The following is a 227363-nucleotide window of genomic DNA, read 5'->3' as shown; positions in this document are numbered from 1 at the left end:
CAGGTCCAGGTAGCGGCTGATATCCGGCATCACCTTGATGTCCGCATGGGCCGAGCTGACGAAGAAATCGAACAGAATGGGGAAGACGACGAAGTAGGCAAATGCCATCCCGGCGTAAAACAGGATGACGCTGGAAATCAGCAGCGGCGCGGCGAAGCGCTTTTCTTTCTGGTACAGACCGGGGGCGATAAAGGCCCACGCCTGATACAACACGAAGGGTATGGCGATAAAAAACGCCAGCACGAATGTCGTCTTGAATGGCGTGAAGAAGGGCGAGGTCACCTCGGTGGCGATCATGCCCGCGCCCTCGACCAACCGCGCCTGCAGCGGCTCGGCGACGAAATCGTAGATATCCGCCGCGAAGGGCACCATGCAGCCAAAGATCACCACCACCACCAGCAGGGTGCGCAGCAGGCGGTCGCGCAGCTCGATCAGGTGGTCGATAAACGGCTGCTGGCTATCTTCGGGCTGCCGGCGCTCGTCGGACTGGCCGCGCTTGTCGCCGGACTGATGGCGTTTTTCCCCAGACTGAAGGCTCTCTTCCGTTTGATCGCTCATATCACTGCATACCTTCGCTCGGGGCAATTAATTGGCTCAGGGCTGTCCATTTTGCTCAGGGCTGTCCATTTCGCTCAGGGCTTTCTATCTCGCTCAGGGCTGTCTATTCGCTCAGGGCTGCTTATCTTTTTCCTGCGGCGACGCTTCTTTTTTAACGGCGTGATCCGGGTGGTCCGGGTTCAGCTCCGGATCGCCGTAGTCGTGCCAGTGCTCCGGGTACTCCGGATCCTGCAGCTCCTCGGCGTCCTCGTCCTGCTCGGGCAGATAGTCGTCCGCATCCGCCGTCGGGTGGCTCGGGTCAAAGGGCTGCTCCGCCGGCGGTGCGGCCTTTTCTTCCGGCGCGCGCGCCTCGGTCTCCACCTCGCTGAAAGCCTGCTCCATTTCCCGGCGGCTCTCCTCCAGCTCGCGCATGATGCGCTCGTTGTGCAGCTCGCGGCGGATTTCATCCGCACCCACTTCCCGCTCCAGCTCCTCGCGCGCATTGTGCAGCGTGCGCTTGATGCTGGACCACCAGCGCGAGGTAGTGCGGACCGCGTCCGGCAGCCGCTCCGGCCCCACCACGAGCAGGGCCACGACGCCGATCAGCAGGAGTTCAAAGAAGCCGATATCAAACACAGGCCAATTCTCGCGCTCTTCGTTGTTGCAGGTTGAGTTGCGGGTTGAGTTGCGGGTTGAGTTGCGGATTGAGTTTCCGGAACAGTGTCGGCAACGGTTGCCGATTACTTGTCCCGGGACTGCTTTTCCTTGTCCTGCACGGATCCCTTCTGCCCCGGCTTCTCGACTTCGTCGTGCTCGAGGCGCTCTGGCTCCTTGTCCGACTCCTTGTCCTTGTCCTCGTCCTTGATCGCCTTTTTGAAACCCTTGATGGCACCGCCCAGATCGCCGCCGAGGTTCTTCAAGCGCTTGGTGCCGAACAGCAGCAGCACGATCACCAGGATAATCAACAGCTGCCAGATACTAATTCCACCGAATCCCATAGTTTTCTCCAGATTGAACGCGGCTTGGGCCGCTCAAAATATCAGTCGTTTTGCGAGCGCGCAGCTTTTTCTTCCAGCCCCGAGAGGCCGAAGCGGCGCCCCAGCTCGCGCAACACGTCCTGTGAATCCGCGCCCAGGTGCGAAAGCATCACCAGGGAGTGAAACCAGAGATCGGCGGTCTCGGCGATCATCGCCTGCCGGTCGCCGCCGCTCTCGACATCCTTGGCGGCGAGGATCACCTCGGTGGCCTCCTCGCCGATTTTTTCCAGAATCTTGTTCAGGCCCTTCTCGTGCAGGCTCGCGACATAGGAACCGCCGGCGTCGCCCTCGAGTTTGCGGCTGGCCAGTACCGCATCCAGTTGCTGCAGCAGGTCACTCATAGCTCGGGAGACTCGTAGATGGCTTCCGGGCTCTTGATCACCGGCTGGGTGGTGGACCACTCATCGCCGGCGAGCGTGCGGTAAAAGCAACTGGCGCGCCCCGTATGGCAGGCGATGCCGCCCTGCTGCTCTACCAGCAGCAACAAGGTGTCGCCGTCGCAGTCGAGGCGAATCTCGCGCACCTGCTGCAGGTGCCCGGAGGACTCGCCCTTGCGCCAGAGTTTGTTGCGCGAGCGCGACCAGTAGACGGCGTAGCCCTCGCTGGCGGTGATCGCCAGTGACTCGCGATTCATCCACGCCATCATCAGTATGCGCCCGGTCTGGACATCCTGCGCGATCGCCGGCACCAGGCCGTCGCTGTTCCAGCTGACCTGGTCGAGGAAACCGGCTTTTGCATCTGCCTTGGTCAATGTCTCTTCCTTCAGACTTTCAATTGTAGGTTGGACTCCTTTATTGAAGCCCAACTGCCGCAGGGTGCCGGCGCGGCCTAGGGCCAGAGCAGCAGCACCAGTGCGGCCGCACCCAGGACCCAGCCGGACGGCGGCAGCTGCGCGAACCAGTCCGGAGCGGCGACCGCGGTGGCGCCGAGGGCCAGCAGCACGCCGGCGATGCGGCGCAGATACTGGCGCCGGCCGCGGCGGTGGCTGCGGGCCAGCTGTTCGCCGATATTCTCCAGCCGCGGCCCCAGTTCGCGCGACTGCTCCAGCGACGAGTAGACCAGCTGCGGCAGCTGCGGAAACTTCTCCAGCCACTCGGGGCCGTAGCGCTTGATCTCGCCGACAATCGTCTTCGGGTGGATGCGCTCGCGCATCCAGCGCTCCAGGAATGGATGGGCAGTCTTCCACAGATCCAGCTGCGGATAAAGCTGCCGGCCCAGCCCCTCGATATTGAGCAGCGTCTTCTGCAGCAGCACCAGCTGCGGCTGCACCGCCATATCGAAGCGTCGCGCCGTCTGGAACAGGCTGATCAGCACGCGGGCGAAGGAGATTTCGCCGAGCGGCTTCTCGAAGATGGGTTCGCACACGGCGCGGATCGCCGCCTCGAAGGTGTTCACCGGCGTGTCGGGCCGAACCCAGCCGCTCTGCACATGCAGCTCGGCCACCATGCGGTAGTCGCGGCGGAACATGGCCAGCAGGTTGCGCGCCAGATAGTACTGGTCCTCCCGCGACAGGCTGCCGACGATGGCCGTGTCGATGGCGATGTACTGGGGCCGGCGGGGATGCTTGCGCGACACGAAGATATTGCCCGGGTGCATGTCGGCGTGGAAGAAGTTGTGCTCAAACACCTGCTTGAAGAAGATCTCCACGCCGCGCTCGGCGAGCAGCTTCATGTCGGTGTCCTGGGCGAGCAGCTCGCGCACGTCGGTGACCGGGATGCCGTGGATGCGCTCCAGCACCAGCACGTTTTCGCGCGTGTAGTCCCAGTACACCTCGGGGATATACAGCAGCGGCGAGTTGGAGAAATTGCGCTTCAGCTGCGTGCCGTTGGCGGCCTCGCGCACCAGGTCCAGCTCGCCCTCGATGGTGTGGCGGTAGTCCTCGACCACCTCCACCGGGCGCAGGCGGCGCCCGTCCGGCACCCAGCGCTCTATCCAGCGGGCGATCACGCTCAGAAGGCGCAGGTCCTGTTCGATGACCCTGTCGATACCCGGGCGCAATACCTTGACCACCACCGATGCGCCGGACGGCAACACGGCGCCGTGCACCTGCGCCACCGACGCCGAGGCGAGCGGCTGCCGCTCGAATTCGAGGAACAGCTCGTCGACGCTGGCGCCCAGCGCCGCCTCGATCAGCGCTATACAGTGCTCGCTGGGGAAGGGCGGCACATTGTCCTGCAGGTGGTCCAGCTCCTCGACGATATCCGGCGGCAGCAGGTCCGGGCGGGTCGACAGCAGCTGGCCGAACTTGACGAAGATCGGCCCCAGTTCTTCCAGCGCGCGGCGCAGCCGCTCGCCGCGGCCCATCTGCGGCGGCGGCACCAGCTTGAGCGGGCTCAGCAATCCGCGCAGCCACAGCGGCCGGCGCGCGGCCGGCAGCAGCTGGTCGAGGCGGTAGCGCAGGAAGACCCGCGCGATGGTGAAACTGCGTGCGACCGGCAAGGCTATTCCGCCCCCCGCCGCGAGAAGTTTTCCCCGGATGCGCGCAGCCGCGCCTTCAGCAGCTGTACTCGCGCCTCCAGGCGCTCGGTGGCCAGGGACAGGTCCGCCAGGTCCTCGACAAAGGCCTCGAACTGCGCCTGCGGCGGCGTCAGGCGCCACTCCTCGCTGACGGCCTCGGCCGCCGCTCTGGGCGCGCGGCGCAGATTGCCGCTCAGCCAGCGGGAGGCGTCGCGCAGCAGGTTGCCGACGGTGTGCGCCGGCATATCGCCAACCAATTGCGCGAACGGCGCCTCCCAGTCGATATCCAGGTCGCGCATGATCGACTGCAGTTCCGCCAGCAGCGCGCTGGAGCCGCTGACGCTCACGTCCAGCTGCGCCGGCGTCGCGGCGGGATCCCGCAGCAGGCGCACGAAGGCGATGGCCGAGCCGGTCAGGCGGGTCGAGACCTCCCCCTCCCAGTGGCCGCGGACCCGCACCTGATCGCCCTCGATGCACAGGCAGAACTGCAGCGGTGGCGCGGTCAGGTTCAGCTCCAGCGCCTTGCCGTCGAGCCTCTGCAGGCGCGCGCGGGTGCCGGGGTCGTATTTCAGCGCGGTGTTGATCGCGGTTTCCAGCGCGGCGTCGAAGCCGGCGCGAAAAGTGGGGTCAGTCATAACGTGGTCGCAATAGAAATGAGGTCTGTGTGAGAACCTGCCCTGCAGGCGATCGCGGGCAGGGCCCGCTCCCGCAGGGGCGCTGCTCGCGTCAGGGCTTCAGACCCTTGTGCAGCGCGACTATGCCGCCGGTCATGTTGTGGAACTCGCAGTCCACGAAACCGGCGTCCACCATCATCTGCTTCAGGGTCTCCTGGTCCGGGTGCATGCGGATGCTCTCGGCCAGGTAGCGGTAGCTGTCGGCGTCGTTGGCCACCAGTTTGCCCATGAAGGGCAGCAGGCGGAAGGAGTACTGGTCGTAGACCTTCTCCAGCAGCCTGGACTGGGGCTTGGAGAATTCCAGCACCAGCAGGCGGCCGCCGGGCTTCAGCACCCGCAGCATGGAGCGCAGCGCCAGGTCCTTGTCGGTGACATTGCGCAGGCCGAAGGCGATGGTGATGCAGTCGAAGGTGTTGTCGGGGAAGGGCAGATACTGGGCGTCGGCCTGCACCGGCACCACATTGCCGGCGATGCCGCGGTCCAGCAGGCGATCGCGGCCGACTCTCAGCATGGACTCGTTGATATCCGCCAGCACCACCTGCCCCTTGGGGCCGACGATGCGCGAGAAGCGCGCGGTCAGGTCGCCGGTGCCGCCGGCGATATCCAGGATCGTCTGGCCCGGGCGCGCGCCGGAAAGCTCGATGGTGAAGCGCTTCCACAGGCGGTGAATACCGCCGGACATCAAGTCGTTCATCACATCGTAGCGCGCCGCCACCGAGTGGAAGACATCCGCCACGCGGCCGGCCTTCTCCTCCACCGGGACCTCTTGATAGCCGAAGTGGGTGGTCTTGCGATCCTTCATGCTGTGCCTGCTGAGCCCCGATCGAGCCCCTGTCTGGTCAAATTTGAGGGGCGCCATTGTACATCGCCGGCGCCCTGCGGGCACCGCCCTTGGCGATAAACCCGGCCAACCTGGCGGCCAGGCGAATGGATACACGCGGCACTCACTAGACTTTATTGGGAGCGGTGAGCGGAACGGGAACATGGCCTATCGACTGAAACGCAAGAAATCCGTGGCAGATGGCCTGCGCGACACGGCGCACAGAGAGGTCTCCGGTGCGCTGGCGGACCTGGAGGAACTGCCCGAGGAAGAGGCAGTGCATGAACTGCGCAAACACTGCAAGAAGATGCGCGCACTGCTGCGCCTGGTACGCGCAGACATCGACGACCTCTACCGCTACGAAAACGCCCACTACCCCACCCTGGCTAACAGCCTGGCCGGCAGCCGCGACGCCGTCTCCATGCGCGACGCCTTCCTGAAGCTAGCCAATCAGAATCGCTATCCGCAGATACTGGAGTTCCTCAAGGAGCGCGCCCAGGGCCATCGGGATCCAAGCGCGCTCGAGGACACCAGGACACTGCTGCAGCGGGGCGGGGAGCGCATAGACGACTGGCCGGTGGACCATTTGAAATGGAAGCACGCGCGCAAAGGCTACAAAAACTATTACCGGCGGGCCTTCAAGGCGATGAACACGGCCTTTGCCGAGGAGGACGCGGCCAGCTATCACGAGTTCCGCAAGCGGGTGAAGGACCACTGGTATCACAGCCGCCTGCTGGAGAAAAAATACAAAGACTGGGCCAAACCGCGCCGCAAGCCGCTGAAAGAACTCGCCCAGGCCCTCGGCGACTGGCGCGACCTGCGCCTGCTGTGCAGCCTGCTGAGCGAGCATGGCGATTTGTTTTCCGGCGAGCTGATCCCGCTGCTGGACACCGCCAACGAGCGGCTCGACGAGTTGCACCTGAAGATCGAGCGCCTGAGTCGCAAGCTGTTCAAGACAAGGAAATTTGCCTTCGACGCCGAGTCATAGCGAGTCCGCAGCCCCTCTCACCATAACCGCAGGATAATTTCCGCGACGGGGGCGATTTCTTTGGCATAATCGGTGTCGGACATTTCTCAGAGCAAGGGAGACGCTGCCATCATGCTGGACTGGCTCAACGCACACATCGCCTATTGGCACTGGCTGGTACTCGGCCTGCTGCTGGTCACCGCGGAAATTTTCGTTTCCGGTTTCGTTCTCTTCTGGTTCGGCCTCGCCGCGCTGCTGATGGGTGTGCTGACCCTGGCCGTGGACATGCCCATCACCCTGCAACTGATTCTCTGGGCCGCCGCCTCCATCGCGTTCGTGGTGATCTGGGTCAAGAGCATCAAGCCTCGCTGGAAGGACCGCAGCCTGTCCGGCATGGCGGCCGAGGCGCTGACCGGCCAGGTGGGGCTGGTACTCGAATCCAACGCGGGCCGCAGCCGCGGCAAGCTGAAATTCCCCGCGCCCATTCTCGGCGAGGAGGAGTGGCTGTTTATCTGCACCGAAGAAGTCGCGATCGGCGAGCGGGTGAAGGTGACGGATATTTCCGGCAACTCGCTGATCGTCACTCGCATCTGATTGATGGCCAGCACCTCGTTATCCCTTACCCCCGCAACTCAATCCACGCACAAAACAGTCCCCTCTCCCCCGGGGAGAGGGTTAGGGAGAGGGGCCCGCGCAAGTGGGGAGCAGAACAACTAAGGCACTTTTTAATAACTTCTGGAAGGAAAAAATAGCAGTGGAAGGTTTATACGTAGTCTTGGCGCTGGTCGCGCTGGTAGTCATCACCATCGCCAAGGGCGTGCGCATAGTGCCGCAGGGCTCCAAGCACATAGTGCAGCGCCTGGGCAAATACCACAAAACCCTGCCGCCGGGCATGAACGTGGTCATCCCCTATATCGACCAGATTCCCTACAAGGTCACCACCAAGGACATAGTGCTGGATATCCCCTCCCAGGAGGTGATCACCGAGGACAACGCCACCATCATTGCCAACGCGGTGGCCTACATCAATATCGTCTCGCCGGAAAAGGCCGTCTACGGCGTCGAGGACTATGAAATTGCGATCCAGAACCTGGTGCAGACAGCGCTGCGCTCCATCGTCGGCGAGATGTCCCTCGACTCGGCGCTGTCGTCCCGCGACCTGATCAAGGCGAAATTAAAAGAGGGCATCTCCGACGATATCGCCGACTGGGGCATCAACCTGAAGACCGTCGAGATCCAGGACATCAACCCGTCGCCGACCATGCAGAAGGCGATGGAAGAGCAGGCCGCCGCCGAACGCCAGCGCCGCGCCACAGTGACCCGCGCCGAGGGCGAAAAGCAGGCCGCAATTTTAGAGGCAGACGGCCGCCTGGAAGCCTCCAAGCGCGACGCCAAGGCCCAGGTGGTGCTGGCCGATGCCAGCCGCGAGGCCATCGAGCGTGTGTCATCGGCCATCGGCGACAAGGAGATGCCGGTCATGTACCTGTTGGGTGAGCGCTATATCGAGGCGCTGTCGGAGCTGTCCCGGTCTGATAATGCCAAGAATGTGATCTTGCCGGCGGATCTGCCGCAGGCGGTTAAGGGATTGTTAAACCGGTAACTAAGATATAGCCGGAGCTACTACAGTCTTATCAATTCAGGAGAGATTGGTGCCAATAGGTAAAAGGATAGCACTGTTAATTGATTGTGATAACGTGAGTCACAACTCAATTGAGGGCGTTTTAGAGGAATTAGCCAAGTACGGAATGGTCAATGTTCGACATGCTCATGGTGACTGGAATAATCCTTCACTATCGGGCTGGATTGAACGATTGCATCCCCATGCCATACGGCCAATGCAGCAATTTGCGTACACCAAAGGAAAAAATGCCACCGATTCCGCAATGATCATCGATGCGATGGATTTACTATATAGCAAGAATGTCGATGCATTTGCTCTAATGACAAGTGATAGTGATTTTACCCCACTCGTACTCAGAATGCTGGAGAGTGGCTTTATGGTCTATGGTTTTGGTGAGAAAAAGACACCGAAACCATTTGTTGATGCATGCTCAACTTTTATCTATACCGAAAACTTAATTAATCAGGACGAACAAAAATCTATTGACACTATACGAACAAAGAAGAAAGGCAGAAATGAATTGCGTGGTGATACTTCATTAGTAAGATTATTAAGAACTGCTGTAGAGCAAACTTCAGAAGATGACGAATGGGCTCATATGAGTAAAGTCGGCCACTATATTTCGAATAACAGTTCGTTCTCCGCCATAAACTATGGATATAAGAAATTAGGAGACTTAATAAGAGCAACCGAATTATTTGAGATTGAAATGAGAAACGATGGCTCCGCGATGTTTATTAAAGATGCTCGAAAATAAATTTATAGAAAGACGCTTAAATTGCTGTGCATGCACATGCCTCACCGAACAATTAGCTTCAAATTATTGCTCTGATCCCCTAATTCAAACGGAATCAGAGACAAGTCTGTACCCGCAGCTCATCTAGCTGTCTCGTCCAATTGCCTTTACCCGTTGATAGCTAGCATGGTTTTTATCCGTTTCCAATAGGAAATTCCCCGCCGCTTACCTACAATGCCCCGCTATTCCCCCAAATGAGTGCCTGTTTTGACAACACCCGACACCGACCACCCCCGCGATTTCCAGTCCCTACCACTGCAGCAGCCCCTGCTGAAAAACCTGCAGGACCTCGGCTACGAGCGTCTTACAGAAATCCAGGCTGCCGCGCTGCCGGCGATTGTGGCGGGCAGGGATGTCATCGGGCAGGCCAAGACCGGCTCGGGCAAGACCGTCGCTTTTGGCCTGGGTGTGCTGCACAAGCTGCAGACTGACCGGTTTCGGGTGCAGGCGCTGGTGCTGTGCCCTACCCGGGAGCTGGCGGACCAGGTGGCGCGGGAGCTGCGCAAGCTGGCGCGGGCGATTCACAACATCAAGATCCTGACGCTGTGCGGCGGTATGCCGTTCGGGCCGCAGGTCGGCTCGCTCAAGCACGGTGCGCATATCGTGGTGGGGACACCGGGCCGCATCGAGGATCACCTGCGCAAGGGCAATCTCGACCTGGGCGGGGTGGAGACGCTGGTACTGGACGAGGCGGACCGGATGCTGGATATGGGCTTCCAGGCGGTGCTGGACCAGATTCTGGCGGAGTTGCCGCGGGAGCGGCAGACACTGCTGTTTTCCGCCACCTACCCGAACACCATCGACGCACTGGCAACCCGGGTAATGCACAACCCGGTCAAGGTGGAAGTGACCACGGCGCACACCCAGGGCACGATCGAGCAGAATTTTTATCAAGTGGAAAACAACGAGCAGCGGCCCGCGGCGCTGTACCAGTTGCTGGCCAGTCATGACGTGTCATCGGCGGTGATTTTCTGCAACACCAAAAAGGAAACCGATGAGGCGGCCCAGGCGCTGAAGCGCGCCGGCTTTGCCGCGCTTGCGCTGCACGGCGACATGGAGCAGAAGGACCGCGATCGCACCCTGGCACTGTTTGCCAACGGCAGCGCCTCTATCCTGGTGGCGACGGACGTGGCTGCGCGCGGGCTGGATATCGAGGAGCTGCCGATGGTGGTGAACTACCACCTCTCCCGCGATCCGGAGGTCCATGTGCACCGTATCGGCCGCACCGGGCGGGCCGGGCAGAAGGGCCTGGCGCTGACACTGGTCAGCAAGAAAGAGATCTACAAAATCGAGCGGCTGGAAGAACTGCTGCAGCAGCCGATCACGCTGCAGGAGATCCCGCCGCTGCCCAGGGGATTTGCGCCGTCCCGACCGCGGATGTCCACGCTGCAGATCGACGGTGGCAAGAAGCAGAAAGTGCGTGCCGGCGATGTGGTCGGCGCCCTGACCGGCGATGGCGGCATCGACGGATCACAGATCGGCAAGATCCAGCTTTTCGACTTCTCGACCTTTGTCGCGGTGGAGCGCGCGGTGGCGAAAAAAGCCCTGGGCAAGCTTGCCGATGGCAAAATAAAGGGCCGCAAGTTCCGCGCGCGCATTGTGGGTGTCTGAGCGTTCTAGGCTGCCGCACAATAGTGCGCGCCAGTTTCATATTGAAACCCCAACGCATGCGAAGAGGTCTCCGTAGATAGTATCCGGGCAGATAAGGCCAACCAAATGGGTGGCCTTATCTGTTGGCTATAGCGGCGTGCTCCCAGGTTATAGTCGAAGGTATGCGGTTCAGTAAACATCGTAACGCAACAAATCTTCTTCCTGCGCTCGCCTGCGAATCAATCTGCTGTCTTGCTGTATATCCACCATCACCGCCGCGGCCGATAACCTGCCGCAGTAATCATTCATCATTTCCAGACCGTAGGCACCCACGTCAAACAGCGCCAACACATCACCGACCTGTGTAGCGGTGGGTAGCTCGCGCATGCTGGGCTGATGTACCAGCACCTTCTCCAGCAGGGCCTTGTGCTCGAGCAGTTCCGGCTGATCTCGCAACAGCGTCTTTACATATCCCTCACCCTCGATATCGTAGAAGACATCACTGCTGTCACACAGCGGACCCACCACTTTGCACAGGTTCGTGTCGGTGTCATCTGCACGACTGGCGTTGATCATGTGGAAATACCAGCCGATAAAGGCATCAAACAATACGCTGTAACCGGCATCCAGATAGTACATGGTGTGCTGGTTGCGCTCTTTTTGTGCCTCGACGCGGCTGAGCAGGATGCCGGTATCGCTCACCATACTGCGACCCGGTTCCACGATAATTTCGACGGATTCTCCCAGGGCCCGACTGATAGGCGCTATCAGGGTCCGCGACAAGATCCCGAAATCAATTTCCGTACGGTAATTGCTTTTATAGTGTTCAGCGACCGTACTCCAGTTATCTTCCGAGCTGCTGTAGTTTTTTGGGAACCCGCCTCCCAGATTGATATGCTCCAGCGGGTAGGGCAGCAGTTCAGTGACCTCTTTGAAGTAGGCAATCAGGAATGCGGCCTCTCGTTGGTAGGCGCTGATATCCGTTACCTGGGTACCTATATGGGCGTGTACGCCGGTCATCTTCAGATATCGGGGATGTTGGTTGATCAGCGCAATGGCCTGCAACTGTTCTGAGCGGGTCATGCCAAATTTGGATTCGGAGGTGCCTGTCTCCCAACCTGCGGCAGCGCCGCCCTTTATTTCGGGGATAATCCGCAGGGTGATATTCGCTCTCTGCGCGAGTTCCCGTGCTATCTCAAGGATACGCTGAAGCTCGCTGAGGGAATCCACATTGATCGCTTTGATGCCTGCGGCGATCACCTTCCGCAGCTCACTGTCCAGCTTGGCGACTCCATTAAACACCATATCTGTGGCCGGATAGCCGGCGACCATGGCTTTGTGGAACTCTCCCCCAGAGTTGATTTCAATATTGAGGCCCGCATCCTTGAACACCTGCAGCACGGCGATATTTGCGTTGGCCTTGCTGGCAAAACACACCGTCGTATTGCGGTGAACACGGCGAAAATGCTTGAGAATGCTCTCCGCATTCTCTCGCAGCTGCCTTTCAGAAAAGACGTACAGCGGTGATCCATAGCGTTCTATCAGTTCATTGACGTCAACGCCGTCAATATGCAGGCGGCCATCTTTGCTGGTGAGATAATTGCTTCTGGCCCATGGATATAGGGCAACGGCTTGTTTCATCGCATCTGCTCTTTCACGGCCATGCGCGATAACGCACAAGCCGTGTTCTTATCGGCTAGTGTTGATATTTAATGTTTGCAGGCTCAACTGAATCACCCGCTCGCTCAGTTTACGCGCATCGATATGCTCGGCATTGCAAAACATCACGGTCGACAGGCCCAATTCCGGAAAGCGGCTGTAAAAACTTTTGAACCCCACCCAGCTGCCCGAGTGATAAATGGCCGGCTGCCCCTGCAGGTTCCCGTGGAACTGGCCGAAGCTGTAGGTTTCCGGCGTACCCTCTTCCGATGAGTGGTCAGTGTTTTCACCGGGCGTGCTGAATTGCTCAATTAACTGGCTTCCGGTTTTTCCCAACACATTGTGGTAAAAATTCCGGTCCCACAAGATAAAATCTTCCAGGGAAGTATAGACACCACCATCGCCGACCCAATCCAAATTGGTCATATATGTTTCATAGCCACCGCCGGGCAGCTTCAGATAACCATCGGCCCTGCGTGGAATTATCTGGCGGACATTATCGTTGAATAGCGTGTGGGTCATGCCCAGCGGCGCAAAAATATTCTGCGCGGCAAACTGGCTCAAGGTCTGGCCGCTGACCTTTTCCACCAATTGGGACAGCAAGAAATAGCCTAGATTGGAATACTGCCACTGCTCACCAGGCGGCAGTTCCAGATCAGCCTGGCGCACCCGCTGGTAAAACTCGCTGATGGTCCAGTAGTCCTCATTGCCAAAGCGAAACTCAGCACCATCGGCCTTTTTAAATACCGGATGGTCGTAATCACCCATGCCGCCCAGGTGATGAATGATTTGCCTGATCGTTACCTTATGCTGGTATGGGATAAGATCCGGCAGGTATTCGCGGATATCGGCATCGAGGTCGATCTTGCCCTGCTCGGCCAACAGCGCCACTGCCATAGCGGTAAATTGTTTGGACGTGGAACCGATGCGGAAAACCGTTGCGCCGTCGATCGCGATTTTGTATTCCAGGTTCGCCATGCCATAGCCGGCTTTGTGCAGGTAGCGGCCATTGTGAATGACCCCTACCGCGCAGCCCGGCCCGGCCTGCTGCTCGAAGCTTTGGAACAGTGTATCGATCTTACTGCTCAGGGTGCCGCCCGCCTGCGCCGGCACGTCGACCGAATGATCCTCGGCACCTGCTAAAGGGCAGCCGGCGAACGCAAGCAATGCAACGATCGTTTTTCTTCGCCAGGTTCGCATCGCATTCTCCGGATCATTGGGTGTCGATTGTCCGGATCATAGCAATGTCGCGCCAAATTGAGCTACTAACTTTCATGCGGCAACTCTGGGTGTCGAGACAAATGGAATACTTTCAATCACCTAAAGACAAAAGGAGGACATTTAACGGGTGCTTGTTCGGACATGGCATTGGTTCTACTATCGATTGGCCAATGCAGTTCTCGGCATTTTAATAACAACAAAGCTCGCGAGGCGCCCTTGCGAGTGCGGAGAATCCGATTCGTGATAAAGGCATCATTTCGCGCCCTCGCCACCACGGCCTGTTTGTCCTGCGTTTCGGCTTATGCCGGCACCATTATCCAAGATGCCACCGTGTTTGATGGCACCGGCGCCGCCGGGGTGATCACCTCCGTTAAGATTGATGGCAGCCGCATTGTTCAGGTGGGCGACGTCCAATCGCAGGCAGGCGATAAGCTCGTTGATGCCAGGGGACTGGTTTTGGCGCCGGGCTTTATCGACACCCACTCACACCACGAATTTGGCATCGACGACTCACCGGCAGCCATCGAGGCCGTCAGCCAGGGCATCACTACCATCGTTGTCGGGCAGGACGGCAGCTCGCCGGATGAACTGCCGCTCGCCCGGTATTTCGCGCACCGGCAAAGCCACCCTGTCAGCGTCAACATCGCCAGCTACGCGGGGCACAATACTCTGCGGGAAAAGGTCATGGGTCTGGCCAACCGCAAGGCCACGGCCGGTGAAATCCGAAAAATGCAGGACCTGTTACGCGCCGATATGGAGGCGGGCGCACTGGGCCTGTCAACCGGCCTGGAATACGACCCCGGCATATATTCCAGCACTGACGAGGTACTGGCGCTGGCCCACGTAGCCGCTGCGGCGGGCGGCCGCTACATCAGCCATCTGCGCAGTGAAGACCGGTACTTCTGGCAGGCACTGGAAGAGCTGGTAAGCATAGGCGAACAGGCCGGGCTGCCGGTACAGATTTCGCATATCAAGCTGGGTGCATTGTCGCTGTGGGGTCAGGCCGGCAAGGTGCTGGCGCGCCTGGATGCCGCGCGCAAAGCGGGCATAGACGTCAGCGCCGACATTTACCCCTACACCTACTGGCAGTCCACCCTGACCGTACTGTTTCCCGAGCGCAATTTTGAGGACATCGGGGCCGCAGAATATGCCCTGACCGAGCTGAGTACTGCTGACGGCATGCACATCACCCAGTTCGATGCCATGCCGGAATTCGTCGGGAAGACCATTGCCGATGTCGCCGCCATGCGCAACGAGGCTCCAGCGGCCACATACCTGTGGTTATTGAAAATCGCCAAGCAACACGATCCTGCGTTCAACGGCCAGCAGGTCGTGGGTGTGAGTATGAGCGACGCCGACGTGAAGGATTTCATGTCCTGGCCGCACACCAATTTTTGCTCTGACGGGGCATTGAAGGACGGCCACCCACGCGGCGCAGGCAGCTTCCCCCGAATTTTCGGTCACTATGTTCGTGAGGAGAATTCCCTGGACCTGGCAACTGCGATACACAAGGCCACCGGCCTGGCCGCCGAGCATACGGGCATTGCGGAGCGCGGCTATATACGCCCGGGCTTCTACGCCGACTTAGTGCTGTTTAATCCGGCAAGCATCACCGACAGGGCCACCATCGAGGAACCGGGTTTGCCTTCCGTGGGAATAGATACCGTATGGGTCAATGGCAAGGTGGTCTTTCAAAATGAAAGGGCTTCCGGTGCATTGCCTGGCACGGTGATAAGGAGATGAGGCGTGGCGCTATGCTGCGGGCGTCCTGTAGGAACCTGCGCGGCTGCCAGCTAGCCGCGCACAGCGGAACTCAGAGCGGATAGATTGCGGGCTTTGTTGCCAATTTTCGCTTTGATTCCAGGTTCGGCCATGGCGCCGGTGCTCCACTGGACGGCATACCAAAGCGCGCACAAATACCCGTAAATGACCCGCCAGTGGTCGAGCCGCTGCCGGTCGATCGCAGCCACAGGTTCGTTCAGATATTCGCTGAGCAACAACTGCTGTTGTGCCGTGTCCAGCCCGTGCTCTTCCACAATCACTGCCAGATCGTAGAAGGGGTCGCCCATTGCGGCGTACTCCCAGTCGATCGCATACAGATTTCCCCCGCTGGCAGCGATCAGGTTTGTTATCAGTAAGTCGTTGTGACAAAGGCGGGCACCGCGACTCAACGCCCCGGCCGCAGTGATATGCCACTGGACTTCCTGCGCCAGCGCGCGCAGCGCCGGAGTGAAATCCGCCCGGTCATCGATCGACTGCCAGTAATTGGCCGCCTTAGCGTTGATATCCAGTTTTGCGTCGATGTCCGGCAATGCATGGATGCTGCGCACTAGCCGCGCTAGTCGCCGCAGTGCGCCAGCACTGCCCATATCCCAGGGCCCGCCAGGAAGGTAGCGGGTAACCAGATACTGCTGCTGCGGATCACAGTAAATCAGCGGGGCACAGATTCCGGCGTTATTTGCGCGCAGGAGCGCCTGATGTTCCGCGGTGCGGTTCAGATCGAGCGACGCACTGATCGCGGAGTTAATGCGCAACACCAGCAGGTCATCGCCAGCCTCGAGCAGGAAGCTCCGGTTGGTCAAGCCGCCGTCCAGCGGCTTGACTACGGTGGGTGTGGATGCGCTCCAGTTCCGCCAGTCGGGCGGAATAATGTCTAGACAAGAGTCGGTCATCTCGATGCCATCACCGCTGCGGTACAGGCTCGATGCTCGACGGGGGCAAGGCAGAGTCTCCCGCTACCGCGCCACCGGCAAGCTGTTCCCGCCGGTAGATGGCCCGCCACTGAAAAAAACCGACGATCACGATGATCACGTAGAGCACAAACAGCAGCGCGGTCAGGTAGAGTTCCCGGTCGAGATACAGATAGATGGAGATGCCGTCGACCACTATCCAGTAGAGCCAGTTTTCCAGCACCTTGCGCGTCACCATATAGGTGGTGACGACTGCGCCCCATGTGGTGAAGGAATCCAGATAGGGCAGGGCGGCGCCGGTGGAAGATTCCAGCAGGTAGCCAAACACCATTGTCAGTGCGCCGACACCCGCGAATACCAGCAGATGAGTGCGCAGTGGCCAGCGGTGAATTTTCAAATCCTGCTGCTCGCCGCGGCTGTGCCGCCACTGCCACCAGCCGTAGACGGCCATCAACAGGTAGAACACCTGCAGCGCGGACTCCATCAGCAGGCTGACGTCCCAGAACAGGAACAGGTAGATCAGCGTGCTGGCGAGGGCCGCATACCAGCAGCTGATTTTCTCTTTCATCGCCAGCAGCAGGTAGGCCAGGGCGAGGATGACCGCGGTAATTTCCCACAGGGACATGGCCGCCAGGGAGGCGGCGATGGCGCTGCCGATTTCTGCGTTAAACATCGCTTGCTGCCGGCGCCAGGTCGCCGTCGATAAATTTGCACACAAAGATGGCGCGACCGTGTTTCTCGTAGGAGGTGCGCATTTCCTCTTTCAGCATGTCCATCAGCAGATCGTAATCGCCGAACACCTGGGTGCTCATGGTGTTGGTGAGCACGCGCAGGCCGGGGTGGCCGTTCAGGCGGTCGATAAAGTCCTGAATGCCGGGGATGTACTCGTCCTTTAGCGGGTACATGCTGATTTCTACCGAGAGTTTCATAAGGGCATCTCTTAAATTGAGAATTTGCATTTGGGCGTAGGGTGCGCCGTGCGCTCCCTACGCGGTGGGGCCCGGTGTCGCCGATCCCCAATCGCCTGCAGGGCAGGCTCCCACAGGAGGCCGGCGGGTCAGTGCCGAGCCCCGCATTTGGGTTAGAAGGTGTAGGTTCCGCTTATACCCGCCACGCGCGGCTCCCCGTACTGGTAGTAGGCCTCCGGTGCATAGTCGCTGGCGGGGTTGTTGCCGAACTGGTTGCTGAAGTAGAAGCCGCGGGTGTAGTAATCCTCGTCCGTCAGGTTTCTGCCCCAGAGCGCCAGCTCCCAGTTTTCGCCCAGGTAGGTCAGGCGCGCGTTCAGCAGTTCGTAGGCGGTGGATTTCTCGTCGTGGCTGTTGGAGAAATAGAAGGCGTCTTTGCCCTCCACTTCCAGGCGCAAAATCAGATTCGGCGTGAATGAGTATTCGGTGCCGGTGAAGAACTGGTAGTTGGGTGCATGGGCCAGGTCGCGGCCGTCGAGATCCACCGGTGCCAGTGCAATGCCATTCCAGTCGTCCCGCGCATCGACGTGGGACGTGCTGACAAAGTTTTCGAACTCTGCGTTCAGCCAGCCCGCGGACGCGAACAGGCGCAGGGATTCGCTGGCGAGATAGTTCAGCTCCACTTCCAGGCCGCTTGTGTTGCCGCCGGCGGCGTTGGTCAGATAGTCGTCGAAAGAGAAATCACTCGGGTCGAAGATCGACTGCTTGGCCTGTACGTCGCTGCGGTCCTGGTAGAAGGCCGCCAGTTGCGCCTGCAGGCGGTTCTCCAGCCAGGCACCTTTGAGGCCGAGTTCGTAATTGAGCATCTGCTCCGTGTCGAACTCAAACTGGTCGCGGCGGATGTCCGGGTTGCTGGCGGAAGCGGAGATGATACCGGCGTTGACGCCGCCCGCCTTGTAGCCGCGGGAGACGGTGCCGTAGACCAGCGTGTTGTCGCTGGTGCGGTATTCCAGTGTGACGTTGCCGCCCCACAGGTTTTCGTTCTTGTCCGCAGCCACCGCCAGCGAATCCGCATAGTCGGCATCGCGCTGCTCGAACCTGAGCCCGGTTACCAGCGCGAGCGCCGCGCTTATTTCGGTTCTTAGCTGGCCGTAAATTGCCGCGTTCTGTGTATCGAATTCACTGGTGAAGCGCTCATTTGGCTGAAGGCCCTGGTTGCGCTCCAGGTTCTCGCTTTCATCGCGGACGTAAACGCCGGCCACCCAGCTGCTGCGGCCGCTGAAAAGTTTGGAGGCTTCTGTCGACAGCAGGCGCAGGTCGGCGCTCAGGTTGTCTCTGTCGCGCAGATAGTTGTCGGTGGAGCTGTATTCGTAGGGGTGGAAGCCGACGTAGGTCCAGTCTTCGTCGTAGCCGTACTCGGTATCCGAGTTGGCTGCGCTCAGCGTGCTCTCCAGCGTGAACAGTTCACTGCCGGACCAGCGCGCGATCAGCGAGCCGGCCAGGGTTTCCTGGCGGTCCCAGCCCGGCTGGTCTGAGAGGGTTTCGCGGGTGTTGTAGAGCGAGAAGGCATCGTAGCCGTTGTCGGCTTCGAGATAGAGCGCGGCGAAATCCAGTTGCAGATCGTCGCTCGCCCGATAGCGCAGTTTGCCGCGCGCCACCGACTCGTCGACCTTGTTGGTGTCACTGCGATCGAGATGATAGTTGTCGATAAAGCCGTCGGACTGCTGGTTGCGCGCGGCGATGCGGTAGCTCAGCTTGTCGGTCAGCGCGCCGCTGCCGACCGCGGACAGGGTGCGGCCGTTGTACTCCGCCACTTCCGCGGAGACTTTGGCTAGCGGTTCGCCGGTGGGCGCTGCGCTGGTCATGCTGATCAGGCCGGCCAGCGCATTGGCGCCGTACAGGGTGCCCTGCGGGCCGCGCAGAATTTCTGCCTGCTCGATATCCAGCGTGCTGGCGGACAGGCCGAGGCCGGTGAAGTCGATGCCATCGATAATCAGGCCGACCGACGGATTGACCGGGTCGATAAACTGACTGCGCTCGCCAATACCGCGGATCTGCACAAACCGCCCGCGCGACGCGCCGGCGGCGAAGTTGACGTTGGGAGCCAGGTTCAGCAGCTGCTCCAGATTGCTGGCGCCGCGCGCATTGATCGCGGCTTTGTCCAGCACGCTGACGCTGGCGGGCAGGTCGAGCTGGCTGGTGTCGCGCAGCTCGCTGGTAACGGTGATTTCCTCCAGGCCGGTCAGGCCGGTGCTGCTCCGCTCGGCCGCCGCGGCGGTGCCGGCAGTTCCGCCGGACAGACAGACGGCCAGTCCGACGGACCAGGCAATCGGTTTTATTCTCGATGGGTGATTCATGGTTCTCTCTCAAGGGAAGCTGGAGTGAAAGAGACCCGGGGTGCGACGTGAGGAGGTTTTTTCGAGTACTGACCTATTCCTACGCCGGTATTAACCGGATCAGGTTCAAGGGTTTGCTCATGGAGCATCTCAGGCCTTAAAAACCACTTCATAACTACTGCGCGTGTGCCTGGCGGCGCCCAGCGGTGCTCGGCGTGCTCATGTACTTATGTACATTCCGCTGCCTGCGCTCCGGTGATCACCACCAGACACCCGCTCGCTACGTTATGAAATGGCTTTTTGCCACCCCTTAGGTGTTGCGGGCGAGATGATAGCAGAAGTTTTCTGCAGACGTTATGGAGGGCACTGTAGGAGCGGCGCCGCTTTATTCCAGCAATCCGCCGGCGCGGGCCATGACGTGGAACACGTAGTTCTGCTCGTGGGTGCCGCTGATCAGGTGCGCACCGGGCCCGCTGGCCCAGATACCCACATCCTCGCCGCCGTGGGATTCCGATGCCAGCGGCACCAGCGCCTCCTGGTGGAAGCCGGGACTGGTGGTGTCGACCTCAGTCAGGTCCCTGCGGCCGGCGTCGACCTTGTGACCGTAGCGCGCGTCCGCGTCCGTCTCATCGCCCAGCTCCGCATAACCGAAACCGTTGCCGTAGCCAATGGTGGTGTAGGGCAGGCCGTCCGCGGCCAGGCTCGGCGCCGTCTCCGGCTGGCCGCTGCCGTCGTTGGCCACCACCTTGCCGAGTATCGGATTGCCGCGGGTCGGGTAGCCGGCGATGGTCATCACGTGGCTGTGGTCGGCGGTGACCAGGATCAGCGTGTCCTCGGGATTAGTGCTGTCCATCGCCACCTGCACGGCCCTGGCGAACTCCACCGCGTCGCTGAGCGCGTTGTAGGCGCTGCCGGCGTGGTGGCCGTGGTCGATGCGGCCGCCCTCCACCAGCAGGAAGTAGCCATCTTCGTTCTTTTGCAGGAACTTCAGCCCCTTGGCGGTCATCTCGCTCAGCGACGGCTCGCCGGCCTTGTCGTTTCCGCGGTCCGCCTCGTAGTGCATATGGGAGGCGTTGAACAGGCCCAGCAGCTTGTCGGTGCCGGCGATATCCAGTGCGTCGAATCCGGCCCGGTCCTCGATATAGGCGGTCTTGATGGCGCCCGCGGCGTAGCGCTGCTGCCACTCCTCGACCAGGTTGCGGCCGTCCTCGCGCTTGCCCTTGTCGCCCTCGAGATCGGTGACGCTGTCGGGCAGGAAGGCGCGGCGGCCGCCGCCCATGATCAGGTCGATGCCGTCGCCGGCCTCCAGCGCCACCAGCTGTGCGGCGATATCGCGACAGCCCTGCGGCGCCTGGGATTCCCAGCCGCGCTCCGGCACCTTGGCGTAGGTAGACGCCGGCGTGGCGTGGGTGATGCGCGCGGTGCTGATAATGCCGCTGCTCTTGCCGCGCAGCTCTGCCAGCTCCAGCACCGTGGTCAGCGGCTTTTCCAGGCTCGCCGCACAATCGCCGCGCGCCACATCCTCGGCCACGCTGAGCACGCCGGCCTTGGTCTTTACGCCGGTGACCAGGGCGGTGGCAGTGCCGGCGGAATCCGGGGTCTGCTGGTTGGTGTTGTAGGTTTTGATCAGGCCGGCGAAGGGCATCTTCTCGAAGCTGAGCTGGTATTCCTCGCCGTCGAGTCCCTGCCGCTGGCCGGCCAGGATGCGCGCGGCGGTGACGGTGGAGATGCCCATGCCGTCGCCGACAAACAGGATGATATTTTTGGCCGCGCCACGCGTGTTGTTGATCGGGCGCCGTCTGGCGGACTCGACCGCCTGCCGGCCGTCGCTGAACCAGGCGCTGTCACGCTGGTGGGGGGAGAGGGCGGATCTATTTGTTGAGGGTGTTGTTGAGTTTGCGCTGATGGTGGTTTCAGTGACGGCCTCGCCCGGCGATGCCTCACCCTTGTTGCACGCGGCGACCATCGAGGCGACAGACACCGCCAGTGCCAGACTTGCGAACTTTACCATTCCCCCTCCCGAATAATGCTTTGCGCCCGCCGTGCCGCGGACGGACATCAAGCTATACAAAAACTAAAAGTAAAAAAGAAAAAATATCGCGGCGATTTTACGACGGCATTGTTACAAAAACGTGCGCTCGTTCAGCCGATGATTTTCACCGCGCTCTCATCCGGATCGCGGCTCTTGCCCGCCGCGCGCAGGCGCCGCAGATAGTCATCCCAGTTGGATGGGTAATTTTCGCCGAGCTCGCGCAGGTATTCCCAGGTATAGATGCCGGTGTCGTGGCCATCGTCGAAGTTTATTTTCAGCGCGTAGCGCCCGGCGGCCTCGACCTTATCAATGCCCACATGCATTTTCCCGCTGACCAGCACCGGCTCTGCTCCGCCGTGGCCGCGCACCTCGGCGCTGGGGGAGAAGACGCGCAGGTACTCCGCCGGCAGCGTGAATTCGGCATCGGCGAATACGATCTGCAGGCTTTTCTCTGCACGGCTCAGTCGGATTTTTTGCGGCGCTGCCACAGACGGGACTCTCCAATTGATGTGGAAGCCTGCCCTGCAGGCGATTTACCCGGCACCGGGTAATCGCGCGCGGGCTTCGCTCCCACAATATCTACCGGATGCCGGGGTTCACAGGATAAAGCGGGACAGATCTTCGTCCCGAGCCAGCTCACCGAGGTGGCTGTCTACATAACTGCCGTCGATGGTCACCTTCTTGTCGCCGTCGCCGGCGTCGAAGGAAATCTCCTCCAGCAGCCGCTCCAGCACCGTGTGCAGGCGGCGCGCGCCGATATTCTCGGTGCGCTCATTGACCTCGAAGGCGACCTCGGCGATGCGGCGGATGCCGTCCTCGGTAAATTCCAGCTGCAGGCCCTCGGTGGCCAGCAGGGCCTTCTGCTGCTCGGTCAGCGACGCCGACGGCTCGGTGAGAATGCGCTGGAAATCGCCGGATGTGAGGGAGTCCAGCTCGACGCGAATCGGCAGCCGGCCCTGCAGCTCCGGAATCAGGTCCGACGGCTTCGACAGGTGGAAGGCGCCGGAGGCGATGAACAGGATATGGTCCGTCTTGATCATGCCGTACTTGGTGGTGACGGTGCTGCCCTCGATCAGCGGCAGCAGGTCGCGCTGCACGCCCTCGCGGGACACGTCGGCGCCGCCGGTCTCCTGGCGCTTGGCCACCTTGTCGATCTCGTCGAGAAACACGATGCCGTTTTCCTCGGCGGCGCGGATAGCGCGGGACTTCACGTCCTCGTCGTTGACCAGCTTGGCCGCCTCCTCATTGGTGAGCTGCTTCAGGGCCTGCTTGACGGTGAGCTTGCGCTTCTTGGTCTTGCCCTGGGACATATTCGAGAAGAGGCCCTGCAGTTGATTGGTCATCTCCTCCATGCCGGGCGGCGCCATGATCTCCACCCCCATGGGGGCGGCGGCCATGTCGATCTCGATTTCCTTGTCGTCCAGCTGGCCCTCGCGCAGCTTCTTGCGGAACAGCTGGCGGGTGCTGGAATCCCTGTCGCCGGGCTCGGTGGAGCGCGCCGGCGGCAGCAGCGCGTCGAGGATGCGCTCCTCGGCGGCGTCCATGGCCCGCTGCTGCACGCCTTCCATGGCTTTCTCGCGCTCGAGCTTTACTGCCATCTCCACCAGGTCGCGCACGATGGATTCGACATCGCGGCCGACATAGCCGACCTCGGTGAACTTGGTCGCCTCGACCTTGATAAAGGGCGCGCCGGCCAGCTTGGCCAGGCGGCGCGCGATCTCGGTCTTGCCGACCCCGGTGGGACCGATCATCAGGATATTCTTCGGGGTGATTTCCGCACGCAGCTCCTCGCTCACCTGCATGCGCCGCCAGCGGTTGCGCAGCGCAATGGCCACGGCGCGCTTGGCGTCCTGCTGGCCGACGATATGGCGGTCGAGTTCGTGGACGATTTCGCGGGGGGTCATCTGGGATTCGGACATAGGAGTTCTCGGTTTAAGTGCGGTGGCGGCCGGTCACCGGGGCAAGGGTTTCGGAATCGCTGTAAATACATCCCTGTACGCTCCGGCGGCGACATCCCTGCGCCGACGGTTCCGAAACCCTTGCCCCGGCGCCCGACCTTCACATCGGGCCTGTGCGCTTTCTAGTAGCTCAGTTCTTCGATGGTGTGATTCTGGTTGGTGTAGACGCAGATATCGCCGGCGATCTTTAGGCCCTGCTCGACGATGGTGCGCGCGTCCATATCCGTGTTGTCCAGCAGCGCGCGGGCGGCGGACTGGGCGAAGGGGCCGCCGGAGCCGATGGCGATCAGGTCGTCCTCCGGCTGGATCACGTCGCCGTTGCCGGTGATGATCAGGCTGGCGGTGGCGTCGGCCACCGCCAGCAGCGCCTCCAGCCGGCGCAGGGCGCGGTCGGTGCGCCAGTCCTTGGCCAGCTCCACCGCGGCGCGGGTCAGCTGGCCGCCATGGGCCTCCAGCTTGGCTTCGAAGCGCTCGAACAGGGTGAAGGCGTCGGCGGTGCCGCCGGCGAAACCGGCGATGACCTTGTTGTCGTGCAGGCGGCGCACCTTGCGCGCATTGCCCTTCATGATGGTGTTGCCCATGGAGACCTGGCCGTCGCCGCCGATCACGACTTTGCCGTTGCGGCGGCAGGAGAGAATGGTGGTTCCGCGATACTGTTCCACTGGGGGCCTCTTACAGGGGAATTCGGTTGAGAGTCAATAAGTGAGGTCGGCGGGGCGGAATTTCAACCGAGGTGGCTATAATGCGCGCTGCTGTATCTTCGCGGAGTATTCCCTTGGCCTCCCTGTCCTCGCGCCACTACACCCTGGTATTCGCCCTGATCATGTCCTGCCTGATGTCGCTGCTGATGTCCGGCGTGATCACCTTCATCAACACCGGCCTGGACGCCGGCTTCCCGCTGCGCTGGCTGCGCGCCTGGCTGGTGGCCTGGGTGGTGGCGTTTCCTCTGGTGTCATTCATCGCGCCACTCGCCCACCGGCTGACGCGCAGATTCGTGCAGGCGAAAGAGCTTTAACCTTAAGCAGAGGCTAGCCCGACAGGCGCTTAGGATTTGGCCGGGCGCTTGAGCACCAGCGGCATCAGCTTGTGATCCGCCAGCACTTCGCGCGCCTTGGCGACGCGCGAGCGGCTGGTGTAGGGGCCGACCAGTACGCGATGCCAGGTGCCGCGGCTGTCGGTGGCGGTCTCCACCTTCACGTCCAGGTTGGCCAGGGTCAGCTGGGCGCGCAGCCGCTCCGCCTCGGCCGCCTCGCGGAAGGAGGCCGCCTGCAGAATGTAGACCAGGGCGGGCTCAGCGGCGGGCGACTCCGCGGTTGCGCTCTTGCTGCCGGAGTCGCCGCCGGATGTGGCACTGTGCCGCGCCGGCTTGGCGGTTTTCGGCGGCGGTACCGACACCTCGTTTTCCTGCAGCAGGGTGTAGAAATCGAAGCGCGGTGCGTCGGGCTGCTCCTCCGCCTGCTTGGCCGGCGGCTGGCGCTTGGTGATGGCGGCGGGCTTGCCGTCCTCCTTGAGGCCGTGCAGGAAGATCAGGAAGACCACGAAGCCGCCGACGAAATTGCCCAGTACGAACCAGACCCAGGCGGGTTTGCCCGCGGAACTGCTGCTGCGGCGGCTGGCGTTGCGACGGCTCATGGAAGTCTCTTTCCTTTTTCTAATTCACTCTCTCGTCAGACGGAAATTGTAACGCCAATCGCCCCCTCCGCGGTGAGTCTGGCGCAAAATAGCGCGCACCCCGCCGCTACGACAGTTCCTGCGCATCCATATCCACCGCCCAGCGCAGGCGGCGGTTCCTGCTGCCCTCGGCCCACTGGCACAGGTGCGCCAGCAGCGGCTGCAGCTGCGCGCGTTTCTCGGCGGTGACCTGGACATAGAAGCGGAAGCGGCCGGACTTGCGCTCCAAGAGCGCGGGCACCGGGCCCAGGTATTGCAGCTCCGGCGAGGGCGGCGCCAGCGACTGCATGTATTCGCGCGCCGCCTGCAGGAATTCCTCCGCCCAGCGCGGCTCCTCGCACTCGGCGCGCACCAGCGCCATGGCGCGCAGCGGCGGCAGTTGCGCCACGGCGCGATCGCGCAGCAGCTGGCGGGCGAAGGCGCCGTAGCCCTTTTCCAGCAGCAGCTGCAGCAGCGGGTGTTCGGGGTAGCGGCTCTGCACCAGCACCCGGCCGGGGAGATCACCGCGGCCGGCGCGGCCGGCCACCTGTTCCAGCAATTGCCCGGTGCGCTCGGCGGCGCGGAAGTCGGCGCTGAAGAGCCCGCCGTCGGCGTCCTGGATCACCACCAGCGTCACCCGCGGCAGATGGTGGCCCTTGGCCAGCATCTGGGTGCCCAGTAACAGGCAGGGCTTGCCGTCGCGGGCCGGCGCCAGCAGATTGTCCAGGGCCTGCTTGCTGCTGGTGGTGTCGCGGTCGATACGAATCACCGGGAAGCCGGCGAAGCGCCGCGCGAGCAGCTCCTCGCTGCGCTCGGTGCCGCCGCCGAGGGCGGAGATCGAGCGGCTGTGGCACTGGGGACAGCTGTCCACCAGCGGGCGGCGGTAGTCGCAGTGGTGACAGCGCAGCTGGCGCTGACGCCGGTGCATGGTCAGCTTGCTGGAGCAGTGGGGGCAGTCGGCCAGCCAGCCGCAGTCGTCGCAGGCCAGCGCCGGCGCAAAGCCGCGCCGGTTGATAAACACCAGCGCCTGCTCGCCGCGGGCCAGGGTGTCGCCGATATGGCGCAGCACCTGCGGCGCGAAGCCCTCCTTCAGCGGCTGGCCCAGGGTAGGGACCAGACTTATCTGCGGCGGGCGCGCATTGCCGGCGCGCTGGCGTATACGCAGGTGCTGGTAGCGGCCGCTGAGTGCATTGTGCAGGCTCTCCAGCGACGGCGTGGCCGTGCCCAAAAGCACCGGCACCCCGGCATTGCGGCCCAGCACCACCGCCAGGTCGCGGGCCGAGTAGCGCACGCCGTCCTGCTGCTTGAAGGAGCCGTCGTGTTCCTCGTCGACGATCACCGCGCCGAGGCGCGGCAGCGGCGTCAGAATTGCCGAGCGGGTGCCGATGACGATATCCGCCTGGCCGGCGGCCGCGGACAGCCAGGCCTGGGCGCGCTCGCCCTCGGCGAGGCCCGAGTGCAGCGCGGCGATACTGCGATCGGGAAAGCGCGCCGCGATGCGGCGCAGCGTCTGCGGGGTCAGGCCGATTTCCGGTACTAACAATAGCGCCTGGCGCCCCTGAGTGAGTACCCGCTCCATCAGGCGCAGATAGACCTCGGTCTTGCCGCTGCCGGTGGTGCCCTCGAGCAGGGTCGCGGAGAAAGAATCCGTGCCGATGGCCGCCAGCACCTGTTGCTGCTCTTGATTCAGTTCCGGCGGCGGTGCTGGCTCGGCGGCGGGCAGCGGCGGCGGCACTGTGGGTCCGGCGACCCATTCGACCAGGCCGCGCTCCTGCAGCGCGCGCACGATGGTGCCGGTGTGGCCTTGAGCTTTCAGCTGGGTGCGACTCTGGCGGCCGCGCTGCAGCAGCAACTGCAGCAGTGCCTGCTGTTTCGGCGCCCGCGCCAGGGCCGACTCCGGCAGCCCCTTGCCCTCGACGGTCAGCTGCAGCCACTGCTCGGCCCAGTGGTCGGCCGGCCTGCCCTTGCGCAGCGCGGCGGGCAGGGCGGCGGCATAGATTTCGCCGACCGGGGCCTGGTAGTAGTCGGCGGCCCAGTGCAGGAATTCGCGACTGCGCCGGTCGAACAGCGGTTCGCGATCGATCTGTTCCAGCGCCGGCTTCAGCTGCGTGAGTGATGACTCACTGACCACATCTACCAGCACCGCGACCAGCTTGCGCCCGCCGAAAGGTACCCAGAAGCGCTGGCCCGGCGCCAGGCGGGACGGATCGACGCCCGCCGGGGGCAGGTAGTCAAACAGGCGCCGCAGCGGCACTGGCACCGCCAGCCGCAGGATCGAGCTTTGTTTGACCGACTGTTGCACCGCACCCCCTGTAATGTCGCAAATCGCGCTAGTGTACTGGCTGGCGCCGCAAGGTACACAGGTCGGCAACCTTCACTTGCCAACTCTACTTTTTAGAGTACTCTGTACATACTCTATCTTTCAGAGTGCTCTAAAACACAAGGGAAACGACCATGACGGATGTGGAAAAAATCAAAGAGAACCTGGATTACGTCAGCAGCGCCGTGCGCGCCGGCGACAGCCACGGCGGCATTCCGGCGCTCTACTTCATGTGGGGCGCACTGATCGCTATCGGTTTCGCGCTGCCGGACCTGGCCCCGCAGCTGGCGGCCCCCTACTGGCTGATTGCCGGCATCGGCGGCGGCCTGTTCAGCTGGTGGTGGGGGGCGCGCAACGCGCGCCGCCAGGGCGTCAACGACACGGCCCTCGGGCGCCGCTACGGCCTTCACTGGACCATCGCGGGTGTCGCCTTCCTGCTGTGCTTCCTGCCGCTGGCCGCGGGGCGCCTGCCGGCGGAAACCGGTGCGACCAACTTCCTGCTGGCGGCGGGCCTCGCCTACGCGCTGGCCGGCGTGCACCTGGAGCGACCGCTGCTCTACAGCGGCCTGCTGATGCTGGCTGCCTACGGCGTGCTTGTGCTGCTGTCGCCGCCCTACGCCTGGACGCTGACCGGTCTGGTGGCCGGCGCCGGCCTGGTGTGGGCGGGCCTGGGCCGCCGCGCGGCGCTGCGCGGAGGCTCGGTTCGATGAAGGCGCTGAGCGGCCTGGATCCGATACTGGAGCACCGGGTGCGCCTGGGTATCTGCGTGCTGCTGGCCAGGCATGAGGAAATCAGCTTCTCCCGCTTCAAGGAGCAGCTGCAGGTGACCGACGGCAATCTCGGCGCCCAGCTGCGGCGGCTGGAAGAGCAGGGCTATATCGGCCTGCGCCGGGATTTCGTCGAGCGCAAGCCGGTGACCTGGTACCGCCTGACCGCCGCGGGGCGGCAGGCACTGGACCGGCACCTGGACGCGCTGCGCCAGCTGATATCGGCAGCGGAGTGAACGATGCGGCGGCGCGCGGCCATTTGCGCTTGAACCGCCACGCTAATCTGATTAGTATGCGCCGACTTTTTACACAGCCCGGAACCATTCCGGTTCCTGCACCAATGACGACTCCGTGCCCGGCAGCAGATCGGGTGGCGGATTCGAAAAGAGGCAACCATGAAAACCGATATCCATCCGAATTACACCGACGTTACCGCTACCTGCTCCTGCGGCAACTCCATCAAGACCCGCTCCACCCTGGGCAAAGATCTGCAGCTCGACGTGTGCTCCCAGTGCCACCCGTTCTACACCGGCAAGCAGCGCGAAGCCAGCACCGGTGGCCGCGTGGATCGCTTCAAGAAGCGTTTCGGCAGCCGTATCGGCAAATAAGCCCGACCGGCGCTTCAGGCCGCGGCGCAGTGATTACCAAAGCGCCTGCGGCCCGCACAGAAAAGACACCCTGGGTTTCCCGCGGTGTCTTTTTTAATGCCCCGCTGTTGGCGCTTGTTTGTGCCCTGCTGGCGGCGCCGCCCGCCGCCGCCGACTGCGGCTATCGGCAGGCGGACGAACGGGCCGCGCTCGACCGGGTGCTGGATGGCGACACCCTGGTGCTGGGCGACGGCCGCCACCTGCGCCTGATCGGCGTCAATACACCGGAACTGGCCAGGCGCGGCCGGGCGGCGGAGCCGCTGGCGCGGGAGGCGCGGGACTTCAGCCGGCGCTTCCTGGCCGGCGGCGACCTGCACATCCTCTACGACCGCGACCGTCGCGATCGCCACGGGCGCACGCTGGGTCACGTTTACAACCACCGGGGCGAGAGCCTGGAAGCGGCGCTGCTGTCCGCCGGCCTCGCATTTCATATCGCCATAGCCCCCAATCTGACGCTGGCCGAGTGCCTGGCGCAACGGGAGGCGAGTGCGCGCCGGCGCGGTCGCGGTATCTGGGCGCCGGGCGTCTGGCCGGTGAAGCGCGCCGCGGATGTACAGCCGGGCGACGGCGGCTTTGTGCTGCTGCGCGGCACCGTGCGGGAGGTGGACCGCAACCGCTACCTGTGGCTGGAGCTGGACGGCCCGGTGGCCCTGCGCCTGCCGCTCGCCGAGGGCTCGCAACCGGGGGATTCTGGCCAGCTCAGCCGGCGCGATTGGCAAGGGGCGCAAATCGAAGTGAAAGGCTGGCTTGTGGACAGAGGCGCGAAATATACATCTCGGTTTCCGCAGCATAAGCGCTTTTTTATTTCGATCGACTCCGAATATTCGCTTGAATTTAGTAGAAATTAACGCGACCGCTCGATTTTTGCGCTTGTGACGACAAGGTGCGGTCGGTTATTCTCACGCCCCCCGCAGTAACCAGGGCGGAACCCGCAGAGGCTCCCCCGCTGTATTCGAGAGAAATTTTCCAAGATGACGGACTCATTGCGCCAGGCCGCGCTCGACTATCACGCGCTGCCGACCCCCGGCAAGCTGTCGGTAGAACTGACCACCCCCGCCCAGACCCAGGAACACCTGTCCCTGGCCTACAGCCCCGGGGTCGCCGAACCGGTGCGGGAGATCGCTAAGGATCCGGATGCCGCCTACCTGTATACCGGCAAGGGCAACCTGGTGGCGGTGATCTCCAATGGCAGCGCTATTCTCGGCCTCGGCAACCTGGGTCCGCTGGCGTCCAAGCCGGTGATGGAAGGCAAGTCGCTGCTGTTCAAGCGCTTCGCCAATATCAACTCGGTGGATATCGAGGTGGACGTCGACAGCCCGGAGCAGTTCATCCAGACGGTGGCCGCCATCGCCAACACTTTCGGCGGCATCAACCTCGAGGACATCAAGGCGCCCGAGTGCTTCCATATCGAAGAGGCGCTGATCGAGCGCTGCCCGGTACCAGTGTTCCACGACGACCAGCACGGCACGGCCATCGTCACCGTGGCCGGCATGCTGAATGCGCTGGAAATTCAGGGCAAGAAGATCGAAGACGTGCGCATGGTGTGCCTGGGTGCCGGCGCCGCCGCCACTGCCTGCTGCAAACTGATGCTGGCCGCCGGCGCCAAGAAGGAGCAGATCACCATGCTCGACAGCCGCGGCGTGATCCACTCCGGGCGCACCGATATCAACGCCTACAAGGGCGAATGGGCGCGGGACACCGAGATGCGCACGCTGGATGACGCCATCGAGGGCGCCGATGTCTTCCTCGGCGTGTCCGGCCCGGATCTGCTGTCCGCCGACCAGCTGCGGCGCATGGCGCCGAAGCCCGTTGTCTTCGCCTGCTCGAACCCGACCCCTGAGATCAGGCCGGAACTGGCCCACAGCGTGCGCGACGACCTGATCATGGCCACCGGCCGCTCGGACTACCCGAATCAGGTCAACAACGTGCTCTGCTTCCCGTTTATCTTCCGCGGCGCCCTCGACGTGCGCGCGACGCGCATCAACGAGGAGATGAAACTGGCCGCGATCGAGGCCGTCCGCAAGATCGCCCACGAGCCGGCGCCGGACTCGGTGCGCACAGGCTATGGCGGCGTGGAACTCAGTTTCGGTCCCGATTACATACTGCCCAAGCCCACCGACCCGCGCCTGCTGCCGATCGTCGCCGCGGCCGTGGCCCGCGCCGCGGTGGACAGTGGCTCGGCGCGGCTGCCCTATCCGGCGCACTACCCGCTGGCGGAGATCTAGCCGTTGCGGCGGCCGCTCCCGCGTCTTACCCCGCGGGAGCGGCCGCCGGTCGCGTCACCTGCACCCCTTCTTGAGCGACGGCCCCCCCGTCGCTACACTGCCCATCTGTTACAGCATTAAAGTTCTCCTACCGCATGAGTCACGTCTACGTGCTGACCAATCAGCACCAGCAGTTTCTGAGCAAAAGCAGCGAATGGATCGACGGCCGCGACGCCGGCCGCCTGTTTCGCAGCGAACACAAAGATGTCGCCATCAACCAGATGTTCGAAGCCAATACCCGCAATGTGAGCCTGCGCATCGAACTGCTGCAGTGCGCGCTGAACCCCAAGGGACAGCCGCAGATCCCGGAGGGAGCGCTGGGTGAGATGCAGCCGGTCGCGGATCTGGAAGACGCGCAGGGGGAACCGGAAATTCAGCCCGGCTCGCCGGAAGAGATGCCGCCGGAGAGCAATCCGGAAATAGTTCCGGAACAGGCCCCGGAAGTAGCGCCCGAGGAAGCCCCGGAAGTAACGCCCGAGGAACCGCCGGAAATCGAGCCGGAGCAGCCGGACGAAGCCGGAGCGGACGATGACGGTGCGCGAGCGGCGGTGCTTTCGGCCGGCTGATAACTCTCATCCGGTTGAAGACTGCATGCCGGTTGAGAATGGAGCCGCCGCCCCCATATCGCGCTCTTACCGGTCAAGGCGCGGCAATCCCGATAAGGTGTCGGTAGCCAATATAAGGTGCCGGCAGCCTATATGAGGAATTACGAGTGCCCATTTCCCACCTGGCCGCGCTGGCCCAGCCGCAAACGCTGCAACTGCTGAAGGGCATTCGCCGCGGCATCGAGAAGGAGAGCCTGCGGGTCACACCTGATGGCGCCCTGGCCCAGACACCGCACGGCCAGACACTGGGTTCGGCGCTGACCCACGACAGCATCACCACCGACTTTGCCGAGGCGCTGCTGGAGTTCATCACGCCGCCGGTAGCGACGCCGGAAGAGGCGCTGCAGATTCTCGACCGCATTCACCGCTACACCTACAGCCAGATCGGCGACGAGCGCCTGTGGGTCAACAGCATGCCCTGCCGTATCGGTACCGATGCGGACATCCCGGTGGCCCGCTACGGCAGCTCCCACAGCGGCACCATGAAGACCATCTACCGGCTGGGCCTGGGCCTGCGCTACGGCCGCGCGATGCAGACCATCGCCGGCATCCACTACAATTTTTCCGTATCCGATGACCTGTGGAAGTGGCTGCACGAGCACGAGGGCAGCAGCGAGGACCTGGGCGCATTCAAGACCCGGCGCTACTTCGACCTGATCCGCAATTTCCGCCGGCACTACTGGCTGCTGATCTACCTGTTCGGCGCCGCGCCGGCGGTGTGCGCCTCCTTTGTCGACGGGCGCGAACACGGCCTCGAGCCGTTCAATGGCGACGCGCGCAGCCTGCACGCCCCCTATGCGACTTCGCTGCGCATGGGCGACCTGGGCTACAACAGCGATGCGCAGCAGTCGCTGATCGTCTGCTACAACGACCTGCCCAGCTATCTCTCCACCCTCTGCGCGGCCATCAGCCGCCCCTACGGCCCCTATCACGCGCTGGGGGTCAAGGACGCCGACGGCAATTACCAGCAGCTGTCCACCGGTCTGCTGCAGATCGAAAACGAATTCTATTCGCCGATCCGGCCGAAAAACCCGGCCAAGATGGGCGAGACGGCGCTGTCGGCGCTGGCCAATCGCGGGGTGGAATATATCGAAGTGCGCTGCCTCGACCTGAACCCCTTTGCGCCGCTGGGCATAGACGCGCAGCAGATGCGCCTCCTCGACAGCTTCCTGCTGCACTGCCTGCTGCAGGACAGCCCCAAGACCGACGACGCCGACTACCGCGCGACCCAGGAGAACCAGAGCCGTATCGTCTACCGCGGCCGCGATCCGGAACTGCAGTTGATCCACAATGGCGGCGAGCTGAAGCTGACCGACTGGGCCGAGCGCCTGCTGCGCGAGATGGAACCCATCGCCGAGCTGCTCGACGGCGCCTGGGGCGGCGATGACTACCGCCGCGCGGTCGGCGTCCAGCGCGCTAAACTCAAGGGCGAATTGGCGACCCCGGCGGCACACATCCTCGCGGAGATGAAAGCGCGCGGGCAGAGTTTCTTTCAATGGGCCGCGGACAAGGCCGAGCAGCACCGCCAGTACTTCCTCGAGCGGCCACTGGATGCGGCCACGCAGCAGGAATTCGCCCGCCTGGCGGAGGCGTCGCTGCAGAAGCAGCGGCAGGTCGAGGACGCCGATACGGGCACTTTCGAGGATTTCCTCGGCCACTACTATGCGCAGTACATCTTCTGCCAGAGCTGATTACACTGTCCCGCGTAGGAGCCTGCCCTGCAGGCGACCTGCAACAGTGCGAGAAAAATCGCCTGCAGGGCAGGCTCCCACAGGTACAGCCGAATGAACTATCTGGCCCACCTGCTGCTGTCCGGCCCCGACCCGGACTGGCGTCTGGGCGGGCTGCTGGGGGATTTCGTCAAGGGCCCGCTGACCGGCGAGCGGCCGGCGGCGATAGAGGCGGGCATCCGCCTGCACCGCCGCATCGACGCCAGCACCGACAAACACCCGGCCTACCGCGCTTCACTGACACAACTCGACCCGCACTGGCGGCGCTATGCCGGCATAGTGCTGGATATCTGGTTCGATCACCTGCTCAGCCGCCAGTGGTCGCGGTGGCACCCGCAGCCGCTCGACGACTTCTGTGACCAATGCTGGCGGGACTTTCACGTTCGCAGCCGGTATATTCCGCCCCGCGCCCAGGCGTTTATCGCCCGCGCCGAGCAATTTAAACTGCTGCAGAGTTACGGTGACGAGCAGGTGATCGCGCGCACCCTCGAGCGTGTCGGTCAGCGACTGCGCCGCCCGGTGCCGCTGCACGAGGCACTGCCCGAGCTGATCGCCGCCCGGGCAACGCTGGAGCACAATTTCAATAAGCTGTTCGCCGACTTGAAGCGCGAAGCCGCGCGGTTTCGACAGCGCGAGCTGACGAATAAATAGCGGCGAATAGATAGCAGGACCCGATTCATCATGAGCCTTCCCAACCCGCGTATTACGTTTTTGCTGGTTTTTCTCGCCGTCATCTTCCTGCTCGGCGCCGCCTTCTATCTGGAGTACGTGCGCGGGCTCGAGCCCTGCCCGCTGTGCATCACCCAGCGGGTGATGCTGCTGGGTGTGGGCCTGGTGTCCCTGGTCGCCTTCCTGCACAACCCGGCAACGATCGGCCGACGTATCTACGGCCTGCTGGTTTCCCTGTGGGCGATGGGCGGCCTCTATTTTGCCGGTCGCCAGCTGTGGCTGCAGAGCCTGCCGGCGGACCAGGTGCCCGCCTGCGGCCCGGGCATCACCTATATGATCGACGCCTTCCCGATGGCGGAAGTGATCAAGACACTGCTCACCGGCGACGGCAACTGTGCCGAAGTGCAGTGGACCATGATGGGCCTCAGCATTCCCGGCTGGGCGGCGGTGGGTTTTGCCGGACTGATCCTGTTCGGCGGCTGGCAGGCCTTCCGCAAGCACTAGATTTTCACGGGGCTGTTGCCCCCCACTATCTTCAACAGCACGCAATAGCATGGATTCCTCTCGCCTGCGCGACATAGCGCAGTGGCTCGCCGGCGCGGCGATACTGCTGGGTTGCGAGCGGCTCGGGCGCAGCGTCAGCGAAACTTTTTCTCTACCGGTGCCCGGCGCAGTGCTGGGAATGCTGCTGTTGCTGCTCGGGCTGATGATTTACGGCGGCGTACCGCGCGGACTGGCCAAGGTCAGCGAACAGCTGCTGCGCCTGCTGGCGCTGCTGTTTCTGCCCGCCGCGGTGGGTGTGTTCTATCTGCGCGATCTCTCGCTACAGGACTGGCTCGGACTGCTGGCCGCGACCGTGTTCGGCACCCTGTTGAGTCTCACCCTCTGCGCACTGCTGCTGGCCAGGCTGCTAAAAAATGCCTCGACTGACGGAGGGGCGGGCAGCGATGACTGAGCTGCTGCAGAGCCCGCTGTTTGCGCTGCCGCTGAACCTGTGCGCCTTCCTGCTCGGCGTCGCCATTTATCGCCGCAGCGGCACTGCGCTGCTGCACCCGATTGTCACCGCCAGCGCGCTGGTGGCCGCGGCGCTGTGGCTCCTGAATATTTCCTATCGCGATTACCAAGCGGCCAGCGGCCTGCTGTATGCGCTGCTGGGGCCGGCGGTAGTCGCGCTGGCAGTGCCGCTGAAACAGAACCTGCCGATCATCCGCCGCGCCGGCTGGCCGCTGGCAGTGACCCTGGCAGTGGGCGCGGTACTGGCGCCGGTGGTGGCGGTAGTGACCGCGCTGTTACTGGGAGCCGCCGAGCCGGTGCTGCTGGCGCTCGCGGGCAAATCCATCACCACGCCCATCGCCCTCGCTCTGGCGGAGAAGATCCACGCGGCGCAGAGCCTGACTGCGGGCATAGTGGTATTTACCGGCGTGGTCGGCGCCGTCTGCGGGCCGCCACTACTGGAGCGGCTGAATATCCGCGATCACCGCGTGCTCGGCTTTGCCCTCGGTATCAACGCGCACGCGGTGGGCACCGCGCGCGCCCTTGAGATCAGCGCCCTGTGCGGCGCCTTTGCCGCGCTGGCGATGGGCCTGTGCGGCGCGCTGACCGCCGTGGTATTGCCGCTGCTGCTGGTGCCCTGAGCCGACCACCGCGGACCTGCCGGCAGGCGCCCATCGCGGCAGTAAAAACGGCGTTGAACAAATCGCTTTCTTCAGTCAGAACACCCGCTGCCGATGCCGCACCAATCTGGCGCGCTATGCGCTCTGCATCTTGCCGCCGGCGGGGGAATCTCCTATCTTGCTAGGACCTGTTAAGAACAATGAATGTTCTGGCAAAAGCGGTAACAGTAACAAAAGGAAGCTTGGAGATGCTGGAGAACTGTAAGTCAGCGCGGGAGCGTTGGGGTGGCGTGAGCGAGATCATCGACCGTTGGTTGCTGTCGCGACAGGCGCTGCTGGTGCGCTTCTGCGGACTGTCGGACAAGAAGGAATTTGCCGAGGGGGATACGGATGCCGAGGAGAATTTGCGCCAGCTGTGCCAGCTGCTGGTCGACTATGTCTCCGCCGGTCATTTCGAGGTCTACGACCAGCTGATACGCGAAGGCCAGGCGTTTGACGATAAGCAGGGCCTCGAGCAGGCCCGCGAGCTCTACCGGGATATCGACGCCACTACCGATATAGCGGTGGACTTCAACGATAAGTACCAGGAGACCGACGACCTCTCCAGCCTGGTACAGGACCTTTCCCAACTGGGCGAAGCACTGGAAACCCGCTTCAGCTCGGAAGACCGCATGATCGCGCTGCTGCATACGGCGCACAAAAACCAGCTGGCATGAAAGCCAAAAGGCGATAGGGACCGGCAAGGGTGAACCCGGCGTTTGCCCTGTTCACTCGGAACATCCAACGCCATCACCCTGCGGCAGCGGTCGGCTGTGCGAAATGGCAATCCGCTCCGTTTTGTCAGTGCGCCACAAATAGAAAGGGCGATCCCGTGGATCGCCCTTTCTATTACCTCCGAGAGGAAATCGATTATTCCTGCTCGGCCTCTTCCTGCTTCTCTTCCTCCGCGGCGTCATTGCTGCCGACGTTGGCCTTGTGCAGTTCGACTTCGAAAATCAGCGTCGCATTGGGGCCGATCAGACCGCCGGCACCGCCGGGGCCGTATGCCAGGTCAGAGGGGATGTACAGCTCCCATTTCGCCCCTTCCTTCATCAGCTGCAGTGCCTCGGTCCAGCCTTTGATCACGCCGTTAACCGGGAACTGAACCGGCTCGCCGCGGGCATAGGAGCTGTCGAATTCGGTACCGTCGATCAGGGTGCCTTTGTAGTCCACCTCGACCGTGCTGTCAGCGCTCGGGGTGTCGCCGCTGCCGGGGGTAATCACCTTGTACTGCAGACCGGAATCGGTGGTGATCACGCCTTCTTTCTTGGCGTTTTCCTCCAGGAATGCCTGGCCTTCTTTCAGATTCTTCTCGGCAGACTCTTTAAACTCTTTCTCCTGCTGGGCCAGCATCTCCTGCTGCTTGGCCTGCATCTTCTCCTGGAATACCGCGATGACCTGCTGCTTGTCTTCATCGGACAGACGCGATTCGCGGCCGCCGGCCACGTCGTTGAGCGCCATCAGCACTACCTGGGGATCCAGCTTTACATCCTGGGTTTGCAGACGCTTGGCCATGTCTTCAGCGATGATGTAGCTGACCTTCTTCTCCTGGGTATCCAGCGCAATCTCGGCGGGCTGCTGGGAATCCTGCTTGTTACAGCCAGCCAGCGCCAAGCCCAGGGCAACAGCTGCAGCCAGAGGGTATTTATTCATGGGAGTTGTCTCTTTGTCCGTATTGCATTTGTTGATTCGTGCGTGACCTGGGGCCAACGCCTTATGTGGCTTCTAAAGCAATCCCGGACCCGCCGCAAACCGAGGCGGGCCGCTGCATTCGCCAGAACCCAGCAAGTCTAACCTATGGCGACTGGCGGTGCATACCGACGGCGCTCACTCTGTGCAAGGCACCACAATTGCGCGTTAGTTCCCGAGTGATTTGGCAAAAATTATGAAGGAGCGCCTTTTTTCCCCGGATACGGCATACATTTTTGAAAGAAACAGCGCTATTATCGGCCCTCCACCGGTTGTTGTTTCGGACGTTTCAGGGGTGGTCTGTCGTTTCCGAAACAACCGATCAGTGCATGAATCTGTTTCAGCGGCGTCGACCGCATTAACGCCGGGTACATGCGCTGCCCGGTGCGCCTATCGATAATAAACCTCAGGATATTGACTCATGGCTGCCAAACGAAAAGCTGTCAATCCGGTCGCAGACCTGGAAGCACAAATTGCCAAGCTCACCGCTCAACTGGACAAGGCCCGGACCAAGCAGGTCACCGATGCCGGCAAAGCTGCTCAGCAAGCCGCTAAAGCGCTGACCGCGGCCAAGAACCAACTGTCCAAAGCCAAGACCAAACTCGTCCAGGCTCGCACCGCAGCGAAGAAGAGCAAAACCGCGGCGACACAGAAGCGGGTGGACACTGCCAAGGCCAACGTGGACAAGCTGACTGACGCAATGCAAAAGGCGACGGACGCAGCGGCAGAAGCCAAGCAGGCGGAAGCGGCGGCCAAGCTGGAACTGCAACTCGCCGAATCCGTCAGCAAGGCGGCGGCCAAGGCGGCGAAGGCCGCAGCGGGCAGCAAGACCAAAGCGAAAAAGGCCGGTGCCAAGAAAGCCACCAAGGCCAAGGTAGCGGCGAAGAAGGCCAGCGCGACCGAGGCGGCCCCGAAGAAAGCTGCAGCGAAGAAGACTGCGGCGAAGAAAGCCGCGGTAAAAAAGGCACCCGCCAAGAAAGCGGGCAAAGGCAAAGCGCCAGCGGCAAAGGCGGCCCAGCCCGCGGCGGAAAAAGCCGCAGCCAAGAAGGCCCCGGCCAAGAAAGCCTCTGCCAAAAAAGCCGCCCCCAAGAAGCCCGCAGCCAAGAAGGCAGCAGCGGCCAAACCGGCTGCACCGAAAGCCGTCCCAGCGCCGGTAGAGAAGAAGCCGGAACCGGCTCCTTCCAGCGGTGCGCCGATCATGGGCAAGACGCCCGAGTCGCGCCCCTTCGGCACGCCGACCCAGGCGGAAAGCAAGCAGGAAGAAACACCCAAGCCGACGCCGAGCATCACGCCGGCAACGCCGCCCAACAGCCTGTTTTCCAGCGAGGGCTCCGGCAACGAGTAAGCGTCGCTACCGGTTGGCTTTATAGCTCTCGATCAGGCCCGCCCAGCGGGCCTGTTCTTTTTGCGGCAGGCCGTACTGCTGCCCCGCCAGTTCCAGCGCCGAACGATCTTCCGGCCAGCTTTCACTCTGCAATAACCACAGCGCCGCCAATTGGCGCTGCTCCAGCCTCTGTTCGCAGCGTTTGCAGTAGTCGTAGATTGCCCGCGAGTGGGGGCGCAGATGCCCGAGCCAACGGCGCAGGCGGCGCACGCTGGAGATCATACTGCGCCGCGGCGCCAGGCCCCGGTCGGCCACACGCCAGCTCTCCTCGCTCAACTGCCGGCCGCAGGCGGTGGTGTAACTGGCCCACAGTAACAGGCACACGTCGGCCCCCTTTTGGTCCTGGCAGTCGAGCAGGAACTGCGCTACGTCGCCGTGGCGGTAGAAATCCAGGCTGAACTGCCACAGGGGGTTGTTCAGGGAGCTGTGCGGGGAGGGAGATGGAGGTGTGGATTTTGTCACGTTAGAATCCCGACCACTCTTTGGCCGGCGAAGCGCGCAAGCAGCCTCCGCCGGACTGTTATGTCCAATAGCCTAGTAGCTTACAGGACACTAGCATTCATCCGCCCGCTGGTATGAGGTTATTTCTTTGATCAATTTGCAAGGCGTCTCCCTGCAGCGCGGCGGTCGCGAGCTGCTGCACAATGCGGACTGCCGTATTTTCCCCGGCCACAAGGTGGGCATTATCGGCGCCAACGGCTGCGGCAAATCGACCCTGTTCAAGCTGCTGCTGCGCGAGCTGGACAGCGACAGCGGCCGGGTGGAAGTGCCGGCAGGCTGGCGTATCGCCCATATGGCACAAGAGGTGGCGGCGAGCGAGCAGACCGCACTGGATTATGTGCTCGACGGAGACAGCGAGCTGCGCCTGCTGCAGCGGCAACTGGAGCAGGCGGAGAGCGGCGGGACCGACGGCCACAAGCTCGCCGAGCTGCACGAGCGCCTGGCCGCGATCAATGGCTACAGCGGCCCGGCACGCGCGGCGCAGCTGCTCGACGGCCTGGGCTTTTCCCACGCGGACCAGCAGCGCCCGGTGCGCAGCTTTTCCGGCGGCTGGCGCATCCGCCTGAACCTGGGCCGCGCGCTGATGTGCCCGGCGGACCTGATGCTGCTCGACGAGCCGACCAACCACCTGGACCTGGATGCCACCCTGTGGCTCGAGCAGTGGCTGCAGCGCTTCCCCGGTACGCTGCTGATCATCTCCCACGATCGCGACTTCCTCGATGCGGTGGTGGACGGCATCGTCAGCTTCGAACAGCAGACGCTGGTGCTGTACAGCGGTAATTACAGCGCCTTCGAGCGCACCCGCGCCGAGCGGCTGGCACAACAGCAGGCGCAGTACGAGAAGCAGCAGGCCGAGCGCGCGCATATGGAGGACTTCGTGCGCCGCTTCCGCGCCAAGGCCACCAAGGCCAAGCAGGCGCAGAGCCGGCTGAAGGCCCTGGACCGCATGGCGGAGATAGCGCCGGCCCATGTCGACTCGCCATTTCGCTTTTCCCTGCCGGCCGCCGACAAGACTTCCGATCCGCTGATCGACCTGCGCGACGCGGACATCGGCTATGGCGATAAGGTCGTCGTAAGAAAGGTGCAACTGGGCATTCAGCCCGGCCGGCGCATCGGGCTGCTCGGCCCCAACGGCGCCGGCAAGTCGTCCCTGATCAAGACCCTCGCCGGCGACTTGCCCCCGATCGCTGGCGAGCGCCTGTGCGGTGAGCATCTGGCCGTCGGCTACTTTGCCCAGCACCAGTTGGAGGCGCTGGACGGCGCCGCCTCGCCGCTGCTGCACCTGCAGCGGTTGACGCCGGATGCCAGTGAACAGTCGCTGCGCGACTTTCTCGGCGGCTACGGCTTTGTCGGCGACCGGGTATTTGAAACGGTAAAAGGTTTTTCCGGCGGCGAGAAGGCGCGACTGGCGCTGGCGATTCTCGCCTGGCAGAAACCCAATCTGCTGCTGCTCGACGAGCCCACCAACCACCTGGACCTGGAAATGCGTCACGCGCTGACCCTGGCGCTGGCGGAATTTCCCGGCGCGGTGGTGCTCGTCTCCCACGATCGCCACCTGCTGGCCAATACCGCCGATGAATTTATCCTGGTAGCCGACGGCCGCGCCGAGCCCTACGCCGGCGACCTGGAGGACTACAAGCAGTGGTTGCTGGGCTTTAATCGGGATAGAAAGGACCGCGACCGCAAGCGCCGCGATGAGAATGTCGCGGAACCGACGGCCAACGGCGGCGGCAGGGCGGTAGAGGATAAAAAATCGCAACGCCGCGCCGCAGCCGTACTGCGCGAGCAACTGAAACCGCTGACCAACAAACTCAAGAGCGTCGAGCAGCAGATGGCCCGCGCGGAGAAAAAACTGGCCGAACTGGAGCACCGGCTCGCCGATGAGAGTCTCTACAGCGGCGGCCAGCAGGACGAGATAGCACGCCTCAACCGCCAGCAGTCGCAGCAGCGCGAGGAACTGGAGGAACTGGAGATGCAGTGGCTGGAAATTTGCGAACAGCTGGAGGCGGCGCGCGGGGACTGAACAAAGGCTCTGCAGGAGCGGCCCATGGCCGCGATCGGACCCCGGAGAATTCTGACCGCTTGATCGCGGCCGTGGGCCGCTCCTACATGGGGCAGCCGCTCTCGTTCACTGCGGTGCCAAAGGGCGTGCCGGCGCACTGGTCGAGATAGTCCGGTATGCCGTCGCGGTCAGAGTCCACCGGGCAACCGGTGCCATTCACGGCGATGCCCGGCGGCGTCTGCGGGCACTGATCCACGCCGTCGATCACTCCGTCGCCATCATAGTCGCGCACTACGCGCGGGTACTCGGTCCACTGGTAGCCGATCGCCACACTGAGAAAACCGTCGAGACCGCCTTCTTCCACGCCCTGAAAAGCGCGCGCGTCGGCGCGCGCCTGCCAGCGCGGGCCCAGCCGGTACTTAACGCCGAGCCCCAGGTTGAACATGGTCTGGCGCTCGTGCCAGTCGAGGATGACGATATCGTCTAAGGAACCCTCTAAGGAACCCACAAAGGTACCGTCGAAGTCCACGCGAACCTCGCCGACGCCGAAGGCCACATACGGCTGCCAGCACTCGTTGCCGCAAAAACGGCCGAGGAACTGGTACAGGATGTCGAGATGATAGTTGTAGACCTCGACTTTCTCGTCGATGCCTTTCACGCTCACGCTGAAGTAGTCGATCACACCTTCCATGCCCCAGCGATCGGTGATCATGTAGCCGTAACCGCCACCGCCGCCGGTCGTATCCCGCAGGTCGAATCCCCGAAACGGGGTGCCGTTAAGCCGGTCACTGTCAAACCAGTACTGACCGCCATTCAGGTACAGCGTCGCCGTCGTCTCTTCGTCCGCCCAGACAGGTAGCGCAATGAGGATACCGAGAAAAGTCAGGCAAAAGACTGGCGGCGAAGACTGGCGGCTTTTTGTCATTGTGAGCTCCGGAAGTTCCTTTTACCGGTGGATCTGATTGAAGATAGCAGACAATCTAGGCGGCGCAATGGCGCGCCAGCGCGCGCAATCTTACTGTCATAATCCGCCGCGCCAGTCCCTGGCAGCGGCGGCAAGGGGATTAGTTGCGCCGGTAGAGCAGGTCCCAGACGCCGTGGCCGAGACGCTGGCCGCGGCGTTCGAATTTGGTTTCGGGACGGAATTCCGGGCGCGGCGAATAATTGTTTTTGCCCGCGGCGTTGTCCAGCAGTTGTTCCGCCTCCAGTACTTCCAGCATATGCTCGGCGTAGTTCTCCCAGTCGGTGGCCATATGCAGCAGTCCGCCCGGCTTCAGCTTGGTGCAGATCAGGCGCACGAATTCCGGCTGCACGATGCGACGCTTGTGGTGCTTCTTCTTGTGCCAGGGGTCGGGAAAATACAGCTGGAATCTATCCAGTGATCCATCGGCGATGCAGTCGTTCAGCACATCCACCGCGTCGGCCATATAAACGCGCAGGTTTTTCACCCCGGCCTTGCCGGCATTGTTGATCAGCCGGCCCACACCCGGCGGGTGCACCTCGATGCCGATAAAGTCCTTGTCCGGCTCCGCCTCGGCCATCGCCAGCAGTGAATCGCCCATGCCGAAGCCTATTTCCAGCACCAGCGGCGCCTCGCGGCCGAATACCTCGCCGGGATTCAGCGCGCCGCCGAACAGGGACAGACCGTATTCACCCCAGTAGTTGTCGAAGGCGCGGCGCTGCCCTTCCGTCATGCGACCGGCGCGGATCACATAGCTGCGGATGGATTTCTTTTTGTATTCGGTGCGATAGGGAAAATCTTCCGTCGGTTCGTCTTGCATTATTCGCGACCTCTGATGCGAATCGGTATCCGGGTATTGTAGGGCCGTAGGCGCCGTGAATGCATGGAGCGGCCGGCGCGGCAGGTGGCTGCGATCTGAGATCGATCGCGGCCACCGGCGGATGGCCGCCCCGCCGCTCCTACGGAGAAGAAATTATTTAGAGAGATTCATTGCGGCGACAAATAGCGCTATCCAGCCGCCGATCATCAGGGTGCCGCCGAGTGGCGTGATCGGCCCCAGCCACCTCGGGCCGCCGAAAGTCAGTCCGTAGAGGCTGCCAGAGAAGAACAATATACCTACGGCAAACAGTGCGCCGCTGACGACGAGCGATGTCTTGGCGCCCACCTGTTGAATCAGTATGGCAATGCCGATCAGAGCCAGTGCGTGGATCATCTGGTAGTGCACGCCGGTCTTGAAGGCCTCCAGCAGGTTCTCGGTGACCTTGCCGCGCAGGCCATGGGCACCGAAGGCGCCGAGCACGACACCTGTGCCGCCAAAGAAGGCGGCGATCAACAGATAGAGTTTTGCCATTGTTTTTCCTTGTTGCGAAGACAGGGTACTGCTGTAGGAGCGGCGGGGCGGCCATCCGCCCATGGCCGCGAATGGCGGGCCTGCGGCCCGCTTGCCGAGCTGGGGCTCGGCGCTCCCGGCGGAAACGTCACATAAAAAAACCGCGCATGTGCGCGGTTTTCAACTCCGGCCAGCTGTGAAAGGCGATCAAGCCTCCATAGCCACCCGGACTTTTTTCATGGCGTTCTTTTCCAGCTGGCGGATGCGCTCGGCGGATACGCCGTACTTGTCCGCCAGTTCGTGCAGGGTGGATTTCTCCTCGGACAGCCAGCGCGCCTGGATGATATCGCGGCTGCGCTCGTCCAGCTGCTCCAGCGCGATGGCCAGGCTGTTGAGGCTGGTCTCCTGCCAGTTGTCCTGCTCCAGCTGGGCGGCCGGGTCGTAGCGGCGGTCTTCCAGGTAGTGCGCCGGCGCCTGCCAGGCGGTGTCGTCATCGTCGTCCACGCCGGCATCGAAGGCGGCGTCGTGGGCGGCGAGGCGCCCCTCCATCTCGTGCACCTGGGCCACGTCGACGTTCAGGTCCGCGGCCACGGCTTTGGCTTCATCGTTGGTCAGCCAGGCCAGCTTCTTCTTCTGTCCGCGCAGGTTGAAGAACAGCTTGCGCTGCGCCTTGGTGGTGGCGATCTTGACGATGCGCCAGTTGCGCAGGATGAACTCGTGAATCTCGGCCTTGATCCAGTGCACGGCGAAAGAGACCAGGCGCACGCCCTTTTCCGGGTTGAAGCGCTTGACCGCCTTCATCAGGCCGACGTTGCCCTCCTGGATCAGGTCGCCCTGGTTCAGGCCGTAGCCGGAGTAGGACTTGGCGATATGCACGACGAAACGCAGGTGCGACATCACCAGCTGGCGCGCAGCGTCCAGATCTTCGCGATAGTAGAGGTCTTCCGCCAGGCGCTTCTCCTCCTCCGCGGACAGCACATCGAAGCTGCTGACCGTCTGGATATAGGCGCCCAGGTTGGCGCCCGGGGACAGCATATGCACTGGCTGTAGGCTGGTTCCCATTCAGGTCTCTCCTTTCACATTTCTTGTGCCGGGCAGGCCGGCCGCCGCCGCTGGCCTCCGGGGCCGGGCGACAAAATTGGATCCAGTTTAGCATCTGCGCGAGCGGATAAGGAAGTCCGCCCGCCGCTGCCACAACCCGTTCCAATACCTTGAAAGCCGGGCCTTTAGAGGGGTTATCCACAGGGCGGGTTCCACGCTTGCCGCGGTCTTAACCCTTCTTTAACCAGACCAGCCGGTCAGTGCGGCTCAATCGCCTTGATGTGGCGCGCCACCGCCAGCCAGGCCCCGAGCAGGCCCAGCAGCGCGGCCCCGCCGGTCAGGCCCAGCAGATAGCGCAGACCCGGCCCCTGCAGTGCATAGCCGCTGCCGTAGGAAGAGGACAGGCCGGCGACGGGGCCGGACAGCAGCGCCACCCCGGCGGCGACCAGCAGCCAGGCCAGCAGACCGCCGAAAAAGCCGTAGCACAGGCCGCTGTAGAGGAAGGGGCGGCGCACGAAGGCGTCGGTGCCGCCCACCAGCTTGACCACCAGTATCTCCTCGCGGCGGCTCTCGATATGTAGGCGGATGGTGTTCACGACCACCAGGATGACCCCCAGCGCCAGCAGCAGCGCCAGGCCGGCGGACAGGCGCCGCCCCAGCTCGGTCAGCTGCGCCAGTCGCTGTACCCAGGCCATATCCAGCACCACCGCATCGGTCAGGGCGCTGTCGCGCAGATTCTGCGCCAGGCTTTCCAGTTGCTCCGCCGCCGCATCCCGCGGGCGCAGCAGCAGCACCGCCGGCAGCGGGTTGGCGCCGAGGCCGGCGAGGGCATCGCCGAGTCCGGAAGCCTGCTGGAACTCCGCCAGCGCCGCCTCCGGCGAGATATAGGTCACTTCGGCGATCGCCGGGTCCGCGCGCAGCTGGTCGGCGTAGGACTGCACCGCGGCCTCGCGGGCGTCCTTGTGCAGGAACACCGAGATCTGCGGCTGGCCGTCCCAGCCCGCGACCGCGCGCTGGAAGTTGACCAGCCCCAGCTGCAGCGCCGTCGGCAGGGCCAGGGCAATGGCGATTACCAGCGCGGTCATGGCGCTTGCGAGCGGCGTGGCGAAGAAACGGCGCAGGGACTCGGCGGCCATCTCGCGGTGATGGCCGAGCCAGCTGTGCCAGCGGTCGCCGACGCCGGTGCGCGCGGTGACCGCGCCGGCAGCGCGGCGGGATTCGGCGGGCCTGGTTTCCGGCTGCGGCCGGCGCGCGTTACGTGTATGCGGTTTCACGGCTCGGGATTCCGTCGTAGATCAGCTGGCCCGCCTGCAGGGTCAGCACGCGGCGTTTCATGCGCGCGATCAGTTCCAGGTCGTGGCTGGCTACCAGCACGGTGACGCCAACCGCATTGAAGTCGGCGAACAGCTGCATGATCTCCGCCGACAGCTGCGGGTCCAGATTGCCGGTGGGCTCGTCGGCCACCAGGATGGCCGGCTTGTTCACCACCGCGCGGGCGATGCCGACGCGCTGCTGCTCGCCGCCGGACAGCACAATCGGATTCTGCCGCTCCTTGTGCAGCAGACCCACCTTGTCCAGCGCCGCGCGCACGCGGCGGCCGACCTCGCGCTTGTTGCAGCCGGCCACTGCCAGCGGCAGCGCCACATTGTCGAACACGCTGCGGTCGAACAGCAGCTGGTGGTTCTGGAAGACGATGCCGAGATTGCGGCGGTAGTAGGGGATCTGGCTGTTGCGCAGCCGGTTCAGGTTCTGGCCGGCGACGAGAATGTTGCCGCGGGTCGGGCGCTCGATCGCGGTGAGCAGCTTCAGCAGGGTGCTCTTGCCCGCACCGGAATGCCCGGTCAGAAACACCATGTCAGCGCGCTCGATTTCCAGGCTGACGCGGCCCAGGGCGTCCTGGCCGGATTCGTAGCGCTTGTTGACGTTGTCGAAGGTGATCATGGATTGCAGCGGTGTTGTTGTACTTGTTATTCGTGTAGGGCCGAAGGCGCCGTGAATACCTGGAGCGGCCGACAAGATCGATCGCGGCCATGGACGGAAGCCGCCCCGCCGCTCCTACAGGTGCATTTCAGCCCGGCTCTCTGCCGAACAGCGCGGCGACAAATTCGCGCGCTTTGAACGGCTGCAGGTCCTCGGCCTGCTCGCCGACACCGATAAAGCGTACCGGAATCCCGAAGCGGCGCGCCAGTGCGAAGATCACACCGCCCTTGGCGGTGCCGTCCAGTTTGGTCAGCACCAGGCCGCTGACACCGGCGGCGTCGCGGAACTGGCCCGCCTGGCTGATCGCGTTCTGGCCGGTGCCGGCATCCAGCACCAGCAGCACCTCGTGGGGCGCACTCGGATCCAGCTTGCCCATCACCCGGCGCACCTTGGTCAGCTCCTCCATCAGGTTGGACTTGGTGTGCAGGCGGCCGGCGGTATCGGCGATCACGATATCGATCCCCCTGGCCTGGGCCGACTGTACCGCATCGTAGATGACCGAGGCGCTGTCGGCACCGGTGTGCTGGGCCACCACCGGCACACTGTGACGCTGGCCCCAGACCTGCAGCTGCTCCACCGCGGCGGCGCGGAAGGTGTCACCGGCGGCCAGCATCACCGAGTAGCCGTCGAGCAGGTAACGGTGCGCCAGCTTGCCGATGGTGGTGGTCTTGCCGACGCCGTTGACGCCGACGACGAGAATGACGAAGGGCTTTTTCGCGGCATCGATCGCCAGCGGTGCCTCCACGCTGTCGAGCAGCCCCGCCAGTTCTTCCTGCAGCGCCCGGTAGAGCGCATCGCCATCCGCCAGTTCGCGGCGGGAGACGCGCTCGGTCAGCCGTTCGACGATTTCGCTGGTGGCCTCGACGCCGACGTCGGCCATCAACAGCTGCGTCTCCAGTTCCTCCAGCAGATCCTCGTCGATCTCCTTGGCACCGAGGAACAGGTTGCCCATGCCCTCGGCGAACTGGCTGCTGGTGCGGCTCAGGCCGCGACGAATGCGGGCGAAGAAACCCTCTTTCCGGACCGCCTGCTCCGGCTCCGGCGCAGCGGCTTCGGCTTCACGCCCGGCTGCCGGCTCGACAGCAGCCGGCGCTGACGGCTTTTCTACAGCAGCTGACGGCTCTTCTACAGCAGCTGAAGGTTCCTCTACGGTGGCTGATGGCTCTTCTACGAGAGCTGAGGGTTCTTCTGCAGGAGCTGAGGGCACTTCTCCAGAAGCTGAGGGCTCTTCTGCGGGGACTGATGGCGCTTCCTCTCGCGCTGACGGCGCCGCCGGGGCTTCCGTCCGCTCCTGGCCGAGCTCGGTTTCTTCGGGCTGGGGCTTCTTTTTGCGCAGGAAGTCAAAGATCATTCGCGTGTCCGGGTGTACCGCTGGGAGAAAGGGGCTAATCTTAGCACCGCTCTGCCCCGAGGTAGAGAGTCCAGTAGCCTGTTCAGCAGAGAGTGACCTTGCCCAGAAGCCCGTCGCGCAAAGCCGCCCCGCAACCCCTGTCCCAGCTGCGCATCATCGGCGGCCGCTGGCGCGGGCGGAAACTGAGTTTTGCCCCGGTCGAGGGCCTGCGCCCTACCGGCGACCGGCTGCGCGAGACCCTGTTCAACTGGCTGCAGTTCCACTTGGCGGATGCCCGCTGCCTGGACCTCTTCGCCGGCTCCGGCGCCCTGGGCCTGGAGGCGCTGTCGCGCGGCGCGGCCGAGGTGGATTTCGTCGAGCTGAACCGCAGTGCGGCGCAGACCCTGCGGGAGCAGCTCAGGGTACTGCAGGCCGACAACGGCCGGGTGCACAGCCTGAGCGCCGCCGCTTTCCTGGCCCAGTCCCGGACTCGCTACGACGTCGTCTTCGTGGATCCGCCCTTTGCCGGCGACCTGTGGCAGCAGACCCTGGCCGCGCTGGAAGGGCACCTGGCCGAGGGTGCGCTGGTCTACGTGGAGGCGCCGCGAGACAAGCCCGTGGCCATGCCCCCCGGCTGGCAGATCGCGAAGGAGAAACGGGCGGGGCAGGTGTGCATGCGGCTTTTTACCTGCTGAGCCACTGAATTCGTCCCCGGATTCTACGGCTCGCCACGGCCCGCACGACTGGCGCAAGTTTGCGGACTCGCTGGCTTGTGGGCAGCCCGCATTGGCCCGCGGCCTATGGCGACAAAGCCCTGTGTCGGCCGCGCTGATTCTGATTTTGAGCCTTGGCAGCAAATTGTTTACCATGCGCGTCCTCTTTGGCCCGCTGCGGAACCTGGCAAATGAAAAAAGTTGTCTACCCCGGAACCTTCGACCCCATCACCAACGGCCATATGGACCTGGTGGAGCGGGCCTGCCGGCTGTTTGACCACGTGATCGTCGCGGTGGCGGCCAGCACCCGCAAGAATCCGCTGTTCACGCTCGACGAGCGGGTGGAACTGGCCCAGCAGGTACTGGGGCACCTGCCCAATGTCGAGGTCATCGGCTTCGATATCCTGCTCGCGGACCTGGTGCGCCAGGTGGACGCCTACGGCGTTTTGCGCGGCCTGCGCGCGGTATCCGACTTCGAGTACGAATTCCAGCTCGCCAATATGAACCGCCAGTTGGCCCCGAATATGGAAAGCCTGTTCCTGACCCCGGCCGAGCATCTCTCCTACATCTCCTCCTCGCTGGTGCGCGAGATCGCCTCGCTCGGCGGCGACGTGACCAAGTTCGTACCGCCGGCCGTGCAGAAGGCACTGCAGGAAAAGTTCCGGTAAAAGTGCCGGTATGGGTTCCGCGGAAAGGACCGCGGGCGATCTCTGTTACACTCGGGCGGATTTACCCAGAATTTACGGGGTGTTTCGTGCGCTACCTGCTTCTCGCCATCGCTTTTGTCCTGAGCCCGGCCATCGCCGATGAGCCGCAACCGGAAATTGCCACCGGGCGCGGCGAAATCAAGTCCGCCCGCGCCGATACCTATATGGCGGTTACCGCCAACCCGCACGCCAGCCGCGCCGCCGAACGGATACTCGCGCGCGGCGGCACCGCGGTGGACGCGGCTATCGCCGCGCAGATGGTGCTCGGCCTGGTCGAACCCCAGTCCTCCGGCATTGGCGGCGGCGCCTTTATGCTCAGCTACGACGCCGCGCAGGAAAGGCTCCAGTACTACGACGGCCGCGAAACGGCGCCGGCGGGCGTGGACGAAGACTATTTCATGGCCGACGGCGGACCGCGCCCCTTCCTGCAGGCGGTGATCGGCGGCTATTCGGTCGGTGTGCCCGGCGTAGTGCGCATGCTGGAACTGGCCCACCAGCGCGACGGCAAGTTGCCCTGGGCCGATCTGTTCCAGCCGGCGATTGAACTCGCGGAGTCCGGCTTCGCGGTTTCACCGCGCCTGCACCAGCTGCTGCAGAGCCTGCCGCAGGTGGCGGCGCGCCCGGCGATCGCCGGTTACTTTTTCGATGCGCGCGGCGCGCCGCTGCCGGTGGGCCACCTGCTGAAGAACCCGGAATACGCGCAGACGCTGCGTACCATTGCGACCGGCGGTGCCGACGCCTTCTACGGCGGCGCAATCGCCGAGGCAATAGTGCGGGCGGTGGCGGAGGATCCGCTCAATCCGGGCCAGCTGACGATGAAAGACATGGCGGCCTATCGGGCCGTGGTGCGCGATCCGCTGTGTTCTTCCTTCCTTCAATACCGCGTCTGTGGCGCCGATGCGCCCTCCTCCGGCGGCACTTCCGTCGGTGCGATTCTGGGCATACTCGGGCAGTTCCCGCTGCGCGATCTCGAGGTCGGCAGCCACGAACTGACGCACCTGTTTATCGAGGCATCCGAGCTGGCGTTCGCGGACCGCAATACCTACTCGGCGGACTCCGACTTCGTCAGTGTCCCCAGCGAGTCCATGGTGGCATCGGGCTACCTGACCGAGCGCGCGGAACTGATCGATCCCGCTGCGGCGACGGAGGCGGTCCCCGGGGACCCGGTGGCCTTCGAGCAGAAAAGGCTGATGGCACAGTCACCGGAGCTGCCGAACACCAGCCACCTGGTGATCGTCGACCGCTACGGCAATGGCGTCAGCATGACCACCAGCATCGAGACCGGCTTCGGTTCGCGCCTGCTGGTGAAGGGTTTCCTGCTCAACAACCAGTTGACCGACTTTTCCTTCACGCCGAAATACGCCGACGGCGCCCTGGTAGCCAACCGCATCCAGCCGGGCAAGCGGCCGCGCTCGTCCATGGCGCCGACGATCGTTTTCAACGGCGACGGCAGCATGCGCCTGCTGGTCGGCTCACCCGGCGGCTCGCGGATTATCGACTACACTGCGCGCACGATTCTCTATCACCTGGGGCTGGGCGTGCCGATCGCCGAGGCCATAGCGGCCGGCAATATCGGTGCAATCGGCAGTCGCGTCGAGCTGGAACCGGGTTATTTCTCCGCAGACACCGTCGCCAGGCTGGAAGAGAAGGGCCACCGGGTCGTGCAGCGCGAACTCAACAGCGGCATCCACGCGATCGCCATCGTGAACGGCAAGCTGCTCGGCGGCGCCGATCCGCGCCGCGAGGGCAGCGCGGTGGGCAGGTAAACGGGCGGAGGTGACACCCATGGGCGCCGAAGACCGGCACGCATTCGACGGGCAATGCCTGCAACCCGCAGTCGGAGAGTTTCCCCAATGACGAGCCCCTGGACTCTGCTGTTTATCGCCGGCCTGCTGGAAATCGGCTGGGCGGTCGGGCTGAAGTACACCCAGGGTTTTACCCGGCCGCTCGCCAGCACACTGACTGTGCTGGCGATGATCGCCAGTTTTTACTTCCTCTCCCAGGCGCTGCGGGTCATCCCGGTGGGTACGGGTTACGCGGTGTGGACCGGCATCGGCGCCGTGGGCACGGCGATTCTCGGCATTGTGCTGTTTTCTGAATCCGTTGCGCTGCCGCGACTGCTCTGTATCGGGCTGATCGTCGCCGGTATTGTCGGCCTGAAGCTGACTTCTGCAGCTTGAACTATCGGGGCGAAGCACTGTTCGCCCCATTGCGCCGCGCTCCACGCCAGCGGAGGCTAGCGGGCGATTTCCTCGCCGTATAACAGCCGCCCCCTGTCGTAGACCCGCAACACCTTCACCCCGGAAACTCCCTTAGCCGGCACTTCCAGCAGGTTTTCTTCCAGCACAATAAAGTCTGCCCGGCCGCCGGCTTCGAGCCCCGGTGGCTGTTCTGCCGACGCACTGCGTGCGTGCAGGGCACTGGCCCAGCGCACAATCCGTTCCGACAATGCGCGGATATATTGCCGCAGTCCTGCGCCGCTTTCCGGCGATAGGATTTTTTCCACAACTGCCATGGCGCTCTCGCCGCGCAGCACGCCTATGGCGATACCGTTCTCGTCCTTCTCGATCACGCCGCCGGGCGGGTTTGGCGTGGCGCTGTCGATACCGGCAGCGGCGAGGCCCTCTGAGTTGGTCCAGATACTGTGGTGGTCGCTGGAGAAGAGCACGATGGGAATGAGATCGTTGACCTGATCCAGCTGGTCCTTGTGGGGCCGCATCCCGGCGAAAGCCGCGCCGTCCCAGCCCTTGCCGACGATCACCTGCAGATCCGGATTGGCGTTGATGAAGGCCGCCACGGCGTGTTGGTAGTCGCGAACACTGTTGCCGCCGTAGAGGTCGACCATGTTGTCGAGTCCGGGCCCGTCGCCGAAGCCCGGCAGCACCAGCTTGCCGCCCAGGTCCTGGACCCGGGTGTCCGGCCCGATATGCGAACCGACACCATCATCACCGCCCACATAGACGATGTGGCCGTCGCGCACGGCGATGACCCGGGCGACGCGTTTGTCCCTGCCGCCGGTGTAGATGTAGCCGTTTTTCAGCACCAGTTGCGCGGGCGGCGCTAACTGTTGGACCGGGGGCGGCCGCTTCACACTGGCGTCGGCGGGCCGCGCTTCTTCGCGGCCGCAACCGGCCAGCAGCAACAACAGAGAGCTCAGGGCCCAGATCCATCGCATCGGGCAGGTCCTATTTCCGGGTTTGCATAACAGGTGCCGCGGCGCGCGAAATGGCGCAGCCAAGGTTCAAGGTTAGTGACGGCAACGAGCCAAGTATAGGAAAGGGGCGTGCCGCTGCCGGCACGCGGGGGCGGGCACTCAATCCGGCAGCAACTGGTACTCGGTGGGGTTGTCGGGGCAGGGCCCCAGGCCGCACTCCAGCGCGGTGGAAACCAGGTTGATGATCAGGATCGACAGAAAGGCGACCGCGGCCATGCGGCCGAGGGCATCCAGCCTGCGCGGCCGGACCTCCTCGTCCACCGCGTCACTCATCAGCATCAGGCCGCAGTACACCAGCAGCAGAAAGAAGGCCACCAGGGCCCAGGTGTAGAAGTGCATGCCGAGAAACGGCGAGCCAAAACCGGTGTCGCCGGGCGCAATATGCATCAGCACCTGGCGCCCGGCGGATACGGCGCCGGCCAGGGCCGACAGCACGGCGAAGCCGTAGTGCAGCGGGCGAATACCGAAGCGCAGGTTCATCAGCAGGGCGACGCCAACCATGGCGAAGGCGGCCCGCTGCAACAGGCACATCGGGCAGGGCAGTTCGTGCAGCCACAGCTGCCAGGCGAAGGCGAACCAGAGCACGGCGCTCACGCTCAGCAGGGCGAGACCGTCGAGCCAGCGAATAGCGGCAGCTTTCACGGCCACATCCTAGAGCGACAGGTTCAGCGGACTGGTCATATGGTAGAAACACCAGCAGATGTAGATCGCCAGGGTGACCCACCACCAGCTGGCGCCGACACGGCGATGCCCGCGCCAGGTGTACCAGGCCGACAGCAGAATGGTGACGAACGGCAACATCATGATCATGTGCCGACTCCGCAAAGAGGAATCCCTGCAAACTTAGTCCAGGCGGAAGGAAATTCCCAGAATGGGGTGCTCAGCGCTGGCAGGAGCTGCAGAAGAAGGTGCTGCGCTGCCCGAGCACCAGGTCGCGCACCGGGCGCCCGCAGGCGCGACACGGCTCGCCGGCGCGGCCGTAGACGTTGAGCTGCTGGGCGAAGTAGCCGGGCTTGCCGTCGCCGCCGATAAAGTCCCGCAGCGTCGTGCCACCCTGCTCGATGGAGCGCGCCAGCACCTGCTTGATGGCGGAGGCCAGGCGCCGGTAGCGGGCGCGCGAGATGGCACCCGCCTCCCGGTCCGGCCGGATACCGGCTAGAAACAGCGATTCGCTGGCGTAGATATTGCCGACACCGACGACGATGCGGCCGTCCATGATGAAGGTTTTCACCGCCTGGCGCCGGCCGCGGGACGCCTTGAACAGGTAGTCACCGTCGAATTCGTCCGACAGGGGCTCCGGCCCCAGGTGGACGAGCAGGTCGTGGGCGACCGGATCCTCATCCGTCCACAGCAGGGCGCCGAAGCGGCGCGGGTCCCGGTAGCGCAGGACCAGGCCGCTATCCAGCACCCAGTCGACATGGTCGTGTTTTTCCGCTGCGCACTCACTGCCCACCAGGCGCAGGCTGCCGGACATCCCCAGGTGCCAGATGGCACAACCGCGATCCGTGTGCACCAGCAGGTACTTGGCGCGGCGCTCCAGGCGCAGGATTCTCGCCCCGGCGATGCGCTTTTCGAAGTCCCTGTCCACCTGCCAGCGCAGCTGGCGCTGGCGCACCACAGCCGAGCGCACCCTGTGGCCCTCCAGATGCGGGGCCAGGCCGCGAAGGGTGGTTTCTACTTCCGGTAGTTCAGGCATCAGTGTTTGGGGTTCTTTACTTGTGCTGGGGTGGTCCTGCTGCCGGTAGCCGTTTGCGGGACACGGGCTAGGCGCCCCCCTTAAATACATCCTTGTACGCTCTCCGCGGCCATCCCTGGCCGCAGAAGGTTCCGCAAACGGCTACCGGCAGCAAGACCTTCGCTTCAAGCTTTTAGACGTCGCCCGCAGGGTGAAGGCACTGAATGGCTCGAATGAAAAAAGCCCGGTAAAAACCGGGCTTTTCGAACTGTTCAGGGCAGGCAATTACTTGATTTTGCCTTCCTTGTACATCACATGCTTGCGAACAACGGGATCGTATTTTTTGATCTCCATTTTTTCCGGCATGTTGCGCTTGTTCTTGGTGGTGGTATAGAAGTGGCCGGTACCGGCACTGCTGTTCAGACGAATCTTGTCACGCATTGTTCTGTCTCCGATCTCTCAGCGGTTTGCCGCCAGTTACACTTTTTCGCCGCGCGCGCGCAGCTCGCTCAGCACGGTCTCGATACCTTTCTTATCGATAACACGCATGCCTTTGGCAGAAACGCGCAGCTTCACGAAGCGCTTCTCGGACTCAACCCAGAAACGGTGGCTGTGCAGGTTCGGCACGAAGCGACGCTTGGTGCGGTTCTTGGCGTGGGATACATTGTTACCGGTGACCGGGCGCTTACCGGTTACCTGACATACCTTGGACATCTGTTGGCCTCTTCAAACTCTCGTGCCCGCAATCTGTGCCGCGGGGACTTCCAATTCGGTGCTTTTTAAGGGATGCGGGAGCTGTTCAGAATTCGGCCCGGCCGCAAAGAGCGGCGTTTTATACCAGAAGAGTCTGTAGGGAGCAAGTTTTGTACAGCATTGGCCGGAACCAGGGCTTCCGCATTCTAGATCAGCCCCTGCTCGGCAAAAGACAGGGCCGCGCCTTCGCCCACGATCATATGGTCGAGCACCTTGATATCCACGAGTCCCAGCGCCTGGGTCAGGCGCTCGGTGATCCAGATATCCGCCTGGCTGGGCTCGCTGACGCCGGACGGGTGATTGTGCGCCAGGATCACCGCCGCCGCGCCCTTCAGCAGGGCCGCCTGCACCACCTCGCGGGGGTAGACGCTGGCGGCATTGAGGGTGCCCTCGAACAGCTCCTCGAAGGCGATGACGCGGTGCTGGCTGTCCAGGTAGAGGCAGCAGAATACCTCGCGGCGGCGGTGGCGCAGCCGCGCGGACAAGTAATCGCGCACCGCCGCCGGGCTGCAGAGGGCGTCGGTGCGCTGCAGCGTCTCCGCCAGGTGGCGGCGCGCCATCTCCAGCACCGCCTGCAGCTGTACGAACTTTGCATCGCCGAGGCCGCGGCCAGCGCAGAACTCCTCCCGGCGCGCCTCCAGCAGCGGGCGCAGCCCGCCGAAATCCGCCAGCAGCCGGCGCGCCAGGTCCACCGCGGACACGCCGGGCACGCCCGTGCGCAGAAAGATCGCCAGCAGCTCCGCATCCGAGAGCGCCCCGGCACCGCGCTCCAGCAGCTTCTCCCGCGGCCGCTCAGCCGCCGGCCAGTCCGTAATCCGCATCGCCTCCTCCTTGAAGCCTCGTTGATTCCAGCCCGACAGGGCCACTTCTTTGCCTTATATGTACAGGCGCAGAAATGCTAATCTTACTCGTTCTCTCGATTTCGGAAACACTGTCTCGGAAACAGCGCCTATGTCCTCCCTGGCCGACAAACGCATACTGCTGGGCATCAGCGGCGGCATCGCCGCCTACAAGAGCGCCGACCTGGTACGCCGCCTCAAGGAGCGCGGCGCCGAGGTGCGCGTGGTTATGACCGCCGGCGCACGTGCGTTCGTCCAGCCACTGACCTACCAGGCGCTGTCCGGCAATCCGGTGCACACCGACCTGCTGGACCCGGCCGCGGAGGCGGCCATGGGGCATATCGAGCTGGCCAAATGGGCCGACCTGATCCTGATTGCCCCGGCCAGCGCGCAGGTACTGGCGAAGCTCGCCTGCGGCATGGCCGACGACCTGCTCAGCACCCTGTGCCTGGCCAGCGAAGCCCCACTGGCGCTGGCGCCGGCGATGAACCAGGCCATGTGGCGACACGCCGCCACCGCGGCCAACGTACAGACGCTGCAGAGTCGCGGTGCCCTGCTCTGGGGACCGGCTGCCGGCAGCCAGGCCTGCGGCGATGTGGGCCCCGGGCGTATGCTCGAGCCGGACGCGCTGGCAGCAGAGGTCGAAGCGCTGTTTCGCCCGCACCTGTCGCTCGCCGGCAAAAGGGTCACGGTTACGGCCGGCCCCACGCGTGAGGCGCTGGACCCGGTCCGCTACCTGAGCAACCACAGCTCCGGCAAGATGGGCTTCGCCCTGGCGGACGCGGCGCGGCGCGCGGGGGCGGAAGTCACATTGATTGCCGGCCCGGTGAATCTCACCACGCCCGCCGGCGTGAAGCGCGTGGACGTGACCGGCGCCCTGGAGATGCGCGATGCCGCCGAGCGCGCCGCCGACCTGTGCGACATCTTTATCGGTGCCGCGGCGGTGGCGGACTTCCGCCCGGCGGAAATCGCGCAGCAGAAGATCAAGAAGCGGGACGACAGGGGCGAAGAGACCCTGGCCCTGGTCAAGAATCCCGACATTGTCGCCGGCATTGCGGCGCGCACCGAGCGGCGCCCGTTTACCGTGGGCTTTGCGGCGGAGACGGAAAAGGTTATCGAGCACGCGCAGGGCAAGCTGGCACGCAAGCAACTCGACATGATCATCGCCAACGATGTCAGCGCGGCCGACAGCGGCTTTAACAGCGACCGCAATGCGGTCACGGTGATCGATGCCGAGGGCAGTCACACCTTGGCACCGGCGCTGAAGACCGCTCTCGCGGAACAGTTGATCGAGCTCATCGCGGCCAAGGCCCCGACTTCATAAGAATTGGCACAATAACAACACGCTTTACTGGGAATTTCCGTGGCATCTCGCATTAGTATCTTTCACCCCTCGCTCTTTCACCGCGGCCTGGTGCTGCCCGCGCTGTTGGCGACGGTCGCCTGGCTGGGCGGCGCCCAGTATCTGAAACAGAGCGTGATCGAACCCCGCAGTGCGGCGCAGGTTGAACAGGCCGCGCAACAGAAGGCGCAGTCCTATGCCGCGGAGCTGCGCCAGTATCTGGCCGGCCGCGCGCAGCAGTTACGCGATATTGGTGCGAAAGCAGAGCCGACGGCAAAACTGCTGCGCGCCGCGGCCCTGCCCGGCGATGCCACCGCACAGGTATTTGCCGCCGAGCAGGTACGGGTGGGGGCCGGCACAAATCCTGCGCTGAATTTTGCCCTGGTGGATTTGCTGAAGCGCAGCAGTGAAGAGGCCGGACAGCCGGTGGAGTTCCTGCGCACCGGCAGCGACAACAGCTGGCAATTGCACGATGGCATCAAACTGCAAGACGGCCTGCTGCTGGTAACCCAGCCGTTTGCCGCCTTTGAGACGCAGCTGAATAAACTCGAGCGCAACAGTGGCCAGATCCGGCTGGTGCAGAAATTCCCCGACGGGCCGCCCCAGACTCTGTGGCAGACCGGCCAGGGTAGCGGCCAGGCGGTAGCGGCAGCGGTCGAGGGCAGTTATCTGACAGTCCAATTCAGCCCCTCGGCAGCGTTCGCCGAAGAACACCGCCTGTCCGCGATCTGGGTTTATTTCGGCGCCGCCGCCGGCCTGGCCATTTCCCTGTTGTTGCTGCTGCGCTTGCTGCCGCGCAAATCTCTCGCGCCCTGGGAGCGCGGTGACAAGAAGTCGCGGGGCAGCGCCGATTATCCGGAACTGAAACCCGGCCAGGCCGAACTGCTGAGCGCCGGTGACGGCGACCCGGCGCCACAGGGGCTGGCAACGGCGCCCCGCGCCGGCGAACTCCCCGCGGCGGGCAACCGGGTGCCGACAAAGGCCGAGCTGCAGGTCAGCACGGATTTTCCGCAACACGTGTTCCGCGCCTACGATATCCGCGGTATCGCCGGCCCGGAAATCAATGAACCCTTCGCCTACCAGCTGGGCCGCGCACTCGGCACTCTGGCGCAGCATGCCGGTGAGGAAATCCTGCTGGTGGGGCGCGACGGCCGCAACAGCAGCGCACTGCTCAGCAGCTGCCTGGTGGAGGGCATTCTCGACAGCGGCTGCAACAGCGTTGACCTCGGCCTGGTGCCGTCGCAGCTGCTCTATTACGCCTGCGCCAATGGCAGGAACACCAGCAGCGGCGTGATGGTGACCGCGAGCCACAACCCGGCGGAATACAATGGCTTCAAGATAGTGCTGAAGGGCCGCCCGCTGGCGGAGAGCAAACTGCAGGGGCTGCGCCAGTTGATGCAGCAGGGCCCCTTCAAGAGCGGCCAGGGCAGCAACCGCGAGCAGGATGTCAGTGAAAATTACATCGACGAGATCTTCAACGATGTTGCCCTGGCCGGACAGCCGCATCTGGTGGTCGACGCCGGCAACGGCGCCACCTCCATACTCGCTCCGCGCCTGTTCGAACAGCTGGGCTGTGCGGTGACACCGCTCTTTTGCGAGATAGACGGCAACTTCCCCAACCATGCGCCGGACCCTTCGCGGCCGGAAAACCTCGAGGCGCTGATCGACAAGGTCGCTGAAACCGGGGCAGACCTGGGCGTCGCGCTGGACGGCGATGGCGATCGCGTTACTCTGGTTTCCTCGTCCGGCCGAATCGCCTGGGCTGACCAGCTGGTGATGCTGCTGGCCCGCGACATTCTCGCGCGCAACCCGGGCGCGGATATCGTCTACGACGTCAAGAGCAGCCGCGCGCTGGCGCAGCTGATCAACCAGTACGGTGGCCGCCCCATCATGTGGAAGACCGGCCACGCGCCGATGAAGACCAAGATGCTCGAGACCGGCGCCATCCTCGGCGGCGAGCTCTCCGGGCACATCTTCATCAAGGATCGCTGGTTCGGCTTCGACGACGGCATCTATGCCGCAGCGCGCATTCTGGAAATCATGGCGCTGCGCGAGCAGAGCCTGGATGAACTGCTGGATTCGCTGCCGCAGATGATCAGCACTCCGGAAATTCTGCTGCCGGTGGAAGAGCGGGAGAAGTTCGCCATCATCAAGAAGCTGAAGAAAGTGGGCGATTTCGGCGATGCGGATATCAATCCCATCGACGGCCTGCGCATCGAGTACGCCGATGGCTGGGGCCTGGTGCGCGCCTCCAACACCAGCGCGGCGCTGACACTGCGCTTCGAGGCGGACAGTGCAGAAGCCCTGGAACGCATCCGCCAGCAGGTCATGGTGCAGCTGAAAAAAGTGGATCCCAAACTGGCGGTGCCCGACTGGCAGCTCCTGTAAAAAGGGAAAGAGAGAGAAGGAACCGAGATTTATGTCACTGGATAGCAAATCTGCCCTGCGCGTCGCCCAGGTATTGAACGAGGCACTGCCCTATATCCAGCGCTTCACCGGCAAGACCATAGTGGTCAAATTCGGTGGCAACGCCATGGTGGACGAGGAGCTGCAGAACAGTTTTGCCCGCGACATCATCCTGATGAAGCTGGTGGGCATGAACCCGGTCGTGGTACACGGCGGCGGCCCGCAGATCGGCGAGCTGCTGGGCAAGCTCAGCATCGAGTCGCGCTTTGTCGATGGCATGCGTGTGACCGACAGCGAGACCATGGATGTGGTGGAGATGGTACTCGGCGGCACCGTAAACAAGCAGATCGTCAACCTGATCAACAAGAACGGCGGCCGCGCCGTCGGTGTGACCGGCAAGGATGGTCTGCTGATCAAGGCGAAAAAGCTGCAGATCAAAAACGAGGTCGCCGGCCTGCACGCATCGGAGATCATCGATATCGGCCACGTGGGCGAGGTGGAGAGCGTCAACACCGATGTGATTGACATGCTGATCCACAGCGACTTTATTCCGGTGATCGCCCCGATCGGCGTGGGCGCGGACGGTGCCTCCTACAATATCAACGCAGACCTGGTGGCCGGCAAGATCGCCGAATACCTGAAGGCGGAAAAGCTGATGCTGCTCACCAATGTGGCGGGCCTGCAGGACAAACACGGCGAGGTCCTCACCGGCCTCAGCACCCTGCAGGTGGACGGGCTGATCGCGGACGGCACCATCTACGGCGGCATGCTGCCGAAGATTGCCTGTGCACTGGATGCGGTCAAGGCCGGCGTCACCTCGGCACATATCATCGACGGCCGGGTCCCTCACGCGGTGCTGCTGGAAATCTTTACCGATACCGGCGTCGGCACCCTGATTACCAACAACGGGGCGCAATCCCGAGCCTAGTCTGGTGTCTAGTCACCGCTAAGCAATTGAAGCTGGGCCGGTGAATCGGTAGGATTCCGCCGCCGCAGAAGCGACAACAACAAAACCACGACCGGCCACCGACCGGACCAAAGGCAGTCAATGAGCAGCGAAAAAATCAACCGGCGTCAACAGATATTGCAGGCTCTGGCGCATATGCTGGAAGCCAGCCCCGGCGCGCGCATAACTACTGCAGCCCTGGCCAAGGAAGTCGGCTTCTCCGAAGCGGCGCTGTACCGCCACTTTCCCAGCAAGTCCAAGATGTTCGAGGGGCTGATAGAATTTATCGAGGAGACGGTTTTCAGCCGCGTGTCGCTGATACTGCAGGACGAGCCCTCGGCACTGGGTCGCTGCCAGAAAATCCTGCACCTGTTGCTGGCCTTCTGCGAACGCAACCCGGGCATCACCCGCCTGCTCACCGGCGACGCCCTGACCGGCGAGACCGACAGGCTGCACGGCCGCATACTGCAGTTCTTCGACCGCCTGGAAACCCAGTTGAAACAGATTCTGCGCGAGGCGGAACTGCGCGAGCAGCTGCGCCCGGCGATCCCCCTGGGCGGTGCCGCCAACCTGCTGCTGGCCAGCGCCGAGGGGCGCATCGTCCAATATGTGCGCAGCGGCTTTAAGCGCAAACCGACGGAGTACTGGGCGGAGCAGTGGCCGGTGCTGATGGCGGGATTCTTCCGCGAAACGGCGCTGGCGGCCAAGTGACCGCCGGGCGCCGCCAGGTAGGCCGCACGCAGCGCGCGGCGGGATAATAGGGTTCACTTGCGCGCGCAGGACGGGGTTATTTCGCGGCAATTTCCGCGTAGCGCGCGGCAGCCTGATCAAACTCGCTGTTGATCGACACCGCCTCCGCCTCGCGCCGACCGAGTCGCTCGCGCAACACGCTCACCTCTTCGCGCAGGTCGGCAATCCGCTGCAGCAGTTCCGGTGCCACCTCGCGACCATTGCGCTGGGTGCGCGCGGCCACCGCCTCCTCCTGTTCTATCTGCCGGCCGAGGCTGGAGATATTCGAGCGCATAATAGCCATATCCTGCTCGACAATCGCGAGCTTGCGCGCGCGCGCACTCTCGATATCGGCGACGCTGTTGTAGCGCTTCAGCAGCTGCAGATCCGCCTCGCGCTGCGCCTCGCGGCGCTGTAGCTCGGCCAGCTCTTTGCCGCTCAATTGCGGCGGCACCACCTTTAGCACGCGGCCGCTGGGTGTCAGAACCTCATAACCCTTGGCCACATAGCGCGGCGGCACCAGGTCGTCCAGTACCTGGATACCATGGTTATCGGTATAGCGGTACAGCACCTTGCCATTGTATTCATCACCCGCTGCCGCCTGGACACTGGTCCAGGGCAGCGCCAGGGCAACGGACAACAACAGGGCTGACAGGCAGGCGACACTCATCGCTCTTCTCACTGATTGACCCGGCGCGCCGTGGTCGCAACTGGCCAATTCACTATTGACCCGAGACGCCGTAGCGCTGCCGGTAGTCGACGATTTTTTGTACTGTGTCGCCTTCCTGCGACGCCTCCTTAAGATAGCTGATGATATGGTCCAGCTGCACAATACTGATTACCGGAATATTGTACTGTCTCTCGACCTGCTGAATAGCAGAGAGTTCACAGTCTTCACTAGCCTTTTCCTGGCGGTTCAGGCCGATCACCACGCCGGCGGCTTCGGCGCTGTGGGCATCGATGATCTGCATCACCTCGCGCACGGCGGTGCCCGCGGTAATCACGTCATCTATTATCAAAACCTTGCCAACAAGCGGCGCACCCACTAAGGTTCCGCCTTCGCCGTGCTCCTTGGCCTCTTTGCGGTTGTAGCAGAAAGGCTTGTCCACGCCTTTTTGCGCCAGCGCCACGGCGGTCACCGCGCCCAGCGGTATACCCTTGTAGGCCGGCCCGAAAATGACATCAAACTCCACTCCCGAAGCGAGAATCGCCTCGGCGTAGGCTTGTCCCAGCGCGGCGAGCGCAGCGCCAGTGTGGAAGCGGCCGGCATTGAAAAAGTAGGGGCTCTGGCGGCCGGATTTCAGGGTGAAATCACCAAAACACAACACCTGATGGTCCAGGGCCAGTTGAATAAAATCGCGCTGATACTGCTGCATGGAAAATTGTTAACTATTGGCTAAGGTGAAGGGAGACCTCCCCGCGGGAAGCTCGGGGATGGGTGTGCACATAATGTTACTAATGATACACAGTCCGCTGGTAAGGGGCTAATAATGCGAATAGTGAGCTTGTCGGTAGACGGCGTGCATCAGGCGGCGCAGCGCGGCCTCTATGATTGGTTGGAAGAGCAGGACGCGGATATCATCTGTCTGCAGGACCTGCGCTCGCTGGAGCCGGAACTCGATCACCCGATATTCCATCCCGACGGCTATTACAGCTACTTCTTCGATTCCGGCACGCCGCACGAGAACGGCGTGGCCATCTATACTCGCAGCCAGCCAAAAGCGATTATCTTCGGCATGGGCTTCGCCAACGGCGAAGACATGTACGGGCGCTACCTGCAGGCGGACTTCGAGCGCCTGAGCGTCGGCTCACTCCTCGCACCGGTGGCCACCGATGAGGCTTCCCTGGAAAAGAAGGTGCAGTTCTTCGACGACATGCAGGCGCACCTGCACAAGATCAGCCGCAAGCGCCGCGACTTTATCTTCTGTGGCAACTGGGGCATGGCGCACCGTCGCGCCGACGTGCAGAACTGGCAGGATCACCAGGACACACCCGGCTTTATGCGTCACGAACAGCGCTGGCTGGACCAGCTGTTGAACGAGATCGGCTATGTCGATGCTTTCCGCAAGGTGGTCAAGGACGCGGACGAGTTTACCTGGTGGCCGAGCGGCAAGGTAGGCGAGGGGGACGGCTGGCGCACGGACATGCAGATAGTGTCGCAGACCCTGAAAAACCGAATCGAGTACGGCGCCATCAACAAGAATGTCGAATTCTCCAGCCACCTGCCGGTGATCATGGATTACGACCTGGAAGTCTAACGCGGAATGTGGACAAATCTGCCGGGAGCAGATTTGTCCGCATTCCGCATTCGAGATTACTCCTCCAGCGCCTTCCTCTGCAGCGCTATCAGCTCATCGATCCCCGCCTTACCCAGCCCCAGCATCTGCGCGAACTGTTTCTCGGTAAAAGGCGCACCCTCGGCAGTGCCCTGCACCTCGATCATGCCGCCGTCCGCCGCCATCACCAGGTTCATATCGGTATCGGCGCTGCTGTCTTCCGGGTAGTCCAGATCCAGCACCGGCTCGCCGTCGTAGATGCCGACGGAAACCGCCGCGACCAGGTTTCTCAGCGGATCTGTGCTGATGATTTTCTCCCGCTGCAGGTAGCGCAGCGCATCCACCAGTGCCACACAGGCTCCGGTAATCGCCGCGGTGCGGGTGCCGCCGTCGGCCTGAATCACGTCGCAGTCGATGGTTATCTGGTTCTCCCCGAGCAGTGTGAGATCCACGGCCGCGCGCAGGGAGCGGCCGATCAGGCGCTGGATTTCCACCGTGCGGCCGCTCTGCTTGCCCTTGGCCGCCTCGCGCAGCATGCGCGAGCCGGTGGAGCGGGGCAGCATACCGTATTCCGCGGTGATCCAGCCGCTGCCCTGGCCGCGCAGGAAGCGCGGCACTTCATCGGCCACGGACGCGTTGCACAGCACTTTGGTATCGCCGAACTCCACCAGCACAGAACCCTCCGCGTGGCGGGTATAGTTGCGGGTAATTCGGACGGGGCGCAATTGCGCCGGCGCGCGGCCGCTGGGACGCTGCATGGTTCACCTCGAAGTTTTCTACTGAAAGCGCTGCATTATATACCCCGACCGGAGTGTCCGAGTGGCTGTGCTATGATGCCGGCCCTACTCGAATGCCTGCGGGGGAGCAGCTATGGCCAGGGGACAAGACAAAGTGCGCAGCATGACTGGATTCGGCCGCGCCGAGGCAGCCTATGACACCGGCACCGCCATCTGGGAACTGCGCTCGGTCAATCACCGCTATCTGGAGCCGCACTTCCGCCTGCCCGAGGCCGCGCGACCCCTGGAAACCCCGTTGCGCGAAACGCTGCGCAAGACCCTGTCCCGGGGCAAGCTCGAACTTACCCTGAACCTTAAGCCCAACAACGTGGAAACGTCGGGCCTGGAAATCAACCGACCGCTGGCCCAGGCCGTGGTGCAGGCGGCCAGAGAGGTAATCTCGGGGGCGGACAGCATGCCACTCAATCCGCTGCAGGTTCTGCAGTGGCCCGGCGTGATCGCCGAGCCCGAAACCGACCCCGAACAGCAGTCCGCCGCCATCATGCAGGCCTTTGGCGAGGCACTGGCACAGCTCCGTGCTAACCGCGAGCGGGAGGGCGCAGAGCTGCGCAAGTTTATTGAGGCCCGCCTGCTGGGTATCGAAGAACAGGTGACCCGCGTACGCGAGCTGCTGCCGCAGATACTCGATGCACAACGGGATAAGCTGCGCACGCGCCTCGAGGAATTGCTCGGCGAGCTGGACAGGGACCGGCTGGAACAGGAAATCACCCTGCTGGCGCAAAAAGCCGATGTCGACGAAGAACTCGACCGCCTCGATGCCCATGTCGCCGAAGCCCGCCGTGTACTCGAGGGCGGCGGGGCCATCGGCCGGCGGCTGGACTTCCTGATGCAGGAGTTCAATCGCGAGGCCAACACCCTGTCGTCAAAATCCGTCGTCACTGACACCACCCAGGCTGCGGTGGAACTGAAAGTCCTGATCGAGCAGATGAGAGAACAGGTGCAGAATATCGAGTAGCCTGCAGATGTACCGCAACGCTTCCGCCAAGAAAGCGCTGCTGCTAGCCAAGCACTGGCCCGAGCCAGCCTCTACCGCCGCTGGCCGACGCACGCTGGACATTCTCGATCTGCTCGCCGAAGAGGGCTATCGCGTGGAGATCGCAAGCCCGGCCCAACCTACGCCATTTCAGGCCAAGACCGGCTACGGCGAGCACCACATCAAGGTCAATGACGCCAGCTTCGATCGCTGGGTTCAAGCATTGGACCCGACACTGGTGATCTACGATCGCTTCATGATGGAAGAGCAGTTCGGCTGGCGGGTGCGCGAGCAGTGCCCCCGTGCAATCACACTGCTCGACACCAGCGATTTTCACAGCCTGCGCGAGGCGCGCCACCAGGCGCTCAAGAGCGGCCAACCGCTAAACCTGTTCCACCCCATCGCCGAGCGCGAGGTCGCAGCCATGGCGCGCTGCGATCTCGCCGTGATGATCTCGCAGGTCGAGGTAGAACTGCTCAAGCAGCACTTTTGCCTGCCCGACTGGCAACTGCATTACCTGCCTTTTCTGGTACGGGAGCTGCCGGATCTTGAGGCGCTACCCGACTTCGACGAGCGTCGGCACCTGGTCATGATCGGGGGCTTCAAACACGCCCCCAACCGCGATGCCGTCGCCTGGTTCGCGAAGGAAGTCTGGCCACAGCTGCATGCACTGCTGCCCGATGTGGAGTGCCACATATACGGCGCCTACTCTGATCACGCCATGCATCGTTTCAGCGACCCGACGACGGGACTTCGGGTGCATGGGCGCACCGAAGATGCACTGGCCACACTGGCGCGCTACCGACTGAACCTGGCACCGCTGCGCTTCGGTGCCGGGCAAAAAGGCAAGATACTGGACGGCTGGCTCAGCGGCACGCCCACGGTCACCACGCCCATCGGCGCCGAGTCCATGGCTGCTGAAGAGTCCTGGGGCTATCCGCTGAGTGACGCCCCCGATCAGTTTGCGGCAACCACTGCACATCTCTATCAAGACAAGGCTGCCTGGCTCAACGCCCGCGATGCGGGCACCCGCGCACTCGAAACCGGATTTGATTACCGGCACCACGCGGCGGCCTTTATCGAGCGACTGGAGGCCATCGCCGCCAATCTGGAAGTGCATCGCAACCGCCAGATCTGGGGGCGCATCCTCAGACGCTCCGAGCACCGCGCCGAGGAGTTTATGAGCCGCTGGATTGAAGCCAAAAACAAAGCAGCAGACACATAAATTGTGTTGCGAATGTTATCCATTGGCACCGCGTGCAATCTCGCGGTGCCAATGGATAATATTCGGGCTGCATTGAAACTGAAGGTGCAAAAAATCGGGAAATAGCGATATTTTTTCGATTAAAAACTGCTGAGCACTTTCAACGGCAGATCCTGTTTTCTATCGAGCAACAGCCCGAGTGCGGGCTGATTTTGACGCCGCGATTCCCCCTCGCCCAGTTGCACCACAACGGTGCGCACCGCCGCTTGTTCGCAGAGCCGTAGCGACCCCGTTCTCATTCGCTTTTCACCCTGTACCGGTGTGCCACAAATAATTGTCTTTTGGCGCCTTATTCCAGATTTTGTCCCGTTTTAGTCGTGAGGGTTAGGAGCCTATCTCCGTTAAGGCCATGCATTAGGATAGTTATCCCTATGCAAGCAGCGACTCTGACGCCCGCTCTACGACTTGCCAGAGGTGCCGACAGGCTCCGCTGGCACAGCCAGGGCAGGCGCAAAGTCGGCCTCCCTAGTGGAAGATTTTTTTCTAGCGGTAGAGGAGGCAGTGAGCAGTAAGTGAGGTACCAGACGAAAAGGGCGCGCTATCGAAACATTCCGCGCGACTCCATAAAAATAATTACGGAGAAATTGGCAACAATGAAAAGATCGTTGAAAACCCTGCTGCAGAAATCGGCCCTGCTGACTGTGGCATCTCTGATGTGCGCGGCGCCGCTGGCAGCACACGCGGTGGAAACCAGCTCGCCGGCGGCGGTACCCGCCAGTGCGCAGCCGATGACCGACCGCATCATCGTCAAGTACAAGAGCACCACGCAGATGGGCGCGACATCCACTATGTCCCAGTCGGCGCTGGCGCAGGCCTCACAGCTGGCCGGCACCGAACTGCGCCATATGCGCCGCCTGGCCACGGGCGCGCAGTTGATGCGCCTGGACAAGCGCAAGGGCAATGCCGAAATCGCGGAGATCATCAGCCGCCTGCAACAGGATCCGAACGTGGAATACGCGGAACCCGACCTGCTGATGCAGCCGATGGCCACCCCCACCGACCCCAGCTACAACCAGCAGTGGCACTACTTCGAAGCCACCGGCGGCCTGAACCTGCCGGAGGCCTGGGACACCACCCAGGGCGAAGGTGTAGTGGTCGCCGTGATCGATACCGGTTACCGCCCGCACGCGGACCTGGTGGACAACCTGCTGCCCGGCTACGACATGATCTCGGATGCGGAGGTGGCCCAGGACGGCAACGGCCGCGACAGCGACGCCAGCGACCCGGGTGACTGGGCGCCGGCGGGCGCCTGCTATGCCGGCTCCCCGGCCAGTGGCAGCAGCTGGCACGGCACCCACGTGGCCGGCACCGTGGCCGCTGCCACCAACAACGGCATCGGCGTCGCCGGCGTGGCCTACGAGGCCAAGGTGGTGCCGATCCGGGTTCTGGGCCGCTGTGGCGGCTATACCTCGGATATCGCCGACGCGATCATCTGGGGCGCGGGCGGTTCCGTCAGCGGCGTGCCCGCCAATGCCAACCCTGCCCAGGTGCTGAACCTGAGCCTCGGTGGCAGCGGCAGCTGCGGCAGCACCACCCAGAACGCGATCAACACGGCGCGCAGCCTCGGCACGACGGTCGTGGTAGCCGCGGGCAACTCCAACACCAACGCCAGCAACGCCACCCCGGCCAACTGCTCTGGCGTGGTGACTGTCGCCTCGGTGGACAGGTCCGGCGGCCGCGCCTGGTACTCCAACTATGGCAGTGTGGTCGATGTGGCAGCGCCCGGTGGCGACACCTCCGTTTCCAGCAATGGCATTCTGTCCACCCTGAACAGCGGCACCCAGGGACCTGGCAGTGACAACTACGCCTTCTATCAGGGCACCAGTATGGCGACTCCACATGTAGCCGGTGCCGCAGCACTGCTCTACGCGGTGGATCCGACCCTGACGCCGACCGAAGTGGAAGCCATCCTGACCGGTACCGCGCGCAGCTTCCCGGCTTCCTGCAGCCAGTGCGGCGCCGGTATCGTTGACGCCGCCGCGGCGGTGGCGGCGGCCGGTGACGGCGGTGGCGATCCCGAGCCGGGCGACGGCGTGCTGGAAAACGGCGTGACCGAGAGCGGCCTGTCGGCGAGCCAGGGCCAGGAACTGCACTTCACCCTCGAGGTGCCGGCCGGTGCCTCTGACCTGCAGTTCCAGATGTCCGGCGGCAGCGGTGATGCCGACCTCTATGTCAGATTCGGTTCCGCCCCCACCACCGGCAGCTACGACTGCCGCCCCTACCTGAACGGCAACAATGAGACCTGCAGCATCGCCAATGTACAGGCCGGCACCTACTATGTGATGGTGCGCGCCTACAGCAGCTTCTCCGGCGTCAGCCTGGTGGGCAGCTTCGATGAGAGTGGCGGCGGTGGCAGTGGCTGGACCGAAACCAACCTGTCCGGCAGCCAGGCCTCCTGGCAGCACTTCACGCTGCAAGTGGATTCCGGCATGAGTTCCCTGGACGTGCAGATGTCCGGCGGCAGCGGCGACGGCGACCTCTATGTGCGCTTCGGTGCCCAGCCGACCACCGGCAGCTACGACTGCCGCCCCTACCGCTGGGGCAACAACGAGAGCTGCAGTATCAGCAATCCGGCGGCGGGCACCTGGTACATCAGTATCCGCGGTTACAGCGCCTATTCCGGTGTAACCCTGGAGGCGGAAGCCAGTCCCTGACGGCGTCTATCCGACCGACGCCAATCGAAAGCCGGCGCATCAGCGCCGGCTTTTTTGTGGGCGAAAGCTAACGGATTTCAAAATCGCGTCCTCATTCGCCTAGGCGCCGCCGCGGGCCTGTGGCAGAGTGGCTAGTATTCAACCGATATAAGAATTCAAAGAGGTATCCGTGAGTCTCGTCACCCTGGCCATCCCCTTCTTCCTGATCGCCGTGCTGGTGGAGCTGGCGCTGGACCGCTGGCGCGGCTGGGGCCTGTACCGGCTGAACGATGCCATCGGCAGCCTGAGCGCCGGCATCCTGAGCCGCATAACCGGGCTGGTCCGCGCCGGTGTCACGCTGCTGATCTACATTCCGCTGTACCAGCTGCTCACACCCTACTACGAGGCGGTCGGCTTCAACTGGTCGGCAACCAACGCCTGGCATCTGTTCCTGGCTGTAGTCGCCTACGACTTCTGCTACTACTGGAAGCACCGCATCGCCCACGAGATCAATATCTTCTGGGCCGATCACCTGGTGCACCACCAGAGTGAGGACTACAACCTGGCCACCGCGCTGCGCCAGCCCAGCGGGGGCCTGCCGATCGGCTGGATCTTCTACATGCCGCTGCTGCTGATCGGCCTGCCGGCAGAGCTGATGATCACCGCCGGCGCCATCGACCTGATCTACCAGTTCTGGGTTCACACGCAGAAATTCCCCAAGGTGCGCTGGATGGAGTGGATTTTCGTCACCCCCTCCAATCACCGGGTGCACCACGCACAGAACAAGGTCTATGTGGACAGGAATTACGGCGGTGTCTTCATTATCTGGGACCGCCTGTTCGGCAGCTACCAGGAGGAACTCGACGAGGAGCCCTGTATCTACGGCGTGCGCAAGCCGCTGAACAGCTTCGATCCGCTGGCCGCCAACCTGCAGCACTACAAGCGCATGGCCCTGGACGCCTGGTACACCAGGAGCTGGTGGGACAAGCTCACGCTCTGGTTCCGCCGCACCGGCTACCGCCCGGCGGATGCGGAGGCGGCGATGCCGGTCCCCTCCTGTGACCTGGACAACTTCCAGCGCTTCGACCCGCAGATAAGCCGCGGACAGCGTGTCTATGCGCTGTTGCAGCACCTGCTCTACTCCGGCGCCACCCTGGCGCTGCTGTGGTACGCCAGGGAACTGGATTACGCACAACAGCTGCTGGCGGTGGCCCTGCTTGCCCTCGGGCTGATCGTCAACGGCCGCATCCTCGACGGCCACCGCTGGGCCAGATTCGCGGAACCGGCGCGCCTGGCGGCACTGGCCGCGGCGCTGCCGCTGTTGACGCCGGTCCTCGCGGCCGCCCTCGGCGGCTATATCGCGATCAGCGCGCTCGGCTGGTGGTGGTTGGCTTTTGCAGACAAAGAGGATACAGTCGCCCTCGTTAGCGATTAGCAACAGGGAGTGACACTCAGTCGCAGGGGGTAGGTGGTGATTGAGCGAACTTCCGCTGGGCGATCCCGGCCGGGCTCGGGGGCACAGGCACCATGTGGTTTTTTGGTGAGATTCGTGCCCCTGAAATCCCAACACTTCCCCCCCCCCCAATCCCGGCCGGGATTTAGCCTTTTACCCCCTCCTCGCATGCAACCGAACGGCGGTCTCCGCGCGCAGCGCCGTCAGTGCCTCTTTCCTCGGGTATAATGGCTCGCGCATTTACCCGGAAGCAGGATAAGTTGTGCCTAGAGGAACTCTTTATACCGTGTCCGCGCCCTCCGGTGCGGGCAAGACCAGCCTGGTGAAGGCGCTGGTGGACGGCGACCGCCAGGTTACGGTGTCGGTGTCCCACACCACCCGGCCCATGCGCCCGGGCGAACAGGACGGCACCAACTACCATTTCGTCGATCGCGATGCGTTCCTGGCAATGCTCGACAGGGACGCCTTCCTGGAGCACGCCCAGGTGTTCGACAATTTCTACGGCACCTCGAAGCAGTGGGTCGAAGAGACCCTGGCCAGTGGCCGCGACGTGATCCTGGAGATCGACTGGCAGGGCGCCGCACAGGTGCGCCGGCTGCTGCCGGATACCGTGGGGATCTTCATACTGCCGCCGTCCCAGGCCGCCCTGCGCGAGCGCCTCACCGGCCGCGGCCAGGACGACCAGAGCGTGATCGAGCGGCGTATGGATCAGGCGATCGACGAGATGTCCCACTACGTCGAGGCGGATTATCTGGTGATCAACGACAACTTCGACGAAGCTCTGCACGAGCTGCGCGCCATTCTCACCGCCCAGCGCCAGCGCCTGGAACAGCAACAGCAGCGCCATGGCGAGCTGCTGCAGTCACTGCTGCGCCATTGAGCCGATTGATCGAATTGCGTACACTGCGCGGTCCGGTAGAATAGCGGCCCTCGCGACTAACGCAGCCCTACAGAATTCGCCCTACGCGGGCACAGCAATGGAATCGAAAGTTTATGGCACGTATCACCGTTGAAGATTGCCTGGAGCACGTCGACAACCGCTTCGAACTCGTCATCGTGGGCAGCAAGCGCGCCCGCCAGATCGCCACCGGCGGCAGAGATCCGCTGGTTGCGGAGGAGAACGACAAGCCGACGGTCATCGCGCTGCGCGAGATCGAGGAAGGCCTGGTCGATGCCAGCATCCTCGATGAACCGGAAGAGGAGCGGGCTCCGGCACGGTCCATGGCCGCCCCGGTCTACCTGTCCGATCAGGACATCTGATCCGGGTTCAATTCCCGCTTGGCATCTACTGAGAGATTGAGAGGCGCGCGCGGCTTTGCACACCATCGATAGTCTGGCCCACCGCCTCTCCTCGTACCTGCCCCACGACCAGATCCAGATAGTTCGCCGCGCCTATTTCTACGCGGAACAGGCCCACGACGGCCAGCAGCGCCGCTCCGGCGAACCCTATGTCACCCACCCGCTTGCGGTCGCCACCATCCTGGCCGGTATGCATATGGATCACGAGAGCCTGGCCGCCGCCATGCTGCACGATGTGATCGAGGACACCGGCATTCCCAAGGCGGCGCTGGCCGAGCAGTTCGGCGAGGAGGTGGCGGACCTGGTGGACGGCGTCTCCAAGCTGACCCAGTTCGAGACCGACAGCCCGGCGGAAAAGCAGGCGGAAAACTTCCAGAAGATGGCGCTGGCGATGGCGCGGGATATCCGCGTCATCCTGGTCAAACTGGCCGACCGGCTGCATAACATGCGCACGTTGGGTGCGCTGAAACCGCAGAAGCGAGCGCGCATCGCCCGCGAGACCCTGGAGATCTACGCCCCCATCGCCCACCGCCTGGGCATGAACGATGTGCGCATCGAATTCGAGGATCGCGCCTTCTTCGCCATCTACCCGCTGCGCGCCAGCCGGCTGCGCGCGGCTTTAGTCGCCGCGCGCGGCAACCGCAAGGAACTGCTCGAGAAGATCCAGAATGCCATCGAGGTGCGCCTGCAGCGCGAGGGCATAGACGCGCTGGTGATCGGCCGCGAGAAGCATCTGTACAGCATCTACCAGAAGATGCGCGCGAAGAAGAAGTCCTTCAAGGAGATCATGGACGTCTACGCGTTTCGCATCATCGTCGACAGCGTGGACACCAGCTACCGCGTGCTGGGCGTGATGCACAACCTGTACAAGCCGGTGATCTCCGAATTCAAGGACTATATCGCGATCCCCAAGTCCAACGGCTACCAGTCACTGCACACCGTGCTGCTGGGCATGCACGGCGTGCCCATCGAGGTGCAGGTGCGCACCAAGGAGATGGACGAGATGGCCAACAGCGGCATCGCCGCCCACTGGCTGTACAAGGCGTCCGGCGACGAGGTGATCAACACCGGCGGCACCAGCCAGGTGCGCGCGCGGCGCTGGGTGCAGGGACTGCTGGAAATGCAGCAGCGCGCCGGCGACTCGCTGGAATTTATCGAGAACGTCAAGATAGACCTGTTCCCCGACGAGGTTTACGTATTCACGCCCAAGGGCGAGATCGTCGACCTGCCGGCCGGCGCCACCGCGGTGGACTTCGCCTATTCGGTGCACACGGATATCGGCAACTCCTGCGTCGCGGTGCGCATCAACCAGCGCCTGGCGCCGCTGTCGCAGCCGCTGGAGAGCGGTCAGAAAGTGGAGATTCTCACCCGCAAGAATGCGCAGCCGAATCCGAACTGGCTCAACTTCGTCGTCACCGCCAAGGCGCGCAGTGCGATTCGCCATTTCCTCAAGCACCAGCGCCACCACGATTCCGTGGCCCTGGGCCGGCGCCTGCTGGACAAGGCACTGGGCAAGTTCAATACCCGCCTCGAGGACCTGAGCCGGGAGCAGCTGGAGCGGGGCCTGCACGAGGCGAAAATGCCGACCCTGGAAAAGCTGCTGGAAGAGATCGGCCTCGGCAACAAGGTGGCCTTCTCCGCAGCCAAACTGCTGGCGCCCACCGGCAGCGAGGAGACCGAGGCCAGCCATATCTCCTCACCGCTGACCATCGACGCCCAGGAGGGCATGATGATCAGCTTCGCGCGCTGCTGCCGCCCCATCCCGGGCGACACCATCATCGGCCATATCAGCTCCGGTAAGGGTGTAGTGGTGCACCGCGATGCCTGCCGCAATGCCAGTGAGTTCCGCGAACACCCGGAAAACATCATGCTGGTGAACTGGTCGCCGGACGTGAAGGGGGAATTCCTCGGCGACGTGCGCGTGGAGGTGGAATCCGAGCGCGGCATCATCGCGCGCCTGGCCACCCGCATTACCGAAGAGGGCGCCAGCATCGAACAGATCCACGTGGACGAGAAGGATGCGCACAACAGCGTGATTTCCCTGACTCTCGAGGTCAGCAACCGCGTGCACCTGGCCCGCGTCATGAAACGGCTGCGCAACCTGCCATCGGTGATTCGTATCGCGCGACCGTGATTGATAGTGCGGCATACGCGGGCCAGCTCAGTGCCGTAGGCGCGGCTTATGGCCGCGATCGGCCTTCCGGAGGCCCCAGACGTTCAATCGCGGCCATGGGCGGATGGCCGCCCCGCCGCTCCTACAACAGGATCTCAGATCGCGCATTCCGCATTCCGCATTCCGCATTCCGCATTCCGCATTCCGCATTCCGCATTCCGCATTCCGCATTCAGGGTTTTCGCGCTATATTCGCCGGCTTTCTTTTTCAGCAAATCCTTCTCAAGAAAGTAACGGAGTGCCCCATGACCAACCGCGCCGTGATCAAGACCGACAAGGCTCCGGCCGCTATCGGCAGCTATTCCCAGGCGGTCAAGGCCGACAACACCGTCTATCTGTCCGGGCAGATCCCGCTGGATCCGCAAACCATGGAACTGGTGCCCGGCGATTTCGCGGCCCAGGCGCGTCAGGTATTCAAGAACCTGTGTGCGGTGTGCGAGGCGGCCAACGGCTCCCTGGGGCATATCGTCAAGCTGAACCTGTACCTGACCGACCTCAGCAATTTCGCCACCGTCAATGAAGTGATGGCGGAGTTCTTTCAGGAGCCCTATCCGGCGCGCGCGGCGGTGGGCGTGAAGGAGTTACCGAAGGGCGCGCTGTTTGAGGCGGAAGGGGTGATGGTTATCTGAATGATTAATGCGGAATGATGAATGCGGAATAGAGTGGGCTGCGTGGCCTTTGCCGGTAATTACCTCTTGGCCTGCCGGGGGTCAGATCGCGGCCACCGGCGGATGGCCGCCCCGCCGCTCCTACAGCGGGAAGCCTGATCGCGTATTCCGCATTCATCATTCCGCATTCCGCATTTCCAGAACCACCTTGCCCACCGACCGCCCCGAGCGCAGCAGATCCAGCGCCGTGTGAACGTCATCGAACGGAAAGCGGTGCCCGACCAGCGGTGGCGGCAGCGGCACGCGCTCCAGTTCCGCCAACAGCGCTTTCAGCTGCGCCTTCTGCTCCCACAGCCAGATCAGATTGAAGGCCAGCAGCGAGCGATTGCTGCTGATCATGTCCATGACGTCGTAGCGCGGGCGGCGCAGGTAGCGCCAGGCCGCCTTCAGGTAATTCGGGCGGTTCCCCTGTGGGGTGAACTCGGCCGCACCGAACACCACCAGCCGCCCCATGGGATTGAGCGCATCGAAACTGGCCCGCTGCACCCGGCCACCGATGGCGTCCAACACCAGGTCAAAGCGCAGTCCCTCACGCCGTAACTGCCGGGCAAAGTCCTGTTCACGCACCAGGACATGGCCAAAGCCCTGCTCGGCAAGCAGGGCTGCCTTTGCCGCACTGCGTACGGTGCCCACCGGCCGACCGCCGAGCGCCCGGGTCAGTTTCATCGCCTGCAGCCCCACGCCGCCGGCCGCGCTGTGAATCAGCACTTCCTGTCCCGCCTGCAGCGCACCCAGCCTTGTCAGCGCATACCAGGCCGTCAGCGTCTGGGCCGGCCAGGCCGCGCCCTGGGCAAAGTCCCAGCTGTCCGGCAGCGGGATCAGGTAGTCGGGATCGCTGTCGATCACCGTGGCGTAGCCCCCGAAGCGGGTTACCCCCATCACCCGGTCCCCGGGCGAAAAGTCGGCGGTGTCGGCACCGCTTTCCAGCACGGTGCCGGCGAACTCCAGGCCCGGAGTAAAGGCCCCGCTCGGCGTGGCGGAGTAGAGTCCGGTGAGGGCAAAAATATCGGCGAAATTGAGCCCCACGGCCCTGACGCCGATCCGGACACGGTCGGGCTGCAGGGCGGTGAGCGGTTCCGTTTGCTGTGTCAGCCGGGCGATGTCGCCGGCCTTGGGGGTCTGCCAGAAGGTGCGGTGGGTCATTGTAGTAAGAAAGTGGAATCTGCCTGAAAAGCCGTTCGTTCACGCGGGATTTTGATGCGAAGGCTCTGCTACCGGATGCTACCTTGCGAGACTGTCGGCGAGAGGGACCTCGCCGACAAGCCTACAGGGATGTATTTACGGCGCGTCTCGCAAGGTAGCATCCGGTAGCAGGGCCGCCCCGAAATCCGCGACAACCCTTCGTCGAATTACTCAGCGAGCGACTCAGCCTTCTGACTCCAGTAGGGCGCTGTAACCGGTCTTGTAGTCGGGATACTTCATTTCGTAACCGCTGGCCAGCAGGCGCCTGTTGCTGAGTTTCTTCGAGCGGCGCTCACTGGTCTGCACTATTTCGCGCAGATGGGCGCTGGTGTAGCCCATCGCCTTGACCAGCCAGCGCTGCAGTTCGTACATGGGTACGGGCATGCAGTCGGCGCCGATATACAGCTGCTCCGGCGACCATCCCGACTTGTGTTTCTCGATCAGGTGGATCAGGAATCCGATGCAGTCATCCACATGGATGCGGTTGCTGTACTGCGGCGGCTGCGGCGGCGCACAGCGGCCGGCGCGCACTTGCGACAACAGGCGGTCGCGGCCGGGGCCGTAAATGCCGGCGAAGCGCACCACACAGGTGGTCGGTACAGCGCTGCGGACAATCTCTTCCGCAGCCAGCAGGATATCGCCCTGGAAGCCGCTGGGAATCGCCGGCGTCTGCTCATCGATAAGATCATCGCCGCTCTGGCCGTAGACGCGGGTCGACGAGACCCAGATCAGCAGGCGCGGCGGCCGCGGCAGGTTGGACAGGGCTTCGGCGAGCGCGGTGGCGGTATTGATATAGGCGCGGTGATAGCCGCCCTGCGTGTGCTCATCAGGGGTAAAAGTAGCTAGCACCACGTCGGCGCCGTCGGCCAGCAGTCGCGCTATGTCCTCTTTCTTGGTGGCGTCGCCGCGGCGCCAGTTGACCACGTCCGCGCGGCGCTTGCTCGCCAGGGCCACCAGCGGATTGCGGCGCATACCATAGACCGCATACTCCTGCCGGTTCAGCCGCAGCGCCAGGCGCGCACCCAGGTCGCCACATCCGAGGATCCAAAGTTTTTCTTGTGCCATAAAAGTCCGGGCAAAGAGTTGGACCGCTGCCGCGCCCCCTTGCCGCATTCCCCATTCTTGTTTTATTCATCCCCGCCGGAGAAGTCCGCCGCCCAAGGAAATTCCCCGTCCCGATGGTCCGCGGGTTACTCACCTCTCCACAAAAATCATCCCGCAATAGAAGTGCGGGTATTCTGAGCTGTTAGTGCCGATACGGAGCCCAGACTCCGCATCGGTTGAAAATCAACTAACTACCGCGCCGCTTGAGCATGCGATAGGCGGCCAGGAAGATAATCGCACCTATGGTGGCAGTAACAATATCACCGATACCGAATCCGGACACAGGCTCACCAATTCCGAGCATATTGCCCAGCCAGCCGCCGATAAAGGCACCGACAATGCCGATAACCATGGTGACGATCCAGCCGCCCGGATCCGGTCCCGGCATGATCCACTTGGCCAGCGCCCCGGCGATGAGTCCGAGGATAATCCAGGAAAAAATACCCATGGCGATTCTCCGCTCAATCTGTTCTTACAGATATAGCAAATTTTTGCGCCGGAATCGCAGAATCAATCCCACAAATAGCAAATTTTTCTAATTCTCCGGATCGATACGCGCAGTCACTCTTGCCGTTGGCCTGAGGCTATTATTTATGAATAATTGCTATCACCAGCAACCAGCTAATTGTCTATACCATGACGCTCAATGAATTGCGCTACATAGTCACCCTCGCCCAGGAGCAGCATTTCGGCCGCGCCGCCGAGCGCTGTTATGTCAGCCAGCCGACCCTCTCCATCGCCGTCAAGAAGCTGGAGAAGGAACTGGGCGTGGCCCTGTTCGAGCGCTCCAAGACCCGGGTGCAGGCGACGCCGCTGGGCGAGCGCATCGTCGCCCAGGCGCAGCTGGTGCTCGAGCAGTCGGCCGCGATCAAGGATATCGCCAGCGCCGGCAAGGACCAGCTCGCCAGCCCGCTGTCGGTGGGCGCCATCTTCACCATCGGGCCCTATCTGTTCCCGCACTTTATTCCGCAGTTGCAGCGACTGGCACCGGACATGCCCCTCTATGTGGAGGAGGGCTACACGGCCACGCTGCGCCAGCGCTTGCGCAAAGGTGAGCTGGACGCGATTATCATCGCGCTGCCGTTTACCGAACCGGATGTGGTCACCCAGCCCCTGTACGACGAGCCCTTCGTGGTGCTGATGCCCGCCGGCCACCCGCTGGCGGAACAGCAGAGCATTTCCGCCGAACAGCTGTCCCAGGACAATGTGCTGCTCCTCGGCGAGGGCCACTGCTTCCGCGACCAGGTGCTGGAGGCCTGCCCGCAGCTGCAGCAGACCATCGAGAGAGAGGCCGGCAACGGCCGCATCCGCACCGCCGCCGATGGCAGCTCGCTGGAGACGCTGCGCCATATGGTGGCCTCGGGTCTCGGCATCACCGTGCTGCCGCTGTCCGCCGCCACCGCTTCCCAGTATGCCAGTGGCCTGCTGGAGACCCGCCCGTTTACGCCGCCCGGCCCGCGGCGCACCGTAGCACTCGCCTGGCGCGCCAGCTTTCCGCGCCACCGCGCCATCGACATATTGCGCGAGGCCATAGGCCAGTGCCATTTGAGCGAGGAATAAAAGGCCCAGTGCCATTTGCGCGAAGCATAAAAGGCCCAGTGCCATTTTCGTGAAGCATATAAAGCCCGGTGCCATTTGCGCGAGCAATAGACAGCCCAGCGCCACTTGAGCGAGGAATAGAAGACCAGTGCCACCCGAGCGAACAGTGAACATCCTGGCCGACATGCCGGTCACCGCGCTGAAGGGCGTCGGCGACAAGTTTGCCCAGGTACTGGCCAAATTGCCGGTTCGCAGCGTGCAGGACCTGCTGTTCCATCTGCCGCTGCGCTACCAGGACCGCACCCGCATCACCCCCATAGCCGCGCTGATGCCCGGCGTGGATGCGGTGATCGAGGGCGAGGTGCGGGTCGCCGACGTGGTCTTCGGTCGCCGCCGCAGCTTGGTGGTGCGGCTGCAGGACGGCAGCGGCACCCTTTCCCTGCGCTACTTCCACTTCACCGCCGCGCAGAAGGACCGCTTCGCCCGCGGCGTGCGCCTGCGCTGTTACGGCGAGGCGCGCCGCGGCGCGGCCGGCCTGGAGCTCTACCACCCGGAAACCGAGATCGTCGGCGCCGAGGCGCACGACGCGCCGGAGACGCTGACGCCGGTCTACCCGCTGACCGAGGGCGTCAGCCAGGCGCGGCTGCGCGGCCTGGTGCAGCAGGCGCTGTCCCTGCTGGAGCGGGAAGGCGTGTCCGAACTGCTGCCGGCAGAACTGCTGCCCGCGCCGCTGCGCTACCCCCTGCGAGACGCCCTGCGCTATCTGCACGCGCCGCCCGCCGGCGCCGACCTGGCGCAGCTGGCGGCGGGCGTGCACCCGGCGCAGCAGCGACTGGCGCTGGAGGAACTGCTGGCGCACCACCTGAGTCTGCTGGAATTGCGGCGCGCCACCTCGAAGATTTCGGCGCCGCCGCTGCCGGCCTGCGATGCCCTGGAGCGCGATTTCCTCGCCCGGCTGCCCTTTGCCCCGACCGGCGCACAGCGGCGGGTTTGCGCCGAGATCGCCGCAGATCTGGCCCAGAACCGCCCGATGATGCGGCTGCTGCAGGGAGATGTCGGCGCCGGCAAGACCCTGGTTGCGGCCCTGGCCGCCCTGAAGGCCATCGGCGCCGGCGCCCAGGTGGCGGTGATGGCGCCGACGGAAATCCTCGCCGAACAGCACCGGCGCAATTTCAGTGCCTGGCTGGAACCCCTCGGCATTTCGGTGGCGCAGCTCACCGGCAGCCTCCGCGCCGCCGAGCGCCGCGAGCAGCTGGCGGCCATTGCCGGCGGCGGGGCCCAGCTGGTAGTGGGCACTCACGCACTGTTTCAGCCGGAGGTGGTGTTTCACAACCTGGCCCTGGTGATCATCGACGAGCAGCACCGTTTCGGCGTACGCCAGCGGCTGGAACTGCGCGAGAAGGGCGCTGTTACCGACACCAGCGGGGGAGGTGCGGCCGGCCGGCTGCAGCCGCACCAGCTGATCATGACCGCGACGCCGATCCCGCGCACCCTGGCCATGTCCGCCTTTGCCGACCTGGATTGTTCGGTGATCGACGAGCTGCCGCCCGGGCGCCAGCCGATCAATACGGTGGCCATTTCCAACGAGCGCCGCGACCAGGTGATGGAACGGGTACAGGGGGCCGTGGCCGAGGGCCGCCAGGCCTACTGGGTCTGCACCCTGATCGAGGAATCCGAGACGCTGCAGGCGCAGGCCGCCGAATCCACCGCCAGTGAACTGGCCGAGACCCTGGACGGGGTGCGCGTGGCACTGGTACACGGCCGCCTGAAGCCCGATGAGAAGGAGCGGGTGATGAACGCCTTCAAGGCCGGCGAGGTGGACCTGCTGGTGGCCACAACGGTGATCGAGGTGGGCGTCGACGTGCCCAACGCCAGCCTGATGATTATCGAGAATCCGGAACGCCTCGGCCTGGCGCAGCTGCACCAGTTGCGCGGCCGCGTCGGCCGCGGCTCCATCGCCAGCCACTGCGTATTGCTCTACGGCACGCCGCTGTCGCAGAACGGCCGCGCGCGGCTGCAGGCACTGCGCCAGCACGCCGACGGCTTCGCCATTGCCGAGGAGGACCTGCGCCTGCGCGGCCCCGGCGAGATACTCGGCACCCGCCAGACCGGCGAGATACAGCACCGCGTCGCCGATCTGCAGCGCGACGCCCATCTGCTGCCCCAGGTACAGAGGATCGCGGCCGCCCCGTCCCTGGGCGAAGAGCGCCGCCGCCAGCTGATCGCGCGCTGGCTGCAGAACAGGCCGCGCTTCGCCGAAGCCTGACCCTCCGGTCTATTTTCAATACCAGATCCCTTCCCCTGGTCATCAATATTTTTGCGCTGGGCGCGGGCTGATGGCAGCCTGACATCACAACGACAAGATCGCCTCCCCTGGCGGCAACGCTCGAATAACAGCGATAAATCTGAGAGATCTCAGGGAGAGTCTCGTGAACCACCTACCATTGAACAGACTGTTGCGGATCGGTCTGCTGTATCTCTGTGTGCACAGCGATGCCTTCGCCCAGGGCGGCTTCCTCGGTATCGGCGGCAGTGAACAGACGCCCAGCCTGACCCTGGCGCCGGCGAAAATTGCCGTGGATGTACCCACACCGGTACAGGGCAACAACCTGGCGCTGCTGCTGGCCCAGGCGGGCAGCGGCAACAGCCTCAGCGCGCTGAAGGAAGAGGCCGCGCAGAAATTCAGTGCGCAGCTGCGGCGCGAACTGCACAGCGCCCTGGAAAAATTCTTCGCCGATGAGGAGGTGCCGCTGGCGCAGCAGGGCGGGCAGCTGCTCCTGCACAGCGCCGTCGATATCTCCATCAGCAAGCAGCTCCGCGACCTTAAAAACGCGGAAAAGTATGAGCTGGAGCGCGGCACCCTGGAGCTGTCCGGCGATTTCCACTACCGGCTGGAAAGCGCGGCCGGCGCGAATCTGCGCGAGCGGCGCATCGATATCGCCGATCTGCGGGTGCGGGAAAAATACCAGGTGAAAACACCGCACGGCGGCGGCGAGGCCGAGGACAGTACCGACCAGGCCATCGAGGCGGCGCTGGTGGAGATGGTGCGGCGATTGGTGGATCGCATCGAGGACCAGCTGGAGGCGGAGCAGTTGCGGGAGCTTGCAGCGCTCTAGCGGTTTGCTGTCGACAGACCGGCATTATCCGTCTGCGGCAGGTGTCACAGAACAATGAAATCGACCAGGAAGTCATCGAATTTTTTGCCACCGGGCCGCGTGAGTGGCAGCCTTGGGTTTCATTTTGACGAATCAGGGCGGAATTGATTTCGCCTTATACCGACAACAAGAACTCAGGGAGAGTCCGGTGACGAGAATCGCAACGCGCGGGCTGGCGCTGACCGGCCTGCTACTCTTATCTACCACCTCCGCCACTCAGGCGCAGTTTCTCGGCTTTGGCGGCGATCGCCAGAACCCCAGTCTGAATATCACTCCGGCGGAAATTGCCATCGATGTGCCCATGCCTGTCAGCAGCGCCAACCTGGCCCTGCTGCTGGCACAGGCGGGCGAGGGCGGCGACCTCAGCGGGATCAAGGAGGCCGCACTGCGCAAGTACCGTCTGCACCTGGCAATCGCGCTCAACGCGCGGCTGCGGGAATTTTTCGCCGACGAGGAAATCCCGCTGGCGGAGCAGGGCGGTCTGCTGTCCCTGCACAACCGGCTGGAGATCAAGGCGGTCAAGCACTTCAACGATCTGCAGAGCCTGGAAGGTGTCGAGCTGGAGCGCGGCACCGTGGAGCTGGGCGGCAAGTTTTACTACCGGCTCAGCGGCTTTAACGGCCGCACGCTGCGCGAGCGCAGCCTGGATATCGCCGAGTGGAAGATCAGCGAAAAATATCAGGTGAAATCGGCCGGCAACGGCAGCACCGTCGAGGACACCACCGAGGAATCCATCAAGCTGGCACTGTCGGCCGTGGTGGAGAAGATACTCGATGAGGTGGAGGACGAGCTGGACGCGGGCGAGTTGCGCGATCTGCTGTCGACCTCATCGAATAAGTAGAGGGCGCGGCGCTATAAGGGTGCGCGACGCGCACCCGGCACAAGCGTCACTGGGCCGCCACGGCGCCCCGGCCGTCGGCCACACTTTCGTAGTTGCGATCGTTGAAGATCTCCTCGGACAGCGCGCCCTCGCTCTTGGCGACGATGGTGCTCACCACCGCATCACCGGTGATGTTCACCGCGGTGCGCACCATATCCAGCAGTCGGTCCACCCCCATCACAATGGCGATGCCCTCCAGCGGCAGACCCACCTGCTGCAACACCATCGCCAGCATGATCAGGCCTACACCGGGCACGCCGGCGGTGCCGATGGAGGCCAGGGTGGCGGTCAGGATCACGGTCAGATAGCCCATCAGGCCGATTTCGATGCCGTACATCTGCGCAATGAACACCGTCGCCACGCCCTGCATGATCGCGGTACCGTCCATATTGATGGTGGCTCCCAGCGGCACCGTGAAGGCGGCCACCTTGTTGTCCACACCCAGGCGCTTCTCCACAGTGGACAGGGTCACCGGCAGGGTGGCCGCGGACGAGGCCGTGCTGAATGCAAACACCATCGCCGGGCGCATCTTCTTGATCAGCTCAACCGGGTTGAGCCCGGACAGCGCCTTCAGCAGCAGCGGGTAGACGCCCAGCGCGTGCAGCAGCAGCGTGCCCAGCACGACCAGGAAGTACTTGCCGAGATCCAGAATGAACTCCACTCCCAGGGTCGCGAAGGTCTGGGCCAGAAGCGCGAAGACGCCGTAGGGCGCAAACACCATCAGCACCCCGACCATGCGCAGGATCACCTCGTTGAGATCGTTGAAGAGTGCGGCGATGCGCTGCCCCGGCGCGCCGCAGCGGGATATCGCATAGCCCATCAGCAGCGCAAACACGATGATCTGCAGCATATTGCCCTGGGCCATGGCCGCCACCGGGTTGGTGGGGAAGATATTGACCAGCACCTCCGACAGCGGCGGCGATTCCTTGGGCTCGAAGGCGCCGCCCGGCGCCACGTCCACACCGACGCCCGGCTGGATGATCAGCGCCATGCCCAGCGCGAGGGTAATCGCCGCGGCGGTGGTGAACAGGTAGAGCAGCAGTGTCTTGCCCGCCAGCGGGCCCATGCGGTGGCCCTCGGACAGGGCGCAGGCGCCGCATACCAGCGACACCAGTACCAGCGGCACCACCATCAGCTTGAGGGAGGCGATAAAGATACGCCCGACGATATCGAACAGACCCTCAGTCAGGTAACTGTTGATGGCGCCGGTGACGCCGCTGCCGAGCAGCTGGCTGGCACTGAGAAAATTGAACAGCACACCCACGACAATGCCGGCGAGCATGGCGATCAGAATTTTGGTGGTGAGGCCCATGGAGCAGGTTCTCTGTAATTCGTTGTTTTAATCGCAGCCGGGCACTATAGCAAAAGCGGGGGGCAGTGATGAGTGGCCAGTGTTGAACAGCCGCCCACCACACCACTGACCACTGACCACTGACCACTGACCACTGTACAATGCCCCTTTGCAAAATCGCGGAGCTGCAGTTGTACCAATCTCCCTTCGAGCCGCCTTTCGAACCGAGCGGCGACTGGCATGCCCAGCCGCTGGAATCCCTGCACCGGCAGCCGCCGGCGGCGATGCTGCCGTGGTTGCTGCACCCCGGCTCGCTGACCGCGGCGCTCAAGCAGCTCTCCGGTGGCGACTTCCGCGTACAGGTGCTGAGCCAGGGCTGGCAGCAGCCGCGGCTGGAGGAGCGCCGCGCGCTGAACCTGCGCGACCGCAGCCGCGCGCTGGTGCGCGAGGTGCTGCTGTACGGCTGCGGCCGACCCTGGGTCTACGCCCGCAGCGTGCTGCCGATGCGCAGCCTGCAGGGCAAGTCGCGCTACCTGCGCAGCCTCGACAGTCGCCCCCTCGGCGAGCTGCTGTTCAGCGAGCCGGATATCCGCCGCGGCCCGATCGTGCTCAACCAGCTGCAGCGCAATCCGCGCTGCCAGCTGCGCGAACTGACCGGCGAGGGCGACAGCGCCTGGGGACGCCGCTCCACCTTCTGGCTGCGCGACAAGCCGCTGCTGGTAGCCGAGACGTTTCTGGACGCCTTCCGGCCCGAGCGGGCGCCGCAGGTCGTTACCGAAGCCTTCGCCGAGGCCGAATAAGAGAGAAATAGCCGTGATCAGCCAACAAATTTCGCAACGCTGGCCCGCCGCCCTGCCCTACTGGCAACTGGCGCGCCTGGACAGACCCATAGGCTCGATGCTGCTGCTGTGGCCCACCTGGTGGGCGCTGTGGCTGGCGGCGGAGGGCTGGCCCGGGCTGCACCTGTTTATCGTCTTTACCCTGGGCGTGCTGCTGATGCGCGCCGCCGGTTGCGCGATCAACGATTTCGCCGACCGCAATATCGACGGCCGCGTGCAGCGCACCGCGCAGCGCCCGCTGGCCACCGGCAGTGTGACACCCCGCGGCGCCCTGGCGCTGTTTGCGGGCCTCAGCCTGCTGGCCTTTGCGCTGGTGCTGACCACCAACAAGCTGGCCGTACTGTTGTCGCTGCCGGCCCTGGCGCTGGCCTTCTGCTATCCCTTTGCCAAGCGCTATACGCACATGCCGCAGGTGGTGCTCGGCGCCGCATTCAGCATGGGAATTCCGATGGCATTTGCCGCCGCCACCGGCGAGGTGCCGGCGCAGGCCTGGCTGCTGTATACCGCCAACCTGCTGTGGACCGTCTGCTACGACACCTTCTACGCAATGGTGGATCGCGACGACGACCTGAAGATCGGCGTCAAATCCACGGCGATACTCTTCGGTGAGCTGGACAAAGCCATGACCGGCGCACTGCAGATAATGGTGCTGTTCGCACTGCTGCTGATCGGCAGCCGCTTCGCACTCGGCGCCGCCTACTACAGCGGCCTCGCGGTAGCGGCGGTGCTCTTCGCCTACCAGCAGTGGCTGGTGCGCGATCGAGAACGCGGTGCCTGTTTTCTGGCGTTCCTGAATAACAACTGGGTCGGCGCTGCGATATTCGCGGGAATATTTTTCCACTATCTCCTCGACTGACCGACGGCTGGGGGTCGCGCTACTGTTGTCATATATTTGTCATGGAAATGCCGTTAAATGACCCCCACGAAAAGTAGGGTATGACAGGCAGATGCACAGCAAGACGATCCTGATAGTCGACGACGAAGCCGCGGTGCGCGATATGTTGCGGGTAGCGCTGGAAATGGCGGACTACCGCTGTATCGAGGCGGAGAACGCCCAGGAAGCGCACGCGCTGGTGATCGACGAGAAGCCCGACCTGATTCTGCTCGACTGGATGCTGCCCGACGTGTCCGGCGTCGAACTGGCCCGCCGCCTGAAGCGCGACGAACTGACCTCCGCCCTGCCGATCATCATGCTCACCGCCAAGGGCGAGGAAGACCACAAGATCAAGGGGCTGGAGACCGGCGCCGACGATTACATCACCAAGCCCTTCTCGCCGCGCGAACTGGTCGCGCGCCTGAAGGCGGTGCTGCGCCGCGCCGGCCCGTCCACCCCCGAAGAGCCGCTGACCGCCGGCGGCCTGGTGCTGGATCCGCTCAGCCACCGCGTGACCATCAACGGCCAGCCCGTGGAGATGGGCCCGACCGAATTCCGCCTGCTGACCTTCTTCCTGTCCCACCAGGAGCGCGCCTACACCCGCACCCAGCTGCTCGACCACGTCTGGGGCGGCAACGTCTATGTGGAGGAGCGCACGGTGGACGTACATATCCGCCGCCTGCGCAAGGCGCTGGCCATGGACGCACACGACCGCTATATCCAGACAGTGCGCGGTACCGGCTACCGGTTTTCTGTGCAAACCGCGGAAAAAGTGTAAGATCCTGCCCAACTTTGCTTAAAACGGCACCAATATGCTGGATCGCAGTATTGGCGAGTTTTCGCGCTTCGTAGTTATTGCCCTCGGCTGCACCATCTTCGGCTTCGCCACGGACCACTGGCTGCTGGCGCTGGTTCTGGGGCTGGGCGTCTACCTGGCGTGGATCCTGTGGCAGCAGAGCCGCTTCAATCGCTGGCTGGCCAACGGCCGCCGCGGTCCCGCCCCTACCGTCTTCGGCATCTGGGGCGAGATCTCCGACGACTTCTACCGCCTGCAGCGCCGCCACAGACGCGAGAAACAGAAACTGCACGCCATGCTGCGCCGGGTGCAGGACAGCACCGGCGCCCTGCGCGAGGGCATAGTGGCGCTGGAGGACGGTGGCAACCTGGCCTGGTGGAACCCCGCCGCCGGCGAGCTGCTCGGCCTGCAGCCCCGCGACGCCGGCCAGCCGCTGGTCAACTTCGTGCGCGATCCCGGTTTTGTCAGCTACATGTACCGCCTGGATCAGGGCGCGCGCGGGCCGCTGACCCTGCCGGCGCCGGGCAACGATGCGCGCATACTGCAGCTGGAGGTGACCCGCTTCGGCCAGGACGAGGCGCTGGTGATCGTGCGCGATGTCACCCGCCTGCACAACCTGGAGCAGATGCGCCGCGACTTCGTCGCCAATGTATCCCACGAATTGCGCACACCGCTGACCGTGATCGCCGGCTATCTGGAAACCCTCGAGGGCAGCGGCCAGGCGCCGCAGGCCTGGCAGCGCCCGCTGACGCAGATGCGCGAGCAGACAGCGCGCATGACCACACTGGTGAACGACCTGCTGTTGCTCGCGCGGCTGGAGACCTCGGAGCGCGACAGCGGCCGCGAGCGGGTCGTCGTCGGCGAGCTGATGGAAAGGGTGGCGCGGGAGGCGCGCAGCTTCAGCGGCGCGCACCACCAGATCACGGTGGAATGCGACCGGGACACGACCATCACCGGCGACGCCACTGAACTGCACAGCGCCTTCGCCAACCTGGTGCTGAACGCGGTGAAGTACAGCCCGGCCGGCGGACCGATTCAGTTGCGCTGGTGGGTGGACGGGAAAGGCGGGCACTTCGCGGTCAAGGACAGCGGCATCGGCATAGATCCGATCCACATACCGCGGCTGACCGAGCGCTTCTACCGCGTCGACGCCGGCCGCTCCCGCGACAGCGGCGGCACCGGCCTGGGTCTCGCCATCGTCAAGCATGTGCTGCTGCGGCACAGTGCCGAAATGACTGTCGACAGCACGCCGGGGCGCGGCAGTACTTTTACCCTGCACTTTCCGCCGCAGAAGCTTGGCTCGACTACCGCCGCCTGAAGAATTCCCCGTACCCGGATACCCAATGTAGAAGCGGCCCATGGCCGCTCCTACATAAGAGAATGCCGGCTTATTCCAGCTCGCTCAGCACCACCTCCTCACCATCTTTTGTATAGGTGATCTTCTCGCCCTCGCTCACCGCATTGCACTGGCGGCGCAGGGTCAGGTGGTGCAGCTGCAGATCGCCGTCGCGCACCAGCAGGTGCTCGCGGCCGTCATCGTCCACGGGCAGGGTATCGGCACCCACCATGGCGTCGCGCAGTGCGCGCAGGCGCGGGGTATCCCGGTAGCGATTGAGATCGTCGGAGAGGCGCTTCTTCATGCGCTCACTCTCGTGCAAAGCGGCGACCGTCTCACGGTACTTGGCAAAAAAATAAACCGCGCCGATCGCGAATGCGATAATGACTGTCGTTTCAAACCATGCTGGCATATCAACTCCTCTCCGTCTTTTTGCGCCAGACAATCAACTGGTTATTGGCCGGCAGGTAATGCAATTCTTCGCGCTCCAGCCCCGCGGCCAGTGCCAGTTGATCCAGCCACTCGAGATCGCGAATGCCGCTCAAGGGATCGCGCTCCTTCAGCCACTGATCAAAATCGGCATTGCTCGGGCCGATGTATTGGCCGGCAATCTTCATGGGTCCGTACACGACCAGGCGGCCACCGGGCTGCAGCACCCGCGGCAGCTTGTGGAAAAACTGCCGCACGGAATCGGCGGACATAATATGCAGGGTATTAGCGCTAAAAATAGTGTCGACGCTGATCGACGGCCAGTCGTCGTCCACGTCCAGCTCCAGCGGCGCGCGCAGGTTGTCCGCCGGTTCCTGCGCGAGCCACGCGCGGATGCCGGGCAGGTTCTCCGCGCGGTCGGAGGTCTGCCAGACCAGGTGCGGCAATCGCGGGGCAAAGTAGACCGCGTGCTGCCCGGTGCCGCTGCCAACCTCCAGCACGGTGCGGCTGTCGGCGAGCAGGCGGCGCAGCTGCGCCAGTATCGGCTCGCGGTTGCGCGCGCAGGAGGGCGCGTCCGGCAGCTCGGTACGGCTCATGATGCCTCCGGGGCCTGGTCGCGGGTGAATACCCAGTCGCGGCCTCTCGACAGTCCGGCGTTGTAGCGGTAGCCGGCGACAGCGAAATTTTTCAGTTCCTCCGCCTTTTTTACCCGCTGCTCTATGGCCCAGCGGGTCATCATGCCGCGCGCCTTCTTGGCAAAGAAACTGATCATCTTGTACTGGCCGTTCTTCAGGTCCTTAAAGTGCGGCGTGACGACGTCGGCATCGAGCGCCTGCGGCTGCACGGACTTGAAGTACTCATTGGAGGCCAGGTTCACCAGCTCGCGGCTCTTAAGGCCGTGCAGCTGTTCGTTGAGCGCCCGGGTAAGGCGCGCGCCCCAGAACTCGTACAGATTGCTGCCGCGGGCATTCGGCATTCTGGTACCCATTTCCAGGCGATAGGGCTGCATCAGGTCCAGCGGGCGCAGCAGACCGTAGAGGCCCGACAGCATGCGCAGGTGCTTCTGTGCATAGGCGAAGTCGCGCTTGCCCATGGTCTCGGCCGCGAGACCGGTGTAGACATCGCCCTTGAAGGCGAGCAGGGCGGGGCGGGCGTTCTTGTCGGTAAAGGGGCGCTGCCACTGCTGGAAGCGGTCGTAATTGAGCAGGCCCAGCTTGTCGGAGATTTTCATCAGGCTGGAGATCTGCTGCGGGCTCAGCGCGCGCAACTCTTTGATCAGCGCCGCGGATTCCCCGAGGAAATCCGGCTGGGTGGTCTCCAGTGATGGAATTTCACTCTCGTAGTCGAGGGTCTTGGCCGGGGAGATAACGATTAACATCGGGTTCCTTGTGTGCCGGGAGCGCCGAGCCCCAGCTTGGCAATAGTTTCGATTGAATCCCAAGCCGAGCTGGGGCTCGGCGCTCCCCGCTTTATTCCGGTTTGAGGATGTCCTGCCACCAGTTCAGCGGCGTCTGCCCGTCCTGGGGATCGTAGACATTGCCGTAGTACCAGACACTGTTGGCCCCATCGCAGGCGCCGTTGAGGATTTCTTCGATCTTGTCGAAGCCACAGCTGACGTGAATCGAGTACACCAGCAGGCGCGGGCTTTCCAGGTCCAGCTCGCCGCCGAGCTTTTCCAGCTGCGGTGTCAGCCGGTCCGAGAGCTCCGCGCTGTCGCCGCGACAGAAGACGCGGATCGCCAGGTTGCCGGCGCGCTTTACCAGTTCGAACTGCTGGTTGTCCTTGTCGACTTTGATGGTGTCGCCGCTGGCGATCCCCTTGATAAACGCCGGGGAGCGCACCAGCTGGCAGGTGTTGTCCTCGTTGACGCGCACCTGCAGTCGCTCCACCACCGGTTCACCATCGGGATCGCTACCGGCAAATAGTTCGATAACCTGAAGTGCTGCCATAACCTCGCTCCCCGGACTGTGTACAATGAGTAACCGTAAAAACTGAGCATTATACAGGGAGGAGGCGATGATCTCGCGCGCACTTAAATTCTCTGCAGCCGCGGCGACTCTGGCCGCGACACTGATGGCCGGCTGTGCGGTCAATCCGGTTACCGGAGCCAAGGAGCTGTCGCTGATGTCACCGGGCCAGGAACTGGCACTGGGCGAGCAGCAGTACCCGATCAACCAGCAGCAGCAGGGCGGCCAGTACGTCATAGATCCGGCGTTGCAGGACTATGTGAACCGGGTGGGGCAGAAGCTGGCCAGGGTCTCCGACCAGCCGCAGCTGCCCTACGAATTCGTGGTGCTGAACAACTCGGTGCCCAACGCCTGGGCCCTGCCCGGCGGCAAGATAGCGGTCAACCGCGGCCTGCTGGTGCTGCTGGAAGACGAGGCGGAGCTGGCCGCCGTATTGGGCCACGAGATAGTGCACGCCGCCGCGCGTCACTCGGCCGCAGCCATGTCACAGCAGCAGGTGCTGGGCGCCGGTCTCGCCGTGCTCGGCGCCGCCACCAAGGAAACCGCTTACGGCGACCTGGTGACCCTCGGCGGCCAGCTGGGCGGCTCCGCCTATATCGCCCGTTACGGCCGCAGCAACGAGCTGGAGTCGGACCAGTACGGCATGAAATACATGGCCGCCGCCGGTTACGACCCCCAGGGCGCGGTGCGCCTGCAGCGCAAGTTCGTCGAGCTGTCGAAGGGCAAACAGGCCAGCGGCCTCGAGGCGCTCTTTGCCAGCCACCCGCCGTCCCAGGCGCGGGTGGACGCCAATATCGAGCACGCCAAGCAGTTGGCGACAGGCGGCGCCACCAATCGCGCCGCCTACCAGAAGGCCATTGCCCAGCTGCAGCGCGACGCCGATGCCTACAAGACCTATGACGATGCGATGGCCGCCATCAACGATAAGCAGTACGACCGCGCCCTGAGCCTGGTGCGCCAGGCGCAGAAACAGCAGCCCAGGGAGGCCGCTTTCTACGCACTCGAGGGCGACCTGCTGGCGTACCAGAAGCAGTACCAGAGCGCGCACACCGCCTACGACCGCGCGGTACAGAAAAACCCGTCACTGTTCTCCAACTGGCTCAAGCGCGGCATGATCAGCGCGCAGCTGAAGGACTACACGGCGGCGGAACGGGATCTGAATCGCTCGCTGCGCCACCTGGAGACACCGCACGCGCACTACTACCTGGGCCAGGTATACGAAATGCAGGGCAATACCAAGAACGCCTACAGCCACTATCAGACCGCCGCCAGCGCCGGCGGAGATATCGGCAGCAAGGCACAGGCGCGGATGCAGGCGCTAACTAACAAGGGATAACGCCACGTCCTGCGTAATTCGCCAATAAAAAAGGGCCGCAGTGCGGCCCTTTTTGTTTCTACTGGCGCCGGCGGTTTACAGCTGCACGGTCAGGCCGAGGGAGAATACATCGACTTCATCGAACTCGGTGTTGGAGCCGTAGGCAACCTTGGCCGCGACATTGCGGTTGAAGAAATGGGTCGCGTTCAGCTCGTAGCTGTCGGCATCGTCGTAGCCGAAGCCGACGGAGGTGTTCTGGTTGAAATAGAACTCGACATTGCCGGCCCAGAAAAGATCGGTGTCGTCGGTATCGTTGACAGAGACTTCCGCAGCCAGGTACCGGCCGCCGGCGAACTCGGTGAAGTATTTGGAGGAAACAGTCTTGCTGTCGAGATCATCGTCGACGGAAACATCGAATCCGATATAGTCGGTGCCATTCAGCTGGTGATTGTAGCGCGCGTTGACAAACAGTTCGCTGTCCGCGTCTTCAACATCGACCGCTTCCAATGACATCAGGAAGTTCGGGGTGAACAGATAGCCCAGCGAAGCGGAGAGCATATCCCCACCGTCGGACTCCAGCATGGCACCCCCGACGACAAAGCCGTTCGCGGCAAAGTACTCGCCGCCGACAGCCAGGCTGTCAGCATCGCCGAAATCGCTGTCGGCGTAGCTGTAGCCACCAAAGATGTTGGTGACCTTGTTGATATATTCGAATTCTTTCAACGGACCCAGAGTTTCCTTGGGTGCGAAATAGTAAGTGCTGCCGATCAGCAACTGGTCGATGTCGGCAAATCCGGTATCGGTCTGAATATAGTCGGCTTCGGTGATGGAGGTGTACTGCTCCGCGGCAACGGTAGCGGAGAGCAGCATCAGCGGCAGGGCGGCCAATTTAAACTTCATTACATATTCCTTGTTTGACAATGTTTCCAATTGGAGGCGCGGATTGTAATGATTTTTACTGAATGGTAAATGAATGGCTCAGGAAGTGTTGGTGCAAAAAGAAAAGGCCCTGTGCAGGGCCTTTGCGCACGTGTTATTCGATTTTATTCGATACTTGTCAGCATACTTGTACAGCCGTCAATCGCCTTCGCCTTATCCAGAATTGTTTGCATCAGTTCCGGCTTTTCCTCCAGTTCTTCCATGGTGTAGGACGTCTTCATGGTGGTGTAATTGGGCCCGCAAGTTCTCCACCAGGTCATCTCATAATTGCCGGGATTGGCTACTGATGGCTTGAACGCGGGCACCAGGACCGTCGCTTCGGTGGATGCAAAAGGCCGCTTAACCCGTGTCATTGCGGGTAATTGAACAGCCCGGATTTAACGATCGTTTTTCTCTATTATTTTCGGCTTTTTATCTGAAATGGGGCCGCATCTACTAGTTGTCGGTGGCCGGCGGCTTCACCACCCATTCGGGCTCGTCAAACTCGCCCAGCGGGCGAATCTCCACAAAGGGGGCGGCGCTGCGGATGATCTGGTCTATCTCGGGATTGTGTTCGGCATCCATCGCATCCCTTTGCGCCTTGCTGTTCCAGCTGGCAATGGCGATCAGCGTATTGGGGTCGCCTATCTTTCGATGGAGTTCCGTACCCCGCGCCCCGGGCGCCTGCTGGATCAGTTCGGATGCCCGCACCCACGCATCGGCGTACTCTTCGGCAGTGTGGCCCTCTTTGATGCGCACCTCGAAGATAAACTTCACTGTCACAACCTCCGTGTTGCTGAGATAAAAAAGGCCGCAAATTGCGGCCTCTTTTGTTTTCCCTGTCTGCGATTGCCAGTCGCCCGCTCAGGCTTTTTTCAGTTTGCCTTCGTGGCCGTGGCGGATATCCGCGCCCTCGACCAGGTAAACCACCTGCTCGCAGATATTCTTGGCGTGGTCGCCGATGCGCTCCAGTGAGCGCAGGGTCCAGAGCACGTTGATCACCCGCGAGATGCTCCGCGGGTCTTCCATCATATAGGTGATCAGCTCGCGCACCGCGGTGCGGTAGTCCATGTCCACCTGCTCGTCCTCCGCCAGGGTGCGCATCGCCGAGGCGACGTCGAAGCGCGTGTAGGCGTCGAGGGCATCGTTCAGCATCTTGCGCACCGCATTGGCGATATGGCGGATCTCGGTGTAGCCGCGCGGCGAAGTGCCCTCGTCGGTCAGCGCGATGGCCATCTTGGCAATCTTGCTGGCCTCGTCGCCGATGCGCTCCAGATCGCGGGCGATGCGGGTCACCGACATCACCATGCGCAGGTCCGACGCGGCCGGCTGGCGCTTGGCGATGATCAGTGTCGCGTGTTCGTCCAGCGCCATCTCGTGCTTGTCGATGTCCTCTTCGATGCGCAGCACCTGCTCCGCCAGCTCGCTGTCGGCGTTGGACAGCGCGTCCACCGCATCGGCCACCTGGCGGGCGACCATGCCGCCCATCTCCAGCATCTCGGTCTTGATGCTTTCGAGGTCCTCGTTGAATTGACGAGAGATGTGTTGATCGAAATGCATATCCATAACTATCTGCTTCTGTTAGCGCAAATTTACTAACGCGACAATAGAAATTGCCGGGTTATTAGTGCGGCGCAGGGATGTGCCGCCGCTGGACCCAGGCCAGCGCGAGCCAGCAAAAATACAAGCAAATCGACGCATTTGCGCCAGTATTTTTCTGGCGACAATCAAACAGGTCACGACGACCTGTTTGATTGCTAATTTATAGTACAGCCGATCAGCCGAAACGGCCGGTGATATAGGCCTCGGTCAGCGCGTGCTGCGGATTGGTAAATACCGTCTCGGTATCGTTCACTTCCACCAGGTGGCCCAGGTGGAAGTAGGCGGTGCGCTGGCTGACGCGCGCGGCCTGCTGCATCGAGTGGGTGACTATGGCGATGGTGTAGTTCTCGCGCAACTCGTCAATCAGCTCCTCGATGCGGGCGGTGGCAATGGGGTCCAGGGCCGAGCAAGGCTCGTCCATCAGGATCACTTCGGGGCTCACGGCGATGGCGCGGGCGATACACAGGCGCTGCTGCTGGCCGCCGGAGAGACCGGTGCCCGGCTTGTCGAGGCGGTCCTTTACCTCGTTCCACAGGCCGGCGCGGCGCAGGCTGTTCTCGACGATTTCATCGAGTTCGGCGCGGCGACTGGCGATGCCGTGAATCTTCGGGCCGTAGGCGACGTTTTCGTAGATGGTTTTCGGAAAGGGGTTCGGCTTCTGGAACACCATGCCCACCCGCGCGCGCAGCGGCACCACATCGACCTTGGGCCCGTAGATCGGCTCGTCGTCCAGGCTCAGCTCGCCCTCGACGCGGCAGCCTTCGATGGTGTCGTTCATGCGGTTCAGGCAGCGCAGGAAAGTGGACTTGCCGCAGCCGGACGGTCCGATCATCGCCACCACTTCGTTGCGGCCGATATCCAGACTCACATCGTGAATCGCCTGGGCGTCACCGTAGAAGACGTTGACGTTGCGCATACGCAGCTTGGCGTTGTCGCAGAACGGCTCGCCGACGGTTTCGCGCACCTTGGTCTTGGTATCCACAGTTACTTTTTCCAGCGGTTTGGGCTGTACCGGCTCCGCTTGGCCGGTCGCGTCCAGGGTCATGGTATTCATAAGCAATCCCGTTATCTTAGCATCGGCGCCGGTTACCAGCGGCGCTCGAGTTTCTTGCGCAGCAGCACTGCACTGGTGTTCATGACGATCAGAAAGCTCAGCAGCACCATGATCGCGGCAGAAGTGCGCTCGACGAAGGCGCGTTCGGGGCTGTCGGCCCAGAGGAAAATCTGCACCGGCAGCACCGTGGCCGGATCGGTGATGCCGCCGGGCACATCGACGATAAACGCCACCATGCCGATCATCAGCAGCGGCGCCGTCTCACCCAGCGCCTGGGCCATACCGATGATCGCGCCGGTGAGCATGCCCGGCATCGCCAGCGGCAGCACGTGGTGGAAGACCACCTGCATACGCGAGGCGCCCATACCCATGGCCGCCTCGCGGATCGACGGCGGCACCGCCTTCAGCGCGGCTCGGCTGGAGATAATGATGGTCGGCAGCGTCATCAGGGTCAGCACCAGACCGCCGACCAGCGGCGCCGAGCGCGGCATCTCGAAAAAGTTGATAAAGATCGCCAGACCCAGCAGACCGAAGACGATGGATGGCACCGCGGCGAGGTTGTTGATGTTCACCTCGATCAGGTCTGTCCAGCGGTTCTTCGGCGCGTACTCCTCCAGGTAGATGGCCGCGGCCACGCCGATCGGGAAAGACAGCGCCAGCGTCACCAGCAGGGTGAACAGTGAGCCCATCAGCGCCGCGCGGATACCGGCCTGTTCCGGCTCGCGTGAGTCGCCGTTGGTGAAGAAGGTGGTGTTGAAGCGCTTCTTCAGCTCCCCGCTGCCCATCAGCTGCGCTATCCAGTTGGCCTTCTGCTCCGAGGTGCGGCCGCGGAAGCCCTCCTCGGAATCGGACAGGCTCTTGACGAAGGTGTCCACGTCGTCGTCGGCGGCCAGCCACACGGTTTCCGTCTTGCCGAGCAGTTCCGGGTTGGCCGCGAGGCGGTCGCGCAGGGTGAAAGGCGCACCGGTGGATACCAGGCTGTTCAACTCGCGTTTCTCGCTGCGGCCGCTCACCTCCGGGAAGCGCTCCTGCAGGGCCTGGCGAATCACGCCGGTAAAGTTGGCCCAGGCGAGACTCTCGTCGTCCACCTTGTCGATACCCAGCACCTGTTCGTCGTAGTGCACGCGCAGCTCGATCGCACTCTGTACGAAGGCGCCGCTGCCCTTGCTGATGATATCGGTGAACAGCACCAGCACCGCGAGCACGCCGAAGGCGATACTGGCGATACCCAGCCCGCGGAAGAGCTTTTCCTTGCGGTGGCGGCTGGCGAGGCGCTGCTCGATGCGCTCGCGCACCCGCAGCTGGGTCAGATTGGTTTGGGTCGGATCACTCATACTGTTCCCGGTATTTTTTCACTACGTGCAGGGCGATAAAGTTCAGCACCAGGGTGGAGACAAACAGCATCAGGCCCAAGGCGAAGGCGGCCAGGGTTTTCGGGCTGTCGAACTCCTGGTCGCCGACCAGCAGGGTGACTATCTGCACCGTCACGGTGGTCACCGACTCCAGCGGGTTGGCGGTCAGGTTGGCGGCCAGGCCCGCGGCCATCACCACGATCATCGTCTCGCCGATCGCGCGGGACACCGCCAGCAGTACGCCGCCGACGATGCCGGGCAGGGCGGCGGGGATAACCACCTTGCGCACCGTCTCCGACTGGGTCGAGCCGAGACCCAGGGCGCCGTCGCGCAGTGACTGCGGCACGGCGTTGATCACGTCGTCGGACAGCGACGACACGAACGGAATAATCATGATGCCCATCACCAGACCGGCGGCCAGCGCGCTTTCGCTGGAGGCCTGCAACCCCACCGAATTGGCCAGGTCGCGGATGAAGGGCGCTACGGTCAGCGCGGCGAAGAAGCCGTATACCACCGTCGGCACACCGGCCAGAATCTCAATTACCGGCTTGGCAAATGCGCGCACGCGCTTGCTGGCGTACTCGGCCAGGTAAATGGCCGACATCAGGCCCACCGGCACTGCGACGAACATCGCGATCGCGGACACCATCAGCGTGCCGGTAAACAGCGGCACGGCGCCGAAGGCGCCGCTGGAACCGACCTGGTCGGCGCGCAGGGCCATCTGCGGGCTCCAGTGCAGGCCGAACAGGAATTCGGTCACCGGCACCGCCTGGAAGAAGCGCAGGGATTCGAACAGCACCGACAGCAGAATGCCGACGGTGGTGAAGATGGCGGCGCAGGCACAGGCGATCAGTACCGCGCGCAGCACCGTTTCCACTTTCTCCCGCGCGCGCAGCTGCGGCGAGAAGCGCAGCGCGGCAAAGGCACCCAGGCCAGTGGCGAGGATCAGGCTCAGCGCCGCCTGCAGGTTGCGCGAGCCGCTCTGCAGGTCGTTGAAGCGCTCGGCGGCGGCCTGCAGCTGCGGCGACGCCTCGCCGATCAGGTGGCCCGCGGCCAGGTTCTGGATCTGAGCGAAGAGCAGGTTCTGTCCGGCAATGGTGTCGGGTCTGTCGGCGATGCCGTTCATAACCATGGCGCGGATAATCGCATCGTCAAACGCGAGCCAGGTGCCCAGCAGCAGCAGTGCCGGAAGACCGCACCAGAGCGCGGTGTGCAATCCGTAATAACTGGGCAGCGAGGCCAGCTTGCGCAGGCCGCCGCCGGTACGCGCGGCGGCGAGTGCGCGGCTGAAGCCGGTGCCATAGGCCACCAGAACCAGCAGCAGCAACAGGGCGAACAGGGTGGGTGTTTGCATCGATTTACCGTGCCATCCGATTATTTGTCGGCATTATCCCGACTTTTTACTACGTTTCCATGGCCGCCTCAGTGCGGCAGATAAAAAGAAAAGCCAAGCCCTCGCGGGCTTGGCCGGTAATTCCTTTTACCTGGTGTTTTTCCAGGTAATTGTTACTTGGCAGCCAGGTTGCTCAGTGCATTCAGCTTGCGCACGTCGGTGGCCACCTGCTGGCGCTGGGCAGTCGGCAGCGGGATCATGCCCTTGTCGGCCAGGTAGCCGTCCTCGCCCCAGGCGCGCTCGCTGGTGAATTCGGCCAGGAACTGCTTGATGCCCGGTACCACATCGGCGTGCGCCTTCTTAACATAGATGAACAGCGGGCGGGAAACCGGGTAGCTCTGGTCGGCGATGGAGTCGAAAGTCGGCTCCTGGCCTTCGATCAGGGAGCCCTGTACCTTGTCGGCGTTCTGGTCGAGGAAGCTGAAGCCGAAGATACCCAGTGCGTTCGGGTTGGCCACCAGCTTGTTGACGATCAGGTTGTCGTTCTCGCCGGCTTCCACATAGGCGCCATCTTCACGCACGGTGTGACAGATGGCCTTGTAGGCGTTCTTGTCGCTGTCCTTCTTGGCGGCGATCCAGTCGAACTTCTTGCAGCCACCTTCCATCGCCAGCTCGGCGAAGGCGTCGCGGGTGCCGGAGGTCGGGGGCGGGCCCAGGACTTCGATCTTGTGCGCCGGCAGGGCCGGGTTCACGTCTTTCCAGGTCTTGTAGGGGTTGGCTACCAGGGTCGCGGAACCGTCCGGGTTCGGCACTTCCTTGGCCAGCGCCAGGAAGATGTCCTTGCGGGAGAGCTCGAAGCGCTCATCGCTCTTGGCGTTGGCCAGGACTATGCCGTCGAAGCCGATCTGTACTTCGACCACGTCGACGCCGTTGTCGTTACACATGTCCAGTTCGGACTGCTTGATGCGGCGCGAGGCACCGGTTATGTCGGCGGTATTCTCGCCCACACCCTGGCAGAACAGCTTCATGCCGCCGCCGGTGCCGGTGGATTCCACCACGGGTGTCTTGAACTGGGTCGCGCGGCTGAAACGCTCGGCCACGGTGGTGGTAAAGGGATAGACGGTGGAAGAGCCGACGATGCTGATGTGATCGCGGGCCGCCAGGGCCGCCTGGGAGGCGGCGATGGTCAGTGCCGCGACGGTAGATGCCACTAGCTTCTTGGCGAGGGGGCGCTTGTTCATGGGTGACTCCAATATGTGTGGATTTGTTTCACGCGGCGATGCTAAGAACAACGGGTGACGATTCTATGAATGAAAGATGACAAAAAGGTTACAAGTCGCCGGATTGCACGTCTGGTGCCGAAACTGCGGAGGCGGTAGTCTGTGGGGCTGCCAATAAAACAATAAGATGCCATGCGAGAAGTTCCCATGTCCCCCCTGCTCGGCGCGGCGCGCGCCCTCGACCGGCTGGCCAGCGGCACCGGCCGGCTGCTCGGCTGGTTCACCCTGGCGATGGTGCTGCTGCAGAGCGCCGTGGTGCTGCTGCGCTACGGCTTCGACGGCGGTTCGGTGGCGCTGCAGGATGCGGTCATCTACCTGCACGGCGCCGCCTTTATGCTCGGCCTGGCCTATACGCTCTACACGGATGCCCATGTGCGCGTCGATGTCTTCTACCGGCGCATGGGCGAACGCGGCCGCGCCTGGGTCAACGCCGTGGGCACGCTGGTATTCCTGCTGCCGATGTGCGCTTTCATCCTGGCCGGCAGCTGGCAGTTTGCGGCCAGCAGCTGGGCCGTGTTCGAGGCCGGCGCCAGCGCCGGCGGCCTGCCTGGCGTCTTCCTGCTCAAGAGCCTGATGCCGCTGGCGGCGGCCACCCTGGCCCTGGCCGGCCTGGCCCAGTTCGGCCGCGCCCTGGCGCGACTGATGGCGGTGACGCCGCCCCGCGCGCCCGGCGCCACTGCCGCCGCCACCGCGCGGCCGGAAGTCGAAGAGGCGGGCGTATGATCGAACTGATTCCGCTGTTGATGTTCGCCGCCGTCTGCGGCCTGCTGATGTTCGGCTACCCGGTGGCCTTCACCCTCGGCGGCACGGCACTGCTGGCCGCCGGGCTGGGTATCGTCGCCGGCGTCTTCGACCCGGAACTGCTGCGCGCCTTTCCCGACCGCCTCTACGGCATCATGCAGAACGGTACCCTGGTGGCGGTGCCGCTGTTCGTGCTGATGGGCGTGATGCTGGAGCGGGCGCGCATCGCCGAGGAACTGCTGGTCAGCCTGGCCCGGGTATTCGCGCGGGTGCCGGCCGGCATGGCGATCTCGGTGGTGGTCGTGGGCGCGCTGCTGGCGGCCAGCACCGGCATCGTCGGCGCGACGGTGGTGACCATGGGTCTGATGTCCCTGCCCACCATGCTGAAGCGCGGCTATTCCGCCCGCCTCGCCACCGGTACCATCTGCGCCACGGGCACACTGGGGCAGATAATCCCGCCGTCCATCGCCCTGGTGCTGCTCGGCGACACCTTGTCCAATGCCTACCAGCAGGCCCAGCTGTCCGCGGGCATCTTCAATCCACAGCCGGTCAGTGTCGGCGACCTGTTTATCGGCGCGATCATTCCCGGGCTGCTGCTGGTGGCGGCCTATATCGTCTATCTGCTGTTTGTGGCGCGGCGCGAACCGGCGGCGGCGCCGGCCGGTGCCGGCGAGGCGGTGGATCTCTGGCAGACCCTGAAAAGCCTGTTGCCGCCGATCGCGCTGATGCTGCTGGTGCTGGGCTCGATCATCAGCGGCGCCGCCACGCCGACGGAGGCCGCGGCGGTCGGCGCGCTCGGCGCCGGCATGCTGGCTTACAGCCGCGGCGCCCTGAACTGGGCGCGAGCCGGCGAGGTGGGCCGCAGCACCCTGCAGGTGACGGCGATGGTATTCGCGATACTGATCGGCGCCTCGCTGTTCTCGCTGGTGTTCCGCGGTTATGACGGCGAGGAACTGGTGACCGGCATCTTCCACAGTCTGCCCGGCGGGGTTTTCGGCGCCACCCTGCTGGTGATGGTGGTGATCTTCCTGCTCGGCTTTATCCTCGACTTTATCGAGATCACCTTCGTCGTGGTGCCGATCGTCGGCCCGGTGCTGCTGGCCATGGGTGTGGACCCGGTGTGGCTGGGCATCATGATCGCGATCAACCTGCAGACCTCTTTCCTGACGCCGCCGTTCGGCTTCGCGCTCTTCTACCTGCGCGGGGTGGCGCCATCGGAGGTCGCCACCGGTGCCATCTACCGCGGCGTGATGCCCTTTATCGCTATCCAACTGCTGCTGCTCTGCGTGCTGGCGCTGTGGCCGCAACTGGCCACCTGGCTGCCGGAGATGATGCAGCGCTGAGATTCAGTAGTGGGCGCCGGCCTCAATGCGGTCGGCGAAATCGTGGTTGGTGTCGCGGTGCATGACCTCGTCCGCGCGGATCACCTCCACCACGTCCCGCAGCCGCGCGTCCGGCTTCAGACCCCAGTAGTCGATGGCCAGCTGCGGCGCCGGCACATCGGCCTCGAGTCCGTCGTCGATGCGCTGCAGGTACTGGGTGTAGCTGACGACCGCCTCTTCCTCGAAATAGCCGACCAGGCGGTGGGCCGTGCGGTCGGAGATGAGATAGAGCAGGAAGAAGGCGTTGAAGAAGATCGCCTGGACCACCACGACGACAAAGCGCTCGAACCAGGATGGCTTGATCAACTCCATGAATGTCATCAGGTGCATGCGCTCGTTTTCCGCCTCGTCCAGCAGCGTGTAGATCCAGCCGTCGTCGTCGCGCATATGGCGCAGGGCCTTCAGGTGCTGCAGGCAGCCGCCCACCATGCCCGGCACCGCGGCCACCGTCTCCAGCACTATGGCGCGGTTGCCATAGCGCTGGGCGAACAGGGTATCGGCGACGAAACGCAGCAGCTTGACCGTGCCGAGGGCGAAGCGGTCCGCGGCATCGCCCGGCTCATAGCGGCGCTGCAGATCCAGCGCGGCGATGTCGCTGTCCTCGTAGCCCTGGCGGGCGGGGGTTATGCGGCTGCGATCGGGCTCGGCCATGGTGTCCATCTAGCGCAATTCGGTACCGCCGGGTGCGGGTGAACCCGCGTCGGGCACCAGGTCTGAGTCTAGCAGGCGCGGGACCGTTTCCGATCGAAAAATAGCCAGATCATCTATCGTTATAAGCAATAGTTCACAGCAAAGCTGCCTCACGCCGGTGGCTAATTGATCACCACTTTGTGCTAGAATGCGCCAGCCTGCCGCCCCGGCGGGCCCGAATAACTCTAACAATACGTGAAAACGTGAGCAGTCGATGTCCGCACTTGATGAAGATCCAAAACCCACAGGCACTCTGACCCTGCAGACACAGACCATGCCGCGGGATACGAACCCGCAGGGCGATGTGTTCGCCGGCTGGCTGATGTCGCAGATGGACCTGGCCGGCGCCATCCTGGCCCAGAGTATCGCCCGCGGCCGCGTCACCACCGTGGCGGTCGGCAGCATGGTATTCCTGCGCCCGGTGCCGGTGGGCTCCACCGTCAGCTGCTACGCCGAGGCCACCGACGTGGGCCGCTCCTCGATCCGCACCATGGTGGAAGTCTGGCTGACGCGGGTGGATTCCGGTGAGCAGGTAAAGGTCACCGAGGGCGAGTTCGTGTTCGTCGCGATCGACGACCGCGGCCGCACCCGGCCGCTGCCCTAGGGCCTGTTTACGCTCAATTCGATGACCGCGACGGAGACCGTTTTTTTCGCAAAGAAAGGCGCAGCGAGCGCCGTGTGGTCACGCCACATAAGCGAGCTGCAACGCAGCATTGCGGAAAAACAGTCCCGTCCCTTCGGGTTGCGCCCCAAAAAGCGGGCCATACTGCGTTGCTCGTCGTTCATTTAGCACGCTAAACCACACTCCTCGCGCCTTGCCTGGCCCGTTTTGGGGCGGCAACGCGACCATCGAATTGAGCGCAAACAGGCCCCCGCCGCCGCGCGGCTGCTATACCGATGGGGATGATCGAATCACTTCTCGAGCACCTGCTGGTGCTGGCAGGCATACTGCTGATCCCCTCCGGCCTGCTGCTGTTGATCCTGGCCCGGCTGCGCTGGAGCAACTGGGCCACCATCGTCGGCCTGGTGTTCATGGCGCTGGGTGCACTGCTGCTGGTGCGCATGCACTACGCGGAGTACTGGCAGGTGGACAGCTGTCTCGACGCCGGCGGCCACTACGACCCGGATACCGGTACCTGCGATATGCCGTAGGGGGGCGCCGGTCTGAGCGCCGTCAGAGAACCCTCACAGCACCGTCACAGCACCGTCACAGCACCAGAGTTCCGCTGATGATCTTGATATTGCCGCGCAGATCCCGCAGCACGGTGTACTCGTCGGTGCTCTGCAGCAGATTTCCCCGCATCATCACCCAGCCGTCATTGCCGGCGATCCTGTGCGTCGCCTGCTTTTCCTCTGCCGCGGGCAGGCTTCCGTCGAGGGACTGCGCCAGATAACTGGCGGTGTGGGCGATCGCCTGCTGCAGCTCGCCGTAGAAGGCTTCCAGATCCGCAGCCCGCCAGTAGTAGAGGTTTTCCTGCTTGTCGCTGTTGCCGGTGCCCGCCGACCAGTACTCGATAGAGTTGCGGTACAGCGGCTGCTTGCCACCCGCATGCAGCTCGGCGTTGATATTGAACTTGAGTACGTTGAGGCCGTTGGTCAGTTTGATCGAGGGCTGCAGCACCAGTTGCGGTGCGCCGTCGTCCGGCAGCGGCGCATACTCGAGCGTATTGCTCGCGGCGAAATCGGAAGTGAGCATGCCGTCCACCAGCGCCTCGCGCACATCCCGCTCGATCGCGCGCCCCATCAGCGCCTCAACCAGGGGCTCGGCCGGCTTCTGCGCCGCCGACTGCGCCTGACCCTTGGCCATTTCACTGGCGATCAGCGTGCCGATCAGACCGCCCGCAACACCGGCGGCGGCCGCCTGGCCGGCACTGGTACCGGGCGGGGGCGGCGGGGCGGAATACTGCGCGGCCGCGACATTGGAGGAAACCGACAGGTAGCGCCAGGGCTCGGGGTAGATCTCCACGCTGAGCGGGCCGTTTTCCAGCGGCGCAATATCGAGGTAGATGCGCTCCAGGCTCCGGATGCTGTCGGCATCGCCGCTGGCGAGGTGGTATTTCGCGGAGTGGGCACAGCCGGCCAGCAGGGCGCCGGCCAGCGCAACGATGGTTATTATTTTCATGCGTGTCGCGGCGGCGGCCGCGCCGCCGCCTGTCCCGGTTCTTATTGTTGTTGGGTTTCTTGCTGTTCGGCTGCGGCCGGCGCGCCGGCGCTCGCTGCAGCTGCACTGTCATCGTCGCCGTTCAGCGCGATAACGCTGGTGTCGCGCTTGGCCAGCGCATTGACCACATCCTGCCTGGCTTTATTCATCACCACGTAATAGGTATTGGTGAGGCCGGGAAAGTTCGGGCCTTCGTCCCATTCGCCAGTGGCGTAACCGGCGTGATTGATGTTCGCATACCAGAGCAGCTGGTTGGATGACATGTCGATCATCTCACCGTGCACATTGAAAACCGCGCGCGGGGCATCGGTGGGAATGAAGCCATAGTAGGGGCGGGCCAGGCCAGCGCTGGTGGCGGTCAGCTTCAGCAGGTAGTCCACCTGGTATTCAGCGGCCAGGGTGCGGTGGTCCTTGGCGGCGAAGTAAGTGGTGTCCTTGCCGTCCGGATCCTTGAACTTGGCCAGCTTGGGCGCCTTCGCCGGTACTTCCAGACGCACGACCTGGAAACCCTCATTTTCCAGGCTCTGACTCAGCTCCTCGGCCACCGCCAGAAACTCGCCCAGGTCCTGGCTTTCGATATGGCTGCTGAGAGAACTGGTCGCCGCGGCGATAATGGCGTAGTCGAGCAGGCCGATATTGCCTTCGAGCGCCAGACCCGGTGTCTTGGGTGCTTCCAGCATCAGGCCGACGGTCTTGTTGTCCGCGGTGTAGAAGCCCTGGTCCAGCGGCACCGGAACCTGAGGCGTGGCACAACCGACGAGCGCGGCGAAAATGGCTGCAATAGACAGCCGCAGCAGAGTCTTCATTCAATCCCCCTGAATTTTTATGATTTTTTTCCGGTCCGAATATGACCGGTTCAGCGATTATTCGAATTTTTTGGGAATAGAAAAGCTGACGTTCCTGACTATCCGGCAATACATAGAAAGCCTTACCGATAAATGCCATCGATTGCGCAATTAATCAGTGCGCAAGCTTATTGCTACAGAATCTGAAAGATCGCTACGGGCGGGTCAATGGCGCAGATCCGACTTGGGCAGTGCGATACCGAGCGCGCGCAACTGATCGGCCAGGTGGGGATCGCGGCTCCGGCGCCAGCGCTGGTAGAGGTCGAGCAGGTCGCGGGCGTCGACCGGTTTCTGCTTTGCACAGACCCGTGCGACCAGCTCCAGCAATCGCGCAAACATGGCCGCGAGTTCGCAATAGATATGGCGGTTGCCCTGCGCGTTTTCTGCCAGGTAGTCGTAGGCGCCGCCGCCCATGCCCACGAAATAATCCCTGAGAATACCGCGGCGCTCATAGCGCTCCGGAAACAGGGCGCCCATAAACAGTGCCTGGTCACCCAGCTGGCGGAGAATCTGGCAGCGCTGCCAGCGGTCAGCGGTTTGGCGCGCATCTTTGTACAGCAGGGCCAGCGGCCGGATACTGATCTCGCCGCGGTCGTAGCTGAATACTTTGTCGCTGTCGCCGAAGCGGGCCAGCATATTCCCCATATACCAGAGGGTGTCCTCTTGCGGGCTGGGCACCAGCTGCCGGCCAAACTCCTCTAGCCGTTCGCGAAAGTACTCCGCCAGGGTCCTCTCAAAGGCGGGCAGTTGCTGCAGGGACATCGGCAATCCTCCTTTGGCCAGGTTGAGGCTTACAAAAACTATAAAACAGATCTACTAATTTTTAGTTTTTACTCCCGATCATTTATATAGAAAAAATTTATAAAAAATCCGGCCTTGCGCCTCTTGAAAAGACAATCTCCGCTCCTATCTTGCCGCTCGTGGGCCGGCGGGCTATTCCGGGATGCCGTTGGCTCCAGAACTCAAATCGATTTCCTGTCAGTTTTTTTAGCGTGCTTATCGGAGGCAATCCAATGAGTATCAAACCGCTCTACGATCGTGTAGTCGTCAAACGGCTGCCGGCGGAAACCATTACCAGAGGCGGTATCGTTATTCCAGACAAAGCGGCGGAGAAGCCGACCCAGGGAGAGGTCTTCGCGGTCGGCGGCGGCGTGCCGCTGGATAACGGCGAACTTCGCCCGCTCTCAGTCAGGGTGGGCGATCGCGTGCTGTTCGGGCATTACGCCGGTACTGAAATCAAACTCGACGGTGAGACCTACCTGATCGTAAAAGAGTCCGACATTCTCGGAATACTCGAAACTGCGAAGACAGAGGAGCAAGCAGCATGAGTGCGAAAGTCGTAAGGTTTTCCGACGACGCCCGCGAGCGTATGCTGGCCGGCGTCAACATCCTGGCCGATGCGGTGAAGGCCACGCTGGGTCCCAAGGGCCGTAATGTCGTGCTGGCGAAGGGCTTCGGCGCGCCGCGCGTGACCAAAGACGGCGTGTCCGTGGCCAAGGAAATCGAACTCAGGGACAAGTTCGAAAATATGGGCGCGCAGATGGTGAAAGAGGTCGCCTCCAAGACCGCCGATGTGGCCGGTGACGGCACCACCACCGCCACCGTGCTGGCACAGGCACTGCTACGCGAGGGCCACAAGGCGATCGCCGCGGGCATGAATCCGATGGACCTGAAGCGCGGCATCGATGCCGCGGTCAAAGCTGCCACCGAGGAGCTGGAAAAGCTGTCCAAGCCGTGTGCGGACAGCAAGGCGATCGGCCAGGTCGGCACCGTGTCGGCCAACTGGAACGCGGACATCGGCCAGATTCTCGCCGAGGCGATGGACAGGGTCGGCCGCGATGGTGTCATCACCGTGGAGGAGGGCAGGTCACTGCAGAATGAACTGGATGTGGTCGAGGGCATGCAGTTCGATCGCGGCTATCTGTCGCCCTATTTCATCAACAACCAGGAGAAGATGCAGGCCGAGCTGGACAATCCCTACATCCTCCTGTTCGACAGGAAAATCAGCGGCATCCGCGATCTGCTGCCGCTACTGGAAACCGTCGCCAAGGCGGGGCGTCCGCTGCTGCTGATTGCCGAGGATATCGAGGGCGAGGCATTGGCGACACTGGTGGTCAACAACCTGCGCGGTGTCCTGAAAGTGGCCGCCGTCAAAGCACCGGGATTCGGCGATCGCCGCAAGTCCATGCTGCAGGACATCGCCACCCTCACCGGCGGCACCGTGATTGCGGAGGAAGTGGGCCTGACACTGGAAAACGCCGGCCTGGAGCAACTGGGCAGTGCCAAGCGCGTGGTGATCGGCAAGGAGAACACCACTATCGTCGACGGTGCCGGCCGGCGCGATGACATCGACGCCCGCGTGCGCCTGATCCGCGCCGAGATCGAGAAATCCACTTCCGACTATGACCGCGAAAAGCTGCAGGAACGTGTGGCCAAGCTGGCCGGCGGCGTGGCCGTGATCAAGGTGGGTGCGGCGACCGAGATCGAAATGAAAGAGAAAAAGGACCTGGTGGACGATGCGTTGCACGCGACCCACGCCGCGGTGGAAGAGGGAATAGTGCCCGGTGGCGGTATCAGCCTGGTGCGCGCGGCCCAGGCGCTGCGCCGCACGGGCCTGAAAGGCAGCAACGACGATCAGCAGGTCGGTATCAATATCGCTCTGCGGGCGATGGAGGAGCCTTTCCGCCAGATCGTCGCCAATGCCGGCGTCGACGGCAGTGTGGTGCTGGACAAGGTGCGCGCGAACAGCAATGGCGCCTTCGGCTACAACGCACAGACTGGCGAATACGGTGACATGATCGCGCTGGGCATTATCGACCCAACCAAGGTCACCCGCACCGCGCTGCAGAACGCCGCGTCCATCGCCGGCCTGATGCTGACAACTGAAGTGATGGTGGCGGACAGGCCGAGCGAAGAAAAAGGCAAAGTCTCCGCCGGAGAGTACGACTTCTAGCGACTATTTCTACCAGGGGGCGAAAGCCCCCTTTTTTACGCGCTGGGCGAGCTCGCCAGGGGTAATTGCTGGCGAATCTGTGTGCGTTCAGTTTTCCCCGATAGCCCGCGTCTGGTAGTAGGCTTCCTCGCTGATCCGGTGATAGGGAATCACCTCACTTTCGAATTCCTTCACTGCCTCGTAGACCCGCGCAAACTGCGCGTCTTTCGCCGCTGTCTCTTCCATGATCTGCCTGTTGACCTTCTTCAGGTAGGCGATGACATCGTCGGGCAGGCGCTTCAGCTGCACGCCGTGCTTTTCCACCAGTTCCTTCAAGGCGCGGTTATTGCGCGCCGTGTACTCGTCGAGCATATCCTGGTTGACGGCGCGGGCGGCGGTGCGCACTATGGCCTGCAGGTCCGGCGGCAATTTCTCGAAGGCAGTCTTGTTGACGATAAATTCGAGAATGGAACCCGGCTCGTGCCAGCCGGGATAATAGTAATAGTCCGCAATCTGGTGGAAGCCGAAGGCCAGATCGTTGTAAGGGCCCACCCACTCGGTCGCGTCGATCACGCCCGTCTGCAGCGCCGTGTACAGCTCGCCGCCGGGAATGGTCACCGCGGTGCCGCCGGCGCGGTTCAGCACTTCGCCGCCGAGACCGGGGATGCGCATCTTCAGCCCCTTGAGGTCCTCGACCGTATTGATTTCCCGGTTGAACCAGCCCGCCATCTGCACGCCGGTGGAGCCGCCGGCCAGCGGAATCAGGTCGAAGGGCGCATAGATCTCTTCCCACAATTCCATGCCGCCGCCGTAGTGCAGCCAGCCATTCATCTCCTGGGCGTTGAGACCGAAGGGCACTGCGGTAAAGAACTGCGCGGCCGGCACCTTGCCCTTCCAGTAATAGGCGGCACCGTGGCCCATCTGCGCCGCGCCTTCGGAAACTGCGCCGAAGACACCCATGGCCGGCACCAGTTCACCGGCACCGTAGACCTTTATTTTCAGGCGCCCGCCGGACATGGCCCCGACGTTCTTCGCAAAGCGCTCCGGCGCGCTGCCGAGGCCGGGAAAATTTTTCGGCCAGGTGGTGACGAGCTTCCACTCGAAAGACTCCTGCTCGCCGCCGGCGGTGAAGTGCTGGGCCGGCCCCTGGGTCGCGCGCGACGCGACCAGGGCGCCGAAGGTGATGACCAGCAGGGCGAGCAGACCGAGGATGATGGGCGGGTACCAGTTTATTTTTTTCATCGGTTGTTATTTTTTCGGTTCGAATATTTTTATCGTTTTTGTAGGAGCGGCGGGGCGGCCAGCTGCCCATGGCCGCGATCAGTATTTCCGTCGAAGCCCGATCCCTCTCCCCCGGCCCCTCTCCCCCGGCCCCTATCCCATTAATGGGAGAGGGGCGACAGAAGCTACAGCGGCTGCAGCTTGGCCATGGCCACCACCAGCCACTTGCTGCCGGCATCGTCGAAATTGACCTGCACCCGCGCGCGCGGGCCGCTGCCCTCGAACTGTACCACGGTGCCCTCACCGAATTTCGGGTGGTCGACGCGGCCGCCCAGCGCCAGCGGCGGCAGGTCGTCGAAATCCGGAGGCGGGTCGGAGAACCTGCCCACTTTGCCCCACTGATTTTCTGCAGCGCCGGGCTGGAACAGCGGTCGCGAGATCTCGGTCTTGAGCCGCACCTCCTGGACCAGGTTGGGCGGTATCTCGCCGATAAAACGCGACGGACTGTTGTAGGTCTCGCTACCGAACAGGCGGCGGTTTTCCGCGTAGGTGATATACAGCTTCTGCATGGCGCGGGTGATGCCCACGTAGCAGAGGCGGCGCTCCTCCTCCATGCGACCCGGCTCCTGCGCCGACATCTTGTGCGGAAACAGGTTTTCCTCCACGCCGGCCATAAACACCAGCGGGAATTCCAGCCCCTTGGCCGAGTGCAGGGTCATCAGCTGCACCGCGTCCTCGAATTCGTCCGCCTGGCCCTCGCCGGCGTCCAGCGCGGCGCTGTCGAGGAACTGGTCCAGCAGTGGCCGCTCTTCCTCGTCGCTCTCTTCGCCCGCTGGCTGGTCGATGCCGTCGAAGGCGCGGCAGGCGCTGACGAGTTCCTGCAGGTTCTCCACCCGCGTCTGGCCCTTCTCGCCCTTCTCCTTGCCGTGGAATTCCAGCAGGCCGCTGGTCTCGATCACGTCCTCAGCGATCGCATCGAGCAGCTTGTCCTCGGCGTTGGCCGCCAACCGGTTGACCAGGTCGAGGAAGGACTGCAGCGCATTGCCGGCGCGGGCGGCCAGCACTCGCTGCTGCAGCATCAGCGTCGCCGCCCGCCACAGCGAATACCCCTGTTCGCGGGCGTAGGCGCGCACCATCTCCACGGTGCGCGCGCCGATACCGCGGGTCGGCGTGTTGACGACCCTCTCGAAGGCGGTGTCGTCGTCGCGGTTGCTGATCAGGCGCATATAGGACAGCGCGTTCTTGATCTCGAGTCTTTCATAAAAGCGCTGGCCGCCGTAGATGCGGTAGGGCACCTGCTCGCGCAGCAGGCCTTCTTCCAGCACACGCGACTGGGCATTGGAGCGGTAGAGGATCGCGATGCTGTCGCGGCGGTGGCCGTCGCGCACCCAATCCTGGATGCGCTCGACGATAAAGCGCGCCTCGTCCTGCTCGTTGTAAGCGGCGTAGACCGCAATCGGCTCGCCTTCCTCGCCCTCGGTCCACAACTCCTTGCCCAGGCGGCCGGCGTTGTGTTCGATCACCGCGTTGGCGGCTTTCAGGATGGTGGAGGTGGAGCGGTAGTTCTGCTCCAGACGCACCGTCTGCACCTCGCGCATGTCGCGCTCGAAGTGCTGGATATTCTCGATCTTGGCGCCGCGCCAGCCGTAGATGGACTGGTCGTCGTCACCGACCGCGCTGATATGGCACTGGTCACCGGCCAGCAGGCGCAGCCAGGCATATTGAATGGTGTTGGTGTCCTGGAACTCGTCGACGAGAATGAACGGGAAGCGGCGGCGGTAGTGCGCCAGCACCGCGTCGTTGTTCAGCCACAGCTCGTGCGCGCGCAGCAGCAGCTCGCCGAAGTCGACCAGGCCGCCGCGCTGGCAGGCCTCCTCGTAGGCGAAGTAGATGCGCACCATCGTCTGCAGCCAGGGGTCGGCGCCGGCATTGATGTACTGGGGCCGCAGGCCCTCGTCCTTCTGTGCGCCTATCCACCACTGGGTCTCCCGCGGCGGCCACTTCTTCTCGTCCAGGCCCAGGTCGTTCTGCACCCGCTTGATCAGGCGCAGCTGGTCGTCGCTGTCCAGGATCTGGAAATTCTGCGGCAGCCTGGCCTCCTGCCAGTGCGCCTTCAGCAGCCGGTGGGCCAGACCGTGGAAGGTCCCCACCCACATGCCGAAGGTGTTCACGCCCAGCAGCTCCTCGATGCGCCCGCGCATCTCCTTGGCAGCCTTGTTGGTGAAGGTCACGGCCATGATCGAGTAGGGCGAGGCGCCCTCCACCTGCATCAGCCAGGCGATGCGGTGCACCAGCACGCGCGTCTTGCCGGAGCCGGCACCGGCCAGCACCAGCTGATTGCCCGGCGGCGCGGCCACGGCCTCGCGCTGGGCGTCGTTGAGGGGGTCTAGAATCTGAGATACGTCCATGGGCGGCGATTGTATCAGAGGTGGTGCCTGTTACCTGTGTAAATAAACAGGTTTTGGAGATCGAGACTCGGAGCTCGGGACCTGAAAAAAATCTCCATCCGCCGATGCGAAGGCCCTGCTGCCGGGGGCCGTCTGTGAAACGATTGCCGATCAGGTTGTTGAGCGGACGGCCACCGGCAGCAGGGCCGTCACCCAACTCTGCAACGGACAGCTCGCCAGCCACCAGCGCAGAGGCTAAACTGCGCTATCCGGCTCGAAGAAGGAAGTCCCGTGAAACCGGCAGAAGTCACGCAGAAAATCAGCGAACAGCTGCCATCCATGCGCAAATCGGAGCGCAAGGTGGCCGAATATATCCTCGCCAACCCGGACGAAATCATCCATATGCGCATCGTCGACCTGGCCACCGAGGCCCAGGTCAGCGAGCCGACGGTGGTGCGCTTCTGCCGCGCGGTGGGCTGTTCCGGCTTCCAGGAGTTCAAGCTGAACCTGGCCCAACAGCTGGCCTCCAGCCCCAGCTTCGGCCAGATCGCGGTGACCGAGACGGACACCATTGCCGAGTACAAGCGCAAGGTCTTCGACTCCACCGTCGACACCCTGCTGAACGTGCGCGACAAACTCGACAACCGCGCGCTGGAGGCGGCGGTGACCGCGATCGCCGCCGCCAAGCGGGTCGAATTCTTCGGCTTCGGTGCCTCCGGCGCCGTGGCCGCCGACGCCCAGCACAAGTTCTTCCGCCTGCAGCTGGCCACCGCCGCCCACTCCGATCACCACATCCAGAACATGTCCGCCATGTCGATGGCGCCCGGCGACATAGTCGTCGCCATCTCCCAGAGCGGCCGCACCAAGGCGCTGCTGCGCTCCATGGGCATGGCAAAAGAGCAGGGGGCGACCGTGATCGGCCTGGCGCCGAGCGGTTCGCCGGTGGCGCGCCAGGCAACGATTCCGCTGGAAGTGGATGTGGAAGAGGACATAGAGATCTACACGCCGCTGTCGTCGCGCATCGCCCACCTGGTGGTGATCGACGTGCTCGCCATCGGCGTGGCCCAGCGCAAGGGGCCGCAACTGCAGGAGCATTTGCTGAAACTCAAGCAGGGGCTCTACACACTGCGGGAAGACAAGCACTAGGCGCCCGCTTCCCTGCCTTCCCCGAGCCGCGAGGCTTCGCCTGTGCCGCGGCGTCACTGGAACAGTTGGCCGCCGCTGGCTACCATGGCGCGCCCGCGACAGCTAATCTTTTAGCTCGGCCGCAGCGCCCGATTCCCCCCGGCATTCCGCCACGCAGTACCAGAGCTGAGTTATGAGCACCATTGCCATCCCCGCCGAGAAGAAACCGCCGCGCTGGCTGGCGGTGTGGCTGGCGGCACTGGTGGCACTGACACCCTTCTCCATCGACAGCTACCTGCCGGCGATTCCGGCCATGGCCGCAGCGCTGGATACCGAGGTGGCGCGGGTACAGCACTCGGTTTCCAGTTTCCTGCTCGGCTTCGCCATCGGCCAGCTGTGCGGCGGGCCCCTGTCCGACCGCTGGGGGCGGCGCCTGGTAGGCACCATCGGTCTCAGTATCTTTATCGCCACTTCGGTGCTGGTGCTGTTCGCCGATCACGTGGACCAGCTGATTATCCTGCGCTTTTTCCAGGCCATCGGCGGCGGCTTCGCCACGGTGATCTCCTCGGCGATAGTGCGGGACCTGCACAGCGGCCGCGAGGCGGCCAAGATCATCTCGATGATCAGTACCATGATGCTGGTGGCGCCGCTGATAGCGCCGGTGATCGGCTCGGTGTTGCTGGCCACCGGCGGCTGGCAGAGCATCTTTATTTTCCTGCTGCTGTACGCCACCGCCATGCTGGTACTGGTGCGCTGGCTGCTGCCGGAAACCGTGTCGCGCTTTTCCCGCGCGCGGCGCCAGCGCAAACCCCTGCGTTCGCTGATCGACAGCTACGGCCAGGTGGTGGGCAACCGCCGTGCGCTGGGCTTCCTCGCCGCCCAGGCCTTTGTCAGCGGCTCCATGTTTATCTACATCACCACCGCACCCTTCGTATTCATGCAGGTGTTCGAGGTGCCGGCGAACCAGTTTCCGATTTATTTTGGACTCTGCGTGCTGGGTCTCATCTGCATGGTGCAGGTCAATATCCGCCTGCTGAACCTGTTCGAGCCGCGCAATATCCTGCTGGCGGGCATACTGCTGCAGATGCTGGGCTGCGGCCTGCTGTTGCTGGGCACCCTGACCGGCGTCCGGGAGCTGGCACTGTGGATGGCTCCGCTGGTGCTGGTGATGGCCTGTATCGGCATTACCGGACCCAATGCGGCGGCCTGCTTTCTGGAATTTTTCCCGCGCATCAGCGGCAGCGCCAATGCGATCTATGGCGCCACCATATTTATTACCGGCGGCATTCTCGGCGGCATCGTCAACAACCTGCATACCGGTACGCTGATCCCGGTCGCCGGGGCCATGCTCGGCTGCACTGTCGCGGCGCTGTTTTTTGCGGTAGTTGTCGCCCGCGCCCACGAGCCCATCGAGGCCGAGGTACCGGTCACCAAGCGCTTTATCCCGCGCTGAGTGCCCATTCGTTCACTCCTTCAGCAGCCCCTCTTCGCGCAGCGCCTTCTGCACCGCGGGCCGTTCCGCCATGCGCTTCTGGAAGGCCTGCAGCCTGGGCCAGGCGGAGGTGTCTATGTTCTGTTTGTCGAGCCAGCCGGCGATGGTGAACAGGTAGGCGTCGGCGACGGTAAAGTCGTCGCCCATCAGATAGTCCCGATCCAGTTTGCTTTCAATGAAATCGAATTTCCGGGCGATGATTTTCTTCGCCCGCGACTTGTCCTCGTCGGAGCCATTCCAGAACAGCGGCACGAAGGCCTTGTGTACCTCGGCGGCGATAAAGTTGAGCCACTCCAGCAAGCGGTAGTGATCGAGGCTGCCGTATTCCGGCGCCAGCTTCGCATCCGGTTTCTGCTCGGCGATAAACTGCACAATTGCCGGGCCCTCGGTCAGAACTTCGCCGCCCTCCAGTTGCAGTGCCGGCACATAGCCCTTGGGGTTGATCTCGGTATAGTCGCCGCCGGTCTCGGTCTTGTGCTCGCCCAGATCGACCTTGCACAGCTCCAGGTCGATACCCGCTTCGCAGGCGACGATATGGGGAGACAGTGAGCAGGCGCCGGGGGCGTAGAAAAGTTTCACGGGGTTTCTCCTGATTCCACTCGAAACTGTCCTGCAGTATAGGCCGCTGCCCGTCGTCAGCAGCGGAGGCGCGCGCTAACCGCGGTTGTGCGGCGCCGAGTAATCCAGCTCCGGTCCCCTGGGCACTATGCCGGTGGGATTGATGGTGGCGTGGCTGGCGTAGTAGTGGGTCTTGATATGGTGGAAATCCACGGTATCGGCGACACCGGGCCACTGGAAAAGCTCGCGCACATAGCCCCACAGGTTCGGGTAATCCGCCAGCCGCTGTTTGTTGCACTTGAAATGGCCGTGGTAGACGGCGTCGAAGCGGATCAGGGTGGTGAACAGCCGCCAGTCCGCCTCGGTGATCCGCGCCCCGGTCAGGTAGCGGTTGTGCTGCAGACGCTGTTCCAGCTGCTCCAAGGCACTGAACAGCCGTTCGTAGGCGTGCTCGTAGGCGTCCTGGGTGGTGGCGAAGCCGGCGCGATAGACGCCGTTGTTGACGTTTTCGTAGACGACATCGTTGGTCGCGTCTATATCGCCGCGCAGATCCTCCGGGTAGAAATCCGCGTCGTTGCCGGTCAGGCCGTCAAAGGCACTGTTGAACATGCGGATGATTTCCGACGACTCGTTGCTGACGATCCGCTCGCGCTGCCGGTCCCACAGCATTGGCACAGTGACCCGGCCGCTGTAGTCGGCGCGATTGCGCGTGTACAGCTGGTACAGATAATCGGCATTGTAGAGGCGGTCGCCGCTGCTGCCTTCGTCGGTATCGAAGGTCCAGCCTTGTTCACGCATGTGAGGGCTCACTACCGAGACGCCGATAATGTCTTCCAGCCCTTTCAGCTTGCGAAAGATCAGCGTGCGGTGCGCCCAGGGGCAGGCCAGGGAGACATACAGGTGGTAGCGGCCTTTCTCCGCGACGAAGCCGCCCTCACCGCTGGGGCCGGCACTGCCGTCGGCGGTAATCCAGTTGCGCAGCTGCGCCGCCTCGCGCACAAACTCGCCGTGGCTCTTGTCGGTGTCATACCAGCGGTCCTGCCACTGGCCATTGACCAGTAGGCCCATAGCACAAACTCCACAGATCGGGATAAGGTCGAGATAGTGTCGGGATAGCGTTGAAAAAGCGCCGAGGAATCGACTGCGGCGCGGAAGCCCGCGCCGCATGTCGCCGCGCTTATTTGCCGCGCAGCTTGTGGTCCAGGCTCAGCCTGCCGGCGCCAGCACAGGCGAGGATCAGGAAGCCGCCGGCAATGGTGATGTTCTTCATAAAGCTGACCATCTGCCCCTGGTCGCCGGGCACATAATGGAACAGCCAGGCGCTGGCCAGACAGAAGAGCGCCAATGCCAGCGCCCACCAGCGGGTGAAGTAGCCGAGCAGAATTGCCAGGCCGCCGATCAGCTCCACCAGGATCACCAGCGGCAGCAGTATGCCCGGCACACCGGCGGATTCCATAAAGGCCTGGGTGCCGCTATAGCCGCCGATCTTGTTCCAGCCGGCGGTGATGAACATCAGGGACATCAGGACCCGGCCGAGCAGTTTGCCGAGATCGCAGTAGATGGGGTTGTGCATTGCTGAATCCTCGCTTGAGATCAGTCAGATAGTGACGGTGGAACTGCACTCAGTGTAGTTCTGTTTTTTACGGAGAAAACCGCAAAAATTCGCGAATAGCTTTCGATTTTTTAAAGTCTGTCGTCGCGTTTGCTTTCGCGCCTGCTCCATCGGGCCTATTCAAAGTCACCCAGGCCCGCGCGCAGCGAGCGGATCAGGAATTCGGCGGCGGGGCCGCAGCGGTCGGCATCGGCGTAGATCAGATAGACAGTGACATCCCGCTCCCAGGGCTCCTCGGTGGGCAGCGGCAGCAGCCGGTCGGCGGACAGGGATTCGCGGATGCGCGTCTCCGGCAGCCAGGCGAAACCGAGACCGCGCTCTATCAGCTCCACCGAGGTCTGCACGCTGGTCACCGTGATGCGCTGATCGGAGCCCAGCCAGCCGGAATCCTGGCGGTGTTTGACCGCCGAATCCCGCAACACTATCTGCCGGCTGGCCTTCAGGTCCTTGCGCGCCACCGGCCGCCCCAGCAGGTGCAGCGGGTGCAGCGGGTGGGCGACCGGCACGAAGCGCACCCTCGCCACCGGCTCGCCGACGAAGCCCTGCGGTACCCGCGCGCTGAGGATAAAGTCCGCCTGCTGCTGCAGCAGCAGTTCCTCGGCGCCGGACAGCACCGTCTCGCGCACCTCGAGTCGCGTGTGCGGAAATTCCTCGGCGAAGCGCTCGATGGCATTGCACAGGCATTCGAAATCGAAGATGACATCCACCGCCAGGGTCAGCGTCGCCTCCTCGCCGGCGGCCAGACTGGCGGCCACCAACTCCAGCGCCTCGGCCTCGTTCAGCAGGCCGCCGGCGCGGGCCAGCAGTATGCGCCCGGCATCCGTCAGCTCGGCCTTGCGGCCGCGCACCTCCAGCAGCGGTATGCCGAGGCTCTCCTGCAGCTTGTGCACCGCGTGATTGATGGAAGACTGGCTCTTGTGCACCGCCTGGGCCGCCTGGGAAAAGCCGCCGTGCTCCACCACCGATTGAAACATTCGCCACTGTTCCAGGGTGACCTTGGCCATTTGCATTCCTCTTGCACTGAAAGGGTCTCACTCATCGCTGTGGCCGCGGCGATCTACGCGCGCGAAACCTTATATAGCTCAATCCACCTAAGGATTCGAATAAATGCAGCGATAATTTGCCATTTTTAATCGAAATCATCGGCCTATACTGCGGACAAACGCACGATTGGAGGTGTCTATGGCAAATTCAGCAGAGAATGGTTTTACGCGCCGGCCCGGTGCCCGCCCGCTGGTGCGGGGTGTCGGCAGCCAGGCGTCCGCGGACGGCGCCGGCGTCAGGATCCAGCGCGTCGCCGGCTTCGACAGCCCCGACTTCAGCCCCTTCCTGATGCTCGACGAGATCCGCTCGGAGAATGCCGACGACTATATCGCCGGCTTCCCGCCACACCCGCACCGGGGCATCGAGACCCTGACCTACATGCTGAACGGCGAGTTCGAACACCGCGACCACCTCGGCAACCGCGGTGCCGTGTCCTCCGGCGGCGCCCAGTGGATGCGCGCCGGTCGCGGTATCATCCACTCGGAAATGCCGGGCCAGGCGCCGGGCGGCATGCACGGCTTCCAGCTGTGGATCAACATGGCGGCGGCCAACAAGATGGACAGGCCCACCTGGCGCGATATTCAGGCGGCGGAAATTCCCGAGCTGGCGCTGGACGACGTGGGCTCGCAGATACGCCTGATCGCCGGCCAGTGGCAGGTCGGCGGCGGGACGCAGAGCGCGCCTCTTATCGAAGCGGCCGCCGAGGCGGCGGTGGCGGATGTGCGCCTGGCGCCCGGCGCCGAGGTGCTGCTGCCACTGCCGGCGGAACACAGCGTGCTGGTGTTCGTCTACCGCGGCGCACTGGCGACCGAGCGCGGCGTTATCCAGCGGGGCAACCTGCTGTTGTACGGCGCCGGCGAGTCGTTACAATTGCGCGCCCGGAATGAAGAAGAGGGAGCCGGTCTGCTGTGCCTGCACGGCCTGCCCCTGCGCGAACCCGTTGCCCACTACGGCCCCTTCGTGATGAACAGCCGCGAGGAAATCGAGCAGGCGCTGCGCGACTACAATAACGGCACGCTGACCGACTGACAGCCCTAATCCCTCTGTGTAGGAGCGGCGGGGCGGCCATCCGCTCCTACAGTTGCTGTTCTGTTTGCCCAACAACGCCGAGAAAGTGAGCCCGCGCGCGCGATATGGAAGTCTATTACACCTTTTCTTTTCTGGCCGCGGTGGCGGTGTTTCTCGGTTTTCTCAATCAGTATGTGCTGCGCGCGCAGGCCACCATCGCGATCACTGCCGGCGCCCTGGCGCTGTCACTGCTGGTAATCGGCCTCGGCAAACTGGGCATCGTCGAACTGCGCGCCTGGGCCGACCAGCTGCTGCCGCTGCTGAACCTCGAAGACCTGCTGCTGAAAGGCATGCTCGGCTTCCTGCTGTTTGCCGGCAGCCTGCACATCGACCTGCTGGCGCTGCGCAACCAGCGGCTGGAGATCGGCCTGCTGGCGGTGGTCGGCACCCTGATCTCCACCTTTGCCGTCGGCGCCCTGCTGTACTGGTTCCTGCAACTGGTGGGCATGCCGGTAGCGCTGGTCTACTGCCTGCTGTTCGGCGCGCTGATTTCCCCTACCGACCCCATCGCGGTGCTGGCGATCATCAAGAGCCTCAAGGCGCCGGAACAGGTGTCCATCCAGGTGGAGGGGGAGTCCCTGTTCAACGACGGTTTCGGCATAGTCGTTTTTGCGGTGATCTACGCGCTGGCCTTCGAGGGCGGCGAGCCGAGCCTGCCGGCAGTGGCCGAACTGTTTGCGGTGGAAGCGCTTGGCGGCGTGGTACTGGGACTGCTGATCGGCGGCCTGTTCCACTGGCTGATCTGTGCCACCAACGAGCACAGCCTGGAGCTGCTGCTGACACTGGTGATCCCCACCGCAGGCTTCTCCCTGGCCAATATCCTCGGCGTTTCCGGTGCGCTGGCGATGGTCGTGAGCGGCATCATTATCGGCAACTTCACCCGCGAGCGGGGTTTCTCCCGTGTAAGCCAGCACGAACTGGATAACTTCTGGACGATTACCGAGGACTTCCTCAACGGCCTGCTGTTCCTGCTGGTGGGCCTGTTCCTGATCACCATCGACCTGCAGAGCTTCGACTATCTGCTGATGGTGGCCGGTATCTTCATAGTGCTGCTGGCGCGCGCACTGGCGGTGACCATTCCGTTTACGATCCTGAAACGGTTTCGCCGATACCACCCTTACACGGAACGCATACTGATCTGGGGCGGCCTGCGCGGTGGTCTGGCGCTGGCGCTGGCGATGTCGATTCCGGCCGGCCACGCCTATATCCAGGGGCAGGACCTGCGCCACCTGTGGGTAGTGATGACCTACGGCGTGGTACTCTTTTCCATCGTGGTGCAGGGCTCCACCATCGCGCCGCTGATCGTCCGCAGCCGGAGCATCGCCGAACCGGAAAGGTCGGCGGAGCCGGCGCACTAAACCGACAACAAAAAGACAACAGTTTCCATGGAACACGCCAGCTTCCTGTTCCAGGCAGTGATCTACCTGGCCGCAGCGGTGATCGCCGTGCCTATCGCAACCCGCCTCGGTCTGGGGTCGGTACTCGGCTACCTGCTCGCCGGTGTCGCCATCGGACCGCACGCACTGGGCCTGGTCGGCGACGCCAGCGCCGAGATGCACGTCGCCGAATTCGGCGTGGCGCTGATGCTGTTCCTGATCGGCCTGGAACTGCAGCCGCGCAGGCTGTGGCAGATGCGCGGCGCCATTCTGGGTACCGGCAGCGCCCAGTTGCTGCTCACCGCCGCCGCGGTGGCCGGACTGGCGCTGCTGCTGTTCGGGGCGGACTGGCGCGCCGCGCTGGCCATCGGCCTGATACTGGCGCTGTCCTCGACCGCCATTGTGCTGCAGTCGCTGAGCGAGAAGGGTCTGCTGAAGACCCAGGGCGGGCGCAGCGCTTTTGCGGTGCTGCTGTTCCAGGACATCGCCGTGATTCCGATTCTGGCGCTGCTGCCGCTGCTGGCGGGCACACCGCCGGCGCCGGACGAGGCCGGCCTCAGCGGCTGGCGCTACGGCCTGGCCGTGTTCGGCACCATCGCCGCCTTCGCCATCGCCGGGCGCTACCTGCTGGGCCCGCTGCTGCGGCTGGTGGCCGGCAGTCAGGTGCGCGAGATGTTCACCGTGACCTCGCTGCTGATCGTGCTCGCCGCGGCGGCGGTGATGACCTGGCTGGGGCTATCGCCGGCGCTGGGCACCTTCCTCGCCGGGGTGCTGCTCGCCGAGAGCGAGTTCCGCCACGAACTGGAAGCGGATATCGAGCCCTTCAAGGGACTACTTTTGGGCCTCTTCTTTATCGCCGTGGGCGCCAATCTCAATTTCAACCTGATCGCCGCGTACCCGCTGCTGCTGCTGGGGCTGGTGCTGCTGTTGGTGGCGGTCAAATTTGCGGTGCTGTTCGCGCTGGCGCGCACCATGCGCATGTCGCGCGGCGAGGACTGGCTGTTTGCGCTGGCGCTGGCGCAGGCGGGAGAGTTCGGCTTCGTACTGGTTTCCTTCGCCGCCCAGAACCGGGTGCTCGACGGCACCACCGGCAACCTGCTGGTCGCCCTGATCGCGCTGTCCATGGCACTGACACCGATACTGCTGCTGATCTACGAGCAGCTGATCCAGCCGCGCTATATGCGCGGCGCCGAGGGCGACCTCGCGGGCGCCGGGGAACCGCCGGTGGACGAGGGATCGCCGGTGATCATCGTCGGCTACGGCCGCTTCGGCCAGATCGCCGGGCGGCTGCTGAACGCCTGCGGCTATTCCACCACGCTGCTGGAGCGCAACGCGGAACAGCTGGACCTGGTGCGCCGCTACGGCATCCGGGCCTACTACGGCGACGCCTCTCGCGAGGACCTGCTGCGCGCCGCCGGCGCCGAGAACGCCCGCCTGGTGATCCTGACGCTGAGCGACCAGGCCGCATCACTGGAAATCGTCGCGCAGCTGCAGAAGCACTTCCCGCACCTGACCATACTCGCGCGGGCGCGCAACCGCATGCACCAGTACGCGCTGATGGAGGCGGGCGTGCAGCATATCTTCCGCGAGACCGTGGACTCGGCGCTGTCCATCGGTGAAAGTGCGCTGGAAGTGCTGGGCTGGAGCCCGTTGCGGGCGCGGCGCGCCGCGCGCAAGTTCAAGCAGCACGACCAGCGTATGCTGGAATCTCTGTTCCCCTACTGGCGCGACGAATCCCAGCATATCGCACAGACCAAGATCTACCGCGAGCAGCTGCTGCAGGCGCTGCGCGAGGACCGCCGCGACAAGGACCTGCACCTGGATCACCACTGGGACGATTCCCGCCCCGGCATGTAGCTAGTCCTCGGTGCGCAGACTCGCCTCCACCAGATCGACTTCCAGCACCAGTTTGCGGTGCAGATCGTCGTCGATCTGTCGCTCGATACGCAGGCGGAATAGCTGATCCCGCTCCGCAGCGAGGGCGTCCAGGTGAAACTCCCGCTCGGTCTGCGCCATTATCCAGACCCGGTCTTCGCCCTGTCCGACACCGCCGGCCAGGCGCCGGCGGTAGACATCCAGCAGATAGTCCAGCGCCTCGCGCTCGACATCTGCGGCTTCATCCTTCTCCTCTATGCCGTCGCGCAGGGATTGCAGGCGCTGTATAGCCGCCCGCGCCGCCGCTACGCGCGCGCCGCGCTCGTCGCCGATTGCGGCCAGCTGGGGCGTCGCCGGCAGGCGGCGCACCAGCTGCGGCAGGGCGAAACTGGCCAGCAGCAGCGACAGCAGTATGACGCCCATCGCGATCACTACCGCCAGCTCGCGGCCGGGAAACGCCGAGTCGTCCGGCAGCGCGAGCGGCAGTGACAATACCCCCGCCAGCGTGACGGCCCCGCGCACGCCCGCTACCGCGGCGACCGTCACCAGCAACAGGCGCACGCCCGCGTCCCTGATGTCCCCGCGAACCCTGCCCAGGTAAATCGATGCCCAGACCCAGAGAAAACGCAGCGCCAGCAGGGCCGCGGTGATCGCGGCTATATACAGCAGCAGGGTCCAGTCGCCGACGACGGCGCTGTGGCGCGCCGCACCCACATCGGCGGTGAGGATGCGCACCAGCTGTTCACCCAGCAGCAGAAAAATGATGCCGTTCAGTACACCCTGGACCGTGTCCCAGACCGCCTGCCGCTCCATGCGCGTGGCGGACAGCTCGGGACCGTGCAGATTCACGTACTGAGTGGCAATGCCCGCGGTGGCCGCGGCGAGAATGCCGGAGCCGCCCAGGTGTTCCGTCGCCAGGTAGGCGGCATAGGGCACCAGCAGGCTGACCAGCACCTGGACCCCGGTATCCTCGCCACCGAGGCGGCCCAGCCAGCGCAGCGCATAGCCGCAGGCGAAGGCCACGCCGGCGCCGATACCGACGCCCGCGGTCGCCATCCAGACAAACCCGAGCGCCGTCTGCGATAGTGAAAAGCTGCCGGTCACCGCAGCCGCCACGGCAAAGCGGAAGAGGTCAAGCCCGGCGGCGTCGTTCAGCATCGCCTCGCCTTCGAGGATGTGTTTGAGGCGGGGCGGCAGGGGCGTACTGCCACGCACGGCCGTCAGCGCGACCGGATCCGTCGGGGCGAGTATCGCCGCCACGGCAAAGGCCACCGGCAGCGGCATTGAGGGCACTAGCCAGTGAATGAAAAAGCCCATCCCCACCACCGTGAACACCACCAGGCCCACGGCGAGCACGAGGATCGGCCGCAGATCGCGGAAGAAGGCGCCCTTGGGAATACGCCAGCCGTCCAGAAACAGCAGCGGCGGGATAAACAATAGAAAAAAGATTTCCGGATCGAGGGGGATTCTGACACCCAGCGCGCCGCCGAGCAGGGCGCCGGTGGCGATCTGCACCAGTGGCAGCGGCAGCCGCACCGGCAGAATGCGCACGATCATGCCGCTGACCGCTACCGCCAGCAGCAGGATCAACACCAACACTACGTAGTGCACGGTGCCGCCCGTCAGGGCCGCGCCCGGCGCGGGGCAGCCGGCGGCGGTAGAAAGTTGCTGAGCCAGCGGTGACGGGCGGACCTCAAGGGAGTACTCACTGTACGTCGGGCGGATTACAGCGAGTATAGAAAAGCGGGACTCGGGGCAGGGCGGACCATTGCCCGCCCCGGACTAATCGAACATTTCCGGCTGTTCGGCGCAGATCACGCTGTATAGCGGCTGGAAGCTGAAGATTCCCGCCAGTTCGGTGCCCACCACCGCGCGGGTGCGAATGGCCACCTCAGGCTCTATCAATTTCGGTGCGCCGGCGGCCTCCGCCAGCAATTGCGCCTGGCAGCTGCGCTCCATGGTGATATACCACCAGGCGGCCTCGTCGACGGACTTGCCGACCGTGAGCAGGCCGTGGTTCTGCAGTATCAGCGCCTTCTTTTTGCCGAGCGCCTGCGCCAGCGCCTCGCCTTCGCCCATCTCCAGGACCACGCCGGAGAAGGTGTCCAGCAGGCCGTGATCGCCGAAAAAGGCGCAGGCATCCTGGGTGATCGGATCCAGCAAACGGCCGAGCGACGACCAGGCCTTGCCGTGCAGGGAATGGGCGTGGGCCGCGGCGATCACATCCGGGCGCAGGCGGTGGATATGGGAGTGGATGGTGAACGCGGCACCGTTCAGGTAGCCGTCCCCCTCGACCACCTCGCCCTTGTGGTTGACCAGCAGCAGCTGCGACATGCGCAGCTGCCTGAAGGACACACCCATCGGGTTGACCCAGAAGTGATCCTCCAGCACCGGATCGCGCACGGTGATATGGCCGGCCACACCTTCATCGAAACCGAACTTGCCGAACAGGCGGAAGGCCGCGGTGAGCTTCCGCTTGCGCTCCTCGCGCACCCGCTCCGGCGACAGCGGCGGTTCACCGAGCAGTACACTCACGTCGCCGTTCAGTACCGCGGCGTTGGTGTCCGCTGTTTTTCTTGTTGTTTCCGCAGTGGTCATTAACCGGCCCTCTCATCGTCGGAGATGACGAAGGCTCCTTATAGCACGCCGATCGGCGTTTGCGTGAGGGGGGGCGCCAAAGTATGGTTCCCGCAGAAACTGCTGCCAGAAAAGCAAAAGGCCGCGCAGCGGCGGCCTTGAATTGGTAATCGACAGACAATTACTCGACGGTGACCGACTTGGCCAGGTTGCGCGGCTGGTCCACGTCGGTGCCCTTCAGCAGCGCCACGTGGTAGCTGAGCAGCTGCAGCGGCACCGTGTAGAGGATCGGCGCCAGGCTCTCGGGCGCGTCCGGCACTTCGACCACGGTCACGCCGGGCTCGCTGGCGAAGCCGGCCTTGGGGCTGGCGAATACGAACAGCTGGCCGCCGCGGGCGCGCACTTCCTGCAGGTTGGATTTAAGCTTCTCCAGCAGCTCATTGTTGGGGGCTACCACAATGACCGGCATATCCGCATCCACCAGCGCCAGCGGGCCGTGCTTCAGCTCGCCGGCCGGGTAGGCCTCGGCGTGGATGTAGGAGATCTCCTTCAGCTTCAGCGCGCCCTCGAGCGCAATCGGGTACTCGACACCGCGGCCGAGGAACAGCGCGTGGTGCTTCTCGGCGAAGGCCTCGCTGGTGTCCTGCACCAGCTTGTCGAGGCCGGTGAACTGCTCCATCAGTTGCGGCAGCTGGTGCAGGGCTTTGACCAGCTCCGCCTCGCGCGCAGCACTCAGGCCGTTGACCTTGGCCAGCGCGATACAGAACAGCTGCAGTGCGACCAGCTGGGTGGTGAAGGCCTTGGTGGAGGCGACGCCGATCTCCGGGCCCGCCTCGGTCATCAGCGACAGTTCCGACTCCCGCACCAGCGAGCTGTTGGGGACGTTGCAGATAGTAAGTGACGCCAGGTAGCCGAGTTCCTTCGCCTGGCGCAGGGCGGCCAGTGTGTCCGCGGTCTCGCCGGACTGGGAGATGGTGACAAACAAGGTGCCCGGGCGCACCGCGGTCTTGCGGTAGCGGATCTCGCTGGCCACTTCCACCGCGCAGGGGATGCCGGCCCAGTCCTCGATCCAGTAGCGCGCCACCAGGCCGGCGTGGTAACTGGTGCCGCAGGCGACGATCTGCACCTGTTTCACTTCCGGCAGTATCTCGTGGGCGCGCGTCCCCAGGGCCTCGGACAATACCGACTTGTCGCCGATGCGGCCGGCCAGGGTGGCCTCCACCACGGTCGGCTGCTCGAAGATCTCCTTCTGCATATAGTGGCGATAGCGGCCCTTGTCGGCGGCGTCGTGGCCGCCGTTCAGCTTGTGTACCGGGCGGCAGACCTCCTCGCCGCGCTGGTCGCGCACGGCGATGCCGGCGCGGGTGATCTCGGCTACATCGCCTTCCTCGAGATAGATAAACCGGTCGGTAACCTGGCGCAGGGCCATGGGATCGGAGGCGATAAAGTTCTCCTCGATGCCGACCCCCACCACCAGCGGGCTGCCGGAGCGGGCGCAGACCAGCACGTCCGGCTCCTCGGCGCTGATGACGCCCAGCGCGTAGGCGCCTTCCAGTCGCGCGATGGCGGCGGTGACCGCGGCCAGCAGGTTGAGCCCCTCGTCGGTCAGCGAATGGATCAGGTGCACCACCACTTCGGTGTCGGTATCCGAGATGAACTGGTAACCCATTTCGCGCAGCTCCGCGCGCAGGGCCTGGTGATTTTCGATGATGCCGTTGTGCACCAGCGCGATCGGGCCCGACATATGCGGGTGGGCGTTCAGGTCCGAGGGGGCACCGTGGGTGGCCCAGCGGGTGTGGGCTATGCCGAGGCGGCCGGCGGCGGGAGCGGTGGCGAGCCGGGCCTCGAGGTCCGCGACCTTGCCCTGGCTCTTGCGCAGCTGCAGCTGGTGATCTCCGTCCAGCAGGCAGACGCCGGCGGAATCGTAGCCGCGGTATTCCAGCCGGCGCAGGCCTTCCAGCAGGATTTCATTGACGTTGCGCTGGGCCAGCGCACCTACGATTCCACACATAGCATCAACCTCGGTAATCTCTAAAAAATATAGCGCCAGTCCCCGCCACTCGGGCTTCTGGTCAGGCGTAAATACTCACTTCAGCACAGATAACCCGCACGCCCTTGGCTTCCAGCTGGCGGCGGATGTCCTCGTCCAGGCCACTGTCGGTCACCAGGGTGTCGACCTGCGCCCAGGGCAGTTCCAGGTTCGGGATGCGGCGGCCCACCTTGCTGGATTCCGCCAGCACCACCACTTCGCGCGCCACTTCCGCCATCACCCGCGACAGGCCTATCTGTTCGTTGAAGGTGCAGGTGCCGCGCGCCAGGTCGATGCCGTCGGCGCCGATAAAGGCGCGGTCGAAGTCGTAGCCGCGCAGCACCTGCTCGGCCACCTGGCCCTGGAAGGCCTCGAAGTGCGGATCCCAGGTACCGCCGGTCATCAACAGCGTGGGCTCGTTCTCCAGCTCGCGCAGGGCGTTGGCCACGTGCAGCGAGTTGGTCATCACCACCAGGCCGCGCTTGCGCTCCAGTTCCGGGATCATCGCCGCGGTGGTGCGGCCGTAGTCGATCACGATGCGGTGGTGGTCCGGGATCAGCGCCGCGGCGGCGCGGCCGATGGCGCGCTTGACCTCGGATGGCGCCTCCTCCAGCACCAGCTCCCGCGGCACCGGTATGGCACCGCCGTGGCGGCGCAGCAGCAGGCCGTGGTTCTCCATCGCGGTCAGGTCCTTTCGGATCGTAACTTCGGATGTTTCGAACTGGCGCGCGAGCTGCTCCACGCTGGCTTCGCCGGCTTCGTTGAGCAGGGCGAGGATCTGGTGGCGGCGCTGCTGGGTGTTGCGTTTGGACATGGCAGAATAAGTTTCGCTTCGAAACTTAAAGATAGCGAGTCGAAACCCAAATTGCCACAGAATTTTTTCGCTTCCCGGTGGGAGCCAGCCCTGCTGGCGAAAGAGAAAGGCATCGCGATTTGTCGCCTGCAGGGCAGGCTCCCACGATTCAGCCTGCGAGGGCCCGCAGCAGCGCTTTCAGAAAGCGCGCCAGCTCGCCGCCGGTCACGGCGCGGTGATCGGCGCTGACCGAGAGCGGCAGCAGCGGCCGCACGGCCGGCCGGTCGTCCACCGCCACGACGCCCTGAAAGGTCCGCCCGGCACCGACGATGGCCACGGTTGGCGGCAGTACCACCGGCGTGGCGTAGCGGCCGGCCATGCCGCCGAAGTTGGACAGCAGTATGGTGCCGCCCTGCAGGTCCCGCTGGGCGATGCCGGACTCGCGCGCCTGCGCCTTGTAGTCCTCGATCTGCTGCAGTATTTCTTCGTCAGCGCTGGCGGCCACATCCCTGAGCACCGGCACATAGAGCCCGCGTGGCGAATCCACCGCCAGGCCGATATTGACGCTTTCTGCCGGGTTGAGCCGTTCGTCCTCGTAGAGGGCATTCAGGTTCGGCTCGGCTTCGCAGGCCCGCTGTATCGCGCGGATCAGGCGCAGGGTGGCGGACTCCTGCCCCCACCAGGCGGAGATATCCACCTGGTCGCACAGGGTCATCGGCGCCACCTGATCGCGGGCGCGACTCATCGCCAGCGCCATGGCGCGGCGAGCCGGGGACATCTGCGCGGGCGCGGGCGCCGGTTTGGCCGGGGGCCGTACCTTCTCTTTGCTTTCGGGTATCTGCTCTGCCGCCGCGCGCACCTCTGCGGCGGTGAAGCGCTCGCCCCCCGGTGTCAGCTGCGTCAGGTCGACGCCGAGGCGGCGCGCCAGCGCGCGCACCGAGGGCGTGGCCAGCCGGCGCGGGACCGCGGTGGGCGCAATCTCGGCGCCGAGCACCTCGCGGCTCTGCTCGATCTTGCCGACGACGGTGCCTGAGTCAGACGGTTTTTCCTCTTTCTCTGTCCGATCGCGGCCACCGGCGGATGGCCGCCCCGCCGCTCCTGCAGAGGGGGCTACCTCGGGGGATTTTTTCTCGGCAAAGCCCACCAGCGGCTCGTCGACATTGACGGTTTCATCCACGGCGGCGAAGAGTTTCTCCACGGTGCCGCTCCAGGGGGAGGGCACCTCCACCAGCGCCTTGGCGGTCTCGACCGTGACCAGGCTCTGATGCGCGGCGATGGTCTCGCCCTCCCGCACATGCCACTCGCGGATCACCGCGTCCGGCAATCCCTCGCCCAGGTCCGGCAGCTTGAAAATCTTCATGCGCGGCCCCCATCCGGATAGTCCAGTGCCGTCCGCACCGCGGCCAGTATCTGCTCGACGCCGGGCAGGTAGCTGTCCTCGAGCCGGTAGTAGGGCATGACCGTGTCGTAGCCGGTGACCCGCTGCACCGGCGCATCGAGCAGGTCGAAGGCGTAGTCGTTCAGCTGTGCGACTATCTCCGCCCCCAGACCGCAGAAGCGCGCCGCCTCATGGACCACGACGCAGCGGCGGGTCTTCTCCAGCGAGTCGATAATGCCCTGGATATCCAGCGGCTTGAGCGTGGCCGGATCTACGACCTCTGCCTGTATACCTTCCTCGGCCAGCCGTTCCGCCGCCCGCAGGGTCTCCTTCAGCGAGGCGCCCCAGGCGATCAGCGTGACATCGGCGCCCTCGCGCAGCACGAAGCAGCGGTCGAGCGGCAGCGCCTCGCCACTGTCCGGCACCTCCTGGCGCACCGCGCGGTAGATGCGTTTCGGCTCGAGGAAGATCACCGGGTCGGGGTCGCGGATTGCGGCCAGCAGCAGACCGTAGGCCCGCGCCGGCGAGGAGGGCACCACGACGCGCAGACCGGGGATATGCGCGAACAGCGCCTCGGTGCTCTCCGAGTGGTGCTCGGGCGCGTGTATGCCGCCGCCATAGGGCGCGCGGTAGACAATCGGGCAGCTCAGGCGCCCGCGGGTGCGGTTGCGAAAGCGCGCGGCGTGACTGAGTATCTGGTCCAGGCCGGGATAGATAAAGCCCATAAACTGGAACTCGGCCACCGGCCGCAGTCCCTGCACCGCCATACCCACGGCGATGCCGCCGATCATGGTCTCCGCCAGCGGCGTGTCGAGCACCCGCGCGGGGCCGAAGCGCTGCTGCAGGCCCTCGGTGGCGCGGAAGACGCCGCCATTGCGGCCGACATCCTGGCCATACACCAAGACCCGGGGATCCGCCTGCATTTCATAGGCGAGCGCCTGAGTGATCGCTTCCACCAGCGTGATCTGCGCCATCAGTCTTCCCCCTCACCGGCTTGGGCCAGCTGCTCGTACTGCTCGAGGTAGGCCTCCGGCAGCTCGGCATAGAGGTGGTCGAACATGGCGGTGGCCCTGTCCCGGGGCCGCTCGGTATAGGCGCGCAGGGCGCGCTCCAGAATCTCGGCCAGTTCCCGCTGCAGCTCGTCCTCCTGCTCGTCGCTCCAGAGGTCCCGCCCGCGCAGGTAGAGGCCCAGGCGCACCAGCGGCTCGCTATGCCAGGCCTCGCGCACTTCCTCTTTAGGCTGGTAGCGGCCGGCATCGTCGGCGGTGGTGTGGTCGCACAGGCGGTAGCTGGTGGCCTCGATCAGCGTGGGACCCTGGCCGGCGCGCGCGCGGCCGACCGCGTCCGCCACCGCCGCGCGGACGGCGATCACATCGTTGCCGTCGACCTGCAGCCCGGGGATGCCGGCGGCGATGGCTTTCTGGGCGATGGTCCTGCTGGCGGTCTGCGCGGCCAGCGGCACCGAGATGGCCCAGCGGTTGTTGTTGACCACAAATACCACCGGCAGCCGCCAGACGCCGGCGATATTCAGCGCTTCGTAGAAGTCGCCCCTGGAGGTGGCGCCGTCGCCGGCGCAGGTCACCGCCGCCCGCGGCGGCTCATCCAGCTGCTCGTGCTTGTACTTGAGCGCGAAGGCGACGCCGGCGGCGTGCAGCAGCTGGGTGGCGATGGGAATGCAGAGCGGCAGGTCCTCGCGGGCGTGTTTGTAGTCCTGGCCGCGCTCGTCGCCGCCCCAGATGGCGAGAATCTCCTCTATCTCGACGCCGCGCTCGAGCAGCGCGCCGGTTTCGCGGTAGTAGGGGCAGTAGACATCGTCCTTTGCCAGGGCGCCGCCGACGCCGACGCCGATCGCCTCCTGGCCGAGGCTGGAGGGGTAGGTGCCCAGCTGCCCCGTGCGCTGCAGCTTGACCGCGCGATCATCGACCAGCCGCGCCAGTGCCATCTGGCGATAGAGCGCCTGCAGCGTATCCGGGGTGGCGAAGTCCGGCAGCGCCTGCGTCGCGCGGCCCTGTTCGTCGAGGTATTGCAGATGGGCGATGTCAAATGACGCGAGCAGATGCATTCTGGGTTTGTGCATCGGGTTTTTTCCTTATGTTCCCGATGCGCAAGTGTAGGGGATGGGGGCAGGGCCGCCGGCGCAGAGGAGGGGTTCCGCGCCGGATTTCCGGCCTGAAGAGGGGAGAGCTTCGATCGGTCCCGCCGCGGGTGGCCGCCCGGCAAAAAACCTGATCGGTCCTATTTTCCAGCCGCGGCGCTTTTCCCGGACGGCCACCCGCGGCAGGACCTCGCACCCTGCTCGCCTGCGGCCGGCGCAAACTCCCCGTCCAGTGCAAGCTGCGTCAGTCCCTCTTGGTCGGGCGCTGCCAGCCGGAGATGTTGCGCTGCTTGCCCCGCGCCACCGCCAGCTCGTCGCTGCCGACCTCGCGGGTGATGGTGGAGCCGGCGCCGATGGTGGCGCCGGCGCCGACGGTCACAGGCGCGACCAGCGCGGTGTTGGAACCGATAAAGGCGCCATCGCCGATTTCAGTCACAGACTTGTTCACGCCGTCGTAGTTGCAGGTGATGGTACCGGCGCCGATGTTCACGCCCGCGCCGACGATCGCATCGCCGACATAGGACAGGTGATTGACCTTGCTGCCGCGGCCGATCTTGGCCTTCTTGGTCTCGACGAAGTTGCCGACCTTGGCGCCGTCCGCGAGCTGGGTGCCGGGGCGCAGGCGCGCGAAGGGGCCGATGGTGCAGGCCTGGCCGACTTCGGCCTCCTCGATGATCGAGTTGGCCTCGACGCGGGTGCCGTCGGCCAGGCGGCAGTTTTTCAGCAGGCAGTTGGGGCCTATCTGCACACCCTTGCCGAGCACCACTTCGCCCTCGAACACGCAGTTGATGTCGATGCTGACATCCGCGTCGCACTCGAGGCGGCCGCGCACGTCGATGCGCGCCGGGTCCAGCAGGGTCACGCCGGCATTCATCAGCGCCAGCGCGCGGCTGTGCTGCAGGGCGCGCTCCAGCTGTGCCTGCTGCACGCGGCTGTTGACGCCGGCCACTTCGACCGGATCCGGGCAGCGCACGCCGGTGACCGGGATCTCCTCGCTGACCGAGCGCGCGATCACATCGGTCAGGTAGTACTCGCCCTGGGCGTTGTCGTTGGACAGCTCCGGCAGCCAGCGCGACAGCAGGTCCGCGGGCGCGGCCAGTATGCCGGTGTTCACTTCGCGGATGGCGAGGGTGTCCGCATCGGCGTCCTTCTCCTCGACGATGGCCAGCACGCGGCCGGCGTCGTCGCGCACGATGCGGCCGTAGCCGGCCGGGTTGGCCATCTCCACCGACAGCAGCGCCGGGCCCTTGTCGGAGGCCGACAGCAGCGATTGTAATGTGCCGGTTTTCACCAGCGGCACATCGCCATAGAGCACCAGCACGGTGGAGCCGCTGCGGAAATTCGGGATCGCCTGGGCGACGGCGTGACCGGTGCCCAGCTGCTCGGTCTGCTCGACGAACCTGACGCCGCTGTCCGCGAAGCGCTCACGCACCAGCTCAGCGCCGTGGCCGATCACCACGGTGATTTCCACCTCACCGAGCTGCTGGGCGGCCTCGATGACCCGGCCCAGCATGGGCACACCGCCGATCGGGTGCAGCACCTTGGGCAGGTCGGAGCGCATGCGGGTGCCTTTGCCGGCGGCGAGGATTACGATATCGATACTCATGGGAACTCTGGTTCACTTTCTGTATTGGCAATAATGGCTGCGAATTGTGGCCACTTCGCGAATCGACTACAAGTTGACGTCGGGAAGTACGGCTTCGCAACCGTTAGAATTACCCGTCTTATCAGCATTAGTGGAAAAGAGGACACGGTGGAAACAAGAGGTCTCTGGCTTTCGATTGTCGGCTGCCTGTCGATGGCGGCGCTCGGCTTTATTTTCGCCTACCAGGCGAAATCTGAGGCGATCTTCCTGGATGGCGTGTTTTCCCTGGTTAACTTTGTCATGTCGCTGGTAATGCTGAGCGTTTCGCGCCTGATCAGGCGCAGTGCCGACCGCCGCTTTCCATTCGGTTACGCCAGCTTCGAGCCGGCATTCAACGTCCTGCAGAGTATGGTCATACTCGGCGTGATGCTGATGGCACTGTCCTCGGCGATCGCCGCGCTCTACCAGGGCGGCCGCTCGCTGGAGGCCGGTATCGCCACCTTCTATGCGGTTGTCGCCAGCTCCGGCTGCCTGGCGGTCTACCTGGTGCTGCGGCGCATTGCCCGCGTGTCCGGTTCAACGCTGATTGAAGTCGATTCTTTCGCCTGGCTGATGGACGCGGTTCTGAGTGGGGTGGTGCTCTGCGCTTTCGCGTTTGTCTGGCAGTTCGGCGAGCTGCTGGGTGGCTGGCTGCCCTTTGTCGACGCCTGGATGGTGATCGTCATGGTGGCGGTGATGCTGCCGGTCCCCGCGCGCATTCTGTACCGCAACCTGATGGAGGTGCTGCTCGCCGCGCCCTCTGCAACAGTGCAGCGGGAGATCCGCAGCGCCTTCGCTGCCGCCATGCACAATATACCCGGGCAGCGCTGGTCGCTCAGCATGACGAAAACCGGCCGCTCCCTCTACCTGCACGCGCGGATTCTGCTCGACGAAAATTACAGCAACGCACCGGTGGAACAGGCCGATGAGTGGCGGGAGCTGGTGACCGAACGCATGAGCGCATACGTCGCCGAGCAGGAATTCGACGTGGTCTTCACCACCGATCCCGATTACCTCTAAGCCATCGCTGCCGACATTCTCCTGCCCCAGACCAGAGCGTCGTTTCCAGTCATCCCGTTGCAGGGAAGGCTAACGCAAATGATTTGCCGCCCCCGGCCATTACCAGTAGTTTACGGGGTGCAAATAATCGACTGCATTTGACGAATAACAATCTGACAAAGCGCCGGCTCGAGCGGCCGGCAGAAGGATTTTTGAATGACCCACAATAAATCGGCGAAATTGTGCCAGCGGCTGCTGGGACTGACGGCGCTGGCGCTGGCCCTGCCGCTGACGGCGGTGGCCGAGTCCCCTGCCGCGGAAGCGAACCTGGATAAAAAGAAACAGGCCGAATCCTGGAACGTCAACAAGCCCCCTTATGAATTCAAACCGATCCTGCTGGACACCAGCGAGACCACCTGGAGCAACCTGGATATCAGCCCGGACGGCAGAACCATCATTTTCGATATGCTCGGCGACATCTACGAGATGCCGATAGCCGGCGGCGAGGCGAAAGCGCTGACCAACGAGATCGCCTGGAACATGCAGCCGCGCTTCAGCCCCGATGGCAAGTCCATCGTCTTCGTCAGCGACCGCGACGGCGCCGACAATATCTGGGTCATGGAGCGCAACGGCGACAACCTGCGCCAGCTGACCAAAGAGAAGGAAAACCTGCTGCATTCGCCCAACTGGAGTCCGGACGGCCAGTACCTGGTCGCGCGCAAGGGCTTTATGTCCGGGCGCAGCATTGCCGCCGGCGAGATCTGGATGTACCACTTCGGCGGCGGCGAAGGTCGCCAGCTGAAGGCGCGCCTCGGCGGCGATATAGCGCAGAAGAACATCGCCGATCCGGCCTTCTCCCCGGATGGCCGCTATATCTACTACTCCATCGATACCACGCCAGGCACGGTCTGGGAGTACAACAAGAACTCCACCCAGCAGATCTTCGCCATCAACCGCTATGACCTGCAGGACGGTGTGGAGGAGACCTTCATCTCCGGACCCGGCGGCGCCATAGCGCCGGTGCCGTCACCGGACGGCAGGCAGCTGGCCTTTATCCGCCGTCAGGACAACAAGACCACACTGTTCCTGAAAGATCTGGAAACCGGTCTGGAGACGCCGGTCTATTCGGGGCTGGAGCGCGACCTGCAGGAAACTTTTGGCTCGCACGGCAACTATGTACAGTACGACTGGATGCCCGACGGCGAGTCCCTGGTTGTCTGGACCGGGGGCAGATTCCTGCGCATCGCCGCCGATGGCGGTGACGTCAAGCAGATCGCCGCACACGTTAAAGTCGAGAAGCAGGTGGCCGAGGCGGTGCGCTTCCCGGTGGAGGTGGCGCCGGCAGAGTTCGATGTGAAGATGATCCGCTGGGCGCAGAAGTCGCCAGACGGCAAGCAGATCGCCTTCCAGGCCCTGGGCAAGATCTATATCCAGGACGTGGACAGCGGCGAGCGCCGCCGCCTGACCCGCCAGGATGACCACTTCGAGCTCTACCCCAGCTGGTCCCGCGACGGCCGGCAGATCACCTATGTGACCTGGGACGATGAAAAGCTCGGCCACGTGCGCGTGGTTTCCGCCCGCAGCGGCCGCGGTGAGAATATCACCGGCCAGCCGGGCCTGTATGTCGAACCGACTTTCTCGCCGAGTGGCGACACCGTGGCCTTCCGCCGCTTCACCGGCGGCTATCTATTGAGCCCCGAGTATTCGCTGGAGCCGGGCATCTACCTCGCGGACGCGGGCGGCGACTGGCAGCGCCGCATCGTCAAGTCCGGCTTCGAGCCCCATTTCGGCGCCGATGACGACCGCATCTACTTCTCCGACTTCGTGCACGAGGGTGGCGGCAAGCGGGTGCTGAAGAGCGTCGACACAAACGGCAAGGACGAGCGCGAGCACCTGCACGGCGCCGAGATCACCTCCTTCCGCCTGTCCCCGGACGGCCGCTGGGTGGCCTTTACCCAGGACTTCAAGGCCTATGTGGCGCCGTTTATGCACACCGGCAAGTCCGAGGCCATAGGACCGGACAGCAAAGCGGTGGCGGTTACCCAGGTCTCCAAGCGCGCCGGCGAGAACCTGCACTGGTCCGCGGACAGTGACACCCTGGGCTGGGCCCACGGGCCGAAACTCTATGAGCGGGAGCTGAAGGACGCCTTTGCCTTTGTCGGCGGCGCGCCTGCGGAGTTGCCGGAGCCGGTAGCCGAGGGGCTGGATCTCAGCTTCAGCCACAGGTTCGAGAACCACGGCAACCTCGTGGCGCTGACCGGCGGCACCGTGGTCACCATGCGCGACGCGGAAAAGTCGCAGGAAGTGATTGAAAATGGCACAGTGCTGTTCCGTGGCAACCGCATAGTCGCGGTGGGCGCGGCGGACGAGGTGGAAATTCCCGCGGGCGCCAGGCGTATCGATGTCAGCGGCAAGACTGTACTGCCCGGCCTGATCGACGCCCACGCCCACGGCGCTCAGGGTCGCGAGGAGATAATTCCGCAGCAGAACTGGAATCTCTTCTCCAGCCTCGCCTTCGGTGTCACCACCATTCACGATCCGTCCAACGACAGCAGCGAGATCTTCTCCGCCGCGGAGATGCAGAAGGCCGGCATCATCACCGGGCCGCGCATCTTCTCTACCGGCACCATCCTCTACGGCGCCAAGGGTCCGGGCTACAAGGCCAAGATCAACTCGCTGGAGGACGCCCAGTTCCACGTGGGGCGCCTGAAGGAGATGGGTGCGATTTCCGTGAAGAGCTACAACCAGCCCAGGAGGGAACAGCGCCAGCAGGTTCTGCAGGCCGCCCGTGAGCAGGGCATCATGGTGGTGCCGGAGGGCGGCGGCAAATACCAGCACAACATGAACATGATTGTGGACGGCCACACCGGCGTCGAGCACTCGCTGCCGATTGCCAACGTCTACGCCGACGTGGAGCAGCTGTGGAGCCAGACCCGTGTCGGCTACACGCCCACCTTTGTCGTGGCCTACGGCGGCCTGTCGGGCGAGTACTACTGGTACGACCGCACCGAAGTGTGGAAGAACCAGCGGCTGACCCGCTTCACACCGGACTTTATCGTCAACCCGCGCTCGATCCGCCGCCCCACCGCGCCGGATGCCCACTACAACCATGTCAACGTGGCGCGCCATGCCAAGCAGTTGCGCGACAGGGGTGTGACGGTGCATATCGGTGCCCACGGACAGCGCGAGGGCCTCGGCGCCCACTGGGAACTGTGGATGATGGAGCAGGGCGGCTTTACCCCCTGGGAAGCCTTCCGCGCCGGCACCATCGACGGCGCCCGCTACCTGGGCATGGACAGGGATATCGGCAGCATCGAGCCGGGCAAGCTGGCGGACCTGATCGTCGTGGACGGCAACCCGCTCGAGAACCTGCGCCGGTCGGAGAACATCACCTACACGGTGATCAACGGCCGCTTCTTCGAGGCGGAGACGATGAACGAGCTGGACAGCGAGGAGCGCCTGGCGTTCTTCCACGAGCGCCTGCCGATCAGCGCCATGCCGGCGCCGACGGCCGAGGCCATTCAGCAGAAAATGGAGCGGCATCACTGGGTGCACTGATGTGCACTGATGTGCCAGGTGTAGCGACACCATAGAAAAGGCCAGCGGGCAGAACCCGCTGGCCTTTTTTAATGGAGAGGAAAGGCTGCCGTCAGGCCTCGCTGGTTTCCTTTACCAGCGCATCGTCCAGCTCGGCGGCGCGCTTGATCGCGGGGCGCTCCTGCAGGCGCGCGAAGTAGTCGACGAATTCGGGGCGCTTCTCCATGGTGCCGAATTGCATGCCCCAGCCGATGTGGGAACCGACATAGACATCGGCGGCGGTGAAGCGCTCGCCCGCAATAAATGGATTGGCTTTTACCGCCAGTGACAGTGTGTCCATGGTATTCGCATAGTTGCCGTAGCCGAGCATCATCTGCTTGTCGGCATCCGGCTCACTGCCGAAAACGTTTTTGTTTGTGACCGCCGCCTCCACCGGACCCGCGGTGAAGAATAGCCAGCGGTAAAAGTTGGCCTTCTCCCTGTCGTCCCGCGGCGCCAGCCCCGCCTGCGGGAAAACCTCGGCAAGATAGGCGCAGATGGCGGCACACTCCGTGACCACATTGCCGCTGTGCACTATCGCCGGTACCTTGCCCATCGGATTGATAGACAGATACTCGGGCGACTTCATCGAGCCGCCGTATTCGAGTAGTTCCGTCTTATAGGGGACGCCGACTTCCTCGAGCATCCAGCGCACTATGCGGCCGCGTGACTGGGGGTTGGTGTAGAAAATCAATTCCTGGCTCATCGCTCTCTCCCTGAAGGTTGTTGAAGCCGCGGCAATTTAGGCATCAAATGCCAGTTCGCACGAGGGATATGCGCGCCAAAACGGGTCAGCCAAGCGGTATTCGAGGCAGAGGGGACACTCGGTCGCGTTAGTAGACTATGTGCGACTAGCTCGCGGCCGAACCCGCTGTCCCTGACATAGCCCCCCTGGGAGCCGGGTCAGTCGTGCTGAACCATGTCTTCGAGCCAGGTACGCAGGCGCTGCACTTCGGCTTCGCCGGCGTCTATCGCTTCCGCTGCTCTGGCGAACTCCATGCCACCGATATCTCGCACTTTAGGCATTATCAATACGTCAGGCGGAGAGCCTGCCAGGCGGCTGCGCTTGAGTCGCCGCTCGAGAATCTCCATGGCGGAAGACATGGTATCGAGCATACCGGGTGCGTCCTGCCCCCTCCTCCCCAGGCGCACCGTCAGTTGAGCGAGTTGCGCCTTCCCCTGCGCCACCAGGGTGTTGAAAGAAAGGGCGTCGCGTTCTTGTGATGCCGCGGCCATCTCCTCCACCACGGCGGCGGATTCCACCTCAGGCACCGGGGTCGCTTTGCTCACGACTTTCTTCACCATGCCCTGCTGTCGGTCCTGCAACGGTGCACCATCCTCGGTTACATCCACCGCAATCACCCGGGTTGCACCCATAGCGCGGCAGACGTCGATGGGCACGGGGTTCACCACGGCACCATCAACCAGCCAGCGGTCCGACAGGCGCTTGGGTGACAAGAGTCCCGGAATGGCGCAGGACGCGCTTACCGCGTCGCGCAGATTGCCGCGCTGCAGCCAGATCTCCTGGCCGCTGTGAAGATCTGTGGCGACCGCTGTGAAAGGGAGCGGGAGATCTTCAATTCGCTGGTGGTCGATGTTATCGAAGAAGGCATTGAACGGCTTCTTGCCGCCGAGCACACCGCCGCTCAAGGTCCAGTTGATATCCAGCAGAGAAAAAACCTGCCAGTTATCCAACCGCCGGACCCATTCCTCCAGCGCTTCCAAGTGGCCAGCTGCATAAGCTGCGCCGACGAAAGCCCCCATCGAAGTGCCCGCCACAACATGCGGGCGTATGCCCATTTGGTCGAGCGCTTTGAGCACACCGATATGGGAAAAACCCTTGGCGGCACCGCTGCCGAGCGCGATACCGATACGGGGTTCATGGTTGCTGTTCACTGGCGATATGCCCCTTTTCGATGTTGTGCGTTGAGGCTGCCGCGGCGACTGTGCGGCGCATGCGCTCGCAAGGCAGGGTACACGAGTTCCGTCGCAGAGAAAGAGTAAAGAAGAGGGTCACAAAAAAAGCAGCCGAAGCTGCTTTTTTTGTGTGCCGGCGAGCAGGCTCTTACAGGAAAGTCAGCGCCGCTTACTTGCCCGCCGCCTTGCGGATTGCCTGCAGGGTGCGCAGGCGCGCTTCGGCTTCGGCCAGCTGGGCGGAGATGCGCGCATAGTCGATTTCCGAGGGCGCCTTGTGCAGGGCGTGGGCCGCTTCCTCGCGGGCCTTTTCCGCTGCCTCTTCGTCGATTTCACGCTCGGCTACATCCGCGAGGATGGTCACCATACTCGGCTGCACCTCGGCATAGCCGCCGCTGACGAACAGCACTTCCTCTTCACCACCTTTCTTGATGATGCGCACCGGACCGGGTTTCAGAGCGGTGAGCAGCTGCGCGTGACCGTAGGAGATGCCCAGCTCCCCTTCGATCCCGCTCACGATCACCATCTCCACCAGTCCGGAGAAGAGCGACTGCTCGGCGCTGACAACGTCACAATGTACTGTCATGGCCATATTGTCTGCCTCTGTCGCTTAGCCCTTCGCCTTGTTGGCTTTTTCCACCGCTTCGTCGATGGTGCCTACCATGTAGAAGGCCTGCTCAGGCATGTGGTCGTATTCGCCGTTCAGGATACCCTGGAAACCGCGAATGGTTTCTTTCAGCGGTACGTATTTGCCCGGTGCACCGGTAAATACTTCCGCCACGTGGAACGGCTGGGACAGGAAGCGCTCGATCTTACGCGCGCGCGCAACGATCTGCTTGTCTTCCTCGGACAGCTCGTCCATACCCAGGATGGCGATGATGTCCTTCAGCTCCTTGTAGCGCTGCAGTACGGACTGCACGCCGCGGGCCACTTCGTAGTGCTCCTGGCCGATCACCAGCGGGTCCAGCTGGCGCGAGGTGGAGTCGAGCGGATCAACAGCCGGGTAGATACCCTTGGCGGCGATGTCGCGGCTCAGCACCACGGTGGAGTCCAGGTGCGCGAAGGTGGTGGCCGGAGACGGGTCGGTGTTGTCGTCCGCCGGTACGTAAACCGCCTGGATGGAGGTAATAGAGCCGGTCTTGGTGGAGGTAATACGCTCCTGCAGCACACCCATCTCTTCCGCCAGGGTCGGCTGGTAACCTACCGCAGACGGCATACGGCCGAGCAGGGCGGATACTTCGGTACCGGCCAGCGTATAGCGGTAGATGTTGTCGACGAACAGCAGTACGTCGCGACCTTCGTCACGGAATTTTTCCGCCATGGTCAGACCGGTCAGGGCCACGCGCAGACGGTTGCCCGGCGGCTCGTTCATCTGGCCGTACACCATCGCTACCTTGGACTTGCTGAAGTCCTCGACGTTCACAACGCCGGCTTCCTGCATCTCGTGGTAGAAGTCGTTACCTTCACGGGTACGCTCACCAACACCGGCGAACACGGACAGACCGGAGTGCTCGGTGGCGATGTTGTTGATCAGTTCCATCATGTTGACGGTCTTGCCCACGCCGGCGCCGCCGAACAGGCCGACCTTACCGCCCTTGGCGAACGGGCACACCAGGTCGATGACCTTGATGCCGGTTTCCAGCAGGTCGTTGGAGCTGGCCAGCTCTTCGTAGCTCGGGGCAGCGCGGTGAATGGAGGCGCGCTCTTTCTCACCGATAGGGCCGCATTCGTCGATCGGGTTGCCGAGTACGTCCATGATGCGGCCCAGGGTCTCGTGGCCGACCGGCACGGAGACCGGCGCTCCAGTATTGGTCACCGCCAGTCCGCGGCTCACACCTTCAGAAGAACCCATCGCAATAGCGCGTACAACGCCATCGCCCAGCTGCTGCTGCACTTCCATGGTGAGGTTCTTTTCCTCACACACGAGTGCGTCGTAGACCTTCGGTACGGAATCGCGTGGAAACTCCACGTCGATGACCGCGCCGATCACTTGCACAATTTGTCCGTTACTCATTTCCGGATCCTCAACTTTAAATTCTGTCTTCGGCCGCCCGTTCGCCTGCGAACTCCAGGAGATCAGACCGCTGCGGCGCCGCCCACAATCTCGGACAGCTCCTGCGTGATGGCCGCCTGGCGCGCCTTGTTGTACACAAGCTGCAAATCGTCGATCAGGTCACCGGCGTTGTCGGTGGCGTTCTTCATTGCAATCATGCGCGCGGCCTGCTCACAGGCCTTGTTTTCAACCACTGCCTGGTACACCTGGGACTCGATATAGCGAGCCAGCAGGCCATCCAGCAACTCGACGGCATCGGGCTCGTAGAGGTAGTCCCACTCGTGCTTCAGCATTTCGTCGTCGTCTTTCGGCAGCGGCAGCAATTGCTCGACGCGCGGCTTCTGCGACATGGTGTTGATGAACTCGTTGGACACCAGGAACAGACGATCGATATCGCCCTCCGCAAAGCGGTCCATCATCACCTTGACCGAGCCGATCAGCTTGTTTGCCTGGGGCTCGTCGCCCAGGTCGCGCAGCGCAGCGACGACCTTGCCGCCGATGGCGTTGAAGAAACCGGCTGCCTTGTTACCTACGGCACAGATCTCGACATCGACGCCTTTCTGCGACCAGGCCTGCATTTCGCGGATAGCCGCCTTGAACACATTGATGTTCAGGCCGCCGCACAGACCGCGGTCGGTGGATACCAGGATAAATCCGACCCGCTTGGCCTCGCGCTCCTGCAGGTAGATATGCTGGTATTCCGCATTGGCGTGGGCGACGTGGCCGATCACCGCGCGTATGCGCTGGGCGTATGGACGCCCCAGTGCCATGCGATCCTGAGCCTTGCGCATCTTACTCGCCGCGACCATTTCCATCGCGGAGGTAATCTTCTGCGTGCTCTTGATGCTGGCAATTTTTGTGCGTATTTCTTTTCCGCCTGCCATTGTGATTTACCTTTTTGCTCGATTCTTCCTTCATTCCGGCCCCCACCCGACGGGCGGGGGCCGGAGGCGGAATTACCAGCTACCGGTGGCGACGAACTTCTCGATGGCAGCCTTGAACGCTGCGTCGATCTCGTCGTTGTAGTCACCGGTGCTGTTCACTTTTGCCATCAGCTCTGCGTGTTCGCTGTTCATGTAAGCGAGCAGGGCGGATTCGAAGTCGAGCACTTTGGCAACTTCCACGTTCTTCAGGAAACCCTTGTCGGCGGCGTAAACGGAAACAGCCATGTCCGCGATAGACAGCGGCGAGTACTGCTTCTGCTTCATCAGCTCGGTAACGCGCGCGCCGTGGTCCAGCTGGGCCTTGGTGGCCTCGTCCAGGTCGGAGGCAAACTGGGAGAATGCCGCCAGTTCACGGTACTGGGCCAGCGCCGTACGGATACCACCGGACAGCTTCTTGATCACCTTGGTCTGCGCCGCACCACCAACGCGGGATACGGAGATACCCGGGTTGATCGCCGGGCGGATACCGGCGTTGAACAGGTCGGTTTCCAGGAAGATCTGGCCGTCGGTAATGGAGATCACGTTGGTCGGTACGAACGCGGAAACGTCGCCGGCCTGGGTCTCGATGATCGGCAGCGCGGTCAGGGAGCCGGTCTTGCCTTTCACTTCGCCGTTGGTGAACTTCTCGACGTAATCGGCGTTGACGCGCGCGGCGCGCTCCAGCAGACGGGAGTGCAGGTAGAAAACGTCACCCGGGTAAGCTTCGCGGCCCGGCGGGCGCTTCAGCAGCAGGGAGATCTGGCGGTAGGCCCAGGCCTGCTTGGTCAGATCGTCGTAGATGATCAGCGCATCTTCACCGCGGTCGCGGAAGTACTCGCCCATGGAACAGCCGACGTACGGCGCCAGGAACTGCATCGCGGCCGGGTCGGCGGCGCCGGCGGCAACCACGATGGTGTGATCCATCGCACCGTGCTCTTCCAGCTTGCGCACCACGTTGGCAATAGAAGACTGCTTCTGGCCGATCGCAACGTAGATACACTTAATGCCAGTGCCTTTCTGGTTGATGATGGCATCGATGGCAACGGCGGTCTTACCGATCTGGCGGTCGCCGATGATCAGCTCACGCTGGCCGCGGCCGATCGGGATCATGGTATCGATCGCTTTCAGACCGGTCTGTACCGGCTGGTCTACGGACTGACGCGCGATAACGCCGGGCGCTACCTTTTCCACCGCGTCGGTCAGCTTGGCGTTTACCGGACCTTTACCGTCGATCGGATTGCCCAGCGCGTCTACTACGCGGCCCAGCAGTTCCGGACCCACCGGGGTCTCCAGAATGCGACCGGTGCAGCGGCACTTCTGACCTTCGGCCAGGGATTTGTAATCGCCCAGGATTACCGCACCGACAGAGTCGCGCTCCAGGTTCAGCGCCATACCGTAGACGCCACCCTCGAACTCGATCATCTCACCGTACATCACATCGGCCAGGCCGTGGATGCGGATGATACCGTCGGATACGGAAACAATGGTGCCCTCGTTCTGGGCTTCAGTGCTCACATCGAGATTCTCGATGCGGCTCTTGATGATTTCACTGATCTCAGAGGGATTCAGTTGCTGCATGCTCTGTTCCTCAAGTCCCCGGACTCCATGCGCAGTCCGGGAAAGAAATTTAGGAGTTCATCGCCTCGGCGAGCTTGGCCAGACGGCCGCGCACGGTGCCGTCGATGACCGTGTCACCGGCTCGGATGATCGCGCCGCCCAGCAGGCTTTCGTTCACCGAGCTGTGCAGATGGATTTCGCGTTCGAACTTCTTGCTGAGCGCCTGGGTCAACTGCTGCGCCTGCGCATCGCTGAGCGGGCGCGCGGATACCACTTCGACATCCAGGGTGGCTTCCGCCTGCGCTTTCAGCGTCTCGAACAGCTCGAAAATCTCCGGCAGCAGAACCAGGCGATGGTTCTCCGCCAGCAACCGGATGAAATTCTTTCCGGAATCGCCGAGCTCATCTGCACAGATCGACAGGAATTTATCTGCGCGCTGATCGCTGGTGAGCTGCGGGTTATCCAGCAACTCACGTACTTTTTCGCTCTGGCTGACCGCCGCCGCAGTAGCGAGCGCAGCGCTCCAACCGGCGAGGTCGGAGGCCTGCTGCGCGTAACTGAATGCCGCTTTGGCGTAGGGCCGGGCCAGTGTGCTGAGTTCCGCCATGGGGTTCCTCGCTTACAGCTCGGCTGCCAGTTTTTCGATCAGATCGTCGTGCACCTTGGCGTCGATATTGACCGAGAGAATTTTCTCCGCACCGGCAACAGACAGCTCGGCAACGCGGCTGCGCAGCTGCTCCTTGGCGCGGTTCACTTCCTGGTCGATCTCCGCTTTGGCCGCGGACTTCAGGCGGTCACCTTCAGTCAGGGCAGCCTGCTTGGCTTCATCGATAATCTGGTTGGCGCGCTTGTTGGCGCCATCGATGATTTCCGCAGCACGCTCCTTGGCTTCCTTCAGCTGCTCGGCAGCCTTGCGCTTGGCCAGCTCCAGGTCTTTACCTGCGCGCTCGGCCTCCTGGAGACCGGTCGCGATCTTCTGCTCGCGCTCCTTCATCACGCCCAGCAGGGGCGGCCAGACAAATTTCCAGCAGAACCAGACGAAAAACAGGAAGGTAATCGACTGGCCGATTAGAGTCAGGTTGATATTCACACCGACACCTCTTGCTCTTTGCTCTTTATCAAAAGAACGGGGGGGTTAAGGGCAATTGGAACGATGGAATTAACCAGCCAGACCAGGAGCTACCGCGAAGATCAGGTACATGGCGATACCAACACCGATCATCGGCACGGCGTCGAGCAGACCCGCCATCAGGAACATTTTGCCCTGCAGGGCCGGAGCCTGTTCCGGCTGACGCGCAGAACCTTCCAGCAGCTTGCCGCCCAGGGTGCCGAAACCGATAGCGGTACCCAGTGCGCCCAGACCGATCAGCAGTGCGCTCGCGATGTAAACCAGACCTAATGCTTCCATTGTGTTCTCCAAATTAAAGGTAAAGAGTTGTTGTAAAGGTTGATTAAAGGGTTAACTGTCGAAACTTTTTATTCAGTACTACTGGTCGTGCTCGTGCTCTTCATCGCGATGGTGTGCCATCGCCATATACACGGTGGTGAGCACCATGAACACGAATGCCTGCAGGGTGATGACCAGTACGTGGAAAATCGCCCAACCCATATGCATCAGGCCGGCGCCGATAAAGCCCAGTACGCCCACGCCGAACACGATCGCGATCAGAATAAAGATCATCTCGCCCGCATAGAGGTTGCCGAACAGACGCAGGCCGAGAGAGATCGGCTTGGCGATCAGGGAAACCGCTTCCAGCAGGAAGTTGAACGGGATCAGCAGGATGTCGAAGTACCACTTGCCGGTGTGGAACGGGTGCAGGGTCAGCTCCTTGATAAAGCCGAGCGCGCCCTTTTCCCTGATGCTGAAGATAATCATCAGCGCGAACACCGCCAGCGCCATGCCCAGGGTGGCATTGGGGTCGGTGGTGGGCACGACTTTGAAGAAGAGGTGATCGTTGCCGGAAGCCTTGGCCGCGACCATCGGCAGCCAATCCACCGGGATCAGATCCATCAGGTTCATCAGGAAGACCCACACGAAGATGGTCAGCGCCATCGGGGCGACCATGCTGTTGCGGTGCGGGAAGGTTTCCTTGACCAGCCTGTCGATGAAGTCAGTGACCAGCTCGACAAAGCTCTGCAGGCCGCCGGGCACGCCCGCGGTGGCCTTCCTGGCGGCGGTGGCGAACAGGAAGCAGAACAGCAGGCCCAGGGCGATGGACCAGCCGAGGGTGTCCAGGTGAACGGCCCAGAAACCCATGTCCGCAGCTTCCTGCGAAGAGTGGGCCAGGGTCCAGGTGGGCTCACTGAGCACAGTACCATCTGCGCGGGTATAGCCGGCCGGCAGTTTGCCGTAGGCCATATTCTGCAGGTGGTGTTGGATATACTCCGTCGCGGTTTGAGCTTCGCCTGCCATAGTTCCTCAACAATCGTAAATTAAGAATTCTTTACCGTGCCGGTCAGCGGACCAGGCGCGCCACCAGGAGCCAATGCACGATCACACAGAGGCCGTAGGCGATAAACAGGGCCGCCGGATTCAGCGGCCTGACCGCGGCGAATACCGCCGCAAATCCCAGCAGGGTCAAGACAAACTTGCCCGTTTCCGCGCGGTAGAAGTTGCCTACCACCCGGTTTGCTGCGCGCGCACCGCGTTCTCGCGGGTGCCCTTGAAAGGCGCGCAGACCAAAATACGCATTCGGCAGTGCGCACAGGGCACCGCCGAGAATCACGGAGAGCGCAGCCACTGGCCTGTCATACAGGTGCAATACCGCAGCCGCGGCCGATACCAGCAGGAGCTGTACCGCGGCTATTACGAACACCGGGGGTTTTGTCATAGGCGGGACAAGCCGACCCTGGTTGCTAAGACCTGATTGTTCAGGACGTTTCAGTGCGCTTTCCGCCCAAATTTTGGGCGTGCGAATTATAGGAGCAACCGCATTGCCGGTTCAACCGGCAAATGTCGCCAAGTTGTTTAATTTTCTATGGTTTTTGCGCGCAATTAATCAGCGTAGTAAGTGTTTGCCAACCAAAGCTCCGCGCGCCAAAAAGGCGCAACTTTTCCCCGCCCGATGGTGGAGGGGGTCAATCCTCACGGTACCCCAGATGGGCGAGGATGCCGTCCAGCTCGTCCAGGCTGCTGTATTTCAGCACCAGCCGGCCGACGCCCTTGTCGCTGTGATCGATGTGGACAGGCACGCCGATCTTCTCCGCGAGACGCTCGGTCAGGCGGCGGATATTCGGATCCTCCTTCGGCTTGGCCGGCGCGGGATGGAGCGCCTGCTGCTGCAGGCGGCGCACCAGAGCTTCGGTCTGGCGCACGGTGAGACCGCGCTCCACCACCTGGCGCGCCGCGGCCCGCTGCGATTCGCCGGCCAGGCCGAGCAGGGCCTTGGCATGCCCGAGCTCCAGGTCGCCGCGCTCGAGAAAGGTGCGCACCTCATCGGTCAGGCTCAGCAGGCGCAGCAGGTTGGTCACCGCGGTGCGGGACTTGCCCACCGCATCGGCCACTTCCTGCTGAGTCAGCTGGAACTCGTCCTGCAGGCGCTTCAGCGCCGCGGCCTCCTCGATGGGATTCAGGTCCTCGCGCTGGATATTCTCGATCAGCGCCATGGCGATGGCGGCCTCGTCCGGCACCTCGCGGATCAGCGCCGGCACCCGGTCCAGTGCCGCCAGCTGGGCGGCGCGCCAGCGGCGCTCTCCGGCAATGATCTCGTACTTGTGCTCGCCGACCGGGCGCACCACGATCGGCTGCATGATGCCCTGCGCGCGGATCGAGTCGGCCAGCTCCTGCAGGGATTCCTGCGGGAAGTCGCGGCGCGGCTGGTAGCGGCCACGCTGCAGGAATTCGATCGGCAGTTCGCGCAGTTCGCCGTCGGCGATCTTCGCCGCACCCTCACCGGTGGCGACCGCGATGGCATCGCTGGCGTTGTTACTGATCAGGTGAGACAGGCCCCGGCCCAGCCCCTTGCGTTTGGCGGCCATAGTATTACCTCTTAACCCGCTTCCGCCGCCGGGCGGCCGTGGTTGGAACTTTGGTTAGCAGCACCGGGATTGGCGGCGTGGCGGCGGGTCATCTCGCCGGCCAGCGCCAGGTAGGCAATGGCGCCCTTCGAGTGGCGGTCGTAATCCAGCGCCGGCTTGCCAAAACTCGGGGCCTCCGCCAGGCGCACATTGCGCGGGATGCAGGTGCGGTAGAGGCGCTCGCCGAAATACTCAGACAGCTGCTCTGACACATCACTGGTCAGGCTGTTGCGGGGATCGTACATGGTGCGCAGTATGCCCTCGATCTTCAGCCCCGGGTTGGCGGCGCGCTGGATCTGGGTGATGGTGTCGACCAGTGCGGACAGCCCTTCGAGCGCGTAGTACTCGCACTGCATTGGGATCAAGACCCCGTGCGCGGCGCAGAGGGCGTTGACCGTGAGCATATTCAGGGACGGCGGGCAGTCGATGACGATGTAATCGTATTGGTCGGCGACATCGCGCAGGGCGCGGCGCAGGCGCGATTCGCGCCCCTCCATATTCAGCAGCTCGACCTCGGCGGCAGACAGATCGCCATTGGCGGGCATCAGGTCGTAACCGCTCTCGGTGGTGACTATCGCCTTGCGCGCCGGCAGCTCGCTGGCCAGCACATCGTACGCTGACAGCTGCAGCTCACTCTTGTCCACCCCGCTGCCCATGGTGGCATTGCCCTGGGGATCGAGGTCGATCAGCAGCACGCTGCGCTTGTTGGCGACCAGGGAAGCGGCCAGATTGACACAGGTAGTGGTCTTGCCCACACCACCTTTCTGGTTGGCCACAGCAAATATCTTGCTCAAGGTTCTTATCCTTTGTTCTCCCGAAAAGCGCTCTCCCGGATGCTTTTCGAGTTTCGCCGCGGAAAGCCGGCATCAGTGGGCACTCCTCTCCGTGAACAGGGAGTGCACAGGTATTGCAAAATTCAGAGTCTCAATTTGCGGGATTTACGCCAGGCTGCCGCGCCCCTCTATCATGTCGGGCTCGCGGGCGAGGACGATAAGGTGGCGATCCGCGTCGCAACCCGGTACCGACAGGGGGTGCACTCGCTCGACCTTAATCCCTTTTGGAAGTGCGCTCAACTCATCTTCCGGCACTTTGCCCTTCATAGCGTAAAACCTTCCCCCCGGCGCTAGCAAGTGCTCACTTCCGCGCACCATGTCCACAACGGAGGCAAAGGCGCGCGAAACGACTGCGGCGAACTTCTGCGCCGGCTCGAATTCTTCCACGCGCGCATTGGCCACCTGCACATTGGGCAGCGGCAGCGTCGTCGCCACCTGGAACAGGAAACGGGTCTTCTTGCCGTTGCTGTCCAGCAGGGTCACCGGCCTTTCCGGGTGGACTATCGCCAGCGGAATGCCGGGCAGGCCGCCGCCGCTGCCGACATCGATCAGCGGGCCGTCGCCGCACAGGTTCACCACGCTGAGGCTGTCGATGATGTGCCGCTCCAGCATCTGCTGTGGATCGCGGATGGCGGACAGGTTGTAGGCCGCATTCCAGCGCGAAAACAACGCCAGGTATTCCAGCAACAGGTCCTGCTGCCCGGCGCTCAGCTCGACCGACAGCTGTGCCGCGGCCTCCCGCAGGCGCGGGCGAAATTCTTCCATCTGCAGAGAAATTGTCGGATCCCCCAATTCACCCCGCGGGGCTTCAGTTGCGACTGTAGGCGCGACCGGTGGCCGCGATCCGAGCCCGGTAGACTCCCGCCGCCGCATCGCGGCCACGGGCGGACGGCCGCCCCGCCGCTCCTACAAATTTCGTCGGTTAGACCGCCTTCTTGCGCGTCAGCAGGCCGCGCTTCTTCAGCTGGATCAGCAGCAGCGACACGGCCGCCGGAGTAACCCCCGGGATCCTCGAGGCGCGCGCCAGCGTGTCCGGACGGGTCTCACCCAGCTTCTGCTTCACCTCGCTGGAGAGACCGGAAACCAGGCTGTAATCGAAGTCCGCCGGGATGGGCGTGTCCTCGTAGGCCTGCAGCCGCTCGATCTCATCGCGCTGGCGGTCGATATAGCCCGCGTATTTGGCGGCTATCTCCACTTGTTCGGCAACGCTCTCGTCCTCGACCGGCGCGCCTTTGAGCGACGCCACATCGGCGTAGCCCAGTTCGGGGCGGCGCAGCAGGTCCATCAGGCTGTACTCGCGCGCCAGCGGCTGCGGCAGCTTGGTCTCTACCGCGGCGGCCTGGGGGGTCTGCGGGTGCACCCAGGTGTCGCGCAGCCGCTGCTCTTCGCGAACGATCGCCTCGCGCTTGGCGCTGAAGGCCATCCAGCGGGCGTCGTCGACCAGTCCCAGCTCGCGGCCCTTTTCGGTCAGGCGCAGGTCCGCGTTGTCCTCGCGCAGCAGCAGCCGGTACTCGGCGCGGCTGGTGAACATGCGGTAGGGCTCCCGGGTGCCGCTGGTGATCAGATCATCCACCAGTACGCCGAGATAGGCCTCGTCGCGGCGCGGCGACCAGGGCTCGCGGCCCTGCGCCTGCAACGCGGCATTGGCGCCGGCAAGCAGGCCCTGGGCGGCGGCCTCCTCGTAGCCGGTGGTGCCGTTGATCTGGCCGGCGAAGTAGAGCCCCTGAATAAATTTGGTTTGCAGGGACGGCAGCAGATCGCGCGGGTCGAAGAAGTCGTACTCGATCGCGTAGCCGGGACGGGTGATATGCGCGTTTTCGAACCCCTTGATCGAGTGCACCAGCGCTATCTGTACATCGAATGGCAGGCTGGTGGAGATGCCGTTCGGGTACAGCTCGTTGGTGGTCAGCCCCTCGGGCTCGATAAAGATCTGGTGGCTGTCCTTGTCGGCGAAGCGGTGCACCTTGTCCTCGATGGAAGGGCAGTAGCGCGGGCCCACCCCCTCGATCACGCCGGAATACATTGGCGAGCGGTCGAGGCCGCCGCGGATGGCGTCGTGGGTGCGGCTGTTGGTGTGGGTAATCCAGCAGCACACCTGACGCGGGTGCTGGGAGCGCGCGCCCAGATAGGACATCACCGGGGTCGGCGTGTCGCCCCACTGCTCCTCCAGGCCGCTGAAATCTACCGAGCGTGCGTCGATGCGCGGCGGCGTGCCGGTCTTCAGCCGCTCGACGCGGAAGGGCAGTTCGCGCAGCCGCTCGGCCAGCGCGATCGAGGGCGGGTCACCGGCGCGGCCGCCGGAGTGGCTGTCGAGGCCGATATGAATGCGGCCGCCGAGGAAGGTACCGGCGGTGATCACCACGGTTTTGCCGCGGAAGCGCACCCCCGCGTTGGTGACCACACCGACCACACGGTCGCCCTCGACGATCAGATCGTCCGCCGCCTGCTGGAAAATCTCCAGGTTTTGCTGGCGCTCGAGGAACGCGCGGATGGCCGCGCGGTAGAGGGCGCGGTCCGCCTGGGCGCGGGTAGCGCGCACGGCCGGGCCCTTGCGCGCATTCAGCACGCGAAACTGGATACCCGCCAGGTCCGTCGCCTCGGCCATGGCGCCGCCGAGTGCGTCTACTTCCTTGACCAGGTGGCTCTTGCCGATACCGCCGATGGCCGGGTTGCAGGACATCTGCCCCAGCGTCTCGATGTTGTGGGTCAGCAGCAGCGTGGAGGCCCCCATACGCGCGGCCGCAAGCGAGGCCTCGGTGCCGGCATGGCCGCCGCCGATCACGATGACGTCATAGGTTTTGGGGAAATCCATAGCTGTAGCCACAGGCGGTGAAAATGGGCGCACATTTTATAGGCAGCGGACAGACGACAGCAATTGGTGTCGGTCGAAATTTGCCTTTTGCAACTTTAAGGCGACATGGCGATGCCCGCTTGTCGGCTGATCGGTCGAGTCCGGCCGTGTTCTTTTAACTCTTAATTAACTTATACATTCCTTGTATTGGTAGTGTTTTGTATTTGTTGTTGTTATTAGGGGCGCCGGTTTTCGGTATAAGTCCTTTAATTCCAATGAAATCAATGAGTTATGTTGCCTTTCTGGCTGCGGGTAACCACTTGGCCGGGGCCCGAGCAACCGCTGTAGAGGCCTGTGGACAGACGGGATAACTTTGGGCCTTTATCCGTTGGGGTGAAGTTATGCCCGCCCGCTGCCGCAGCTTTTTGGCGCAGTTACCCCCGCTTTTGCCCACAGGCTGCCGGTGATACCTGAGGTCTGTGGGTGTTTTGCTTGGTTTGATGGGGGCTGCCTGTGGGTAAGTGGTTGCCTTGGATAAGTCTGTGTATAGCTGTGCGCAACTTTTGTGGTTTCTCAGTGAGCTTGCCGGTATGCGTGCTGCCGGTGCATTTGCGGCGCTAACCTGAGCGGGGGAATGGCGTGAGTTCGTGGGCTTGGCGGAGTGGGCGGGAGATCTCGGGAGGGGCTCCCGAGGTCCTCCCGAGGTCCTAGGTATTCCCAGGACGGGCTACTTGCCGATACAGAAGCTGCCGAAAATCTTGCCGAGCAGGTCGTCGGCGCTGACGGCACCGGTAATCTCGCCCAGTGCCTGTTGCGCCTGGCGCAGGTCTTCGGCGAGGAGTTCCCCGGCGCCGCTGGCGTGGAGCTGGGCGGCCCCCTGTTCGATAAAGGCGCGGGCGCGGGCCAGTGACTCCAGGTGGCGGCGGCGGGCGCTGAAGTTGCCCTCTGCGGCGCCGCTGTAGCCCATGCACTGCTTCAGGTGCTCCTTCAGCGACTCGAGGCCGGCACCGGTCCTGGCGCTGATGGCGATCACCGGCACGCCATCGGTGTGGGCCTGCAGGCCGGCGCTGTAGTCGGTGAGATCTATTTTGTTCAGCACCAGGGTGAGCTTTTCCGCGTCCGGCAGCTGCGCGGTGAATTCCGGCCACACGGCTTCCGGGTCCAGGGATCTGGCCTGCTGGGCGTCGACCAGCAAAAGCACGCGGTCGGCGTGGCGAATCTCTTCCCAGGCGCGCTCGATGCCGATCTGCTCCACGCGATCCGGTGCGTCGCGCAGTCCGGCGGTATCGGCGAACTGCAGCGGCATACCGTCGATGTCGACATGCTCGCGCAGTATGTCTCGGGTGGTACCGGCGATATCGGTAACGATTGCCGCGTCGCGACCGGCCAGTGCGTTCAGCAAACTGGACTTGCCAGCGTTCGGGCGGCCGGCGATGGCGACCCGCATGCCCTCGCGCAGGATGCTGCCCTGGCGCGCCTGGGTCTCGACCGCGGCCAGCTGCGCCAGCAGGGCGCCGAGATCAGCGGCGACCTTGCCGTCGGCAAGAAAATCGATTTCCTCTTCGGGAAAATCGATGGATGCTTCGACGTAAATACGTAAATGCGTGAGATTTTCGACTAAGTCTTCGATTTTTTCGGAAAATACCCCCTGCAGGGAGCGCAGCGCATTGCGTGCCGCCTGGGCGCTGCCCGCCTCGATCAGGTCGGCAATCGCCTCGGCCTGGGCCAGATCTATCTTGTCGTTGAGGAAGGCGCGCTCTGAGAACTCCCCCGGGCGGGCCTGGCGCGCGCCCAGCTCGATGGCGGCGTGCAGCATCTGATCGAGGATCACCGGACCGCCGTGCCCCTGCAGCTCCACCACGTCCTCGCCGGTAAAGGAGTTCGGACCGGGGAAGAAAAGGGCGATGCCCTGGTCGATCAGCTGTTCGCCGTGGAAGAAATCGCGGTAGTGGGCGCGACGCGGTTGTAGTGCGCGCGCGCCGCAGATGTTGCGGGCAATCTCCAGGGCCCGGGTGCCCGACAGGCGGATTATGCCGATGCCGCCGCGGCCCGGGGCGGTGGCGACGGCGGCGATGGTGTCGCGGCTGAGGCTTTGTTCGGTCATGGTTCGAGTTTACTCGCAAAGCAAAGAGGCCGCTGATGCGGCCTCTTTGTCGTACTTGTGTGTGCTGGGATCAGACCTTGCCGGCTTCCACCTGCTTGTTGATATACCAGGTTTGGCCGATGGTGATCAGGTTGTTGGCGATCCAGTAGAGCACCAGGCCGGCCGGGAACCACAGGAAGAAGAAAGTCATCATCACTGGCATCAGCTGCATGATGCGCGCCTGGGTCGGGTCGGTGGGTTGGGGGTTCAGCTTCTGCATAAACCACATGGAGGCGCCCATCAGCACCGGCAGGATAAAGTAGGGATCCTTGGCGGACAGGTCGTGGATCCACAGGATCCAGGGCGCGTGGCGCAGCTCGACGGTCTCGGTCAGCATCCAGTAGAGGGCGATGAAGACCGGCATCTGCAGCAGTATCGGCAGGCAGCCGCCCATGGGGTTGATCTTCTCGCGGCGGTAGAGCTTCATGGTCTCTTCCGCCAGCTTTTGCCGGTTGTCCTTGTACTGCTCCTGCAGTTTCTTCATCTGCGGCGCGAACTTGCGCATGCGCGCCATGGACTTGGTGCCGGCGGCGGACAGGGGGAACAGCAGCGCCTTGATAAACACGGTCAGCAGGATGATCGCCCAGCCCCAGTTGCTGACGATATGCTCCTGGATAAAGTGCAGTACCCGGAACAGCGGCTTGGCGATCCACCAGAGCCAGCCGTAATCGACGGTCAGGTCCAGGTAGGGTGAGATTTCCTCTAGGCGGTAGACGTCTTTCGGGCCGGCGTAAAATGCCGCGCTGAGCTCGCCCTGGGTGCCGCCCGGAATCTGCACTTGCGGCGACGTGAAGCCCATGCGGAACAGGCCACTGGACAGCTGGCGCAGCTCGAAGGTGTTGCGCACGTTTTGCGGCGGCACCCAGGCGCTCAGGAAGTAGTGCTGGACCATGGCGACCCAGCCGCCCTCCACACTGGTGCGCGTGGGGCTCTCGGCGATCTCTTCGAAGTCCTGCTTGAAGTAGTTTTCCTCGGAGGTGTGCAGTGCGGCGCCGAGAAAGGGCGCCACGCCGATGCCCGCATCGACCGGCGGCTCGCGGTCGTCGCGCTTGATCTGGCCGAACAGGGCCGCGGTCCAGGTCGCGTCGCTGGTGTTGTCCACCAGGTAGGAGACATCGATCAGGTAGTCGCCGCGGCTGAAGGTAAAGCGCTTGGTGATATTGGCGCCCTGTTGCTGCAGGGTGAGGTCGACAACCAGGGCGTCCTGGCCCTCACTCAGCGCGTACTGGGTCTTTTCGGCGGAGAACAGCGGGCGGCCGGCGGCACTGTCCGTGCCGTTTCGGCCGATCAGGCCACTCTGCGCGATATAGGTGTGATCGCGGGTTTGGTTCAGCAGGATCAGCGGGCGGTCCGGTGTGTGCAGCTCTTCCTCAAACTGGCGCAATGCGACCTTGACGATGTCGCCGCCGCGCGGATCAATAAACAGCTCGAACACATCGGTGGTCACGCTGATCAGCTGGCGCTCTGCCGGGGCGGCACTGTCACTGGTGCCATCCGGGGTCTGCAGTTGCGGTACATCGCTGTCGCCGGTAGCGGTGCCGGGCACCGTCGCCGTGCCGCGGTTGTGGCTGGGCATCTCAGTGCGGATGACCGTTTCGCGGTCTACGGCCGGCGTGTGCTGTTCCTTGAATTCGTTCCACTGAAAAATCAGGGCCAGAACAACTGCGGCGATTCCGCCCAGCAGCGTGTAGCGTTGCCAATCCATCTTGTTACCTAGAGATTGTTCTTGATGTGGGGCGGGGGAACCGGGTCCATGCCGCCGGGATGCCAGGGGTGGCATTTTATAAGGCGACGCGCGGTTAAATAACCCCCTTTTAGGAATCCGTGGGTTTTTAATGCCTCTTCCGCATAATGGGAGCAGGTCGGGTAGAAGCGGCACTGGTTGCCGACCCAGGGGCTGGCCAGATAGCGGTAGATGTGGATTAGCTTGATCGCCAGCCAGTTCATTTCGGTTTGGCCGCTGCAGGCTGTTGCGCGCGGTTGGCCAGCTTGCGCCACAACTTGTTCAACAGTTTAGCCAGTGCCGCCTTGTCGAGATCTGCAACGCCCGGGCGCGCGAGCACCACGGCGTCAATGGCCGGCAGGTCGTGTTGGCACAGGCGAAAGGTTTCGCGGGCGATTCGCTTGATACGATTGCGATCGCTGGCGTTGCGGACGTGTTTCTTGGCAATCACCAGACCCAGGCGCGGGTGGCCGAGATCATTGCGGCAGGCGAGAATCAGCAGATTGGGGTGCGCGGCGCGTATCTGGTTGTCGTTGAAGACCGCGCGATACTGCGCCGCGTTGAGCAGGCGCAGCGGCTTGGCAAATCCGAAGTCGCTGCGCGCCTGTTGCATATAGAAGAAAGCCTTCCCCGATTACGGGGTGGGATCTTATGCAGACAGTACTTTGCGACCTTTGGCACGGCGACGGGCCAGAACTTTACGGCCGTTCTTGGTTGCCATGCGGGCGCGGAAACCGTGGGTGCGCTTGCGCTTCAAGTTGCTGGGTTGAAAAGTGCGTTTCATTGTCTTGCTACCTGAGACTTTGTATTCGGAAATTCATGGGCCGTCCCCTCGCGGGTGGACCCGGCCGCGGCCTGGACTCCGGTACCGGTATAGAGCCGGTGCGGACGGAGCTATGCGCTGCGAAGGCGGCGGATTGTATAGAAAGGCAGCAGTGAAATCAACGCGCCCGGCCGGGAATATTTGTGACCGGTGCTCGGTGGGTCGGGGCATTTTGGGCGCCCCTGCGCCAAGTAGTTGAGCGGGCAGGGGTATTTCAGGCTGCCCACCGTTTGATACCAAGATATACACAGATTGTTGTGGATAAGTGTGACCCTTGCGGGTGGCGCCGCTGTTTAATAAGTGTGCAAGTCTTTGATTGTAGGGCGGTTTTCGCCGGCTTTTTTTCCCTGATGGGAGCCTTTGTTGTGGATAACCCTGCGGTGCAAAGGTATACTGCGTCGATCTTTTTGATGGCATCGGAACGCAACCTGGGACCGCTTTCGCCATCATCTTCTGGGGTCATATTTTTTTGGGGTTTTAGGGGGTTTCTTGTCTGAATCCGTTTGGAAGCAGTGTGCTACCTGTTTGCAGGATGAGCTGCCGGCACAGCAGTTCAACACCTGGATTAGGCCGCTGCGCGTCAGTCCCGCTAGCGCCCAGGGAGAGCTGCGCCTGCTGGCGCCCAACCGCTTCGTGCTGGACTGGGTTGGGGGCAAGTTTCTGAACCGCATACGCGAGCTGGTGCACCAGTTTGCCGAGGAGCAGCCGCTGCAGGTCGTGCTCGATATTACCGAGCGGCGCCCTGCGCGCTTCCAGCGCAGTCGCGCCGTGTCCGAGCCGGTGCAGCACTCCGCAAGCCCGGAACCGGTTACCCGAGGCGGCGGCTTTGGTGGTGCCAAGGTTGTGGCGCATCCGGCCGCGGCGGAAGAGGCGACGGCGGAGCAGATGACCAGCGGCGAGCTGGCGCTGACCGATTTGCGCTCATCGCCCACCCAGCGTCCGGTCGCCGAGCCGGTGCGGAATGTCGAGGTTGAGGGGGCCATCAAGCACGGCAGTTCGCTAAACCGCAATTTCACATTCAAGTCTTTTGTTGAGGGCAAGTCCAACCAGCTGGGGCTCGCCGCGGCGCAGCAGATAGCCGACAACCCCGGCGGCGCCTATAACCCCCTCTTTATCTATGGTGGCGTCGGTCTCGGCAAGACACATTTGATGCACGCCGTGGGCAATGCGCTGGTTGAGCGCAATCCGAATGCCAAGGTGGTGTACCTGCATTCCGAGCGGTTTGTTGCCGATATGGTCAAGGCGCTGCAGCTGAATGCGATCAGCGACTTCAAGCGCTATTACCGCTCGGTGGATGCGTTGCTGATCGACGATATTCAGTTTTTTGCCGGCAAAGAGCGCTCTCAGGAAGAGTTTTTTCACACCTTCAACGCGCTGCTCGAGGGCGGCCAGCAGATCATCCTGACCTGCGATCGCTATCCGAAGGAGATCGACGGTCTCGAGGAGCGGCTCAAATCCCGCTTCGGCTGGGGGCTCACGGTGGCGGTGGAGCCGCCGGAACTGGAAACCCGTGTGGCCATATTAATGAAGAAGGCGGAACAGGTTGGTGTCGACCTGCCGCACGATTCCGCCTTCTTTATCGCGCAGCGCATTCGCTCCAATGTGCGCGAACTCGAGGGTGCGCTGCGCCGCGTTATCGCCAACGCCCAGTTTACCGGCAGGCCGATTGACGACCTGCTCGTGCGCGAGGCCCTGAAAGACCTGCTGGCGCTACAGGATCGCCTGGTCAGCGTGGACAATATCCAGCGGGTAGTGGCGGAGTATTACAAGATCAAAGTGGCGGATCTGCTCTCGAAGCGCCGCAGCCGTTCGGTGGCGCGGCCGCGTCAGGTGGCCATGTCGCTGGCGAAAGAGCTGACCAACCACAGCTTGCCGGAAATCGGCGATGCATTCGGCGGGCGCGATCACACCACAGTGCTGCACGCTTGCCGTAAAATTCGCGAGTTGCAGGAGTCGGACGCGGATATCCGTGAAGACGTAAAGCTGCTGACGCGATCGCTGACCACCTAATCGAATAAACGACGATTAACCGATAAAGAATAAGGCGAAACTACCGATGAAATTCAATGTGAGCCGGGATGCCCTCCTCAAGCCGCTGCAGCTGGTCGCCGGTGTGGTGGAAAAGAGGCAGACACTGCCGGTGCTGGCGAATGTGCTGATGCAACTGCAGGGCCACGAGCTGTCCCTGACCGGTACCGATCTGGAAGTCGAGATCGTCGGCCGGCTGCCGGTGGACGGGGTCGAGATGGAAGGCGAGGTGACGGTGCCCGCGCGCAAGCTGCTCGACATCTGCCGGTCGCTGCCGGATGGTGCCGAACTGAAGTTCGAGCGGGACGGCGAGCGGCTGGTTCTGCGCAGCGGCCGCAGCCGCTTCCAGTTGTCCACATTGCCGGCGGCTGACTTCCCCAACCAGGAGGAGACCAGCGCCCAGACCCGTTTCGCCATTTCCCAGCGCGAGATTCGCCGTCTGATCGAGGCAACCGGTTTTGCCATGGCTCAGCAGGATGTGCGCTATTACCTGAATGGTCTGCTGCTCGAGTGCCGCCCGCAGCAGCTGCGTGCCGTCGCTACCGACGGCCATCGCCTCGCGCTCTGCGACCGCGATGCGCCCGGTCTGGACGTCGAGTCCCCGATCCAGGCGATTGTGCCGCGCAAGGGCGTGCTGGAACTGGGGCGTCTGCTGGACGATACCGACGCGCAGGCAGAGGTGGTGCTGGGCAACAACCACATTCGCGTGATCAGCGGTCAATTCACTTTTACCTCCAAGCTGGTGGACGGCAAGTTCCCGGATTACGAGCGGGTACTGCCGCGCTCCGCTGGCAACGAGATCTACGCCGACCGCCAGGCGCTGCGCCAGGCTTTCTCCCGCGCTGCCATCCTGTCGAACGAAAAGTACCGGGGCGTGCGCCTGCAGGTATCCGAGGGGCTGCTGCAGATTGTGGCCAACAACCCGGAGCAGGAAGAGGCCGAGGAGCAGCTGGTGGTCGACTATGTGGGAGAGCCGCTGGAAATCGGTTTCAACGTTTCCTACCTGCTCGACGTGACCGGCGCCATTCACAGCGAGCAGATCCGTATCGGTCTGGGTGATGCGAACAGCAGTGCGCTGTTGCAGCAGCCGGAGGAGGGCGATGCCGTCTATGTGATCATGCCGATGCGACTGTGATTGGAGCCAGAGCTGAGCACTTTCCTCGTTAAAAGAGCCGCCATATCAGCTGATATGGCGGCCTTTTTATATGTTTCTCGCATCTTCGCACGACACGGACCTCTGCCGGAGCCGGTTCGGTGGCGCTGACTCGACTTGCGCTGTCCCATTTTCGCAATATCAGCGCGGCGGATCTGGCGCTGGGTCCGGGGGTGAATCTCTTTTGCGGTCCGAACGGCAGCGGCAAGACGTCACTGCTGGAGGCGGTGCATATGCTGGCCACCGGCCGGTCGTTTCGTTCTCGGCAACACGGCTCGGTGATTCAGCAGGGCCGTGACGAGCTGACCGTCTTTGGTCAGCTGGACACCGGTTACGGTGTCGGTGTCGAGCGGCGCAGGGATGGCGCCGGGCGTATCCGGATCAACCAGGCGCCGGCGGAATCGAGCTCCCAGCTGGCCAGCTGTCTGCCCCTCCAGGTCATTAACAGCGACAGTTTCGCCGCGTTGGATGGCGGTCCCGGTGTGCGCCGGCGGCTGCTGGACTGGACAGTGTTCCACGTGGAACACTCCTTCGCACAGGTGTGGAAAAACTATCAAATCGCCCTGCGCCAGCGAAATGCCCTGTTGCGACGTGGTAAAATCGCCGCTGACTTGCTGACTGTATGGGAGCAGCGGCTCGCCGATAGCGGTGAGCGCATCGATCAACTGCGCCGCGAAGTCTTCACACCTCTGGGTGCCGCCCTCGAGGCGCTGCTGGCTGAATTGCCTGAGTCGCCGCTATCGCGTGTCGAGGTTTCCTATCGCAGGGGGTGGAGAAAGGAGGTGGATCTCCTTGCGGCCCTGACGGAATCCCGCGACGGGGATGTATCGCAGGGGCACACACGTATTGGGCCACACCGGGCAGATTTGCGCTTCAGCGTCGACGGTGAGGCCGCGGACAGCATTCTTTCTCGGGGTCAGCAGAAGATGTTGGTTTGCGCGCTGCGCGCGGCGATGGCCGAGGTGGTGTGCCGACAGGGCGAGAAGCCGGTGTTTCTGGTCGATGACCTGCCGTCGGAGTTGGATGAGAAGAACCAGCAGCAGCTCGCCCGCTGGGTGAGTCGCTGCGCCAGCCAAGTGCTGGTGACAGGAATAGAGGTTGAGGCCACCAGCCGGCCCTGGCTGCGCTTGGCGTCACCCTGGAACAGCCCGAAAGTGTTCCACGTGGAACATGGGTCTATCAGCGCCGAGATGTCGGCCGCAGAATAAGTTGAATGGAGCGTGTAAATGTCAGAGCAGCACAGCTATGACTCCAGCAGTATCAAGGTGTTAAAGGGCCTGGACGCGGTGCGCAAGCGCCCGGGCATGTATATCGGCGATACCGACGACGGCACCGGCCTGCACCACATGGTCTTCGAGGTGGTGGACAACTCCATCGACGAGGCGCTGGCCGGCCATTGCGACGAAATACGCGTGATCATTCACCCGGACGAGTCCGTCTCCGTGGCCGACAACGGCCGCGGCATTCCCACCGAACTGCACCCGGAAGAGGGCGTGTCCGCCGCCGAGGTGATTATGACCGTGCTCCACGCCGGCGGTAAGTTCGATGACAACACCTACAAGGTCTCGGGCGGTCTGCACGGCGTCGGCGTTTCCGTGGTGAACGCCCTGTCCGAGGAATTGAAGCTGACCATCCGCCGCGGCGGTAAAGTCCACGAGCAGATATACCGCCACGGGGTGCCCGCCGCACCGCTGGCGGTGGTCGGCGAAACCGACAGCACCGGTACCACAGTGCACTTCAAGCCGTCCGCGGACACCTTTACCAATATCGAATTTCACTTCGAGCAGCTGGCCAAGCGCCTGCGCGAACTCTCCTTCCTGAACTCGGGGGTGCGCATCGTGCTGAAGGATGAGCGTTCCGGCAAGGAAGAGATTTACGAATACGAGGGCGGACTCAAGGCCTTCGTCGAGTTCCTGAACCAGAATAAGACACCGATCAACAAGGTGCTGCACTTCCAGAGCCAGCGCGAAGACGGTATTGCCGTGGAAGTGGCGCTGCAGTGGAACGACAGTTTCCAGGAAAACATCTACTGCTACACCAACAACATTCCCCAGCGCGATGGCGGCACCCACCTGGCGGGCTTCCGCGCCGCCCTGACCCGCGGCCTGAACAACTACATCGAGAAGGAGGGCATGGGCAAGAAGGAGAAGGTCAGCACCACCGGCGACGACGCCCGCGAAGGGCTGACGGCGATTATCTCGGTCAAGGTGCCGGATCCGAAATTCTCCTCCCAGACCAAGGACAAGCTGGTCTCTTCTGAGGTGAAACCCGCCGTCGAGCAGGAGATGGGCCAGCATTTCAACGACTACCTGCTGGAAAATCCGCAGGAAGCCAAGGCGGTGGTCGGCAAGATGATCGACGCCGCGCGCGCGCGCGAAGCGGCGCGCAAGGCGCGGGAGATGACCCGTCGCAAGGGCGCGCTGGATATCGCCGGCCTGCCGGGCAAACTGGCGGACTGCCAGCAGAAGGACCCGGCCCTGTCCGAACTCTACCTGGTGGAGGGTGACTCCGCCGGCGGCTCTGCCAAGCAGGGCCGCGACCGCCGCACCCAGGCGATCCTGCCGCTGAAGGGCAAGATCCTTAATGTGGAGAAGGCCCGCTTCGACAAGATGCTGTCCAGTGCCGAGGTGGGCACGCTGATCACCGCTCTGGGCTGCGGTATCGGCAAGAGCGAGTTCGATCCGAACAAGCTGCGCTATCACCACATCATTATCATGACCGATGCCGACGTGGACGGCGCGCATATCCGCACCCTGCTGCTGACCTTCTTCTTCCGCCAGATGCCGGAGCTGATCGAGCGCGGCCATATCTATATCGCCCAGCCGCCGCTGTACAAGGTCAGCAAGGGCAAGCAGGAGCAGTACCTGAAGGACGAGGCGGCCCTGACCCAGTTCCTCACCAATGCCGCCCTGGAAGGCGCCAGCCTGTTCGTTAACCCGGAAGCGCCGGGTCTGTCCGGTGAGTCGCTGGAGAGCCTGGTGGCGGAATACCGCGCGGTGCTCGCCACCATCGACCGCTTGTCGCGGCTCTATCCGGAAGAGGTGCTGCGCAGCATGATCTACCTGCCGACGGTGGCGCAGGACGATCTGCAGTCCAGCGAGCAAATGGCATCCTGGTGTAACGCGCTGCAGGAAAAGCTCGCGGCAGAGGCCAACGGTGGCGGCCGCCGTCACCAGGTCACGGTGCACGAGAATACCGAACGCGGCCTCTTCCTGCCGCAGATCCACGTGGTCGCCCACGGTGTGGGCAGCGATTACCAGATCAGCCACGAATTCTTCGATTCCGCCGAATACCGCGCTATCTGCAAGCTGGGCGAGAAGATGGTGGATTTGCTGGAAGAGGGCGCCTATATGCAGCGCGGCGAGAAGCAGCAGCCGGTGGCCAGCTTCCCGGAGGCGCTGGAATGGCTGATGAACGAGAGCCGCCGCGGCTATGGCGTCCAGCGCTACAAGGGGCTGGGCGAGATGAACCCTGAACAGCTGTGGGAAACCACCATGAACCCGGAAAGTCGCCGCATGCTGCAGGTCACTGTCGAGGATGCGATTGCCGCGGACCAGATCTTCACCACCCTGATGGGCGACCAGGTGGAGCCGCGGCGCGAGTTTATCGAGAGCAACGCGCTGGCGGTGGAGAACCTGGACGTGTAACGCGGCTATCTATCCTCCCCACCAACAAAAACGGCCGCTTCCGCGGCCGTTTTTGTTGGTGGGCTCCAGGCGCGATGCGCGATTACTTCTCCAGCAACAGGCCGCACTCCCGGTGCTCCTCTCCCTTGGTCGGGTCGAAATAGACGTCGTTGTCGGGCAATTCATGCTCGTAGACGTATTCCTCCACGTCGATCTCTTTCAGGTGGAACATCGGCGCCACGCGAATGGTGCCGTGGTTGCCCTTGGTGAAGACATCGAGATTCTTTCGGTGCGCATTCTGGTCGTGGCGGATGCCGTTCAGCCATACGTCCGGCTGCAGCTCCTGCATGGCGCGGTTGAAAGGTTCCAGCTTCACGGTGCGTGAGAAGAAATCGTGTTCCGGCGTATCCAGCGCCGGTATGCCGCCGTAGACCGCGTTGTAGTGCGCGGCCGACATCTTCGGCGAATAGGTATGCAGGTTGAGGTTGAACGCCTTGATCAGTCCCTCGATGTGGCGGTAGGTCTCCGGCGTATTGTAGCCGTGGTCCACCCAGATCACAGGGATGTCGGGCTTGGCGCGGGTCACCAGGTGCAGGAACGCCACCGCCAGCGGGCGGAAGTTGGTGAAGACCACCGGGTTCTCAGCCTGCGCGATAGTGAACTCCATGATCTCGCTCGGCTCGGCATCCCGAAAGCGCTGGTTCAGCGCGTCGAGATCGGCACCGTGGTGGAAGGTGCGCGCCGGATAGGAGCGGAAGGCGTTGTTGGTGGCGTTAAATCCCATAACACTCGCGGCTTTCAATCTTCAGGGTGAAAGGCATGCTACCCCGCCGTACCACCACTGAGAAACAATAAAAAGAAGTGGATCAATAAGAATAAGTTATAAAGAAGCCGGGGGCCGCGCCCGCGCCCGAGTGCGGATATGTCAGGGTAGAGGCGCCGCCGCCGGGTCCGGACAGCACATCAAAATACAAGCCTGACCGGCTTCCGCGCTCGGCCGGCGCGCCACTTCGACAAAGCCGTGCTGCTGCAGAAAGTAGCGGGCGCCCAGGTTTTCCTCCAGTACCAGTCCCTGCAGTTGCGGCCTGCCGCGCTTGGCCGCACGGATCAGCGCACTGCCAACGCCGCGCCCGCTAACCAGCGGGCTGACACAGATGCACTCCAAGTGATCGCCGGCTGTCACCGTGACAAAACCGTCCACCGGCGCGGCGCTCCTCTCCACATAGACCAGACAATCGTCCGCATGCCGGCAGCGGCGACGAAACACCGCAGCGCGCGCCTGCCAGTAGTGTCGCGGCAGCGACGGGTGGGCACTGGCGGCGACATGCAGCCAAAGCTGTTCCAGCCTCTCGAATTCCATCTGACGTGCCGATCTAATCATGGCACCTCCGCAAGTGAGTACTTGCGCACAATGCTAGTCAGATCAGAAAACGGATCCCAGCGACTGCCCCCGCGCACCAGCGTGTGGATGCAAACCCTGCGCCGGAAAACCGTGACAAAAGCGAACCCCGGCTAGTGCGAAAATACGCACTGATGATAAAATACAATCATTCTCATTAAAAAAAGCAATTGTATAAGCGCTACCTATTGTTCCATGGAGGATTCATGCAGCGTTTCTCCCTGTCACCTCTCGCCCTCGCCCTGGCGGTTGCCGCGATATCGCCGGCAGTCGCTGATGAGCGGGATGCGCGCCTGGAAACCATCTCCGTTATCGGCGACGCGGATTCCATCCCCCGCCTGCCGGGCTCCGCACATCTGATCGATGCCGCAGAGCTGGCCAGGTTCGAGTTCGTCGATATCAACCGGATGATGCGCTCGGTACCGGGCGTCTACATCACCGAGGAGGATGGCTACGGCCTGCGCCCGAACATCGGCATCCGCGGCGCCAGCGGCGGCCGCTCCGGCAAGATCTCGCTGATGGAAGACGGCGTGCTGATCGCCCCGGCCCCCTACTCGGGCCCCGAGGCCTACTACTTCCCGACCGCCGGCCGCCTGCACAGCATCGAGGTACTCAAAGGACCGGCCACGTTGAAATACGGCCCCTTCACCGTCGGCGGGGCCGTGAACATGCTGAGCACCGCCATCCCGGCAGCGACCGAGGGTGTGGTCAAGCTGGAGGCCGGCCAGTTCGGTGAGACCCGCCTGCACAGCTATTACGGCTCCAGCAGCGACCGCGCCGGCTGGCTGCTGGAAACGCACCAGCAGCGCGCCGACGGCTTCCGGGAAATCGACCGCGCGGACAGCGCCGACATCGCCAAGGAAGACTACCTGCTCAAGGGCAGCCTGCGCTCCGCCGCCGCCGCCGCTTACCGCCAGCAGCTGGATCTCAAGCTGCAGTACTCCGAAGAGGAGTCCGGCATGAGCTATCTGGGCCTCACCGACGCCGATTTCGACCGGGACCCGAATCGCCGCTACGGCATCAGTGCCCTGGATGAAATGCAGAACCGTCACAGCACGGTACAGCTCAACCACAGTATCCAGCTCAGCGACGGTTTCACGCTGTACAGCCAGGCCTACTACAACAAGTTCGAGCGCGACTGGTTCAAGGTGGGGCTCGGCAGTCTGATCGCAGCCGCCAATGCCGGCGACACCGCTGCCCAGGCGATTCTGGACGGCGATCAGGATGCGGATTTCGGTATCAAGCACAACAACCGCGCCTATGAAGCGCGCGGCCTGCAGATAAGCGCCAACTGGCAGCTGTCCACCGGCGCCCTGTCCCACGACCTGACCTTCGGTCTGCGCCGCCACTGGGACGAGGTGGATCGCTACCAGCCCACGGAAAACTACCTTCAGGTAGACGGCGAGCTGTTATTCCAGGGTATCAGTCTGCCCGGTGCCGGTGACAACCGCGTCGAGGAGGCCAGCGCTACATCACTCTTTATTAATGACGAAATTCAGCTGACGGAAAGACTCGCCCTGACAGCGGCCCTGCGCCACGAGGACGTTGAGACCGAGCAGCAGCGCTACAACGATCCGCAGCGCACCGAGAAAGGCAGCAGCAAGTCCAACCAGTTGGACGAGTGGCTGCCGGGGCTCGGCCTGGTATACGACCTGAATGAACAGTGGAGCCTGCTGGCCGGCGTCCACCGCGGCTTCGCGCCGCCCGGTGCCGGTTCCGACGACGGCGTGGGTGCGGAGTTGTCCACCAACTACGAGTGGGGCGCGCGCTTTGCGAGTGGCGGCCTGAACGGCGAAATCATCGCCTTCTTCAGCGACTACGAAAACACGGTGCAGAACTGTTCCATCGCCGTGCCCTGCCCGGATGGCGCCGACAGCGGCAGCTACCAGCTGGGTGAAGCGGAAATCAAAGGGCTGGAGGCGGCCCTCGGCTCCGAGTGGCTGCTCGCCAATGGCTGGACTGTGCCGCTGCGCGCCAGCTACACCTATACCGACGCGGAGATTACCCGCGATAGCGACGGCGGCGACCTGCTGGCCGGTGACAATCTGGCCTATCTGCCGGAAAACGTCGTCGCCATGTCCGCCGGCCTGGACAGCGGTGCGGCCTGGCGCGTGAATCTGACCGCCGCCTACCAGGACGAGATGTGCGTCAACAACGCGTGCAACCGCGGTGGCACCAGCCAGTTTGACCACACCGAGTCCCTGTGGGTAATGGATGCGGCCGCCCACTACGATTTCAGCGAAGACCTGAGCGGCTATCTGAAAGTCGACAACCTCTTCGACGAGCAGGCCATCGTCAACCGCGGTCCGGACGGCGCCCGCGCCAACCGCCCGCGCACGGCCACCCTGGGGATGAAGTTCGTCTTCTGATCCCCGTCACTGACGGGAAACCAAAAGGCCGCGGGCACTCCCATTGACGGAGCAGCCCGCGGCCTTTCTTGCCTTGTAGGAGCGGCCGTTGGCCGCGATCGAAATTCGTTGCCGGCCGGAAAGCCCGATCGCGGCCACCGGCCGCTCCCACCCCGCTTCCTTCTATTTACCCAGGTGCACGAAATGCGCCTTCAAGTAACGCGTCTCCGGAATCGCCGGGTGCACTGGATGATCCGCGCCCTGGCCGCCGCTGGTTAACAGGGCCGCCGGCCGCTGCAGTTTGTGGGCGGCGCCGCGCACACAGTCCAGCAGCTCGTCCGGCTGCAGGTGCATGGAACAGGACGCGCTCACCAACAGGCCGTCTGCCGCCAGCAGGCGCATCGCCAGCTCGTTGATATGCCGGTAGGCCGCGAGCCCGGCCTTGTGATCCTTGCGCCGCTTGATGAAAGCCGGCGGGTCCAGCACGACCACCTCGAACTTCTCACCTTCGGCCAGCATCGCCTTCAGCACATCCACGGCCTTGCCCCGCACTGTGTGCAATCTATCGCCGCAGCCATTGTGTTCGGCATTGGCCTGACACCAGTCCAGCGCCTGCTCGGAAGCATCGACACAGGTGGCGCTGGCGGCGCCACTCGCCAGCGCCTGGACGCCCCAGCCGCCGGCATAGGAGAAGAGGTCCAGTACCCGGCGGCCCTTCACCCACTGGTTCAGGCGCGCCCGGTTGTCCCGGTGGTCGTAAAACCAGCCGGTCTTCTGCCCCGCGTGCACCGGTGCCAGCAGCGCCACGCCGTTCTCCTCGAAGGGCGCGAACTCCGGCACCTCGCCGTAGGCGATTTCGTTGATCAGCGGCATTTCCTCCACGGCGCGGCCCTGGTGGTCGTTGCGCAGCAGTATGCCCTTGGGATTGACCAGCTCCACCAGCGCCTCCAGCACCAGCGGCTGCAGCCTTTCCATGCCCCAGTTGCTGATCTGCACCACCAGGTAATCGCCGAACCGGTCCACCACCAGTCCCGGCAACAGATCGGAATCGCCGTACACCAGGCGGTAGCTCGGGTGATCGAAATAGCGGTCGCGCATCGCCAGCGCGGTATGTAAGCGCTCACGCAGAGCAGCGCCGTCCAGCGCGCCGCCGCCCTGTTCTGCGCGAGACACCAGCCGTCCGCAGATCAGCTGGCTCGGGTTCACGAACGCGGTGCCGAGGGCCTTGCCCTGGCTGTCCAGCACCTGGCACTGACTGCCGGGCTCTATGCCCCTCAGCGGCGAGCGCCCGATGTCGACCTCATTGCTGTATATCCACAGGTGGCCGCGCTTCAGGCGGCGCTCGGCGCCGCGGTTCAGTATCAGTTCTGGCAAGGGCGTATCTCCATTGGCGTGACGACGGGCCGGCAATTGTGCGCAACGCCGGCCACAGGTCAAGGTATAGCCGCTCCCCCGGCGCCAGAGCGCGGCGTGTCGCCGCCGGCTTTCCAAGCGGGCGCCGCACCGTTAGAATTGCCCGCTTTTTAACCAAACCGCGAGCACTCGCCGGAGAATCCATGACCAAATCCACACCGAAAGTCGGTTTCGTATCCCTCGGCTGCCCCAAGGCCACCGTGGATTCGGAGCGCATCCTGACTCAGCTGCGCACCGAGGGCTACCAGCTGGTACCGTCCTACGAAGACGCCGATGTGGTGGTGGTCAATACCTGTGGATTTATCGACAGCGCCAAGGCCGAGTCCCTCGACGCTATCGGCGAAGCGCTGGCCGAGAACGGCAAGGTAATCGTCACCGGCTGCATGGGCGTTGAAGAGGAGCAGATCCGCGCGGTCCACCCGAGCGTGCTCGCCGTCACCGGCCCGCAGCAGTACGAGCAGGTGGTCAATGCGGTGCACCAGGTGGTGCCGCCGAAACTGGACCACGACCCCTTCGTAGATCTGGTGCCGCCGCAGGGCATCAAACTGACCCCGCGCCACTACGCCTACCTGAAGATCTCCGAGGGCTGCAACCACAGCTGCAGCTTCTGCATTATTCCGAGCATGCGCGGCAAACTGGCCAGTCGCCCGGTGGGCGAGGTGCTGAGCGAGGCGGAGCGGCTGGTCAAGGCCGGCGTGCAGGAACTGCTGGTGATCTCCCAGGACACCAGCGCCTATGGCGTGGACCTGAAATACAAGCTGGACTTCTGGGACGGCCGCCCGGTCAAGACCCGCATGCTGGAACTCTGCGAGGCGCTGTCGTCCATGGGCGTCTGGGTGCGGCTGCACTATGTGTACCCCTATCCGAACGTCGACGATGTGATTCCGCTGATGGCCGAGGGCAAATTACTGCCATACCTGGATATCCCGTTCCAGCACGCCAGCCCGAAGGTACTGAAGGCGATGAAGCGCCCGGCATTCGAGGACAAGACACTGGCGCGCATCAAGAAGTGGCGCGAGATCTGCCCCGAGCTGACCATCCGCTCCACCTTTATCGTCGGCTTTCCCGGGGAGACGGAGGAGGACTTCCAGTACCTGCTCGACTGGCTGACCGAGGCGCAGCTGGATCGGGTCGGCTGCTTCAAGTATTCGCCGGTGGACGGCGCGCCGGCCAATGCGCTGGACGGTGCCGTGCCGGAGGACGTGAAGCAGGATCGCTGGGAGCGCTTTATGGCGCACCAGCAGCAGATCAGCGCCGCGCGCCTGCAGCGCAAGATCGGCAGCGAGATCGAAGTGCTGATCGACGAGGTGGACGAGGAGGGCGCCATCGGCCGCTCCTGGGCCGACGCCCCGGAAATCGACGGCGCCGTTTATCTCAACGGCGAGACATCCCTGCAGCCCGGCGACAAGCTGCGCGTGCGCGTAACCCACGCCGACGAGTACGATCTCTGGGCCGAGGCGCTGTAAGCCTCAGCCGATCATTCCCGTTTCCAGGGTGGCAGTTTTTGCTGCCACCTTGTCATTTCTGCCAGGGCCGCACTGTGCAACACTGCGCCCATGACTGCGCCAAACTCGTCCCCGATCACCCCGATAGAGATCGCCATGGTGATCTATCCCGACGCCCAGTGCCTGGATATCACCGGGCCGCTGGAGGTATTCGCCCTGGCCAATCGCCAGCTGCGGGAGGACGGCCGCCGCAGTGACGATGTCTATCGGATCACGCTGCTCGCGGAAGAGGCCGGGCCGGTGTGCATGTCCTCCAGCATCAGGCTGATTGCGGACAGGTCCTATCGCGATGCCGGTGACCTGGACACACTGCTGGTCAGTGGTGGCATGGGCGAAAGCGCCCGGCGGCTGCAGGACGATGCGAAATTTACCGCTTGGCTCAAGCGGCAGGCCACATCCGTCCGCCGCCTGGGCTCCATCTGCAGCGGCGCACTGATACTCGCCAGTGCCGGTCTGCTGACCGGCCGGCGCGCCACCACCCACTGGTCGGACGTCGAAGCGCTGCGGGGATTTCCTGAAGTGGAAGTGGATCCTGATGCCATCTATGTGCGTGACAGCCATGTGTACACCTCCGCGGGCATCACCTCGGGCATCGATCTGGCGCTGGCCCTGGTGGAGGAGGACTTGGTCGCCCCCTGGCGCTGAAGATAGCCAGGCGTCTGGTGCTCTACCTGAAACGCGACGGCGGCCAGAGACAGTACAGCGCGCACTTGTCCAGCCAGGTGGACAGCGACCAGTTCGGTCGGCTGGTCGAATGGATCCACCGCAACCTGGATACCGCGCTGACGGTCGGCACTATGGCGCGGGCGGCGGCCATGAGCCCGCGCAATTTCGCTCGCCGGTTCTTGCAGGAAATGGGTGTGACACCGGCAAAGTTCGTCGAGCGCGCGCGGGTGGAAAAATCCCGGCAGCTGTTGGCGGAACAAAACCTCTCTGCAGAAAAAGTGGCGACCCTGTGCGGCTTCCAATCCCGGGAACAGTTGCGCCGCGCCTTCCGTCGCCAACTTGGCGTCCTGCCCAGCGATTACTGCAAGCACTTCAATCAGTAAAAAAAGAAAACAATCGATTTCCAGAGTTCATCATGAAAAAAATTATAAATTCGGTGTTGGTTGCAGTGCTACTTTCCTACAGCTGCCTGGCCATAGGTCGAGGCGATTTACCGGAAAAACAGCCGCATGGTTATGTTTGCCCGCCGTGCTATCACGTAAAAGACATACGTGAAACGGAAGTGTATGCCCATGACGGCCAATGTCCGGTTTGTGGAATGAACTTGGTCGAGCGGCATACCTATCACGGCGACGTCTCTCCTCTGCTTCATACCGGATCGGGAAATTTCTATTTGCGAATGGGGAAGAATCGTCAGCGCAAGCCAGTATCGATTTTCTATCACAAGCCAAAGAACTTTGGCCCCGATTCCAGAATCCTGTTGGTGGTGCCTGGCGCTGGGCGCGATGCCTGGGGCTACCGCGATAACTGGGTTGAGGTCTCGGAAACCCACAACGTCCTGATCCTGTCTCCTGCTTACCCGGAAGAGGATTACGATTTTGCGGGCTACCATTTGGGTGGCGTGGTCTCGAGCATCGAGTTTACCAATTATTCTACGGAGAAATCTGAGGGAAGAATCAATAAATACATAGTCCGATCCGATCGCGATATCGTATTGGGAAAAATCACAGATAGCGAAGAACGGATTTTCCAAGACTTTGATCGCATATTTGCAGAGGCTGTCGCGGCCACCGGATCAAACCGGGAGAAATACGATATATTCGGACATTCTGCCGGCGGCCAGATTCTGCACAGAATGGCTTTATTCTACCCCCACTCTAAAGCGGATCGGATTATCGCGGCCAACTCAGGGCAATACACCCTGCCAAACAACCGGATCAATTTCCCCTTTGGGCTGGGAGGTACCGAAATCAAGACGGGCAGTTATCAGGATTTCTTTGCTGTCAACCTGACCGTTTTGGTCGGCGAAAAGGACGATGAAAATGAGAGTAGAGGAACACTGCTCTTCACGCCAACGCTAAACCAACAGGGCTTAGGGCGCCTCTCCCGCGCAAGGTACTTCTACAAAATCGCGCAGCAACAGGCGGAGCAGAGCAACACGAAATTCAATTGGAGGCTGCGGGTTGTCGATAATACCGGGCATGACTCCAGACAAATGAGCAAGGCCGCTGCACAAATACTTTACGGCGGCTGAAAAAACTTTTTAAAAAGGCGGTCATCTCATCTAGCCAGCGTGATAAGCGCGGTCTGCCGGAGACGCTTCAACCGCTAGCAATCCCCTGGAAGTCAAAAAACAAGGAAAAAGGATGCGTTTCCTGTTATCGATTCTCCTGCTGGCAGTTCTTAGCGCGATTTGCGGCTACACGCAGGCTCTACCAAGTACAGAGGTGAAGCGCTGGTCCGAGGACATAGACAGCTACCAGCGGCAGTGGAGGAGAGGCATATCAATCTCTACCACTCGGTGGGCAGTGCAGAATTCGATGCAGAATTGCGCCAACTGAAGGCATCGCTGCCGCAACTCAACGAGCAAAACGGCCTACCTCTACTTCCGCAGATATCAGAGCGTCTCGGACATGGAAGATTTCGCCGAAGACGTAGAAGACTATCTGAAAGAGCGTGAAATCAGGAACCTGATCATCGACCTGCGTGACAACGGCGGCGGCGACTTCTTTGTCGGCCTGGCACTGGCGTGGAGGCTGGTGCTCGTCGACGGATTGGACTGGGATCACGGTATCTATACGCTGATCGGCAACAAAACTTACTCCGCGGCCATGAGCAATGCGGCCCAATACCGGCAAATACTCAATGCCAAACTGGTGGGGGAACCGACCGGGGCAAACCCCGTGGGCTACCAGGATATGGGCCAGTTTTCCCTGCCCAACTCCGGCTGGACCATCACCTATTCCAAGCGCAACTATAGATTCCAGGACACCCATTCAGAGGGCGTACAGCCGGACGCGCTGATCGAAACCGATTGGGATAGCTACCGCAGGGGGATAGATAAGCCCCTCGTATGGGTGATGGACGATATTGCGAGAAGAAATGCTGCCGACGGTTAGCTGCTGGCCGCAGCCTGCTGAAGAAAAAATTCGGCAAACGCGCTCAGGTCTTCAAACACCGCGGTGCTGACCAGCTCCGCGTCCGGCTCCCGGATCAGCTGCGCCAGTGTCTGCTCGCCCGCACCGGTTTTCACCAGCACCGGATTGCAGCCCTTTGCCAGCGCCGTCTGCAGGTCCTTTAGCTTGTCGCCGACCATATAGCAGCCGTGCAGGCTGGTGTCGAACTCCGCCTCTATCGCGTCGAGCAAACCGGCCCTGGGTTTCCGGCAGCGGCAGTTGTCGTCGGGGCCGTGGGGGCAGTAGAAGATTGCGGCGATTTCGCCGCCGGCGTCCTCCACCAGTGCGCGCATCTTCGCGTGCATGGCTTCGAGGTCGTCCAGGTCGAAGAGTCCGAGGGCCAGGCCGCTCTGGTTGGTGGCGATCACCAACTGGTGGCCGGCGCGGCTCAGCTCGGCCATGGCCTCGATACTGCCGGGCAGCGGGATCCATTCGTCGGCGGATTTGACGTAGGCGTCGGAGTCGCAGTTGATGACCCCGTCACGATCCAGCACGATGATTGCCATGGTTGTCTTTTCCCGAGGATGAAATTGGCGAGAGCCCGGCGCGCGGACCCCCGCAATCTCGAGCGCTCTCTTTACTTTGCCGGTACCAGCAGCGAGATGTCCGCCACCTCGAGGAACAGCGCGCGCAGCTGTGCCAGCAGCGCCAGGCGGTTGTCGCGCAGTTTTTCGTCGTCGGTCATCACCATTACGTGGTCGAAGAAACTGTCGACGGTTTCGCGGAGTCCGGCCAGGCCGGCCAGGCCCTCGGCAAACATGGAATCCCGGTACAGCGGTTCCACCTCGGCGCGCGCCACCTGCACCGCCGCATAGAGTGCCTTCTCCGCATCCTCCTGCAGCAGGCCTTCATCGACCGCGTGCGGCACCGGGCTCTCCAGCTTGGCGAGAATGTTGGAGACGCGCTTGTTGGCCGCGGCCAGCGCCTCGGCTTCCGGCAGCTGGCTGAAGGCGTGCACCGCGTGCACCCGGTTGTCGATATCCAGCGGGCGCGACAGCTTGCGCGCGGCCACCGACAGGAACACCTCGGTGGCGACACCCTGATCCTCGTAACGGGCGCGGAAGCGCTCGAGGATGTAATGCAGCGTCTGTTCGACCACGCTGTTGTACTCGCCCAGCGCGGTGCGCGGGTAATTGTCGCGGGCCAGCGCCAGCAGCTCGCGCAGATCCAGGTCGAGTCTCTTCTCGACGAGGATGCGGATAACGCCGAGACTGGCGCGGCGCAGCGCGAAGGGGTCGCGGGAACCACTGGGGGGCTGGCCGATGCCGAAGATACCCACGAGCGTATCGAGCCGGTCCGCCAGCGCGATCACGGTGCCGGTCTCGCTCTGCGGCAGCTCGTCGCCGGCGAATTTGGGCATGTACTGCTCGTACATGGCCTTGGCCACGTCCAGCGGTTCGCCGTCATTCTCCGCGTAGTAGTAGCCGGCGATGCCCTGGAGGTCCGGGAACTCGAACACCATTTCGGTGACCAGGTCGGACTTGCACAGCAGCCCGGCGCGCTCGGCCCAGTCCTGGTTGGCGCCGAGCCTGGCGGCGATGGCGCGGGCGAGCGCCGCGACCCGCTCGGTCTTGTCGTGGACACTGCCGAGGTGCTGCTGGAATACGATCTGGCGCAGCTTCTCGCGGCGCGCCGCCAGGCTGGTCTTCTTGTCGGTCTCGAAGAAGAAGGCCGCATCGGCCAGGCGCGGGCGAATCACGCGCTCATTGCCGTGGATGACCTGGGCCGGGTCCTGGCTCTCGATATTGGACACGGTGATAAAGAACGGCAGCAGCTGGCCGTCCGGGTCCACCACGTGGAAATACTTCTGGTGTTCCTTCATCGACGAGATCAGTGCTTCCGCCGGTACGGCCAGGAAGCGCTCCTCGAAGCGGCCGGTCAGCGCCACCGGCCACTCGACCAGCGCGGTCACCTCGTCGAGCAGGTCGTCGTCGATCACCGCCTCGCCGTTGACGTTGTTGGCCTCGGCCATCACCTGCTCGCGGATAACCTCGCGGCGCTCGGCAAAATCGGCGATCACATAGCCGGGCTCGCGCAGCTGCTGCACATAGTCGTGGGTGGAGTGGATCTCGAGCTCGCGATCGCAGTGGAAGCGGTGGCCGCGGCTGGTATTGCCGGCCTTCAGTCCCAGTACTTCACCCTCGACGACGCGATTGCCGAACAGCATCAGCAGCCAGTGTACCGGGCGCACGAACTCCTCGCGGCGCGCACCCCAGCGCATGCGCTTCGGGATCGGCAGCTGGGCCAGGGACCTTTCCACGATGCCCGCCAGCAGGGTTTCGGTGGCGGCACCCTTCTGTTCGCTGACAAAGGCGAGGCGCTCGCCCTTGTCGGTATCGACGCGGCTCAGCTGCGCGAAGGTGACGCCGTTGCTGCGCGCGAAACCCTCGGCGGCCTTGCTCGGCTTGCCCTCCTTGTCGAAGGCGGCCTGCACGGCCGGGCCGAGTTTCTCTATCTGCTTGTCCTGCTGCTGCTCGGCCAGGCCGGACACGGCCACCGCCAGGCGGCGCGGCGCGGCGTAGGCCTTGACCTCGCCGAACTCGAGTTCGGCGCCTTTCAGGCCCTGGGCGATGCCGTCGGCAAAGGCGTCCATCAGTTTGTGCAGCGCTTTTGGCGGCAACTCTTCGGTGCCCAGCTCTACCAGAAAATCCTGCGCCATTACTGCTTCTCCTGTTGTTCGGCCGAGAGTGCGACTTCTTCCGCCAGTATCTCTTTGCGAATGGCCTCCGCGGCCAGCGGGAAGCCGAGGGCGCGGCGCGCATTGTAGTAGGCCTGGGCAACTGCACGCGCCAGGGTGCGCACGCGCAGTATGTAGCGCTGGCGCTCCGTGACCGAGATGGCGTGGCGCGCGTCCAGCAGGTTGAAGGCGTGGGAGGCCTTCATCACCTGCTCGTAGGCCGGCAGCGGCAGACCCAGCTCGATCAGGCGGCCGCTCTCGCGCTCGCAGTGATCGAAGGTGGCGAACAGGAACTCCACGTCCGCCTGCTCGAAGTTGTAGTGCGACATCTCCACCTCGTTCTGGTGGAAGACATCGCCGTAGGTGACCGGGGAACCGTCCGGGTTGCGGGTCCACACCAGGTCGTAGATGGACTCCACGCCCTGCAGGTACATGGCGATACGCTCCAGGCCATAGGTGATCTCACCGGTGACCGGGAAACACTCGAGTCCGCCCACCTGCTGGAAATAGGTGAACTGGGTCACCTCCATGCCGTTCAGCCACACCTCCCAGCCGAGGCCCCAGGCGCCGAGGGTGGGGGATTCCCAGTTGTCCTCGACGAAGCGGATATCGTGAATCGCGGGGTCCACGCCCATGGCGCGCAGGCTGTCCAGGTACAGCTCCTGGATATTGTCCGGCGAGGGCTTCATCACCACCTGGTACTGGTAATAGTGCTGCAGGCGGTTGGGGTTCTCCCCGTAGCGGCCGTCGGTGGGGCGGCGGCAGGGCTGCACGTAGGCGGCGTTCCAGGTCTCGGGACCCACGGCGCGCAGGAAGGTGGCCGGGTGAAAGGTGCCGGCGCCCACTTCCATATCCAGAGGCTGTAGAATGACGCACCCTTGGCGCGCCCAGAAATCCTGCAGGGCAAAGATCAGTCCCTGGAAGGTGCTGAGGTCGAATTGCTTGGACACCGCTATCTCCGGATCAGTATGTGCTTGTGTTTTGCCGACAACGGGCAAAGGGACGCAATTATAGCGGTAGCGGGTTGCGCACTAAAGGCGCCGCGGCCGCGCAACCACAATTGAATGGCCATACAAGTGTGCTGTTTCGCGCTTAATGGCACTTTCAGCGGGCCGCTAAGCGGCCAGATGCAAGGCGCACTTGTGCCGGCATAGCTGGCTACGTCAAACAAGTGCAACGCAGCAGATGGCTGCTTAGCGGCCCGCCCGAAGGGAGCCTCCCAAATTGCCCGCAGCTGCGTTGCCGCTCTTGGAAAGGGCGCGCCATTCCCTGCGAGCGGCGCCTAACTGCAGACAATTTGGGGGGCTCTGAAAGCGCCATTAAGCGCGAAACAGTACACTAAGGCCTGGGCGGGCCTTCCGCACCCGAAACTCGTACAGGAAGCAGTTGCATTGGATATCAAGGGGCGCCTGGCAGTCGGCGCACTGAAGCTCGTCGGCAAACTGCCGCTGCACTGGTCGCGCCGGCTCGGCTGGCTATTTGGACAGGTGGCGGTGCTGAGCCGCAGCGAAAGCCTGCGCGTCAGTCGCATCAACCTCGGTCTCTGCTACCCGGCCATGGACGAAGCGCGGCGGGAAAGGCTCGCCCGCGCCAGTGTGGTACACACGGCGATGACCGGCTGCGAGGTGGCGACCATCTGGCACCAGCCCTGGAGCCGCAGTGAAGACCTGATCGTGCGGGTGCGCAATCAGCAGCTGCTGAGCGAAGGGATGGAAACCGGCCGCGGCGTGCTGGTGCTGATGCCGCACATCGGCAACTGGGAAATATTCGGCATGTACCTGGCGACCCTCGGGTCGTCCACCGCGCTCTATGCGCCGCCGAAGATCGCTGCGCTGGACCCGATTATCCGCGCCGGCCGCGAGGCCACCGGTGTGCATATGGTGCCCACCAACGTACATGGCGTGCGCTCGCTGCTGAAGGCGCTGAAAAGCGGCCATATCGTCATGGTGCTGCCGGACCAGGAGCCGGACCTCGGCGGGGATTTCGCGCCCTTCTTCGGCAAACCGGCGCTGACCATGACCCTGGCCCACAACCTGCTGCAGCGCACGGGCTGCCGCTGTGTCTTCGGTTTCGGCAAGCGGGTGGAGGGCGGCTTCGAGCTGGTATTCCTGCCGGCCGAGCAAGCGATCTACAGCGCCGAGCAAAAGGTGTCCCTGGCGGCGATGAACCGCGGCGTCGAGGCCTGTATCGCCGAGGCGCCGGCGCAGTACCAGTGGGAATACAAACGGTTCAGGAAGCAGCCGGAGGGCAAGAGCCGCATCTACCGCAAGCAGTAGTGGTGGCGCTGCTATAGTGAAGTCCGGTTGCGACGACTGGAATCTCTGATGCAACGCAGGTTACACACCCCGGCCGCAGCGGCATTGGCAGTCGCGCTGGGGCTGGTGCATTTTCATCTCCTTGCACTGCTGTGGGGGCGCCTGCCGCAGTTCAATCCGCTGTTCGGCTGGATGCTGGCTAATCTGGCCGGAAGCGCCTGGTTCTACCCGCTGCTGTGGCTGCACGATCTGCTGATCAGCGTGCTTCTTTCCCTGCCGCTGGCGCTGCTGATCCACTGGCTCCGTCCCCGCAACTGGGCGCCGCTGCTCGCCAGTGCGCTGCTCCCGGCCTTTCTCTATTTCAACTGGCCCCTGATCGGCGATATGCGTGTACAGGTGCTTACCGCGCAGCAGATCGCCGGCTGGCTCAGTCAGATCGCCATGCTGCCCGCGGCGCTGCTGTTGGTACATTGCTTGCGGCACCGGCAAACCGGAAAAGGCGGCGACTGAGCAACACTGGTCGGCAACCGCAGCCTGCCGCTGCCCGCTCATGCGCTTCTGTCGCCCTCCCCGGAGAGGGAGGGGTCAGTGGCTCAGACGCCGTTGCGGAAGGCGACGATCACAGGAATTCGCGCCGCGCGCCAGGCGGGGAAAAAGCCGCTGACGAAGCCGATCAGCAGCGCCAGCAGGGCCCCCTGTACAAACAGATCCGGCGACATCTCGAACTTGAACACCACCTGGGTGAAACTGCCGCCCAGCGTCGACGCATTGAGACCGTCGAAGAACACGAACGCCGCCAGCGAGCCGAGCACCCCGCCGGCGGCGGCCAGCACCAGCGCCTCGGCGATGGTGCCGCAGAAAGCGGAAAAGTTGCCGAAGCCGAGGGCGCGCAGTGTGGCGATTTCCCGGGCCCGGTCCGCCACCGAGGTGTACATGGTATTCAGCGCCCCCGCGAGTGCCCCCAGCGCCATGATAAAACTGATCACCCGGCCGAAGATGGCAATGTATTGCAGCTGCTTGCCCTGACCGGCGAAGAATTCGCGTTCAGTCTGGACGTCCAGGTTCAGGCGCGGTTCGCGGGCGATGGTTTCCTCCAGCGGCGCCAGATCGCCGGCCTTTTCCAATTGCACGCGAATACTCTGGTAGCTGCTGCCGCGGTCGTAGTGGCTCTGGATCATCCTGATATCCGCCCACAGTTCGCTCTCGAACACATTGCCGCCAGTGCTAAAGACACCGACCACGGTCCACACATTCTTGCCGAAGCGCACTTCCCGACCGATATCGAAGCCGTCGAATTCGCGCAGCACACCGGCGCCGACAATCATCTCGTTGGTACCGGGTGTAAACATGCGGCCCTCGATCAGCTGCATATTTTCCCGCATCGCCATGCCGCGCGCATTGAGTCCGCGCAGGGGAATATTGGCCTCGGTACCGGTGGATTTCTTGATACCGTCGACGATCACGTAGAGTTCCGGCGATACCAGTGGGCCCTCGGCATCGCGGGCGATACCCGCCGATTCCTCGATCAGGTTCAACTGCTCGCGCAATACGACGGAATTCAGTTCGGCCGCGGCGCCCTCGCGCATCAGTATCGCCACGCCATCGGAGCCGGCCCCGTTCATGGTGACTTCAAAACCCCTGGCCATGGCGAGGAACGCCAGCAGTATTGCCACCACCACCGCGGAGGCGAGCACCATCGCCAGCGACATCCACAGGCGGCGCGGCAGGCTGCGGATGTTCATCGCCGTCACCGTGGCAATCTGAGAAAGTAGAGATCGCATATTCAAACCCCCCGATTGAATGCGGTGACGATGTTCAGGCGCAGCGCCTGGATCGCCGGCAGCAGCCCAGTCACCAGACCGAGCAGCAGCATGAAGCCGATCGCCTGCAGGATGATGTCCTGGCCCATGATCAGATTGGGCAGAAACCGCGCCATTGTGGCCTTGGCGCCCTCGATCAGAAACCAGGCCGCCGCCAGTCCGCTGAGCCCGCCGAGCAGCGCAACCAGCATGGATTCCGACAGCACCATCCTGAAGATGCGCGGGCTGGAAAAACCCAGGGTTTTCAGCACGGCAATTTCACCGGTGCGCTCGCGAATGGCCAGCGCCATGGTGTTGCCGACTACAACCAGGATGGTAAAGAAGGCCATAAACACCACGCCGAAAATAATCAGGCCGATATTGCCGATCTGTTCGATAAACGCCTTGTTGAATGCCTTCTCGGTACTGGTATCGGTTTCATTCTGCGAATTGGCGAAGGTCTCGTCGATTGATTTTGCAACCTGCTCATTCAGTGACGGATCGTCGGTGGTCAGGGCCAGCCAGCCGATCCAGTCGCCGCCGAATGTCTGGGTTTCCATAAAATATTTGTAGTGAAACACCATTTGCCGGGTGTCGTACTGCTCGTTGCTGCCGGTAAAAATTCCCTCGACGACAAAATCCCAGGTGTGGCCGCCATCCTTGTGGGAAAAAATATTGGAGGAGACCGGTATGCGATCGCCGACTTTCCAGCCGTATATCTGCGCGAGCTTTTCGCCGACCAGCGCGCCCTGGCGGTTCTGCAGCCAGGCTTCGCGCTGGGCGGGCTCCACCACTACTTCGTCGTATACGCGCAGATAGGATTCCGGCTCCACCGCCATGGCCACTATCTGGCTCGACGGCTCCTGGTAATAGCCGCCGAACCAGTTCATATGGGTTACATCCCTGACGCCATCGATGGCGGACACTTTCTGGTAGTAGGCAATCGGCAGCGACTTGGTGAAATTGATGCGGTTCACTACCACCAGGCGGTTGTCGGCCGACAGCTCGATACCGGAATCGAGCGCGCCTTTCAGGGTCGTCACCGCGCCGAAAATCAGGAAGGCGATAAAGATGGCAAAACAGGTGAGAAAGAGCCGCAGCGGCTTTCTCGTCATGTTTTTATAAATCAGATAGAGATCGCTCATGCCACCAGCTCCCGCTGTACGAACTTGCCCTTGTCCAGGTGCAGAGTATGGTTCGCGTATTTGGCCGCAGCCGGATCGTGGGTGACCATGACGATGGTCTTGCCGTGATCGCGATTCAGCAGCTGCAGCATCTCCAGAATCTCGTCGGCGGTGCGGCGATCCAGATCGCCGGTGGGCTCGTCGCAGAGAATGAGTTTCGGATCGGAGACGATTGCGCGGGCGATCGCCACCCGCTGCTGCTGCCCGCCGGACATTTCACTGGGCATATGTTTGGCGCGATCGCTGAGCCCGACGAGGGCGAGTGCGGTTTCGACATTCTTCCGGCGCTGCGCCTTCGATAGTCTGGTCAGCAGCAGCGGCAGTTCCACATTGCGCGCCGCATTGAGCATCGGCATCAGGTTGTAGAACTGGAATATAAAACCGATATTGTGCGCGCGCCATTTGGTCAGCGCACCCTCGCCGAGACTGTCGATACGGGAACCGTCGAACCAGATTTCGCCGCCGCTGGGCTGGTCGACACCGCCGAGCATATTCAGCAGAGTGGTCTTGCCGGAGCCGGACGGACCCATGACGGCGATGAAATCGCCGCGATCGATGGTCAGGTCGAGATGGTCAAAGATCGAAATTTCCTCCTTGCCTTTGACGAATTTCTTGCTGACACCGTTTAGCTGAAACAATACGTCCTGTGACATCGCCAATTCCCTCTTCTGCATATTTGTGTTGTTGTGGGAGCCTGCCCTGCAGGCGAAATCGCTGTGACCTCGCCAGAATCGCCTGCAGGGCAGGCTCCCACAATGGCTATTCTGAATACGCCAGGAACCCCACCTTCACGCCCATATCCGGCAGAATGCGCGGATCCTTGTTATCGATACCGATGCGCACCCGCACCGTCGCCTTGGCGCGGTCGGCCGCCGGGATTATCGCGATCACCGTTGCCGGAATATCCCAGTCGGGATAGGCATCCAGGTTGGCGTTCACCTTCTGTCCCGGCGCGACGCGGCCGATAAAGGCCTCATTCACGTCCACCTCGATTTCCAGCGAATCCATATCGACGATGGTGCAGATACCGGTGCGGGTGAAACCACCGCCGGCGGAACTGGGCGCGACAATCTCACCGGGCTGGGCATTCTTCTGCGTGACGACACCGGCGAAGGGCGCGCGAATAATATGATCCTGCAACTGCTCGCGCTGCCGCGCTACTTCCAGTTGTGCCACTTCGATATCCGCCGCGGCGCTGGCGAGTTGCGCCCGCAGGCTCTCCTCTGTCGCCTCGCTCTGGGTGAGATCGGCCTGGCTCGAGTAGTTCTTGTCGCGCAGGTCCGCATAGCGCACCCGCTGGCGCTGCGCTTCCTGCAGGTTGGCGAGGATGCCGGCGCGGCGCGCCTGCAGCACTTTGATCTGCGCCAGGGCCAAATCCAGATTGACCCGCGCCTTGGCGTCGTCGAGGCGCGCCAGCACCTGGCCGTCGTGCACCTGCATGCCTTCTTCCACGTCGACACTGGTGATCAGTCCCATCACCTCGGCGGAAACCGTGGCCATGCGGCGCGCGGTGATATAACCGGACGCGTTGAGGACTGTTTCATGTACTGTGAAATTTGCCGACGGGACCGCCGGCGCCGGGGGAGTCTGCGCAACCAGCGCGGGCGCCGGTGACGGTGCGTCTCCGGCCAGCAGGGTGGCGGCGGCTGCACCCAGCAGCAGGCCGCCGACGGCGCCGGCCGCTGCGGCGATCCAGGAGTGCGTTAAGTGGGAATCTGCCTCGGGAGCCGCGTCGCGGTCAATTTTCAGCTGACCGAGCAGCTCGCTGGTATTTCTGCTCATGCTTCCTGCTGCGTTTATTCTTGGGCCTGTTAACACTGAATTCGATGGCCCCGTCCCTCCGGGTTGCGCTCCAGAACGGGCCATGCCGCGTTGCTTGTCGCTCATTTAGCGCGCTAAACCGCGCTCCTCGCGCCTTGCCTGGCCCGTTCTGGGGCGGCAACGCGGCTATCGAATTCAGTGTTAACAGGCCCCAACTTCCTGTAGTCCGTTAATGTGGCAGAAACTTACAGGTTTTACTATCGCGCAGGCGTACCGATTGGGGCTCCCGGCGGCGCTCAGTGGCGCCAGAAGGCGGGTGTCAGCAGCACCAGCAGGGTGAAGATCTCCAGGCGGCCCATCAGCATCGCCAGGATCAGAAACCACTTGGCCACTTCGTTGACCGCGCCATAGTGGGCCGCGGCCTCACCGAGTGCCGGGCCGATATTGCTGAGGCAGGAGGCCACGGTCGAGAAGGAGGTGACGAAGTCCTCGCCGGTGGCCATCACGATCACCGTGAGTACGAAAAAAGACAGGATATAAACGGCGAAAAATCCCCAGACGGCATCGGTGACCCGCTCTGGCACTATCTTGCGGTTCACCTTGATCGGCACCACCGCATTGGCGTGCACCAGGCGGTTCAGTTCGCGCAGGCCGGATTTCATGATCAGCATCACCCGCACCGCCTTGATACCGCCGGAGGTGGAGCCGGCACAGGCGCCCATAATGCCGATCAGCAGCAGCACATAAGGCAGGAAGGCCGGCCAGGCGGAGAAATTTTCCGAGGCGAAACCGGCGGTGGTGCCGATGGAGACCACCTGGAAGAAGCCGTGCAGCAGGCTGCCGCCGGCCGTGAAGATGCCCAGGTACCACAGATAGCAGCTGATCAGTACCGCGGCCCAAAAGGTCATGGCCGCGTAGAAGCGGAACTCGGAATCGCGCCAGTAGTGGCGCAGGCTGCGATTGCGGAAGGCAAAGAAATGCAGGCCGAAATTGATCGCCGCGGTGAACATGAAAAAGATACAGACCAGCATGATCGCATGGTTGTTGGCGTAGAAGCCCATGCTGGCATCGTGGGTGGAGAAGCCGCCGTTGGCCACCGTGGAGAAGGCGTGGCCCACGGCGTCGAATACCGTCATGCCGGCCCACCAGTACCCCAGGGCGCACAGCACGGTCAGGATGATGTAGATGACGAACAGCGCCCGCGCCGTCTCGGCGATGCGCGGCGTCAGCTTGGTGTCTTTGACCGGCCCGGGAATCTCCGCCTTGTACAGCTGCATGCCGCCGATCCCCAGCATCGGCAGAATCGCCAGCGCGATCACGATCACGCCGATACCGCCGAACCACTGCAGCTGCTGGCGGTAGTAGAGGATGGCCGGCGGCAGGCTGTCGAGACCGGTGATGGTCGTGGCGCCGGTGGTGGTCAGGCCGGAGATGGATTCGAAAATGGAGTCGGTGATACTCAGCGCCGGCTGCGGGCTGATGATCAGCGGCAGGGCGCCGAAGCTGCCGAGCACCAGCCAGAACAGCGAGGTCACCACGAAGCCGTCCCGCGTGCGCAGCTCCTGGCGCAGGTCGTGCACCGGCAGCCACATAAACAGGCCGGTCACCAGCGTGATCACGAATGCGGCACTGAACGCGGTGTGGGTACCGTCGTGGTACCAGAGAGACACACCGATCGGTGGCAGCAGCGTCAGGCTGAACACCGTCAGGAGTACTCCGAAGACTCGCGCAATTACTGCAATTCGCATTTCAGCCTGTTATCTGTCTTGAAAATTTCTGTAGGAGCGGCCCATGGCCGCGAATACCGGCAAATCTGATCACGACCAACGGCGGATGGCCGCCCCACCGCTTCTACAGGGTGCACTTTTCTAATTAGAAGAAACTGAAGGCCACCTGGAACAGCTGCTCCACGTGACGGGTCTGGCGGCGGTCCACCAGGAAGACGATCACATGGTCGTCGCTCTGCACCACCACGTCGTCGTGAGCGATCAGCACCTCGCTGCCGCCATCGGTCTCGCGGACGATGGCGCCGATCGATGCGCCCTCGGGCAGGTCGATATCCTCGATCCTGCGCCCCACCACCTTGGAGGTGCGGTTGTCGCCGTGGGCAATTACCTCGATGGCCTCGGCGGCGCCGCGGCGCAGCGAGTGCACATTGACCATGTCACCGCGACGTACATGGGTCAGCAGGCTGCCGATGGTGTTCTGCTGCGGCGAGATGGCGATATCGATTTCGCCGCCCTGCACCAGATCCACATAGGCGCGGTTGTTGATCAGCGTCATCACTTTGCGCGCGCCCAGGCGTTTGGCCAGCAGCGAGGACATGATATTGGCCTCGTCGTCATTGGTCAGCGCGAGGAAAACATCCGTATCCTCGATATTCTCCTCCAGCAGCAGATCCTGATCCGAGGCGCTGCCGTGCAGCACGATACTGTGGGAGAGCTCCTCGGACAGGAAAACGCAGCGCTCGTGACTCTGCTCGATGATCTTGACCGAATAGCGGTTCTCCAGCTTGTGCGCCAGGCGCAGGCCGATATTGCCGCCGCCGGCGATGACCACGCGCTTGTAGCCGTGCTCCAGCCGCCGCAACTCGCTCATGACCGCGCGGATGTCGGCGCGCGCAGCGATAAAGAAGACCTCGTCGCCGGCCTCGATCACCGTGTCCCCCTGGGGGATGATCGGGCTGTTGCGGCGATAGATGGCGGCCACGCGGGTGTCCACCTTGGGCATATGTTCGCGCAGGTAGCGCAGCTGGTGTCCGACGAGCGGGCCGCCCTGCACCGCGCGCACCGCCACCAGCTGCACGCGGCCGTCGGCGAAATCCAGCACCTGCAGTGCGCCGGGATGCTCCATCAGGCGCGCGATATATTCCGACACCAGCTGCTCGGGGCTGATCAGTACATCGATGGGGATCGCCTGGGTATCGAACAGCTGCGGATACTGGAGGTAGGACGCGGCGCGCACGCGGGCGATTTTGGTGGGCACACGAAACAGCGAGTGGGCGATCTGACAGGCCGCCATATTGGTCTCGTCATTGTTGGTAACCGCCACCAGGATATCGGCGTCCTCGATACCGGCATCCAGCAGAATGTCCGGGTGCGACGCGTGGCCGACGACGATGCCGATATCGATGCGATCGCGCAGTTCGCGCAGGGTTTTCTCGTCGCTGTCCACCAGCACAATATCGTTGCGCTCTGAGGCCAGGCTTTCCGCCAGCGACCCGCCCACCTGGCCGGCGCCGAGAATGACAATTTTCATATCAGATAAGACTCGCGGCTTTATTACCGCTCTTATTCGGCTTTGCTCAGCAGAGCGTAGTAGAAACCGTCGCCGCCATCGGGGTGAGGAAACAGTTGCACACCCGTCGCCTGCGGCTCACCCCAGGGCACGCCGTGCAGCAATTGTGGCGTATTGTCGCTCGCATCCCCGGTCTCCGCAACGAAGTGGGCCACCACCTCGCGGTTCTCCGCCGGCAGGATCGAGCAGGTGGCGTAGAGCAGGGTGCCACCGGGTTTCAGCAGCGGCCACATGGCGCGCAGTATGCGCGCCTGCAACTGCGCCAGCTCGGCGATATCCGTTTCGCGGCGCAGCAGCTTGATGTCCGGGTTGCGGCGGATCACGCCGGTGGCGGAACAGGGCGCGTCCAGCAGTATGCGGTCGAAGGGCGTGCCGTCCCACCAGGCCTCGGGTTCGGCGGCGTCGGCGCAGATCAGCTCGGCTGCGGCCCCTATCCGCGCGAGATTCTCCGCCACGCGGTCGAGGCGCTCCTCCTCGATATCCAGCGCGCTCAGCCGGATCGACGGCTGCTGTTCCAGCAGGTGGCAGCTCTTGCCGCCGGGTGCGGCGCAGGCGTCGAGCACCCGTTCCCCCGCGGCGGGCGCCAGCAGCAGCGCCGCCAGCTGGGCGGACTCATCCTGCACGCTGACCAGCCCCTCGGCGAAGCCGGGCAGTTCGGTGACCGGGCGCGCCTCGCCCAGCGTTATACCGACCGATGAAACGGTACAGGGGCTGGCGGCGATACCGGCTGCCTGCAATTGTTCCAGATAGTCGGCGCGGGAGGTCCTGGCGGCATTGATACGCAGCGTCAGTGGCGGGTTGGCGTTGTTGGCGCGGAAGATATCGCCGGCCCGCTCGGGCCAGGCCGCCTTGATGCGCTGTTGCAGCCAGGCCGGATGCATGGAGCTGAACTGCGGGTTGCCGGACAGCTTGCGCTGCAGCTGCTCGCGACTGCGCTGGGCGTTGCGCAGTACGCCATTGATCACGCCGGTGGCGCGGTCCAGCTGCAGCGTGCGCGCCGCATTGACGGTGGCGGAAATGGCGGCGTGATCGGGAATGCGGGTGTATTCGAGCTGGTAGAGGCCGAGCAGGATCAGGGCTTCTACCTCAATATCCGCGGGCGGCTTGCGCAGCAACTTGCCGGCCAGCAGTTGCAGTCGCGGTGCGGTGCGCGCGCCGCCATAGCAGAGTTCGCGCAGCAGCGCGCGGTCGCGTTCGTCGACCTGCTCTTCGGCGCGGGGCAAAAGCCGCGCCAGTGAACCCTGGCCGGCGAGCAGAGACGCCAGCACCTGGGCCGCCAGGGCGCGAACATCGCCGTGCGCTTGGATCTTCATTTAGGCTCCCAGGCGGCCGCCGGGTGCGAACAGCTCCCGGTAGCCTTTGAGTATTTCCGCCGCGGGCAGTGCCTTCTTGCCCGGCAGTTGCAACAGCTGCAGGCGCAGCGCCTCGCGGCCGCAGGCGACCAGAATGCCCTCGTCGTCGGCGCCGAGGATGGTACCGGGCGCGTCGCCGTGGCAGCCGCGCTCCAGCTGCGCGCCGTAGATTCGCAGGCGCTGTTCGCCCTTGTTGTCGGCGTAAGTCGTCCAGCAGACCGGGAAGGGATTGAAGGCGCGGATCTGCCGCTGCAGTTCCTCGGCCGGACGCTGCCAGTCGATGCGCGCCTCCTCCTTGGTGATTTTGCCGGCGTAATTGGCGCGGCTATTGTCCTGAATCTGCGGTTGTGCCGCACCGGCGGCCAGCTGCTGCAGGGCGTCGAGCAGTGCCGGGCCGCCCAGTTCGGCCAGCTTGTCGTGCAGGCTGCCGCCGGTGTCCGACGGCGATATGGCGCAGCGACTCTCCACCAGCACCGGGCCGGTATCCAGGCCGGCTTCCATCTGCATGATGGCCACGCCACTTTCACTGTCGCCGGCCTCGATGGCGCGTTGGATCGGCGCCGCGCCGCGCCAGCGCGGCAGCAGGGAGGCGTGCACGTTGACGCAGCCGAGCCGCGGAGTGTCCAGCACCGCCTGCGGCAGTATCAGGCCGTAGGCGACCACCACCATGATGTCCGCCTTCAGCGCCGCCAGTTCCGCCTGGGCCTGCTCGTCGCGCAGGCTGAGTGGCTGGTAGACGGGAATACCGTGCTTTTCCGCCAGCTGTTTGACCGGACTGGCGAGCAGCTTCTTGCCGCGCCCGGCCGGTCTGTCCGGCTGGGTATAGGCGGCGATGACCCGGTGCCCGCTGTCGACCAGTGTCTGCAGGTGTACGGCGGCAAAGTCCGGCGTGCCGGCGAAGATGATGTTCAGTGGCTGAGTCATAGATTCGGTGAGGAAAGGCCGCCGGGCAGTCCGGCGGCGGGAAACTTTAATAGGGTCTGCGGTGCCAATCGGAGCAGTGGCGCCATTTACCGCGCGGACGCTTCAGGCGCGCTTGCGCTGGGATTTTTCCAGTTTGGAGCGGATGCGATTGCGTTTGAGCGGGGAGATGTAATCCACGAACAGCTTGCCGTCCAGGTGGTCCACCTCGTGCTGGATGCACACTGCCAGCAGGCCCTCGGCCTCGATGGCAAAGGCCTCGCCTTCGCGGTCCAGCGCCTTGATGCGCACCTTGCGCGGCCGCTCCACCGTTTCGTAGAAGCCGGGCACCGACAGGCAGCCCTCGTCGTACTGGTGTATCTCCTCGTCCAACACCTCGATTTCCGGGTTGATGAACACCAGCGGTTCGCTCTGGTCTTCGGATACGTCGATCACCACGATGCGCTGGTGCACGTTTACCTGGGTCGCGGCGAGGCCGACGCCCGGCGCGGCGTACATGGTTTCGAACATGTCATCCACCAGCTGGCGCAGCTCGTCAGTTACCCTATCGACAGGTTTGGCAACCTGGCGCAGGCGCGCATCGGGAAATTCAAGAATCTCAAGTTTGGCCATAACACCCTGGGCATCTCTATAAATCTACTGTGCGCGCCCCTGGCGGCGGCCGGCGGTGCTCGGACTGCTCATGTACTTCTTGTACACTCCGCTTCCTCCGCGCCGGCGGTCACCACCAGCGACACGCTCGCCACGATTTCTAGAGCTGCCCAGCTGTGACAAACTTCTAGTATTCGTGGAACTTGCGCTGATAACATAATGATCGCGCTCGATATTTGCCGAATGGAGTCTCTGTTTCCGCTGACGCCCGGCGTCAGGCTCCAGCCACTCTTCCGGACTTACTTTCCCGGTGGCGCAGCGGCCCGGCGCTGTGAATTATAGCGATAAAGAGCATAGGAATGCTTCCATGAAAAAAATTATCCTGGCCGCTGCCGCAATGCTGGCGGTGACCTTTGGCATTCAGGCGCAGGATCAGGTGCGCTTAAATCCCGACCACCCGGATGAATACGTGGTACAGAAGGGCGATACGCTCTGGGATATTTCCGGCAGATTCCTCGCCCAACCCTGGTACTGGCCGGAGATCTGGCAGGTCAACCCGCAGGTTGAAAACCCCCATCTGATATACCCCGGCGACCGCCTGCGCCTCATCTATGTGGGGGGGCAACCGCAGTTGCAGCTGGAGCGCGGCCCGACCGCCTACCGCTTGACCCCCGCGAGTGGCAGCAGCCTGCAACCGCAGGTGCGCCGCGAGGCGGTGGGCGAGCCGATTCCGGCGATCCCGCTGGACGCGATCAACGCCTTCCTGTCCCATACCCGCATCGTCGCCCCGGACGCATTCCGCGGCACACCCTATGTGATTTCCGGCTCCGAACAGCGCATCCTGATGGGCGCCGGCGACAAGATTTACGCCCGCGGCGATTTCCGCGTGCCCCTCGCCTCCTACGGCATCTACCGCCCCGGTCCCGTCTACGCGGACCCGATCACCGGCGAAACCCTGGGTCAGCAGGCACTGGACGTGGCCACCGTCGACCTGCTGCAGCTGGACCCCGACAGCCGCAAGGACTTCGCCGTAGCGACACTGGGCGTCGCGCGCACCTCGCGGGAAATCCGCCTGGAAGACCGCCTGATGCCGGTGGAAGAGCGCGCCATCGCCGCTCTGTTCCAGCCGGGCGCGCCCGCGGTGCCGGTGGACGGGGTTATCCTCGGCGTGGAAGAGGGCGTCACCCAGATCGGCAAATACGACGTGGTGATCGTGAACCGCGGCGAGCGCGAGGGCCTGCAGCCGGGCCACGTGCTGGCGATCTACAAGCGCGGCGCCGTCGTGCGCGACTATATCGAGCGCGACAGCGTCAAGCTGCCGGACGAGCGCGCCGGGGTCCTGATGGTGTTCCGCGCCTTCGAGAAGATGAGCCTCGCGCTGGTCCTGGAAGCCGACCGCCCGCTCGAAGTACTGGACCTGGTGCGCAACCCTTAGGAACCGCAGAAAAACTACTGCGCGTGCGCCTGGCGGCGTCCGGCGGTGCTGGTGCGCCAGCCCGGTCGCAATCCTCACGTACTGAAGTACGCTCCGGTTGCTGCGCTCCGGCGGCCACCACCAGCCACCCGCTCGCTACGTTTTTCAGCGGTCCGGTATTCGATTTGCAAACGCGCGGCGGGCTTTTCTGTTTGGCCCGCCGTTCTCCTGAAAACAGCATCGCACGGTAAATCGCATGGATGCGCTGACCGCTACTCTGGCCCTGCTGCGCCTCGAAGGCATGGGCCCCGGCCGCTACTGGCAACTGCTCGAACACTTCGGCGATCCCGCCCAGGCCCTCCAGTCCCTCCCCGATATCCTGTTGCAGAGGCTGCCCGAACGGGCGCAGGCGCAGTGGCGCGATTTCTCGCGCCGCGGCGACCGGAGCGAACTGCTGGCCTGGGCACAGGCGGAGCGCGAGCGCTGCGCCGACGCCGGCGTGCGGCTGCTCCACGGTGGCGACGACGATTATCCGCAACTGCTGGCGGAGATTTCCCGCCCGCCGCCGCTGCTCTATGTCCGCGGCGCCGTGGACGCCCTGCACCTGCCGCAGATAGCGGTGGTGGGCGCGCGCCGCGCCAGTGCCGGCGGTCTCGACAACGCCCGCGCCTTTGCCGCGGAACTGGCCGGCGCCGGCTTCGCGATCACCTCCGGGCTGGCGCTCGGCGTGGACGCCGCCGCACACCGCGGCGCCCTCGACGCCGCCGGCATTACCCTGGCGGTGCTCGGCACCGGCGTGGACAAACTCTATCCGCGGCGCAACGCGATTCTGGCGCAGGAGATCGTCGCCGGCGGCGGCGCGGTTATCAGCGAATTCCCCTTGGGTAGTACTGCGGAGGCGGCCAACTTTCCGCGTCGCAACCGCATCATCAGCGGTCTGTCACTCGGGGTGCTGCTGGTGGAGGCGGCGCTGCGCTCCGGCTCCCTGATCACCGCGCGCCTGGCGCTGGAGCAGAATCGCGAGGTGTTCGCCATCCCGGGCTCGATCCACAATCCGCTGGCGCGCGGCTGCCACAGGATGATCAAGGACGGCGCGGCACTGGTGGAGACCAGCGCCGATATCGTCGAGCAGTTGGGCGGCCTGCTGGCGCAGCCCGAGACTGCACCAGAATCACAACGACCACCCCTGGAACCGCGGCAGCTGCGCCTGATCGATGTGCTGGGCGGAGACCCCCGCAGCATGGAGCAGCTGGCACGCGATACGGGCCAGGGTACCGGCGAGCTGATGGCGCTCTTGCTGCAACTGGAGCTGGCGGGGCTGGTTGAACAGTTGCCCGGCGGCTACCAGCTGACTCCACGGGGCGCAGGCTACCTGGAGCCCGCCGAATGACGCGCTTACTCTCGGCCGCGCGAATGACTGCCAGACCGCTCGCGCCGCCGCAATAGTGCGTCAATACTTTTCGGGAGCCGAGCTACGGGAACCGCGCGATCAAAGGGGTTTGTGATGTCGGGAATAAAAGCTGTCGTTGGGGCGCTTATCTTCACCACGAGTGTGGGCATGTCCGCCGCGCGGGCGGAATCCTGCACTTCTCTCGACGACCTGCGCTGGCTGCTGGGCCACTGGACTGCCACCGACGGCGGTAAGCGGATGACGGAGCGCTGGCAGCGGGTGAGCGCACAGACTTTCGAGGGCATAGGCAGCAGTCAGGGGGCAGACGCCGATACCGATCTGGAACTGTTGCGCCTGGCGGAGATGTCAGGGGAGATTTTCTACCTGGCCAAGGTCAGCCACAACGAACTGCCGGTGGCCTTCAAGCTGACCGACTGCTCTGGCAGTGCGGCGGTGTTCGAGAACCCCGCCCATGATTTCCCGCGCCGGCTGGAGTACCGGCTGATGGCTGCAGGGCGGCTGCAGGTGCTGGTCAGCGGTGCCGGCGGCAAGCGCTTTACGCTCGACTTCCGCCGCGAGAGCTCTTGATGGCCCTTTAACCCAAAGTCGCCGTCGCCAGGCGCGCGCCAAAGCCGAGAAACAGGCCGCCGACTCCGCAGCTGGCCGCGGCGCTCAGGCGGCGCCTGCGGCGGAACTGCTGCGCGAGATAGGTGCCGCCGAAAATCAGCAGTGACAGGTAGAGCGCGCTGCAGACCTGCACTATGGCACCGAGGACCAGAAACGACACCACCGGGTAGGGGTAGTCCGGATCCACGAACTGGATAAAGAAGGATATAAAAAACAGTATCGCCTTAGGGTTCATCAGACTGATCGCCAGCGCGCGCGCAAAGGGGCGCGCAGGGTCGATCTGCGGCTGCTCGGCAGGGGCGTCTTCGCCGCGCCACTTCGTCAGCGCGGAGCGCAACAGCCCGATGCCCACCCAGGCCAGATAGGCAGCGCCGGCGAACTTGATGACCGCAAAAAGCGGTGGGTAGGCCCGCAACAGGGAGGCAGCCCCGGCGGCAGAGAGCAGCATCAGTATGGCATCCCCGACAAAGACCCCGCAGGCGCCGCGATAGCCGGCACCGGTTCCCCAACGGGAGGCGACCGACGCCACGTACAGGGAATTGGGCCCGGGCAGCAGCACTATGGCGATGGTGCCGAGCACAAATGCAGTGAGATCGGTGATGCCGTAAAACATTGGTGGTCCCTGTTGCTCAATGCTTCGCCACTGGCGGCAGTGGAAAATACCACAATATGGGGTGTCCCGGTCTATACCCTGGCGTACAAATCCAGACGGGTGCACAGGCCCGCCGAGCCTTGTCTAGGCTGGTACTATCCGCTAAATTGCGGCGCTCCCTGAGAAGCAACTGTAGCGAAAACTGCAGAACCGCAAGACCCGAAGAGTCCCAATCCTTGGCAGAAAGTAACAGTCACAGCCTGTATAGCGCGGGCTTCTCCCTGGTCAGTGCCGTGCGCGCATTAGCTGCCGGCGGGGTCATCGCCCACCCCACGGAATCGGTATGGGGACTTGCCTGCGATCCCAACAATGCCGAGGCGGTTGCCCGCCTGTGCCAGCTGAAAGGTCGGCCTCTGGAAAAGGGTTTGATCCTGGTATCCGGCGACCAGCATCACTTCGATGCGCTGTTGCACAACCTCACCGGCGACCAGCGCGCGCGAATCGACGAGACCTGGCCCGGCCCGGTGACCTGGCTGGTTCCGCATTTTGATCAGGTGCCGCCCTGGGTCTCCGGTATCCACCACAGTGTCGCCCTGCGCCACACCAACCACCGTTTCACCGCAGCATTAACGCGTGCCTTTGGCGGTGCTATCGTATCCACCTCCGCCAATCCAGCCGGCTGCCAACCCGCGCGGCACAAGTTCCAGGTGCTGCGCTACTTCGGCGACCGCCTCGATTTTGTCGGTGGCGGCAACACCGGCGGCCGCAGCGCGCCCAGCGAGATCCGTGATCTCGTCAGCGGCCGTGTCGTCCGCGCCGGCTGAGCGCGCCTGTGGTCCAGATCCCCGGGGCCCAACCTCTCCCGCAATACAGGAGCTGCCCATGACCGATGCCGATACCGAAATCCCGATTCGGGCCGTGAAAGACTATCTGCTGGAACTGCAGGACCGCATCTGTGCCGAGCTGGCGGCGGTGGATGGCAAGGCATTTGTGGAAGATGCCTGGACCCGGGAGGGCGGCGGTGGCGGGCGCACCCGCGTGCTGGAAAATGGCAATGTCATCGAAAAGGGCGGGGTCAATTTCTCCCATGTGCACGGTGACAGACTGCCACCCTCCGCCACGGCAGCGCGGCCGGAACTGGCCGGCCGCTCCTTCGAGGCCATGGGGGTTTCGCTGGTGATTCATCCGGCAAACCCCTACGCGCCCACCAGTCACGCCAATGTGCGTTTATTTGTGGCGGAAAAAGAGGGCGCGGAACCGGTGTGGTGGTTCGGCGGTGGCTACGACCTCACCCCCTACTACGGTTTCGAGGAAGATGTGGTGCACTGGCACCAGACTGCGAAAAACGCCTGCGAGCCCTTCGGCGAGGAGATCTATCCGCGCTTCAAAAAGTGGTGCGACGAGTACTTTTATCTCAAGCATCGCGATGAGGCCCGCGGCGTGGGCGGGCTGTTTTTCGATGATTTCAACGAGGGCGGTTTCGACAGTGCCTTCGCGTTTATGCGCTCGATAGGCGACAGCTACCTCGACGCCTATCTGCCGATTCTGAAAAAACGCAAGGACATCGAGTACGGCGAGCGCGAGCGCGACTTCCAGCTGTACCGCCGCGGCCGCTATGTGGAGTTCAACCTGGTCTACGACCGCGGCACCCTGTTCGGACTGCAGAGCGGCGGCCGCACCGAATCGATCCTGATGTCACTGCCGTCGGAAGTGCGCTGGCGCTACAACTGGCACCCGGCGCCGGGCTCCGCAGAGGAAAAACTCTACACGGAATTCCTGCCCCACCGGGATTGGCTCAAGTAAACAGGGAGACTGTTGTGCACAAGGCGCGACTGGAAGATATCAACAAACTGTTTCTGGATTACCGCCGCCAGTTTGAAATCGGCGATGCGGCACAGGTTGCGGACTTTTACCGTTTCCCGCTGCACTACTATCGGGAAGACGGCAGCAAGCAGGCGGTGGCCAGGGACGAATTCTTGGGGCAGGTGGGCAAGCTGCTGAGGGCCTACCGCCGCCTGCAGGTCAAGCAGATAGTCGGCACGGTGACCGACGTGATCGAACTTAACAACAACAGCAGCCTGGCCACCCTGAACTGGATGCTGCTGACCCCCCGGGGTGACAAGAGCGCGGAGCTCTATAGCTCCACCACCCGCTACCTTGTCACCGACTCGGAAGAGGGCCTGAAAATAGACGGGCTTATCCTGGTGGACGAAACCGCGAAGATCCGCGGCGCAGTGCGTGCACGCAGGAGACAGGTCCAGTGACGGATCGCTACGCGGTAGTCGGCAACCCCATCGCTCACTCGCTGTCGCCGCGCATTCACGGCGCCTTCGCCGCCCAGACCGGTGAGGATATCCGTTACGAAAAGCGGCTGGTGGAAAAGGGCGGCTTCGCGGACTTCGCGCGGGAATTTTTCGCCGCCGGCGGCCGCGGCCTGAACGTCACCATGCCGTTCAAACTGGACGCCTGCGAGTTTGCCGATGAGCTCACCGAAAGGGCCCGCGCCGCAGGCGCGGTCAATACGCTGGCGAAACAGCCCGATGGTAGCGTGCTAGGTGACAACACCGACGGTGCCGGCCTGGTCGCCGATATAAAGAATCACCTGGGCTGGGAGATTCGCGGCAAGCGCGTGCTGCTGCTCGGCGCCGGCGGCGCCACCCGCGGCGCGCTGCTGCCCCTTTTGAACGAGACACCGGCGCAACTGCATATCGCCAACCGCACCGCGGCGAAGGCCGAACAGTTGGCTGAAGATTTTTCCGCGTATGGCCGCGTTACCGCCAGCGGGCTGGACGCGGTGCCGGCAGGTTTTGACCTGGTGGTCAATGCCAGTGCTGCCAGTCTCTCCGGCGAACTGCCGCCGCTGTCGCCGCGCGCGCTGGCGAAGGGGTGCCGCGCCTACGATATGGTCTACGGTGCCGAACCGACACCGTTTATGCGCCGGGCGGCGCAGTTGGGGGCGCAGACCGCCGATGGGCTGGGCATGCTGGTAGGGCAGGCGGCGGAAGCCTTTTACCTGTGGCGGGGGGTGCGCCCGGCAGTGGCGCCGGTGTTGAACATGCTGCGGGCCGAACTGCGCAATACACGCGACGCCAGCGCCGGATAACGCTTTATTACTGATCGGTCACGAAAAGGTGCCGTGACCATCTCGCCAGACTATCGTTCTAGGGCCTGTCCGGGGGCGCGGAACCGTCGAAACCGCCGTGCGGCGTACTTTTCGCCGGAGTTTTGGTATCCTCTCGCCCCTTAATTTGGGCCGGGTCGGGTATTTCCTGTGGCGAGAGCCAGTCCCTCCCCGCTGCCGGCGGCGAATACCGCCGCATCGGCGCGCGCGAAACACTGGAGTTAACCGCAAGTGAAACAACTTCCCTTTGAAAAAGTCACCATCGTGATGGGGTCCCAGTCCGACTGGCCGACCATGGAAATGGCGACCAAGCCCCTCACCGAGCTGGGGGTCCCCTTTGCCACGGCGGTCGTCTCGGCCCACCGCACACCCCAGCGGATGGTGGAGTTCGCCACCAGGGCACACGAATGCGGCACCAAGGTCATTATTGCCGGCGCCGGTGGCTCCGCCCACCTGCCGGGCATGATCGCGGCGCTGACTCCGCTGCCGGTGATCGGCGTACCGGTGGCGAGCAAGTTTATGACCGGCATGGACAGCCTGCTGTCCATTGTGCAGATGCCCAAGGGCGTCGCCGTTGCCACCCAGGCCGTGGGCGCTTCCGGGGCCTATAACGCGGGACTGATGGCGGCGCAGATGCTGTCTCTGTCCGATGCGGAACTGCAGCAGCGCCTGATCGCATGGCGCGAGAACCAGAGCGCAAGCGTTCCATTCGAAGTTGAATAACTTCTGCCCGTCAAATGCAGTGGGCAAATGTTGAGGTGTACCAGAGATGACAGTCAGGCGAGTAGGAATTGTAGGTTGCGGCCAGTTGGCGCAGATGATGGCCCAGGAGGCGCGCCCGCTGGGTATCGAATTCAGTTTCCTCGCCGAGGGCGAAGAGAACACCCGCTGTGTGGAAGGGCTGGGTACCATCGTCCATGCGCGGGAAGGCGATGATATCGAGTCGCTCTACCGCGCCATGGGCAGCCCCGAAGTCATCACCGCCGAGCGCGAACAGGTATCGGTGACACTGCTGCGCGCGCTGGAAAAATTCTGCCCGGTCTACCCGCGCCCCGATGCGTTCGAGACAACCCAGCACCGCCTGCGGGAAAAAACTGCCATCACCGCGGTCGGCCTGCCGGTGGCGCCGTTCCTGCCCGCCAACAATTACGCCGAGATTTGCGCGGCCGTAAAGCAACTCGGTTATCCGTCGTTTATCAAAAGCTGCGAACACGGCTATGACGGCAAGAATCAGTGGCGGGTCAACAGTGATGAAGACCTCGCTGCCATCGCCGACGCGCCCGAACAGGAATACGTGGTAGAGCAGGGTGTGAACTTCTCCCGTGAAGTCTCCCTGATCGGCGCCCGCACCGCGGACGGAAAAGTGGTGACCTACCCACTGGCGGAAAACGACCACTACAGAGGCACATTGCTGGTCTCCACTGCCCCGGCGCCGCACGTCAGTGAAGCGCTGCAGCACACCGCCGAGGAATACCTGGCGAAACTGATGAACGCCTGGGACTATGTGGGCGTGCTGGCCATGGAGTGCTTCGTCACCGAAGACGGATTGCTGATCAATGAACTGGCACCGCGGGTGCACAACAGTGGCCACTGGACCCTCGCCGGTGCGGAAACCAGCCAGTTTGCCAACCATGTGCGCGCGATACTCGGTATGCCGCTGGGGGAAACCCACTGTGATCGCCCCGCGGTGATGATCAATATGCTGGGCGTCGACAAAAAACCGGCACTGCCCAATGAGGGTGTCTGGTCCTACGGCAAGGAACTCCGTCCGGGTCGCAAGATGGGGCATGTGATTCTGCTGGACGACTCTCAGGAAGCGCTTGCTGCGCGTACCGACAGCATGTTGGAAGCGCTCTACGGCCCGTCCAAAAGACCAGCCTGAGCTGAATGGCACCAAGATAAGCGATAAAACTTGCTGCGAAGGGCCTTGTACCGGGGAGTTCTTTGCGGGACTGTGACTCGGGCCATCCATGGCCCTCGCCCTTCGGGCGCCTTCGGCGCCCAAAACGGCCGTCCTGCCGTTTCGTCTGCGAGAGCGACCTCGTGGACAAGCCTACAGGGATGTATTTAGGGGGGCGCCGAGCCCGTGTCCCGCAAAGAACCCCCGGCAGCAGGCCCGCCTCGGCCTTAACTTAGCGCCATTCCCACCTGAGTTTGAACCCCGTCTAAGGTCCACACCGCGAGATCTGGCATACTGATGCCCGCTTTTTCCGCCAGGTAATGTCTGGCGGGGAACAATATATGGAGGTATCAGTGCGAGAATTTATTAAAAACCTTTCAGTCTGCTTCGCCGCTGGCAGCCTTGCCGGACTGGCCTATGCGCTGGGCCTATGGGCCATGGGCCACTACGGCTTCACCCGCTGGCTCGGCGTCGATATAGCGCCCTACCTGTCCAACACCTATCTGTACCAGCGCATCGTCTGGGGCGGTATCTGCGGCCTGATCTTCCTGCTGCCGTGGCAGAAGTCCTGGCTGGCGCGCGGTTTCTTCCTGTCCCTGATTCCGGCCGGCATCCTGTTGCTGCTGCTGTTGCCGATGCGCGGCTACGGCCCCGGCGCGGTCGGCCTCGGCATGATGACACCACTGGTGATTGTGCTCGCCTGTGCCATGGGCGGCATAGCCGCATCGGGTCTGCTGCGCGCCCAGGGCAGGTAGCTATTTTGTAACAACGGCTCAGGGCTGTTGTGTAGGAGCGGCCGTTGGCCGCGATCGATCTTTTCGAACTCTCCGCAGTCCGATCGCGGCCATGGGCCGCTCCTACATGGAAGGGTTGCATCAGGGCTGGTCGTGTTCGGTCAGGTACTGGTTTTTCAGCTTGACGTAATTGGCGGCGGAGTAGCGGAAGAACTCCCGCTCCCTGTCCGACAGCGGCCGCGCCTGCTTGCAGGGGGCGCCGACGTAGAGATAGCCGCTCTCCAGCCTTCTGCCCGGCGGCACCAGGGCGCCCGCGGCGAGCACCACCTCGTCCTCGATCACGGCGCCGTCCAGCACTATGGAACCTATGCCAATCAGCACGCGGCTGCCGACGGTGCAGCCGTGCAGGCAGGCCTTGTGGCCGATGGTCACATCGTCACCGATGATCAGCGGCCAGCCTTCCGCATTGAAGGGGCCGGCGTGGGTGATGTGCAGCACGGCGCCGTCCTGCACGCTGGTGCGCGCGCCAATCTGGATGCGGTGCATATCGCCGCGCACCACGGCCATCGGCCACACAGAGCTGTCGTCGCCCAGCGTTACGTCGCCGATCACCGCCGACTGCGGATCGATATAGACACTGTTGCCGAGCTGGGGGGATTTTTCGGAATCGCTCGCGATACCGCTATTACCATGGGGACGCAGTGGGGACATGCTCAACCTCCTGTACAATCAGTTTCCTATCATAGCTTTATCGTCTTCCACGCACAGGGTGTTGTATGTCCAATCCACCGCTGACCTCGCCTTTGCTAGATATGCCGCTACTGCCGCCGTTCGACCGGCTGCAGCCCGAACAGGTGGAGGCGGCAATCGCGACGCTGATCGAACAGTGCGACCACCAGCTCAAAACCAGCCTGCACCATCCCCGAAAACAAGCGGGCTGGGACAATACCCTGGCACCGCTCGAGGATGTCCAGGACAAGCTCAATCGCGCCTTCTCGCCGGTGAGTCACCTGAACAGCGTGCTGAGCGGCCCCTGGCGCGCGCCCTACGAAGCGGCACTGGCGCAGGTCACCGCCTACTGGACCGAGCTGGGGCAGAACCGCGAGCTCTACGCGGTCTACCAGCAGCTGGCGCAGGCGCCGGAGTTTGCCGACTGGCCGCAGTCGCGCAGAAAGGCCGTCGAGCTGGGGCTGCGAGATTTCGAGTTGAGCGGTGTTGGCCTCGAGGGTGAGGCTCGCGACATATTTGCGGCGAACAGCCGCCGACTGGCGGAGCTCTCCAGCCGCTTCGCCAACAACGTACTCGACGCCACCAACGCCTGGACCTGGCATACCGAAGATGATGCCGAGCTGTCCGGTCTGCCGCAGACGGCGCTGGCCGCCGCCAAAGCGGCGGCGGCAGCGAAGGCGCTGGACGGCTGGCTGATCACGCTGGACGGGCCCAGCTTTCTGGCGGTGATGACCCATGCAGACAACCGCGATCTGCGCCGGCAGGTGCACATCGCCTTTGTCAGCCGCGCATCGGAAGCCGGCCCCAATGCCGGCGAATTCGACAACTCAGGCGTGATGGAGGAGATACTCCGGCTGCGCGCCGAGCAGGCCGGCCTGTTGGGTATGGCCAACTACGCCGAGCTGTCCCTGGCCAGCAAAATGGCGCCGGACACCGACAAGGTGCTCGAATTCCTCAATGACCTGGCCGCGCGCGCCAGGCCCGCGGCGGAGCGCGAGTTCGCCGAGCTGCAGGCCTTCGCGCGGGACACGCTCGCCCTGGACGAACTGCAGCCGTGGGATATCGCCTGGGCGGCGGAGAAGCTGAAGCAGGAGCGCTACGCCGTCAGCCAGGAGGAGCTGCGACCCTACTTCCCCTACCAAAGGGTGCTGAACGGTCTGTTCACCGTCGTGGAAAAACTGTTTGGCGTGACCGTGGAGGAGGACGCCTCCGTAGCCGGGTGGCACAAAGACGTGCAGTACTTCTGGCTGCGCAGAAACGGCGAGCGCATCGCCGGCTTCTATCTCGACCCCTTCGCCCGCGAGCGCAAGCGCGGCGGTGCCTGGATGGACACGGTCTCTGTGCGCCGCCAGACGCCCGCGGGTCTGCAACTGCCGGTGGCCTACCTGGTGTGCAACTTCAGTTCCGCCTCCGGCGACACGCCGTCGCTGCTGACCCACTACGAGGCCAGCACGCTGTTTCACGAGTTTGGCCACGGCCTGCACCATATGCTCACGCAGATCGATGTGGCGGCCGTCTCCGGCATCAACGGTGTGGCCTGGGACGCGGTCGAACTGCCGAGCCAGTTCCTGGAGAACTGGTGCTGGCAACCGGAAGTGCTCGCGATGATCTCCGGCCACTACGAAAGTGGCGCTCCGCTGCCGCAGGAATTGCTGGACAAGATGCTCGCAGCCAGGAACTTCCAGTCGGCGATGTTTACCGTGCGCCAGCTCGAATTCGCCCTGTTCGATTTCCGCCTGCACTGCCTGGCGCGGGGTGCGAGCGCGGCGGACATCCAGCAGCTGCTGGACGAGGTGCGCGCACAGGTGACGGTGGTGCCGGTGGCGAAGGAAAACCGTTTCCAGCACGGCTTCAGCCATATTTTTGCCGGCGGCTATGCCGCCGGTTACTACAGCTACAAATGGGCGGAAGTGCTGTCCGCGGATGCCTTTTCCCTGTTCGAGGAGAAGGGTATTTTCGATGCGGAAACCGGCCAGCAATTTCTGCGCAGTATCCTCGAGCAGGGCGGCAGCCGCGACGCGCTGGAACTGTTCACGGAATTTCGCGGCCGCGAGCCTGAAATAGATGCCCTGTTGCGGCACTCGGGTATCGAGCAGCTCGAGCTGAATATCAACCCGGCATAAGAAATATTGAATTAACGCAATGATTGAGCAGTATCTTTGAGCATGAATGACGACAGCCACAAGCGGGACAAGCCGCAGAAGAAACGTTTTATTGCCGGTGCCGTTTGTCCGCGCTGCAGTGCCATGGACCGGATTGTCAATTACCGGGAAGACGGCAAGAACTATCGCGAGTGCATCGAATGTGGCTTCAAGGATGAGATTCGCCTGCAGTCATCGCCGCAAGAGCCGACCACCAGGGTAACTGCGGCGGACAAAAAGGAAGTGCAGGAGACACCGGTAAAAATTATTCAACCGCCGAAAAAATAACAATAGTGAAAAAAATCTATCTGCTGCTGGCTGTCGCCCTGGCCGTCGCCATCACCGGCCTCTACGGGCTCAATGCCTACCGGGAATCGCGCGAGCAGCAGCGCGAACAGACGGCGCACCTGCTCGCCAGCTGCGTCAACCAGGGCCTGCTGGCCCTGTTTCGATTGCAGGCCAATGACTGGCGCGCGCGCCCGGATTTTTACCGTGCGCAGGAACAGAAGCTCGCAGAGGCGGCGGCGCAGCTGCCGCAGCAACTGCTCGAAGGTCGCCCCTTCGCCGAGTGGCAGCAGGCCAGCGCCATCTGCGAACAGCTGACCCGGCACAGCAACCTGCAACATGCGACTATCTTCGAGCCGCTTGCCCAGTTCACCGCCCGGGAGATGTCGGACAGCCGCACGCTGAAGAATCGCGATTCGCTGCGGCGGCGTCAGCGGGTTATCGACCGACTGAAGAATGCCTCGCAGGCAGCGGAACGCTACCTGCTGGACCTGCGCGCAGATATCCAGAGCCAGCTGAATGCCAGTGGTCTTTCGCAGCCGAGTCGCGAGCGGGCGCTCGAGCGGATCGATGCCGAAGTGCTGGACTATTACCGGCGCGGCAATTTCTCCAGGCGTCAGGTCGATGCACACTTGCAGCGTGTAGAGCGCTACTATGCGCTGCTGGCAGATAATCCCCGCGGCTACCGCCTGCGCAACGGCACGCTGATTTTCCACGACGGAAGCCTGCGACGGGAAATCGACGAACTCGGCAGTGCAATTCTGCAGGGGGAGAATGCGTTCTTCGCCAACTGGCAACAGATAGTCCAGCGGCAGCAGCAGCGGATAGATGAGGTGTAAAAATAGCGAGCGGGCACTGTTATCGATTATTCTGCCCGCTCAATACGACCATCCTGGGTTTTTATTATCTTATTCAGACTCTGACGCCGCTAAGCGCACTAATGCAGCGTATAGGTATCCAGTTCAGCGACCAGCGGCCGCAGTCCAATCTCCAGTTCTCCGGCAAAATCCGGCCAGGTTCCGGGGGTATCGTTAAAGCGCTGTCGACACAGGATCATCGCCACGAGGCTGTCGGGAGCCAGTCGCTGCACGCGAAAAGGCCGTCCCAGATCGATACAGATCTCATCCAGCTCGCTGGCAAGCTGCTCGCCGAGCAAATCCCTCACCACCATATTCGCCACCATCGGGTCCATCGGTAACAGTGGCATGCGACAGGCCGGCTGCAGCTGCTCATTGATCTCTTCCAATGCGCGGTGGGCCAGATAGGCATCGTCCAGCAGCGCCGCGAGGCCGACGTGGTCGGGATGTCGCTCCGGCGGAGTGGCAAAACTGTGACCAATCACTGCGCGTACCGGAGTGAAATCCAGCCCCGCCACCTGGCACAACTGTTCGACTTGCCACAGCCATTCGGGTACGGCCTGGATATAGCGAATGACGAAGCAGATTAGCCGCTGTGGGCCGTCTTGCGGGGGCAGAGAGATACTGCGGTGCAGCCTGGGCAGCGTGCGCTTGAGCGCGCTTTGGAAGTCCCGCTTGTGATGTTCGAGGGTAACCGCGCGGGCGATACATTGTTGCATCAGTCGGTAGTCGTCGAATATTTCTGCCAATTCACTCTGCCAACGGCGGTATCCCCTTTTCCGTTTCCTTGCGCTGTGGCAATACGACCTAACGAAAAAAGAAGATGGTTAGTACCGTCGCTCCAGTCACATCCACGATTTGCTTAAAGTGTAGTAGCGATAATAAATGAGCAAACCCAAAGAGCGTGCGCTAGTCCACAAAAAAAGGCTAAACCAGACGCCATGGTTGCCCCAACTGCGTGTCAGCCACCAGGCGGGAAAGAAAATCAGCACTGTGGCGATAAACATCGTATCGCGCATCTGCCGGCTTTTTCCCGCGCCGATAAATATGCCATCCAGCTGGTAACTCCACACCGCCAGCAGCGGCAGGGCGCAGAGCCACCAGTACACCTGTCGTGCCTCGGCGATAACGGTATCGATATCGGTGAACAGCGGCAGTATCAGAGATCGCCCGCTCAGCAGAATCACCGTGAGCGCGCAGGCACTCCCCAGTGCCCAGAGCCCGGCACTGTGTACCGTAGCGTGAAACATGCGGGGGGATTTTCTGGATACTGAATCTCCCACCAGCGCTTCCGTTGCATGGGCAAAGCCGTCCAGTGCGTAAGCGGTCATCATCAGCAACTGCAGCAGTATGGCATTCGCCGCGAGCACACTGTCGCCCTGCGCGGCCCCCTGGGCGGTAAAGAAAGTCAGTGTCAGCAATAACAGGCAGGTGCGGATAAAGAGATCGCCATTGATGCGCAGCAACTCCAGCCACGCCGCCCGCGCCCGCCAGGGCCAAAAATCGGCCCTGTGCAAATAGTGCGAAATCCGGCCGTATATGTCGTGGTTCACGCGACCTAGCAACCGCAGACCCAGGAGAAATGCGCAGACATCGGCAAAGACGGTCGCCAGGGCCGCGCCCCGTGCACCCAGGCCGAGCCCGAGAATCAATACAAAATCGAGCGCGATGTTCAGCAGGTTGGCGGCCAGCAGGATATACAGCGGCGCGCGGCTGTCCTGGCGCCCGATAAAAAACCCGAGCAGGGCAAAATTCGCCAGCGCCAGCGGTGCGCTCCACAGGCGAATCTGCAGGTAGGCGAGGGCGTGGGGCGCCGACTGCGTTCCGGCATTCATCCACTGCACGATCACACCCAGCAGCGGTGACGCCAGCAGCAATAGTGCAAGGCCGAGCAGCAGTGCCAGCAGCAGCGCGCGGAGCAGCCATGCCTCGCCACCATCGGCGCTACGCGCTACCAGCCCGGTGGTGCCCATGCGCAGGAAGCCAAACGCCCACAGCAGCATCGACATCACGCTCGCGCCAATCGCCACCCCGGACAGGTACTCTGGGGAGGGCAGGTGACCGAGGATCGCCGTGTCCACTGCACCGAGCAGTGGCACCGAGATATTGCTGAGGATCATCGGCCAGGCCAGGCTCCACACCCGCAGCGGCGAGACGCGATCGGCGGCGGTGAATTGCATGGCCAAGTTCGGTAAACGCGGTGACTTTAATTCAGGGTTTGTCGAACCAGTTTACCGCGCGTGCCGCCGGGTCGAAATCCCAGTGCACGTGCTTGGTTTCCATAAAGCTGAATAATCCCTCCTCGCCCAGTTCGCGGCTGTGGGAGCCACTGTGCTTCATACCGCCGAAAGGCCCGGCGACATTGTCCGGCAGCGGATCGTTGATCCACACGGTGCCGGCCTTGACGTCGAGAAAGAACTGGCGGATCTGCTGCGGATTGTGGCCCATAAACACGGCGCCGAGGCCATAGGCGGTGCCGTTGACCAGTTCGATCGCCTGCTCGATGGTCTGGTAAGGCGCGACGGCCACCGTCGGTCCGAAGGTCTCCTCCTGCATGCACAGCATATCGGGGCGGGCGTCGGCGATGATGGTCGGTTCGAAAAAATAGCCCCGCGCGTGTCGCGCGCTGCGCTGGCCGCCGCTCAGGATGCGCGCGCCCTTCGCCCGTGCGTCGGCGATATGGCGCTCGACCTTGGCGAAGCCGCTGGCATCGCACATGGGGCCTATGTCGGTATCCGGGTCGAGGCCGTCGCCGAGCCGCAGCGCTGAGACCACCGCGGTCAGCTCCTCCAGAAAGCGGGGGTAGATGGACTCTGCCACGAACACCCGCTCGGTGGAGGTGCAGATCTGGCCCGCGTTCCACATCGAGGAGGTGGCGATGGCGCGCGCGGCCAGTGCCGGGTCCATATCCTCGGCGATCACCGCCGCATCCTTGCCGCCCAGTTCCAGGTGCAGGTTCTTCACCTGGTGCGCGGTCGCGCGGATGATGTGCTGGCCCACCGCGGTGGAGCCGGTGAAGGCGATGGTCGGCACATCGGGGTGGGTGGTCAGCGCATCGCCTATCTTGTTCCCGCAGCCGGTAACGATATTGATCACCCCGGGCGGGAAGTGGGCCAGTACCTGCTCGGCGAGTTTCAGCGTAGCCAGCGGGGTCTTTTCCGACGGTTTGACGATCACCGTGTTGCCGGCGGCGAGCGCCGGGGCAATTTTCCAGAAGAGCAACAGCAGCGGATAGTTGAACGGAATGATGCAGGCGGTGGGCCCGTAGGGTTCGCGCATCACGAAATTGAACGCGGTCTCGTTGTCCGGGGGGATCACCTTGCCGATGCCGTTCCTGATCAGCTGCGCATAGTAGTCGATCGTATTGAGGCAGATGTCGAGCTCCTCGCGGTGCTCGGCCAGCGCCTTGCCCTGTTCGTGGGTCAGCAGCTGTTCGAACTCCTCGCGGCTGGCCTCGAGCTTCTGTGACATCTGCTTCAGGTGGTCGCAGCGCTCGCGCGCCGGCAGCTTGCGCCAGCCCGCGAAGGCGCGCTTCGAGCTGGCCACGGCCAACTCGATGTCTGCGATGGTGGCATTGGGCACCGTATCCAGCATCTCCTCGGTGGCGGGATTGATGACTGCGAGTGTTTCGCCGTCGGCCGCATCGCACCAGCGGCCATCGATATACATCTGCATTTATTCTTCTCCCCGGTGTTCTCTCTGTTTGTCAGTGCATTAACTTTTCCAGCCGGCCTGCGGCCGCTGCCGCCAGCCGTTTCCGCCAACGGGGCGCGTCCGCGCTCAGGCACAGCTGTTCCTCCCAGGCGAACACCCGGTTGATGGTCTTGTAGGCGAGCCAGCGCAGGGGTTCCGGCTCCCAGCGCCGCAGCGCGGCTTCGACGGGGCCGCCGTGCGCCCAGGGCATGTTCGCCAGTGCCGATGGCCGCTCCAGCATCAGATCGGCCAGCGTGCGCGCCATCAGGTTGGAGGCGCCCACGCCCTCGCCGACATAGCCGCCTGCCAGGGCGAAACCGCTATCCCGGTCGAACACGGCATGGGGCCGGTAGCCCCGCGGTATGCCCAGCGAGCCGGCCCAGGCGTGGGTGATGCGCGCGTGTTCCAGTGAGGGAAAGAAATCCAGCAGGTAGCGGCGCTGCTGTGCTATTTCCTCCGGGCTCAGCGCGGCTGCCCGGCGAATGCGCGCACCGAACTCATAGGAACCGCGCGCGCCGAACAGCAGGCGACCGTCCGCGGTGCGCTGCGCATAGGAAATCAGCCTGCTGAGATCGGAGAATGCGGGCCGCGCAGCAAAGCCCAGTTCCCGCCACTGGTCCGCGGTAAGCGGCTCTGTCACCAGTATCTTGCTGGCGACCGGAATCGTGTGTCTCGGCAGGGCCGCGCGCGCGCTCGCGGAATAGGCCTCCAGCGCGGCAACGACCGTGCGCGCGCGCACCCTCGCCTTATCCGCCTGGAGATAGCGCGGAGCCATTGCGCGAACCGGTGTGCGCTCGAAAATCTGCACACCCAGTGCCTCGACGGTAACGGCCAGGGCGCGCACCAGGCGCACGGGATTGATGGTGGCGACGTGCGGTGTGTAGATGGCGCCGCGGCAGCCGCGCACGCGGACCATTGCAGTTGCCTCTGTGGCGTCCAGCCAGCGGTAATCGGCCGCGCCGAAACCCTGAGCGCGCAGGTCCGCCAGCAGGGCGCGCGCGCGGCGGGCCTGTTCGTCGAAGCGCGCCGCCGCAAACAGACCGCCGCCGCGGTGGAAGTCGCAGTCGATGCCCTCCGCCGCCAGCACCCGTTCGACTTCCGGAATGATGCCGCGAATCTGCGCGCGCGCCTCGTCCGCGGCAACCGGATCCAGGTCCCGCAACATCGCGCCGCTGCCCTCGAGCGCACTCATCAGCCAGCCGCCGTTGCGCCCGGAAGCGCCGTAGCAGGCGGTCTCCGCCTCGAGCACGGCGATCGACAGTTCCGGCGCCAGCTGCTTGAGATAGTAAGCGGTCCAGAGGCCGGTAAAGCCGGCCCCGGCAATGGCCACATCGACGTCGAGGTCGCGCGTCAGCGGCGCGCGCGGCGAGATCGCTACATCGAGGCTGTCGAACCAGTAGCCGAGATCGCGGTAACGACTGTCCATCGACGCTGCTGGGCCGGGTTCAGGCGGCGCCCGCGGCGGCGGTGGCCGCCCGCTGTGCGCGTTCGTTGACAGCGATCAGTATCTCGCCGACGGCGATGGCGATCAGCGCGCCGATCAGCACCGGCCACTGCACGCCTTCACCCGGGGTATAACAGAAGAGCGCCACCGACAGCACCAGTATGGCGACGCAGGTCCAGGTCAGCAGCGCGGCGACGGTGGCACCGCCCGGCACCCGGTATGGCCGCGGCACCGCCGACTCCAGCGAGCGCAGCTTCAGAAACGCCAGCACCATGCCGATATAGGGCAGCAGGAAGAGCACCGCACTGAAGGCGAACAGCGACCAGAACAGCTCCTCGTTGGAACCGGCCATAAACCCGTACAGGAGCAGTACCGAAGTGCTGATGCAGCCGGTGGCAATCGCCGCGCCCACCGGTGTGCCGAAGCGCGGGTGCTCGCGGCCGAGGAATGCCGGCAATTCGCCGTCATTGGCCGCGGCGGCGCCCGCGGTGTTTACGCCGATACACCAGGTCACGCCATTGGACAGGAAGGTAAACAGCGCGGCGATACCGAGCGCCATTACCAGGGCATCGCCGGCCGCGCTGCCGCCGAAGAAGAGGCGCAGCGTATCCAGCAGCCCCTCCACCAGGTTGATGTCATCCAGCGGGATCGCGGTCAGCACCGCCCAGGTTCCGAGTGTGTACAGCGTGATAATGGTGATGCCGGCGAGCAGTACTGCGCGCGGTACATTGCGCGCGGGTTTGTCGATGGCATCACTGTTGGCGCACATCAGCTCGAAACCGAGCAGGCCGTAGATGATCACGGGAATATACTGCAGGCTGTTGCTCCAGTCCGGCGTCAGTGCTTGCAGGGTGACGGCGTTGGCCATGCCGTGCTCGCCGACATACAGGAAACAGCCGGCGACGACCGCGCCGAAGATCAGAATCTTCAGCACGGCGCCGAGATTGGGCACCCACTTGCCGATATCCAGCGTGACGACGTTGATCGCCACTGCGATCCAGGAGAGCAGTATGCCGATGGCGATCTGCCAGGCGAGGGAGAGATCCGGCGCGAACAGCTGGCTGAAGACCCCGGCGAACAGGATGAAGATGGCCGGCATCCACAGGGCGTTGTTGATCCAGTAACCCCAGATGGCGCGCGTCGCCCAGCGGCCGCCGTAGGCGCGGCGAATCCAGGCGTAGATACCGCCGTGCTCCGGCCATGTCGTGCCGAGTTCGGCGCTGATCAGACCAATCGGCAAATAGAACACCAGTCCGAGAAACACCCACCAGAAGATACTCGAGACCCCGACTGCCGCGGCGCCCGCCAGCGTCTCCAGCAACAGGCTGGCGGACACGGTGTAGAGGACCAGGTCGGTCAGTTTCAGGGCCTTGTGGTTACCCGCATTCGTCATAAAAGAATCCGCTTAAACAGGTTCGGTAATGACGCCCTGATCGCGCAGTTCCGCAATCATCGGCGCCAGCTGCTCAGAATATTTTTTCCAGCGCCCCAGCGAGCGGGTGTGCACCGGCTCGCGCACCTGTGCGGCACTCGCGGTAGATACCGCGTGGGTCTGGCGGTGGAACTGCAGGCAGGCATCCTCCCAGGGCAATTCCAGCTGGTCGATCAGGCGTCTCGCGCTGTTGTCGAGGTCGGTTACCGCCTCCTCGTAGGCGATATCCACAAAGCGGTTGGGGAAGCGCTGCCGCCAGGTATCCATCAGTCGGCGGTAGCGTGCGTGATGCCGGGCCATCTCGCGCTGGTCGTAGGAATGCAGGTAGGCGTCGGCAAACAGCTGTTTGAAGCTGGCGAAGCAGGCGTCCATCGGCTCCCGGGTCAGGTGCACGATCTTCGCGTTGGGCAGCGCCTTCAGGATCAGGGGGATCAACAGGTAGTTCTGCGGCAACTTGTCCACGAAGCGCGGCCGGTCGCCGCGCATCTTAGCACTGGTTTTCAGGTAGAGCGCGCCCAGTTTATGCATGTCCAGCGCGCGCGCCTGCGCGAACAAGCCGGCGGAAAAACGCTTCGGCTCCGTGTGGTTGCTGAGCCGCCGCATGGCGAGTCCGAACTGCTGCAGCTCGCCGGCCGAGTGCACCTGGGAATGACTCGTGATGATGCGCTCGATCAGCGTGGTGCCGGTGCGCGGCTGCCCGAGCACGAAGATCGGCGCGGGATCCGGGTCGCCCTCGGGCAGCGCGTCGAACCACTCGCGGGTGAACGCCCGCTCGAGATAGTCAAACATCTCGATCTCCGCCGCCTCGTCGTACTCCACCGTCTTGCGGCGCTCGGCGGCGCCGCGGCTGAAGGCGTCGAAGGCGCGCTGCCACTCGCCCAGGTCTTCGCACTCCTTGCCGATCGCGTAGTAGTAGAAAGCGCGCACCCGCGGCGAACCGCTACCCTCGGCGAGGCGCTCCATCTGCCGGATATGCGCGTCGTCAGTGGCCCGGCGCGCGCCGGCCATATGCCAGTGCGCCTGCGGGCTGTCCGGGCGCAGGTGGATGATTCTCTCGAACAGCGCCCGGGCCTCTTCGAGTTCGCCGCCGTATACGAGGTTGTTGGCGAGATTGAGCAGGTAGGGCGGGTGGTCCGGCTGCAGCCGGTTGGCGCTGTGGAAACACTGTCGCGCGACACCGTAATCGCCCATCAGCGAGTAAATGGAACCGAGCAGGTCCTGTACCAGCGGGTCCGTGGACGGGTACTTGAGCGCTTCCGCCAGCGCCGCGTCGGCCGCGTTGACCTGGCCCTCGCCCATATGGAGCCGGGCCAGCTGTGCCCAGGCCGCCGGGTGGTTCCGCTGCAGTTTGACCACCGAACTGAAGGCGCTGAAGGCGATCTTGCGGTTCCTGGATTCGAGGGCGACGAGGCCGACGAGAAAGTGGCCCTGCACCAGATCCGGCTGGATGCGCAGGACCTGCTGGCAGCAGTCGGAGGCGCGCTGGATGTCGCCGGCGGACAGCGCCTGCATGCCTCGTTGCAACAGTGACTGGAGATGTTGAAGCCTTTCGAGCCGCGCGGTTGATTCGATCATCGGTACTGCCCCGCTTGTTGTTATTACCTCTGGGATTCCCCGGCCCGTTGGGGAAGGGCGGCAGCCGCGGGCGCGGCCGCCGCCGGGGTTTGACCCCTGTCAGTATGCACCCGTTGCGCGATCAGTCGAAGTCCATGCCGAAGCGCAGGCCCAGGGTGCGCGGCCGCTTGGGCCCGAAGAAGTGCGAAGGCAGCACGCCGCCGTTGTTGTTGAGACCGTCCCAGGTAAATTCGTTGGTCAGGTTCTCCGCGTAGGCGTCGACACGCCAGTTGCTGTCGGACTCGTAGCCCAGGCGCAGGGTCACGTCCTGATAGGGATCTATCATGGTGGTTTCGAGCCCTTCCCAGCCGCCGCCGCGCTCGCCCTCCCAGAAGATTTCCAGGCTGCTGGTCAGCATACCCGCCCCCAGCGGATAGTGGGCGTCGAGCACCACGGCGCCGGACCACTCCGGCGCCCAGAACAGCGGGCTGCCCTCGCAGGCGTTGTCGCCGCTGGCGCAGATGCCCTGAATCCCGCTCGCCTCGCTGTCCAGCCAACCGACATTGAACAGCACATTGAAGTTGTCCGTGACCACCGCGGTAATCGAGGTCTCGATGCCGCGCGCGTCGACATTGCCGGCGTTCTTGATGATCGCGGCACCGCCATCGGCCACCACCACCTGCAGGTCGGTGTAGTCGTAGGTGAACGCGGACACATCAAAGTTGGCGCGGCCGTCGAACAGGGTGTTCTTGTAGCCGATCTCCCAGGAGTCCACCAGCTCGGGCGCAAACTTGTTGGGCGAGAAGCCGTCGCCCTGGGCGATATCGACGTTGCCGATGGCCGGGTTGCCGTCGGCATCGCTGCCCAGGTTGAAGGTGCCGAAACCGCCGGACTTGAAGCCCTCGGTAAAGCTGGCGAACAGCATGCCGCCGTCTTCGAACCGGTACTTGGCGATGGCCCGCGAGGTCAGCTTGTCCCAGGAGGCGCTGTCGGTGATGTAGCCGTCGGTCGAGAAGCCATAGGCCCAGTAGGGGCCGAGGTCGCTCGCCGGGGTCGGCACGTAGATAGCGAAATCCTTGGTGTCCCTGGTGTAGCGCAGGCCCACGCCCAGGCTCAGGGCCTCGGTGATGGCGTAGTCCAGGTCGACGTAGCTGGCCCAGCCGGAGTAGTCGCCTTTGACGAAGCCGGTCTCCACCAGCTTGCCGTCCGCCGCCGGGCTGAAGGGCGAGCCGTAGTAGGCGTAGAGGTCGGCGCAGCCACTGAAGTTGGTGCCATTGTAGTAGTAGCCGTAGTACTGGCACATGATGTCTTCGTCACCGGAGAACTTGAACTCTGCGTCTATCTTCTCCTTGTAGAAGGAGGCTCCGGCATACCAGGACAGGGGGCCTTCGGTGTCGGAAGTCAGGCGGAACTCCTGCTGGAAGTAGTCGCCCTGCTGGCCCTGCTGATAGTCGATGATGTTCAGCGGGGTGCCGTCGTAGTCCTCGGTGTAGAAGTAATCGTGGTCCTTGTAGCCGGTGTTGGAGCTCAGCACCAGCTCGCCAAAGTCGTACTCGACGTGCACGCCGAGCGTGGCGATCCTGGCATCGTCGTTGTCGCCGAGGGTGTGGTCCAGGTCCGCATCGCCGTCGCCGCCGCGAATGTCGAGGTCGCCGATCGCCGCCTGGAAGCTGTCCCAGATATCGCCCTGCTCGATAGCGCGGTACACCGAGCCGGACTGCTTGCGGTTCTCGTACTCGGCCATGGTGTTGACGGTCAGCTGGTCCGATTCGTAGGTCGTCGACCAGCGCAGGGCCTTCTTGTCGTGCTCGATCAGGTCGTCGGAGCCCGGGTAGTAATTCTTGACGAAGCCATCCTCCTGGGAGGAATAGCCGGCGAAGCGCATCGCAAACTTGTCATTCACCGGCAGGTTGACCGCCCCCTCGAGCGCAAAGTGGCCGCGCTGCGCCAGGTCGGTTTCGATATAGCCGGTGGTGCCGTCGCCGATCTGGGCCTTGCGCGTGTGCACACTGAAGGCGCCGCCGATGGAGTTGCGCCCGAACAGGAACCCCTGGGGACCGCGCAGGATCTCCGAGCGCTCCATGTCGTACATGCTGGTGACGGCGGAGCCGTTGCGCCCTTCGTACAGGTCGTTCTTGAAGAAGGCTGCCGAGGGGTCGCCGCCCACGCCGAAGTCCTGGGTGCGGATGCCGCGCACACTGATCGCGTCGATGAAGCTGTCCTGGCTGTTGCCGGTAACTCCCGGGGTAAAGGACACCAGGTCCTTCACATCGTTGATATTCACCTTCTGCGTGAAATCGCCGGACATCGCCGTAATTGCCAGGGGCACGTCCTGCGCGGACTCTTCGCGCTTGGTCGCGGTCACGGTGACTTCCTCGATCGTCAGCACCTGTGCGTGGGCGGTGCCGATCATTGCGGAGGCCAGTACGGCGGAGGCAACGGCGCGGGCGAGTTTGGTTTTCTGTATATCCAGTGTCTGCGGATCCGGGCGCTCTTCTCGGGCTGCGGTCATGGTGGTCCCCATTTTTTATCGTCCTGTGCATACCATTGCACGTTCAGCGGTTTGCTCAATTCCCCAAATGGGGTAAAAAGGGGGTGCGGGCTTTATCGGTCTGCCCGCAACTAATGGACACGAGGTATCCGCAGTTTGATGGGGAAGCTCTCGAACCGATAACTATTCTGCGAGCGCGCGCTGTTGCGGGTGGCAAGCCTTTTGCTGGACATATGCCGCAAGGGTAGCGGCCGGGATACTGCGAGCGCCTGTCGTGGGCCGCGTAATGCGGCGGAAGCGGGTCACCCCGGAAACCGTTCGAAGAACCCCTGTAAATAACCGGTTAGTCAGCTTGGGCGCTTTTGTCCGGATGGCTGCGCGTTTTGTGTGCGGGCGAAACGCAAAACTCCGGTCGGCGCTGCCGTTAGCGATAGCGGGGCAGTTCGCCAGTTTGCGCCCACAGGTGTTGTCCAAGATGCTAGATCTGTCCCGGTTCGAAGACTGGAACCGCAGAGCCGCCGAGCTGCTGATGCGCTCCGGCGAAGTCAGTTTCTATGAAATGCTGATTGCCGCGATTCGCACCCTGGTGCCGGTCGACCACCCACAGGTATGGCTCTACTGCCGCAACCAGCCGCCGCGCATCCTCTACTACGATATAGCGGTGCAGGAGCAGGAAGTGCAGATCGATTTCTACCGGGACGGCTCCTACCTGCTCGACCCTTTCTACATGGCGATCGTCAACCACCGCAGCCCCAGCGGTGTCTACCGCCTGACGGAATTCGGCCTCAGCGAGTTCAAACAGAGCGATTACTACCACAGCTATTACGCCCAGCTCGATACCCGCGACGAAGTCGTCTACATGGTGGATGTGGATGCGCAGCGATCCCTGCACCTGTGCCTGATGCGCAGCCACAGCTCGCCGGCATTCGGCAGCGAGGAAATACAACTGCTGCGGGCGGTGGAGCCTGTGGTGCGCAATATGGTGCTCCAGCACCTGGCCCGGCTCGGCGACGAGGAGCAGCACCGGCCCGCCGAGTGGCTCGCGGTCACCCGCACGAACCCCGGAATCGGCAACAGCATCAATCACGCGTTCAATATGTTCGGGCGCTCGATTCTTTCCGGCCGGGAGCGCGATGTGCTGGGCCTGATGCTGCGCGGCCACAGCACGCGACACGCGGCGGAGAAGCTCGGCATTGCGGTGGACACGCTGCGCAAGCATCGCAAGCACATCTACGAAAAACTCGATGTGAGTTCGCAGACCGAGCTGTTTTCACTGTTCCTGAATGCGATCTCCAGCGCCGATTCGGCGGCCAATGAGGACCCCCTGTCCCTCTATCTCGGTACCTGTGACTCCCCTGCGTAATCTTCCCCTGCGGTACCCGCATTGCCCCGATTGGGGCATTCCCTCCGCCGGGCCCACTCGCTACCCTGATTGTTCCACAAGAATAAAAGGAAGCTGTCCGATGTTCCGGAGCAAGAGCCGACTGGCACCCCTGGGCGTCGCCCTTTCCGCGACCCTGCTGTGGGGGTGTGATGCCGCCGACAAGGCCGACCTGGTGATCCTCAATGCGGATGTGCACACCATGGAAGCGGGGAATCCACGGGCGCAGGCCGTAGCGGTGCGCGGTGAGCGCATCCTGTATGTCGGCGACGATCAGGGCGCAGAGCAGTGGGTGGGCGCGCAAACGAATGTGGTCAACGCGCACGGCGCAACGCTGCTGCCGGGGCTGATCGACACCCATATCCATCCGGCCACCAGTGCGGTGCAGATGGATGACTGCACGCTGGAGGATCGCGAGCTGTCTCTGGCACAGATCGGCGAAGTTGTGGCCGAGTGCATGGCCGGCGGCGCAGCCTTGCCGGCAGGACAGATATTCCAGGTGATCAACCTGAACCCGGCTAACTTTGCCGCGAGCGCGGCCGACCTGGATAAGATTTCCCGGCAGCCGCTGGCGCTGTTCGGCTCTGACGGGCACACGGCCTGGGCCAACAGCGCCGCGCTGGCGCTCGCCGGAATCGACAGGGATACCGCGGATCCCGCCACCGGACATGTGGTCCGCGACGAGGCCGGCGAGCCCACCGGCCAGCTGGTCGACGACGCCACTCAGTATCTGCAGGCCTACCTGCAAGAGGATGACTTCGACACCAGGGTCGAGATGACGGCCCAGGCGCTGCAGCTGATGCACGGCGTGGGTCTCACCTCGCTGATGGAGGCGGCGGCCACGGAAGAGGAGCTGAAAGTCTACCGCGCGCTGGCGGACGGCGATCGCCTGACCATGCATACCACGGTCGCGCTGTTGTCCCGGGCCGAGAACACGGCGGACAACCTGCAAAACCTGCTGCGCCTGCGCGAGCAATACAGCGGCCGCGAGTCGCTGCAGATCAACACCGCGAAGATATTTGTCGACGGTGTGCTGGAATACCCGACCCAGAGCGCGGCGCTGCTGGAGCCCTACCTCGACAGCGACGGCGCGGTTTCCGCAAACCGGGGCGCTCTCTACGCCGCGGAGCAGGAACTCAATGGCCTGGTGCGCGATCTGGCCGGGAAAGACTTCAACGTGCATCTGCACGCGATCGGCGACCGCGCCGTGCGCGCCGGCCTGAATGCATTCGCGGTCGCGAGGGGTCAACAGTTGCACGCGGCTAAGTTCAGCATGTCGCACCTGCAACTGATACACCCGGACGATCTCGCCAGGTTCGGCGAGCTGGATGTCTTCGCCTCCTTCCAGTTGCACTGGGCGCGGCCGGAAAACTATTCGGTGGAGGCGGTGCAGCCCTACCTGGGGGCAGAGCGCAGTGAATGGATGTATCCGGCGAAAAGCCTGCTCGATGCGGGCGGCACCATTACCGGTGGCTCGGACTGGAATGTCAGTACCTTCAATCCATTCATGGCGATGGCCGCCGCGGTCTGTCGTTGCAATTTCGAGGAGCCGGAGCGGGGCACACTGATGCAGGCGCAGGGCGTCGGCAACGCGGACATGCTGCGGGCTTACACCATCAATGCCGCGGCGATGCTCGGGCGCGATGGTGAAACCGGTTCCCTGAAGGCGGGCAAGCGCGCGGACCTGATTCTGGTCGACCGGGACGTCAGTACCGCCGATGCGGCGAGTCTGCGCGAAACGCGTGTCCTGGCCACGGTCGCCGCCGGAAAGCTGGTGTACGGCACCCTGTGACCGCTTTAGTTGGGGTCGTATCGGCGTGGCGGGTCAATTGACTTTTCGCCGGCGATGTGTTCCTTTTAGTCGTGCAGTAGCTGCGACAAAAAGACACAGGTTGTTGGTTGTACCTTCCGGACGACGACATCTGAAGTAAAAATCTTTATAAAGGAATTTCTGAACGCGTCGCGAGCGAGTGGCTGATGGTGGCCGCCGGAGTGCAGCAAGCGGAGTGTACTTCAGTACATGAGCATGCGGGCACCGCCGGACGGCGTCAGGCGCGCGCGCAGTAGCGGTCAGGAGTTCCGTAAGAATAACAAGTTGCACTGACGGCAGTATCGCGGGGAATCTCCCCGCCCAGTGTATGTAGTCTTGTGTTACTACAGCATGTCCACAATTTATGTGTGGAATTGTCCCTGTGCCGGTCTCCGGCCCGTGGGAGGAGTCCAGTTATCCGTGACGGCCAGCGGCCGAGAATAATAATTACGGGTTTCGGTACCGAAGCTCGCAACCACGGAGATCTGTAGGCGATGTTGAGAGGCTTCAATCGGCTGTTCGCCTTGCTGACCACTTCGGTGCTGGCCCACTCCGCCCTGGCGGAAGAGCAGGGCGCTGAGCGCTGGGGGGTCAATATGACCCAGGGGGTAACGGAAGTTGCCCAGACCACTTATAGCCTGCACATGCTGATCTTCTGGATCTGCGTCGCGATCGGTGTGGTGGTGTTCGGGGTCATGTTTTACAGCATGTGGCGTCATCGCAAGAGCAAGGGCTATCGGGCGGCGCAGTTCCACGAGAGCACGGCGGTGGAGCTGGTGTGGACCATAGTCCCCACCATTATCCTGATCCTGATGGCGATCCCCGCCACCAAGACCCTCTACGATATCTACGACACCGAAGAAGCCGATCTCGACATCATGATCACCGGCTACCAGTGGAAGTGGAAATACGACTACCTGGGCTCCGATGTCTCCTTCTTCTCCAACCTGTCCACGCCCCGCACCCAGATCAGCAACCAGCAGCCCAAGAGCGAACACTATCTGCTCGAGGTCGACGAGCCGCTGGTGGTGCCGGTGAACCAGAAAATCCGCTTCCTGATCACCGCCAACGACGTGATCCACGCCTGGTGGGTACCGGACCTGGCGGTGAAGAAAGATGCGATCCCCGGTTTTATCAACGAGTCCTGGACCCGTATCGACGAGCCGGGCATTTACCGCGGCCAGTGTGCCGAGCTGTGCGGCAAGGATCACGGCTTTATGCCGATCGTGGTCAAGGCGGTGCCCGAAGCGGAATACGCTGCGTGGCTCGGCGAGCGCGCGGCCACGGCCGCCAAGATGCGCGAACTCACCGGGAAAACCTTCACCTTCGACGAGCTCCTCGCCCAGGGTGAAAAAGTCTACAACCGCACCTGCGCCGCCTGTCACCAGCCGAACGGCCAGGGTGTGCCGGGTGTCTTCCCGGCCATCGCCGGCTCCAAGGTAGCCACGGGACCACTCGACGGACACCTGAGCATGGTGATCCGCGGTTCGCAGAAGAACCCGGCCATGCAGGCGTTTGGCGAGCAGCTGTCCGAAGTGGACCTGGCTGCGGTAATCACCTACCAGCGCAATGCCTTCGGCAACGATATGGGCGATACCGTACAGCCCATCGACATCCTCAATTTCAAGAATAAGCAGTAAGCGCCGAGAGGAAATTCAGTATGGCACACGGTCCTCAACCCGGATTCAAGCGGTGGCTCTATACCACCAACCACAAGGACATCGGCTCGATGTACCTGTGGTTCAGTTTTGCGATGTTTCTGCTGGGCGGCTGCATGGCGCTGGTGATCCGCGCCGAGCTGTTCGAGCCGGGGCTGCAAATAGTGCAGCCCGAATTCTTCAACCAGATGACCACCATGCACGGCCTGATCATGGTGTTCGGGGCGGTGATGCCGGCCTTCGTCGGTCTCGCCAACTGGATGATCCCGATGATGATCGGCGCTCCGGATATGGCGCTGCCGCGCATGAACAACTGGAGTTTCTGGATACTGCCATTCGCCTTCGCGATGCTGTTCTCCACCCTGTTCATGGATGGCGGTGCCCCCAACTTCGGCTGGACCTTCTATGCACCGCTGTCGACGGAATTCGCTCCGCCGAGCACTACTTTCTTCATTTTCTCGATCCATATCATGGGCGCGTCCTCGATCATGGGGTCGATCAATATCATCGCCACCATCCTCAATATGCGTGCGCCGGGCATGACCCTGATGAAGATGCCGCTGTTCGTGTGGACCTGGCTGATCACCGCCTACCTGCTGATCGCGGTGATGCCGGTGCTCGCGGGCGTGGTGACCATGATGCTGATGGATATCCACTTCGGTACCAGCTTCTTCAATGCGGCCGGTGGCGGTGACCCGGTACTGTTCCAGCATGTGTTCTGGTTCTTCGGGCACCCGGAGGTGTACATCATGATCCTGCCGGCCTTCGGTATCGTGTCGGCGATCATTCCCACCTTCGCGCGCAAGCCGCTGTTCGGCTACAGCTCGATGGTATACGCGACCGCATCGATCGCGTTCCTGAGCTTCATCGTCTGGGCGCACCACATGTTCACCGTGGGCATGCCCATCGCCGGCGAACTGTTCTTCATGTACGCCACCATGCTGATCGCGGTGCCCACCGGGGTGAAGGTGTTCAACTGGGTCACCACCATGTTCCGCGGGTCGATGAGTTTCGAGACGCCGATGCTGTTCGCGGTGGCCTTCGTGATCCTGTTTACCATCGGCGGCTTCTCCGGGCTGATGCTGGCGATCGCCCCGGCGGACTTCCAGTATCACGACACCTACTTCGTCGTGGCCCACTTCCACTATGTCCTGGTACCGGGCGCCATCTTCTCGATCACCGCCGGCGTCTACTACTGGCTGCCGAAGTGGACCGGCAACATGTACAACGAGACCATGGGCAAGGTGCACTTCTGGCTGGCCTTTATCGGCCTGAACGTGACCTTCTTCCCGATGCACTTCGTCGGCCTGGCGGGCATGCCGCGCCGTATCCCCGACTATGCGTTGCAGTTTGCCGACTTCAACCAGATCGCCAGTATGGGTGCCTTCCTGTTCGGCGCCGCGCAGATCGTCTTCCTGTTCAACGTGGTGCGCACGGTGATGGGCGGCAAGACGGCCTCTGACGAAGTCTGGGACAATCCTGAGGGTCTGGAGTGGACAGTACCGTCTCCCGCACCCTATCACACCTTCAGCACGCCGCCGGCGGTGCGGTAACGGGGCGGTAGTCCATGCGGTGGAACGCAAACGCAAGACTGACAGCCAAACTGCTGGCGCTCGCCGCCAGCATGCTGGTGTTTGCGATTTTCGTGATGCCGCCGCTCTACGATGCCTTCTGCGAAATCACCGGCCTGAACGGCAAGACCGGCGGCAAATACGAGGCGGTGCCTGCGGCCGTGGACACCAGCAGGCTGGTCACCGTGCAGTTCGTTGCCAGCAACAACGAGAACATGCCCTGGGGTTTCAAGCCCAGTGTGGTTTCCGTAAAGGTCCATCCGGGCGAGGCGATGGATACCGTGTTCCTCGCCTCGAATCCCACCGACCGCGACATGGTCGGTCAGGCGATTCCGAGTCTGGTGCCCTTCAAGGCCGCGGAATATTTCCACAAGACCGAATGCTTCTGTTTCAACCAGCAGATACTGAAGGCGGGGGAGAGTGCGGAGCTGCCACTGCGCTTTATCGTCGACCCGGATCTCCCCCGCAGTGTCAACACCATAACCCTTTCCTATACGCTGTTTGATGTCACGGAAAGGTTTGCTCAAAAAACCGATAACAAAAATACCGACTCCGAGCGAGAGGGATGAAAACTATGGCCAGTGAAAGCAGCTATTATGTGCCCGAGCAGTCCCGGCTGCCTATTTTTGCCACCGTCGGTCTGTTCCTGACTGCCTTCGGCGCCGCCAACTGGATCAATGGCGGCAGCTCGTATATTTTCTTCGCCGGTGCACTGGCCCTGGCGACGGTGCTCTGGTTCTGGTTCGCCCAGGTTATCCGGGAAAATATGGCCGGTCTCAACAGCGAGCAGTTAAAGCGGTCCTACGTCTGGGGTATGGGCTGGTTTATTTTCTCCGAAGTGATGTTCTTTGCCGCTTTCTTCGGTGCGCTCTATTACATCCGCAACTTCGCGCTGCCCTGGCTGGGTGGCGAGGGCGATCGCGGCTCATCGAACATGCTGTGGCAGGGTTTTGAAAACACCTGGCCGCTGTTTGTCACACCGGATGCCGCGGCCCACGGCGAGGCGGCCAAGGTTGTCGGTCCCAGGGAAATTATCGATCCCTGGCACCTGCCGCTGCTGAACACGGTGATTCTGTTGTCATCCAGTGTGACAGTGCACTTCGCCCACGTATTCCTGAAAAAGGACAAGCGCGGTGCCTTCAACCTGTGGCTGGCGGTGACCGTGGCGCTGGGCGCCCTGTTCCTGTTCTTCCAGGCGGAGGAATACTACGAGGCTTACAAGCACCTGGGGCTGACACTCGAATCCGGCATCTACGGCACTACGTTCTTCATGCTGACCGGCTTCCACGGTGCCCATGTAACACTCGGCACCATCATGTTGCTGATCATGCTGCTGCGCTCGGTGATCGCGCACCACTTCAAGCCGGACGATCATTTTGGCTTTGAGGCGGCCAGCTGGTACTGGCACTTTGTGGATGTGGTCTGGGTGGGGCTGTTTATTTTCGTCTACGTACTGGGTGCGTAAGAGAACCAGTAGGAGCGGCCCGTGGCCGCTCCTGCAAAAAAAGAATTAGTATTTGTCCGCCCAGGGCGCAGTATTGGAGAGAATGCCGCTGTCGAAGCCATACCAGATCGCCAGCAGTAGCAGCGCCGCCAGGGAAATGCGGATACCCAGGGCATAGAGGGTTCTCTTGGACTGGGGGGCGCCCATATCGCGCAGCAGGAAAAACAGTGCGCTGGTCAGGCTGGCCAGCACGGCGAGAAACAAAAATACAATAACGATCTTCAGCCACATATTATTATTCGCCATTTGATGTAGGAGTGTGCCTGTGACCGCCTTCAGGGGCGGAAAATGCAGATTTTACAGGGCCTCAGGCGCCGCGAGTGCATGCAGCGGCCTGAGATAATCTGCCAGGCGAAAACGGCATGACAGTACATACCAATTCGGTACCAGCGAAGAAAGCCAGTGTAGCACTGATTCGCAACTGGCCCCTCACACTGCTGAGCGGACTATTGTTACCGCTGCTCCTCTCCCTCGGTTTCTGGCAACTGCAGCGCGCCGAAGAGAAAAGTGCGCTGAATGCGACCATCGACACCCGCCTGGCATCCCAGCCCCGTTCGCTGGCCAACAGCGCTGCCGAGCTGACGGGTCTGCAAACCTACATGCCGGTGCGTCTGCTCGGCTTCTATACCGACGAGTATTATCTGCTCGACAACCGCACCCGCAATGGCCGCGTTGGCTATGAAGTGCTGCAGGTGTTTGTGTCTGCCAGGCAGCGTTGGCTCGTCAATCGCGGCTGGCTGGAGGCGCCGCCGCAGCGCGATGAGCTGCCGGAAGTCGACTGGCCGCTGGCGGCAAAGGTGATCACAGGTTTTCTGTACCCGGTTGCCCCGGGCGATAGCGAAAGTCGGCCTGAGACCGACACGAGAATTCAGCAGCTCGACAGCACATTTGCTGGTAGTCTGGACCTGTTGCAGCCGCAGTGGTCCATCCGTCTCAGTGCCGATTCGGACACCGCGCTGGTGACAGACTGGCAACTGGTCAACAGTCCGCCACAACGACACCGCGCCTACGCCGCCCAGTGGTTCGCCATGGCGGTTGCGCTGGTCATCCTATGGCTGGCCGCCGCGACCAGCGCCGCGACCTTTGTGCGGAAAGTACCGCAGTTGCTGCGAAAACAATAATGCGAAAACAATAATTAGAAGTACTGAAGAGGTAACAGACCCGTGAACCAGAGTAGCAATACGCCCGCCGCCGACGGCAATACCCGCGGCGCCAAGCCGGCCGGACTGGGTCGCGTCCAGGGCCTTTCCGTCATCGCCTCGGTGCTGCTGCCGATAGTCGCCGCCTATGTCGTCTTCTATACCGGCGTCGGCATGCCGGAAAGTACCATCAACCAGGGCGCGCTGCTGGAGCGGCCGGTGAATGTCGGCCAATTGCAATTTCAGCGGCCGGGAGCGGCACCGCTGCAACTGCAGGCGGAAAAGCCCAGGTGGCGCTACCTGATTCTGGCGGGCGGCGAGTGCACGGCGGAATGCGAGCAGCTGCTGTACACCAGTCGCCAGGTACATATCCGCCTCGGCGAAAAGGCAAACCGGGTAGAGCGGCTGCTGGTGACGGACACACCGCTCACAGACGAGCGCCAGCGAAAACTGCACGAGGAGCATCCGCGACTGCGCCTACTGCAACTGGACGCCGATGCACTACAACAGCTGCGACTGCAGACAGCCCACGCCAATATCGCCGACACCAGGGCGCTGTTGATCGACCAGCAGGGCTTCGCGATGATGGCCTATGACAGTCACCACAGCGGCAACCAGCTGCTGAAAGATATAAAGCGTCTACTGAAGTACTCCTACGACAAATAGGCGGGGCCGACGGCGCCGCGAATACTTGCAGTAGCTGGATCAGCCTATTTGGACAGCCGCAGGCTGCCCCGCAGGGATGAAGCGCACGGATGTGCTTCACTAAAAGTGACCGGGAGAGAGAGATGGCAAAGTTCGAAATAGATCCCACCGACAGCAAACCGCACACCGCCTGGCGCCTGCGCCTGGCCGTGGCCGGCTGTGTGCTGGCGGTGGTCGTTGTCGTGCTCGGCGCCTTTACCCGCTTGGTCGATGCCGGCCTCGGCTGCCCGGACTGGCCGGGCTGCTACGGGCATCTGACCTGGCCCGACGAGCACCACGAAATCCAGACGGCCAACGCGGCCTTCCCGCACGCGCCGGTGGAAACCGACAAGACCTGGCCGGAAATGGTGCACCGCTACTTCGCCGGCGCCCTGCTGCTGCTGGTAGCCGGAATGACCGCGTTGGCCTGGCGGCGCCGCGGCCAGCGCGCCTTCAAGCAGACCCATTTTCTGCTCGCACTGATCCTCCTGCAGGCGGCCTTCGGCATGTGGACCGTCACCCTGAAACTCTGGCCCCAGGTGGTTACCGCCCATCTGCTCGGCGGCATGGCGACCCTCTCGATGCTGTGGCTGATCGTCGAGCGGCTGCGGAACTCTGCCCAAAAGCAGGGCCGCCTTATACCGGCACACGAATTCCGCGCACTGCAGAAGATACGCCCGCTCGCATTCATCGCCGTCGCGGCGGTCGTGCTGCAAATAGCTCTGGGTGGCTGGACCAGTTCCAATTACGCGGCGCTCGCCTGTGCGGACTTCCCGACCTGCCACGGCGAGTGGTGGCCGCGGGCCGATTTCACGCAGGGCTTCAATATCGCCCAGCAGATAGGCCCAAATTACCTGGGCGGCACTCTGGAAAGTGACGCGCGCACCGCGATACACCTGACCCACAGAATTGGTGCGCTGATTGTCAGCCTCCTCGTCCTGGCCCTGTCCCTGCTCGCGTGGCGTGCCGGCTCGCGACGCTGGGCCATAGGCCTGGCCGGCGCGCTCGGATTGCAGGTCTGCCTGGGGATCGCCAATGTGGTGATGTTCCTGCCGCTGCCGATCGCCGTCGCGCACAATGCCGGCGCCGCGCTGTTGTTGCTCGGGCTGCTGACTTTCTGCTACCGAATCCAGACCGCCCAGCCCGTGGCCGCGCCCAGGGATCGCGCTGTGGACCGGGCCGAAGCCCAGGGCACGGTATTGGCGGGCGAGCTGTGAAGAGGCTCGCGGCCAGCGTCATCGCAGTACTGTTGTGCGGTTGCAGCGGTGTCCAGTTCAATACCAACTGGGGCAGCTACGCCGACAGCCGGGTGAAAGCTGCGAGCGTGCGAGAGTACTCGATGGAGGAAATCGACCGCTACAACGCGACTTCCCTGGGTCTTGTCGAGGCCTCGCACTGCCAGCAGAAGCCCGGCGAGCGGGAGCCGAGCAGGCACGCGCTGGTCAATGATCTGAAGCTGCGCGCACAGCGACTCGGCGGTAACGGCCTGGTGATTGAAGCTTGTGGAAAAGGCGCGGCAGCCGCGTGCGAGCGCTATATGGAGTGTCGCGCTATCGCCTATGCCGTGCCGGAGCGAAAAGGATCCCAGTAGCGCAATGGCCGGGCCAGCCCGCGCGGGCGCCACAAAGACCATAAAGATAATAATGAGGTGACACCATGACCACGCAAACCGCAGCACTGCATCGCGCCAGCTGGCGCGACTACTACGAGCTCACCAAACCGCGGGTGGTGATGCTGATGATCCTCACCTCGGTGATCGGTATGCTGCTGGCGGTGCCGGGGATGGTGCCGCTGGACATTCTGTTGCTGGGCAACCTGGGTATCGCCCTCTGTGCCGGCAGTGCCGCCGCCGTGAATCATCTGGTGGACCGGCATATCGATATCAAGATGGCCCGCACCAGCAACCGGCCGGTGGCGCGCGGCCGCGTCGAACCGCAAAAGGCACTGCTGTTTGCGCTGCTGCTCGGCAGTCTGGGGATGTCTATCCTGCTGCTCTTCGTCAACGCCCTGACCGCGTGGCTGACCCTGTTTTCCCTGCTGGGATACGCCGTCGTTTACACCATGTTCCTGAAGCGCGCCACGCCGCAGAATATCGTTATCGGCGGTCTCGCCGGCGCCGCGCCGCCGCTGTTGGGCTGGACCGCCGTTACCGGCGATCTGCACGGCCACGGCCTGTTGCTGGTGCTGATCATTTTCGCCTGGACGCCGCCGCACTTCTGGGCGCTGGCGGTGCACCGGCGCGAGGAGTATGCGAAGGCGGACATCCCGATGCTGCCGGTGACCCACGGCGTGGCCTACACCAAGCTGCATATCCTGCTGTATACCTTCGTGCTGTTAGCGGTCAGCCTGCTGCCCTTCGCCACGGCGATGCTCGGCTGGCTGTACCTGCTTGGCGCCGTGGTGCTGGGGCTGGGTTTTGTCTACTGGGCGGTCGAAATGCTGCGCGACAGGAATCCGAACGCGGGCATGGAGACGTTCAAGTACTCGATCATCTACCTGATGGCACTCTTCTGCATCATGTTGCTGGACCACTATCTGATTGCGGTATAAATCATGACGAACGCAGCCATTTCCGAGAATATTGCCGTCAAGAGCGCGGAACAGACACGTGGTATCCGACTGACCATCGTGGTCTCGGTACTCTTTATGATCGCCGTGGTGGCGGGCTTCCTGCACAAGCTGAACCAGCCGCGCGTGATCACCGATTCCGAACTGCGCATGAACGGCGCGGTAAAACTGGAGCGCCCGCGGATACTGGATAATTTCGAGCTGCTCAGTGACAGCGGCGATGTGTTCAGCACCGCGAGTCTCGGCGGTCGCTGGACCCTGGTTTTCTTCGGCTTTACCCACTGCCCCGATGTGTGTCCGACCACGCTCGCCACACTGAGCAGTTTCTACCAGACCCTGGATGCAGACACGCGCGCCGATACCGATATCCTGCTGGTATCGGTGGACCCGAAGCGCGACAGTCCGCAGCAGCTGCACGATTATGTGCGCTACTTCAATGCGGATTTCCGCGGTGTTACCGGTGAATTCCTGAACCTGAAGCGATTCGCCAACCAGCTGAACGTGCCCTTCAACAAGGTGCCGCTCGAAAACGGCGACTACACCATCGATCACGGCTCCCAGGTCGTGCTGATCAACCCGCGCGGTCACTACCATGCATTTTTCAAGGCGCCGCTGGATCCCGCCAAAATGAAATTGACCTACCGCTCCATGCGCGCCACCTTTAACGGCTGACGTTCTGCCCCGTTGACGCGGCCATTTGAGCCGTCCGCGGCTACAGGTAGCCGCGCTTCGGCATTGTTAAAGGATACCCATGCGCAGTGATTGCTTCGACCGGAAGGCACAGACCCTGATGCCGAAGGACCAAACCATCAGTATCTGGGCCGCACCACTGCTGCTGGCACTCTGTGCCGTTCCGTTCGGCTGGGTCGGTCTGGCCGCACCGCTGATCTGGATCGCCCTGTATGCGATTGAATGCAGCCGCGGCTGGAAGCGCGCACTCGCTTACCTGGTTGCCGGCCTGCTGATGCTGGCTGCCGCCCTGGGTCTGGCGCCGGGCAGCGAGCGCATCGAACTGCTGCCGGCCTATGTCGATGACACCGGCAACACCATCTACGCGAGTTTCAATGAAGGCAAGGCGGTGATCGCCATCGCCCTGGTCGCGTTTATGCTGCGGCTGCGCCAGTCCATCGGCGCGGCAGATCTGCCCTACATACTCGCCGCTGCCGCAATTCCGCTCGCCAGCGCCGCCGCGCTGCTGGGGCTCTCGCCAAAATTCGCGCTGGCCATAGTGGTGGCCGCACTGATCAATTTGCTGGTTGTCTGTATCAGCGAGGAGGGCTTCTTTCGCTGGATAATGCAGCGGGGTTTGGAAGAAGCACTGGGCCGCTTCCGCTGGCTGGCGGTGCTGCTGGTGACGGCAATGTTCACGTTTCTTCACACCGGCTGGGCGGTTTCAGCACAGGCACTCGCGCTGGTAACCGTAGCCGGACTCTGTTATTCACTGCTCTGGTACCTGCGGCAAAACTTCTGGGGCTGTGTGCTCGCGCACTGGAGCGTGAATCTGCTGCACATGTTGACACTGCCTTATCCCATGGCTGCATAAGCCGGACTGACCGCAAGACCTATCGCATCGCCTATTGGAACCTGGCCCGAAAATGGAAATCAGCTCTCAAATCATCTTTTCCCTGATCGCCTACAAAATTACTTCACTGGTTGTCGGCAGTGCCTTTGCCTACATGGGCTATCGACTCTTTATTGCCGGTAACTGGGGTCAGGCGGGTGACCTGGAAGCCAGCTTTGGCAACAGCAAGCTGGTAATGAAAAAGGCCGCGCCCGGCACTTTCTTTGCCGTCTTCGGTGCGCTGATCATCGCCATCACCCTGTACAAGGGCCTGGAATTTGAAGATTACCGCAAGGGCAATGAATCGTTCGTCGAGATCGCGGAAGAGGGCGGCACGGATATGCCCGGCAGCAAGTCACTTTGAACGGAATAAAACGTATCCGCGTGAAATTTTTGTATTATCCAGGTGCCAGCGACGGCCACTGACCATCCCGGCGAACAGTGCACCCGGTCGTGGCATCGTCTACCAGGACTGTCTCGGCCACTTTAACAGGAAATGAATAACATGAAGAAAATTGCTCTCGCGGTGGCGCTGGTCATCAGTGCCTGCGGCCAGGATGCCGAACCAGACCAGCAGGCGCTGGCGATGCAGCTGGCAAAAAAATACCTGCTGGTGGACACCCATATCGATGTGCCCTACAGGCTGGCGGAACAACCCGCCGATGTGGGCAGTGCGACGGCGGACGGTGACTTCGACTTCCCGCGCGCGTTGCAGGGCGGTCTCAATGCCCCCTTTATGTCGATCTATATCCCCGCCGAAAAAGAAGCGGATGGCAGCGCCCGCGCCTACGCCGATACACTGATCGATCAGGTGGAAGCGCTGGTGGCAGAGCACCCGGACAAATTTGCCATACCGAAGACGGTCACTGAAATGGAGCGGCAGGTCGCCAGCGGGCACATCTCGCTGCCACTGGGGATGGAGAACGGTGCCGCAATCGCCGGTGACCTGCACAACCTGGTACATTTCGCCGAGCGCGGCGTGCGGTATATCACCCTGACTCATTCGCTGAGCAACCATATCTCCGATTCCTCCTACGACGAGCAACGGCAATGGCACGGACTGAGCGAATTCGGCAAGCAACTGGTGGCGGAAATGAACCGCATTGGCGTTATGGTGGACGTATCGCACATTTCCGATGAGGCGTTCTGGCAGGTGATGGAAATTTCGCAGGTTCCGGTCATCGCTTCGCACTCCTCGGCGCGCCACTTCACGCCGGATTTCGAGCGCAACATGAGCGACGAGATGATCCGCGCACTGGCCGAAAATGACGGTGTGATCATGATCAACTTCGGCTCGACGTTTATCAGTGAAGCGTCACGCGCCTCACGCCAGGCGATCAAGGACGCCAGCGCCGCCTATATGCGCGA

The 227363-nt window shown here is 63.2% G+C and carries 218 protein-coding genes and 1 riboswitch (2 of these 219 running past the window's edge); of the genes, 100 read left to right on the top strand and 118 right to left on the bottom strand.

Features of this window, described 5'->3' with window-relative positions; genetic code table 11:
- The 8 genes from tatC to ubiE form a co-directional block, all read right to left on the bottom strand.
- Positions 1-558: the 5' portion of a twin-arginine translocase subunit TatC gene (tatC, locus tag RRF64_RS12825; protein WP_323846284.1), read on the bottom strand. 267 nt of this gene lie to the left of the window's left edge; only the first 558 of its 825 coding nucleotides appear in the window; the start codon lies at positions 556-558; the stop codon falls past the left edge of the window.
- Positions 559-669: 111 nt separating this feature from the next.
- Positions 670-1173: a Sec-independent protein translocase protein TatB gene (gene tatB / locus RRF64_RS12820; RefSeq protein ID WP_323846283.1), complete on the bottom strand. Its 504-nt coding sequence runs from the start codon at positions 1171-1173 to the stop codon at positions 670-672.
- Between the two features lie 104 nt (positions 1174-1277).
- The gene (gene tatA / locus RRF64_RS12815; RefSeq protein WP_323846282.1) at positions 1278-1535 is read right to left on the bottom strand and encodes a Sec-independent protein translocase subunit TatA; all 258 of its coding nucleotides are present in this window, start codon (positions 1533-1535) and stop codon (positions 1278-1280) included.
- A 41-nt stretch (positions 1536-1576) separates the two neighbouring features.
- Positions 1577-1915 (bottom strand): phosphoribosyl-ATP diphosphatase, encoded by a 339-nt coding sequence (locus RRF64_RS12810; RefSeq protein ID WP_323846281.1) that lies wholly within the window; start codon positions 1913-1915, stop codon positions 1577-1579.
- Positions 1912-2325, bottom strand: a complete 414-nt coding sequence (hisI, locus tag RRF64_RS12805; RefSeq protein WP_323846280.1) for a phosphoribosyl-AMP cyclohydrolase — start codon at positions 2323-2325, stop codon at positions 1912-1914. The genes RRF64_RS12810 and hisI overlap by 4 nt, the downstream gene beginning before the upstream one ends.
- A 77-nt stretch (positions 2326-2402) precedes the next feature.
- Complete coding sequence (ubiB, locus tag RRF64_RS12800; RefSeq protein WP_323846279.1) at positions 2403-4013, bottom strand: ubiquinone biosynthesis regulatory protein kinase UbiB; 1611 nt, start codon at positions 4011-4013, stop codon at positions 2403-2405.
- Positions 4014-4015: 2 nt separating this feature from the next.
- The gene (locus RRF64_RS12795; protein ID WP_323846278.1) at positions 4016-4666 is read right to left on the bottom strand and encodes a ubiquinone biosynthesis accessory factor UbiJ; all 651 of its coding nucleotides are present in this window, start codon (positions 4664-4666) and stop codon (positions 4016-4018) included.
- A 91-nt stretch (positions 4667-4757) separates the two neighbouring features.
- Positions 4758-5507 (bottom strand): bifunctional demethylmenaquinone methyltransferase/2-methoxy-6-polyprenyl-1,4-benzoquinol methylase UbiE, encoded by a 750-nt coding sequence (gene ubiE, locus RRF64_RS12790; RefSeq protein ID WP_323846277.1) that lies wholly within the window; start codon positions 5505-5507, stop codon positions 4758-4760.
- A gap of 181 nt (positions 5508-5688) precedes the next feature.
- On the opposite strand from ubiE, the gene RRF64_RS12785 reads away from it, so the two are divergent.
- The 5 genes from RRF64_RS12785 to dbpA all read left to right on the top strand — a co-directional run bounded on the left by RRF64_RS12785 (position 5689) and on the right by dbpA (position 10520).
- A complete protein-coding gene (locus RRF64_RS12785) occupies positions 5689-6513 on the top strand; it encodes a CHAD domain-containing protein (RefSeq protein ID WP_323846276.1) in 825 nt (274 codons plus the stop codon).
- 72 nt (positions 6514-6585) lie between these two features.
- Entirely contained in the window at positions 6586-7086 is a 501-nt protein-coding gene (locus RRF64_RS12780; protein ID WP_323846275.1) for an NfeD family protein, read from the top strand.
- Between the two features lie 160 nt (positions 7087-7246).
- Positions 7247-8092 carry an SPFH domain-containing protein gene (locus RRF64_RS12775; protein WP_323846274.1) on the top strand — a complete coding sequence of 282 codons (846 nt, stop codon included), beginning with the start codon at positions 7247-7249 and terminating at the stop codon, positions 8090-8092.
- Positions 8093-8141: 49 nt separating this feature from the next.
- On the top strand, positions 8142-8870 hold the full coding sequence (locus RRF64_RS12770) for an NYN domain-containing protein (RefSeq protein ID WP_323846273.1): 729 nt from the start codon (positions 8142-8144) through the stop codon (positions 8868-8870).
- Positions 8871-9116: 246 nt separating this feature from the next.
- The gene (gene dbpA / locus RRF64_RS12765) at positions 9117-10520 is read left to right on the top strand and encodes an ATP-dependent RNA helicase DbpA (protein ID WP_323846272.1); all 1404 of its coding nucleotides are present in this window, start codon (positions 9117-9119) and stop codon (positions 10518-10520) included.
- A gap of 168 nt (positions 10521-10688) precedes the next feature.
- Here dbpA and lysA read toward each other — a convergent pair whose 3' ends face one another.
- Entirely contained in the window at positions 10689-12140 is a 1452-nt protein-coding gene (gene lysA / locus RRF64_RS12760) for a diaminopimelate decarboxylase (protein WP_323846271.1), read from the bottom strand.
- A 48-nt stretch (positions 12141-12188) separates the two neighbouring features.
- Positions 12189-13358 (bottom strand): serine hydrolase domain-containing protein, encoded by a 1170-nt coding sequence (locus tag RRF64_RS12755; RefSeq protein WP_323846270.1) that lies wholly within the window; start codon positions 13356-13358, stop codon positions 12189-12191.
- Between the two features lie 261 nt (positions 13359-13619).
- Between RRF64_RS12755 and RRF64_RS12750 the strand changes: the two genes are divergently transcribed.
- Positions 13620-15122, top strand: a complete 1503-nt coding sequence (locus RRF64_RS12750) for an N-acyl-D-amino-acid deacylase family protein (RefSeq protein WP_323846269.1) — start codon at positions 13620-13622, stop codon at positions 15120-15122.
- A gap of 50 nt (positions 15123-15172) precedes the next feature.
- Here RRF64_RS12750 and RRF64_RS12745 read toward each other — a convergent pair whose 3' ends face one another.
- From RRF64_RS12745 to hslV, 8 genes are all read right to left on the bottom strand, one after another.
- A complete protein-coding gene (locus RRF64_RS12745; protein WP_323846268.1) occupies positions 15173-16051 on the bottom strand; it encodes a choline kinase family protein in 879 nt (292 codons plus the stop codon).
- 10 nt (positions 16052-16061) lie between these two features.
- The gene (gene pnuC, locus RRF64_RS12740; protein WP_323846267.1) at positions 16062-16742 is read right to left on the bottom strand and encodes a nicotinamide riboside transporter PnuC; all 681 of its coding nucleotides are present in this window, start codon (positions 16740-16742) and stop codon (positions 16062-16064) included.
- The gene (locus RRF64_RS12735; RefSeq protein ID WP_323846266.1) at positions 16735-16998 is read right to left on the bottom strand and encodes a hypothetical protein; all 264 of its coding nucleotides are present in this window, start codon (positions 16996-16998) and stop codon (positions 16735-16737) included. Before RRF64_RS12735 ends, pnuC begins: the two co-directional genes overlap by 8 nt.
- Positions 16999-17150: 152 nt before the next feature.
- On the bottom strand, positions 17151-19331 hold the full coding sequence (locus RRF64_RS12730; RefSeq protein WP_323846265.1) for a TonB-dependent receptor: 2181 nt from the start codon (positions 19329-19331) through the stop codon (positions 17151-17153).
- A 59-nt stretch (positions 19332-19390) separates the two neighbouring features.
- Positions 19391-19492: riboswitch (TPP riboswitch) on the bottom strand.
- Positions 19493-19695: 203 nt separating this feature from the next.
- Positions 19696-21321 carry an alkaline phosphatase gene (locus RRF64_RS12725; RefSeq protein WP_323846264.1) on the bottom strand — a complete coding sequence of 542 codons (1626 nt, stop codon included), beginning with the start codon at positions 21319-21321 and terminating at the stop codon, positions 19696-19698.
- A gap of 131 nt (positions 21322-21452) precedes the next feature.
- On the bottom strand, positions 21453-21830 hold the full coding sequence (locus RRF64_RS12720) for a gamma-butyrobetaine hydroxylase family protein (protein ID WP_323846263.1): 378 nt from the start codon (positions 21828-21830) through the stop codon (positions 21453-21455).
- A 108-nt stretch (positions 21831-21938) separates the two neighbouring features.
- Positions 21939-23261, bottom strand: coding sequence for an ATP-dependent protease ATPase subunit HslU (hslU, locus tag RRF64_RS12715; protein ID WP_323846262.1), 1323 nt, complete (start codon positions 23259-23261; stop codon positions 21939-21941).
- Between the two features lie 161 nt (positions 23262-23422).
- Positions 23423-23962 (bottom strand): ATP-dependent protease subunit HslV, encoded by a 540-nt coding sequence (hslV, locus tag RRF64_RS12710; RefSeq protein ID WP_323846261.1) that lies wholly within the window; start codon positions 23960-23962, stop codon positions 23423-23425.
- Positions 23963-24075: 113 nt separating this feature from the next.
- On the opposite strand from hslV, the gene RRF64_RS12705 reads away from it, so the two are divergent.
- Positions 24076-24315 (top strand): DUF2798 domain-containing protein, encoded by a 240-nt coding sequence (locus RRF64_RS12705; RefSeq protein ID WP_323846260.1) that lies wholly within the window; start codon positions 24076-24078, stop codon positions 24313-24315.
- 29 nt (positions 24316-24344) lie between these two features.
- On the opposite strand, the gene RRF64_RS12700 is transcribed toward RRF64_RS12705, so the two are convergent.
- Both RRF64_RS12700 and RRF64_RS12695 read right to left on the bottom strand, forming a co-directional pair.
- Entirely contained in the window at positions 24345-24932 is a 588-nt protein-coding gene (locus RRF64_RS12700) for an SPOR domain-containing protein (protein ID WP_323846259.1), read from the bottom strand.
- 106 nt (positions 24933-25038) lie between these two features.
- Positions 25039-27252, bottom strand: coding sequence for a primosomal protein N' (locus tag RRF64_RS12695; RefSeq protein ID WP_323846258.1), 2214 nt, complete (start codon positions 27250-27252; stop codon positions 25039-25041).
- A gap of 152 nt (positions 27253-27404) precedes the next feature.
- Between RRF64_RS12695 and RRF64_RS12690 the strand changes: the two genes are divergently transcribed.
- The 12 genes from RRF64_RS12690 (at position 27405) to rsd (ending at position 36281) form a co-directional block, all read left to right on the top strand.
- Entirely contained in the window at positions 27405-27980 is a 576-nt protein-coding gene (locus tag RRF64_RS12690; RefSeq protein ID WP_323846257.1) for a hypothetical protein, read from the top strand.
- Positions 27977-28273: a winged helix-turn-helix domain-containing protein gene (locus RRF64_RS12685; protein WP_323846256.1), complete on the top strand. Its 297-nt coding sequence runs from the start codon at positions 27977-27979 to the stop codon at positions 28271-28273. The genes RRF64_RS12690 and RRF64_RS12685 overlap by 4 nt, the downstream gene beginning before the upstream one ends.
- 159 nt (positions 28274-28432) lie before the next feature.
- Entirely contained in the window at positions 28433-28645 is a 213-nt protein-coding gene (rpmE, locus tag RRF64_RS12680) for a 50S ribosomal protein L31 (protein WP_323846255.1), read from the top strand.
- A gap of 107 nt (positions 28646-28752) precedes the next feature.
- Positions 28753-29532, top strand: a complete 780-nt coding sequence (locus tag RRF64_RS12675) for a thermonuclease family protein (RefSeq protein WP_323846254.1) — start codon at positions 28753-28755, stop codon at positions 29530-29532.
- A 123-nt stretch (positions 29533-29655) separates the two neighbouring features.
- Positions 29656-30909, top strand: coding sequence for a malic enzyme-like NAD(P)-binding protein (locus RRF64_RS12670; RefSeq protein ID WP_323846253.1), 1254 nt, complete (start codon positions 29656-29658; stop codon positions 30907-30909).
- A gap of 134 nt (positions 30910-31043) precedes the next feature.
- A complete protein-coding gene (locus tag RRF64_RS12665) occupies positions 31044-31514 on the top strand; it encodes a hypothetical protein (RefSeq protein ID WP_323846252.1) in 471 nt (156 codons plus the stop codon).
- Positions 31515-31660: 146 nt separating this feature from the next.
- Positions 31661-33244, top strand: a complete 1584-nt coding sequence (gene gshA / locus RRF64_RS12660; RefSeq protein ID WP_323846251.1) for a glutamate--cysteine ligase — start codon at positions 31661-31663, stop codon at positions 33242-33244.
- A gap of 93 nt (positions 33245-33337) precedes the next feature.
- Positions 33338-33934: an acyl carrier protein phosphodiesterase gene (locus RRF64_RS12655; protein WP_323846250.1), complete on the top strand. Its 597-nt coding sequence runs from the start codon at positions 33338-33340 to the stop codon at positions 33932-33934.
- 30 nt (positions 33935-33964) lie between these two features.
- Positions 33965-34456, top strand: a complete 492-nt coding sequence (locus RRF64_RS12650) for a disulfide bond formation protein B (protein WP_323846249.1) — start codon at positions 33965-33967, stop codon at positions 34454-34456.
- A 49-nt stretch (positions 34457-34505) separates the two neighbouring features.
- On the top strand, positions 34506-34907 hold the full coding sequence (locus RRF64_RS12645; protein WP_323846248.1) for a CidA/LrgA family protein: 402 nt from the start codon (positions 34506-34508) through the stop codon (positions 34905-34907).
- Positions 34900-35586, top strand: a complete 687-nt coding sequence (locus RRF64_RS12640) for an LrgB family protein (protein WP_323846247.1) — start codon at positions 34900-34902, stop codon at positions 35584-35586. The genes RRF64_RS12645 and RRF64_RS12640 overlap by 8 nt, the downstream gene beginning before the upstream one ends.
- A 227-nt stretch (positions 35587-35813) precedes the next feature.
- A complete protein-coding gene (rsd, locus tag RRF64_RS12635) occupies positions 35814-36281 on the top strand; it encodes a sigma D regulator (RefSeq protein WP_323846246.1) in 468 nt (155 codons plus the stop codon).
- Between the two features lie 193 nt (positions 36282-36474).
- On the opposite strand, the gene RRF64_RS12630 is transcribed toward rsd, so the two are convergent.
- Positions 36475-37257: a BamJ family beta-barrel-assembly machinery protein gene (locus RRF64_RS12630; RefSeq protein WP_323846245.1), complete on the bottom strand. Its 783-nt coding sequence runs from the start codon at positions 37255-37257 to the stop codon at positions 36475-36477.
- A 457-nt stretch (positions 37258-37714) separates the two neighbouring features.
- On the opposite strand from RRF64_RS12630, the gene RRF64_RS12625 reads away from it, so the two are divergent.
- Positions 37715-38638, top strand: a complete 924-nt coding sequence (locus RRF64_RS12625; protein WP_323846244.1) for a histidine kinase — start codon at positions 37715-37717, stop codon at positions 38636-38638.
- A 6-nt stretch (positions 38639-38644) separates the two neighbouring features.
- Here the strand turns inward: RRF64_RS12625 and RRF64_RS12620 are convergent, their stop codons facing one another.
- A complete protein-coding gene (locus RRF64_RS12620; protein WP_323846243.1) occupies positions 38645-39139 on the bottom strand; it encodes a TIGR02444 family protein in 495 nt (164 codons plus the stop codon).
- Positions 39140-39266: 127 nt separating this feature from the next.
- Here RRF64_RS12620 and RRF64_RS12615 point away from each other — a divergent pair, with 127 nt between their 5' ends.
- A complete protein-coding gene (locus RRF64_RS12615) occupies positions 39267-41201 on the top strand; it encodes an ABC-F family ATP-binding cassette domain-containing protein (RefSeq protein WP_323846242.1) in 1935 nt (644 codons plus the stop codon).
- Positions 41202-41283: 82 nt separating this feature from the next.
- On the opposite strand, the gene RRF64_RS12610 is transcribed toward RRF64_RS12615, so the two are convergent.
- The 7 genes from RRF64_RS12610 to ftsY form a co-directional block, all read right to left on the bottom strand.
- Positions 41284-42105 (bottom strand): outer membrane beta-barrel protein, encoded by an 822-nt coding sequence (locus RRF64_RS12610; protein WP_323846241.1) that lies wholly within the window; start codon positions 42103-42105, stop codon positions 41284-41286.
- Positions 42106-42244: 139 nt separating this feature from the next.
- Positions 42245-42961 carry a tRNA (guanosine(46)-N7)-methyltransferase TrmB gene (gene trmB / locus RRF64_RS12605; RefSeq protein WP_323846240.1) on the bottom strand — a complete coding sequence of 239 codons (717 nt, stop codon included), beginning with the start codon at positions 42959-42961 and terminating at the stop codon, positions 42245-42247.
- 153 nt (positions 42962-43114) lie between these two features.
- On the bottom strand, positions 43115-43492 hold the full coding sequence (locus tag RRF64_RS12600; protein WP_323846239.1) for a DUF423 domain-containing protein: 378 nt from the start codon (positions 43490-43492) through the stop codon (positions 43115-43117).
- Positions 43493-43678: 186 nt separating this feature from the next.
- Positions 43679-44533 (bottom strand): RNA polymerase sigma factor RpoH, encoded by an 855-nt coding sequence (gene rpoH / locus RRF64_RS12595; protein ID WP_323846238.1) that lies wholly within the window; start codon positions 44531-44533, stop codon positions 43679-43681.
- Between the two features lie 236 nt (positions 44534-44769).
- Positions 44770-45786: a permease-like cell division protein FtsX gene (gene ftsX, locus RRF64_RS12590; protein ID WP_323846237.1), complete on the bottom strand. Its 1017-nt coding sequence runs from the start codon at positions 45784-45786 to the stop codon at positions 44770-44772.
- Positions 45767-46453, bottom strand: a complete 687-nt coding sequence (gene ftsE, locus RRF64_RS12585; protein WP_323846236.1) for a cell division ATP-binding protein FtsE — start codon at positions 46451-46453, stop codon at positions 45767-45769. Before ftsE ends, ftsX begins: the two co-directional genes overlap by 20 nt.
- A gap of 127 nt (positions 46454-46580) precedes the next feature.
- The gene (ftsY, locus tag RRF64_RS12580) at positions 46581-47843 is read right to left on the bottom strand and encodes a signal recognition particle-docking protein FtsY (protein WP_323846235.1); all 1263 of its coding nucleotides are present in this window, start codon (positions 47841-47843) and stop codon (positions 46581-46583) included.
- A 98-nt stretch (positions 47844-47941) separates the two neighbouring features.
- Between ftsY and rsmD the strand changes: the two genes are divergently transcribed.
- The 4 genes from rsmD to sugE all read left to right on the top strand — a co-directional run bounded on the left by rsmD (position 47942) and on the right by sugE (position 51422).
- Entirely contained in the window at positions 47942-48517 is a 576-nt protein-coding gene (gene rsmD, locus RRF64_RS12575; RefSeq protein WP_323846234.1) for a 16S rRNA (guanine(966)-N(2))-methyltransferase RsmD, read from the top strand.
- Between the two features lie 209 nt (positions 48518-48726).
- Positions 48727-49203 (top strand): pantetheine-phosphate adenylyltransferase, encoded by a 477-nt coding sequence (coaD, locus tag RRF64_RS12570; RefSeq protein ID WP_323846233.1) that lies wholly within the window; start codon positions 48727-48729, stop codon positions 49201-49203.
- Positions 49204-49289: 86 nt separating this feature from the next.
- Positions 49290-51008, top strand: a complete 1719-nt coding sequence (ggt, locus tag RRF64_RS12565; protein ID WP_323846232.1) for a gamma-glutamyltransferase — start codon at positions 49290-49292, stop codon at positions 51006-51008.
- Between the two features lie 87 nt (positions 51009-51095).
- Positions 51096-51422, top strand: coding sequence for a quaternary ammonium compound efflux SMR transporter SugE (sugE, locus tag RRF64_RS12560; RefSeq protein ID WP_323846231.1), 327 nt, complete (start codon positions 51096-51098; stop codon positions 51420-51422).
- A gap of 56 nt (positions 51423-51478) precedes the next feature.
- On the opposite strand, the gene RRF64_RS12555 is transcribed toward sugE, so the two are convergent.
- From RRF64_RS12555 to radC, 7 genes are all read right to left on the bottom strand, one after another.
- Positions 51479-52417 carry an amidohydrolase family protein gene (locus RRF64_RS12555; protein WP_323846230.1) on the bottom strand — a complete coding sequence of 313 codons (939 nt, stop codon included), beginning with the start codon at positions 52415-52417 and terminating at the stop codon, positions 51479-51481.
- A gap of 138 nt (positions 52418-52555) precedes the next feature.
- Positions 52556-53098, bottom strand: a complete 543-nt coding sequence (locus RRF64_RS12550; RefSeq protein WP_323846229.1) for a disulfide bond formation protein B — start codon at positions 53096-53098, stop codon at positions 52556-52558.
- 9 nt (positions 53099-53107) lie between these two features.
- A complete protein-coding gene (locus RRF64_RS12545; protein WP_323846228.1) occupies positions 53108-53266 on the bottom strand; it encodes a DUF5993 family protein in 159 nt (52 codons plus the stop codon).
- 70 nt (positions 53267-53336) lie between these two features.
- Positions 53337-54152 carry a bifunctional DNA-formamidopyrimidine glycosylase/DNA-(apurinic or apyrimidinic site) lyase gene (gene mutM / locus RRF64_RS12540; protein ID WP_323846227.1) on the bottom strand — a complete coding sequence of 272 codons (816 nt, stop codon included), beginning with the start codon at positions 54150-54152 and terminating at the stop codon, positions 53337-53339.
- 264 nt (positions 54153-54416) lie between these two features.
- Entirely contained in the window at positions 54417-54572 is a 156-nt protein-coding gene (gene rpmG / locus RRF64_RS12535) for a 50S ribosomal protein L33 (protein ID WP_069946430.1), read from the bottom strand.
- A gap of 36 nt (positions 54573-54608) precedes the next feature.
- On the bottom strand, positions 54609-54845 hold the full coding sequence (gene rpmB, locus RRF64_RS12530) for a 50S ribosomal protein L28 (protein ID WP_323846226.1): 237 nt from the start codon (positions 54843-54845) through the stop codon (positions 54609-54611).
- A gap of 185 nt (positions 54846-55030) precedes the next feature.
- Positions 55031-55705 carry a RadC family protein gene (gene radC, locus RRF64_RS12525; RefSeq protein WP_323846225.1) on the bottom strand — a complete coding sequence of 225 codons (675 nt, stop codon included), beginning with the start codon at positions 55703-55705 and terminating at the stop codon, positions 55031-55033.
- A 130-nt stretch (positions 55706-55835) separates the two neighbouring features.
- Here radC and coaBC point away from each other — a divergent pair, with 130 nt between their 5' ends.
- From coaBC to slmA, 4 genes are all read left to right on the top strand, one after another.
- Positions 55836-57047, top strand: coding sequence for a bifunctional phosphopantothenoylcysteine decarboxylase/phosphopantothenate--cysteine ligase CoaBC (gene coaBC, locus RRF64_RS12520; RefSeq protein WP_323846224.1), 1212 nt, complete (start codon positions 55836-55838; stop codon positions 57045-57047).
- 39 nt (positions 57048-57086) lie between these two features.
- A complete protein-coding gene (locus RRF64_RS12515) occupies positions 57087-59453 on the top strand; it encodes a phosphomannomutase/phosphoglucomutase (RefSeq protein WP_323846223.1) in 2367 nt (788 codons plus the stop codon).
- A gap of 31 nt (positions 59454-59484) precedes the next feature.
- Positions 59485-60399: an acetylglutamate kinase gene (gene argB, locus RRF64_RS12510; RefSeq protein ID WP_323846222.1), complete on the top strand. Its 915-nt coding sequence runs from the start codon at positions 59485-59487 to the stop codon at positions 60397-60399.
- Positions 60400-60519: 120 nt separating this feature from the next.
- The gene (gene slmA, locus RRF64_RS12505) at positions 60520-61128 is read left to right on the top strand and encodes a nucleoid occlusion factor SlmA (RefSeq protein WP_323846221.1); all 609 of its coding nucleotides are present in this window, start codon (positions 60520-60522) and stop codon (positions 61126-61128) included.
- A gap of 76 nt (positions 61129-61204) precedes the next feature.
- Here slmA and RRF64_RS12500 read toward each other — a convergent pair whose 3' ends face one another.
- Both RRF64_RS12500 and pyrE read right to left on the bottom strand, forming a co-directional pair.
- A complete protein-coding gene (locus RRF64_RS12500; RefSeq protein WP_323846220.1) occupies positions 61205-61816 on the bottom strand; it encodes a Rossmann-fold NAD(P)-binding domain-containing protein in 612 nt (203 codons plus the stop codon).
- Between the two features lie 52 nt (positions 61817-61868).
- Positions 61869-62522, bottom strand: coding sequence for an orotate phosphoribosyltransferase (pyrE, locus tag RRF64_RS12495; RefSeq protein WP_323846219.1), 654 nt, complete (start codon positions 62520-62522; stop codon positions 61869-61871).
- Positions 62523-62636: 114 nt separating this feature from the next.
- On the opposite strand from pyrE, the gene RRF64_RS12490 reads away from it, so the two are divergent.
- A complete protein-coding gene (locus RRF64_RS12490; protein WP_323846218.1) occupies positions 62637-63404 on the top strand; it encodes an exodeoxyribonuclease III in 768 nt (255 codons plus the stop codon).
- Positions 63405-63460: 56 nt separating this feature from the next.
- Here RRF64_RS12490 and rph read toward each other — a convergent pair whose 3' ends face one another.
- A complete protein-coding gene (gene rph, locus RRF64_RS12485) occupies positions 63461-64180 on the bottom strand; it encodes a ribonuclease PH (protein ID WP_323846217.1) in 720 nt (239 codons plus the stop codon).
- A 112-nt stretch (positions 64181-64292) separates the two neighbouring features.
- Between rph and RRF64_RS12480 the strand changes: the two genes are divergently transcribed.
- From RRF64_RS12480 to RRF64_RS12445, 8 genes are all read left to right on the top strand, one after another.
- Positions 64293-65174, top strand: a complete 882-nt coding sequence (locus RRF64_RS12480; RefSeq protein ID WP_323846216.1) for a YicC/YloC family endoribonuclease — start codon at positions 64293-64295, stop codon at positions 65172-65174.
- A 7-nt stretch (positions 65175-65181) separates the two neighbouring features.
- A complete protein-coding gene (locus tag RRF64_RS12475) occupies positions 65182-66417 on the top strand; it encodes a glycosyltransferase (RefSeq protein WP_323846215.1) in 1236 nt (411 codons plus the stop codon).
- A 632-nt stretch (positions 66418-67049) separates the two neighbouring features.
- The gene (locus RRF64_RS12470; protein WP_323846214.1) at positions 67050-69110 is read left to right on the top strand and encodes a S8 family peptidase; all 2061 of its coding nucleotides are present in this window, start codon (positions 67050-67052) and stop codon (positions 69108-69110) included.
- A gap of 169 nt (positions 69111-69279) precedes the next feature.
- A complete protein-coding gene (locus tag RRF64_RS12465; protein ID WP_323846213.1) occupies positions 69280-70524 on the top strand; it encodes a sterol desaturase family protein in 1245 nt (414 codons plus the stop codon).
- Between the two features lie 280 nt (positions 70525-70804).
- Entirely contained in the window at positions 70805-71422 is a 618-nt protein-coding gene (gmk, locus tag RRF64_RS12460; RefSeq protein ID WP_323846212.1) for a guanylate kinase, read from the top strand.
- Between the two features lie 113 nt (positions 71423-71535).
- A complete protein-coding gene (rpoZ, locus tag RRF64_RS12455) occupies positions 71536-71802 on the top strand; it encodes a DNA-directed RNA polymerase subunit omega (RefSeq protein WP_323846211.1) in 267 nt (88 codons plus the stop codon).
- Positions 71803-71857: 55 nt separating this feature from the next.
- The gene (gene spoT, locus RRF64_RS12450) at positions 71858-73975 is read left to right on the top strand and encodes a bifunctional GTP diphosphokinase/guanosine-3',5'-bis pyrophosphate 3'-pyrophosphohydrolase (RefSeq protein ID WP_323846210.1); all 2118 of its coding nucleotides are present in this window, start codon (positions 71858-71860) and stop codon (positions 73973-73975) included.
- Positions 73976-74258: 283 nt separating this feature from the next.
- Positions 74259-74642 (top strand): RidA family protein, encoded by a 384-nt coding sequence (locus RRF64_RS12445; RefSeq protein ID WP_323846209.1) that lies wholly within the window; start codon positions 74259-74261, stop codon positions 74640-74642.
- A gap of 156 nt (positions 74643-74798) precedes the next feature.
- Here RRF64_RS12445 and RRF64_RS12440 read toward each other — a convergent pair whose 3' ends face one another.
- The 3 genes from RRF64_RS12440 to RRF64_RS12430 all read right to left on the bottom strand — a co-directional run bounded on the left by RRF64_RS12440 (position 74799) and on the right by RRF64_RS12430 (position 77415).
- On the bottom strand, positions 74799-75824 hold the full coding sequence (locus tag RRF64_RS12440; protein WP_323846208.1) for a zinc-binding dehydrogenase: 1026 nt from the start codon (positions 75822-75824) through the stop codon (positions 74799-74801).
- A 222-nt stretch (positions 75825-76046) separates the two neighbouring features.
- A complete protein-coding gene (locus RRF64_RS12435; protein WP_323846207.1) occupies positions 76047-76928 on the bottom strand; it encodes an NAD-dependent epimerase/dehydratase family protein in 882 nt (293 codons plus the stop codon).
- Positions 76929-77154: 226 nt separating this feature from the next.
- Positions 77155-77415, bottom strand: coding sequence for a GlsB/YeaQ/YmgE family stress response membrane protein (locus tag RRF64_RS12430; protein WP_323846206.1), 261 nt, complete (start codon positions 77413-77415; stop codon positions 77155-77157).
- Between the two features lie 188 nt (positions 77416-77603).
- Between RRF64_RS12430 and RRF64_RS12425 the strand changes: the two genes are divergently transcribed.
- The 4 genes from RRF64_RS12425 to RRF64_RS12410 all read left to right on the top strand — a co-directional run bounded on the left by RRF64_RS12425 (position 77604) and on the right by RRF64_RS12410 (position 82502).
- Positions 77604-78527 (top strand): hydrogen peroxide-inducible genes activator, encoded by a 924-nt coding sequence (locus tag RRF64_RS12425; RefSeq protein ID WP_323846205.1) that lies wholly within the window; start codon positions 77604-77606, stop codon positions 78525-78527.
- 127 nt (positions 78528-78654) lie between these two features.
- Positions 78655-80772, top strand: coding sequence for an ATP-dependent DNA helicase RecG (gene recG / locus RRF64_RS12420; protein WP_323846204.1), 2118 nt, complete (start codon positions 78655-78657; stop codon positions 80770-80772).
- A gap of 163 nt (positions 80773-80935) precedes the next feature.
- Positions 80936-81622 carry a hypothetical protein gene (locus RRF64_RS12415; protein WP_323846203.1) on the top strand — a complete coding sequence of 229 codons (687 nt, stop codon included), beginning with the start codon at positions 80936-80938 and terminating at the stop codon, positions 81620-81622.
- Between the two features lie 187 nt (positions 81623-81809).
- Entirely contained in the window at positions 81810-82502 is a 693-nt protein-coding gene (locus RRF64_RS12410; protein WP_323846202.1) for a hypothetical protein, read from the top strand.
- Between the two features lie 46 nt (positions 82503-82548).
- Here RRF64_RS12410 and RRF64_RS12405 read toward each other — a convergent pair whose 3' ends face one another.
- Complete coding sequence (locus RRF64_RS12405; RefSeq protein WP_323846201.1) at positions 82549-83853, bottom strand: dicarboxylate/amino acid:cation symporter; 1305 nt, start codon at positions 83851-83853, stop codon at positions 82549-82551.
- A gap of 170 nt (positions 83854-84023) precedes the next feature.
- Here RRF64_RS12405 and RRF64_RS12400 point away from each other — a divergent pair, with 170 nt between their 5' ends.
- The 4 genes from RRF64_RS12400 to phoR all read left to right on the top strand — a co-directional run bounded on the left by RRF64_RS12400 (position 84024) and on the right by phoR (position 87659).
- Entirely contained in the window at positions 84024-84632 is a 609-nt protein-coding gene (locus tag RRF64_RS12400; RefSeq protein ID WP_323846200.1) for a chorismate--pyruvate lyase family protein, read from the top strand.
- Positions 84633-84645: 13 nt separating this feature from the next.
- The gene (ubiA, locus tag RRF64_RS12395) at positions 84646-85527 is read left to right on the top strand and encodes a 4-hydroxybenzoate octaprenyltransferase (protein WP_323846199.1); all 882 of its coding nucleotides are present in this window, start codon (positions 84646-84648) and stop codon (positions 85525-85527) included.
- A gap of 91 nt (positions 85528-85618) precedes the next feature.
- The gene (phoB, locus tag RRF64_RS12390; protein ID WP_323846198.1) at positions 85619-86323 is read left to right on the top strand and encodes a phosphate regulon transcriptional regulator PhoB; all 705 of its coding nucleotides are present in this window, start codon (positions 85619-85621) and stop codon (positions 86321-86323) included.
- Between the two features lie 34 nt (positions 86324-86357).
- Positions 86358-87659: a phosphate regulon sensor histidine kinase PhoR gene (phoR, locus tag RRF64_RS12385; RefSeq protein WP_323846197.1), complete on the top strand. Its 1302-nt coding sequence runs from the start codon at positions 86358-86360 to the stop codon at positions 87657-87659.
- Between the two features lie 70 nt (positions 87660-87729).
- On the opposite strand, the gene RRF64_RS12380 is transcribed toward phoR, so the two are convergent.
- The 4 genes from RRF64_RS12380 to RRF64_RS12365 form a co-directional block, all read right to left on the bottom strand.
- Complete coding sequence (locus RRF64_RS12380) at positions 87730-88089, bottom strand: hypothetical protein (RefSeq protein ID WP_323846196.1); 360 nt, start codon at positions 88087-88089, stop codon at positions 87730-87732.
- A gap of 1 nt (position 88090) precedes the next feature.
- Positions 88091-88702 carry a DUF938 domain-containing protein gene (locus RRF64_RS12375; RefSeq protein WP_323846195.1) on the bottom strand — a complete coding sequence of 204 codons (612 nt, stop codon included), beginning with the start codon at positions 88700-88702 and terminating at the stop codon, positions 88091-88093.
- Positions 88699-89484 carry a peroxide stress protein YaaA gene (yaaA, locus tag RRF64_RS12370; RefSeq protein ID WP_323846194.1) on the bottom strand — a complete coding sequence of 262 codons (786 nt, stop codon included), beginning with the start codon at positions 89482-89484 and terminating at the stop codon, positions 88699-88701. The genes RRF64_RS12375 and yaaA overlap by 4 nt, the downstream gene beginning before the upstream one ends.
- Positions 89485-89575: 91 nt before the next feature.
- Positions 89576-90055, bottom strand: a complete 480-nt coding sequence (locus tag RRF64_RS12365; protein WP_323846193.1) for a DUF4265 domain-containing protein — start codon at positions 90053-90055, stop codon at positions 89576-89578.
- Between the two features lie 67 nt (positions 90056-90122).
- On the opposite strand from RRF64_RS12365, the gene RRF64_RS12360 reads away from it, so the two are divergent.
- Positions 90123-91409 carry a M48 family metalloprotease gene (locus RRF64_RS12360; protein WP_323846192.1) on the top strand — a complete coding sequence of 429 codons (1287 nt, stop codon included), beginning with the start codon at positions 90123-90125 and terminating at the stop codon, positions 91407-91409.
- 75 nt (positions 91410-91484) lie between these two features.
- Here the strand turns inward: RRF64_RS12360 and RRF64_RS12355 are convergent, their stop codons facing one another.
- From RRF64_RS12355 to RRF64_RS12320, 8 genes are all read right to left on the bottom strand, one after another.
- Complete coding sequence (locus RRF64_RS12355; RefSeq protein WP_323846191.1) at positions 91485-92288, bottom strand: putative porin; 804 nt, start codon at positions 92286-92288, stop codon at positions 91485-91487.
- Positions 92289-92431: 143 nt separating this feature from the next.
- Positions 92432-92680, bottom strand: a complete 249-nt coding sequence (locus RRF64_RS12350; RefSeq protein ID WP_323846190.1) for a hypothetical protein — start codon at positions 92678-92680, stop codon at positions 92432-92434.
- A gap of 82 nt (positions 92681-92762) precedes the next feature.
- Positions 92763-93083: an antibiotic biosynthesis monooxygenase family protein gene (locus tag RRF64_RS12345; RefSeq protein WP_323846189.1), complete on the bottom strand. Its 321-nt coding sequence runs from the start codon at positions 93081-93083 to the stop codon at positions 92763-92765.
- 87 nt (positions 93084-93170) lie between these two features.
- Entirely contained in the window at positions 93171-93872 is a 702-nt protein-coding gene (gene phoU, locus RRF64_RS12340; RefSeq protein WP_323846188.1) for a phosphate signaling complex protein PhoU, read from the bottom strand.
- A 211-nt stretch (positions 93873-94083) separates the two neighbouring features.
- Complete coding sequence (pstB, locus tag RRF64_RS12335; RefSeq protein ID WP_323846698.1) at positions 94084-94824, bottom strand: phosphate ABC transporter ATP-binding protein PstB; 741 nt, start codon at positions 94822-94824, stop codon at positions 94084-94086.
- A gap of 170 nt (positions 94825-94994) precedes the next feature.
- The gene (gene pstA, locus RRF64_RS12330; protein WP_323846187.1) at positions 94995-96296 is read right to left on the bottom strand and encodes a phosphate ABC transporter permease PstA; all 1302 of its coding nucleotides are present in this window, start codon (positions 96294-96296) and stop codon (positions 94995-94997) included.
- On the bottom strand, positions 96289-97668 hold the full coding sequence (gene pstC, locus RRF64_RS12325; protein ID WP_323846186.1) for a phosphate ABC transporter permease subunit PstC: 1380 nt from the start codon (positions 97666-97668) through the stop codon (positions 96289-96291). The genes pstA and pstC overlap by 8 nt, the downstream gene beginning before the upstream one ends.
- 152 nt (positions 97669-97820) lie before the next feature.
- Positions 97821-98888 (bottom strand): PstS family phosphate ABC transporter substrate-binding protein, encoded by a 1068-nt coding sequence (locus RRF64_RS12320; protein ID WP_323846185.1) that lies wholly within the window; start codon positions 98886-98888, stop codon positions 97821-97823.
- A 186-nt stretch (positions 98889-99074) separates the two neighbouring features.
- Here RRF64_RS12320 and RRF64_RS12315 point away from each other — a divergent pair, with 186 nt between their 5' ends.
- The gene (locus RRF64_RS12315; RefSeq protein ID WP_323846184.1) at positions 99075-99650 is read left to right on the top strand and encodes a TRAP transporter small permease subunit; all 576 of its coding nucleotides are present in this window, start codon (positions 99075-99077) and stop codon (positions 99648-99650) included.
- On the top strand, positions 99647-101011 hold the full coding sequence (locus RRF64_RS12310; protein WP_323846183.1) for a TRAP transporter large permease: 1365 nt from the start codon (positions 99647-99649) through the stop codon (positions 101009-101011). The genes RRF64_RS12315 and RRF64_RS12310 overlap by 4 nt, the downstream gene beginning before the upstream one ends.
- Before the next feature lie 3 nt (positions 101012-101014).
- Here RRF64_RS12310 and RRF64_RS12305 read toward each other — a convergent pair whose 3' ends face one another.
- Complete coding sequence (locus tag RRF64_RS12305) at positions 101015-101701, bottom strand: alternative oxidase (RefSeq protein WP_323846182.1); 687 nt, start codon at positions 101699-101701, stop codon at positions 101015-101017.
- 253 nt (positions 101702-101954) lie between these two features.
- On the opposite strand from RRF64_RS12305, the gene RRF64_RS12300 reads away from it, so the two are divergent.
- Entirely contained in the window at positions 101955-102344 is a 390-nt protein-coding gene (locus tag RRF64_RS12300; protein ID WP_323846181.1) for an acyl-CoA thioesterase, read from the top strand.
- A gap of 299 nt (positions 102345-102643) precedes the next feature.
- Complete coding sequence (locus RRF64_RS12295) at positions 102644-102892, top strand: hypothetical protein (RefSeq protein WP_323846180.1); 249 nt, start codon at positions 102644-102646, stop codon at positions 102890-102892.
- A gap of 55 nt (positions 102893-102947) precedes the next feature.
- Here RRF64_RS12295 and RRF64_RS12290 read toward each other — a convergent pair whose 3' ends face one another.
- From RRF64_RS12290 to RRF64_RS12280, 3 genes are all read right to left on the bottom strand, one after another.
- Complete coding sequence (locus tag RRF64_RS12290) at positions 102948-103862, bottom strand: hypothetical protein (protein WP_323846179.1); 915 nt, start codon at positions 103860-103862, stop codon at positions 102948-102950.
- 41 nt (positions 103863-103903) lie between these two features.
- Entirely contained in the window at positions 103904-104707 is an 804-nt protein-coding gene (locus RRF64_RS12285) for a hypothetical protein (RefSeq protein ID WP_323846178.1), read from the bottom strand.
- 204 nt (positions 104708-104911) lie between these two features.
- Entirely contained in the window at positions 104912-105508 is a 597-nt protein-coding gene (locus tag RRF64_RS12280) for a hypothetical protein (protein ID WP_323846177.1), read from the bottom strand.
- 251 nt (positions 105509-105759) lie between these two features.
- On the opposite strand from RRF64_RS12280, the gene RRF64_RS12275 reads away from it, so the two are divergent.
- Both RRF64_RS12275 and groL read left to right on the top strand, forming a co-directional pair.
- The gene (locus tag RRF64_RS12275; RefSeq protein ID WP_323846176.1) at positions 105760-106074 is read left to right on the top strand and encodes a co-chaperone GroES; all 315 of its coding nucleotides are present in this window, start codon (positions 105760-105762) and stop codon (positions 106072-106074) included.
- Complete coding sequence (groL, locus tag RRF64_RS12270) at positions 106071-107699, top strand: chaperonin GroEL (RefSeq protein ID WP_323846175.1); 1629 nt, start codon at positions 106071-106073, stop codon at positions 107697-107699. The genes RRF64_RS12275 and groL overlap by 4 nt, the downstream gene beginning before the upstream one ends.
- Positions 107700-107786: 87 nt before the next feature.
- Here groL and RRF64_RS12265 read toward each other — a convergent pair whose 3' ends face one another.
- Entirely contained in the window at positions 107787-108920 is a 1134-nt protein-coding gene (locus tag RRF64_RS12265) for a TRAP transporter substrate-binding protein (RefSeq protein ID WP_323846174.1), read from the bottom strand.
- Positions 108921-109084: 164 nt separating this feature from the next.
- Positions 109085-111307 (bottom strand): DNA helicase II, encoded by a 2223-nt coding sequence (uvrD, locus tag RRF64_RS12260; protein WP_323846173.1) that lies wholly within the window; start codon positions 111305-111307, stop codon positions 109085-109087.
- A gap of 270 nt (positions 111308-111577) precedes the next feature.
- Here uvrD and hexR point away from each other — a divergent pair, with 270 nt between their 5' ends.
- Entirely contained in the window at positions 111578-112432 is an 855-nt protein-coding gene (gene hexR / locus RRF64_RS12255) for a transcriptional regulator HexR (protein ID WP_323846172.1), read from the top strand.
- A 172-nt stretch (positions 112433-112604) separates the two neighbouring features.
- Positions 112605-113864: a multidrug effflux MFS transporter gene (locus RRF64_RS12250; protein WP_323846171.1), complete on the top strand. Its 1260-nt coding sequence runs from the start codon at positions 112605-112607 to the stop codon at positions 113862-113864.
- Positions 113865-113876: 12 nt separating this feature from the next.
- Here RRF64_RS12250 and gstA read toward each other — a convergent pair whose 3' ends face one another.
- The 4 genes from gstA to RRF64_RS12230 all read right to left on the bottom strand — a co-directional run bounded on the left by gstA (position 113877) and on the right by RRF64_RS12230 (position 117077).
- Entirely contained in the window at positions 113877-114482 is a 606-nt protein-coding gene (gene gstA, locus RRF64_RS12245) for a glutathione transferase GstA (RefSeq protein WP_323846170.1), read from the bottom strand.
- A gap of 75 nt (positions 114483-114557) precedes the next feature.
- The gene (locus RRF64_RS12240; RefSeq protein WP_323846169.1) at positions 114558-115529 is read right to left on the bottom strand and encodes a glutathione S-transferase family protein; all 972 of its coding nucleotides are present in this window, start codon (positions 115527-115529) and stop codon (positions 114558-114560) included.
- Between the two features lie 109 nt (positions 115530-115638).
- Positions 115639-116034 carry a DoxX family protein gene (locus RRF64_RS12235; protein ID WP_323846168.1) on the bottom strand — a complete coding sequence of 132 codons (396 nt, stop codon included), beginning with the start codon at positions 116032-116034 and terminating at the stop codon, positions 115639-115641.
- Positions 116035-116189: 155 nt separating this feature from the next.
- Positions 116190-117077 (bottom strand): LysR family transcriptional regulator, encoded by an 888-nt coding sequence (locus tag RRF64_RS12230; RefSeq protein WP_323846167.1) that lies wholly within the window; start codon positions 117075-117077, stop codon positions 116190-116192.
- A gap of 178 nt (positions 117078-117255) precedes the next feature.
- Here RRF64_RS12230 and RRF64_RS12225 point away from each other — a divergent pair, with 178 nt between their 5' ends.
- From RRF64_RS12225 to RRF64_RS12215, 3 genes are all read left to right on the top strand, one after another.
- Positions 117256-118146 carry a pirin family protein gene (locus tag RRF64_RS12225; protein ID WP_323846166.1) on the top strand — a complete coding sequence of 297 codons (891 nt, stop codon included), beginning with the start codon at positions 117256-117258 and terminating at the stop codon, positions 118144-118146.
- Positions 118147-118250: 104 nt separating this feature from the next.
- Positions 118251-119543, top strand: a complete 1293-nt coding sequence (locus RRF64_RS12220) for a cation:proton antiporter (RefSeq protein WP_323846165.1) — start codon at positions 118251-118253, stop codon at positions 119541-119543.
- Positions 119544-119570: 27 nt separating this feature from the next.
- On the top strand, positions 119571-121418 hold the full coding sequence (locus RRF64_RS12215) for a monovalent cation:proton antiporter-2 (CPA2) family protein (RefSeq protein ID WP_323846164.1): 1848 nt from the start codon (positions 119571-119573) through the stop codon (positions 121416-121418).
- Here RRF64_RS12215 and RRF64_RS12210 read toward each other — a convergent pair whose 3' ends face one another.
- From RRF64_RS12210 to glmU, 8 genes are all read right to left on the bottom strand, one after another.
- Positions 121419-123047, bottom strand: coding sequence for a Na+/H+ antiporter (locus RRF64_RS12210; RefSeq protein WP_323846163.1), 1629 nt, complete (start codon positions 123045-123047; stop codon positions 121419-121421).
- A 171-nt stretch (positions 123048-123218) separates the two neighbouring features.
- Complete coding sequence (locus RRF64_RS12205; RefSeq protein ID WP_323846162.1) at positions 123219-124034, bottom strand: class II aldolase/adducin family protein; 816 nt, start codon at positions 124032-124034, stop codon at positions 123219-123221.
- A 160-nt stretch (positions 124035-124194) separates the two neighbouring features.
- Positions 124195-126024 carry a glutamine--fructose-6-phosphate transaminase (isomerizing) gene (gene glmS / locus RRF64_RS12200; RefSeq protein ID WP_323846161.1) on the bottom strand — a complete coding sequence of 610 codons (1830 nt, stop codon included), beginning with the start codon at positions 126022-126024 and terminating at the stop codon, positions 124195-124197.
- A 61-nt stretch (positions 126025-126085) separates the two neighbouring features.
- On the bottom strand, positions 126086-126856 hold the full coding sequence (locus tag RRF64_RS12195) for a DeoR/GlpR family DNA-binding transcription regulator (protein ID WP_323846160.1): 771 nt from the start codon (positions 126854-126856) through the stop codon (positions 126086-126088).
- A gap of 148 nt (positions 126857-127004) precedes the next feature.
- Positions 127005-128195, bottom strand: coding sequence for a dihydrolipoamide acetyltransferase family protein (locus RRF64_RS12190; RefSeq protein ID WP_323846159.1), 1191 nt, complete (start codon positions 128193-128195; stop codon positions 127005-127007).
- Positions 128192-129187, bottom strand: a complete 996-nt coding sequence (locus RRF64_RS12185; protein ID WP_323846158.1) for an alpha-ketoacid dehydrogenase subunit beta — start codon at positions 129185-129187, stop codon at positions 128192-128194. Before RRF64_RS12185 ends, RRF64_RS12190 begins: the two co-directional genes overlap by 4 nt.
- Positions 129187-130290: a pyruvate dehydrogenase (acetyl-transferring) E1 component subunit alpha gene (gene pdhA / locus RRF64_RS12180; protein ID WP_323846157.1), complete on the bottom strand. Its 1104-nt coding sequence runs from the start codon at positions 130288-130290 to the stop codon at positions 129187-129189. Before pdhA ends, RRF64_RS12185 begins: the two co-directional genes overlap by 1 nt.
- Before the next feature lie 262 nt (positions 130291-130552).
- On the bottom strand, positions 130553-131914 hold the full coding sequence (glmU, locus tag RRF64_RS12175; RefSeq protein ID WP_323846156.1) for a bifunctional UDP-N-acetylglucosamine diphosphorylase/glucosamine-1-phosphate N-acetyltransferase GlmU: 1362 nt from the start codon (positions 131912-131914) through the stop codon (positions 130553-130555).
- 147 nt (positions 131915-132061) lie between these two features.
- Here glmU and RRF64_RS12170 point away from each other — a divergent pair, with 147 nt between their 5' ends.
- Positions 132062-132952 carry a cation diffusion facilitator family transporter gene (locus tag RRF64_RS12170; protein ID WP_323846155.1) on the top strand — a complete coding sequence of 297 codons (891 nt, stop codon included), beginning with the start codon at positions 132062-132064 and terminating at the stop codon, positions 132950-132952.
- Positions 132953-133147: 195 nt separating this feature from the next.
- On the top strand, positions 133148-136489 hold the full coding sequence (locus tag RRF64_RS12165; protein WP_323846154.1) for an amidohydrolase family protein: 3342 nt from the start codon (positions 133148-133150) through the stop codon (positions 136487-136489).
- A 91-nt stretch (positions 136490-136580) separates the two neighbouring features.
- On the opposite strand, the gene RRF64_RS12160 is transcribed toward RRF64_RS12165, so the two are convergent.
- From RRF64_RS12160 to rpmH, 20 genes are all read right to left on the bottom strand, one after another.
- Positions 136581-137213 carry a glutathione S-transferase family protein gene (locus RRF64_RS12160; RefSeq protein ID WP_323846153.1) on the bottom strand — a complete coding sequence of 211 codons (633 nt, stop codon included), beginning with the start codon at positions 137211-137213 and terminating at the stop codon, positions 136581-136583.
- Positions 137214-137410: 197 nt separating this feature from the next.
- Positions 137411-138403 carry a patatin-like phospholipase RssA gene (gene rssA, locus RRF64_RS12155; protein WP_323846152.1) on the bottom strand — a complete coding sequence of 331 codons (993 nt, stop codon included), beginning with the start codon at positions 138401-138403 and terminating at the stop codon, positions 137411-137413.
- Positions 138404-138593: 190 nt separating this feature from the next.
- Complete coding sequence (locus RRF64_RS12150; RefSeq protein ID WP_323846151.1) at positions 138594-139013, bottom strand: F0F1 ATP synthase subunit epsilon; 420 nt, start codon at positions 139011-139013, stop codon at positions 138594-138596.
- An 18-nt stretch (positions 139014-139031) separates the two neighbouring features.
- A complete protein-coding gene (gene atpD / locus RRF64_RS12145) occupies positions 139032-140435 on the bottom strand; it encodes a F0F1 ATP synthase subunit beta (RefSeq protein ID WP_323846150.1) in 1404 nt (467 codons plus the stop codon).
- 62 nt (positions 140436-140497) lie between these two features.
- Positions 140498-141358, bottom strand: coding sequence for a F0F1 ATP synthase subunit gamma (gene atpG / locus RRF64_RS12140; RefSeq protein ID WP_323846149.1), 861 nt, complete (start codon positions 141356-141358; stop codon positions 140498-140500).
- A gap of 72 nt (positions 141359-141430) precedes the next feature.
- Complete coding sequence (gene atpA / locus RRF64_RS12135) at positions 141431-142975, bottom strand: F0F1 ATP synthase subunit alpha (protein ID WP_323846148.1); 1545 nt, start codon at positions 142973-142975, stop codon at positions 141431-141433.
- A 49-nt stretch (positions 142976-143024) separates the two neighbouring features.
- A complete protein-coding gene (locus RRF64_RS12130) occupies positions 143025-143561 on the bottom strand; it encodes a F0F1 ATP synthase subunit delta (protein ID WP_323846147.1) in 537 nt (178 codons plus the stop codon).
- A 12-nt stretch (positions 143562-143573) separates the two neighbouring features.
- Positions 143574-144044, bottom strand: coding sequence for a F0F1 ATP synthase subunit B (locus RRF64_RS12125; RefSeq protein ID WP_323846146.1), 471 nt, complete (start codon positions 144042-144044; stop codon positions 143574-143576).
- Positions 144045-144113: 69 nt separating this feature from the next.
- The gene (gene atpE, locus RRF64_RS12120; RefSeq protein WP_067084854.1) at positions 144114-144362 is read right to left on the bottom strand and encodes a F0F1 ATP synthase subunit C; all 249 of its coding nucleotides are present in this window, start codon (positions 144360-144362) and stop codon (positions 144114-144116) included.
- Positions 144363-144440: 78 nt separating this feature from the next.
- Positions 144441-145367, bottom strand: coding sequence for a F0F1 ATP synthase subunit A (gene atpB, locus RRF64_RS12115; RefSeq protein WP_323846145.1), 927 nt, complete (start codon positions 145365-145367; stop codon positions 144441-144443).
- Between the two features lie 43 nt (positions 145368-145410).
- Positions 145411-145785: an ATP synthase subunit I gene (locus RRF64_RS12110; RefSeq protein ID WP_323846144.1), complete on the bottom strand. Its 375-nt coding sequence runs from the start codon at positions 145783-145785 to the stop codon at positions 145411-145413.
- A gap of 247 nt (positions 145786-146032) precedes the next feature.
- Positions 146033-146932, bottom strand: coding sequence for a ParB/RepB/Spo0J family partition protein (locus tag RRF64_RS12105; protein WP_323846143.1), 900 nt, complete (start codon positions 146930-146932; stop codon positions 146033-146035).
- 11 nt (positions 146933-146943) lie between these two features.
- Positions 146944-147765: a ParA family protein gene (locus RRF64_RS12100; RefSeq protein WP_323846142.1), complete on the bottom strand. Its 822-nt coding sequence runs from the start codon at positions 147763-147765 to the stop codon at positions 146944-146946.
- 144 nt (positions 147766-147909) lie between these two features.
- Positions 147910-148569, bottom strand: a complete 660-nt coding sequence (gene rsmG, locus RRF64_RS12095; RefSeq protein WP_323846141.1) for a 16S rRNA (guanine(527)-N(7))-methyltransferase RsmG — start codon at positions 148567-148569, stop codon at positions 147910-147912.
- A gap of 157 nt (positions 148570-148726) precedes the next feature.
- On the bottom strand, positions 148727-150616 hold the full coding sequence (gene mnmG, locus RRF64_RS12090) for a tRNA uridine-5-carboxymethylaminomethyl(34) synthesis enzyme MnmG (protein ID WP_323846140.1): 1890 nt from the start codon (positions 150614-150616) through the stop codon (positions 148727-148729).
- A 706-nt stretch (positions 150617-151322) separates the two neighbouring features.
- Positions 151323-152699, bottom strand: a complete 1377-nt coding sequence (gene mnmE / locus RRF64_RS12085) for a tRNA uridine-5-carboxymethylaminomethyl(34) synthesis GTPase MnmE (protein ID WP_323846139.1) — start codon at positions 152697-152699, stop codon at positions 151323-151325.
- A gap of 70 nt (positions 152700-152769) precedes the next feature.
- The gene (gene yidC, locus RRF64_RS12080; RefSeq protein ID WP_323846138.1) at positions 152770-154443 is read right to left on the bottom strand and encodes a membrane protein insertase YidC; all 1674 of its coding nucleotides are present in this window, start codon (positions 154441-154443) and stop codon (positions 152770-152772) included.
- Between the two features lie 8 nt (positions 154444-154451).
- Complete coding sequence (yidD, locus tag RRF64_RS12075) at positions 154452-154685, bottom strand: membrane protein insertion efficiency factor YidD (RefSeq protein WP_323846137.1); 234 nt, start codon at positions 154683-154685, stop codon at positions 154452-154454.
- Positions 154682-155074, bottom strand: a complete 393-nt coding sequence (gene rnpA, locus RRF64_RS12070) for a ribonuclease P protein component (protein WP_323846136.1) — start codon at positions 155072-155074, stop codon at positions 154682-154684. The genes yidD and rnpA overlap by 4 nt, the downstream gene beginning before the upstream one ends.
- 36 nt (positions 155075-155110) lie before the next feature.
- A complete protein-coding gene (gene rpmH / locus RRF64_RS12065; RefSeq protein ID WP_067157157.1) occupies positions 155111-155245 on the bottom strand; it encodes a 50S ribosomal protein L34 in 135 nt (44 codons plus the stop codon).
- Positions 155246-155773: 528 nt separating this feature from the next.
- Here rpmH and dnaA point away from each other — a divergent pair.
- From dnaA to gyrB, 4 genes are all read left to right on the top strand, one after another.
- The gene (gene dnaA / locus RRF64_RS12060) at positions 155774-157294 is read left to right on the top strand and encodes a chromosomal replication initiator protein DnaA (protein WP_323846135.1); all 1521 of its coding nucleotides are present in this window, start codon (positions 155774-155776) and stop codon (positions 157292-157294) included.
- A gap of 46 nt (positions 157295-157340) precedes the next feature.
- The gene (gene dnaN / locus RRF64_RS12055; RefSeq protein ID WP_323846134.1) at positions 157341-158447 is read left to right on the top strand and encodes a DNA polymerase III subunit beta; all 1107 of its coding nucleotides are present in this window, start codon (positions 157341-157343) and stop codon (positions 158445-158447) included.
- Between the two features lie 119 nt (positions 158448-158566).
- Positions 158567-159673: a DNA replication/repair protein RecF gene (gene recF, locus RRF64_RS12050; protein ID WP_323846133.1), complete on the top strand. Its 1107-nt coding sequence runs from the start codon at positions 158567-158569 to the stop codon at positions 159671-159673.
- Positions 159674-159691: 18 nt separating this feature from the next.
- Positions 159692-162112: a DNA topoisomerase (ATP-hydrolyzing) subunit B gene (gyrB, locus tag RRF64_RS12045; protein WP_323846132.1), complete on the top strand. Its 2421-nt coding sequence runs from the start codon at positions 159692-159694 to the stop codon at positions 162110-162112.
- A gap of 82 nt (positions 162113-162194) precedes the next feature.
- Here the strand turns inward: gyrB and RRF64_RS12040 are convergent, their stop codons facing one another.
- Positions 162195-162875, bottom strand: coding sequence for a phosphoadenosine phosphosulfate reductase domain-containing protein (locus RRF64_RS12040; protein WP_323846131.1), 681 nt, complete (start codon positions 162873-162875; stop codon positions 162195-162197).
- 141 nt (positions 162876-163016) lie between these two features.
- Positions 163017-163472: a GNAT family N-acetyltransferase gene (locus RRF64_RS12035; protein WP_323846130.1), complete on the bottom strand. Its 456-nt coding sequence runs from the start codon at positions 163470-163472 to the stop codon at positions 163017-163019.
- A gap of 224 nt (positions 163473-163696) precedes the next feature.
- Here RRF64_RS12035 and RRF64_RS12030 point away from each other — a divergent pair, with 224 nt between their 5' ends.
- Positions 163697-165859 carry a TonB-dependent receptor family protein gene (locus RRF64_RS12030; RefSeq protein ID WP_323846129.1) on the top strand — a complete coding sequence of 721 codons (2163 nt, stop codon included), beginning with the start codon at positions 163697-163699 and terminating at the stop codon, positions 165857-165859.
- Between the two features lie 162 nt (positions 165860-166021).
- Here RRF64_RS12030 and RRF64_RS12025 read toward each other — a convergent pair whose 3' ends face one another.
- Complete coding sequence (locus RRF64_RS12025; protein WP_323846128.1) at positions 166022-167212, bottom strand: class I SAM-dependent rRNA methyltransferase; 1191 nt, start codon at positions 167210-167212, stop codon at positions 166022-166024.
- A gap of 182 nt (positions 167213-167394) precedes the next feature.
- Here RRF64_RS12025 and rimO point away from each other — a divergent pair, with 182 nt between their 5' ends.
- The 5 genes from rimO to RRF64_RS12000 all read left to right on the top strand — a co-directional run bounded on the left by rimO (position 167395) and on the right by RRF64_RS12000 (position 171821).
- Positions 167395-168717: a 30S ribosomal protein S12 methylthiotransferase RimO gene (gene rimO, locus RRF64_RS12020; RefSeq protein ID WP_323846127.1), complete on the top strand. Its 1323-nt coding sequence runs from the start codon at positions 167395-167397 to the stop codon at positions 168715-168717.
- 90 nt (positions 168718-168807) lie between these two features.
- Positions 168808-169401 carry an AraC family transcriptional regulator gene (locus RRF64_RS12015; RefSeq protein WP_323846126.1) on the top strand — a complete coding sequence of 198 codons (594 nt, stop codon included), beginning with the start codon at positions 168808-168810 and terminating at the stop codon, positions 169399-169401.
- Between the two features lie 17 nt (positions 169402-169418).
- Entirely contained in the window at positions 169419-169805 is a 387-nt protein-coding gene (locus RRF64_RS12010) for a helix-turn-helix domain-containing protein (RefSeq protein ID WP_323846125.1), read from the top strand.
- Positions 169806-169837: 32 nt separating this feature from the next.
- Positions 169838-170956 carry a hypothetical protein gene (locus RRF64_RS12005; RefSeq protein ID WP_323846124.1) on the top strand — a complete coding sequence of 373 codons (1119 nt, stop codon included), beginning with the start codon at positions 169838-169840 and terminating at the stop codon, positions 170954-170956.
- Positions 170957-171335: 379 nt separating this feature from the next.
- Entirely contained in the window at positions 171336-171821 is a 486-nt protein-coding gene (locus RRF64_RS12000; protein WP_323846123.1) for a S41 family peptidase, read from the top strand.
- On the opposite strand, the gene gmhB is transcribed toward RRF64_RS12000, so the two are convergent.
- The 3 genes from gmhB to glyQ form a co-directional block, all read right to left on the bottom strand.
- A complete protein-coding gene (gmhB, locus tag RRF64_RS11995; RefSeq protein ID WP_323846122.1) occupies positions 171818-172384 on the bottom strand; it encodes a D-glycero-beta-D-manno-heptose 1,7-bisphosphate 7-phosphatase in 567 nt (188 codons plus the stop codon). The genes RRF64_RS12000 and gmhB overlap by 4 nt on opposite strands.
- Positions 172385-172455: 71 nt before the next feature.
- Positions 172456-174537, bottom strand: coding sequence for a glycine--tRNA ligase subunit beta (glyS, locus tag RRF64_RS11990; RefSeq protein ID WP_323846121.1), 2082 nt, complete (start codon positions 174535-174537; stop codon positions 172456-172458).
- Positions 174537-175505, bottom strand: a complete 969-nt coding sequence (gene glyQ, locus RRF64_RS11985; protein ID WP_323846120.1) for a glycine--tRNA ligase subunit alpha — start codon at positions 175503-175505, stop codon at positions 174537-174539. Before glyQ ends, glyS begins: the two co-directional genes overlap by 1 nt.
- Positions 175506-175946: 441 nt before the next feature.
- Here glyQ and RRF64_RS11980 point away from each other — a divergent pair, with 441 nt between their 5' ends.
- A complete protein-coding gene (locus tag RRF64_RS11980; protein ID WP_323846119.1) occupies positions 175947-176831 on the top strand; it encodes a lysophospholipid acyltransferase family protein in 885 nt (294 codons plus the stop codon).
- A gap of 48 nt (positions 176832-176879) precedes the next feature.
- On the top strand, positions 176880-177320 hold the full coding sequence (locus tag RRF64_RS11975) for a hypothetical protein (RefSeq protein ID WP_323846118.1): 441 nt from the start codon (positions 176880-176882) through the stop codon (positions 177318-177320).
- Positions 177321-177403: 83 nt separating this feature from the next.
- On the opposite strand, the gene RRF64_RS11970 is transcribed toward RRF64_RS11975, so the two are convergent.
- The 9 genes from RRF64_RS11970 to def form a co-directional block, all read right to left on the bottom strand.
- Positions 177404-178591 carry an ABC transporter permease gene (locus RRF64_RS11970; protein WP_323846117.1) on the bottom strand — a complete coding sequence of 396 codons (1188 nt, stop codon included), beginning with the start codon at positions 178589-178591 and terminating at the stop codon, positions 177404-177406.
- Between the two features lie 2 nt (positions 178592-178593).
- Positions 178594-179754, bottom strand: a complete 1161-nt coding sequence (locus tag RRF64_RS11965; protein WP_323846116.1) for an ABC transporter permease — start codon at positions 179752-179754, stop codon at positions 178594-178596.
- Positions 179751-180446 carry an ABC transporter ATP-binding protein gene (locus RRF64_RS11960; RefSeq protein ID WP_323846115.1) on the bottom strand — a complete coding sequence of 232 codons (696 nt, stop codon included), beginning with the start codon at positions 180444-180446 and terminating at the stop codon, positions 179751-179753. Before RRF64_RS11960 ends, RRF64_RS11965 begins: the two co-directional genes overlap by 4 nt.
- Before the next feature lie 106 nt (positions 180447-180552).
- A complete protein-coding gene (locus RRF64_RS11955; RefSeq protein WP_323846114.1) occupies positions 180553-181575 on the bottom strand; it encodes an efflux RND transporter periplasmic adaptor subunit in 1023 nt (340 codons plus the stop codon).
- A 275-nt stretch (positions 181576-181850) separates the two neighbouring features.
- Positions 181851-183302 (bottom strand): TrkH family potassium uptake protein, encoded by a 1452-nt coding sequence (locus RRF64_RS11950; protein ID WP_323846113.1) that lies wholly within the window; start codon positions 183300-183302, stop codon positions 181851-181853.
- A gap of 124 nt (positions 183303-183426) precedes the next feature.
- A complete protein-coding gene (gene trkA / locus RRF64_RS11945) occupies positions 183427-184812 on the bottom strand; it encodes a Trk system potassium transporter TrkA (RefSeq protein ID WP_323846112.1) in 1386 nt (461 codons plus the stop codon).
- Between the two features lie 32 nt (positions 184813-184844).
- The gene (rsmB, locus tag RRF64_RS11940) at positions 184845-186164 is read right to left on the bottom strand and encodes a 16S rRNA (cytosine(967)-C(5))-methyltransferase RsmB (protein ID WP_323846111.1); all 1320 of its coding nucleotides are present in this window, start codon (positions 186162-186164) and stop codon (positions 184845-184847) included.
- Positions 186165-187127, bottom strand: a complete 963-nt coding sequence (gene fmt / locus RRF64_RS11935; RefSeq protein ID WP_323846110.1) for a methionyl-tRNA formyltransferase — start codon at positions 187125-187127, stop codon at positions 186165-186167.
- A 102-nt stretch (positions 187128-187229) separates the two neighbouring features.
- Positions 187230-187736, bottom strand: a complete 507-nt coding sequence (gene def, locus RRF64_RS11930) for a peptide deformylase (protein ID WP_323846109.1) — start codon at positions 187734-187736, stop codon at positions 187230-187232.
- A 346-nt stretch (positions 187737-188082) separates the two neighbouring features.
- Between def and RRF64_RS11925 the strand changes: the two genes are divergently transcribed.
- The 3 genes from RRF64_RS11925 (at position 188083) to RRF64_RS11915 (ending at position 191107) form a co-directional block, all read left to right on the top strand.
- The gene (locus RRF64_RS11925) at positions 188083-189150 is read left to right on the top strand and encodes a LysM peptidoglycan-binding domain-containing protein (protein ID WP_323846108.1); all 1068 of its coding nucleotides are present in this window, start codon (positions 188083-188085) and stop codon (positions 189148-189150) included.
- A 235-nt stretch (positions 189151-189385) separates the two neighbouring features.
- Positions 189386-190519 (top strand): DNA-processing protein DprA, encoded by a 1134-nt coding sequence (gene dprA, locus RRF64_RS11920; RefSeq protein WP_323846107.1) that lies wholly within the window; start codon positions 189386-189388, stop codon positions 190517-190519.
- Positions 190520-190633: 114 nt separating this feature from the next.
- A complete protein-coding gene (locus tag RRF64_RS11915) occupies positions 190634-191107 on the top strand; it encodes a DUF6265 family protein (protein WP_323846106.1) in 474 nt (157 codons plus the stop codon).
- A 7-nt stretch (positions 191108-191114) separates the two neighbouring features.
- On the opposite strand, the gene leuE is transcribed toward RRF64_RS11915, so the two are convergent.
- Positions 191115-191759, bottom strand: coding sequence for a leucine efflux protein LeuE (gene leuE, locus RRF64_RS11910; protein WP_323846105.1), 645 nt, complete (start codon positions 191757-191759; stop codon positions 191115-191117).
- Between the two features lie 215 nt (positions 191760-191974).
- Here leuE and RRF64_RS11905 point away from each other — a divergent pair, with 215 nt between their 5' ends.
- The 7 genes from RRF64_RS11905 to RRF64_RS11875 all read left to right on the top strand — a co-directional run bounded on the left by RRF64_RS11905 (position 191975) and on the right by RRF64_RS11875 (position 197514).
- Positions 191975-192562, top strand: coding sequence for an L-threonylcarbamoyladenylate synthase (locus RRF64_RS11905; RefSeq protein WP_323846104.1), 588 nt, complete (start codon positions 191975-191977; stop codon positions 192560-192562).
- Positions 192563-192620: 58 nt separating this feature from the next.
- A complete protein-coding gene (gene hemF / locus RRF64_RS11900) occupies positions 192621-193541 on the top strand; it encodes an oxygen-dependent coproporphyrinogen oxidase (protein ID WP_323846103.1) in 921 nt (306 codons plus the stop codon).
- A gap of 14 nt (positions 193542-193555) precedes the next feature.
- Positions 193556-194002: a hypothetical protein gene (locus tag RRF64_RS11895; RefSeq protein WP_323846102.1), complete on the top strand. Its 447-nt coding sequence runs from the start codon at positions 193556-193558 to the stop codon at positions 194000-194002.
- Positions 193999-194841 (top strand): shikimate dehydrogenase, encoded by an 843-nt coding sequence (gene aroE, locus RRF64_RS11890; protein WP_323846101.1) that lies wholly within the window; start codon positions 193999-194001, stop codon positions 194839-194841. The genes RRF64_RS11895 and aroE overlap by 4 nt, the downstream gene beginning before the upstream one ends.
- A gap of 249 nt (positions 194842-195090) precedes the next feature.
- Complete coding sequence (purE, locus tag RRF64_RS11885; protein ID WP_323846100.1) at positions 195091-195582, top strand: 5-(carboxyamino)imidazole ribonucleotide mutase; 492 nt, start codon at positions 195091-195093, stop codon at positions 195580-195582.
- A gap of 46 nt (positions 195583-195628) precedes the next feature.
- Positions 195629-196741, top strand: coding sequence for a 5-(carboxyamino)imidazole ribonucleotide synthase (locus RRF64_RS11880; protein ID WP_323846099.1), 1113 nt, complete (start codon positions 195629-195631; stop codon positions 196739-196741).
- 371 nt (positions 196742-197112) lie between these two features.
- On the top strand, positions 197113-197514 hold the full coding sequence (locus tag RRF64_RS11875) for a hypothetical protein (protein WP_323846098.1): 402 nt from the start codon (positions 197113-197115) through the stop codon (positions 197512-197514).
- Positions 197515-197634: 120 nt separating this feature from the next.
- Here the strand turns inward: RRF64_RS11875 and RRF64_RS11870 are convergent, their stop codons facing one another.
- Positions 197635-198204: a gamma carbonic anhydrase family protein gene (locus tag RRF64_RS11870; protein WP_323846097.1), complete on the bottom strand. Its 570-nt coding sequence runs from the start codon at positions 198202-198204 to the stop codon at positions 197635-197637.
- Positions 198205-198269: 65 nt separating this feature from the next.
- Here RRF64_RS11870 and RRF64_RS11865 point away from each other — a divergent pair, with 65 nt between their 5' ends.
- From RRF64_RS11865 to RRF64_RS11855, 3 genes are read left to right on the top strand one after another with little or no spacing between them, the layout of a single operon-like run.
- Entirely contained in the window at positions 198270-200345 is a 2076-nt protein-coding gene (locus RRF64_RS11865; RefSeq protein ID WP_323846096.1) for a M3 family metallopeptidase, read from the top strand.
- A 42-nt stretch (positions 200346-200387) separates the two neighbouring features.
- Positions 200388-200651 (top strand): YheV family putative zinc ribbon protein, encoded by a 264-nt coding sequence (locus tag RRF64_RS11860; protein WP_323846095.1) that lies wholly within the window; start codon positions 200388-200390, stop codon positions 200649-200651.
- A gap of 5 nt (positions 200652-200656) precedes the next feature.
- Positions 200657-201487 (top strand): hypothetical protein, encoded by an 831-nt coding sequence (locus RRF64_RS11855; protein ID WP_323846094.1) that lies wholly within the window; start codon positions 200657-200659, stop codon positions 201485-201487.
- A gap of 98 nt (positions 201488-201585) precedes the next feature.
- On the opposite strand, the gene RRF64_RS11850 is transcribed toward RRF64_RS11855, so the two are convergent.
- The 7 genes from RRF64_RS11850 to RRF64_RS11820 all read right to left on the bottom strand — a co-directional run bounded on the left by RRF64_RS11850 (position 201586) and on the right by RRF64_RS11820 (position 212140).
- Positions 201586-202254, bottom strand: a complete 669-nt coding sequence (locus RRF64_RS11850) for a hypothetical protein (protein ID WP_323846093.1) — start codon at positions 202252-202254, stop codon at positions 201586-201588.
- A 96-nt stretch (positions 202255-202350) separates the two neighbouring features.
- A complete protein-coding gene (locus RRF64_RS11845) occupies positions 202351-203685 on the bottom strand; it encodes an MATE family efflux transporter (RefSeq protein ID WP_323846092.1) in 1335 nt (444 codons plus the stop codon).
- A gap of 31 nt (positions 203686-203716) precedes the next feature.
- Positions 203717-205180, bottom strand: coding sequence for an aldehyde dehydrogenase family protein (locus tag RRF64_RS11840; protein ID WP_323846091.1), 1464 nt, complete (start codon positions 205178-205180; stop codon positions 203717-203719).
- Positions 205181-205211: 31 nt separating this feature from the next.
- A complete protein-coding gene (locus RRF64_RS11835) occupies positions 205212-206624 on the bottom strand; it encodes an NAD(P)/FAD-dependent oxidoreductase (RefSeq protein WP_323846090.1) in 1413 nt (470 codons plus the stop codon).
- 19 nt (positions 206625-206643) lie between these two features.
- Positions 206644-208035: an APC family permease gene (locus RRF64_RS11830; protein WP_323846089.1), complete on the bottom strand. Its 1392-nt coding sequence runs from the start codon at positions 208033-208035 to the stop codon at positions 206644-206646.
- Positions 208036-208047: 12 nt separating this feature from the next.
- Positions 208048-209649, bottom strand: coding sequence for a tetratricopeptide repeat-containing sulfotransferase family protein (locus RRF64_RS11825; RefSeq protein ID WP_323846088.1), 1602 nt, complete (start codon positions 209647-209649; stop codon positions 208048-208050).
- A 121-nt stretch (positions 209650-209770) separates the two neighbouring features.
- Entirely contained in the window at positions 209771-212140 is a 2370-nt protein-coding gene (locus tag RRF64_RS11820) for a TonB-dependent receptor (RefSeq protein WP_323846087.1), read from the bottom strand.
- Positions 212141-212594: 454 nt separating this feature from the next.
- Here RRF64_RS11820 and RRF64_RS11815 point away from each other — a divergent pair, with 454 nt between their 5' ends.
- The 6 genes from RRF64_RS11815 to RRF64_RS11790 all read left to right on the top strand — a co-directional run bounded on the left by RRF64_RS11815 (position 212595) and on the right by RRF64_RS11790 (position 220004).
- The gene (locus RRF64_RS11815; protein WP_323846086.1) at positions 212595-213482 is read left to right on the top strand and encodes a helix-turn-helix transcriptional regulator; all 888 of its coding nucleotides are present in this window, start codon (positions 212595-212597) and stop codon (positions 213480-213482) included.
- A 100-nt stretch (positions 213483-213582) separates the two neighbouring features.
- Complete coding sequence (locus tag RRF64_RS11810; protein ID WP_323846085.1) at positions 213583-215292, top strand: amidohydrolase; 1710 nt, start codon at positions 213583-213585, stop codon at positions 215290-215292.
- A gap of 512 nt (positions 215293-215804) precedes the next feature.
- Entirely contained in the window at positions 215805-216950 is a 1146-nt protein-coding gene (gene coxB, locus RRF64_RS11805; RefSeq protein WP_323846084.1) for a cytochrome c oxidase subunit II, read from the top strand.
- Between the two features lie 20 nt (positions 216951-216970).
- Positions 216971-218521 carry a cytochrome c oxidase subunit I gene (gene ctaD, locus RRF64_RS11800; protein ID WP_323846083.1) on the top strand — a complete coding sequence of 517 codons (1551 nt, stop codon included), beginning with the start codon at positions 216971-216973 and terminating at the stop codon, positions 218519-218521.
- 14 nt (positions 218522-218535) lie between these two features.
- Positions 218536-219108, top strand: coding sequence for a cytochrome c oxidase assembly protein (locus RRF64_RS11795; RefSeq protein ID WP_323846082.1), 573 nt, complete (start codon positions 218536-218538; stop codon positions 219106-219108).
- Between the two features lie 5 nt (positions 219109-219113).
- Entirely contained in the window at positions 219114-220004 is an 891-nt protein-coding gene (locus tag RRF64_RS11790; RefSeq protein WP_323846697.1) for a cytochrome c oxidase subunit 3, read from the top strand.
- Between the two features lie 45 nt (positions 220005-220049).
- On the opposite strand, the gene RRF64_RS11785 is transcribed toward RRF64_RS11790, so the two are convergent.
- Complete coding sequence (locus RRF64_RS11785) at positions 220050-220274, bottom strand: DUF2909 domain-containing protein (RefSeq protein WP_323846696.1); 225 nt, start codon at positions 220272-220274, stop codon at positions 220050-220052.
- A 131-nt stretch (positions 220275-220405) separates the two neighbouring features.
- On the opposite strand from RRF64_RS11785, the gene RRF64_RS11780 reads away from it, so the two are divergent.
- From RRF64_RS11780 to RRF64_RS11740, 9 genes are all read left to right on the top strand, one after another.
- Positions 220406-221164 (top strand): SURF1 family protein, encoded by a 759-nt coding sequence (locus tag RRF64_RS11780; RefSeq protein WP_323846081.1) that lies wholly within the window; start codon positions 220406-220408, stop codon positions 221162-221164.
- A gap of 42 nt (positions 221165-221206) precedes the next feature.
- Complete coding sequence (locus tag RRF64_RS11775; RefSeq protein WP_323846080.1) at positions 221207-221848, top strand: hypothetical protein; 642 nt, start codon at positions 221207-221209, stop codon at positions 221846-221848.
- A 122-nt stretch (positions 221849-221970) separates the two neighbouring features.
- Positions 221971-223083, top strand: coding sequence for a COX15/CtaA family protein (locus RRF64_RS11770; RefSeq protein WP_323846079.1), 1113 nt, complete (start codon positions 221971-221973; stop codon positions 223081-223083).
- Entirely contained in the window at positions 223080-223457 is a 378-nt protein-coding gene (locus tag RRF64_RS11765) for a hypothetical protein (RefSeq protein ID WP_323846078.1), read from the top strand. The genes RRF64_RS11770 and RRF64_RS11765 overlap by 4 nt, the downstream gene beginning before the upstream one ends.
- Positions 223458-223522: 65 nt before the next feature.
- Entirely contained in the window at positions 223523-224416 is an 894-nt protein-coding gene (gene cyoE / locus RRF64_RS11760; protein WP_323846077.1) for a heme o synthase, read from the top strand.
- Positions 224417-224419: 3 nt separating this feature from the next.
- Entirely contained in the window at positions 224420-225106 is a 687-nt protein-coding gene (locus RRF64_RS11755; protein WP_323846076.1) for an SCO family protein, read from the top strand.
- A 118-nt stretch (positions 225107-225224) separates the two neighbouring features.
- Complete coding sequence (locus RRF64_RS11750) at positions 225225-225977, top strand: CPBP family intramembrane glutamic endopeptidase (protein WP_323846075.1); 753 nt, start codon at positions 225225-225227, stop codon at positions 225975-225977.
- 52 nt (positions 225978-226029) lie between these two features.
- Complete coding sequence (locus tag RRF64_RS11745; RefSeq protein ID WP_323846074.1) at positions 226030-226359, top strand: hypothetical protein; 330 nt, start codon at positions 226030-226032, stop codon at positions 226357-226359.
- Positions 226360-226500: 141 nt separating this feature from the next.
- Positions 226501-227363: the 5' portion of a dipeptidase gene (locus RRF64_RS11740; RefSeq protein ID WP_323846073.1), read on the top strand. It continues 352 nt past the right edge of the window; 863 of the gene's 1215 nt are visible here — the first part of the coding sequence; it begins with the start codon at positions 226501-226503; its stop codon lies beyond the right edge, outside the window.

It is taken from the genome of Microbulbifer magnicolonia, assembly GCF_035117725.1.
GTDB lineage: Bacteria > Pseudomonadota > Gammaproteobacteria > Pseudomonadales > Cellvibrionaceae > Microbulbifer > Microbulbifer magnicolonia.
This window is presented reverse-complemented; position numbering and strand designations above follow the sequence as displayed.

What these genes read in the sequence shown, in the direction of transcription:
- tatA (WP_323846282.1), bottom strand. Translation starts at nt 1,535, where the DNA reads ATGGGATTCGGTGGAATTAGTATCTGGCAGCTGTTGATTATCCTGGTG.
- RRF64_RS12810 (WP_323846281.1), bottom strand. Translation starts at nt 1,915, where the DNA reads ATGAGTGACCTGCTGCAGCAACTGGATGCGGTACTGGCCAGCCGCAAA.
- RRF64_RS12795 (WP_323846278.1), bottom strand. Translation starts at nt 4,666, where the DNA reads ATGACTGACCCCACTTTTCGCGCCGGCTTCGACGCCGCGCTGGAAACC.
- ubiE (WP_323846277.1), bottom strand. Translation starts at nt 5,507, where the DNA reads ATGAAGGATCGCAAGACCACCCACTTCGGCTATCAAGAGGTCCCGGTG.
- RRF64_RS12785 (WP_323846276.1), top strand. Translation starts at nt 5,689, where the DNA reads ATGGCCTATCGACTGAAACGCAAGAAATCCGTGGCAGATGGCCTGCGC.
- lysA (WP_323846271.1), bottom strand. Translation starts at nt 12,140, where the DNA reads ATGAAACAAGCCGTTGCCCTATATCCATGGGCCAGAAGCAATTATCTC.
- RRF64_RS12755 (WP_323846270.1), bottom strand. Translation starts at nt 13,358, where the DNA reads ATGCGAACCTGGCGAAGAAAAACGATCGTTGCATTGCTTGCGTTCGCC.
- RRF64_RS12745 (WP_323846268.1), bottom strand. Translation starts at nt 16,051, where the DNA reads ATGACCGACTCTTGTCTAGACATTATTCCGCCCGACTGGCGGAACTGG.
- pnuC (WP_323846267.1), bottom strand. Translation starts at nt 16,742, where the DNA reads ATGTTTAACGCAGAAATCGGCAGCGCCATCGCCGCCTCCCTGGCGGCC.
- RRF64_RS12735 (WP_323846266.1), bottom strand. Translation starts at nt 16,998, where the DNA reads ATGAAACTCTCGGTAGAAATCAGCATGTACCCGCTAAAGGACGAGTAC.
- RRF64_RS12730 (WP_323846265.1), bottom strand. Translation starts at nt 19,331, where the DNA reads ATGAATCACCCATCGAGAATAAAACCGATTGCCTGGTCCGTCGGACTG.
- RRF64_RS12725 (WP_323846264.1), bottom strand. Translation starts at nt 21,321, where the DNA reads ATGGTAAAGTTCGCAAGTCTGGCACTGGCGGTGTCTGTCGCCTCGATG.
- hslU (WP_323846262.1), bottom strand. Translation starts at nt 23,261, where the DNA reads ATGTCCGAATCCCAGATGACCCCCCGCGAAATCGTCCACGAACTCGAC.
- RRF64_RS12700 (WP_323846259.1), bottom strand. Translation starts at nt 24,932, where the DNA reads ATGAGCCGTCGCAACGCCAGCCGCCGCAGCAGCAGTTCCGCGGGCAAA.
- RRF64_RS12690 (WP_323846257.1), top strand. Translation starts at nt 27,405, where the DNA reads ATGACGGATGTGGAAAAAATCAAAGAGAACCTGGATTACGTCAGCAGC.
- RRF64_RS12685 (WP_323846256.1), top strand. Translation starts at nt 27,977, where the DNA reads ATGAAGGCGCTGAGCGGCCTGGATCCGATACTGGAGCACCGGGTGCGC.
- rpmE (WP_323846255.1), top strand. Translation starts at nt 28,433, where the DNA reads ATGAAAACCGATATCCATCCGAATTACACCGACGTTACCGCTACCTGC.
- RRF64_RS12670 (WP_323846253.1), top strand. Translation starts at nt 29,656, where the DNA reads ATGACGGACTCATTGCGCCAGGCCGCGCTCGACTATCACGCGCTGCCG.
- RRF64_RS12665 (WP_323846252.1), top strand. Translation starts at nt 31,044, where the DNA reads ATGAGTCACGTCTACGTGCTGACCAATCAGCACCAGCAGTTTCTGAGC.
- RRF64_RS12655 (WP_323846250.1), top strand. Translation starts at nt 33,338, where the DNA reads ATGAACTATCTGGCCCACCTGCTGCTGTCCGGCCCCGACCCGGACTGG.
- RRF64_RS12650 (WP_323846249.1), top strand. Translation starts at nt 33,965, where the DNA reads ATGAGCCTTCCCAACCCGCGTATTACGTTTTTGCTGGTTTTTCTCGCC.
- RRF64_RS12645 (WP_323846248.1), top strand. Translation starts at nt 34,506, where the DNA reads ATGGATTCCTCTCGCCTGCGCGACATAGCGCAGTGGCTCGCCGGCGCG.
- RRF64_RS12640 (WP_323846247.1), top strand. Translation starts at nt 34,900, where the DNA reads ATGACTGAGCTGCTGCAGAGCCCGCTGTTTGCGCTGCCGCTGAACCTG.
- rsd (WP_323846246.1), top strand. Translation starts at nt 35,814, where the DNA reads ATGCTGGAGAACTGTAAGTCAGCGCGGGAGCGTTGGGGTGGCGTGAGC.
- RRF64_RS12630 (WP_323846245.1), bottom strand. Translation starts at nt 37,257, where the DNA reads ATGAATAAATACCCTCTGGCTGCAGCTGTTGCCCTGGGCTTGGCGCTG.
- RRF64_RS12625 (WP_323846244.1), top strand. Translation starts at nt 37,715, where the DNA reads ATGGCTGCCAAACGAAAAGCTGTCAATCCGGTCGCAGACCTGGAAGCA.
- RRF64_RS12610 (WP_323846241.1), bottom strand. Translation starts at nt 42,105, where the DNA reads ATGACAAAAAGCCGCCAGTCTTCGCCGCCAGTCTTTTGCCTGACTTTT.
- trmB (WP_323846240.1), bottom strand. Translation starts at nt 42,961, where the DNA reads ATGCAAGACGAACCGACGGAAGATTTTCCCTATCGCACCGAATACAAA.
- RRF64_RS12600 (WP_323846239.1), bottom strand. Translation starts at nt 43,492, where the DNA reads ATGGCAAAACTCTATCTGTTGATCGCCGCCTTCTTTGGCGGCACAGGT.
- rpoH (WP_323846238.1), bottom strand. Translation starts at nt 44,533, where the DNA reads ATGGGAACCAGCCTACAGCCAGTGCATATGCTGTCCCCGGGCGCCAAC.
- ftsE (WP_323846236.1), bottom strand. Translation starts at nt 46,453, where the DNA reads ATGATCACCTTCGACAACGTCAACAAGCGCTACGAATCCGGCCAGGAC.
- ftsY (WP_323846235.1), bottom strand. Translation starts at nt 47,843, where the DNA reads ATGATCTTTGACTTCCTGCGCAAAAAGAAGCCCCAGCCCGAAGAAACC.
- coaD (WP_323846233.1), top strand. Translation starts at nt 48,727, where the DNA reads ATGAAAAAAGTTGTCTACCCCGGAACCTTCGACCCCATCACCAACGGC.
- sugE (WP_323846231.1), top strand. Translation starts at nt 51,096, where the DNA reads ATGACGAGCCCCTGGACTCTGCTGTTTATCGCCGGCCTGCTGGAAATC.
- RRF64_RS12555 (WP_323846230.1), bottom strand. Translation starts at nt 52,417, where the DNA reads ATGCGATGGATCTGGGCCCTGAGCTCTCTGTTGTTGCTGCTGGCCGGT.
- RRF64_RS12545 (WP_323846228.1), bottom strand. Translation starts at nt 53,266, where the DNA reads ATGATCATGATGTTGCCGTTCGTCACCATTCTGCTGTCGGCCTGGTAC.
- mutM (WP_323846227.1), bottom strand. Translation starts at nt 54,152, where the DNA reads ATGCCTGAACTACCGGAAGTAGAAACCACCCTTCGCGGCCTGGCCCCG.
- rpmG (WP_069946430.1), bottom strand. Translation starts at nt 54,572, where the DNA reads ATGCGTGACAAGATTCGTCTGAACAGCAGTGCCGGTACCGGCCACTTC.
- rpmB (WP_323846226.1), bottom strand. Translation starts at nt 54,845, where the DNA reads ATGTCCAAGGTATGTCAGGTAACCGGTAAGCGCCCGGTCACCGGTAAC.
- radC (WP_323846225.1), bottom strand. Translation starts at nt 55,705, where the DNA reads ATGCGGATTACGGACTGGCCGGCGGCTGAGCGGCCGCGGGAGAAGCTG.
- coaBC (WP_323846224.1), top strand. Translation starts at nt 55,836, where the DNA reads ATGTCCTCCCTGGCCGACAAACGCATACTGCTGGGCATCAGCGGCGGC.
- argB (WP_323846222.1), top strand. Translation starts at nt 59,485, where the DNA reads ATGTCACTGGATAGCAAATCTGCCCTGCGCGTCGCCCAGGTATTGAAC.
- slmA (WP_323846221.1), top strand. Translation starts at nt 60,520, where the DNA reads ATGAGCAGCGAAAAAATCAACCGGCGTCAACAGATATTGCAGGCTCTG.
- RRF64_RS12500 (WP_323846220.1), bottom strand. Translation starts at nt 61,816, where the DNA reads ATGAGTGTCGCCTGCCTGTCAGCCCTGTTGTTGTCCGTTGCCCTGGCG.
- pyrE (WP_323846219.1), bottom strand. Translation starts at nt 62,522, where the DNA reads ATGCAGCAGTATCAGCGCGATTTTATTCAACTGGCCCTGGACCATCAG.
- RRF64_RS12490 (WP_323846218.1), top strand. Translation starts at nt 62,637, where the DNA reads ATGCGAATAGTGAGCTTGTCGGTAGACGGCGTGCATCAGGCGGCGCAG.
- rph (WP_323846217.1), bottom strand. Translation starts at nt 64,180, where the DNA reads ATGCAGCGTCCCAGCGGCCGCGCGCCGGCGCAATTGCGCCCCGTCCGA.
- RRF64_RS12480 (WP_323846216.1), top strand. Translation starts at nt 64,293, where the DNA reads ATGGCCAGGGGACAAGACAAAGTGCGCAGCATGACTGGATTCGGCCGC.
- RRF64_RS12475 (WP_323846215.1), top strand. Translation starts at nt 65,182, where the DNA reads ATGTACCGCAACGCTTCCGCCAAGAAAGCGCTGCTGCTAGCCAAGCAC.
- RRF64_RS12470 (WP_323846214.1), top strand. Translation starts at nt 67,050, where the DNA reads ATGAAAAGATCGTTGAAAACCCTGCTGCAGAAATCGGCCCTGCTGACT.
- rpoZ (WP_323846211.1), top strand. Translation starts at nt 71,536, where the DNA reads ATGGCACGTATCACCGTTGAAGATTGCCTGGAGCACGTCGACAACCGC.
- RRF64_RS12445 (WP_323846209.1), top strand. Translation starts at nt 74,259, where the DNA reads ATGACCAACCGCGCCGTGATCAAGACCGACAAGGCTCCGGCCGCTATC.
- RRF64_RS12440 (WP_323846208.1), bottom strand. Translation starts at nt 75,824, where the DNA reads ATGACCCACCGCACCTTCTGGCAGACCCCCAAGGCCGGCGACATCGCC.
- RRF64_RS12435 (WP_323846207.1), bottom strand. Translation starts at nt 76,928, where the DNA reads ATGGCACAAGAAAAACTTTGGATCCTCGGATGTGGCGACCTGGGTGCG.
- RRF64_RS12430 (WP_323846206.1), bottom strand. Translation starts at nt 77,415, where the DNA reads ATGGGTATTTTTTCCTGGATTATCCTCGGACTCATCGCCGGGGCGCTG.
- RRF64_RS12425 (WP_323846205.1), top strand. Translation starts at nt 77,604, where the DNA reads ATGACGCTCAATGAATTGCGCTACATAGTCACCCTCGCCCAGGAGCAG.
- RRF64_RS12405 (WP_323846201.1), bottom strand. Translation starts at nt 83,853, where the DNA reads ATGGGCCTCACCACCAAAATTCTGATCGCCATGCTCGCCGGCATTGTC.
- phoB (WP_323846198.1), top strand. Translation starts at nt 85,619, where the DNA reads ATGCACAGCAAGACGATCCTGATAGTCGACGACGAAGCCGCGGTGCGC.
- phoR (WP_323846197.1), top strand. Translation starts at nt 86,358, where the DNA reads ATGCTGGATCGCAGTATTGGCGAGTTTTCGCGCTTCGTAGTTATTGCC.
- RRF64_RS12380 (WP_323846196.1), bottom strand. Translation starts at nt 88,089, where the DNA reads ATGCCAGCATGGTTTGAAACGACAGTCATTATCGCATTCGCGATCGGC.
- RRF64_RS12375 (WP_323846195.1), bottom strand. Translation starts at nt 88,702, where the DNA reads ATGAGCCGTACCGAGCTGCCGGACGCGCCCTCCTGCGCGCGCAACCGC.
- yaaA (WP_323846194.1), bottom strand. Translation starts at nt 89,484, where the DNA reads ATGTTAATCGTTATCTCCCCGGCCAAGACCCTCGACTACGAGAGTGAA.
- RRF64_RS12365 (WP_323846193.1), bottom strand. Translation starts at nt 90,055, where the DNA reads ATGGCAGCACTTCAGGTTATCGAACTATTTGCCGGTAGCGATCCCGAT.
- RRF64_RS12360 (WP_323846192.1), top strand. Translation starts at nt 90,123, where the DNA reads ATGATCTCGCGCGCACTTAAATTCTCTGCAGCCGCGGCGACTCTGGCC.
- RRF64_RS12355 (WP_323846191.1), bottom strand. Translation starts at nt 92,288, where the DNA reads ATGAAGTTTAAATTGGCCGCCCTGCCGCTGATGCTGCTCTCCGCTACC.
- RRF64_RS12350 (WP_323846190.1), bottom strand. Translation starts at nt 92,680, where the DNA reads ATGACACGGGTTAAGCGGCCTTTTGCATCCACCGAAGCGACGGTCCTG.
- phoU (WP_323846188.1), bottom strand. Translation starts at nt 93,872, where the DNA reads ATGGATATGCATTTCGATCAACACATCTCTCGTCAATTCAACGAGGAC.
- pstB (WP_323846698.1), bottom strand. Translation starts at nt 94,824, where the DNA reads ATGCGCAACGTCAACGTCTTCTACGGTGACGCCCAGGCGATTCACGAT.
- pstA (WP_323846187.1), bottom strand. Translation starts at nt 96,296, where the DNA reads ATGAGTGATCCGACCCAAACCAATCTGACCCAGCTGCGGGTGCGCGAG.
- pstC (WP_323846186.1), bottom strand. Translation starts at nt 97,668, where the DNA reads ATGCAAACACCCACCCTGTTCGCCCTGTTGCTGCTGCTGGTTCTGGTG.
- RRF64_RS12320 (WP_323846185.1), bottom strand. Translation starts at nt 98,888, where the DNA reads ATGAACAAGCGCCCCCTCGCCAAGAAGCTAGTGGCATCTACCGTCGCG.
- RRF64_RS12315 (WP_323846184.1), top strand. Translation starts at nt 99,075, where the DNA reads ATGTCCCCCCTGCTCGGCGCGGCGCGCGCCCTCGACCGGCTGGCCAGC.
- RRF64_RS12310 (WP_323846183.1), top strand. Translation starts at nt 99,647, where the DNA reads ATGATCGAACTGATTCCGCTGTTGATGTTCGCCGCCGTCTGCGGCCTG.
- RRF64_RS12305 (WP_323846182.1), bottom strand. Translation starts at nt 101,701, where the DNA reads ATGGCCGAGCCCGATCGCAGCCGCATAACCCCCGCCCGCCAGGGCTAC.
- RRF64_RS12300 (WP_323846181.1), top strand. Translation starts at nt 101,955, where the DNA reads ATGTCCGCACTTGATGAAGATCCAAAACCCACAGGCACTCTGACCCTG.
- RRF64_RS12295 (WP_323846180.1), top strand. Translation starts at nt 102,644, where the DNA reads ATGATCGAATCACTTCTCGAGCACCTGCTGGTGCTGGCAGGCATACTG.
- RRF64_RS12290 (WP_323846179.1), bottom strand. Translation starts at nt 103,862, where the DNA reads ATGAAAATAATAACCATCGTTGCGCTGGCCGGCGCCCTGCTGGCCGGC.
- RRF64_RS12285 (WP_323846178.1), bottom strand. Translation starts at nt 104,707, where the DNA reads ATGAAGACTCTGCTGCGGCTGTCTATTGCAGCCATTTTCGCCGCGCTC.
- RRF64_RS12280 (WP_323846177.1), bottom strand. Translation starts at nt 105,508, where the DNA reads ATGTCCCTGCAGCAACTGCCCGCCTTTGAGAGGACCCTGGCGGAGTAC.
- RRF64_RS12275 (WP_323846176.1), top strand. Translation starts at nt 105,760, where the DNA reads ATGAGTATCAAACCGCTCTACGATCGTGTAGTCGTCAAACGGCTGCCG.
- groL (WP_323846175.1), top strand. Translation starts at nt 106,071, where the DNA reads ATGAGTGCGAAAGTCGTAAGGTTTTCCGACGACGCCCGCGAGCGTATG.
- RRF64_RS12265 (WP_323846174.1), bottom strand. Translation starts at nt 108,920, where the DNA reads ATGAAAAAAATAAACTGGTACCCGCCCATCATCCTCGGTCTGCTCGCC.
- uvrD (WP_323846173.1), bottom strand. Translation starts at nt 111,307, where the DNA reads ATGGACGTATCTCAGATTCTAGACCCCCTCAACGACGCCCAGCGCGAG.
- RRF64_RS12250 (WP_323846171.1), top strand. Translation starts at nt 112,605, where the DNA reads ATGAGCACCATTGCCATCCCCGCCGAGAAGAAACCGCCGCGCTGGCTG.
- RRF64_RS12240 (WP_323846169.1), bottom strand. Translation starts at nt 115,529, where the DNA reads ATGGGCCTACTGGTCAATGGCCAGTGGCAGGACCGCTGGTATGACACC.
- RRF64_RS12235 (WP_323846168.1), bottom strand. Translation starts at nt 116,034, where the DNA reads ATGCACAACCCCATCTACTGCGATCTCGGCAAACTGCTCGGCCGGGTC.
- RRF64_RS12230 (WP_323846167.1), bottom strand. Translation starts at nt 117,077, where the DNA reads ATGGCCAAGGTCACCCTGGAACAGTGGCGAATGTTTCAATCGGTGGTG.
- RRF64_RS12225 (WP_323846166.1), top strand. Translation starts at nt 117,256, where the DNA reads ATGGCAAATTCAGCAGAGAATGGTTTTACGCGCCGGCCCGGTGCCCGC.
- RRF64_RS12220 (WP_323846165.1), top strand. Translation starts at nt 118,251, where the DNA reads ATGGAAGTCTATTACACCTTTTCTTTTCTGGCCGCGGTGGCGGTGTTT.
- RRF64_RS12215 (WP_323846164.1), top strand. Translation starts at nt 119,571, where the DNA reads ATGGAACACGCCAGCTTCCTGTTCCAGGCAGTGATCTACCTGGCCGCA.
- RRF64_RS12205 (WP_323846162.1), bottom strand. Translation starts at nt 124,034, where the DNA reads ATGACCACTGCGGAAACAACAAGAAAAACAGCGGACACCAACGCCGCG.
- glmS (WP_323846161.1), bottom strand. Translation starts at nt 126,024, where the DNA reads ATGTGTGGAATCGTAGGTGCGCTGGCCCAGCGCAACGTCAATGAAATC.
- RRF64_RS12195 (WP_323846160.1), bottom strand. Translation starts at nt 126,856, where the DNA reads ATGTCCAAACGCAACACCCAGCAGCGCCGCCACCAGATCCTCGCCCTG.
- RRF64_RS12190 (WP_323846159.1), bottom strand. Translation starts at nt 128,195, where the DNA reads ATGAAGATTTTCAAGCTGCCGGACCTGGGCGAGGGATTGCCGGACGCG.
- RRF64_RS12185 (WP_323846158.1), bottom strand. Translation starts at nt 129,187, where the DNA reads ATGGCGCAGATCACGCTGGTGGAAGCGATCACTCAGGCGCTCGCCTAT.
- pdhA (WP_323846157.1), bottom strand. Translation starts at nt 130,290, where the DNA reads ATGCACAAACCCAGAATGCATCTGCTCGCGTCATTTGACATCGCCCAT.
- glmU (WP_323846156.1), bottom strand. Translation starts at nt 131,914, where the DNA reads ATGAGTATCGATATCGTAATCCTCGCCGCCGGCAAAGGCACCCGCATG.
- RRF64_RS12165 (WP_323846154.1), top strand. Translation starts at nt 133,148, where the DNA reads ATGACCCACAATAAATCGGCGAAATTGTGCCAGCGGCTGCTGGGACTG.
- RRF64_RS12160 (WP_323846153.1), bottom strand. Translation starts at nt 137,213, where the DNA reads ATGAGCCAGGAATTGATTTTCTACACCAACCCCCAGTCACGCGGCCGC.
- RRF64_RS12150 (WP_323846151.1), bottom strand. Translation starts at nt 139,013, where the DNA reads ATGGCCATGACAGTACATTGTGACGTTGTCAGCGCCGAGCAGTCGCTC.
- atpD (WP_323846150.1), bottom strand. Translation starts at nt 140,435, where the DNA reads ATGAGTAACGGACAAATTGTGCAAGTGATCGGCGCGGTCATCGACGTG.
- atpG (WP_323846149.1), bottom strand. Translation starts at nt 141,358, where the DNA reads ATGGCAGGCGGAAAAGAAATACGCACAAAAATTGCCAGCATCAAGAGC.
- atpA (WP_323846148.1), bottom strand. Translation starts at nt 142,975, where the DNA reads ATGCAGCAACTGAATCCCTCTGAGATCAGTGAAATCATCAAGAGCCGC.
- RRF64_RS12130 (WP_323846147.1), bottom strand. Translation starts at nt 143,561, where the DNA reads ATGGCGGAACTCAGCACACTGGCCCGGCCCTACGCCAAAGCGGCATTC.
- atpE (WP_067084854.1), bottom strand. Translation starts at nt 144,362, where the DNA reads ATGGAAGCATTAGGTCTGGTTTACATCGCGAGCGCACTGCTGATCGGT.
- atpB (WP_323846145.1), bottom strand. Translation starts at nt 145,367, where the DNA reads ATGGCAGGCGAAGCTCAAACCGCGACGGAGTATATCCAACACCACCTG.
- RRF64_RS12110 (WP_323846144.1), bottom strand. Translation starts at nt 145,785, where the DNA reads ATGACAAAACCCCCGGTGTTCGTAATAGCCGCGGTACAGCTCCTGCTG.
- RRF64_RS12105 (WP_323846143.1), bottom strand. Translation starts at nt 146,932, where the DNA reads ATGGCCGCCAAACGCAAGGGGCTGGGCCGGGGCCTGTCTCACCTGATC.
- rsmG (WP_323846141.1), bottom strand. Translation starts at nt 148,569, where the DNA reads ATGGAAGAATTTCGCCCGCGCCTGCGGGAGGCCGCGGCACAGCTGTCG.
- mnmG (WP_323846140.1), bottom strand. Translation starts at nt 150,616, where the DNA reads ATGGATTTCCCCAAAACCTATGACGTCATCGTGATCGGCGGCGGCCAT.
- mnmE (WP_323846139.1), bottom strand. Translation starts at nt 152,699, where the DNA reads ATGACCGAACAAAGCCTCAGCCGCGACACCATCGCCGCCGTCGCCACC.
- yidC (WP_323846138.1), bottom strand. Translation starts at nt 154,443, where the DNA reads ATGGATTGGCAACGCTACACGCTGCTGGGCGGAATCGCCGCAGTTGTT.
- yidD (WP_323846137.1), bottom strand. Translation starts at nt 154,685, where the DNA reads ATGAACTGGCTGGCGATCAAGCTAATCCACATCTACCGCTATCTGGCC.
- rnpA (WP_323846136.1), bottom strand. Translation starts at nt 155,074, where the DNA reads ATGCAACAGGCGCGCAGCGACTTCGGATTTGCCAAGCCGCTGCGCCTG.
- rpmH (WP_067157157.1), bottom strand. Translation starts at nt 155,245, where the DNA reads ATGAAACGCACTTTTCAACCCAGCAACTTGAAGCGCAAGCGCACCCAC.
- dnaN (WP_323846134.1), top strand. Translation starts at nt 157,341, where the DNA reads ATGAAATTCAATGTGAGCCGGGATGCCCTCCTCAAGCCGCTGCAGCTG.
- gyrB (WP_323846132.1), top strand. Translation starts at nt 159,692, where the DNA reads ATGTCAGAGCAGCACAGCTATGACTCCAGCAGTATCAAGGTGTTAAAG.
- RRF64_RS12040 (WP_323846131.1), bottom strand. Translation starts at nt 162,875, where the DNA reads ATGGGATTTAACGCCACCAACAACGCCTTCCGCTCCTATCCGGCGCGC.
- RRF64_RS12035 (WP_323846130.1), bottom strand. Translation starts at nt 163,472, where the DNA reads ATGATTAGATCGGCACGTCAGATGGAATTCGAGAGGCTGGAACAGCTT.
- RRF64_RS12030 (WP_323846129.1), top strand. Translation starts at nt 163,697, where the DNA reads ATGCAGCGTTTCTCCCTGTCACCTCTCGCCCTCGCCCTGGCGGTTGCC.
- rimO (WP_323846127.1), top strand. Translation starts at nt 167,395, where the DNA reads ATGACCAAATCCACACCGAAAGTCGGTTTCGTATCCCTCGGCTGCCCC.
- RRF64_RS12015 (WP_323846126.1), top strand. Translation starts at nt 168,808, where the DNA reads ATGACTGCGCCAAACTCGTCCCCGATCACCCCGATAGAGATCGCCATG.
- RRF64_RS12005 (WP_323846124.1), top strand. Translation starts at nt 169,838, where the DNA reads ATGAAAAAAATTATAAATTCGGTGTTGGTTGCAGTGCTACTTTCCTAC.
- RRF64_RS12000 (WP_323846123.1), top strand. Translation starts at nt 171,336, where the DNA reads ATGGAAGATTTCGCCGAAGACGTAGAAGACTATCTGAAAGAGCGTGAA.
- gmhB (WP_323846122.1), bottom strand. Translation starts at nt 172,384, where the DNA reads ATGGCAATCATCGTGCTGGATCGTGACGGGGTCATCAACTGCGACTCC.
- glyS (WP_323846121.1), bottom strand. Translation starts at nt 174,537, where the DNA reads ATGGCGCAGGATTTTCTGGTAGAGCTGGGCACCGAAGAGTTGCCGCCA.
- RRF64_RS11975 (WP_323846118.1), top strand. Translation starts at nt 176,880, where the DNA reads ATGCAACGCAGGTTACACACCCCGGCCGCAGCGGCATTGGCAGTCGCG.
- RRF64_RS11970 (WP_323846117.1), bottom strand. Translation starts at nt 178,591, where the DNA reads ATGCGATCTCTACTTTCTCAGATTGCCACGGTGACGGCGATGAACATC.
- RRF64_RS11965 (WP_323846116.1), bottom strand. Translation starts at nt 179,754, where the DNA reads ATGAGCGATCTCTATCTGATTTATAAAAACATGACGAGAAAGCCGCTG.
- RRF64_RS11960 (WP_323846115.1), bottom strand. Translation starts at nt 180,446, where the DNA reads ATGTCACAGGACGTATTGTTTCAGCTAAACGGTGTCAGCAAGAAATTC.
- RRF64_RS11955 (WP_323846114.1), bottom strand. Translation starts at nt 181,575, where the DNA reads ATGAGCAGAAATACCAGCGAGCTGCTCGGTCAGCTGAAAATTGACCGC.
- RRF64_RS11950 (WP_323846113.1), bottom strand. Translation starts at nt 183,302, where the DNA reads ATGCGAATTGCAGTAATTGCGCGAGTCTTCGGAGTACTCCTGACGGTG.
- trkA (WP_323846112.1), bottom strand. Translation starts at nt 184,812, where the DNA reads ATGAAAATTGTCATTCTCGGCGCCGGCCAGGTGGGCGGGTCGCTGGCG.
- rsmB (WP_323846111.1), bottom strand. Translation starts at nt 186,164, where the DNA reads ATGAAGATCCAAGCGCACGGCGATGTTCGCGCCCTGGCGGCCCAGGTG.
- fmt (WP_323846110.1), bottom strand. Translation starts at nt 187,127, where the DNA reads ATGACTCAGCCACTGAACATCATCTTCGCCGGCACGCCGGACTTTGCC.
- def (WP_323846109.1), bottom strand. Translation starts at nt 187,736, where the DNA reads ATGGCCAAACTTGAGATTCTTGAATTTCCCGATGCGCGCCTGCGCCAG.
- RRF64_RS11925 (WP_323846108.1), top strand. Translation starts at nt 188,083, where the DNA reads ATGAAAAAAATTATCCTGGCCGCTGCCGCAATGCTGGCGGTGACCTTT.
- dprA (WP_323846107.1), top strand. Translation starts at nt 189,386, where the DNA reads ATGGATGCGCTGACCGCTACTCTGGCCCTGCTGCGCCTCGAAGGCATG.
- RRF64_RS11915 (WP_323846106.1), top strand. Translation starts at nt 190,634, where the DNA reads ATGTCGGGAATAAAAGCTGTCGTTGGGGCGCTTATCTTCACCACGAGT.
- leuE (WP_323846105.1), bottom strand. Translation starts at nt 191,759, where the DNA reads ATGTTTTACGGCATCACCGATCTCACTGCATTTGTGCTCGGCACCATC.
- hemF (WP_323846103.1), top strand. Translation starts at nt 192,621, where the DNA reads ATGACCGATGCCGATACCGAAATCCCGATTCGGGCCGTGAAAGACTAT.
- RRF64_RS11880 (WP_323846099.1), top strand. Translation starts at nt 195,629, where the DNA reads ATGACAGTCAGGCGAGTAGGAATTGTAGGTTGCGGCCAGTTGGCGCAG.
- RRF64_RS11870 (WP_323846097.1), bottom strand. Translation starts at nt 198,204, where the DNA reads ATGTCCCCACTGCGTCCCCATGGTAATAGCGGTATCGCGAGCGATTCC.
- RRF64_RS11865 (WP_323846096.1), top strand. Translation starts at nt 198,270, where the DNA reads ATGTCCAATCCACCGCTGACCTCGCCTTTGCTAGATATGCCGCTACTG.
- RRF64_RS11860 (WP_323846095.1), top strand. Translation starts at nt 200,388, where the DNA reads ATGAATGACGACAGCCACAAGCGGGACAAGCCGCAGAAGAAACGTTTT.
- RRF64_RS11845 (WP_323846092.1), bottom strand. Translation starts at nt 203,685, where the DNA reads ATGCAATTCACCGCCGCCGATCGCGTCTCGCCGCTGCGGGTGTGGAGC.
- RRF64_RS11840 (WP_323846091.1), bottom strand. Translation starts at nt 205,180, where the DNA reads ATGCAGATGTATATCGATGGCCGCTGGTGCGATGCGGCCGACGGCGAA.
- RRF64_RS11835 (WP_323846090.1), bottom strand. Translation starts at nt 206,624, where the DNA reads ATGGACAGTCGTTACCGCGATCTCGGCTACTGGTTCGACAGCCTCGAT.
- RRF64_RS11830 (WP_323846089.1), bottom strand. Translation starts at nt 208,035, where the DNA reads ATGACGAATGCGGGTAACCACAAGGCCCTGAAACTGACCGACCTGGTC.
- RRF64_RS11825 (WP_323846088.1), bottom strand. Translation starts at nt 209,649, where the DNA reads ATGATCGAATCAACCGCGCGGCTCGAAAGGCTTCAACATCTCCAGTCA.
- RRF64_RS11820 (WP_323846087.1), bottom strand. Translation starts at nt 212,140, where the DNA reads ATGACCGCAGCCCGAGAAGAGCGCCCGGATCCGCAGACACTGGATATA.
- RRF64_RS11815 (WP_323846086.1), top strand. Translation starts at nt 212,595, where the DNA reads ATGCTAGATCTGTCCCGGTTCGAAGACTGGAACCGCAGAGCCGCCGAG.
- RRF64_RS11810 (WP_323846085.1), top strand. Translation starts at nt 213,583, where the DNA reads ATGTTCCGGAGCAAGAGCCGACTGGCACCCCTGGGCGTCGCCCTTTCC.
- coxB (WP_323846084.1), top strand. Translation starts at nt 215,805, where the DNA reads ATGTTGAGAGGCTTCAATCGGCTGTTCGCCTTGCTGACCACTTCGGTG.
- ctaD (WP_323846083.1), top strand. Translation starts at nt 216,971, where the DNA reads ATGGCACACGGTCCTCAACCCGGATTCAAGCGGTGGCTCTATACCACC.
- RRF64_RS11795 (WP_323846082.1), top strand. Translation starts at nt 218,536, where the DNA reads ATGCGGTGGAACGCAAACGCAAGACTGACAGCCAAACTGCTGGCGCTC.
- RRF64_RS11790 (WP_323846697.1), top strand. Translation starts at nt 219,114, where the DNA reads ATGGCCAGTGAAAGCAGCTATTATGTGCCCGAGCAGTCCCGGCTGCCT.
- RRF64_RS11785 (WP_323846696.1), bottom strand. Translation starts at nt 220,274, where the DNA reads ATGTGGCTGAAGATCGTTATTGTATTTTTGTTTCTCGCCGTGCTGGCC.
- RRF64_RS11780 (WP_323846081.1), top strand. Translation starts at nt 220,406, where the DNA reads ATGACAGTACATACCAATTCGGTACCAGCGAAGAAAGCCAGTGTAGCA.
- RRF64_RS11770 (WP_323846079.1), top strand. Translation starts at nt 221,971, where the DNA reads ATGGCAAAGTTCGAAATAGATCCCACCGACAGCAAACCGCACACCGCC.
- cyoE (WP_323846077.1), top strand. Translation starts at nt 223,523, where the DNA reads ATGACCACGCAAACCGCAGCACTGCATCGCGCCAGCTGGCGCGACTAC.
- RRF64_RS11755 (WP_323846076.1), top strand. Translation starts at nt 224,420, where the DNA reads ATGACGAACGCAGCCATTTCCGAGAATATTGCCGTCAAGAGCGCGGAA.
- RRF64_RS11750 (WP_323846075.1), top strand. Translation starts at nt 225,225, where the DNA reads ATGCCGAAGGACCAAACCATCAGTATCTGGGCCGCACCACTGCTGCTG.
- RRF64_RS11745 (WP_323846074.1), top strand. Translation starts at nt 226,030, where the DNA reads ATGGAAATCAGCTCTCAAATCATCTTTTCCCTGATCGCCTACAAAATT.